This window comes from Xanthomonas sp. 10-10 (genome assembly GCF_040182365.1).
In the GTDB taxonomy this organism is placed as follows: domain Bacteria; phylum Pseudomonadota; class Gammaproteobacteria; order Xanthomonadales; family Xanthomonadaceae; genus Xanthomonas; species Xanthomonas arboricola_F.
This window is the reverse complement of sequence record NZ_CP144460.1, coordinates 3,855,502-4,086,187: the sequence shown is the minus strand read 5'-3', so window position 1 is coordinate 4,086,187 and position 230,686 is coordinate 3,855,502. Positions and strand designations below refer to the sequence as shown.

Here is a 230,686-nt window from a genome sequence, read left to right as displayed (position 1 = left end):
GGTGCTCGATGTGCCTGGCGATGAACCCGGACAAGCTGGGCAGCGGCGAACATTGTGCCTCCACCTCCAACCGCAACTTCGAAGGCCGCCAGGGCGCCGGTGGCCGCACCCATCTGGTCAGCCCGGCGATGGCCGCAGCGGCGGCGGTGAGTGGGCACTTCGTCGACGTGCGTGACCTCCAGGGAATCGAGAATCGGGAATAGGGAATCGCAAAGTCCTGCTTCCCGCTCTGCCCATTCCCTACTCCCCATTCCCCAATCCCGGCCTCTCTCAATGACCCCTTTCACCCAACACACCGGACTGGTGGCGCCGCTGGATCGCGCCAATGTCGATACCGACCAGATCATTCCCAAGCAATTCCTCAAGTCGATCAAGCGCACCGGTTTCGGGCCGAACCTGTTCGACGAATGGCGCTATCTGGACATCGGCGAGCCCGGCCGCGACAACAGCCAGCGCCCGCTCAATCCGGAGTTCGTGCTCAATTTTCCGCGCTATCAGGGCGCCAGCGTGCTGCTGGCACGCGAGAACTTCGGCTGCGGTTCCTCGCGCGAGCACGCGCCGTGGGCGCTGGACGAATACGGCTTCCGCACCGTGATCGCGCCGAGCTTTGCCGACATCTTCTTCAACAACAGCTTCAAGAACGGCCTGCTGCCGATCGTGCTGGCCGAAGCGGAAGTGGACGCATTGTTCGAGCAATGCCTGGCCAACGAGGGCTATCAACTCACCGTGGATCTGGCCGCACAGCGCGTGCGCCGCCCCGATGGCGCGGAGTACGCATTCGACATCGATGCATTCCGCAAGCACTGCCTGCTCAACGGGCTGGACGACATCGGCCTGACCTTGCAGGAGGCCGATGCGATCGGCCGCTTCGAGCAAGACCATCGCGCTCGCCAGCCGTGGCTGTTCGGCGCGCTGCAGTGAGTTGTGCAGTGACGTTTGCGCGGTGATCGCCGCGGCACATTGAACTAACTGGCGCTGTTGCGTCATTCCACGAGGATTGCATGAGCAAGCAGATTCTGATTCTTCCCGGCGACGGGATTGGCCCGGAGATCATGGCCGAAGCGGTCAAGGTGCTGGCGCGTATCGATGCGCAGCATGGTTTGGGTTTCAGCCTGGTGTACGACGAACTGGGTGGCGCGGCCTACGACAAGTACGGCAGCCCGCTGGCCGACGAAACGCTGGAGCGCGCGCGCGCTGCCGACGCGGTGCTGCTGGGCGCTGTCGGTGGGCCGCAATGGGACACCATCGACCCATCGCTGCGCCCGGAGCGGGGCCTGCTCAAGATCCGCTCGCAGCTTGGGTTGTTCGCCAACCTGCGTCCGGCACTGCTGTATCCGCAGCTGGCCGAGGCCTCCACGCTCAAGCCGGAGGTGGTGTCCGGGCTGGATCTGCTGATCCTGCGCGAGCTCACCGGCGGTATTTATTTCGGTCAGCCGCGGGGCACGCGCACGCTGGACAATGGCGAGCGTCAGGCCTACGACACGCTGCCATACAGTGAAAGCGAGATCCGCCGCATCGCCAAGGCCGGCTTCGAGATGGCACGCCTGCGCGGCAAGAAGCTGTGCTCGGTCGACAAGGCCAACGTACTGGCATCGAGCCAGCTGTGGCGCGCAGTCGTCGAAGAGGTGTCAAAGGACTATCCGGACATTGCGTTGTCGCATATGTACGTGGACAACGCGGCGATGCAGTTGGTACGCGCGCCCAAGCAGTTCGATGTGATCGTGACCGACAACATGTTTGGCGACATCCTGTCCGACCAGGCGTCGATGCTCACCGGCTCGATCGGCATGCTGCCGTCGGCCTCGCTGGATGCCAACAATAAGGGCATGTACGAGCCATGTCATGGCTCGGCGCCGGATATCGCAGGCAAGGGCATCGCCAATCCGCTGGCCACCATCCTGTCGGTGGCAATGATGCTGCGCTATACGTTTGCGCAATCTGCTGCAGCAGATGCGATCGAGCAAGCGGTCGGCAAGGTACTCGACCAAGGCCTGCGCACCGCCGACATCTGGTCGGAAGGCACGACCAAGGTCGGTACGGTGGCAATGGGTGATGCAGTGGTGGCCGCGCTGTAAAAGCGCTCGCTTCCCCGAGGCGTCGTGGCTTTACCGGTGGCTATCGTTCTTCAGACGATGGCCACTTTCGTTTGGCGTCTGCCTCATCCGTGATCACATCAGTCAACCAAAGCATCTGCATGAACCTACGGATGTCGTGCGCAGGACTTGTAGGCATGGGGGGTGGTCGGCAGCGCGGTGCCGCATCCGGTGTCGGGACACGCCGTGAATCCGTCCGTGGAGGCTCGGTGGCGGCATCCACGCCGCCACACGGTCCCGCCCCCGGACGCGACACCGCGCTCCCACTCTTCGCGGCTGCTGATCGGCAAGCAATGCCTTTTGGTAGGCATGATGCTTGCAGATTCCGCAGTCGGTAGTCGGTAGTCGATGCAGTTTTTCGTCTATTGCTTTGCCATGATTCCGCCAGCGAAGGTCGCGCTCCAAAGCATGATCAATCAATCAAGTAACTCTTCTCCTTCAGCCACCAACAATATTCGGAGGTGCTTGCGCGCGTACCGGCGTGGGACCTTACGCGGCATGGATGCCGCGTAAGAGCCTACAGGGACGTACTTGCGGCGTGTCCCACGCCGGTACGCGTGCAAGCGCCCTCAGTGATCGAGGCGTTTGCGCGAAACCGGCAGACGTCGTGCGTGGGATTGGTCGATGTGGCGCCGCGCTCCCACTCTTCGCGGCTGCTGATCGGCAAGCAATGCATTCTTAGAAAACGTTCAAATGACCAACCACCAAAAACCAAGACGGCCAGCAGATCACTCCGCCGGCCGTCAGATTTACATCGTTTAGCAGATGACAGCGCTACGCCACCGCAGCCGTCTTGCCGGCGACCACGCCGCGCTCGCGCTGACGCAACAGGCGGTTGGCCACATCCAGCCACGCCAGTGCGCTGGCTTCGATGATGTCCTTGCTGGTGCCGGTGCCTTCGTATTCCACGCCGTCGTGGCGTACGCTCAGGCTGGCTTCACCGCGCGCATCTGCGCCGATGCCCACGCTGTGCACCTGGTAGCTGTCCAGCTCGAGCTTCACGCCGGTGGCCGAGGCCAGCGCACCGAACAAGGCATCGACCGGGCCGTTGCCCTGCGCAGTCTCGGCGACGCGATTGCCTTCCGGGTCGGACAATTCCACCAGCGCATTGGCACGGCTGCCGACATCGCTGATGGTCATCGAGGCCAGGCGGTAACCTTCCTGCACGGTGGCGTCCTGCATCAATGCCTGCAGGTCCGCGTCGGTGACCACGCGCTGCTTTTCGCACAATGCCTTGAACTGCTCGAAGACCAGTTTGACCTCTTCTTCCTCCAGCAGATATCCAAGGGCACGCAGGCGCTGCTCGACCGCTGCACGGCCGCTGTGGCGGCCCAGCACCATTTGCGACGATTCCCAGCCCACATCTTCCGGACGCATGATTTCGTAGGTGCCGCGATGGCGCAGCATGCCGTGCTGGTGGATGCCCGATTCGTGCGCAAACGCATTGCCACCGACTACCGCCTTGTTGCGCTGTACCGGCATGCCGACCAGGCGCTGCAGCAACTGCGAGGTGGAGACGATGCGTGGAGTATTGATCGACGAATCGATGTTGTAGAACGCACCACGCACCTTCAGCGCCATGGTGATTTCTTCCAGTGCGCAGTTGCCCGCACGCTCTCCGATGCCGTTGATGGTGCATTCCACCTGACGTGCGCCGCCTTCGATCGCTGCCAGCGAATTGGCCACCGCCAGGCCCAGATCGTTATGGCAATGCGCGCTGAAGATCACCTTGTCGGCGCCTTCCACGCTGGCGATCAGCCGCGCGAACATGCCGCGGATCTCTTCCGGCGTGGTGAAGCCCACCGTGTCGGGCAGGTTGATCGTGGTGGCACCGGCCGCAATCGCCACACGGGTGACTTCGGCCAGGAAATCTTCTTCGGTGCGGGTCGCGTCTTCGGCAGAAAACTCCACGTCATCGATATAGCCGCGCGCCAGCGTCACGTGCTTGTGCACCGATTCCAGCACCTGTTCGCGGCTCATGCGCAACTTGTGCTCGCGGTGCAGCGGGCTGGTGGACAGGAACACATGCAGGCGCGGGTTGGCTGCAGCTTCCAGCGCCTTTGCCGAGGTTTCAATATCCGCCTGCAGGCAGCGCGACAGCACCGCAAGGGTGGGACGACGCAGCTCGCGGCCGATCATCGCCACAGCTTCGCGGTCCGAATGCGAACTGGCCGGAAAGCCGGTTTCGATGATGTCCACGCCGAGTTCGTCCAGCGCGCGCGCCATGACCAGCTTCTGCTGGGGCGTCATGCTGCAGCCGGGGGATTGCTCGCCGTCGCGCAGGGTGGTGTCGAAAATTCGGATACGCGGGGTCTGGTTGGATACGGTCGTGTTCACCAGGAAGACTCCTCTACGGCGATGGCGGTGACAGGCGTTGAAGCGACTGCGGATGGGCGGGAAAGAGCGGGTGTTTGGGGTGAAGGCTTGACGCTGCGTTCGTTGCGGAGTCGTTCGGTATTGCGACGCCGCGGTTTGCGTGGCGGACGCGGCCGCACCTCGGACAAGAGTGCGGCCAGAACCGTTGCGTCGATATTACCGCCAGAGACCACCGCACATTTGCGTTTGCCTGCAACACGGCGACCGGCGGCCAGTGCCAGCGCACCGGCGCCCTCGGCGATGACGTGCTCTTCCAGCGCCAGGCGTACCAGGGTTTCACGCAATTCGGCTTCGCGCACGATCACCACATCGTCGAGCAGGCTCGCGCATAAACGGCGGGTCAGAAAGCCGGGAATCTTGACCTTCACGCCGTCGGCCAGGGTGGGGACGGGAGCGATTTCACGCAGATCGCCGCGTACGGCGCGGGCCATCGAATCGACACCTTCCACCTGCGCGCCGACGATGCGCACGCCTTGCGATTTCAGCGCAAGCGCCACCCCGGAGGCCAGGCCGCCGCCGCCGATCGGCACGATCACCACGTCCGGCGCATGCGCAGCCAGTTCGATGCCGACCGTGCCTTGCCCGGCGATCACATCCGGATCGTCGAAGGCGGATAGGAAACGGTAGCCGTTCTGGTCGGCCAGCTCGCGTGCGAACGCAAACGCTTCGTCGTAACTGTTGCCATGCTGGCGGACGGTGGCGCCCCAGTGCGCAACACCGGCGATCTTGGTCTGCGGCGCGCCGTATGGCATCACCGTAATCGCCTGCACGCCCAGCCTGTATGCCGACCATGCCACGCCTTGCGCATGGTTGCCGGCCGATGCGCAGATCACCGGACGCTCGTCGCCGCGTTCCAGCCCCGCCAGCAACGCGTTCAATGCGCCGCGCACCTTGTAGGAGCCGGTGCGCTGCAGGTTTTCCAGTTTCAACCACACGCCGAAGCGCTCGGCATAATGCAGCGGCGTGGGCGACAGGTACTTGCGCAGGCGGGCCTGCGCGGCCAGCACGTCGGCCACGCTGACGGCCACGTCGCCTACGTCTGGTTCCTGCGAAGCGGGGCGGCCGGAATCAGGCATTGCGGCACGCGCGCGGCCGATCCGGAAGAAGACACCTCCGGACGGTGGTCTGGTGGTCGCGCGAGGTTTGCGTGGCCCAGGTCTGCGTGGTCATGCGGCGGCCTCGATCGATTCCAGTGCCGTGATCACCACCGACTCGCAGTCGTACACCTTTTCGAGCTGCAGCCGCAGTGTTTCCGGCGGCCGGCTGCTGTCCACGTCCAACTGCAGGTGCCAGCGCCCGGCATCGTCCGGCGCGGCGGCGCCCTGGATGGCACACGGGCGGAACCCGCGGCGCTCGGTCATGCCGATCACCCGCACCAATGCGCCTTCGGCCGGCTTCAGCACCAGGTCAAGCCGGTAACGCATGTGTCGTCTCCTTGGCCGCGTGTGCAGGATTGCTGTCCAGCATGGTGCTGTTGGCGTTGTTGGGCGGCACCAGCGGCCATACGTTGGCGCGTGCGTCGATGGCAACGTGCAGCAGGCCGGGGCCGGGTTGGGACAGCAATTCCGCCAGTGCCGCATCCACATCGCCGCGCGCGATGATGCGCTTGGCCGGGATGCCGAACACCTGCGCCAGCGCGGCAAAATCCGGGTTGTCGGACAGATCGATTTCGCTGTAGCGCTCGGCAAAGAACAGCTCCTGCCACTGCCGCACCATGCCCAGCGAGCTGTTGTCCAGCAGCACGATCTTCACCGGCAGCTTGCAGCGCGCGATGGTCACCAGCTCCTGCACGTTCATCATGAAGCTGCCGTCGCCGGAGACCAGCACCACGGTGCGGTCCGGGCAGGCGAACTGCGCGCCCATCGCCGCCGGCAGGCCGAAGCCCATGGTGCCGAGTGCGCCGCTGGTGAGGTGATTGCGTGGATCGTTGAAGCGGCAATGCTGGGCCACCCACATCTGATGCTGGCCCACATCGCAGGCGATGATGGTGTCGGCCGGAGCCACTTCGCTCAGTCGCTTCAGCAGCGCCGGTGCGTAGATATCGGTACCGGGCGCGTCGTAGCGCGCAGCGAATTTTTCGCGATTGGCAAAGCAGCGCGTACGCCATGCCTGGCAGTTGCCGCGTGCTGCGCTCAAGGCCTTGAGGCTAGTCGCCACATCGCCGGGCACGGCGATGTCGGCGGTACGCAGCTTGGAAATTTCATACGCATCGGCATCCAGATGGATGACGCGTGCGAACGGTGCAAATTCGCTCAACTTGCCGGTCGCGCGATCGTCGAAGCGCGCGCCGACCACCACCAGCAGATCGCATTCCTGGATCGCCATGTTGGCCGCACGGGTGCCGTGCATGCCCAGCATGCCCAGATAATCCGGATGCGCATGCGGCAATGCACCCAGGCCGCGCAAGGTCAGCGCGGTCGGGATGCCGGTGGCTTCGACAAAGCGCCGGAACGCCTCCACCGCACCGGCCAGTGCAATCCCGCCTCCGCCATACACCACCGGGCGCTCGGCGCTGGCGATGGCGGCCAACGCTTCGGCCAGCTTCGCGTCCGCCGGTGCCGGTGGCGGCAGCACCGCCGCCGGCACATGCGCTGGCAGATGCGAGGCATCGGCAATCTGCACGTCCTTGGGCAAGTCGATCAACACCGGGCCCGGGCGGCCTTCGCGCGCGATGCGAAACGCCTCGCGCACGATCTCCGGGAACTGGTCCACGCTGCGCACCAGAAAGCTGTGCTTGACGATCGGCATGGTCATGCCGAATACGTCCAGTTCCTGGAAGGCATCGGTGCCCAGCAGCGGCGTGGCGACCTGACCGGTCAGGCACACCATCGGCACCGAATCGAGCATTGCGTCCGCAATGCCGGTCACCAGATTGGACGCGCCCGGGCCGGAGGTGGCCACGCACACGCCGACCTTGCCGCTGGCACGGGCATAGCCGTTGGCGGCAAGGGCGGCGCCCTGTTCGTGACGGACCAGGATGTGCTTGAGCCTGGAATCCACCAGGGCGTCGTAGAACGGCATGATGGTGCCGCCCGGATAACCGAACAGCGTTTCCACGCCCTCGGCTTCCAGGGCCTGCGTCAGCCAGCGCGCGCCGTTGCGGGGCGTGCTGTGTGCGGAGGTGTTCATGCGTTGCGGACCTTCGGTGTTAAACGGTGGGGGATGCGGCGGCGTTATGCCGCTTGCTGATTTGCTGGTGCGGCAGCGGCTTGCTGTTCGCCGTTGAGCCACACCATCTTGGCGCGCAGTTTCTTGCCCACTTCTTCGATCGGGTGTTCCAGGTCGGCCTGCTTGAACTTGGTGTAGTTCGGCAGGCCGGCTTCGTATTCGGCCACCCAGTTCTTGGTGAAGGTGCCGTTCTGGATGTCGGTCAGCACGTCCTTCATGCGTGCCTTGGTGCTGGCGTCGATCACGCGCGGGCCGCTGACATAGTCGCCGTATTGCGCGGTTTCGGACACGAATTCCAGCATGCGGGTGATGCCGCCTTCGTAAAACAGGTCCACGATCAACTTCAGTTCGTGCAGCACTTCGTAGTACGCGATCTCCGGCTGATAGCCGGCTTCCACCAAAACTTCGAACCCGGCCTGCACCAGCGACGAGGCGCCACCGCACAGCACGGCCTGCTCGCCGAACAGATCGGTTTCGGTTTCTTCCTTGAAGGTGGTCTTGATGATGTTGGCGCGCGCGCCGCCCAGGCCGCCGGCATAGGTCAGCGCGAACTGCTCGGCCTTGCCGCTGGTGTCCTGGTAGACCGCATAGATGCACGGCACGCCGCGGCCGATCTCGTATTCGCGACGCACCAGTGCGCCCGGGCCCTTCGGCGCGACCAGCACCACGTCCAGATCGGCACGCGGGGTGATCATGTCGAAATGCACGTTCAGGCCATGCGCGAACAGCAGGCAGGCGCCTTGCTTCATGTTCGGGGCAATGACCTCTTCGTAGAGCTTCTTCTGCACCATGTCCGGGGTCAGGATCGCGACCAGATCGGCACTCTTCACCGCCTCGGCGGGCGCCACGACGGTGAAGCCGTCGGCCTGGGCCTTGGATTCGGTGGGGCCGCCGGGACGCAGGCCGACGGTGACGTCGAAGCCGGAATCGCGCAGGTTCAGCGCATGCGCGCGGCCCTGGCTGCCGTAGCCGATGATCGCGATTTTCGGTTGGGTGTCGTTGCTCATGAAGTAGTCCTTGCGGGGTTGGCAGTGGGAAAGGGATCAGCTGGCAGCGCAGAGGCTGGTTGGCCGAACAAAGCGGGGATGAGCGAGAACACCGTGCACGCGGAGGCTTGCGGCAGCGCAGTTGCTGGCACTGATGGAAGGGGCTGCGGCGATGTCGGTGGTGTCGTTCATGTCATTCGAAACTTTTGGGGGTCCCTGAAACGCGAAACCCCGCGCCGTTGCCGGTGCGGGGTCTGATCGAAGCCTTGTGTGTCTGTTACCTACACGAAGCCGCGTCCCGCACCGGTTGGCGAGGTAATAAGTACGAGCACGAGAAGCGACGCTGCCGTCGCGCCGAAGGGCGCGGTCAGGAGGGCGTTCGTGGTGGCGGTGCGTTGCGGCATGTATTGAGATAACCATCGCTGCCGGTAGGGTGTCAACCCTTGCGGGTGAAACAGCTGGATCGGTGCCGTTTACCGAGCGCGAAGCCTCATGACAGCAGCATGGTTTCCCATGAAACCGGATCGACGACTTGCCGACATCGCCGATGTGCGTCACCAACTGCGCGATTTTATCGCTGCAGTGCGGCTGGGATCGAGCGCTGCGACTAAGGCCGCTGGTATGGTTGGTCCTTCATTCGTTGTGTCGTGGGGAGCTCTGGATCATGCGTCGCGTACCCGTCTTACTTGTGTCTGCTCTGACGCTGCTGGCGCCGTCTCTCGTTGCCGCCGACCGGATTACCGGGCAGGGCTTCGCCACCCGCTCCGAAGTGATCGCCCCGCATGCGATGGCGGCGACGTCGCAACCGCTGGCCACCCAGATCGCGCTGGATGTGATGAAGAACGGCGGCTCGGCGGTGGATGCGGCGATTGCCGCCAATGCCGCGCTGGGCCTGATGGAGCCGACCGGCAATGGGGTGGGCGGGGATCTGTTCGCCATCGTCTGGGATCCCAAGACCAACAAACTCTATGGGTACAACGGCTCAGGCCGTTCGCCCAGGTCGCTGACCCTGGCCGAGTTCCAGCGCCGCGGGCTGAAGGACATTCCGCCGACCGGCCCGTTGCCGGTGTCGGTGCCGGGCGCGGTGGATGGCTGGTTCGCGCTGCACGAGCGCTTTGGCCGCAAGCCGATGGCGCAGAACCTGGCCCCGGCGATCCGCTACGCGCGCGAAGGCCATCCGGTGGCCGAAACCATCGCCTACTACTGGGACCGCTCGGTGCCGCGGCTGTCGCAGTACCCCGGCTTCAAGGAGCAGTTCACCATCGACGGCCATGCCCCGCGCAAGGGCGAGCTGTGGAAGAACCCGAACCTGGCCAACACCTTGCAGCAGATCGCCGACGGCGGCCGCGATGCGTTCTACAAGGGCGATATCGCCCGCACCATCGGCGCCTACTTCAAGGCCAATGGCGGCTACCTGAGCTATGCGGACATGGCCAGCCATCAGGGCGAATGGGTGGAGCCGGTCAGCACGAATTACCGCGGTTACGACGTGTGGGAGTTGCCGCCCAACAGCCAGGGCATTGCCGCGCTGCAGATGCTCAACATCCTGGAAGGCTACGACTTCTCCAAGATCCCGTTCGGCTCGGCCGAGCACGTGCACCTGTTCACCGAGGCCAAGAAGCTGGCCTTCGCCGACCGCGCGCATTTCTATGCCGACCCGGCCTTCCAGCGCGCGCCGCTGGCCAGGCTGGTCTCCAAGGACTACGCCGCCCAGCGTCGCGCGCTGATCTCCATGGACAAGGCGCTCAAGGAGGTGCAGCCGGGCACGCCCAAGCAGCTGGAAGAAGGCGACACCATCTACATGACCGTGGCCGATGCCGACGGCATGATGGTGTCGTTGATCCAGTCCAACTACCGCGGCATGGGCAGCGGTATGGCGCCGCCGGGGCTGGGCTTCATCCTGCAGGACCGTGGCGAGATGTTCGTGCTGAAGAAGGACCACCCCAACGGCTACGCGCCGGGCAAGCGGCCGTTCCAGACCATCATCCCGGCCTTCGTCACCAAGGACGGCAAGCCGTGGCTGAGCTTCGGGGTGATGGGCGGGGCGATGCAGCCGCAGGGACATGTGCAGATCGTGATGAACCTGGTGGATTTCCATATGAATCTGCAGGAGGCCGGCGACGCGCCACGCATCCAGCACGAGGGCTCCACCGAGCCGACCGGCCAGGCCACCGCCATGAGTGACGGCGGCGAGCTCAATCTGGAGACCGGGTTCTCCTACGACACCATTCGCGCACTGATGCGCAAAGGCCATCGGGTGATCTTTGCCGACGGCCCGTATGGCGGCTATCAGGCGATCGCCCGCGACCCGGGCAATGGCGTGTATTACGGCGCGTCGGAAAGCCGCAAGGACGGGCAGGCGGCCGGTTACTGAGCCAACCGCCACGGATGAGTGCGGCTCAACTCTGCCTGCCGCGCGCCGCTAACCACACCGATGGATTAGGAATCCCCATGAGCTCGATGCACTCGCCTGACCTGCCGTCGCACACGCGTGCGGCCCTGCTCCCCGACGCGCCGGTCGCCTTGTTGCGGCTCTCGGTCGAGGCGCATGTGGTGGCCTGCAATCGCGCCGGCCTGGACGTGCTGGGCAAGACCGCCAGCGAACTGGAAGGCTTGCCGGCCTCCGTGCTGTGGGGATTGAGCGTCACCGACCTGGTCGGCGACGAAGGGGTGTGGGCCGCACCGGGCGACGACCCGGCCCGGCGCGTGCGTTACATCCGCGACCGCGAGCACGGAGGCTGGATGCTGTCGTTGCCGCACGTCGAAACCGCAATCCTGTTGCGCGAAGCCACACGGCTGGCCGACGGTAGTCGCCCGGTGCCGATCTCGCCGCTGCTGCAGCCTCTGGTGGCACGGCTACAGGCCGAGCACGAAGACCGCACCGTGCTGGAGCGCACTGCGCAGGCGCTGGCCGGCTGCGAGCTGGAACTGCTGCTCCCGCCGGGCCTGGCGGACAACGAGATGGGCCGCCGGCTGCAGGCCGGCTTCGGCAATCTGGCCGAAGCGATCCGCCAGGCGGTCGCGCTGTCGGTGCAGATCGCCGCCGAAGTGCCGCCATTGGTGGCCGAAAACGACGAGATGGTGCGTCAATCGCAGGCGCAGACCGAAGCGCTGGACGGCGCCCGCACGGCGGTGGAGCGCCTTGCTGCGAGCCTGCAGGACGTCAATGCCGAACTGGCACAGGTGATCGCGCTGGCCGCCAGCGCCGATGACAGCGCGCGCCAGGGTGTGGCCGCGGCACACGCCCTGGGCCAGGCCATGCACGAGGTAGAGCGTCGCGCCGCACGTGCCGGCGAGGTCATCGAAGTCATCGACTCGGTGGCGTTTCAGACCAATATCCTGTCGATCAACGCCAGCATCGAAGCGGCGCATGCCGGCGACGCCGGGCGCGGCTTTGCGGTGGTCGCCACCGAGATCCGCCGTCTGGCCGAACGTGCGGCGGCGGCGGCGCGCGATGTGCGCGCGATCCTGGCCGAGACCAGTGCTGCGGTGGGCGAGGGCGCGGCCTCCGCGCGTGGCACCGAGGCAGTGCTCGATGGCATCACCCGCGTGCTTGGGCAGGCCAGTAGCGCGATGACCACGGTAGCCGGGCGCATCCAGGCGCAGGATGGCGAAATTCGCGGGATCGAGCGTGCGGTGGATGGTGTGGTGGCGCTGGGGCGCAGCAACCTGCAGCATGCCGCGCACGTGGCCGAACGCAGCGAGGCGCTGGAGCGCGGCACCGAAACCCTGCGCGACTGCGTGGGCCTGTTCCGCCTCCCGCCCGATCCATTGCAGGTGCCCAGGCACGCGCGCGTCAAGGAACTTGCCGTCGCCACGGCGGGCAAGATCGGCACCGCACTGGCGCAGGCCATCGCGCGCGGGCAGATCGACGAAGCGGCGTTGTTCGCGCGCACCTACACGCCGATTGCCGGGGTGGAGCCGCCCAAGTTCAGTACCGACTTCGACGCGGTCTGCGATCAGGTGCTGCCCCCGCTGCAGGAGCCGCTGCTGGAGGCGCATGCGTGGATCGTGTTCGCCATCTGCGCCAATCCCGACGGCTATGTGCCTACCCACAATCTGCGTTTCACCCAGCCGCTGACCGGCGATGCCAAGCGCGATCTGGTCGGCAACCGCACCAAGCGCAAGTTCACCGACCGCGTCGGCCGCAGCGTGGGCGCGCACACCGACCCTTATCGTTTGCAGGTCTATCGCCGCGATACCGGCCAGATCATGTTCGACCTGTCTGCACCGATCTTCGTCGGCCGCAAGCACTGGGGCGGCCTGCGGGTCGGGTATACGCTGGAGTGACGCCGGCTGGCGTCAGGGCCGCCGATGAAATTGCTGCACGGCCGCCAGGCGGTCGCGGCCGGCGCTCGGCGTGGCATGTGCCACCCGTACGCTCCGGTTCCTCCGCGCCGCCCACACCCAGCTGACGACTGCTCGCTAGGTGTTGTTCGCCGCTCTTACTGCGGTGTGGCCGGCGTCGGGTTGCCCGCCGATGCGGTTGTCGGGTTGCCCAGCTGCTTGGCCAGGAAGTGTTCGAGGGTGCGATAGAAGGCGATCTGGTTGGCGTCCTTGTAGAACCCGTGGCCTTCCTTGGGCACGGCCATCCATTCGGGCGCGTTGCCGCTACGGGTCAGCGCAGCCCGCAGGCTCTTGGCCTGGGCAAATGGCGCACGCTCGTCCTCTTCGCCGTGGACCAACAGCACGGGCGCCTTGATGCGTTGGGCCAGCGAAACCGGCGAGTGCGCGGCAAGCTCGGCGGCGTCGCGGCCGATCACGCGCTCCAGGTAATTGGTGCCGTACGCGCTCTGATTGATATCGCCCCTGGTGTACATCATCTGCAGGTCGTAGATACCGGCTACACCGACCGCGCAGCGGAACAGCTCCGGTGCCTTCACCTGCACCATCATCGCCGCGTACGCACCAAAACTGGCACCGTAGCTGCAGATGCGCGACCGATCGGCCAGGCCCTGGTCGATCGCCCAACGCACGCCATCCACCAGATCGTCCTGGATCCGTTCGCCCCACTGGCGATAACCCGCACGTTCGAAGTCATGGCCGCGTCCCTGCCCGCCGCGGTAGTTGACCTGCAGCACCAGATAGCCGCGGCTGGCGAGAAATTGCGCATCGGTGTCGAACGCCCAACCATCGCCGTCGGTATGCGGGCCGCCATGCGGCAGCAGGATCATCGGCAGTGGCGCACCCTGGGCGGCCGTTGCCGGAACGGTCAGCACGCCGTCCAGCGTCAGCCCGTCGCGGGCCTGGAACCGCACCATGCGCCGCTCGCTCATCCGTGCCGCGGGCAGGGCGCTGCGGGCCTTGATGACCAGCTTGAGCGTATTGGTCGGGCGATTGAAGATGTACCAGGCGCCGGCATCGCGGTCGCTATAGGCCTTCAGCAGCACGGCGTTGCCATCTTCGGTGAAGTTGATGAAATCCACGTACTGACCGGCCAGGGTCTGGCTGAGGCTGCGATGCAACTGCGCCTGTGCGCTGTCGGGCGCGACATAGCGCAGCGCCGGCTGGCCCGGTCCCAGTCGTGCCGCGAACGGCGCAAATGGTGCAGGTCCCCATTGCAGATCGTCCACGTCGTAGAACGGGTCGGATGCCAGCACGCTGCGCTGCTGGCCGTCCGGGTCGCTGGACACCAGTGCCGCCGGACCGCCGGAGACGCTGTGCCAGCCATAGACACGATTGGGCTGTTCGGCAAAGGCGATCGGACGCCAGTTGGCCTGGACCTGCGTCAGCGGTGTCCAGCCGTTGCCGCTGCGGCGGAACAGCAGCGAATTGTCGTTGTCGTCGGTGCCGTATGCGTACTGCGCCACATCGGCGTTGTCGAGCACAAACCTCAGGCGCGGCACGTCGATGTCGGCCATCAGCCGGTGGGCGGTGGTACTCGCATCCACGTCGTACAGCATCGAATGGCGCGAATCCAGCGACAGCCGCCGCATGTAGAAGTGCCCGTTGCGCCGGCTCGGCAGCCCTTCGATGTAGCCGAAGCCGCGCTCCAGCCCGGCATTGCGCGTGCTCTGCTGGTAGCCGTAGACGTAGCGCTGATTGCCGCCGTCCAGATCGGTGGCGATGATCTCGCCCATCGGCACCGGTTCTTCCAACGAGCCGAGCTTGCGACCCTTGCCGATCACCAGGCGCCGATCGCTGACCCAGGCGATGCGGACCGGCAATTCGTAGCGGGGCAGGCGCAGCATGGTGGTGGATTGCATGTCGGCGATGCGGTACACCACCAGCGCGTAGCTGCCGTCCCCAAGATCGGCGCTGACCGCCAGATGCTTGCCATCCGGCGACATCGCGGGCGAGGAAATCGGGCCGGACTCGACAAAGGCTTCTGCCGGGAGTGGCTCAGCCGCTGCACCAGGTCCGGCCGCTCCGATCAACACTGCTGCCATCCACGCACACCGTTGCATCCATTGCATTCGCGTTGTCCATCCCCTGTTTCACGCGACGATAACGAATCGCAGCCATCGGCTGCAAGAGGGCGTAAAAAATGCCGCCGGAATGCGGCGGCAAGGAGAGAGAGCAGGTTTCTGGTTGTTGTGCGGCCACGCTAGCCAGCCGATGTGCCGCGAAAATGTCTGGGCATGTCAGCTGCACGGCTGCGTTCATCGCGCAGCGTCCGTTTGGCGGGTCAGTGCGCCGTGCAGCCAACCGCGCATGCGCCCGCTCGCGGCGATGTGGTTTAATCACCGCCGAAGTGGGGGTACCGCAATGCGCTGCGGTTGAGATAGTCCCTTCGAACCTGATCCGGCTGATACCGGCGTAGGGAAGCTTCGTAAGATGCGATGGCCGGTGCCTGCACCGGTCGTCCTGTTGAGCGCCGCCGCTTCGTCCGCACTGCGACTTCTTCGCAGAGCCAGCGCCATTGGTGCTGGTCACCAGCACACAGGACGAACGCCATGAATGCCGCGCCTACCGTTTTGCAGCAACAAGCCCAGTCGTTATCCGAGGCTGTGACCCAGCCGATTCCCGGTTCCCGCAAGATCTTCGTACCCGGCTCACGCGCCGACCTGCAGGTGCCGATGCGCGAGATCGTGTTGACGCGCACGCCGACGTTGTTCGGCGGCGAAGACAATGCGCCGCTCAGCGTCTACGACACCTCCGGGCCCTACACCGACCCGAAGGCGGCAATCGATCTCGCTGCCGGCCTTGCGCCGTTGCGTGCCGACTGGATCGCCGAACGTGGCGATACGGTGGCGCTGGAGACCTTGAGTTCGCACTTCGGGCGCGGCCGCGAACACGATGCGCGCCTGGACGCCGTGCGTTTTCCTGCACGGCGCCTGCCGCGGGTGGCGCGCGCCGGCGCCAATGTCACCCAGATGCATTACGCACGTCGCGGCATCGTCACGCCGGAAATGGAGTTCGTGGCGATTCGCGAAAACCAGCGTCTGGAGGCGGTGAGCGACGCGATGCTGCGCAAGCAGCATCCAGGTGAATCGTTTGGTGCGTCGATCCAGCAGCGCATCACGCCGGACTTCGTGCGCGAGGAGATCGCGCGCGGTCGCGCGATCCTGCCCAACAACATCAATCATCCGGAAAGCGAACCGATGATCATCGGTCGCAATTTCCTGACCAAGATCAACGCCAACATCGGCAATAGCGCGGTGTCGTCGGGCATTGCCGAAGAAGTGGAAAAACTGGTTTGGTCGATCCGCTGGGGCGGCGACACGGTGATGGACCTGTCCACCGGCAAGCACATCCACGAAACGCGCGAGTGGATCATCCGCAACTCGCCGGTGCCGATCGGCACGGTGCCGATCTACCAGGCACTGGAGAAAGTCGACGGGCGCGCCGAAGAACTCACCTGGGAGATCTTTCGCGACACCTTGATCGAGCAGGCCGAGCAGGGCGTGGACTATTTCACCATCCACGCCGGCGTGCTGCTGCGTTACGTGCCACTGACTGCAAAGCGCGTCACCGGCATCGTCTCGCGCGGCGGTTCGATCCTGGCCAAGTGGTGCCTGGCGCACCACAAGGAAAATTTTCTCTATACCCACTTCGAAGACATCTGCCAGATCATGAAGGCCTACGATGTGGCGTTTTCGCTGGGCGATGGCTTGCGCCCAGGCTGCATTGCCGATGCCAACGATGCTGCGCAGTTCGGCGAGCTGGAAACGCTGGGCGAGTTGACCAAGCTTGCCTGGAAGCACGATGTGCAGACCATGGTCGAAGGGCCGGGGCATGTGCCGATGCAGCTGATCAAGGAGAACATGGACAAGCAGCTGCGCGAATGCGGCGAGGCGCCGTTCTATACCCTGGGGCCGCTCACCACCGATATCGCGCCCGGCTACGACCACATCACCAGCGCGATCGGTGCGGCGATGATCGGCTGGTTCGGCACCGCGATGCTCTGCTATGTCACCCCGAAGGAGCATCTTGGATTGCCCAACCGACAGGACGTACGCGACGGCATCATGGCCTACAAGATCGCCGCGCATGCGGCCGACCTGGCCAAGGGGCATCCGGGTGCGCAGGTGCGCGACAACGCCTTGAGCAAGGCGCGCTTCGAGTTCCGTTGGGACGACCAGTTCCATCTCGGGCTGGATCCGGAAAAGGCCAGGGAGTTCCATGACGAGACCTTGCCCAAGGACGCGCACAAGCTGGCGCATTTCTGTTCGATGTGCGGGCCGCACTTCTGTTCGATGAAGATCACCCAGGACGTGCGCGACTACGCGGCCGAACACGGCATGGGCGAAGCGCATGCCGTGGCGGCTGGCATGGAAGAAAAGGCGTCGCAGTTTCTGGCGCAGGGGGCGCAGATTTATCGCGCCTCATAGCGCCACAAGCCCGCTTAAGGTTGCCCGGAACACGTGGCCCGCTTATCGAAAATTCAGCTTCGGCTGTACAGATCGCATCGCTGCGCGCAAGTGCCGCGATGCGATCGTGCTGCAAGCGGTTACAGCGGATAAGGGTTTGCAGCGTTCTAGCTGAATCGCAGATAAAAAAATCGCGCCAGAAGGCGCGAAGGAAACATCGTAATTATTTGAATTCGTCGGCGAGAGAGAGAGAGCCTGACGTCGCCGCCTGTTATAGGAAGCAACGGGGCATAGAGTAAAATTTGCACCAAATGGATGCATGACACAGTTGGTCGTGGTCCTTTGCTGAATTTGGCGTTTCGCATTCAGTGCGAGGCGTTCTTGTAGTCCTTGCATGCCGACGCGTGTCTTTGCCGATGAGTGTTCCTTCTGCTACTGCAATGCCAACTGGCCGGCTGCGTGTCGGGCAGTGTGTGGTCGACGTTGCCTCGCGCGAAGTGCACGCACCGGGCGCAAGGCGCGCGTTGCGCTTGCCTCCCAAGTCGTTGGCGGTGCTGCTGACCCTGGCGCGACAGCCGGGGCAGGTGGTGACGCGCGAGCAGTTGCTCGCCGAGGTATGGCCGGACACCTTGCCCAGCAACGATGTGGTGACCCAGGCAGTGACGCAGCTGCGCAAGGCGTTTGCCAGCAGCGGCAGCCAGCGGTCCGAGTACATCGAGACGATCGCCAAGACCGGGTATCGCCTGATGGCGCCGGTGGGGTGGGAGGCGCGCACCGATGCCGCGGCGACGCTGTCGCAGACGCCGTCCTCGCTGGAGCCGCCTGGCGTGCAGCAGTCCGCGCAGGAAGCACCGCTGGCGACAGATGAGCTCAGCGCTGCGGCTGAGACCGATGACTTCCTGCCACACCAGGCGGCAACGCCATCGCCTGCTGCGGCAGTGACGCCGCACCGGCGTCGCTGGATGGCTCTGGCCTTCGCGGGCCTGGCGCTGGTGGTGGTGCTCGGCCTGGCGGCACGCACGCTGTGGCTGCGAGCACCGGCAACCGATGTCGCAACGTCCACCGCTGTTCCGGGCAGCCCCAAGCGGCCGTACCAGGTCATCACTGCGGGCGGCGGATTCGATCTCACGCCCAGCCTGTCGCCCGACGGCAGCATGGTGGCCTACGCCTCGCTGACCAGCGATCGACCAGGGACCTCGATCCTGGTCAAGACGACCGACAACGCATATCCGCGCGTGCTGGAAACGCCTGCACCAGGCGTCTCCGACCGACTGCCCGCCTGGTCGCCGGATGGACGCGAAATTGCGTTCTCCCGGCAAGCGCCGGATGGCAGCTGCAGGATCATGATCGCCGCTGCGGCAGGTCAGTCCGCAGCGCGTGAGGTGGTGCGTTGCGATGGCGCGGACATGCTCAGTTTCAGCTGGTCTCCCGACGGCCGTGCGTTGTTGTTCGGTAGCATGACCGGTGCGCAAGGCGCGCCGCGAATCCGGCGCCTGGACCTCGAAACCGGGCACTGGCAGGTATTGACCTACAGCGCGCAACCGACCGACTTCGACTACGCACCGCGCTATTCCCCAGACGGACAATGGATCGTGTTCCTGCGCAATCCGCAGTTGGGCGATCTCTGGCGGATATCCGCCCAAGGCGGCAGTGCGGAACGATTGACGCATGACAACGCCGATATCCGAGGCTGGAGCTGGCTGCCGGACAGCAGCGGCCTGATCTTCGGGCGCCGCGTGGATAGCGAAGCGCGGCTGTATCGCCTCGATCTGGTCGATCGCAGCCTGCACGATCTGGGTCTGGACGACGCCCAGGCGCCGGACGTGGCACGCGGGCATCTGGTGTTCGTGCAGCGCAAGCCGCAATTCGGCGTGTATCAGGTCATCCACGATCCCATGAACGGTGGTTACATCCGGCGTCGACTGTTTCCTTCCAGTGGGCGCGACGACCAGCCGATGATCGCGCCCGACGGGCGTCAGCTCATCTTCGCGTCCAATCGTTCCGGTGCGTACGGATTGTGGTGGGGCGATGTCGGCAAACCTGGCTCGATGCGGTTGATCGAAGGGATTCGCCCGGACGCGCGACAGGCTGCCGACTGGTCGGCCGACTCGCGGCAGGTGCTGGTCAGCGGCAGCGATGCCGATGGGCACGCTGCATTGTTCGAAGTGACGCCAGGCACCGGCAAGGCGGTGCGTCTGCCGGTGCCGCAGGTGCGGCCCTTGCAGGCCATCCATCTTCCCGATCCCAATCGCGTGCTGGTCGTTGCTGCGGCCGACGATGGACATAGCTTTGCCACGCTGTACGACCGCAGCGCCAGTCCTTGGCGTGCGCTGGCTACGCTGCAGGATGTTTCGCAAGTGCGCCTGGACCGCGTCAGCGGGAAAGTGCTGTTTACGCATCTGAGCGGGGCAGGGCTATGGCAGATTGCGCCGACCCTGGCCGCCGACACCGTACAACCGGTCGACGCGCAGCAACCATCGCGCTGGCGTTATCGCAGTTGGGCGCCGGGAGCCCAGGGTCAGGTGCATTACCTGTCGTCCACTGACAGTTGCGCGACACACGACAGCACCCTTGGCGGCGGCCGGGCGCAGTGCCTGGATGCGGCCAAGTTCACCACCATCAACGGTTTCAGCCTGGATCAGCGCAGCGACGCGATGTATCTGGCGCTGGCCGAAGAAGATGGCAGCGCAATCGCCTACATGCCGCTGCCGGAGCATTCATCGATGCCGGTCGGATTCATTTCCAACGTGTTGATGATGTTGAGAAAAGTGGCTTCGTAACTCCTTCGGAAAGGTTTCGTGGCAATTTCGGCAGACTTTCGTCGAAACCTCCTGACTCACGCCAGATTCGGCAAAACACTACGCCCTCTTTTGTACAGGGGGCTGCCAACATGCAACAGGTCATCACTGCCGATCGCGGGCTCGCACTGTGCCTGGACGGTGCCAGCGATTCGACATCGACCACCTGTCTGGCGGTCTCGCGTCTGGGCAGCATTCGCACCACCGCTGCGACATTCACCTTATGGGTGCAGTTGCGTGGCCGTGCCTGGGTGGAGTCCAAGGAGGGCCGCTTCCGGCTGCGTGCCGGCGACTGGATCGCCTTCGACAAGGATTCGCATCCCACCGTGCAGGCGGATCGCAGCGCGTTGTGTGTTGGCGTCAGCCTGGATGGCGGGAGCCTGCAGTCGTTGGCCGAGTTGACCGACGCCACGCTGTACCCGGGACGTAGCCAATTGTCGCGCAGCGACCTGCGTATTGCGCTGCGGCTGTGGCGCCGTGCGGCGTTGCAGAGCGGCAGCGCGTCGGCGCGCCCGCTGTTGCTGCATCTGGCCGCGATGCAGCGCGACTTCGTCGAGCAGGAGCAGCGCTGTCCAGGTCGCTCGCGCAGCCGCCGGCGTCAGGTATTCGGCCGCATGCAGCGTGCCCGGCTCTATCTGGAAGGCAACAGCGACCGTGTGGTGCGCATCAGCGAACTGGCACAGCTGACCAACTTCTCCAGCTGGTATGTGTCCAAGACATTCCAGAGTCTGTACGACGAAAGCCCGCAGGCGCTGTCGGCACGCTTGCGCCTGGAGCGGGCCTCGGATCTGCTGCGCGATACCTCCATGATGATCGGTGAGGTTGCGGCCGCCAGCGGATTCGACAACTGCTGCAGCTTCGCACGCGCATTTCGTGCGCGTTTCGGCGTCTCCGCATCGCGTTATCGCGACCAGACGACCAATCCGCCAGATTCGGCAAAGCCACGGAACGTGACGCGCAAAGCGATGGCGTTCACGCAAACGTAATTTGCATGGGGGCGCTTAACGCGCCACTAACGAACCCTGGAGAGATTGATGAACCTTCGCACCTCCGCAGTGCGGCTGGGCCTGTTGCCCGCCGGTATTGCGATCGCGTTGACGCCGGCTTTCGCCGCCAATGCACAAGAGCAGTCCGCCCCGTCGACCACGACGCTGGACCGCATCGAAATCACCGGCTCGCGCATCCGCTCGGTCGACGTCGAAACCGCACAGCCGGTGTTCACCGTCTCGCAGCAGGACATCCAGAAGTCCGGCCTGGTCAGCGTTGGCGACATCCTCCAGAACCTGTCGATCGCCGGTACGCAGACCTACAGCAAGGCTGCCGTGCTGACCTCCGATCCGGAACAGGGCGGCCAGTACGTCAACCTGTACAACCTCAATGAGAACCGTACCCTGGTGTTGGTGAACGGCAAGCGTTGGACCAGCAGCCTGAACGGCCTGACCGACATGTCCACCATCCCGAGCTCGCTGATCGAGCGCATCGAAGTCCTGAAGGACGGTGCCTCGGCGATCTACGGCTCCGACGCCGTGGCCGGTGTGGTCAACATCATCCTGCGCCAGAACTACGACGGCGCAGAAGCCTCGGCGTACTTCGGCCAGAACGGTCGTGGCGACGGTTCCAAGGAGCAGTACTCCTTTACCGCCGGCACCACCACCGACCGGGCCTCGCTGGTGTTTGGCGTCAACTACACCAACGAAGATCCGGTGTGGGCCAAGGATCGCACGCTGACCCGTTACTCGGCCGGCCCGAACCACATCGAAGATGGTCTGAGTGCAACCGGCCCGTGGGGCCGCTTCACCGCAAACGACCAGACCTACATCCTCAACCACACCGGTTCGTTCGACGGCCGTGGCGTGGGTGCGGATTCGCGCAACATCGCCAACTACCACAACGACATCACCACCGACGACTACTTCAATTCCGTCGACCAGATGATGTTGCAGCAGTCCAGCCGCAACAAGTCGATCTTCACCACCGGCAGCTACAACCTGACCGACAGCCTGACCTTCAAGTCGACCGCGATGTACTCCGAGCGCGACTCGAATCGTCAGATCGCCGGCTACCCGCTGCAGGCCTCGTCGCAGCCGCAGTTCCCGGTGGCCATCAGTGGCAGCAGCTACTACAACCCGATCGGCCAGGACATCGACAGCTGGTTCCGTCGTACGGTTGAACTGCCGCGCACCACCGAAAGCAACGTCAAGACCCTGCACTTCGATGCGGCGCTGGAAGGCGTGTTCGACGTTGGCAGCCACGGCTGGAACTGGGACGTGGGCTTCAACTACAACAAGTACGATGTGACCCAGGTTTCGCGCGGCAACATCAACCTGCTGGCGTTGCAGAAGGCACTGGGTCCGTCGTTCCTCAATGCACAGGGTCAGGTGCAGTGCGGTACCGCAGCGGCTCCGATCGCGTTGGGTACCAGCAATGCGCTGGGCCAGTGCACCCCGTTCAACATCCTGGGTGGCCCGTCGGCCTCCACGCCGAACGCGCTGCAGTACATCAACGCGCTGGGTCAATCCACGCAGCAGAGCCTGAGCAAGCAGTGGACCGCCAACATCACCGGTGGCCTGTTCGATCTGCCGGCCGGTGAGCTGGGCTTCGCCGCAGGCGTCGAGCACCGCGAAATCAGCGGCTACGACTACCCCGATCAGCTGTCCAGCGCCGGTTACACCACCGACCTGGCTGCACAGGCCACCGAAGGTCGCTACCAGACCAACGAAGCCTACCTGGAGCTGTTGATTCCGGTGCTGAAGGATCTGCCGGGCGCCAAGGAATTGTCGTTCGACGTGGCCGCGCGTTACAGCAACTACAGCCGCTTCGGCGACACCACCAACAGCAAGTTCAGCTTCACCTGGAAGCCGATCGACGACCTGCTGGTGCGCGGCACCTACGGCACCGGTTTCCGTGCGCCGACGCTGTCGGATACCTTCGGTGGCGGCTCGCAGACGTTCGATACCTTCACCGATCCGTGCGATGCGACCTTCGGTTCGCTGGGCAACGCAGGCGTGGCGGCACGTTGCGCCGGTGAAGGCCTGCCGGCGGGTTTCCGTCAGACCGACAGCGCCGGCAATCCGGTCACGCGTCGTGACGTGCAGGGCAACGCGCCGTTCAATTCGGGCGTGGGCAATGCAGAGCTGGAGCCGGAGTACAGCATCACCCGCACCGTGGGCATGGTGTACAGCCCGCATTGGGTGCAGGGCCTGGACTTCTCGCTGGACTGGTACCGCATTTCGATCTCCAACATCATCACCGCGCTGACGGCCAATGATGTGTTGAACAACTGCTACCTCAACAATCTGGCCAGCTACTGCGCCGACTACAGTCGCGACGCGGTCACCGGCCAGGTCACCACGCTGAGCCGCGGCAACGTCAACCTGGGTCGTCTGGAAACCGAAGGCTACAACTTCGGTGTGCGTTACCGCATGCCGGAAACCGCGTACGGCAAGTTCGCTGTCAACCTGGACACCAACTACCTGGCGACCTACAAGTCGCAGGCAGAAGCTGGCGCCGAGTGGGCAAACTCTGCCGGCTACTGGAACTTCCCGCGCGTGCGTGCCACCTTGGGCCTGGACTGGTCGCTGGGTTCGCTGTCGGCCAACTGGAACCTGCGCTACTACGGCGGTTTCCGTGATTACTGCTGGGATGCAGCGGCAGGCATCGAGTGCAACAACCCGAACTACCAGACCCCGAATCCGGGCTGGGGCGGCGGTACCGGCTCCAACAAGAAGGGCTCGATCTCCTATCAGGACGTCTCCGTCACCTGGCAGGCTCCGTGGGATGGCAGCGTGACCGTTGGTGCCCGCAACATCTGGAACAAGCAGCCGCCGGTGACCTACTCGATCACCAACAGCAGCACTGCGGCAATCGATCCGATGCTGGACTACGACCGCTTCCTGTTCGTGCAGTACAACCAGCGCTTCTGATCATCGAAGCGTCGTGAAAGAAGAAGCGGGCCGAAAGGCCCGCTTTTTTTATGCCTGTCGTCGACTGCGTTCAATGCGCGGTGTGTGCATGTCGCCAAAGTTGGCCGTGTAGCGCCGGAAAGCTGGCGCGCTCCACAACGACCTGCACGCACTGGAGCCGGAGCCTAGCTGCAGGCGCATGCCACAAAAACGACTCCTTACACGCGTGTGTGGTCTACGACTGCCCAGCTACGGGGTCTTGAGTCCGATCGCCGTAACCTTGGTCTGGCTCGGATCGCAGATGTCTCCAGGTCCGGATCGTCCGCTGCGGATAACCCGTTGCGCGTTGCAGGTCGCCAATAACGCCTATCACGCATCCCACGCGCGTCATGACGCGGCTACAAAGGGCCAAAGAAAAAGGCGCGAGTCCATCGCGCCTTTTTTGCTACCGCAATCGTTGCCCCTGACGGCCGCCGCTCAAGCCTCGGCAAGGCCGAGCAAGGTGTCGGCCTGCTCGCGCCAGGTCGGCAGGCGGGAGATCACGCCGACCTTGGACAGGTACTCTTCGTCCACGGTTTCGCCGCTGGCCAGTGCCGTGGCGACATGCACCGCGCCGGTCACCCAGAAGCTGCGCAGGCTGGAGCGCTGCGGATGGCGATGGAACGCCACCGCCTCGATGATCGGCATCGGCAGGCCCCACAGACCAAGCAGATACGCGCCGGCTTCGGTGTGGCCCAGCCGCTCGTCGCCGCCTTCGGCAGGCGGCTCGCGCTCGTCGCGTACGCCCGGCAACAGCAGCCCGATATCGGCCAGCAAGGCGGCGGTGGAGCCGAGTTCGGCGCTGGTGGGCGGCAACACTTTCGCCGCCAGCCGCGACGACAGCAGGGCGCGGCGCTGCATCGCGCTACGCTCGGCCGGGGTCAGGGTCTGCACCGAGAAGACTTCGCTGGCCAGTACCAGGTCGCGCAGCGTCGCCACGCCCAGGCGGGTTACCGCCGTGCGCAGGTCGGTGATGCTGCGTCCGCCGGAAAAGAACGCCGAATTGCACAGCTGCAGCACCTTGGCCGCGATCGCCGGGTCGCCGGCGATGAGCTTGGCGATGTCGGCCGCATCGGCGCCATCGTCTTCTTCCAGGGCGTGCATCAGGCTCAGATACAGATGCGGTGGCGAGGGCAGTTTTTCGATGCGTCCGATGGCCGCGCGCAGGCGTGGATTGCTGAGCAGGTCGCGCAGTTCTTCCAGGCTGGTGACGGCTTCGAGCAATACTTCCGGCGCCAGCGGCATCGGCAGGAAACGGTGCGCCACGCCGATGATGCGGGCCGGCGGCGTGCGCTGGCCGTCCTGGGCATCGATCAGCGCGATGCGAATGGTGTCCGGGCGCAGCGTGCGGATCTGCCCCAGCAACGTGGCGGCAGTCAGGTCCGGCAACACCGGGGCAACGATGACCGCGTCGAAGGGCGACAGCGCGGCAGCTTCGATCGCCGAATTTCCATCGGCCACCTGCTGCGCCTGCCACTGGTCGCCGAGATCGGCGACGTACTCGACAAGGTCGGACGGAAGACTGGCTTCGTCCCCAACAAACAGAATACGCAAGACACTTCCCCAGAAGTCACCGACGGCGGGCGCCGGCCAAACGCAGCTCGGCAATGTACCCAATCTACCGACGGCGGTCACCGGGATCACGGCAAAAGCGTGATCCCGGTCGCTCCGCACCTGCGAAGCAGTGTTACGGCCAACGGCTCAGGGCGCGTCGGAATTATAGCGTTCCACCGACTCGACCAGAATGCGCTTGGCCTCGGCCGCGCCGCCCCAGCCGTCGAGCTTGACCCACTTGCCCTTCTCCAGGTCCTTGTAATGCTCGAAGAAGTGACCGATGCGCTCCATCCAGTGGCTGGACACCTGGTTGATATCCTCGATGTGCGCGTAGCCGGAGAAGATCTTCTCGATCGGCACCGCCAGGATCTTTTCGTCGCTGCCTGCCTCGTCGCTCATGCGCAGCACGCCGACCGGACGGCAGCGCACCACCGAGCCCGGGACCAGCGGCAGCGGCAGGACCACCAGCACGTCGGCCGGGTCGCCATCGCCGCACAGGGTGTTGGGCACGTAGCCGTAGTTGCAGGGGTAACGCATCGGGGTCGACAGGATGCGGTCGACGAAGATCGCACCGCTGGCCTTGTCCACTTCGTACTTGACCGGCTCGGAATCCTTGGGGATTTCGATGACGACGTTGATTTCTTCCGGCAGATTCTTGCCAGAGGTGACCAGTTCAAGGCCCATGCGGGTAGCTCCGAGGCGTCAGCAGTGTGTGGAGCGCGATTCTACGCGTTCGGCTGTTGCGCTGCAGCGACACTGAATGGGCAATCTTCTGAGGGCCGGATGCGGCATAGCCTGCATTCATAACGGGCGGCCGGCTGATCGTGGTGGGCAGGGACGCGGCGCACGCTGCAGACTCATCCACTGCTCGGGAAAGGTCATGTCCAGACTCGCACGCTTGCTCGTCGTACTGCTGCTCTCCCTCACCACCCAGGCGGCCGCTGCCGCAACGCCACCGCCGACCTACGTGGACGCGGTCGACTGGCCGGCCAATGCCGAGGGCTGGGAGGCCTTCATCGATCTGGAGCAGCGGCTGGACCGCGATTTCGACAACATCTGCGGCGATACATTCTGCGGAGGCGAATTCAGCGATTACCAGCCGCTGCGCTTTCGCTGCTCGGTCCACCGCGTCACCGGCGTAGTGCGCAGCTGCATCTGGACCTTCGGTGCCAGCGAGGTGAGCGTGGATCCCCGCAGCGGTTACCTGCGCTCGGACAGCCGCGTCTGGCGCTGCACCGCACCGCTGAAAGCCGGTACCCGCCTGGACGAGATGTACCGCGTACTGGCAGTGACCAACCCTTTGTTCGAACCGCTGCCGGGCGGCGCGCCGCCGATCTACGACGGCTTGATCGGCTGTCTTTGAGTGATGCCGGGCCGGGGCAGTTGCCTGCCCCGTCGTCACCGTTGTGCGCCTTGGCAGCGTCGCGGGAGCGCCCGATCGCCGGTGATGCCGGTCGCTGAGAAGGCACTGGCGGTCGCCTCGCCCGACGCCTTAGGCAGTCCCGCCTCCAGTACCTGCGGCCGCACGGCCGCAGGTGCCAGATCCATGCGGCCATGCCTGGCTACAACAGCGGTACCAGCAGCAGCGCCACGATGTTGATGATCTTGATCAACGGATTGATCGCCGGCCCGGCGGTGTCCTTGTACGGGTCGCCTACGGTGTCGCCGGTGATTGCCGCCTTGTGCGCTTCGCTGCCCTTGCCGCCGAAGTGCCCGTCTTCGATGTACTTCTTGGCGTTGTCCCAGGCCCCGCCACCGGTGGTCATCGAAATGGCCAGGAACAGTCCGGTGACAATGGTGCCGATCAGCAAGCCGCCCAGGGCGCGTGGCCCCAGCAGCAGCCCGACCACGATCGGGACCACGACCGGCAACAAGGAGGGCACGATCATTTCGCGAATCGCCGAGCGGGTCAGCATGTCCACCGCGCGGTCGTATTGCGGCTTGGCGGTACCGGCCATGATGCCGGGGATCTCGTGGAACTGACGGCGGACCTCTTCGACCACCGCGCCGGCCGCGCGGCCCACCGCCTCCATCGCCATTGCGCCGAACAGGTAAGGGATCAGGCCGCCGATCAATAGACCGATGATCACCGTGTGGTCGGACAGATCGAAGGCGAAGACCTCGGTGGGATGGGCCGCCTGCAGGTTGTGGGTGTAGTCGGCGAACAGCACCAATGCCGCCAGTGCGGCCGAGCCGATCGCGTAGCCTTTGGTGACCGCCTTGGTGGTGTTGCCGACCGCATCCAGCGGGTCGGTGATCGCGCGGACTTCCGGTGGCAGTTCGGCCATCTCGGCGATGCCACCGGCGTTGTCGGTGATCGGGCCATAGGCGTCCAGCGCCACGATCATGCCGGCCATCGACAGCATTGCCGTGGCAGCGATCGCGATGCCGTACAGGCCGCCGAAATGGAACGCGCCCCAGATCGCTGCACAGACCGCAATCACCGGCAGCGCCGTGGACTTCATCGAGATGCCCAGGCCGGCAATGATGTTGGTGCCGTGTCCGGTCGTGCTGGCAGAGGCAACATGCTGCACCGGCGCGTATCGGGTGCCGGTGTAGTACTCGGTGATCCACACGATCAGGCCGGTGAGCACCAGGCCGATCAAGGCGCAGGCATAAAGCGAGGCGGCGCCATGGCTGTTGTCGCGCATCAGGCTCTGGGTAATCGGCCAATAGGCCAGCGCAGCCAGCACGCCGGAAACGATCACGCCCTTGTAGAGCGCCCCCATGATCGAGCCGCCTGCTTTGACCTTGACGAAAGCCGCGCCCACGATCGAGGCGATGATCGACACGCCGCCCAACACCAGCGGATACAGCACGGCATGCGGCCCGGTCTCGGCCAGGGTCAGGCTGCCGAGCAGCATCGTGGCGATCACGGTCACCGCATAGGTCTCGAACAGATCCGCTGCCATGCCGGCGCAGTCGCCCACGTTGTCGCCTACATTGTCGGCAATCACTGCAGGATTGCGCGGGTCGTCTTCGGGAATGCCGGCCTCTACCTTGCCGACCAGGTCTGCCCCTACATCCGCCCCCTTGGTGAAAATGCCGCCACCCAGGCGCGCGAAGATCGAGATCAGCGAGGAGCCGAACGCCAGGCCGACCAGTGCGTGCAGGTTCTGCTCCAGCGGCAGCCCCAAGGCCTGCAGCACTGCGTAGTAGCCGGCCACCCCCAGCAACCCCAGGCCCACCACCAGCATGCCGGTGATCGCGCCACCGCGGAACGCGACATCCATCGCGCGGCCGATGCCGTGCCGTGCGGCCTCCGCGGTGCGCACATTGGCGCGCACCGAGACGTTCATGCCGATATAGCCAGCCAGGCCCGACAGGACCGCGCCGAGCGCGAAGCCGATCGCCGTGTACCAGCTCAGGAATAGTCCGACCAAGACGAACAGCACGCCGCCAGCGATCGAAATCGTGAGGTACTGCCGATTGAGATATGCGCGCGCCCCTTCCTGGATCGCCGCTGCGATCTCCTGCATGCGTGCGTTGCCGCTCGGTTGCGCGACCACCCAGCGCGCCGAGACGATCCCGTACAAAATTGCCAATACCGCGCAGCCCAACGCAAGCCCTAACCCGTAGTGTTCCAGCATGACCCCTCCCAAGAGAATGGATGTCCATCCGGTCGGGATGAACCAAGGGCGGCGCACGCAACGAGTGGGGTGCGAATACGGTCTCGACGGCCCAAGGGCCGTAATGCGCGTCGCGATGTTCATGATGGCCGGATCGCGGCCGAGTATGCGCCGCGGCTTGCAGGGGTGCCACCACCGCGGCTTTGGCGCGTCGTTCAGTCGCGACATGACAGCCTGCGGCCAACGTGATCGAGCCGATCCAGGAGTAACTTATGTCGAACGATGCCGCGTCCAGGTACGCCGCTGTGCTGGCCATGCTGCTCACCGGCAGCGCGTGCGCTGCAGAGCCAACGCCAGAGTTGAAGGCCCGCCCGGCTGGTACCGCGCAAGCCGTTGGTGCGGTGCACACCTTGCGGCAGATTCCAGAAGCCTGTGCACGCCTGGAAGGTGTGTTCACCGGCAATGCTGCACAGCCCTATACGTTTTCGGTAGTGCGCAGCAGCCCCACCTGTCAGCCGCGCGCGCGCGTTGTGGACTACGCCAAGGCGGCGCCCAGTGTCGCGTCGGGCTGGATCTTCAACGACGTGATCCGCGTCCCAAGCGCAGCCTGCCCAAGTCAACAGGCGGTCGTGCGCGTGTGGCGCAAGCCGGTGGATGCCAAGCCGCAGCTCGACGGGCAAGGCCAGTCACGCATCTACCTGGAAGATGCCAAGCAACAGGCCGCTGCCGGCAAGATCCCGCAGGTGCCAATGTTCGCCGCGCAGCAGACGATGGAAGGCAAGGCCTGCCAGTGACACATGCGGCATCGATGCCGGGACGCTACGGCTGTATGAGGGGTACGGACCTTCGCATGGCATGACGCCCGCCAGCGGCATGCCATGCAGTTGACGTATCGATAGAGCGCGCTCGCCGGTGTTGCTACCGATGCCGGCGGCCTTGTTTGCGCATCCGCGTTAGACACAGCGATCCAAGAATCGCTCGAATTTTGAGCAAGAATCGCCCCAAATTCGTGGAAGGGGCGGTCGCGCCGGCGTGCACATGCGCATGGTGCCTGTGCTACGCATTTGGAGCGATCCCGGGCGCTGCCAAGCAGCTGTGCGTGGCCCGGTTTCCTGCGGCAGTAATCGGCTTTGCCATGCGCCATGCGTACACTCCCGATCCGGCACGCCAGTCACCTGCATCCGATGCATGCCGACGACGATTTGTCGCTGCGCTCAGTGCTGTACCCAGTCGCGTAGCAGCTGCGCTGATTTTTTTGAGAACGTCTATGAAGGTATTGCGTTATTCCCCGGGCCTGCTCGCCTTCTTCGCACTGTGGCACCCGGTGCCGGTGCGCGCAGCGGCGAGCATGGTGGTCGACGATGCCGGCGTCACGCCACGTGGGCAATGCCAGCTGGAAGCCTGGTGGCGTGCAACGCCGGGTGGTGCATCGGCCACGGCGGTACCTGCCTGCAATGTCCTGGGCACGGAATTTTCCGTAGGAATCACCGATGTCCGGCATGGATCTGCTGCGCTCGATATCGGAGCCAAGCACATGCTGCGTGATCCAGAGCAGCATGTCTGGGGGCTGGCAGTCGCGGTCGGGCTGCAGCGCGACTGGCAGGACCCGCAGCAACGCGCGAGTTATCTCACCGTTCCGCTGACGTGGTCGTTTGGCGCCGATGGGGCCACGCGGATGCACGTCAATCTTGGTCTGGTCGCACTGCATGCCGGGTCCGATGCCACCACTGCAGGGGCCGGTCTGGAGCAGGTACTCACACCCAAATGGACAGTATTGGCCGAAGCATCCGGAGACGATCGCAACGGGTGGGGTGCACAAATTGGCATGCGCCGGCCGATGGGCAGGGCGTCCAGCGTCGACCTGATGGTCGGGCGTGATCACGTAGCGGCACCACGCGGATGGATCACATTGGGGGTCAATCTGGCAATGTCGCCGTGATCTTTCTTGCCTCAGCGCAAGGCGGCAGCGCTTGGCTTCCATGTGTACGCGCTCTGCCGGCTCATTGAAGCCAGGTCCTGTCGTGTTTCGAACGCGGTGGTCTGCACTCCGAACCATGCCGCGCATTGCGACAGCGAAAGGCATGTGCGCACGTGTCAGTCAGCGACCTCCTGCACGGCAATCAGGAGATTCCCTATATAAAGTGGCTCCAACGGCAACCGCCTCCTGGCGGCGGCGGTTGCCTGCTTCATGGAGCACTGCCGTTGGAGATTCCGCAGACTGCCCAGGGTCGGCCGGCATGAGCGTCCTCACACAGATGCGCTAGCGAGGGCGCGCGGCAGAGTCGCTCAGCCTTCCCACACCGGCAATTTCTTCGCCACCGCCACATTCTTCAAGGTCACATACTTGGGCAGGCCGTCGTTGCCGTAGGCCAGCGGAGCTTCGCCCTTGATCAACGGGGCGAAGTAGCGGCGGGCGCGCTCGGTGATGCCAAGGCCGTCCTTGCGCAGGAAGCTGGGCGGCATCTTCTTTTCGTGATTGGCCACCTTGTGCAGCGGGGCCGGCACGATCTTCCAGCGATAGGGAGCGTCGCTGACGCGTTCGATCACCGGGATCACCGCGTTCATGCCCTTCAGGGCGTATTGCACGGCGGCCTTGCCGACGGCCTGGGCCTGTTCCCAGTCGGTCTTGGAGGCGAGGTGGCGTGCGGAGCGTTGCAGGTAATCGGGTAGCGTCCAGTGCACCTTGTAGCCGAGCTCCTGCTTGACCTGCGCAGCCAGGAAGGAGGCCACGCCGCCGAGTTGCGCGTGGCCGAACGAGTCGGTCGCCCCGCCGGCATCGGCGACGAAACGGCCATGTGCGTCATGGATGCCTTCGCTGGCGACCACCACGCACCAACCCACCTTCTCCACCACTTGCTTGACCTTGGCCAGGAACGCGGCCTGATCGAAGGCGCGCTCGGGCAGCAGGATGATCTGCGGTGCCTCGTCCGGACCCTGGCCGGCCAGGCCGGCGGCGGCGGCCAGCCAGCCGGCGTGACGGCCCATCGCTTCGTAGATGAAGACCTTGGTGGAGGTATCGGCCATCGCGGCGACATCCAGCGCAGCCTCGCGCACGGACACCGCGGTGTACTTGGCCGCCGAACCGAAGCCGGGGCAGGTGTCGGTCACCGCCAGATCGTTGTCGATGGTCTTGGGCACGCCGATACAGTGCAGCGGGTAGCCGTAGGCCTTGGCCAGCTGCGATACCTTCCATGCGGTGTCGGCCGAATCGTTGCCGCCGTTGTAGAGGAACCAGCGCACGTCGTGCGCGCGCAACACGTCGAGCAGGCGTTCGTACTTGGCGCTGTCCTGTTCCAGCGACTTGAGCTTGTAGCGGCACGAGCCGAACGCACCGCCGGGTGTCTGCGCCAGGGCGGCGATCGCCGCAGAGGATTCCTTGGAGGTGTCGATCAGCTCCTCGCGCAGCGCGCCCAGGATGCCGTTGCGGGCAGCCAGGACCTTGATCTTGCGCGCGCGCGCTTCGGTGATGACGCCGGCGGCGGTCGCGTTGATGACGGCGGTGACGCCGCCTGATTGGGCATACAACAAGTTGCCAGTGGACATAGGGGGACGGGCTCCTCACATGGAAACATGGCGCAGGGGACAGTGCCGGGACATTCCCCGGATGGGGTAAGCTGCACGACCATACGGTCAGCGCCGGCGAAGGCTTGAGTCTAACGCCGCCAACCGCAACGCGTTTTTATTCGAAAGTGGAGTCCACTGATGCGATTGGTTCTGTTGGGACCGCCCGGTTCGGGCAAGGGCACCCAGGCGACACGTCTCAAAGACACGTTTGAAATCCCGCACATTTCCACCGGCGACCTGCTGCGTGCCGAAGTGGCCGCCGGTTCGCCGCTCGGCCTGAAGGCCAAGGAAGTCATGGCGCGGGGCGACCTGGTGTCCGACGACATCCTGCTCGGCATGCTGGAGGCGCGGCTCGGTCAGGCCGATGTCGCCAAGGGGTTCATCCTCGATGGCTATCCGCGCAATGTGGCCCAGGCCAATGCGCTGGACAGCCTGCTCAGCAAGATCGGTCAGCCACTGGATGCAGTGGTGCAGCTGGACGTCGCCAGCGAATTGCTGGTCGAGCGCATCGCCGGGCGTGCCAAGGCCGAAGGCCGCGAGGACGACAACCCGGAATCGGTGCGCAAGCGTCTGCAGGTCTATACCGATTCCACCGCGCCGGTGATCGGCTTCTACGAGCAGCGCGGCAAGTTGGCGCGCGTCGATGGCGTTGGGTCGCTGGACGAGGTGCTGGAGCGTATCAGCAAGGCGCTCGGCCGCTGAGTCACCCGGGCCGGGCGCAATGCCCGGTCCTGTTCACCGCGCGCCCGTTGGCCGCGTCGTCTGCAGATCCAGATCCCAGCAAAGAAAAACCCCGGCCATACGAGATGACCGGGGCAGAATAACGCCAGTAGTGAGCTTGCTCAGAGCCCCGACAGCATGAGCTCCCTGGGGATTTGGTCTCTTGGGGAGTAGAACCAAAGGGTGCTGCGACTGGCGTTCAGCATAGTGAGGGATGTGACGCAGTTCGCATATCGGGAAATTCCCGACAGTACGGTAGGAGTTTCCCGACAGCTGCACCCGGTGCCGATCGGAATGTCCTGCAACTGCAGTGATCGGCGACAATATGCGGCATGAGCAAACTCCACATCCTCGGCATCGCCGGGACTTTCATGGGCGGTGTGGCCGCCCTGGCGCGCGAACTGGGCTGGCAGGTAGAAGGCAGCGACCAGGCCATCTATCCGCCGATGTCCACCCAGCTGGAAACGCTCGGCATCGCGCTGGCCCAGGGCTACGCGCCGTCCAATATCTCGGCAGACGCCACCGAGGTGGTCATCGGCAATGCCTTGTCGCGCGGCAACCCGGCAGTGGAAGCGGTACTCGATGCTGGCCGCCGTTATACCTCCGGTGCCCAATGGCTGGCCGAGCAGGTGCTGCCGGGCCGCGACACCCTGGCGGTTGCCGGCACCCATGGCAAGACCACCACCACCACCATCCTGAGCTATCTGCTCGAGGCGGCCGGCCGCGCGCCGGGATTTTTGATCGGCGGCGTGGCCGAGGACTTCGACGTGTCGGCGCGGCTGGGGCAGGGGCGCGAGTTCGTGGTGGAAGCCGACGAATACGACACCGCATTCTTCGACAAGCGCAGCAAGTTCGTGCACTACCGGCCGCTGGTGGCGATCCTCAATAACCTGGAGTACGACCACGCGGATATTTTTCCTGACGTGGGCGCCATCCAGCGCCAATTCCATCATCTGGTCCGTACCGTGCCGGCGCGTGGGCGCCTGATCGTCAATGGCGAAGACGCGCGGCTTGCCGAGGTCTTGGCCATGGGCTGCTGGACGCCGGTGGAGCGCTTCGGCTTCGATGCGGCGCTGGAGTGGAGCGCGCGCCTGATTGCAGCCGATGGCAGCGTGTTTGCGGTGTCCCATCGCGGCGTGGAGATCGGCCAGGTGCAGTGGCCGCTGGTCGGGCGGCACAACGTGCTCAACGGACTGGCCGCGCTGGCGGCGGTGCATGCGGTGGGGGTGGACCCGGCAACGGTGATGCCGGCGCTGGCGCACTTTCACAGCGTCAAACGCCGCCTGGAAGTGTTGGGGCAGGCGCGCGATATTACCGTCTACGACGACTTCGCCCATCACCCCACCGCCATTGCGACCACGTTGCAGGGGCTGCGTGCGAAGGTGGGTGCGGCGCGCGTGCTGGTGGCGATGGAGCCGCGCAGCAACTCGATGCGGTTGGGTGCGCATGCGCAGGCGCTGGCGCCGTCGCTGCACGATGCCGATGCGGTGGTGTTTCTGCATCGCCCCGAATTGCCATGGGATGCGGCGCCGATCATCGCGCAGGTGCGCGGGCAGGCGCACGTGGCGCATGACGTGGAGGCGCTACTGCAGACGCTGGGCGACATCGCGCAGCCGGGCGACCATGTGGTGTTCATGTCCAATGGCGGGTTCGACGGCGCGCCGCGTCGTTTCCTGGCGCAGCTGTCGTGATGGCATCGCCCCCCGCCATGGCCGACACCAGCGCCTTGCCGCTGTTTCCGTTGCACAGCGTGTTGTTGCCCGGCGCGGCGATGGGGCTGCGCGTGTTCGAGCGCCGCTATCTGGATCTGGTGCGCGAGTGCGGACGCAGCGGCACCAGCTTCGGTGTGTGCCTGATCCTGGATGGCAACGAGGTTGGCGTGCCGGCAACGCCGGCGGCGTTCGGCACCGAGGTGCGCATCGAGGATTTCGATGTGGGCGCCGATGGCGTGCTGGTGCTGCGCTTGCGCGGCACGCGTCGCTTTCATGTGCAGCGCTCGCGCATCCGCGACAACGGGCTGGTAGTGGGCGAGGTGAGCTGGTGCGAGCCCGACACCGACGACGAATTACGGCCCGAGCACAGTTTGTTGGCAACCGTGCTCGAGCGCATGCTCGAACAGGTGGGCGGCGAATTCGCATCGGTCGGTCCAGGGCTGCTGGATCAGTCCGCGTGGGTGGGCTGGCGGCTGGCCGAATTGCTGCCGCTGACCGAACAGCAACGCCTGTCGCTGTTGCAACAGGACGACCCGCATCGGCGCCTGGATCAGTTGCTGGCCTGGATGCCCTGAGCGAAGCCAACACCGTATCGCGAGCGATGGCCGGGCAGTTGCGCATGCGGTGCGAAGGCGTCGGACCTGGAAGGGCGATGTAGGTCGATTCCGGGTATCGTCCACGACCGACTGATGATCGCGCAGCGTGTTTCGCTGCGGCGAGGGAAGGCGTTCGGCCGCCCCGTCACCGTGCTTGCACCGCCGCAACGGCACACTCGCCACGCTTGAGTGCGCTATCGATGGCATCCATGCGCTGGGTGCGCGCCATGGCGAAACTCGTTTCAGTGAGGGAGTGAGCCTTTGATCATCGATGTCAAACCGCGTGTGGCGGATGTAGTCAGTCAGGTCTGGCGGACCCTGGCGGTGTTGTTTGTCTGGGACGTGTTGATCACGATCATCTATTACGTGCTGCCGTTCCGCGCGCCGGCATTGCCGTTGACCATCTTCGGTTCGGCACTGGCGTTGTTCCTGGGCTTCCGCGCCAATTCCACCTATCAGCGCTGGTGGGAAGGGCGGGTGCTGTGGGGGCAGATGATCAATGCATCGCGCAACCTGGTGCGTTTGAGCGTCAGCATCCTGTCTGCGCCGGAAGCTGCAGCGTTGGGGCGCACGATCGCGCTGCGTCAGGTCGCCTACGTCAACGCATTGCGTTGCCAGTTGCGGCGGCTGCCGGTGGCGATGGCACTGGAGCCGCGGCTGGAGGCCGACGAAGTAGCAGCGGTGATCACCCGCACGAACGTGGCCAATGGCTTGCTCGACACGACAGGCCGCGCAGTGGAACAGGCGCGTCGCGCTGGCTGGATCGATAGCATCCAGCAGGCCAGCGTCGAGCGCATCCTGGTGGATATCGCCAACGCGCAAGGCGGCATGGAGCGGCTGAAAAACACGCCGTTGCCGTATCAGTACCGCTTCTATCCGAACCTGTTTACGCGGCTGTTCTGCGTGCTGTTGCCGATCGGCCTGGTGGAAACGCTGCAGTACGCCACCCCGGTGGGATCGACGGTGGCCGGCTTGATGTTCCTGGCGGTGCTGAAGATCGGCGATGAGCTGGTCGACCCGTTCGCCAACACTATCCATGACCTGCCGCTGGACACCATGTGCCGCACGGTGGAGATCGATGCGCTTCAGGCCATCGGTGAGCAAGCGCCGGAGCCGATGCAGCCGGTGGATGGCGTGTTGTGGTGAGGCATCGCGTGTTGGGCCAATGCGGGCTTTGTAGTGCCGAACGGCACTGATTTGCAATCTCCCGTTCGCCTTGAGAGGCGATTGAACGGTGCGAAGAGTTGTAGAGCGACCAACCTGCGAGTTTTCTGCAGGGCAAGGGCCGGTCGAGATGGTCGGTGGGCATGGTGCAAGCAATGCTTCTACTTCGCTAGCTCACATGTAATTCTGCAACCCGCATCAGCAGGCCAATGCAACTCGCGAGACGGCCAGCGATTTACGCAGCTACCGACCAACGTCCTGGGGCGGTGTCCTTGCCGATTGCGGGACCGTGTGGCGGCATGGATTCCGCCACCGAGCCTCCATGGACGGACTCACGGCGTGTCCCGCGAGCGGTAAGGGCGCCGCGCCCTCGACTCACCAGGGCTTCTGACCTAAACATTCGGCCGCATCCAAACGACGCGAACGCGTTGCCGCCATCGCTACAGCGTTCAAGGGTTTTGCCAGCAGCTCTGATCTACAGTGCTGCGCCCGTGGTTGCTGGCCGATCGCCGCTGTAGCCCGATCGATCAACGGCGCTGTTGTGACGGAGCCGATGCCGCCGGGTCGGATGCGGTGGTTTCCGGCTGCGGTGCAGCATTGTCTTTGCCTTCTGGCCGCAACGCATTTTCCGAGCTACTGTCGATCAGTATCACGGGCACCTGCGAGCGTCGACGCTGTTCCAGGCGATGCGGCAAGGGGTCCAGTGCCTGGCGCAACGCGCTCAGTGCAGGGTCCACACCGCGTAGCGGGTACCACAGGCCGATCAGGCTGAAGTGGCGGCTGTAGCGCAGCGTCTGCGTGCTGCCTACCCACAATGGCTGCGCATTGGGTTGCAAGCGCGCGGCTGCAGGCCACAGGCGCAACACATGCACGTGCCCTGGCGCGGCATGACGCACCATCAGCAAGGCTTCAACCTGGGTGTCCAGCGTGGCCGGCAGGATCGGAACTTCGTCCGGGCGGCCACTCACATCCAGCAGATGCAGCGCCTGCTCCCAGCCCGCCTGCGGTTGTGCCCGCCAGCCGCGCGCTTCGAGCTGGCGTTGCAGCGGCGCGAGCGGGCCGGCAACCTGTACGTCCAGCGGCCAACGTTGGTCGTCGTCGAATTCATTGCGGCGTGCCGGCAGCAGCCGCCATTGCCCCTCCCACCAGTCGCTGGCGGGCAGATCCATCAGCAGCGGCGGTGGCGGCTCGAACTTGGCCAGCTTGGTGTCGAGATTGCGCGGCGCAAAGAAGATCGCGCAGCCCACGAACACGCCGTAGAAGGTCCACGACACCGGCTTGACCCAGAACGCGCGGGTGGCGCGGCGCCGATATGCAATGCCCAGCACCAGCAGCCAGAAGATGCCGAACAACATGCCGCCGACCACGTCGCTGAGCCAATGCGCGCCCAGGTACAGGCGTGCGAAGCCGATCAGGGAGACGATCGCGCCACTGACCAGATATGGCCACACCCGGCGCCGGCCGGGCAGTTCGCGCGCGATCAGCAGCGCGAAGAAGCCAAAACCGATCGTGGCCATGGTGACCGCCACCGACGGAAACCCGAAGCCGCTGCTGGCGGCCGGCGGGCGCACCACCTGGACAGTGGCGCCCAGCAGTTGCGTCAGCGCCAGGCCAAACGCCAGTGCGATCACCCAGTGCGTCACCGCCATCCAGCGGCGCCGCCAGGCCAGGTAGCCCATCGCTGCGGCGATCGCCGGCAACAACACCTGCCAATCGCCCAGCGAGGCCAGCGCGACCATCGGGTAATCGGCCAGCGGGTTGCGCAAGGCCAGCATCAGGTCGTGCACGGCCAGGTCCACGCGCAGCGGCTCGCCATGCGCCAGCACCACCATCAGCAACACGAACCAGCCCCAGCCCAGCAGCAACAGCATCAGCGCCATCATCGCCAACGGGACCGACTCGCGTCGGCGTGGGTCGAACACGCTGACCGACCAGTTGCCCAGCACCGGGTGCCGATGCGACCACTCCAGCAGCCGCGCCAGCAGGGCATCCAGATGGCCTGCCGACCAGCGGTACGAATACAGCACCATGGCCCAGGCCAGGCCGATCACCGCAGCCAGCAAGGCGACCACCACGAACAGGCGCCCGGCCACTGCGGCCACGGCGTCGTAGGCGGTGCCCAGTACCCAGCCCGGCACCAGAAACAGCAGCGCCCACGACACGCAGGCCAGCCCGCTGGCAACCAGGTAGCGCTTGAACGGCATGTGCGACATGCCGGCGATGGCCGGCACGAACGGCCGCACCGCGCCGACATAGCGTGCGATCAGGATGCTCTTGAAGGCATTGCGCCGGAACAGCAGCTCGCCGCGTTCCAGCAACTGGGGATAGCGGCGGAACGGCCAATACGTGTGCAACTGGTGACCCCAGCGATGGCCCACCCAGAAACTCAGCGCATCGCCGACGAACGCGCCCAGCGTGGCGCAAACCACCGCATACGGCCCGTTGATCTGGCCGAGCCCGATCAGCACGCCGATGGCGAACAGCAGCGGTAGCGCGGGCACGATGGCGCCGAGCACGATCACCGCATCACAGAATGCGATGGCAAAGATCACCACGCCAGCCAAGGTGGGGTGGTGTCCGATCCACTCCAGCGTGGCGTCGATCCATGAGTTCATTCCCGAATTATAGGTGGGCATGGCGACGACTGACTTGCGCCACGCTCACATCGGGCGGTTGGCTTCACCTGCGGTTGCAACCAGGCGGCTGCGCGCGCCGATGGCATCGGCGTGCACATCAATGGCGGTATGGCGATGCCGGCCGCCCGCCTACAATGGGGGATGAGTCACGAGCCCGCAGGCAATCTGCCGCTGAAGTCCGATACGTTCGGGCGCATTTTGTTGATCCGCGACGCCGGCCGGGTGTTCGTGCGGCGCGACCTGAGCGTGGCGCCCTGGGGCCTGCGGGGTGTGGCCTGGTGGCTGGCGCGGCGCGAAGCGCTGGCGCTGCGCCAGCTGGATGGCCTGCCGCACACGCCACGTTTGCTGCATTGGGATGGGCGCCATCTGGACCGCAGCTATCTGGCCGGCGATGCGATGTACCAGCGCCCGCCGCGCGGCGACCTGGCGTATTTCAGGCAGGCGCGCCGGCTGTTGCAGCAGCTGCATCGGTGCGGCGTGGCGCACAACGATCTGGCCAAGGAAGCCAACTGGCTGGTGCAGGACGATGGCAGCCCGGCAGTGATCGATTTCCAGCTGGCGGTGCGCGGCCACCCACGCGCGCGCTGGATGCGTCTGCTTGCACGCGAGGACCTGCGTCACCTGCTCAAGCACAAGCGCATGTATTGCCCGGCCGCGATCACCCCGGTGGAACGCCGCGTGCTCAAGCGCAGGTCATGGGTGCGCGAGCTGTGGTTCGCCACCGGCAAACCGGTCTACCGCTTCGTGACCCGCCGCGTGCTGCACTGGGAAGACAACGAAGGGCAGGGGCCGAAGCCCTGAGTGGCAGGGATTGGGGATTCGGGATTGGGGATTCGCAAGAGCGTATGGCTTGAGCGGTGGGTTGGTCGGTAGGAGCAATGAAAGAATAAGCTCTTACGAATCTCCAATCCCGACTCCCTAATCCCATGACGTTATCAGGCAAGACCCTCTTCATCACCGGTGCCTCGCGCGGGATCGGTCTTGCGATCGCGCTGCGGGCTGCACGCGACGGAGCCAATGTGGTCATTGCCGCGAAATCGGCGGTGGCCAATCCCAAGCTACCAGGCACCATCCACAGCGCGGCCGAGGCGGTGACGGCGGCAGGTGGTCAGGCGCTGGCGCTCAAGTGCGACATCCGCGACGAGGAGCAGGTGCGTGCGGCCGTGGCCGCCACGGTCGAGACCTTCGGCGGTGTCGATATCCTGGTCAACAACGCCAGCGCGATCTGGTTGCGTGGCACGCTGGACACGCCGATGAAGCGCTTCGACCTGATGCAGCAGGTCAATGCGCGCGGCAGTTTCCTGTGCGCGCAGGCTTGCCTGCCGCATCTGTTGAAGGCGCCCAATCCGCACATTCTCACCCTGGCGCCGCCGCCGTCCTTGAACCCGGCATGGTGGTGCGCGCATACCGGCTACACGCTGGCCAAGATGGGGATGAGCCTGGTGACACTGGGGCTGGCCGCCGAATTCGGCCCTCAGGGCGTGGCGATCAATGCGTTGTGGCCGCGCACGGTGATTGCCACCGATGCGATCAACATGCTGCCGGGTGTGGACGCCGCTGCCTGTCGTCGCCCGGAAATCGTGGCCGACGCCGCGCATGCGGTGCTGACGCGCGCCGCGGCCGACTTCCACGGGCAATTCCTGATCGATGATGAGGTGTTGACGCAGGCCGGCGTCACCGATTTCAGCGGCTATGCGGTCGATCCGTCGCGGAGCCTGTTGCCGGATCTGTTTCTCGACTGAGCGGCTCACACAACGCCTGTGCCCACCGATAGGCGGGCACGGCCGGTGCTCGGTGCAGCCTGTGCCGCTTCTACGGTGCGGTGCTGCGGTGCGCCGTCCGTACCCGTCTGGCGATTGCGCGCTGTGGTCTTTGTCGCTCCGAGCGCGATGCAGGCGTCGTGCGCAGATGCATCGATGCACACACGTAAGCCACTCTTCAACACAAAACCGATTTCCCCTGCGCGCATCGCCGCATGCAGTGCAGACGAGTGCCGGCGTCCACCACGATCCCGGGCACGCTGATTTCACACCACAGTTTGCTATCGTGCGCGGCTGAAACCGTTTCCAACAAGGACGTTTGCCTGTGTTCCCGATGCCGCGTGCGTTTGCGCCCGCCCTGTTCGTGCTTGCGCTTGGCGCCGGCTGCAGCAAACAGACCACGCCAACCGGCAACGCGGCGGCCAGCAAGGGCGCCGATGTGCCGCACGATGCGCAGCACGCACTCAACGCCAAACTCGGTGCGTATATCGATTGCTTCAACCGGGTCGATCTGCCGCTGCATGCCGGCGCCAAGCATTACATCGGTTCGATCGACGATGCGGACGCCGGCCCGAGTGGGCGCGAAACGCGCGTTGCCGGCCCGTACGACATCAGCGACTTCGACATGAAGCAGTGCGATGCGCCGGTCAGTGCGGCGGCTGCCGCGCAACCGTCGCTACCGGCACTGGACACGGCGGCCCGGCAATATCACGCGGCCCTGCAGGCGCTGCGGCCGATCAGCCACCAGGTGGCCGATTACTACGCGCGTCAGGATTACGAAGACGACCAGTTCGCCAAGGGCAAGCAACTGCACGCGCCGTTGATGGCGGCGCTGGAGCGTTATGCGCAGGCCAGCAGCGCATTCGGTGCCGAGCTGGAAGCGCAAAACGATGCAGCGCATCGCGAAATGCTCAAGACACTGGAGCGCGAGCAGGGACGCACGCGCGAGTATTACCGGCTGTCGATGATGCTCGATGCCAAACAACTGACCGACGTGCTGCAGGAAGATCGGTTCGACATCGCGCGTGCAAACACGCTGCTGGAGGGCTTCAACCGGCTCTCGGACGAGGCGCATGCCAAGGTGGCCGACCAGGAGCCGGACAAACTCAAATGGAACAGCTTCGAAACCGCTGCGGAAGACTTCCGCAAGCAGGCCAAGTCGCGCGTGAAGCGCGTGGTCGACAAGACCCCCTACAGCCGCATCGAAGAGGGATGGCTCGATAGTCCCTCGCTGGCCCCGGAAGGATCGCCGCGCAAGTTGCTCAATACCTACAACGCGCTGGTGTCCGAGAGCAATCGCCAGTAACTGCCAGCGTCATTGCACGATACAGCGCGTGCGGCCATCCGCACCGCGCTGACGGCGACGCGCGCGATCGGCCATCGCTCGGGTCAGCTCACTTCTTCACCACTGCACAGGAAACATCGCATGCCTCATCCACGTCGTTACGCACTGCTCAGCGCAGCTGTCGCACTTGCCGTGCTGCTTGCCGGCTGCCAGAAAGAGGCGCCGGTCGCCGCTGCGCCCGATGCCGACAAGGTCAATGCCTACATCGCCTGCTTCAACGGTGTCGAGCAGCCGCTGCACGAGAGTTACCAGACCTACACCGGCTGGATGAAGGATCCGCAGGCCGGGCCCACCGGCAAGGAAGACACGATCCGTGGGCCGGGCACGGTGCTGTCGCATCGGGTCGAGGCCTGCGGCGCACCGATGACGGCCGCATTGGCGCAGCAACCGGCCAACGCCGAACTCGACCCGGTGGCCAAGACGTATCAGCAACGGTTTGCCACGCTCAACGAGCGCATCGAAGAAACGGCGCGGTACTACGAGCGCGAGGATTATCTGCGCGACGAAGGCAAGGGCATGCGTGCATTGCATGCGCCGTTGATGCAGGCTTATGCAGCGTTCTTCGAGGCGGGCGAAGCGATGAATGCGGCGCTGGATCGCAACGAAGACATGCGTCGCCAGGCGCAGATCGATGCGATCGAAAAGGAAGAGGGTCGCAGTGCCTCCTGGTATCACCTGAAGATCATCGGCGAAGGCAAGCAGCTGGCGCAGGTGCTCGACAGCGACGCGCCGGATCTTGCCGCAGCGCAATCCCAGCTCGCACGCTACCAGGGCATTCTGGAAGAGGCGCAGAAGGCCAAGGTCGGCCAGGGCGATGCCATGTGGGGCCACATGGAACGTTCTGCCGACAAGCTGGCGCGCGAGTCGGGACGACTGGTCGAGCGTATCCGCACCAAGACACCATTGAACAAGAGCGAGCAGATGCTGCTGGAAAGTGGCTCGCTTCCACCGGGCGGCACGCGCCAGGCCGTGCTGGCCAGCTACAACGATCTGATCGACATGAGTAATCGCATGTCGCATTGATGCTGTGCATGCATTCCTGTCGCGTTGTGTCAGCGCATCGCGCGGGTGATTGCGCAGGCTTCAACGACGCTACGATCTGGAACTTCAGCGCCGTTGTATGTTTCCAGGCAGGGTTGGTCGAGGGCGCGGTGCCCTCGCCGCTCGCGGGACACGCCGCAAGTACGTCCCTACAGGCTCGGTGGCGGCATCCATGCCGCCACACGGTCCCGCAACCGGCGAGGACACCGCACCTGGAAGTTTCAAGGTTGCTTCATTGAAAGCCTGCTCATTGCTCGGCTTGTCTTGGATGACTAATGAGGCGTGCTCTTATAAAAACGCGCACGTCATGCTCTGCTTGCACCCGAACACCGATCGTCTCGACTGGTCCTTGTCCGCTCACCGTCGCGGGACCTTGAGCGGCATGGATGCCGCGTAAGAGCTCACAAGGACGTACTTGCGGCGTGTCCCGCGTGGTGGGCGGGCAAGGGCCCTGCAGCCAAGCGACAGATCGTCCGCTCTGCGACTGGTCTATCCGCATGATCCGACCACTCCTAAACAAAACACCGGGTTTTCTGATCGCTGCGGTCTTTGGAGTCAGGCGGAAGCTCAGATCGTCGGAGGCGCGATGCCCTCACCACTTGCGAGACATGCCGTGAATCCGTGCACGGAGGCCCCACGGCGGCATCCATGCCGCCAAGGGTCCGGCAATCGGTAACGACACCACACCTGCCAGCTTGGTGGTGTGCCGATGGGAATCGCAACGTCGACTGGGGCATCAATCGGTGGCCGCAGTCGTCGCATTAAGTCCGCAGTACCGCGTCAGCCGTTGGCGATCTCCGGCAGCGGCTCGGCGCATTGCCGGCAATAGCGCGCGTCGGTGGCGTGGCCTTCCAGCCCGCAGCGCGCGCAGTTGCGAACGTCGCGCCGGCCGGTGTGGCCGCCTTCGCGCAGCGTGGTGGCCAGTTCGGCGGTGTAAATGCCGGTGGGTACGGCGATGATGCTGTAGCCGATCAGGATCAGTGCCGAGGTGACGAAGCGGCCCAGGGTGGTCTGTGGCACCAGATCGCCGAAGCCCACCGTGGCCATGGTGACGATGGCCCAGTACATGCTGGTCGGGATGCTGGTGAAGCCGTGTTGCGGGCCTTCGATGACGTACATGGTGGCACCGGCGATCACGGTGATGGTGAGCACGGTGAACAGGAACACCAGCACCTTGCGGCGGCTGCGCCATAACGCGTCCACCAGTTGCCCGCTTTCCTGGATGTAGCGGGTGAGCTTGAGGATGCGGAACAGGCGCAGGATGCGCAGTACGCGCACCACCAGCAGGGTCTGCGCGCCGGGCACGAAAAACGATAGGTAACTGGGCAGGATCGACAGCAGATCGATCACGCCCCACACGCTGAGCGCGTAATGCAGCGGGCGCCGCACCACCGCCAGGCGCAACGCGTATTCGATGGTGAACAGCACCGTGAACGCCCATTCCAGCGGCACCAGCCAGTGCGCCGAATGCGAATGGATGCGCGGCACGCTGTCGATCATGATCACCACCACGCTGGTGAGGATCGCCACCACCAGCATCAGATCGAAATTGCGCGATGGACGGGTGTCGTGGCGGTAGATGATGTCGAACCATTGCCGGCGCCAGCCGTCGTCGGTGGCGGGAGTGAGCTGGGGATCGGAGAAAGGGCGCATGCGCGCATTGTGCCGCAGGCCGGCGAATGCGCGAGAATGCGGGTTCTCCCTCCGCTTCTGCGACCCACCATCATGAGCACCGCTGCCGATTCGCCCCTGTCCCTTGCGCACTACTACCTGCCGGTGTATCGCCCGCGCCAGGTGGTGCTGGAGCGCGGGCAGGGCAGTCGTGTATGGGACGATGCGGGGCGCGAGTATCTGGATCTGTCCTCCGGCATCGCGGTGAGCGGGCTGGGCCATAACGATGCGGATCTGGTCGCCGCGCTCACCGAGCAGGCGGGCAAGCTGTGGCATACCAGCAACATCTTCTACAGCGAGCCGCCACTGCGGCTGGCCGAGGAGCTGGTCGGCGCGTCGCGGTTTGCCGAGAACGTCTTTTTGTGCAACTCCGGCACCGAGGCCAACGAGGCGGCCATCAAGCTGGTGCGCAAGTGGGCCAGCACTCAGGGCCGCCCGGCCGACAAGCGCGTCATCGTGACGTTCCGTGGCAGCTTCCACGGCCGCACGCTGGCTTCGGTCACCGCCACCGCGCAGCCGAAGTACCAGGAAGGCTATGAGCCGCTGCCAGGCGGATTCCGCTATGTGGATTTCAACGATGTGGCGGCGCTGGAAGCGGCGATGGCCAGCGGCGACGTGGCCGCGGTGATGGTGGAGCCGATCCAGGGCGAGGGTGGGGTGATGCCGGCTGCGCCGGGCTTCCTGGCGCAGGTGCGCGCGCTGTGCGATCGGCACGATGCCTTGCTGGTGCTGGACGAGATTCAATGCGGCATGGGGCGCACGGGTACCTTGTTCGCGCATTGGCAGGAGCAGGTGACGCCGGACATCGTGACGCTGGCCAAGGCGCTGGGCGGCGGTTTCCCGATCGGTGCAATGCTGGCCGGCCCCAAGGTGGCGCAGACCATGCAGTTCGGCGCGCACGGCACCACCTTCGGCGGCAATCCGCTGGCTGCCGCCGTGGCGCGCGTGGCGTTGCGCAAGCTGGCGTCGCCGCAGATTGCCGAGAACGTGGAGCGGCAGTCGGCGGCATTGCGTGCCGGCCTGGAGACGCTCAATGCCGAGTTCGGCCTGTTCGCACAGGTGCGCGGGCGCGGGTTGATGCTTGGTGCGGTGCTGGCACCGGCGCATGCCGGGCAGGCCGGTGCGCTGCTGGATCTGGCGGCCAAGCATGGGTTGCTTGTGCTGCAGGCCGGCCCGGATGTGCTGCGCTTCGTACCGGCACTCAATCTAACCGACGCCGAGCTGGCCGACGGCCTGGCCCGCCTGCGTCTGGCGATTGCCGAGTACGCCGCGCAGCGGTGAGTGGTTGCTGGGTCTGTTGCGTGGTGGTGGCTGGTAGGGCGCTGATTGGTGAGGGTAGGGAAGGCGTGTGTGCGCTTGTTGTTTGTGGAGCGCGTAAGGCAGTAGCAGGGGACGCGCCCTGCGTCGCAACCCTTTCCCTCACCCCAACCCCCGCTCCGCGCCCCAGCCCGCGTTTGCGACGCGGGCGCTCCAGGGCACGCGCGCCAGTGGCGCGCAAACCGCGCCTTCTCGCCCCCAGGGGAGGGGCCTGAGCGGCAGTTCGACTGCCTGTCCTTCTCCCGCACGGCGGGAGAAGGCGGCGTGCAGCGCCGGATGAGGGGGCGCACGAAGCCGCCCCCAATCCCCAATCCCCAATCCCCAATCTCACCCCAACCCATACCGCTTCAACACCCGCCGCAAGGCGCGCGCATCGCGCACGGTATCGGCATGCAATCCGGCGGCACGGGCGCCGCGGACGTTGACGAACAGGTCATCGACGAACAAGGTGCGTGCCGGGTCCGCATCCAGCTGCGCAAGCGCGCGTTGATAGACCTCCTGCTGCGGTTTTCTGCCGCCCAGCGCACCGCTGCACAACACGCGGCCCTGCAATAGCGGAAACAGCGCTGGCACGATCCGCGCGATCGCCTCCGTCATCAGCGGGCCGTTGTTGGTAAGTACCGCCACCGCGGCGGTCGTCGACACCGCCAGCACCTGCGCCACCACTGCGGGGTCCGCTCGGCAGGCTGCCACGCGCGCCGCAATCCAGGTGGCGCAGTCGATCGGATGCCCCAGCCCGTCGCTCAACTGGGTCAGGTAGGCCTGCGTGTCGAGGGCGCCGGCATCGTAGGCGCGCTCCAGTCCCTGCTCGAACAGCACCTGCTGCACCCGCTGCGGCGGGCATGCCGCAGCACTCGCCAATGCGGCCAGCCGGCGTGGGCGCGAATAGCTGGCCAAGACGCCGTCGAAATCCAGCAGCAGCAAGGACGGAGGGGCAGACGGCATGGGCATGCTCGCGAGGCGGGCATCGCAGCGTTGTCGATCTGCCGCTGCATCGCAAGCGTACGGGATCTGCTATGCCCGCAAAGGCGCAAACGGGTAGGCGCGTGATGCGCGAGCTCATACGCCCGCGCACGGCATGTGCGAACGCCCGATCGCCAACGCCCGGCGCCTGCACGAGCACGCCACACGGGCAGTTGCGCTGCGTATTCAAATTTTCCAGTACGGAAACAACCTACCCGCACGCGCAGACCCTACCCTCCGCACCGCATCTGCGGCGCAACCGCGCTGGGTATGGTCGATCCATGCCGCAGTCGCGGTGTCAGCCGGTCTTGGGGAGCGGGTCCGGTCACTCAGCACGCACCATCTTCCAGGGGTCGATTGCATGCCTAAGCGCTTGAACACCGATCAATTGGCGGCCGCAATGGCCGCCATTCTCACCGCCGCCACGCGTCGCCACACGCTCGCTTCGATGACCTTGCTGATGTCTGGCGCATACAGCCTGCCGGTACTGGCGCAGGAGGCGCGCACCCTGGACGCGGTCAGCGTGGTCGGCACCGGCTCCACGCGCACCACCGCCTCCATTTCGATGGACGAGATCCAGGCCCAGGTGCCGGGCGTGGCACCGCAACAGCTGCTGGCCAGCCTGCCCGGCGTCAATGTGCAGACCACCGACCCGTTCGGGCTGTACGAGTTCGGCGATTCGATGACCATCCGCGGATTTTCCGCCAACCAGATCGGCGTGACCCTGGACGGCATCCCGATCGAAACCTTCGACACCCGCGAAGGCGGCCCGATCACCCGTTACGTGTCCAGCGAGAACCTGCTAGACGTCACCGTGTCGGCCGGCTCCGGCGATGTCACCCAGCCCTCCTATCACGCACTCGGCGGTGCGATCCGCTACACCAGTCTTCCGCCCAAGGGCGGCGATACCTGGAGCGGCAATCTCACCCAGACCATCGGCTCGGACGATCTGGTACGCAGCTTTGTCCGCCTGGATACGCCGAATTGGTGGGACGGCGGGCCGAGTGCATACATCTCCGCATCGCGCACGCAGGGCGCGGTATGGGACATGGAGCCGGCCACGCAGAAGAGCGATCACTTCGAAGCCAAGATCCGCCAGGCCTGGGACGTGGGCAGCCTGACCCTGGGCTGGATCTACAACAACCGCAAGGACTACGACGTGCAGTCGTACAACTCCGACGGTTCGGTGGCGTGGGATCTGCACGAACGTATCACCGGCAATCCGGAAGTGGATGCCGAGCATTACAGCGAATGGCAGAACGGCCGCCGCGACTCGTTGCTGAGCCTGCATGGCGATTTCCTGTTCAACGATGCGATCGGTGTCACCTTCACCGGCTACTACGAGAACAAGCATGGTTATGGCGTCGGCGGCACGCCGCCGAGCACGGCCACCGGCCTGTACAACGACGCCATCGCCGGCACGCCCGGGCGCACCGATATCGCCATCAACGACCCGCAGATCGTCGATGCCGATGGCAATGTCACCCGCGTCGGTGCGATGACGCGGCGCGAGGAAATCATGGGCGGCGATCGCTACGGCATGACCACTGCAGTGTCGTGGGAGACCGAGCACAACAAGCTCGAAGTCGGTGCGTGGTACGAGAATTACGACTTCGACCAGGTGCGGCCGCTGTACAACCTGGACCCAGCCACTGGCGCACTGCTAAAGGGCTCGCTGCCGATCGTTATCTACTACGACAATCACTTCTCCACCGAGGTGAAGCAGCTCTACATCAAGGACACGCTGCGCCTGCTCGATGACCGGCTCACCATGGAGTTCGGCGCCAAGGGGCTGGATGTCAAACGCGATTACAACGGCATCGCCAATCTCGATGATTTCAACGTCGGCGTGCGCCGCGATGTCACCATCAAGAACAGCGACTGGTTCCAGCCCCAGGTCGGCGCCAGCTTCCAGCTTGCCGAGGGCGTGCAGGTGTTCGCCAACTACGCGGAAAACTTCAGCTCGGCACCGCGGCTGGCGCTGACCTCCGGTGCCTTCAATCCGGATATCGCGCCGGAGGAATCCACCAACATCGATATCGGCATCCGCGCCGAATCCAGCCAGTGGAGCGGCTATATCGCCGCCTACAAGATCGACTACGAGAACCGCATCATCGCACTGACCGATCCGGACCCGCTGGTGGTTGCGCCCACCGTCTACGCCAACGTCGGCGACGTACAGACCTATGGGGCGGAGGTGTCCGGCATGTGGAAACCGGCGCCGGGCTGGCGGCTGGGTGCCTCGTTGACCTGGAACAAATCCGAATTCCAGGACAACTATTTCGGCCCGGTCAGCGGCAACCTTGTGCAGGTGGAAGGCAACGAAGTGCCGGACTCGCCCAAGGTGATGTTCAGCGTCAACGGCGGTTGGGAAGGCGAGCACTTCTTCGCCAACCTCGACACCAAATACACCGGCAAGCGCTATGGCGACACGCTCAATACCGACCAGGTGGATGCCACCTTCATCGTCAACGGCAGCGTCGGTTATCAAGGCGGCGATGCCGGCTTTCTTGCCGGTGGCCGGTTGCAATTGTCGGTCTACAACCTGTTCGACAAGGACGATGCGATCGGTGCGGTGTTCCCGAACGAAAGTTCCGGCTCGTACCAGTTGATCGCACCGCGCCAGTTGTTCGCCAGTCTGTCCTACAAGTTCTGAGGTGGTGATGCGGCCGGCGTCATTGCCGGCCGCGTCATGCGTTTTCGTCGGTCGCACTTGATCCATGACATGCAAGGACTACGCGTTGATGCAAGGCAATCACTCTGGGGCGATGACGCGGCGGCAATTGCTGGCGCGCATCGGCATGACCGCTGGCGGCGCGATGATGTATCAGGCGATGAGCAGCCTGGGCATGGCGGCCGAATCGCGCTTCACCGGGCCACTGCAGCTGGATGGCGACCCGAAGGGCGCGTCCGTGCTGATTCTGGGCGCGGGGCTGGCCGGGATGACCGCTGCCTTCGAATTACGCAAGGCTGGATATCGCGTGCAGGTGCTGGAATACAACGGCCGCCCCGGCGGCCGTAACTGGACGCTGCGCGGCGGCGATCGCTATACGGAACTGGGCGGCGCCACGCAGCACTGCCAGTTCGACGATGGGCTGTATCTCAACCCCGGGCCGTGGCGTATTCCGCACCACCACAAGGCGGTGTTGAGTTACTGCAAGCAGTTCGGCGTGGCGTTGGAAGCCTTCAACCAGGTCAACTACAACGCGTTGCTGCATAGCCAGAACGGCTTCGATGGCAAGCCGCAGCGATTCCGCGCGATCGATGCCGATTACAAGGGCCATGTCTCCGAGCTGCTGGCCAAGTGCACGCAGCAGCACGCACTGGATACGGCTGTGAGCCGCGAAGACCAGGAGGTGCTGCTCGAATCGCTGCGCACCTGGGGCGCGCTGGATCAAAAGTTCGGCTACGTCAAAGGCAAGGACAGCAGCGAGCGGCGCGGCTTTGCGCGCTACCCCGGTGGCGGCTTGTCGGGCAAGCCGGAATTCTCCGAACCCTTCAGCGTGCAGGATGTGCTGCGTTCGCGGCTATGGACCACGCTGGCGGCAGGCAATAACTACGAAATGCAGACCACCATGTTTCAGCCGGTGGGTGGCATGGACCAGATCGGCAAGGCGTTCGCGCGCCAGCTCGGCGATGCCATCACCTACAACGCCAAGGTCACCAGGATCGATCAGGACGGCAGCGGCGTGCGTGTGTCCTGGCAGGACGCCACGCGCGGCGGCGAGGAACGCGTGGCCAGTGCCGATTGGTGCATCTGCACGATTCCGTTGTCGGTGCTCAGCCGGATTCCCACCACCGCCAGCGACGCGATGACCACCGCGATCGGCAGCGTGCCGTATGCCGCGTCGGTCAAGGTGGGCCTGCAATTCAAACGGCGCTTCTGGGAAGAGGACGAGGCCATCTACGGCGGCATCAGCTACACCGATCTGCCGATTACCCTGATCAGCTATCCCAGCACCGGTTACCACAGCTCCGGCAAGGGCGTGCTGCTGGGGGCGTATGTGTGGGGGCTGGATGCCTACCAATTCACCTCCATGTCTCCGGAGCAGCGGGTGCGCAAGGCGGTCGAATACGGAACGCAACTGCACCCGCAATATCCGCGCGAATTCGACAACGGTATCGCGGTGGGTTGGCATCGCGTGCCGTTCACGCATGGCTGCTTCGGCATGTGGAGCGAACAGGCGCGTGCCGAGCACTATGAGCCGCTCTGCCAGATCGATGGCCGCCTGGCGCTGGCGGGCGAGCATGTGTCCTATATCCCGGCCTGGCAGGAGGGCGCGATCCTGTCGGCGCACGATGTCGTCGGCCGCCTGCATCGCAAGGTCATTGCCGGGGGAGGTCGCGCATGAATCTGTTGCCACGCGTGTTTGCTGCGGCCGTTGCGCTGGTCATCGGCGCGGCGCTGCTCCCTCCCGGCCTGCGCGATGCGCAGGCGCAAAGTTCCGACGCCACGGCGCTGTATCCGCAAAAGGGGTTCGCCACCGCATCCGGCGAGCATGTCTATCGTGCGGTCTGTCAGGGCTGCCACATGCCCGCCGGCAGCGGTGCGCAGGGCGCCGGCGAATACCCGGCGCTTGCGGGCAATCCCAAGCTGGCGGCTGCGCCCTACGTCACCATGATGGTGCTCGACGGTCACGCCGGCATGCCGGGATTTGGCGACATGCTCACAGATCGCCAGGTGGCCGAGGTGGTGAGCTATGTACGCACCCATTTCGGCAACGACCATGCCGAGCGCGTCACCGCCGACGACGTCAAGCTGCTGCGCCACTGAATTCTTTCTTCCAAGGAGTTGCCATGTTCCGTCCCATCGCCACCGCCCTCGTTGCCACCGTCGTGTTGTCTGCAGGCCTGAGCGCCGCAACTGCTGCCGAGGTGATTCGCCACAAGATTCCCAACAGCGATTTCCCCATTGCCGCGGCGGTCGAAATCCCTGCCGGCAAGGCCACCGTGTATGTCAGCGGCAAAGTGCCTGCGGTGGTGGACACCAGCGCGCCGAAGGACTCTGCAGCCGCGTACGGCGACACCAAGGCGCAGACGGTGAGCGTGCTGAAACAGATCCAGGACCAGCTGAAATCGCTGGGCCTGGGCATGGGCGATGTGGTGAAGATGCAGGTGTTTCTGGTCGGCGACCCGGCGATGGGCGGCAAGATGGATTTCAACGGGTTCATGGAAGGCTACCGCCAGTTCTTCGGCACCAAGGAACAGCCCAATCTGCCGGCGCGCTCGGCCTTCCAGATCGCTGCGCTGGGCAATCCGCTGTATCGCGTCGAGATCGAAGTGGTTGCCGTGCGTCCCTGAAGTCGCGTCGTTGCCTTGCTGGAGAGTGCCATGAACACCGCCGTATCGCGTCGCAGATTCCTGCGTGATTCCGCCCTGTTTGCCGGTGCCGCCGGGACCGGTGCATTGCCGCTGCTTGCCAGCGCCGCCGAACGCACTGCGGCCATTGAACCAACAACCGCAGGCGCGCTGGCGCCGGTGATGATCGGCTCCAACGAGTTCCCGGATGGCCCGTCTGCGGCCGCGGTCAGGGCCATTGCGCAGATCGCACCGCAAGGCGGGCGCTATCTGCGGCAGGTCCAGATGGAATTGATGACCACGCTGGCGGCCGAGCTCAAGCTGCCGGTCGATCACCTGATGGCCTATGCCGGCTCCACCGAGCCGCTGGACTACACGATGCTGGCCTTCACCTCGCCAGGCGCCGCGCTGGTGACGGCCGACCCGACCTACGAATCGGGGTGGCGCGCTGCCGCGCGCAATGGCGCCAAGCTGATCAAGGTGCCGTTGCGCAAGGATTTTTCGCACGACGTGCAGGCGATGTGCGCAGCCGACGCCAATGCCGGCGTGATCTATATCTGCAACCCCAACAATCCCACCGGCTCGGTCACTGCCCGCAAGGATCTGGACTACGCACTGGCGCACAAGCCCAAGGGCAGCGTGCTGGTGGTGGACGAGGCCTATATCCACTTCGCGCGCAGCACCAGCAGCGTGGTGGACATGGTTGCTGCCGGCGAGGACGTGGTGGTGCTGCGCACCTTCTCCAAGCTCTACGGCATGGCCGGGATCCGGCTTGGCTACGCGGCCGCGCGCCCGGAGTTGCTTGCCAAGCTGATGTTCTACAGCGTCAACAGCCTGCCGGTGACGGCGGCCGCTGCGGGTCTTGCCAGCTTGCGCGACCCGGATCTGGTGCCGCAGCGCCGTGCACGCACCGCAGCCACGCGGCAGGACGTCATCGATTTCCTCATCAAGCAGGGTTACGCGTGTACCGCATCGGAGAGCAACTGCTTCATGGTCGACGTGAAGCGACCTGCTGCCGGCTTCAAGGACGACATGGCCACCTTTGGCGTGTTCATCGGGCGCAGTTGGCCGGTGTGGCCAACCTGGTCGCGGATCACGGTAGGGACCGAGGCGGAGATGGCACGCTTCAAGCAGGCATTCGTGCAGGTGATGGCCGGCAAGCGTGGCCCGTTGCCTGTGCCGCAGGCCACCGCCGATGTGCACGATCCAATGCGGGACTTCTTCCGCTATGCGTAGCGTCGTGGGTGCCACTGCCGCGCGGTGATCGTGCCGGCGTGGCTATCGCCTGATGCGCTGGCGGTCAGTCGTCGGCGCATCTAAATCACCGCGTGCGGTTGATCGTGCGGCGGCGCAGCACTGCATTGGCGATGGCAAGGGGTACTCTGACGGCACCGACGCAGGCGCGAGCGTCGGTCGCTTTCACGCACCGCGCTTTACTTATTGCAGGAGGACTGCCTTGAAGCTGTTTTCGACGATTGCCGTGCTCGGCGTGATGGCGATGGCGCCCTCGGCCTGGGCGCGGACCTGCGCGGTGACCATCACCGGCAACGACCAGATGAAGTTCGACCAGAGCACCATCACCATTGCGCCCGACTGCACCCAGGTGGATGTGACGCTCAAGCATGCGGGCAAGATGGCGGCCACGGTGATGGGACATAACTGGGTGTTGACCAAATCCGCCGATTTCCAGGCGGTGGCCAACGCCGGTATGCGCTCGACCATTGCCGACAGCTATCTGCCCAAGGCCGATGCGCGGGTGATCGCGCATACCAAGGTGGTCGGTGGCGGGGAAAGCACCACGGTCAGCTTCGCAACCAGCAAGCTCGCCAAGGGCGGCGCCTACACGTTCTTCTGCTCGTTCCCCGGGCACTGGGCGATGATGAAGGGTACGTTGAATTTTGGCTGATGGTGGAGCACTGGGAGCCTGGTTCTAGTGCCCTCTGCGGCGCTGCCGCATCTGCATCGATCCGATGATGGCCAGCGCATCGCCACGCACCAGCGTGTTGTTCTTCGCATTGAGCGGCGTGCGCATCGGCCGCGCATGATGCGCACGCCGCTCAATGCGGCGGCGCATCCGCGGCGTGTTGCATGTCCTCGCCGCGCAAGACCCCGCGCTGCAGCGCCTGCGCCAGGGCACTTTCGCGGCTGCGCGCGTCGAGCTTGCGATACAGATTCTTGAGATGGAATTTGACCGTGTTTTCCGACAGGTGCAGGTGGCGGGCGATCTGTTTGTTGGAGTAACCGCGCGCCAGTTGCGCCAGCACCTCCAGCTCGCGCTCGCTGAACACATCGCTGGCGGGATCCTCATCGCCACTGAGGCGTTCAAGCAGCGCCTGGATGGTCAATGCGCGCGTGGTGCCGCCGACGGTATGCGGGTCGTGCTGACGCAGCGAACGCAGCATCGCCTTGGCGGGCAAGCCGAGTTCGACGATCGCCTGCCAGCTCTGCGTCAGCGCCACATGGTCCAGCGCGCTGTACAAATGCGGCAGGGCGGCGAGCAGCTCGCCGCGTTGCTGCAGGACCAGCGCGATGCGCGCGCGGGTGCGCGCGAGATGGCAGGCATTGTCGTTGCTCAGACAGGCCTGCTCGATCTGGCCGAGAATGGTCAGCGCCGCATTGCTGCGCCCGGCCAGACGATGCCACCGCGCCAATGCAAAGCCCATCGCCGCGCGATCGCGCCAACGATGCGCCGAGCGCAGGGTATGCGCCAACCCGGATTCCCCACCGGTGCGCGCGATCACCACGTCGATGGCGGCGTTGCCGGGATGCTCCAGCAGCAACATCAGTCGCCAGGCCGACGCCAGCTCCGACAGCCGCGTCAGCTTGCGCCCATGCGCGATCTGCTCGACATGCTCAAGCAACACCAGCGCGCTGCGGCCGCTGTGATCACGCACGCGTTCCAGGCCCAGCGCGGTGTCGTACGCGGCCGCCAGCACGTCCGCGCTGCCATCGTGTTGCTCGAGCAGTTCCAGCGCCGGATGCAGCAGGTCGGCGGCATCGTCGTGGCGACCGCGCTCGTAGTGCACCTGCGCGAGCAGGCAGCTGCCGGCAGCTTCCAGCACGCGGTCCAGTTGCGGCGTGCGTGTGCACCAGTGCAGCGCTTGCCGGTAACAGGTTTCGGCGTCGCCGAGCCGCCCGCGGTAGAAAAAGCTCTGGCCAAGCCAGAGCAACGCCTGGCTGGCGCCCAGATCGCTGCCGCCGCGGTGCATCGCATCGCGCGCAGCCAACGCATAGCGCTCGGCCACCGCAAACCCGCCCTGTGCCAGCGCGGTCGTTGCACAAATGCACAGCAAGGTGCCGCGGCCCAGATGATCGTCTTCGTCCAATGCGTTCGCTTGCGCGGCAATCTGGGTCAGGCCGTGCGGATTGCCGCAGATTTCGTCCAGGCGGTCGCGCAACAACGCCACCACCACGGTGTAGTCGCGCTGCAGCGGCTCGCGCACGGCGGCCGGGAAATCGCGAAAGCGTTCCAGCAACAGGCGTGCATGACTGAACTCACCCAGTTTCAGGTGCAGGTACGCCTGGGTGAGATTCAGTGCCGGCGTGTCGCGGATGCTGCGATGATCGAAATGGCGCAGCAACGCGCGTACCGCATGCATGCCGTGGGTCAGCAGTAACTGCCAGGTGCCGGCGCGCGCGATGTAGCTGGCGGCCAGGTCGCCGCAGTCGCCACGCGCGGCATGGCGCACCGCGTCGGCCAGATGCTGGTGCTCGCCGAACCAGCGCGCTGCGCGCTGATGCAGGTGCACGGCCTGGCCCGGGTGGTCGCGATCGAGCAATTGCTGCAGGAAGTCGGCAAACAACGGGTGATAGCGGAACCATTCGCGCTCGCCATCCAGCGGTACCAGCAGGCCGTGGAAGTGTTCCAGCCGCGCCAGCAGCCGGCCGCTGTCGTCGCGTTGGCGCACGGCGTCGGCCAGCGCGGCGTTGACGCGCTCCAGCAGGCTGGTGCGCAACAGCAGATCGCGCGTGTCGGCATCCAGATCGTTGACCACCTGTTCGGCCAGGTATGCGGCAATCTGCGCACTGCGCCCGGAAAAACGTGCGGTCACTTCCTGCTGACGTTGTGCATCGCCTTCCAGCCACAGTCGCGCCAGATGCAGCGCGACCGGCCAGCCTTCGGTGTAGCGCAGCAGTTCGTCCACCACCGGTGCGGGGATGTGCGGCCCCAGCAGCGCGCGCGCCTCGTCGTTGTCCAGCGCCAGTTGCGCGCTGCCAAGGCGGCCGAGTTGCGCCTGTAGATCCAGCCGCGCCAGCGGCAATGCCGGCACGCGGCGCGTGGCCAGCAACAGATGCAGGCGCCCGCCGCTGTGTTCGACCAGGCGCAACACCAGCTCATCGACCAGGCCATTGCCGGGCCGGTCGTAGTCGTCGAGGATCACGCTGATACGACGCGGCGCGCCGCGCAAGGCGCGGATCAACACGGTGGCCGCATCGCGTGGGTCCTGGTCGCGGTTGTGCATCACCCCGGCGCACAGCGCCGGATCGGCGCCGGCACCCTGCAGCGCCAATGCGAGATGGCCGAGAAAACGCGCCGGATCGGCGTCTTCTTCGTCCAGCGACAGCCACGCCACCGCATCGTCGTGCGCGCGTCGACGCGCATGCCATTGCGCAAGCAGGGTGGTCTTGCCAAACCCCGGCGGGGCCAGCAGCAGGGTGAGCGGGCGCAGCTGCGCCTGATCCAGCGCCGTGAGCAATGCCTCGCGCACTACCGCACCCGGGCGCGGCAGTGGCGGCTCCAGCTTGCTGGCAAGCAGCCAATCGGGAAGAGCATGGTCGCGCGACGGTGACGGGCGCGGGGTGAGCAACGCAACAGGCTTGAGCATGAGGCGAGGGCGGCCGTGGCAGGCGTCAGCGGCGCGTCGGCTCGACACGCTGCACAACGGAAGTGAAACAGCGGCGACGGCCGGCATGTCACCGCGATGGCGACAACGACGGATCGGCTGCTTCGAGGGTCCCCACCCATGCCCATCCGTGAGCACCTTTCAGAAAGGTATGACAGCCGCAAGACAAAAGCAAAGCGCGTGGCCCTCAGTGAGCGCCATCGCAGCGAGAAATGCTGCGCGTTGTGCGCGGGGTCAAGGAACGCGCGGGCCTGCCTGCGTATTCACCCAATGCAGGATGCACGTCCCGCAAGCGGGAATTCCCGCTGCCAGGCAACCTCGCTGATGTTCTGCCCTGCAACCACGCGCCGTCGGCAACGGCGGCGCGCCGGCAGATACCCGCTCGCCCGGGCACTGCCGCCTCGCCGGTGGATGCAAACCCAGGCCAGGCAGCAAGCGCGCCAGGCGCGCGACCGCGCGCTGCCAATGCGCGCCAGACGCTCTGCATTGCTGCAGGTTTCGACCCAAACCTCAGCGTGCCACGTCCGCAAACGCCTCGCGTGCGGCCGCGAGCGTGGCGTCGATCACCGCAGCGTCGTGCGCGCTGGACATGAAGCCGGCTTCGTACGCCGACGGTGCCAGGTACACGCCCCGCTGCAGCATCGCGTGGAAGAAGCGATTGAAACTGGTGGTGTCGCAGGCGGTGGCCTGCGCGTAGCTGTCCACGATTTCGTCGGTGAAGAACAGCCCGAACATGCCGCCGACCCGATTGGTGGTGACGGCGATGCCGGCGGCGCGCGCCGCATCTTCCAGTCCCTGGCACAACACGCCGGTGGCCTCGCTGAGGCGGGCGTGGAAGCCTGGTTCCTGCACCAGCTCCAGCATCGCCAGGCCGGCCGCCATCGCCACCGGATTGCCCGACAAGGTACCGGCCTGGTAGATCGGCCCGGAGGGCGCGATCTGCTCCATCAGCTCGCGCCGCCCGCCATACGCGCCCACCGGCATGCCGCCGCCGATGATCTTGCCGAAGGTGGTCAGGTCCGGCGTCACCCCGTACAGCACCTGCGCGCCACCCAGCGCGACGCGGAACCCGGTCATCACCTCGTCGAAGATCAGCAGCGCGCCATGCCGCGTGCACAGCGTGCGCAGATGCTGCAGGTAGCCGGCCAGCGGCGGTATGCAGTTGGCGTTGCCCACCACCGGCTCGATGATCACCGCCGCCACGTCGGCGCCGATCTCGTCGAACAGCGCGGTGGCGCCTTCGAAGTCGTTGAAGCTGAGCGTGGCGGTCAGCTCGCTCAGGCCCGCCGGCACACCCGGCGACGTAGGCACGCCCAGCGTCAGCATGCCGCTGCCGGCCTTGACCAGGAACGAGTCGCCGTGGCCGTGATAGCAGCCTTCGAACTTGACGATGCGATTGCGCCCGGTGGCGCCGCGCGCCAGGCGCACTGCCGACAGCGTGGCCTCGGTACCGGAGTTGACCATGCGCACCATCTCGCACGAGGGCACCAGCCGGGTGATGGTGTCGGCCATGGTGACCTCGGCGGCGCATGGCGCACCGAACGACAGTCCATCGCGGATGGCGCGTTCCACCGCCTCGCGCACGGCGGGGTGGTTGTGGCCGGCGATCATCGGGCCCCACGAGCCCACGTAGTCGATGTAGCGGTTGTCGTCGACGTCGTACAGATACGGGCCGTCGGCGCGCGCCACGAAGAACGGCTCGCCGCCGACCGACTTGAACGCCCGCACGGGGGAATTGACGCCCCCGGGCAACAGGGTCTGCGCCTGGGCGAACAGGGCGTGGGAGCGGGTGTGATTCATGCGCGCAGATCCTTGAGGAATATCGATGGGGGCAGCGATGCCCGGTAGCGGGCATCGCGTCCGCCATTGTCAGGCCTGCGGGCTCGCGCGCCTACCCGACAGTGGCCCGCCTACCCGTCGGAGCCGCCGGGTAGGGGAACTTGGCTGCCTATGATCGAACGCGACGGTATCGACAGTTTGGGTATGAGCTGATGGCGTGCGGTCATTGGCGCCCGGCTGCCGATGTTCAGAAAGTGTGATTCCGGTGGCCGTTGGCCCCGTTCAGTTAGCCGCGTTGCCGGCAGTGTCCATCTTGGGGAGAAAGCATGAACCGTAGTATCCAGAAGCGTGCCTTGGCGTTGGCGCTGGTCGTGGCCATGGGGAGCGTCCACGCGCAGTCCACCAGCGGCAGCATCGTCGGCAGCGTGGGACAGAGCAGCGGCACCAGCGTGCTGGTGGAAAACAACAGCGGTTTCAGTCGCGAAGTGCCGGTGGATGCGCGCGGCCGTTACACCGCCGGCAATCTGCCGCTGGGCACCTACAAGGTGACGGTCAAGCGCGACGGCGCGGTGGTGGAAACCCGCGAAAACGTCAGCATCACCGTCGGCGCCAACACCGATGTGTCGTTTGCTGCCGCCAGCGCCGCGGGGAGCGGCTTGCAGACCCTGGACAGCGTCACCGTCAGTGCCGCCAGCCTGGCCACCATCGACGTCAGCAGCGTGGACACCCGCACCGTGGTCACCTCCGAACAGTTGGCGCAGCTGCCGCTGGGGCGTACCGCCGAGGCGATCGCGTTGCTGGCGCCGGGCGTGGTGGTCAACAGCGGCGGCTTCGACAACGGACCGCTCGGCGGCTCGCTGCCCAGCTTCGGTGGCTCGGCCGCCAGCGAAAACGCTTACTACCTCAACGGCTTCAACACCACCACCATCAGCAACAACCTGGGCGGCCTGACCCTGCCGTACGGCGCCATCGACCAGCAGGAAATCTTCACCGGCGGCTACGGCGCGCAGTTCGGCCGCTCCAATGGCGGTGTCATCAACCAGATCGGCAAGCGCGGCACCAACGAGTGGAAGTTCGGCGCCGCCGTCATCTGGGAGCCCAACGGCCTGCGCGCCAACCAGCGCGATATCTACTGGCGCCCGGACAGCCAGGGCAGCACCGTCAACAACGCCGCCTACCGTTATGCGCGCGCGGCCAACGGTCTGTATCAGCCGGCCAGCGAGGCCGAAGCCAACCAGACCACCTACAGCGCCTATGTCGGCGGGCCGATCATCCAGGACAAGCTGTTCTTCTTCCTGGCCGCCGAGCAGGTCGATTCGGACGGCGTACGCGTGGGCACCAATCGCGACACCGACAACGGCCGCACCGGCGGCCTCACCGATTACGACTACAAGCAGAAGCGCTGGTACGCCAAGGTGGACTGGAACATCACCGACAATCACCTGATCGAGGTGACCGGCGCCAGCGACGAGGCCGAAACCAACGGGTCGATCTACCGCTACGACTATGTCAATCGCCAGCGCGGCAGTTATTTCACCGATGAATCCACCTGGAAAACTGGCCCGACCCTGTTCACCGGCAAGTACACCGGCTACCTCGGCGACAACCTCACCGTGACTGCGCTGTACGGCAAGATGACCACGCCCGACGAGCTGACCCCGTTCAACTACAACGCGGCTGGCGGGCCCGTCATCAATAGCGCCGCGCTGCAGAATCCGGCGTACACCGGCGGTACGCCGCGTATCGGCAACCAACTAGTGACTTCAGTCAGTTCGCCTGACCGCGAGTACAAGAAGGACAATCAGCGCCTCAATCTGGAATGGCGCATCGGCCATCACACGCTCAACTTCGGTATCGACAACCAGAAGTCCGAAGGTATCGATGTCGGCTCGGTGCTGTCAGGTCCGGGCTTTGCGTGGACCTACGGGCAGACCAACGATCCCAATGGGCTGGCGACCGGCGGGTTGGTCAGCCAGTCCGCCAACGAAGCCGGCGGCATCGGTGCACCGAGCCCGGGCCTGGTCGATCCGGTCAACGGCTCCAGCGGCTACTACGTGGTACGCAACATCAACACCAGCCTGTATTCGTATGAGGCCAAACAGCGCGCTTATTACATCGAAGACAAGTGGCAGGTCACCGACAACCTGCTGCTCAGCCTGGGCCTGCGCAAGGACGAATTCACCAACTACACCCCGTTCGGCGACCCCTACATCGAAGTGGACAATGCCTGGGCGCCGCGCCTGGGCTTCAGCTGGGACGTCAACGGCGATTCCAGCCTGAAGGTGTTCGGCAACGTCGGCCGTTACTACCTCGGTCTGCCGTTGTCGGCAGTGAGCCTGTTCACCCCGGCCACCACCACCGATACCTACTTCACCTATAGCGGCATCAACGCCGACGGCACGCCGATCCTGGCGCAGCAGCTGGGGTCGGCGGTGTCGGCCAACTCGCGCTTCGGTCGCATCGCCGATGTGCGTACCGCGGTGGTCAAGGACATCGAGGGCGAGAACCAGGACGAAGTCATCCTCGGCTTCACCAAACAGCTGGACACCGGCTGGGTGCTGGGCGTACGCGGCACGCATCGTCGGCTCAATGCCGGCATCGACGATCAGAACTACGACGTCTCCAACACCGCGTTGATCAACGCCGCGGCCGCGCAGGGTGTCACCATCGACTTCTCGCAGGTGGCCGGCGCATCGCTGATCAATCCGGGCCAGACCAACACCTGGGGCGTGATCGGCACCGACGGTCAGTTCCACGAAGTGTCGGTGAGTCGCGAAGCGGCGGGTTTCCCGAAGTTCAAGCGCAACTACTCGGCGGTGGAATTCAATCTGGAGCGCCCGTTCGACGGCAAGTGGTACGCCAAGGTCAATTACGTCTGGTCGCATAGCTACGGCACCACCGAAGGCCAGGTACGTTCGGACCTGTGGCGCACCGGCGGCGCGCTGGGCAGCTACCAGGGCCAGGCCTCGGTCTCGACCACGCAGAGCTGGGACCATGCAGCGTTGATGGAGCATTTCAACGGCGATCAATCCAACGACCACCGTCATCAGCTCAAGCTGTTCGGTTTCTATCAGTTTAACCCGCAATGGGGCGCTTCGGCCAACTTCAGCCTGATCTCCGGCGCACCGCATAACTGCCTGGGTAACTACTACGGCACCGAGTACAGCGGCCGCGATCCGGCCGGTTACGGCGGCAGTGCGATCACCGGCGGGCCGTACCACTACTGCTACAACCCGGAAACCGGCACCGGCAGTGCATCGCCTCCGGGCTCGCAGGGCCGCCTGGGCTGGATCGCCCAGCTCGACATGGGCGTGACCTACAAGCCGGCGTTCGCCGACGGCAAGCTGGCGCTGCGCCTGGATGTGTTCAACATCACCAACGAGCAGACTGCGACCAACATCTACCCGTTCTCGCAGTTGCCCGACAACACCACCAACCCGCTCTGGGATCAGGTCGTGGCCTACCAGGCGCCGCGCTCGGGCCGGGTGACGCTGAGCTACGACTTCTAATCGCGTCAGGCGACGGAGTCAAAACCAGCAGCGACGCGTGATGGCACGCGTCGCTGCTTTTTTTTGCGGTGATGGGACTTCAATCAGCTTCAACGGCCTTGATAAGACACGCGACCCGCGCGATCTTTTTACCGAGTCACGATCAACATTCTGGTGCGGCGAGGGCAGCGCGCCCTCGGTCCACCGAGCTTTGCCTGCATCTATCCGATGCGACGACTCGATCATTCGGTTGTCTTGAGTGGGGTGGATGATGCGGACAGATCACTTGCAGAGCGGTTGATCTGTGGTTTGGCTGCAGTGCCCTTGCCCGCCTGCCATCGCGGGACACGCCGCAAGTACGCCCCTGTAGGCTCTTACGCGGCATCCATGCCGCGTAAGATCCCGCGACGGTGGGCGGCAAGGACCAGTCGAGAGTGTCGGTATGCATAGTGAGAGCAAAGCATGACTTGCGTTGTTTGAAGAACGCCGCGGATCATCTTTGCCACGCAAGGCGATCAACCTAAGGCTTCAAAAAAAAGCAACCGACTCACTCTCTGGTGCGGTGTCCTTACCGCTTGCGGGACCGTGTGGCGGCATGGATGCCGCCACCGAGCCTCCACGGACGGATTCACGGCGTGTCCCGCAAGCGGTGAGGGCGCCGCGCCCTCGACTGACCAAGCTTTTGACCTGAGCTTCCGACTGCATAAAACATCGTTACGACTCGAAATCTTCATGGTCTTGCGTCTGGCGTCTTGGACAGCACGTGTCGAGGGCAGCGCTGTCGTCTGCCAGCCACGCTACCGCGCAAACCCGGCCCGATATGCCTGCACTGCTGCAACCGGATCCGGCGCGGCGTACACGCCACTGACCACTGCAACCAACTCGGCACCTGCTGCAACCAACGCGGGCACCTGCGCCGCCGTGATGCCGCCAATCGCTACCCGTGGCACTCCCAACTCTCCAGCTTGCTGTAGCAACGCAGGCGTGGCACGACGCGTCGTCACTTTGGTCGTGGTCGGGAAAAACGCACCGAAGGCCACGTAGCTGGCACCTGCGGCAGCTGCGGCGCGGGCGCGATCGATCTCGTCGTAGCACGACACCCCGATGATCGCCTGCTCGCCCAGTAGCGCGCGTGCCGCCGGCACATCGCCATCGTCCTCGCCCAGGTGCACGCCCTGCGCACCGACCTGCGCGGCCAGCTGCGCATCGTCATTGATGATCAACGGCACCCCGTGCACCGCGCAGGCCTCGCGCAGCGCGCTTGCCTGGCGCAGCCGCAGGGCCGTGTCTGCCTGCTTGTTGCGGTATTGCAGCCAGGCGATCGCAGGCAGCAACGGTGCGGTGCGCAGCAGCAGGCGCTGCGTGTTGGGCTCATCGGGAGTGATCAGGTAAACGCCGCGGACGTTGAGGCGGTTGGGCATGACAGCGCTTCCGAAAGAGGTGGGTGGGATGGGACAATGCAGGCCCACCGTTGCGTGACCGCGATTATCCAATGAGCGACACATCCACCACCACCTACCGCACCTGGATGTGCGTGGTCTGCGGATTTCTCTACCACGAGGCCGACGGCATCCCCGAAGAAGGCATCGCCCCCGGCACCGCCTGGCAAGACGTGCCCGAGACCTGGACTTGCCCGGACTGCGGCGTGACCAAGGACGACTTCGAGATGGTGGAGATTGACTGAAGAGATGCCGGTCAGAGAATTTTATTGATCTTATCTCTGGAGAATAATGGAATTATCTTCTTGGCTAAGAATTTCATGTGGGGAGGTTGAAATACGAATTTTAGAAGAGTAGCTTGCGTGGGCAGCCAATAATGTCTGCCAGAACCATGATTGCTTTTCGGTTAGTCCTGTTCATGCGCAATTCTCCGAAATCATTTCAATATTAAAAGGATTTTTTATGTTGAAGGTATCGATGCGTGCGGCGATGTTTGCCTTGGCCTTTGCAGTGCCATTCGGGGCGATTGGTTCCACCACTGGCCAGCAGTCCCTGATTCAGGGCATGGGTGAGCGGTTGCCGGCTGGCAAGGCAAATCTAAGCCTGTCGCCGCTGTTTAAAGTGTATGTTTTCGAGAAGGCGGGTCTTAAATTCGTTCAGATTAACGCTCTTAACAACGATGTGTTAGCAGTGTTATCCCTTGTGCCAGGTGCAGCATCTCAACTGCCTATAGGAACCAGTGCACAGGGTGGTATGGCGCAATCGAACGGAATGCTGACAGCTCAGGCAAACTGTCCTTGTAGTGCGCAGGTGGTTTACAGTGACGCTAACTATAATATAGTGGTTATATATGGTGCGAATGGAGAGTATATAACCTCCTATCAGGTGCCAAGGTCTCCTCAGGGTAAACCCCAGTAGCGCCTTGAATGGTTTCCTGACAGCAACAGTCAGTGCGCCCGGGCGCGCTGACTGTTCAATTCCACCAGATGCTCGTGCAGGTTTGCAGCATCCTGGGCGCCGGGATTGAGCAGCAGATAACGCGACAGATCATGCCGGGCACCGTTGCGGTGGCCCAGGTGCAGATACGCCATGCCGCGGTCGCGCAGCGCTTCGGGCTGGTCGGGCACCAGCTTCAGGATGCGGTCGGCGCTGCGTGCGGCGCGGTCCCAGTGTTCGGCATCGGCGTAGACGCCGTGCAGATTGCGCAGGATGCGGATCAGGATCGCCCGGTGCGGGGCGGGGTCGAGGATCTGCGCCAGGGCACGGTCGTCGGGAATTTCGCCGCCCAGGTGCGGACGCGCGCGTTCGCGCAACTCGTCCACGCCCAGCGGGCGGCCGCCATTGAACGGGTCCATCACCAGCACGCCGTCGTCCACCGGCAGCCGGACCAGGAAATGGCCGGGAAACGACACCCCGGCCAGCGGGATGCCCAGGCGCCGGGCGACTTCGATCTGCACCATCGCCAGCGAGATCGGGTTGCCCAGCCGGCGCTCGAACACCTGGTTGAGATAGCTGTTGCGCGGGTCGTAGTACTCGTCGTGATTGCCCGAATAGCCCAGCTCGTCGAACAGGTAGCGATTGACCGCCGCCATCTTCAATGGCCACAGATCGATCGCATCCACCTCGCGGCGCAGGTGCTCGACGTGGCTCTGCACGAGCGTGTCGTACAACTCGGCGTCCAGCTGCGGATATTCGTCGCGCGCGATCAGCAGCGCGGTGGACATCAACGGCACCGCATCGTCGTCCAGGCTGGCGAGCGCGGTCCAATGGGGAAGTGGGAGCATGTCGACCATGCCGACAGAGTGTCGGCAAGCGGCGCGGGGTTCAAGTCCGGTACTTCCTGACAGGAGACACCGCATCGCTGTGAATCACTTCAGCTTGGGAATATCCGGGCTGAAAACAAGCTCGGTCCCGTCCTGCAGGTTGAGCTTGGCCGCCTGGCCGGCATTGAGCTCCAGCACATAGCGGGCCGGCGCCCTGCTGGGGTAGGGCGGGCAGGCATCGCCGGCCGAACACGGCGGCACGTCGCGCTGCTGGGACACCAGCCGGCGCTGGTTGTCGAAATACAGGATGTCCAGCGCGATCTTGGTGTTTTTCATCCAGTACGCCATCGGTTCCTGGCGGTCATGGATGAACAGCATGCCGCGATCTTCGTCCATGGCATCGCGGAACATCAGCCCCTTGGTGCGGTCGGCAGCGTTCTGCGCCAGCTCCACCTGATAGCGCGTGCCGGCCAGTTCCACCCAGGAGCCGCTGCTGGCGCAGCCGCCGAGCAGGATCAGACATGCAAGAACGAGGAAGCGGACAGGGCGCATGCGGCATACCGGCGGGGCGAGGGATGGCGCACCTTCTGTCATGCACCGGCGCGCGTCAAGCCGGTGCATCGCTGCGCGCGCGTCTTGCGCAGGCGTCCAGGCCGAGTAGATGACTGATCTGCGGCCTGGCGGCTGTCCCTTGCCGCCGAGCGGCACGGGACATGCCCCAATCCACGTGTCTGCGGCATTCATGCCGCAGAATGCCCCGCGCCTCTAGCTGGCAGCGGTGAGTCGAGTCAGAGCACGCGCGGCGGTTCGCCGCCGACGATCACCACATCGGCCGGGCGGCGCGCGAACAAACCAACGCAGACCACGCCGGGGATCTGGTTCAAGCTGCGCTCCAGCGCCACCGGGTCGGTGATCTGCAGGTTGTGCACATCCAGCACCACGTTGCCGTTGTCGGTGACCACGCCATCGCGCCACACCGGCTGGCCGCCGGTCAGCGCCAGGATCTGGCGGGCGACCAGGCTGCGCGCCATCGGAATCACTTCCACCGGCAGCGGAAACTTGCCCAGCACCGGTACCTGCTTGCTCGGGTCCACGATGCAGATGAAGCGCTCGCTGGCTTCGGCAATGATCTTCTCGCGCGTCAACGCTGCACCGCCGCCCTTGATCAGGCAGCGGTTCGGGTCGCACTCGTCGGCGCCGTCCACGTACAGCGACAGGTTGCCGGTGTGGTTGAGATCCAGTACCTCGATGCCGTGCTGGCGCAGGCGTGCGGTGCTCTGTTCGGAACTGGACACCGCCCCCTTGATGCGATGGCCGATGCGACCCAGCGCATCGATGAAGTAGGCCACCGTCGACCCGGTGCCGACACCGACGATCATGCCGTCTTCCACGTAATCGATCGCCTTCTCGGCGGCCAGGCGTTTTGCTTCGGACATGGGTGAGAGCTCGGGATTAGTGATTGGGGATTAGGGATTGGCAAGAGCAGGTCACGCGGGGCGGCGATGGGCGAATCCCCAATGCCGAATCCCCAATCACGGCTACTCCATCGCCAGCAACAATTTCCACTGCGCGGCGGTCACCGGCAGGATCGAAAGCCGGTTGCCGCGGGCGATCAGCGGGAAGCCTTCGCCCAGCGCATCGGCGTGCTGCTTGATCTCATCGAGCGAAATCGTGCGTTTGAGTTTGCGCTCGAAGGCCACGTCCACCAGCATCCAGCGCGGATCTTCGCGGTTGGCCTTGGGGTCGTGGTAATCGGATTTGGGGTCGAACTGGGTGTCGTCCGGGTAGGCCGCGCTGGCCACCCTGGCCAGACCGACAATGCCGGGCACCTTGCAGTTGGAGTGATAGAAAAACACGCCATCGCCGACCTGCATGCCGTCGCGCATGAAGTTGCGTGCCTGATAGTTGCGCACGCCGTTCCACGGCTCGGTGCCGACACGCTCCAGATCATCGATGGAAAAGGTGTCCGGCTCGGACTTCATCAACCAGTAGCGCTTGCGGGCAGTCATACAGAGCGGTTGTCGTCTTTCAGGAAGGTGGCGTGTTCGGTGCAGATGGCATCCACCGTCACGTCCCAGGATTCGGTCGTCAAGGCAGGCACCTGCTGCGCGGCGAAGCCGACGCCGACCAGCCAGGGCGGCGGCGCCTGGCGATGCCGGAACGCGAAGCTGCGATCATACCAGCCGCCCCCCATGCCCAGCCGCCGACACGCGGCGTCGAAGCCGGTGAGCGGCGTGACTACCAGCGCCATCTCTTCAGCGGCAAGCGTATCGGCACGCTCCACGTCCGGCTCGGGAATGCCATAGCGATTGCTGGTCAGGCCCTGGCCCGGTCGCCATGGCGCAAAGCGCAACATGCTCCCGTCCAGCACCGGCAGGCAATAACGCACTCCGGCCGGCAGGCTCAGTTGCCAGCGATGCAACGCGATCTCGCCATCCATCGCCCAATATCCGGCCACCGCGCCGGTTTGCGGCGCAAACGGCAGCGCCAGCAAGCGCTCGGCCAATGCATCGGCAGCGGCCAGACGCTGCGCGGCCGGCAGGCTGCGCCGCTGCGCGCGCAATTGCTGGCGCAACGCCTCTCGGTCCTCGGTCATCGGTGTCTCGCAGCGGTGAGGGAGGCATATTGTCCGTGGCAAGCGTCCACCTGCCTAGCAGTGCGGCCGGAGTGGCGCGCCGGTGGTCCACCGCGTCTTTGCGAGCTGCACTTTTCGGATGTGTCGCGACGGGGATTACTCTCATGGGATGTCGCGTCATTGCATGGCTGACCCGACGCCATGCGCGGGCGCCATGCACATGCTCGCGCCATCGCACCTCTCCCCTCCCCGCAGGAGTGCGTGCGCGCGATGGGTTCGACCGCAGCGTGCGGCAAGGCTCTGGCGTCGTCACTGGAAGAGCAGGTGGTGCGGATACGCCAACTGGCGTCAGGAGGGATCGCATAGACGAACGGGGGGTGAGTTCAGGCGCGGCCACGACCAAACACACGATGCAGGGCGCATGCACCGCACTCGGCGCCGATTCGGTGGCGTTGGGCTCCGGTTCGTGCAGCTACGACGCCAGCACGGTGTCGGTGGGTGGTGGCCGCGGCACTTCAGCGACGCATCGCAGCGTTGCGCTGCCAAGCGGCGTGCGCGTACGCCAACGCGTCTCTGCACGGGCGCAAATGGCGCGCTAACGCAGATCGCAACGCAGCACGTCGTGCCCACGCCCCAGCTGCAAGCGCTGTATGCGTAAAAAGACGAGGACCGGACGTACAAAAAGAAACGACGCCCGAAGGCGCCGTTTCAGATTTGCATTCTCCGCCATGACGATGCGGGCGAAACGACCTTGAACCCGGGGTTCAAGTGGGGACGTTGTGAGGCCATCGGGCTTCCCGCTACAAGGCGGACTTGCACACCCGGCTTCGTCGCGCCCCCGTGGTCGTAATTAAGGGACAAGGCGAATGTTTTGCACGCTGTCGTTTACAGCAGAGAACGCAGGCGAATTATAGACCTCTGTTGCGCGATGGCTAGCCCATTCGTCGGCGTGCGCCCTGCAAAGTTCATCTTTGCGACGGCAGTGCGACGTACGCCTCAACGTGGCGTGTCGACAACGCTGTCCAGACGGCGATTCAAGGTGTCGAGCGTATTGGCCAGTTCGCGATCGTAGAGCGCCTGCTGATCGCGCAACTGCTGCAGCTCGTGCGCAAGATTGAGTGCGGCCAGCACGGCGACGCGATCCACTGCGGCCATCCGGTTGCTGCCGCGGATCTCACGCATGCGCAGATCCAGCAGCCGCGCTGCGGCGGTGAGGCTCTCGCGCTCGTCGGCAGTGACGCCAACCGTGTATTCACGATCCAGAATACGCACGCTGACCGGCTCGGTGGTGCTCACGTGTGCTGCTCCAGTGACTTCAACCGCACGATCATCGCTTCCACCCGCGAGCGCGCCTGCTCGTTCTTGGTCAGCAGCTGCGAACGTTCGCCGATCAGCTGCTCCTGTTGGTGGCGCAGGCTGCGGTTTTCGTCGGTCAGCCGTTGAGTCCGCTCGACCAGCGCTTCCACGCGGGCGGCAAGTGCGCGGATCTGGGCGAGGGCGGCGGCGTTGTCCATGCGCTCACGATAGGGGCGCGCGCGCGCGGCGGTCAAGCGCCGAATGAGGGCCTGCTTGCGCGCCGTCAGGCCAAGCCCGCCAGGGCCTCGGTCCGGGTCGCGTCGGCCCGGAACAGCGTGCGTGGAACGCTGCATGGAACGTCGCGGTAGCGGCCGACGCGGGGTGCCTTGGTACACTGGCAGGTCTGATCGCCCGCCCGCGCGGGTGCCTTCTGTCCCTAGCCTGGATGACTCGATGGATCTGCCTGACGTAACCGCTGTGCAAACTGAAAGTCGTCAGCTCGCGCTGGCGTCCTCTGCGGCGGAGTTGCATGGCGGATTATGCGGATGGCTGTCCGGCGGCGGCGCCGACAGCGGCGATTGGCTGGCGCGCATCCTGGCCGACGCCACGCAGGTCTCGCCCAAGCGGGGCGGCGCGCTGGATCGGCTGCGCCAGGCCACCGTGGCGCAGCTGGAAGATCGCGATTTCGCCTTCGAGCTGCTGCTGGTCGAAGACGGCGCCCCGCTGCCGGCGCGCACCGATGCCTTGTTCGACTGGTGCCGCGCGTTTCTGGGCGGCTTCGGGCTGGCCGCGCAACAGCGCCCGGCGCTGAGCGAAGAGGGCGAGGAGGCGTTGCAGGATCTGGCGCGTCTGGCGCAGGCGTCCAGCGACGACTTCGATGCCGGCGAAGAAGACGACACCGCGCTGGCCGAGATCGAGGAATTCGTGCGCGTGGCGGTGCTGTTGCTGCATGGCGACTGCGTGATGGGGCCGCGGTTCCGTCAACGCCTGAACTGATCGGCTGCACCGCCATGAAAAAGCTCACCGGGATCGGCGCGGCCGAATACGCGCGCCGGCGCAAGCAGCTCATGCAGATGGCCGGCGAGCAGGCCATCCTGATCCTGCCTGCCGCGCCGGAACGCATCCGCAGCCACGACACCCATTACCCGTACCGGCAGGATTCGGACTTCTGGTACCTGAGCGGGTTTCCCGAGCCGGAAGCGGTGCTGGTGCTGGTGCCCGGCCGCAAGCATGGTGAGGCGATCCTGTTCTGCCGCGAGCGCGACGCCGAGCGCGAAGCCTGGGATGGCCCGCGCGAGGGCCAGGAAGGGGCGGTGGAACGCTATGGCATGGACGATGCGTACCCCATCGACGATGTGGACGAAATCCTGCCGGGCCTGCTGGAAGGCCGCAGCCGGGTCTATTACCACTTCGGACGCGATGTCGATTTCGATCTCAAGCTGATCGGCTGGCTCAAGCGGGTGCGCGAGCAGGTGCGTCATGGCGCGCAGCCGCCGCACGAATTCCTTGAGCTGGGACATCTGCTGCACGAGCAGCGGCTGTTCAAATCGCGCGACGAGATCGCATTGATGCAGCAGGCCGCCGATATCAGCGTGCGCGCGCATCGTGCGGCAATGCGGCTGGCGCGTCCGGGCCTGTACGAATACGAGCTGCAGGCCGAGGTCGAGCGCGTGTTCCGCGCTGCCGATGCGTGGCCGGCGTACGGCAGCATCGTCGGCACCGGCAGCAACGCCTGCGTGCTGCACTACCGCGCCAACAACGCGCGCAGCCGCGACGGCGACCTGGTGCTGATCGATGCCGGTGCCGAATACCGCGGCTATGCGGCCGACATCACCCGTACCTTTCCGGTCAATGGCCGCTTCACCCCCGCGCAGCGCGCGTTGCACGATCTGGTCGGCGCTGCGCAGGCGGCCGCGCTCGCACAGGCACGCCCAGGCTTGGCATACGAGGCCGGCCATCTGGCTGCGGTGGAAACCCTGACCGAGGGGCTGCTGCGCCTGGGCCTGCTCAAGGGCAAGCTGGAGCGCAACATCGCCGAGGAGCAGTACAAGCGCTTCTATCGGCACAAGACCGGGCATTGGCTGGGCCTGGACGTCCACGACGTCGGCGATTACCGGTTGGCCGGCGATTCGCGGCTGCTGGAGCACGGGATGGTGTTCACCATCGAGCCGGGGCTCTATGTCTCGGCCGATGATACGAGCGTGGATGCCAGGTGGCGCGGCATCGGCATCCGCACCGAGGACGATGTGCTGATCACCGCCGATGGCCATCGCGTGCTCACCGATGCGCTTGCGCGCAGCGCCGATGAGATCGAAGCGGAGATGGCCGGCGTTCTCGTGTAATTGCTGACGGATCGATTGTCGGAAGTGCCAGTCTCCTTGCCGTCCGCACCGTCACCGAGGTGCAGGACGCTTGGGATGGCGATGCATGACCGCAAGCGGCAGGCTGGCCGGCGCAACCGCACCAGGACCTCAAGGTGCGCAATGCACAGTAGAGCCGCCAACAACTGGTGTGCAGCCGCCAGGCGGGCGCGGCCAGTGCGTACCCCTCGTATACATCGGTTCCGAGTGCGCCGCCCGCACCCACCTGACCGCTGCTCGCTACGTGGTGCCAGCCGCCCTTGGTGATACGCGCCAAGCGTGTGTCCAAGGCAGCGCGTGCGCGGCCTTGCCAGGCGCGCCGCCAGCACGACGCGCCGGCGGGCTCATTGGCCCAGCTGCGGCGTCTGCGTGCGCTGTGGCTGTTGCAACGCCTCGCCATGTGCGGCGATCTGCCGCGCACGCTCGAATGACTGTTCTTCGGGCGTGGCCAGTGCCTGCTCGGTTTTCATGTGCGCGCGCAGATGTGCCGGGTTGGCGGGGTCGCCCTGCACGACAAACACGTTTTCTCCGCCATGCACGCCGGTCTTGTTCGCTTCGCTCATCAGTACGTGATCCACGCGCGACAGCCCGCCTTCCTTGGCCAATGGCAGCAAGGCAGCGGTCAGTCGCGCGCTGGTCTGGTCCGGAGCGCGCCCGTGCGCGGCGTCGATCGCATGCACGCCGCGTTCGATCTGCTGATACATCGGGTGGTCCGGGTGCGAGGTCTGGCGTGGATCGTTCATGGCGATGCTCCGTGCTGTGCAATGCAAATCTTAAGGTGCGGCAAAGACCGGGCGGGTCAGGTTTTCCGGTGCGTCATCGGTGCACACCACCTCGTCTTCGATGCGGATGCCGCCGTAGGGCTTGAACTGCGCGACGCGCTGCCAGTCGACACTGGCGGCGTGGCCGTTCTTTTTGACCTCGTCCAGCAGCATGTCGATGAAGTACACGCCGGGCTCGATGGTCACCACCATGCCGGGTTCCAGGACGCGGGTCAGGCGCAGGTACGGGTGGCCCGCCGGGCGTTCGATGCGGCCGCCGCGGTCGCTGGCGGCGAAACCGGCCACATCGTGCACCTGCAAGCCGATCAGGTGGCCCAGGCCATGCGGGAAGAACGCAGCGCTGACGCCGGTGGCCAGCGCGGCTTCGGCCGACACGGTGAGGATGCCGAACTCCTTGAGGATGCCCATCAGCGCCAGATGTGCGTCCACATGCAATTGCTTGTAATCCACCCCGGCACGCACGCTCTGGCCCATGCGCACCTGGGCGGCATCGATGGCGTCGATCAGCGCCTGAAATTCGCTGCCGGTGTCGGCGGCGTAGGTGCGGGTGATGTCGCTTGCATAACCGTCTGCCGACGCGCCGGCGTCGATCAGGAAGCTGCGCAGCGGTTGCGGGGCGTGCTGGCCCAGCTCGGTGTAGTGCAGCACCGCACCGTGTTCGTTGAGCGCGATGATGTTGCCGTACGGCAGCGCGTTGGCATCCTGGCCCACGGCCGCGCAGTAGGCCATGTGGATGCCGAATTCGCTCTGGCCAGCGCGAAACGCCGCTTCGGCCGCACGGTGTCCACGCACCGCCAGTTGCTGCGCGATACGCATCAGTGCCAGTTCGTACTGTGTCTTGAAGGCGCGCTGGTAGTCCAGGTAATCGATCACCGGCTGCGGATTGTTGGGCACATAGGCGCCGAGCGCACTCTGCGCCTCGCCAAGAATCGCGCAGCGCTCGGGCTGTTTGGGCAGCAGCGTCAATGCTGCGTCCGGGGTACGGATGATGTGGATGTCGCAGTGCTCCACCCACCAGCCGCCGGGGGCGTCGGGCACCACGTGCCAGTAGTCGAACGGCTGGTAGAAGATCACCGTCGGGCGCTGGCCCGGGGTGTAGATCAGCCAGCTGTTGGGCACCCGCGTCAGCGGCACCCAGGCCTTGAATTGCGGGTTGACCGCGTATGGGTAATCGCGGTCGTCGAATACCTGGTAATGCAGGCTGCCGCTGGGCACGACCAGGTGATCGAAGCCGCCGCGCTGCAGCGCCTGATCGGCGCGCGCGGTCAGCGTGCGCAGGTGGTCGGAATACAGGTGGCTCAAGGACGGCTGGGTCATGCGGGGACTCGATCGGCAATGCAAGGGCAATGCGCAATTTTGCCGCAATCCTGGCAGCGACGCTGTGCCTTGGAGCGGCCGATGACACGTGGCGAGCATTCGTCAGCTGGGCGGGGACGGCGCGGAAGAACCGGGGTGGATGCTTGATACATGCCGCACCGGGCACCGGCCGCGTCGCCAGGGGGGCAGGCGCAGTGGGGTTGTTGGCCGCGCTTAGCCGACCATGTGTTCTTCGGCGATCCAGGCGCGCAGGCGCTGGCGATGCTGCTCGGACATGCTGAGGAAACGAAAGCCGGCCCAGGCCTGCCCCGGCGCATGCGCCGCCTCGGACCACAGCAGATGCACGCCGACATCGATTTCGGTGGCGCGGCCGATGCGTTCGGGCAGGCTGAAACGCAGCTGATACAGCGCGTCGTCGTGCAACGGAACCGAGGCCAGCAGCAGCATGCCGGTTTCCGAGACGTTGCCGACCCGGCCGATCTGCGCTTCGCTGAGCATGTCGATCACCGGCACCAGGTCGCTGGGCTGGCGGCGCGGCGCACGGCGGGTGTCCTGGATCATGCGGATGCCTCATCGGAGGAGTGGCCGGCCAGGCTGCGCAGCGTGCGCACGGTGGCGTGCCAGGCGCGATCGATCAACCGCGACTTTTCTTCCACCAGCAAGCGCGCCTGGCCGCTGGCCATCAGCCGCGCCAGGCCATCGAGCGATTGCTCGCCGAGTTTTTGCCCGCGCTGATTGACGAACAACGCGTTGCCGGTCATCGGGCTGTACCAGGACAGGCGTTGCCGGCGCAGATCGCCTTGTTGATTGATCACGAATTCGAACCAGGTGCCGAAGGGCAGGCTGCGCAGTTGCACGTAGCAGGCTTCCTCGTCAGGCGTCCGCGGCGTGGTGGCGGGCTTGCGCGTGGCGGTGTCGCCCTGGTCGCCCAGGCGTGCACGCGCCTTGAGTTTGGCGGTGAGTTCGGTGCGCGAGGTAAGCTCGTCGTCGCCACCGGGCGTGGACAGGCGCCGCGCGATCGCGGCCGCTTCATCGTGGTGATAGCCGACCTGCAGCAATGCCGTTTCGACATCGGTGCCCAGCGCGATGTCGGTCGGCAGTCCCTTGCTGCGGCAGGTGACCTCGGCGATGCGTGCGGTCAGCGCCTGGCGCTCGTCCCATTCGGGCGATTGTTCGCCCTGCCGCAGCAAGGTGAGCGTGAGCACGTCCGACCACGCCTGGCGCAGCAGCGATTGCACGAAGCGCGGCGGCGCGCTGTCCTGGCAGAGTTGCTCGATGCGCGCCTGCGCCTGCTGCTTGGCCGATTCCAGCCGTTCCTTGCCGCGTGCGGCATCCACATGCCGGCGCTCGGCCACCTCGGCCTTGCGCGCCAGGTTGCGCAGATGCGTCTGGATATCGTCGTTGGCGGCGGCGAACACCGCCTCGTCGCCCTGGTAGTCGTGGACGATCCGGTCGACCGCGTTGCCCAGCTTGTGCAGCAGCTGTGGGTCGACATCGTCCTCGCCCAGCCAGACCGCGCCGGACTCGGCCACGGTGTTGAGCAACTCGCGCACCGGGTGCTGGTCGCGCACGAAAAAATGCGTGTCGGCCAAGGCGGCGCGCACCACCGGCACCTGCAGCTTGGCGAGCAGGGCCTGCGCAGGCGTGTGCTCGCGTACTTCGCGCTGCATCTGCGCGTAGAGCAGGCCGAGCAGATCGAAGGTGTCGTTGTCCTGCGGCGATAGCGCGGCCTGTGCACCGTGCTCGGCGCGCAACAGCTCCAATACCTGACGCTGCACCGCATCGATACCGGCGGCCTGCGGCGTTGCAGCGGCCTGTGCGCTCAGTGCGCCCTGCAGGCTGGCCAACGCCTGGCCGAGCGCTGCCTTTGGCACGCTGACCGGCGCCGGGCCAGCGGGGTGCGCATGCGCTTGCGCCGCCGCAGCCTGCGCAAGGCTGCCCGGCGCGCCGCCCTGCTGGACACGAGCGCCGCCCGCCGCCTGCGACTGGCGGGCCGAGGACATCAAGCCGCCCAGCGCGTGGGCCACATCGTCCAGTGCGGGTGAGGCCGCTTGCGCGGTTGCCGATGCGATCGGCGCAACCGCGGAAGTGCCGTGCGCATCGAGCAGCGCGCTCTGCCATGCGGTTGGCGCGGAGTGGCCGGCCCAGGCGGTGGCCGGGCGCGGACTGCGTTGCGCGCCTTGTGTGCCGGAGGGGGCGGCTTGCCTGGGTGCAGCTGCGCTGCCCGGCAGGGTGCGACGTGTCTGCACCTGCGTGGGTTTGATCAGATACGGGTGGTAGATCAGCCCGGGCAGGATGCCTTCCTGGGCCAGCGTGCCGTTGGCGCGCTCGTACATATCGCCGAGGCGATCCATCACCTGGTGCTCGAACACCTTGTACAGCGCCAGCTGGCCATCCAGATTGAGGCCCAGGGTCTGGCCGCACTCGCGCACGATCCGGCACAGCGCGTAGGGACCAAGCGGCAACGCATCCAGCTCGAACTCCGGCACCGCGCCGATCACCGCCAGCCGCTGCGCCAGCAACTGCAGCGCATCGGCCCGGCGCGAGGTTTCGCGCCGGGCGATGTCGCTGAGCACGATATCGCGGTCGATATCGGTGTCTTCCACCAGGGTCAGCATCTGCGGCTGAGCGGTCGTTTCGGCGGGCGGTGCCAGGCTGGGACGATCGCGCAGCGTTGCCAGATCCTGCGCCAGGTGCTGCAGGAACAGGTGCGGGAACTGGTCGATATGATCGCGCAGCCCGCGCATCTGCGCATAGGTGTCGGCCTGGATCTGGCTGTTGCGCGCATGTTCGGCCTGATGCAGCAGCGCGCGTTCCAGCTCGACGATGGTCAACCGCAGCGGGCCACCAAGCGCCTGCACGCAGTGTGCATGCAGCATGTCGAGCAGGCGCCGGCCACGCGCGGACACGGGCGCCTCGGCGATCGGGCCGCTGCGTGTGGGCTGCAGGGAAGAAACGGGCGTGGACATCCGGGAGGGCGGGCTCGATGCGAAGCGTGAGCTATGTAGCATGTTTTCCCACCGGCCAGCGACCCTGTGGGCGCTGGCGATCGACGCGTGGATGTCGTGCACGTGTGCGTCGACAGCTGAGTGCGCCGACGCCAGACCTCGCCAGTGGTCGCGTCAGCGTGTGGTCGACAGCGCCCGCAGGGCGGTGTGCGGTCAGCTCAGGAACAGCTCGACCACATCGTTGGTAAAGCGGCGGCCCAGCTCGGTGGGTACCACGCGCCCGTGCTGCTCGATCAGCCAGCCCTGCGCCACGGCACGCGCCACCGGCGCAGCGATGGCTGCGGCAGCCAGGCCGGTCGATGTCTCGAAATCGCTCAGGCGAAAGCCTTCGTGCAGCCGCAGCAGATTGAGCATGTACTCGAACGGCAAGCGCTGCTGCGGCACGATGTCATCGCCGCCGATGGATGCGGCAGTGCCGGCACTGGCCAGATAGCTTTGCGGATGCTTGTGCTTCCAGCGACGCAGCACGTGTTGCTGCGCACCGGAACTGATCTTGCCGTGCGCACCGGCACCGATGCCCAGGTAATCGCCGAAGCGCCAGTAGTTGAGGTTGTGCGCGCATTGCCGCCCGGGCCTGGCGTACGCGCTGACCTCGTACTGCGCGTAGCCGGCGTCGGCGAGCATCGCTTGGCAATGTTCCTGGATATCCCAGGCCGCGTCGTCGTCGGGAATGCCGGTGGGCGGCCGCGCGAAGAACACCGTGTTCGGCTCCAGCGTGAGCTGGTAATGCGACATGTGGGTGGGCTGCAGCGCGAAGGCGCGTTCAAGATCGTGCTCGGCCTGCAGCAGCGTCTGCTCGGGTAGCGCATACATCAGGTCGATATTGAAATTGTCGTAGCCGGCGTCCTGCGCCAGCTTGATCGCACGCTCGGCGTCGGCGCTGTCGTGGATGCGGCCCAGCCGCTGCAACGCCACATCGTCGAAGGTCTGTACCCCGAAGCTCAGGCGGTTCACGCCGGCCGCACGGTAGTGCTCGAAGCGGCCATGTTCAGCGGTGCCTGGATTGGTTTCCAGGGTGATTTCCAGGTTCGGCGCAAACCGCAGCCGCGCGGCGGCGGCCTGCAGAAAGCGGTCGATCGCCTCGGCCGGAAACAGGCTGGGCGTACCGCCGCCGAAGAACACCGAATGCACCACACGCCCCCACACCAGCGGCAGGTCCGCATCCAGGTCGCGGATCAATGCATCCACATACTCTTCGAACGGCAGCACGCCCTTGGCCGCATGCGAGTTGAAATCGCAGTACGGGCATTTGCGCACGCACCAGGGCAGGTGCACGTACAGCGATAGCGGGGGCGGGATCAGGTCGGGCACTGCGTGAGATCGTCCGTTACAGCGCCAGCGCGTGCAGTTTGTGCTGCAGCGTGGCCAGCGCCACTGCGCGGTGGCTCAGGCGGTTCTTCAGGTCGCTGTCCATTTCCGCGGCCGTCAGGCCGTAGGCCGGGTCCAGAAATACCGGGTTGTAGCCAAAGCCGCCATCGCCGCGCGGTTGCGTGGTGATCACGCCTTCCCAGCTGCCTTCGGCGATCAGCGGTTGCGGATCTTCCGGGTGACGCAGCAACACGATCACTGCATAAAAGCGCGCGCTGCGGCGCTCGGCCGGCACCTCGCGCATGGCGTCGAGCAACTTGGCGTTGTTGGCCTGTGCATCGGTCGGGCTGCCCGCATAGCGCGCGCTGTACAGGCCGGGCGCACCGCCAAGCGCATCGACGATCAGGCCGGAGTCGTCGGCCAGTGCCGGCAGGCCGGTGACCGCGCTGGCATGGCGTGCCTTGATCAACGCGTTCTCGACGAAGGTCAGGCCGGTTTCCGGCACGTCCTCCACGCCGAGCTCGCCTTGCGCCACGATGCGCAGCGGCAGGTCGGCGAGCATGGCGCGCAGTTCTTCCAGCTTGCCGGCGTTGCCGCTGGCCAGGACCAGGTGTTTCATTGCTTGGGCTCCAGCAGGTCCCACTTGGTGCCGTACAGATCGCGGAATACCGCGACCGTGCCGTACGGTTCCTCGCGCGGGGTTTCCAGGAATTCCACGCCGAACGCCTGCATCGCCGCGTGGTCGCGCCAGAAGTCGTCGGTGTAGAGAAAATGATCGACACGCCCGCCGGTCTGGTCGCCGATGCGCGCCTGCTGTGCGGCATCGCTTGGCTGCGCGAGCAGCAACGCGGCCTCCTGCGCGCTGCCCGGGCCGATCACCAACCAGCGCTTGCCGTCGCCCAGTGCGCGATCTTCCAGCACCTGGAAGCCCAGCGCGCCGGTGTACCAGGCAATGGCCGCGTCGTAATCGGCGACCAGCAGCGTGGTCAGGGCGATGCGTCGGCTCATCCGGCCAGCGCAGCGCGTTGCAGTGCGAACAGTTCGCCCATGCCGCGTTCGGCCAGGGCGAGCAGCGCATTGAGTTCGTCGCGGCGGAACGCGTGGCCTTCGGCGGTACCCTGCAGCTCGATGAAGCCGCCGCCATCGTTCATCACCACATTCATGTCGGTATCGCAGTCGCTGTCTTCCGGGTAATCCAGATCCAGCACCGGCTCGCCGCGATAGATGCCCACCGACACCGCGGCCACCGCGCCGATCAGCGGGTGCTTCTTGATGTCGCCGCGCTTGAGCAGCAGGTTCACTGCATCGGCCAGCGCCACGTAGGCGCCGGTGATCGCCGCGGTGCGGGTGCCGCCGTCGGCCTGCAGCACGTCGCAGTCCAGGGTGATGGTGCGCTCGCCCAGCGCGTTGCGATCGACGCAGGCGCGCAATGCGCGGCCGATCAGGCGCTGGATTTCCAGCGTTCGCCCGCCCTGCTTGCCGCGTGCGGCTTCGCGGTCGGAGCGGGTGTGGGTGGAGCGCGGCAACATGCCGTATTCGGCGGTGACCCAGCCTTCGCCCTTGCCGCGCAGGAAGTTCGGTACGCGGTTTTCCACGCTGGCGGTGCACAGCACGCGGGTGTCGCCGAAGCTCACCAGCACCGAGCCTTCGGCATGGCGGGTGAAGGAGCGTTCGATGCGCACCGGGCGCAGCTGATCGGCCGTGCGGCCGCTGGGACGGGAAAAGGTCATGCGATGAGTCCGGAAGTCGGGAGGTGGGTCTTGGCGCCAATGCACGGCGGGCAGCAGCCGGCCTGTGTGGGCGGCTAGGGTACCATTCGCGCTTTGACGGTACGGGATTGACGATGATCCGAAGCATGACCGCGTTTGCTGGCGGCGAACGCATCACGCCCTGGGGCACGCTTGGTTGCGAGCTGCGCTCGGTCAACCACCGCTTTCTGGAAGTGGGCGTGCGCCTGCCCGAAGAACTGCGTGCACTGGAGCCGTTGCTGCGCGAGCGCGTGGCAGCCAAGAACAGCCGCGGCAAGCTGGACCTGACGCTGCGCCTGCGCGCGCTGGACAACGCGCAGACGCTGGCAGTCAACGAATCGCTGCTGCACGAGCTGGGTGCACTGGCCACGCGGCTGGACGGGCTGTTTCCCAAGTTGCAGGTGGGCTTTACCGATCTGCTGCAGCTGCCCGGCGTCCTGCAGGTGCAGGACGTGGATGCGCCGGCGCTGCAGGCGCAGGCGCTGGCCTTGCTCGATGAGGTGGTCGACAGTTTTGTGGTTGCGCGCGAGCGCGAAGGCGGCAAGTTGGCCGAGGCGATCAGCGAACGTGTGGACGCGATCGAACGCATCGCCGCCGAGGTGCGCATCTTGATCCCGGTGATTCGCGAGGGGCAGCGCGTCAAGCTGGCTGCGCGCCTGGCCGATCTGCCGCATCCGGTGGACCCGGGTCGCGCCGAGCAGGAACTGGTGCTGTGGTTGCAGAAGCTCGATGTGGACGAGGAGCTGGACCGCCTGTCCAGCCATATTTCCGAAATCCGCCGGGTGCTCAAGCAGCGCGAGCCGGTCGGCCGTCGCCTGGACTTTCTGCTGCAGGAATTCAACCGCGAAGCCAATACGCTGGGCTCCAAGTCGGTGGACAGCCGCACCTCCAATGCCGCGGTGGATCTGAAGGTGCTGATCGACCAGATCCGCGAGCAGGTGCAGAACATCGAATAGCCGGGATTTGGGGATTCGGGATTCGGGATGGGGCAACTGCACGCCCCTGTTATCTGCGGGCTGGGTCCAATCCCGGTAGCATGTCGACCCCGGTGGTACCGGTCCGCAGCCCGTTCGCGAATCCCGACTCCCCAATCACGAATCCCTGACCTATGCGCGGCACCCTCTATATCGTTGCGGCCCCCTCGGGCGCCGGCAAGAGCAGCATCGTCAACGCCACCCTGGCGCGCGACCCGAAGATCGCCTTGTCGATCTCGTTCACTTCGCGCGCGCCGCGGCCGGGCGAGCGGCATGCCGAGCACTACCATTTCGTGTCGGCCGACGAGTTCCAGGGCATGATCGAAGCAGGCGACTTCTTCGAATACGCGCTGGTGCATGGCGACTGGAAGGGCACTGCGCGGCAGTCGGTGGAGCCGCAGCTGGCGGCCGGTCACGACGTACTGCTGGAGATCGATTGGCAGGGCGCGCGCCAGGTACGCCAGAAGGTGCCCGATGCGGTGAGCGTGTTCATCCTGCCACCGTCGCGACAGGCGCTGGACGAGCGCATGCGCAAGCGCGGCCAGGACAGCGAGGACGTGATGGCGCAGCGCCTGGCCGCCGCGCGCGAAGAGATGCTGCACTTCGAGGAATTCGATTACGTCATCATCAACGAGACCTTCGACACCGCGGTCTCGGAGATGTGCGCCATCTTCACCGCCAGCCGGCTACGTCGGCAGGCGCAGCAGCAGCGGCATGCCGGCCTGATCCAGGCGTTGCTGGACTGAGTTGCGGGTGCGCCAGGGCGGGAGCGGCCAGTGGCGATGCCACCGTAGCGACGACGCTGCAGCTGGACATCGGCATTCGGCCGGCACGTCGCCGTGGTTCACAGGCAGGCGGCCGGGCCAGGCGTGCGGGGCCGTTCTGCGCACCAGGGCAGCGATGTGGCTTGATCGGTCCGGTCCAAGTGACTGATTCCAAAGCGAACTGAATGACCGCCGGTTGCCCGCCCAGGCGCGCAGGCGTACACTCCGCCCCCTTTCCCTCATTCGATGCGCGGCCGTTGCTGGTCGCCGGGAGCCCGCATGGCCCGCATTACCGTAGAAGATTGCCTGGAAGTCGTGAACAACCGTTTCGAGCTGGTCATGATGGCCTCCAAGCGCGCCCGTCAGCTCGCCAACGGCGTGCAGCCGTTGATCGAAAACGCAGACGCCAGCGACAAGCCCACCGTGATGGCGCTGCGCGAGATCGCCGCCCGCCGGATCGACAACGCGCTGATCGATGAAGTCGAGAAGGCCGAACGCGAGCGTGCCGAGCGCGAAGCGCTGGAATGGGCCGCCGCCGAAGTGGTGGCCGACGAAGACATGTCCAAGAACGACGACTGATCGTCACCGGCCACCGCGGTGGCCGACGCTGTCCGGACAGCCCGCCTTGTGCGGGCTGTCTGCGTTTTGGGGAAGGCGCGATCCGGGATCACTGCCTTTGGGTGACGCGTCTCCCGCTGTCGCGCGCCGTGCCTGCACCCGGTTTCCGCGCCCGCGCATCGCATGCTCCGCGCGACGGCTGCTCCCGATGGTGTCAGCGCTTTCATCGACGTCGGTACGCCGCGCACGATCGCTACGGGCGCTCAGCGCGCTGCTCCCCGGTCGTGACGTCATCTGGCGGCGCGGTTGCGGCCGCATTCCCTCGGTCCGGCGGGCGGGTCGCCATGCCTTCGCCAACCGCTGCACGCGCTCGCTGATCGCGCGTGGCGCGCTTTTGTAGTTGACTGCCCACACCTGCGTGCTTTCCCGGCGCGGCTGCCGTTCCAATGCTTTTGACCAGTACTGCAGTGGCTCTCGCGACACCATTCGCCGCTGGACAGCAGGCGCTCGCGCGCAGCAGGCGTCAGCAGTCGTGGTCGGCCAGTACCTTCGCCATCTCGCGCCGCAACTGCCGGTCCAGCGCCTGCATGGCCTGGTACCCGCGCCGCTTTGCGGCATGCAAGCGTGCAATGTCGTCCGGCGTCGCTGCGGTGCTCGCGCCCAGGCCGCTCATCGCCGACATCGCTGCCGGCAGATCGGCAAAACCGCCGCTGGCCACGGCGGCCAGCATCGCGCTGCCCAACAGCACCGGTTCGACGGTGGCCGCGACCTGTACCGGTACGCCGCAGGCATCGGCCATCAGCTGGCGGACCAGGCGGCTGTGGCTGGCGCCGCCACTCATGATCACGCTGTCGAACGTCACTGCCTGCGCGCGCAGCGCATCGATGATGTCGGCCAGCCCGTAGCCCAGGCCGCAGACGCCCGCCACGTACAGTGCTTCCAGGCCTTGCAGGTCGTGGTCGATGGTCAGCCCGGCGATCATCGCACGGGCGTTGGGGTCGGCATCGGGCGAGCGGTTGCCCAGATAATCCGGCAGCACGTGCAGCCCGCGCGCCAGCACGGCGGCCTGGGATGCAGTGCCAACGCGCGCCAGCACGCGCTCTTCCAGCCATTGCAGCACATCGCGGCCTGCGGCGGTCGCCTGTGCGTTGGCGTCGGCATAGCCAGGATGCGAGCGCACCAGGGTGTCGATTGCGACGCCGGCGGCGGATTGGCCGCCCTCGTTGAGCCACAGCCCCGGGATCAGTGCGGAGCCGTAAGGCCCCCACACGCCGGGCGTGAAGCACGGCGCCTGCGTGCTGGCCAGCACGCAGGCCGAGGTGCCGAAGATATAGGCCAACCGCGCGGTGAGCGGCATCGGCTGACCATCTGCGGACGGGCTGGCGAGCGTGCCTATGGCACCGGCGTGGGCATCGATCAGCGCCGCGCCCACCGCAGTGCCCGCACGCAGGCCCAATTCGTCGGCAGCGCGTGCTGTCAGCCCCTGGCCCAGTGCCGTGCCCGGCGGCACCACGCTGCTGCCGATCCGCGCGGCCGCATCCTCCAGCAGCTCGGCCAGGCCGATGCGTTCGAAGTAACGTCGGCTCCAGCCTCCTTCGTGCTGCACATAGGTCCACTTGCAGGTCACCGTGCACAGCGAACGCGCGGTGCTGCCGGTGGCGCGCCAGCTCAGCCAGTCGGCCAGGTCGAAGAAGTGCGCCGCGCGCGCGTAGCTGTCCGGCAGGTGCTGCTTGAGCCACAGCAGCTTGGGAGTCTGCATCTCCGGCGAAATCTGCCCGCCCACGTAGCGCAGCACCGGCTCGTCGGTGGCGTTGATGGACGCGGCCTGGGCGATGGCGCGGTGGTCCATCCACACGATCACGTCGCGCTCGGCCTGGCCGCTGGGACTGATGCATACCGGCCCGCCGTCGGCGGCTGCCGCCACCAGCGAGCAGGTGGCGTCGAAGCCGATGCCGGCCACCCGCGCGGCGTCCACGCCGGCCTGCGCCAGCGCGCCGCGGATCGCCTGCACGCAGGCCTGCCAGATGTCTGCCGAGGATTGCTCGACCATCTCGCCGGGCAGGTACCAGGTCTGGATGGCGTGGCGCGCGGTGCCGAGCAATTGGCCGCGCGCGTCGAACAGCCCGGCGCGGGCGCTGCCGGTGCCCACGTCCACGCCGATGTAGATCGCCTCGTTGGTCGGTTGCATGATTTACCAGCAGGTATAGCCGCCGTCGGCCAGCACGATACTGCCGGTCATCAGGCTGGCGGCAGGGGAGGCCAGGAACAGCGCTACCGAAGCGATTTCTTCCACTTCGCCCAGCCGCCCCATCGGCGTGCCGCCGATCCAGGCGTCGTACATCGCCGGGTCTTCCTTGACGAAGGCATTGAGTGGCGTGGCGATGTAGGTCGGCGCGACTGCGTTGACCCGCACACCGCGCGCGCCCCATTCGGCGGCCAGCGATTTGGTCAGGTGGTGCACCGCCGCCTTGGAGGCGTTGTAGTAGGCCTGCGCCTGCGGTTTGTTGACGATGAAGCCGGACATTGAACCGACATTGACGATCACGCCATCGCCGCTGTCCAGCATGTGCCTGCCGAACGCGCGGCAGCACCAGAACGTGCCGTTGAGGTTGACGTCGATGACGTTGAGCCAGTGCTCGTCGGTGACCGTTTCGGCCGGGGTCTGGCTACGGGCGATGCCGGCGTTGTTGACCAGGATGTCGACCTTGCCGAACTGCGCGTTCAATGCATCGGCCACGCTGGTGACGCGCGCCGAATCGGTGACGTCCATCTGCACGACCTGCGCATCCAGGCCCTTGCTGCGCAGCGTGGCCAGGCCTTGCTCGGCAACGTCGCCATCGTGATCGGCAATGACCACCTTGGCACCGGCTTCGGCCAGCGCTTGGCAAATCGCCAGGCCGATCGCGCGGCCGCCGCCGGTGACGACCGCCACGCGGCCGTCGAGTTTGAACTTGTCCAGATACATCGGCATATCTCCTGCTGGTCTTGATCGTGGGGGAGTGGCGAAAACGGGGAGGAACAACGCGGGAAGTGGCGCGCTCAGCGCATGGCCTGTTGCTGCGCGTCGAAGCGATGCAGGTGCTCCGGGTCCGGGATCAGGGTCACCGTCTCGCCGATGTGCACGCGCAGATCGCCGGTGCAGCGCGCATCGACCGTACCCACGTCCGGAATGTCCACATAGACGAAGGTGTCGCTGCCCAGATGCTCGGCCTGGATCACGCGGCCCTGCCAGGCGTCGCCGCCGCCGGCGGCCACGCTGCCGCGCTGCACGCGGATATGTTCCGGGCGAACGCCAAGTGTCACTGCGTGGTGGCGCGCGGCCACCTCGCCCTGCAGCAGATTCATGCGCGGCGAGCCGATGAAACCGGCCACGAACACGTTGGCAGGGCGCTCGTACAACTCAAGCGGCGTGCCCACCTGTTCGATACGTCCGGCCTGCAGCACCACGATCTCGTCGGCCATGGTCATCGCTTCGACCTGGTCGTGGGTGACATACACCGCGGTGGTCTTGAGCTGCTTCTGCAGGCGGGTGACTTCCAGGCGCATCTGCACGCGCAGGGCGGCGTCCAGATTGGACAGCGGCTCGTCGAACAGGAATCCCTTGGGCTCGCGCACGATGGCGCGGCCGATCGCAACGCGCTGGCGCTGGCCGCCGGACAACTGCCCAGGCTTGCGGTCGAGGTAATCGGTGAGGTTGAGCACCGTGGCGGCCTGCGCCACGCGCCGCTCGATCTCGGCGCTGGGCACGCGCGCCATCTTCAGGCCGAAGGCGATGTTCTTGCGCACGCTCATGTGCGGATACAGCGCATACGACTGGAACACCATCGACAAGCCACGCCGGGCCGGCGCCAGGTCGGTGACGTCCTGGCCGTCGATGAGGATGCGCCCGCCGCTGACGTCTTCCAGTCCGGCGATCAAGCGCAATAACGTGGTCTTGCCGCAGCCGGACGGACCGACGAAGACCACGAACTTGCCATCGTCGATCTCCAGGTCCGCACCGTGGATGACCTGTGTGTCGTCGAAGGATTTGCTGACACCTTGCAGCGTGATGCGTCCCATGAACCACCTATCAAAGTTGAGTGAGCTACTTCACCGCGCCGAAGGTGAGCCCGCGCACGAGCTGCTTCTGGCAGAACCAGCCCAGTACCAGGATCGGCGCGATGGCCATCGTCGAGGCGGCCGACAACTTGGCCCAGAACAGGCCCTCCGGGCTGGAATACGAGGCGATGAACGCGGTCAACGGCGAGGCCTGCGACGAGGACAGGTTCAACGACCAGAACGCCTCGTTCCAGGCCAGGATCACGTTGAGCAGCAGCGAAGACGCGATGCCGGGTACGGCCATCGGCGCCAGGATGTAGAGGATCTCCTTGCCGATGGTGGCGCCATCCATGCGCGCCGCTTCCAGGATGTCCCTGGGGATGTCCTTGAAGTAGTTGAACAGCATCCAGACCATGATCGGCAGGTTGCTCAGGCACAGCACGATGATCAGGCCCAGCTGCGTATCCAGCAGCCCGGAATCGCGGTAGAGCAGATAGATCGGCACCAGTACGCCCACCGGCGGCAGCATCTTGGTGGACAACATCCACAACAGGATGCCGCGCGTGCGCCTGGTGGGCGAGAATGCCATCGACCACGCGGCAGGGATGGCGATGGCCAGCGCGATCAGGGTCGAGCCCAGCGACACCGCCACCGAGTTCCAGGCATGCGCGAAGTAGTCGCTGCGTCCCTGCACGGCGACATAGTTTTCCAGTGTCCAGTGGAAGAACACGAAGCTGGGCGGGCTGGAAAACGCATCGACCTCGGTCTTGAAGCTGGTCAGCAGCATCCACAGGATGGGGAAGAAGATCACGCCGCCGACCACCCACGCGGCGACCGTGGTGAGCAGTATCTGCAGCGCGGGAGTGCGACGTGCCATCTCAGGTCTCCAGGTTCTTGCCGACGATGCGCACCAGGAAGATGGCCGCGATATTGGCCAGCACCACGGCGATCAATCCGCCTGCCGACGCGGCGCCCACGTCGTACTGCAGCAGTGCCTGCGAATAGATCAGGTAGGCCAGATTGGTGGTCTGCAGGCCGGGCCCGCCGCCGGTGGTGACGTAGATCTCCACGAACACGGTGAGCAGAAAGATGGTTTCGATCAGCACCACGATGGTCAGCGGGCGCGCCAGATGGGGCAGGGTCAGATGGAAGAAGCGGTCCAATGCGCCGGCACCATCCATCAGTGCGGCTTCCTGCTGTTCTTCGTCCAATGACTGCAACGCGGTCAGCAGGATCAGCACCGCAAACGGCAACCATTGCCAGGCCACGATGACGATGATGGAGAACATCGGGTACTGGGTGAACCAGTCGATCGGGGTCAGTCCGACACTTTGCCAAAGCCACGCCAGCAGACCGGAAACCGGATGCATCAACAGGTTTTTCCAGATCAGCGCGCTCACCGTCGGCATCACGAAGAACGGCGCGATCAGCATCAGGCGCACGATGCGGCGGCCCACGAATACCTGGTCCAGCAGCAGCGCGATCAGCACGCCGAACACCGCAGTGATCGCCAGCACCGACCCGACCAGCAACAGGGTATTGCCCAGCGAGGACGCAAACGCCGGGTTGCCCAGGAAGTAGCGGTAGTTGCCCAGGCCGACGAAGGTCTTTTCCGGCGTGAGCAGGTTGTAGTTCAACGTGGAAAACCACACCGTCATCGCCAGCGGCACGATCATCCAGGCCAGCAGCAGCACGATCGACGGCGCGATCAGGAACCGTGCGAGTTTTTGTGTTTGATGCGTGGCCATCGGCAAGGTCCAGGGTGAAGGCAGGCAGCGCGCCTGCGATGCATGGCAGCGGCCGATGCGTCGATGCAAGGGTTGGCGTCGAACGCACGGCCGGGTCGGGGGTCAGAAGTTCAGGCTGACCTGCAGGCCGAAGATGGTGGCGTTGTCGCCATCCAGTCCGCCCGGATGACGGATGTACTGCACGCTGGGCATCACTTCGATCCCGCGGCTGACAGCAATGTTGTAGTTGAGCTCGATGGGATATTCGTAGCGCTGTACGCCGATGGGCGCCGCGCCCGCGGGCAGGCGCTGGTTGTAGCGGGTTTGCGCCGCACGCAATGAATCGCTGAGCGCATTGCGGCCGATGGCCACGCCGACGCGGTCGTTGGGGCGCGCAGCGGACAGTCCTTTCCAGAATCCGCCGATGGCCAGCACCTGACCCACCGTGCTGACCTCGTCGTCGGCGTCGATGATGCTTGCGAACAGCCGCAAGCCGCCGCCGGCGCCATTGCTGGTGACCTGTTGTTCAACGTTGGCGTAGAACGCGCGATCGGTGTCTTGCAATGCGGCCGGATCGGTGCCGAGGCTGGTCGGCACGCCCGAGCGGGTGTAGACGCGCGGTTGATCGTTGCTGTTGCGGGTTGCGCCGATGCGGTAGTCGCCATCGATCCCGTTGCCGTAGTCGGGCTTGTACTCCACTTCGGCCACCAGCAGGGTGCCGTGGTCGTCGCCGGAGGTGCCGAGCCTGAGGCCTTGGTCGGTGGATCGGTTCTGCGGGTTGGCATCGTAGCCGCCCACCCGGAAAAACCAGCGTTTGTCCGGGCTGAACGTGACCACGCCGCCCCAGGCACTGAGCGGATCGCCATACCAGTTGTTGCTGATGTAGTTGGAGGAGCCGCCGCTGCAGAAGGTCAGGTGCTGGTAGTTGCAGTTCAGCGCGAAGAAATCGGCGCTGGGATACAGGCGGCCGCCCTTCAGCGTCAGCCTGTCCTCGAACAGGCGCTGGGTCAGCGAGAACTGGGTCAAGCGTGTGACATCGCCGCGTCCAAAGATCTGCTGCGACTGCAGGAGCGTGGGGATGCCTGCGGTGTTATTGATCAACTCGCCATTGCGATTGGTGATCTCCAGTTTGAAATCGGCGCCGGACCAGCCCCACAGCCGTTCCAGGTCGAAGTAGCCGCCCAGGAAGAATTGATCGGCATAGGCAGTGCGCTCGCGCAGCCCGCCGGAGGTGTTGTGTGCGGTCTGGCTGAAGTGCGCCAGCTTGAACTGGATGCCGTCATCGGCCAGCCGGCTGCGCAAGCCGCCCCAGTCGCCGCCGATATGCTTGTCCGGATCGAATGCCTGGGCGCTGGCCTGTGTGCAGGCCATACCGGCGAGCAGCATCGTCAGCGCAGGTGTGGTGTGCCTGATCTTCATCGATTGCCTCGTGGGAAGGTGCGGCGCCGTGACGCCGGAGCATGTCTGTGGCCAGGGGCGGGCCGGGCAGGGAGTCCGGCCCATCGCAGCTGCTCAGCGCTTGGGGTAGCCGGCTCGCTGCATTTCGCGCTCGGTGGCGGCCTGCGCGTTCTTCAACGCGTCATCCACGCTGATCGAGCCGGTGAGCGCTGCGGAAAACTGCTGGCCCACGGTGGTGCCGATCGACTGGAACTCGGGGATGGCCGCGTACTGCACGCCGACATAAGGCACCGGCTTGACCGTGGGGTGATGCGTGTCGGCGCCCTGGATGGCAGCCAGGGTCTGCTTGGCGAACGGGGCGGCCTTGAGGTACTCGGTCGTGGCGTACAGCGACTGGCGCGTTCCCGGCGGAACATTGCCCCAGCCTTCCTTGCCGGCCACCAGCTCGGTGTAATGCTTGCTGGTGGCCCAGGCGATGAATGCCTGCGCCTTGTCGGCCTTTTTCGAGCTGGCGGGGATGGCCAGGTTCCAGGCCCACAGCCAGCCGGTGGTCTTGCCCTTGCCCGCATCCGGCGCCGCGGCAAAACCGACCTTGTCCGAGACCTTGGACTCGCTGGGATTGCTGATGAACGATGCGGCCACCGTGGCATCGACCCACATCGCGCACTTGCCTGCGGTGAACAGTGCAAGGTTCTCGTTGAAGCCGTTGGAGGCGGCACCTGGCGGACCGGCCTGTTTCATGACATCCACATAGGTCTGCAGTGCGGCCTTCCATTCCGGCTGGTCGAACTGCGGTTTCCATTGTTCGTCGAACCAGCGCGCGCCGAAGGCATTGCCCATCGCGCCGATCAAGGCCATGTTCTCGCCCCAGCCGGCCTTGCCGCGCAGGCAGATGCCGTAGATGCCGGCCTGCTTGTCGGTCATCTTGCGGGCGGCGTCGGCCACGAAGCTCCACGACGGCTGCGCCGGCATGCTCAGGCCGGCCTTTTGCAGCAGGTCGGTGCGGTACATCAGCATCGAGCCTTCTGCGTAGAACGGCGCGGCATACAGCTGCCCCTCGTGACTGACCGCGTCGCGGATCTGCGGGATCAGATCGTCCACCTGATAGTCCGCATCGAAGGTCAGCGGCTTGAGCCAGCCGCGCTCGGCCCAGATCGGTACCTCGTAGGTGCCGATGGTCAGCACATCGAACTGGCCACCCTTGGTGGCGATATCGGTGGTGACGCGCTGGCGCAGCACATTCTCTTCCAGCGTGACCCACTCGAGCTTGATCTGCGGATGGCTGGCGGTGAACTCCGAGGTGAGCTTCTGCATGCGGATCATGTCGCCGTTGTTGACCGTGGCGATCACCAGGGTGTCTGGCTTGGACGCGGCGCCGCTGTCGTGCGCGCCGCCGCCGCATGCTGCCAGTGTGGCGCTCAGTGCCGCGCAGATCAGGGTATTGATCGAAGTGTTCATACCGATGCCTCAGCTTGAGGTTGGTTGAGCAAATGCCCGTGTGATGCGCATATGCCCACGGCCTTGCCGCGCTGTAAAGCACTTTCGATCTTGCAGCGCAGCATCGCGGCGCACGCCAACGCGCCCGCGCATGCCGGGAAATTTCAGCAATGAACTGCCGTCCAGCCCGCCGCGATTGCGCCGCTCAGCTGCCGAGCAAGGCCTTGGCGGTGTGCTCGTCGGTGATCAGGCCGTTGAGGATGCGGCCCTTCAGCGCGGCCTTGATCGGGCCTACCTTGGCGTTGCCCACGGCCACGCCGATCGACAGGCTGATCGCCGGCACCGGATGCGGCACGCTGGTCAAGCGCAGGTTGGTGCCTGCATCGATGATGTCGCCGGCTGCGGTGAGCGCCCAGCCGATCACCTCGCCCACTGCGCCCAGCCGGATCAGGTCCAGCAGTTCGGTGCGGCTGATGAAGCCATCCACATGCAGGGGCGCGGTCTGATCGAGCTGGCCGACACCGACCAGGCGCAGATCGGCCTTTGCCGCGATCGCGCGGACCCTGCGTACCGCCTCGATGCCCAGCAGCGTTTCGCGTTCTTCCTGCGAGGAAAGAAACACCGGCAGCGGCATCGGGTAGTGCTGCGCGCCGGTCAGGTCGGCCAGGCGGGCCACTGCATCGAACGGGCTGGCCGAGCCGTCCGGGGAAATGTTGCCGACCAGCGAAACCAGCTGATGATTGCGCGTCTGCATCGCCGGAATGCGCTCCACTGCCGCGCGCATGGCACGCCCGGTGCCGATGCCGATGATGCTGGGGGTGTCGCTGCGCAGGGTGGATTCCAGCAGCGCCGCGGCACGTTCGGCGACACCGGTGACCAGGTGCGGGTCGGCCGGGTCGGTGGGCGCGACCTCGCAGTAGCGCATGCCGAAACGGTCCTGCAGCTGCGCGGCCAGATCCATGCAGGCGGCGATCGGATGCTCCAGCCGGAAGGTGATCAACCGCTGGCTCAGGCACAACGACACCAGACGCTGCGCTGTTGCGCGCGAGACCTTGAGCTTGCGTGCGATCTCGTCCTGGGTGTTGCCGGCGATGTAGTACAGCCAGCCCGCCCTGGCTGCGGCATCGAGTCGGCTGGTGTCGTTGTCGGGGGTGGCCATCGTCACATCTGTCTGCGTGGAAGTCTCAGCCTAACGTAGTGCCCAGGCGCTGGGTGCCGATGGCACCCAGTGCTGTGGCGACGGCGGGCATGTCCGCGAACACCTGCGATGCGCCTGCGGCCGCGAGCGACGCGGCGGCGGCCGCCGTTGCGCGGTGATGGCCGCCGCCGGTGAATCCCCAGACCTGCATCCCGGCCGCGCATGCGGCCAGCACGCCGCTGGGGCTGTCTTCGATCACCAGGCAGGACACGGCCGACACGTGCATGCGTGCGGCGGCGAGCAGGAACAGATCCGGCGCAGGCTTGCCGCGGGCGACCAGCTCGGCGGTGTAGATGTGCGCGCCGAAACGACCGGCCAGGCCAGTGACCTGCAGGCACAGACGCACCCGTTCCAGATGGCTGGACGAGGCAACGCACCGCGGTGTCTGCAGTGCGTCAAGCAGCATGGCCACGCCCGCCATCGGCTGCAGTTCGCTGGCAAAGCGCGCCAGCAACGCGGCGGTGAGGTCGCGCTCGAAGGTATCCGGCAGCGTCCGCCCCAGCGTCTGCACATGCGCGCGCACGCTGCCCAGGCTGCGCCCGAGGAAGTGCTGCTGAACCCCGTCGATGTCGATGTCCACGCCGTGGTACTGCAGTGCCTGGGCCAGGACCGCGCAGGCCAACGGCTCGCTGTCGACCAGCACGCCGTCGCAGTCGAAGATCAGCAGGTCGGGGGGAGCGAGCATGGGTGGGGTCCCTGGAGTGGCGCAGCCCGAGTGTAGCAGCCGGGTAAATGTCGCTTGGCTGGGCAAAGTTGCAGGTTGAGCGTCCAGGGCCGCTGCGGCTGGCGCGGGGCGCCGGTGCAGCGGCCCATCGCAGGCGGCCGGCCTGTCCGCAGTGCATGCCGCGTTGCCGCAAACCGGCCACTGGCATAGTCTTCGCGCATGAACCCAGGCCCCACTGCCCAGGCGACCGTGGCGACGTCCCCGTCTTCCGACCCGGCCATCCCCGACTACGTCCTGCACCTCGAGCGCGCTGCCAGTTACCTTCCCAAGGAGCAGCTGCCGATCCTGCGCCGTGCCTGGGAAGTCGGTGCCACCGCGCATGCCGGCCAGACCCGCAAGTCGGGCGAGCCCTATATCACCCATCCGGTGGCCGTGGCCGGCGTGCTCGCCGAGCTGGGCCTGGACATGGAATCGCTGATCGCCGCGATCCTGCACGACACCATCGAAGACACGCCGCTGACGCGCGAAGAGCTGGCGTCCGAATTCGGCGAAGCGGTGGCCGAGCTGGTCGATGGCGTCACCAAGCTGGACAAGCTCAAGTTCCGCGACCGCCAGGAAGCGGCGGCCGAAAGCTTCCGCAAGATGCTGCTGGCGATGTCGCGCGACCTGCGCGTGATCATGATCAAGCTGGCCGACCGCCTGCACAACATGCGCACGCTCGGCGCGCAGAGTACCGAGGCGCGCGGCCGCATCGCGCGCGAAACCCTGGAGATCTACGCACCCATCGCCCAGCGCCTGGGCATGAGCCTGATCAAGTCCGAGCTGCAGAACCTGGGCTTCCGCGCGCTGTATCCGTGGCGTCACGCCATCATCGAAAAACATATCCGTAGCCAGCCGGTGGTGCGGCGCGAATCGATGGCGCAGGTGGAAGTGCAGCTGTCGCAACGACTGGCCAAGGAGGGGCTGGAGCATCGCCTGGTCAGCCGCATCAAGACTCCCTGGAGCATCTATTCCAAGATGCACGAAGAGAACAAGTCCTTCGACCAGGTGATGGACGTGTTCGGCTTCCGGCTGGTGGTGCGCACGGTGGCCGATTGCTATCACGCCCTCGGCGCGGTGCATGCCACCTTCAAGCCGCTGGACGGGCGCTTCCGCGATTTCATTGCCATTCCCAAGGCCAACGGCTACCAGTCGTTGCACACGGTGTTGTTCGGCCCTTACGGCTCGCCGATCGAAGTGCAGATCCGCACCGAGGAGATGGACCTGATCGCCGAACGCGGCGTGGCCGCGCATTGGACCTACAAGGTGGGCTCTGCCTCGCCCAACAGTGCGCAGAGCCGCGCGCACGACTGGATCGTGGAGCTGATCGACTCGCAACGAGCCGCCGGCTCGTCGCTGGAATTCCTGGACAACGTCAAGGTGGATCTGTTCCCGGACGAGGTCTACCTGTTCACGCCCAAGGGCAAGATCCTGGCGTTGCCGCGCAACTCCACCGCGCTGGATTTCGCCTACGCGGTGCACACCGATGTGGGCAACCGCGCGGTGGCCTCGCGGGTGGACAAGAAACTTGTGCCCTTGCGCACCAAGCTGGTCAGCGGGCAGGCGGTGGAAATCATCACCGCACGCTCGGCCACGCCCAAGCCGCAGTGGCTGGAGTTCGTGGTCAGCAGCAAGGCGCGCACCGCGATCCGCCACCAGCTCAAGCAGCTCGAACACGAAGATGCCGTGCAACTTGGTCATCGCATGCTCGACCGCGCGCTGGAGGCGATGGACAGCTCGCTGGAGCGCCTGCCCAAGGGTCGGCTGGATGCCTTCCTCAACGAACACCGTTATCCGCGGCTGGAAGCGCTGCTGGCCGATGTGGCGCTGGGCAACTGGATGCCCACCCAGGCCGCACAGGCCTTGATGGCGTATGCGGAATTGCGCGGCGGCGGGCATTCCAAGCACTCGCACGAAAAGATCCTGATCGACGGCAGCGAGCGTGGCGTGATCAGCTTCGCCAACTGTTGTCAGCCGATTCCCGGCGACGAAATCATGGGCTACCACACCGCCGGCAAGGGCATCGTGGTGCACCGTCTGGATTGCCCCAACCTGGCCGAGCTGCGCAAATCGCCCGAGCGCTGGGTGCCGATCGATTGGGACTCCAACGTCACCGGCGACTACGACACCGCGCTGGTGGTGGAAGTGGAAAACCGCACCGGCGTGCTGGCGCAGTTGGCCGCGGCGATCGCGCAGAGCAAATCCAATATCGAACGTGTGGATTACCTGGACCGCGACTTCAATGCGGCAGTGCTGCGCTTCAACATCCAGGTGCGCGACCGCCGCCACCTGGCCGAAGTGATGCGCCGGCTGCGGCGCCTGCATGTGGTGCAGAGCGTGGGGCGTCAATAGGTCGCAGCGGGACTTTGCCATGCGCCCCAGCAGGCCGGTTGATCGGCTTGTGCGACGGCGCGTGCCACGAAAATGCAGTGCATTGATCGATTTGGTGTAGTGCTTTGCAGTGCGAACGAAGCGGCCAGTGTTGCGCACTGCGTCGATCGTGAGTTGCGCTGCAAGCGCCACGTGAGCGCGGCTTGCTCACGACGTCAGGAACTGCGCGCCCCTTGCGGGTGATCGCAACCAATATGTCAGCGCTCGACGTGGCATGCACCGCGCTCACATCGGGGCGCAGTCTCGGTTGGACGTCCAAGGCATGCACCGCACCCGCTTTCAGGACACCCCGGCGCGCACGCGAGTCGGCCAAGGTCGACGCAGAATCTCGCTGAGCGGCGCATCATTGCGTGACGGTGACGGTGGGCGCTCCTGCTTGAACAACGCGCTAGCGGACCTCAGGCGATCAAACGGCGCAGTGCAGGGTTGTCGTTGTCCTGCTTCCATACCAGATGCAATTCCACCGGCGTGGCCGGCGCCTCATCGCGCAGCGGCAGGTACACGATGCCGGCGTAACGCAGGCCGCTGGCGCCTTCGGGTACCAGCGCCATGCCCATGCCGCCGCGTACCAGCGCCAGCACCGAATGAATCTGGCTGACGTACTGCACCGAGCGCGGCGCGATGCCGCGCACACCGAACAACTGCGCCAGCAGATCGTAGAAATAACGCGCCTCGTCCGGTGCGTAATTGACCAGCGGCTGGCCGTGGAAATCCTGCAGACGCAGGCTGTCGCGGTGCGCCAGCGGCGAGTCTTCCGGCAACGCGGCGATCAGCGGTTCGCGTGCCACGCAGCGGCTGTGCAGGCCCTGGCGCTGGATCGGCGGGCGCAGCAGGCCGATATCCAGCCGGCCTGCATCCAGCGCGTCCAGTTGCGCCAGGCTGACCATTTCCTTCAGCTGCAGGTCCACATCCGGTGCCTGCCTGCGCCAGCGCGCGATGGCCTCGGGCAGGAAGCGGTAACTGGCACCGGCGGTGAACCCCACCGACACGCTGCCGGCATCGCCGGTGCCGATGCGGCGCGCGCGCAGGCCGGCGTTCTCGGCCATGCGCAGGATCGCGCGCGCTTCGGCCAGCAAGCTGCGCCCGGCCTGGGTCAGCCGCACATGCCGGCTGTTGCGCTCCAGCAGCGCGGTGCCGACGCTGTGCTCCAGCAGCTGGATCTGCCGGCTGAGCGGCGGCTGGGTCATGTTCAGGCGCTCGGCGGCGCGACGGAAGTGCAGTTCGTCGGCGACGGCGACAAAGCAACGCAGTTGCTGCAGATCGAACATGGGGGCGGGCCTCGCATGGCAAAACACATGAATTGGATGCTGCACCCGCAACATCCCGCCGCCGCCAGCGCGAATGAATAGGCGGTGCCAAGTCAGGAGCCCGGCTGACGGGCGCAACCGGCCATAATTACGCAGCGTCGAAAAAGCGTTGCAAAGCAGCCATTTGCGGCGCACTACGTCGATTGATGATGCGATTGATTCAACTTGTGAATCAAACAATACGTCTTTTGGTTTGGACCGGCAACGATCTGCGTTTCTAGGATCAACCGCATCCCCCCGCCCAGGAGCGTTTGTCCGATGAGCAGCAGATACACCCCGTCCGAAATGGCCCAGGCGCTTGGCGCCGGGTTGCTGTCGTTTCCGGTGACCCATTTCGATGCCGACCTGGCCTTTGACGAATCCGCCTACCGCAGCAATCTGGACTGGCTGTCCTCGCACCCGGCCGCCGGGCTGTTTGCCGCCGGCGGCACCGGCGAGCTGTTTTCGCTGACCTTGGACGAAGTGAACCGCGCCGTTCGCGCGGCGGTGACCCAGACCGCCGGCCGCATGCCGGTCATCGCACCGGCCGGCTATGGCACCGCGATCGCCATGGAGATGGCGCAGGCCGCCGAGCGCAACGACGCCGACGGCATCCTGCTGTTTCCGCCGTACCTCACCGAGTGCGATGCCGATGGTGTGGCCGATCATGTCGAGCGCGTCTGCAAGGCGACCAGGCTGGGCGTGATCGTCTACGGCCGCGCCAACGCCAAGCTCGACGATGTGACCCTGGCGCGTGTCGCCGAGCGTTGCCCCAACCTGGTGGGCTACAAGGACGGCATCGGCGATGTGGATCGCATGACCCGCATCTACGCACGCCTGGGCGACCGATTGCTCTACGTGGGCGGACTGCCCACCGCCGAAACCTTCGCGCTGCCGTATCTGGAAATGGGCGTGACCACGTATTCGTCGGCCATCTTCAATTTCCTGCCCGAGTGGGCGTTGGCGTTCTATGCGGCGGTGCGCGCGCGCGACCACGCCAGCATCTACCGCGAGCTCAACGACTTCGTGTTGCCGTACACCGTGCTGCGCAATCGCCGCGCCGGTTATGCGGTGTCGATCGTCAAGGCCGGCATGCGCGCGGTCGGCCGCCCGGCCGGTCCGGTCCGCACGCCGCTGGCCGACCTCAGCGAGGACGAATTCGCCCAGCTCAAACACCTGATCGGAGGACGTCGCTGATGCACACCATCCAGGGCCAATCGCTGATCGGGCAGCGCGACGTGCGCGGCGCCGGGGCGGAATTTCATGCGGTGGATGCGGCCAGCGGCGCGGCATTGCAGCCGGCATTCGGCTCGGTGAGCGCACAGGATCTGGAACAGGCCTGCGCGTTGGCGCAGGCGGCGTTCGATCGTTACCGCGAAACGACGCTGGACGCGCGCGCAGTCTTCCTGGAAACCATCGCCGAGCAGATCCTGGCACTGGGCGATGCCTTGATCGAACGCGCCATGCACGAAAGCGGCCTGCCGCGCCCGCGCCTGGAAGGCGAGCGGGGACGCACGGTGGGGCAGCTGCGCCTGTTCGCCAACGTGGTGCGCGAAGGAAGCTGGCTGCAGGCGCGCATCGACCCGGCGCTGCCGCAACGCACGCCCTTGCCGCGCGCGGATCTGCGTCAGCGGCATATCGCGCTGGGGCCGGTGGCGGTGTTCGGTGCCAGTAATTTCCCGCTGGCATTCTCGGTGGCCGGTGGCGATACCGCCTCGGCACTGGCGGCCGGCTGCCCGGTGGTGGTCAAGGCGCACGGCGCGCATCCGGGCACTTCGGAATTGGTGGGCCGTGCGATCCAGGCCGCGGTGGCGCAATGCGGCCTGCCCGAGGGCGTGTTCTCGCTGCTGTTCGATGCCGGCATCGAGATCGGCGCGCAACTGGTGGCCGACGCACGCATCAAGGCGGTGGGTTTCACCGGCTCGCGTGCCGGCGGCATGGCGCTGGTCAAGATTGCCGCCGCACGCCGCGAACCGATTCCGGTGTATGCGGAGATGAGCGCGATCAATCCGGTGTATCTGTTGCCGCAAGCGCTGCAGGCACGCGCGTCCGACCTGGGCAAGGCGTTCGTCGGCTCGCTCACCCTGGGCAGCGGGCAGTTCTGCACCAATCCCGGCTTGCTGCTGGCGATCGATTCGCCGGCGCTGGATGCGTTTGTCGCCTCCGCAACGCAAACGCTGCAGGCGGTGTCGCCGGCAGCGATGCTCACCGCAGGCATTGGCCAGGCCTACGCGCAAGGCGTGCAGCGTCTGGCCGCGCATCCGCAGGTCAGCACGCTGGCACGCGGCGGCGCGGCGGAAGCCGGGCGCTGCCCGGCGGCGTTGTTCGGCACCGACGCCGATGCATTCCTGGCCGATGAAGCGCTGCAGGCCGAAGTCTTCGGCGCCTCGTCGCTGCTGGTGCGTTGCAGGGACATCGAACAGCTGCGCGCGCTGAGCGAGCACCTGGAAGGCCAGCTCACCGCCACCTTGCACATGGAGGCCGGCGATACCGAACTGGCCGCCGCATTGCTGCCGGTGCTGGAGCGCAAGGCCGGGCGCATCCTGGTCAACGACTGGCCCACCGGCGTGGAAGTCTGCCACGCGATGGTGCACGGCGGCCCGTTCCCGGCCACCTCCGACAGCCGCAGCACCTCGGTCGGCACGCTGGCGATCGATCGCTTCCTGCGCCCGGTCTGCTATCAGGATCTGCCGCCGGCGCTGTTGCCTGCCACCGTCGCGCACGACAACCCGCTCGGGCTGTGGCGACGCGTGGATGGCGTGCTGGGACACGACTGACAGCTGCCGCGGCAACGATGCCTGAGGCGTGCCGGAGGAGGGTCCGGTACGCCATCTGCAGGCGCAACGTGGAGTACCGAAGCGCAGTGCGCTTCCATCGTCATAGGTGAGGAACGATGATGGCTATCGATTCAAAAACAGTCGCTTCAACGACGGTTCCGCGCAGGCGCTACCTGATCTTGCTGATGCTGTTCGTGGTGACCACGATCAACTATGCCGATCGCGCCACCTTGTCCATCGCCGGCTCCGCGGTCCAGGATGCGCTGGGCATCGACGCGCTGCAGATGGGCTTCATCTTTTCTGCGTTCGGGTGGGCCTATGTGGCCGGGCAGATTCCCGGTGGCTGGTTGCTCGATCGCTTCGGCTCGCGGCGCGTGTACGGCCTGTCGCTGCTGATCTGGTCGTTGTTCACCGCCCTGCAGGGCTTTATCGACTGGGTGCCGGTGACCTGGGCGGTCACCACGCTGTTCGTGCTGCGCTTTCTGGTCGGCATTGCCGAAGCGCCGTCGTTTCCGGGCAATAGCCGCATCGTGGCGGCCTGGTTTCCCACCGCCGAGCGTGGCCTGGCTGCGTCGATCTTCAATTCCGCGCAGTATTTCGCCACGGTGGCGTTTGCGCCGCTGATGGGCTGGCTGGTGCATGCCTGGGGCTGGGAGCATGTGTTTCTGGTGATGGGCGGCGTGGGCGTGCTGCTGGCGCTGCTGTGGCGCAAGACCATCTATGCCCCGCGCGAACACCCCCGCCTGAGCGCGCAGGAACTGGACTACATCCAGCGCAACGGCGCGCTGGTGGACATGGAGCAGGGCAACAAGCCGGGCAGTCAGCCCAAGGGCACGCAGTGGCATTACGCCAAGCAGCTGTTGTGCAACCGCATGTTGCTGGGTGTGTACATCGGCCAGTACTGCATTACCACGTTGACGTATTTCTTCCTGACCTGGTTTCCCGTGTACCTGGTCAAGGAGCGCGGCATGTCGATCCTGGAGGCCGGCTTTGTGGCGTCGTTGCCGGCGGTGTGCGGCTTCATCGGCGGCGTGCTGGGTGGCTATGTGTCCGACCGCATGGTGCGGCGTGGCTACTCGCTCACCGTCTCGCGCAAGACGCCGATCGTTGTCGGCATGTTGATGTCGGTGACGATGATCGGCTGCAACTATGTGCAGGCCGAATGGATGGTGGTCGGGCTGATGGCGCTGGCCTTCTTCGGCAAGGGCATCGGCGCACTCGGCTGGGCGGTGGTGGCCGATACCTCGCCCAAGGAAATCGCCGGCCTGTCCGGTGGCCTGTTCAATACCTTCGGCAACATCGCCGGCATCACCACGCCGATCGTCATCGGCTACATCGTGTCCACCACCGGCACCTTCGAATGGGCGCTGGTGTTCGTCGGGCTCAATGCCTTGCTGGCGGTGGTGTCCTATCTGGTGGTGGTGGGCGAAATCAAGCGCGTGGAACTCAAGGCGCCGCCCGGCGGCCCGTCCATGCCCGTGCCCGCACCGCTGTGACCGTCCTGGGAGACTTTCGATGACTATCCACACCGCACCTGCAAGCATCGGCGCCACGCCGCGCATCACCGACATCCGCGTGGTGCCTGTCGCCGGGCAGGACAGCATGCTGCTCAACCTCAGTGGCGCGCACGCGCCCTACTTCACCCGCAATGTGCTGGTGCTGCGCGATTCGTCCGGACGCACCGGCGTGGGCGAAGTGCCTGGCGGCGCGGCGATCGCCGGCTTGCTGCAGGAAGCCGCGCCGCTCATTCGCGACCGCTCCATCGCCGAGTATCAGCGCATCCTCAATCAGGTGCGCACCGCCTTTGCCGACCGCGACAGCGCCGGCCGTGGCCTGCAGACCTTCGATCTGCGCATCACCATCCATGCGGTGACGGCCATCGAATCGGCGTTGCTGGATCTGCTCGGGCAATTCCTCGACCAGCCTGTCGCTGCCTTGCTCGGTGAAGGCCAGCAACGCAGCGCCGTGGATGTGCTGGGCTATCTGTTTTTCATCGGCGACCGGCGCAAGACTGCGCTCGACTACCGCGACGGCAGCGGTGCCCGCGATGACTGGGAGGCTGTGCGCGACCAGGAAGCCTTGACGCCGGCATCGGTGGTGCGGCTGGCCGAAGCGGCCTACGAAAAATACGGCTTCCGCGATTTCAAGCTCAAGGGCGGCGTGCTGCGCGGCGAGGAGGAGATCGAGGCGATCCATGCGTTGCACGCGCGGTTTCCGCAGGCGCGCATCACCCTCGACCCCAATGGTGCGTGGTCGCTGGATCAGGCCATCGCCCTGTGCCGCGACATGCATGGAGTGATGGCCTATGCCGAAGACCCGTGTGGTGCGCAGGATGGCTATTCCGGGCGCGAGATCATGGCCGAATTCCGTCGCGCCACCGGCCTGCCGACCGCCACCAACATGATCGCCACCGACTGGCGGCAGATGGGCCATGCCATCCAGTTGCAGTCGGTGGATATCCCGCTGGCCGACCCGCATTTCTGGACGTTGCAGGGCTCGGTGCGGGTGGCGCAACTGTGTCGCGACTGCGGCCTGACCTGGGGCTCGCATTCCAACAACCATTTCGATATTTCGCTGGCGATGTTCACCCATGTCGCGGCTGCAGCGCCGGGGCAGGTGACCGCCATCGACACGCACTGGATCTGGCAGGACGGCCAACGCCTGACTCACGACCCACTGCAGATCGTCGGCGGCCAGATCCAGGTGCCGGCAAGGCCGGGCCTGGGTGTGGAGCTGGACATGGACGCGCTGGAGGCCGCGCATCGCACCTACCAAAGCCTGAGCCTGGGCGCGCGCGATGACGCCGCCGCGATGCAGGCGCTGATCCCCAACTGGACCTTCGACAACAAGCGGCCCTGCCTGGTGCGCTGAAGCGCCCCGATGCCTGCTGCCGGAGCGCCGGCAGCAGCGCATGACCGCCAGTTCACCGCAGGTGGAGAACCGAGCAATGAAAAGCATGATGGCAATCAGCGGCGCTGCGCTGCTGGCGGTCGGCGCGGCCGGGCGTGCGCGTGCGCAACCACCCGATGAGGGGTTCTGGAATGGCGCAACGGCCGAGGTCACCGCGCTCAACTTCTATTACAACCGCGATTTCCGCAGCGGCGAAGGGCAGGGCAAGCGTGCCGAGTGGGCGCAGGGGTTCGTGGTCGATGCCCGTAGCGGCTATACCCGCGGGGCGGTCGGCGCGGGCCTGGATCTGCTGGGTATCGGCGATTTCAAGCTCGATGGCGTGCGCGCCGAAGGCGGCACCGGCCTGTTGCCCAACAACGACGACGGTACTGCGCAACATGCGCTGATGCGGGTGGCACCCACGCTCAAGCTGCGCGCCTCGCAAACCGAAGTGAAGTGGGGCAGCTTCATTCCCAACGAGCCGCTGGTGCGCGCCAGCATCACCCGCATCATGCCGGAGACATTTCAGGGCGTGACCCTGGAATCCAAGGACGTGCCCAAGCTCGATCTGCTGCTCGCGCGCTTCACCAGCGCCTGGTACCGCGACGGCGATTCGCGCGTGCCCATCACCTTGACCAACAAGAACCGTCGTTTTTTAGGCACGCCGGATTCGGATGCGTTGAACCTGCTCTCGGCAACCTACAGCGTCGTGCCCGGCACGCAACTGCGCTATCAGGGCGCGGTGATGGAAGACATCTACCGGCAGCAGCTCTACAACCTGATCCAGACGCATGCCTTCGGCAAGGACCAGCTGCGTGTGGATCTGCGTTATTTCCGCACCGATGACATCGGCCAGTCGCGTGCCGGGCCGATCGACAACCGCATGTTCAGCAGCATGCTGTCCTGGCGCACGGGTGGGCACGAATTCGGCGCCGGCTATCAACGCCTGTCCGGCCCCAGCGCCATGCCCTGGCCGGGCGGCACCGACGGCAATGTCTTCAACTGGACCTTCATCAACGACTTTCTCGAACGCGGCGAGCGCAGCTGGCAGCTGCGTTACAGCATCGATGGCAAGAGCATCGGCATTCCCGGCCTCAGCGTGATGGCGCGCTACATCAGCGGCGACCATGCGCAGCCGGCCACCTATGCCGGCGAAGGCCGCGAGTGGGCCCGCGATATCTTGACCACCTATCAATTCCAGAGCGAGCGCTTCAAGCACTTGAGCGTCATCTGGTTCAACGGCACCTTTCGCTCCAATTACCAGCGCAATGTCGATGAAAACCGCTTGATCCTGCAGTACCGCCGTCAGTTCGACAGCCCCGACCGGTAATGCACTCCACCCCACGCCTGCAAGGTAGCCCCACGATGTCCGCAACCCAGCAATCCACCCGTTGGCTGAGCATCCGCGCCCATGCGCGCGACAACGTCGCCATCGTCGTCAACGATGACGGCGCGCCGGCCGGCGCCACTTTTCCGGATGGGCTCACCGCCATCGAACACATTCCGCAGGGTCACAAGATGGCGCTGCGCGACCTGGCCGCCGGCGCGCCGGTGATCCGCCTGGGCGCGGTGATCGGCACCGCCAATGCCGATATCGCACGCGGCGCCTGGGTGAGCGAGCAACTGCTGGCGATGCCCGAAGCGCCCGATCTGAGCGCGCTGGATCTGTCGCTGCAGCCGGCACCCGCACCCGAGCCCCTGCAGGGCTACACCTTCCAGGGCTATCGCAACCGCGACGGCAGTGTCGGCACGCGCAACATCCTGGGCATCATGACCAGCGTGCAGTGCGTGGTGGGCGTGCTCGGCCATGCGGTGGAGCGCATCCGCACCGAGTTGCTGCCCAACTATCCCAATGTCGACGATGTGGTTGCGATCAATCACGTCTACGGTTGCGGCGTGGCAATCACCGCGCCGGAGGCCATCATCCCCATCCGCACGCTGCGCAACATCGCGCGCAGCCCCAACTTCGGCGGGCAGGCGCTGATCGTGGGCCTGGGCTGCGAAAAACTCGCGCCCGAGCGCCTGCTGCCCGACGATGCCAGCGCCGACGACAGCGGCGTGTATCGCCTGCAGGAAGCCAGCCTGGGCTTTGCCGACATGGTGGGCTCGATCATGGCTATGGCCGAAGCGCGCCTGCGCCATCTGGACCTGCGTCGCCGCGAAACCGTGCCGGCCAGCGAGCTGGTGGTGGGTATGCAATGCGGCGGCAGCGATGCGTTTTCCGGTGTCACCGCCAACCCGGGCCTGGGCGTGGCCGCCGACCTGCTGGTACGCGCCGGTGCCACGGTGATGTTTTCGGAAAACACCGAAGTGCGCGATGGCATCCACCTGCTGGTGCCGCGCGCGGCCAATGCCGATGTCGCCAAGGCGCTGGTGCGCGAAATGGCCTGGTACGACGCCTACCTGGCGCGCGGCCAGGCCGACCGCAGCGCCAACACCACCCCGGGCAACAAGAAGGGCGGGCTGGCCAACATCGTGGAGAAGGCGATGGGTTCGATCGCCAAGTCCGGCTCCTCGGCGATCAACGGTGTGGTGCCGCCCGGCGAGCGGGTCAAGGGGCGCGGGCTGCAGTATTGCGCCACCCCGGCCAGCGATTTCGTCTGCGGCACCTTGCAGGTTGCGGCGGGCATGAACCTGCACGTGTTCACCACCGGGCGCGGAACGCCCTACGGCCTGGGCATGGTGCCGGTGATCAAGGTGGCCACCCGCAGCGAATTGGCGCAACGCTGGTCCGACCTGATGGACATCGATGCCGGCGGCGTGGCGACCGGCGCCAAGACGCTGGAGCAATTGGGTTGGGAGTTGTTTCAGCGCTATCTGGACGTGGCCAGCGGCCAGCGCACCTGGACCGAGCAGCACCGCCTGCACAACGATCTGGCGTTGTTCAATCCGGCGCCGATTACCTAGTCCTGGCGCTCACTCACGGGAGAATGCGCACCTCCCTTCTCCCATCGGGACATCGTCCCCCTTCATGGGGGAGAAGGTGCCCCGAAGGGGCGGATGAGGGGACGGGCGAAGTCTCACGCGCTACGTCACACAGCGTCCAGCAGCGCACACCTATAGCCTCGCTGAAGCCATCGCGCGCAAGCGAAAGCCAGCCGCAACCAATACCACGGCAAGACACCCAGTCCACCGAGCAACGCGCCGTCAGGCCGCCACCGAGGCCCGCGCGCCGTCACCGCCGCATTCGCCCGCCATGGCAGGCGCCGATACAATGCGCGCTCGTTTTCAGTGTTGACGGAGTCGCCATGTCCCAGATCATCCATACCGACCAGGCGCCTGCCGCCATCGGCCCTTACTCGCAGGCAGTGCGCGCCGGCAACACGGTGTATTTCTCCGGCCAGATCCCGCTGGATCCGGCCACCGGCGAGATCGTGCCGGGCGACATCGGTGCGCAGGCGCGCCGTGCGTTCGACAACCTCAAGGCGGTGGCCGAAGCGGCCGGTGGCTCGCTCGACAAGATCGTGCGGCTGGGCCTGTACCTGACCGATCTGGGCCAGTTTGCCGCCGTCAACGCGGTGATGCAGGAGTATTTCCAGGCCCCGTTCCCGGCCCGTTCCACCATCGAAGTCTCCGGCCTGCCGAAGGGCGCCGGTTTCGAAGTCGATGCGGTGATGGTGCTCGAGTGATCCGGCGCGACTGATCCGACCCGCCGTGCCCCGCGCGCGCGTCGCCACGCCGAGCCTGGCCGTCGCCGGCCAGGCTTCGCTGTCCAGCCTGCCCGGCGTTGGCCCGAAAGTGGCCGACAAGTTCGCCGCGCGCGGCATCCTGAGCGTGCAGGACCTGTGGCTGCATCTGCCGCTGCGGTATGAAGACCGCACCCGGCTGACCACGATCGCGCAGCTGCAAAGCGGCGTGCCGGCGCAGATCGAAGGGCGGGTGGAGGCGGTGGAGCGCGGCTTTCGCTTTCGCCCGGTGCTGCGCGTGGCCATCTCGGACGAGTCGCACGGCAGCGTGGTGCTGCGCTTTTTCCACTTTCGCGCCGCGCAGGTGGCGCAGTTTGCGGTCGGTACGCGCGTGCGGGTGTTCGGCACGCCCAAGCCCGGCCAGAACGGTTGGGAAATTGTCCATCCCAGTTACCGCGTGCTCGCGGTAGGCGAAGACGCACAACTGGGCGACAGCCTGGATCCGGTCTATCCGGTGCTCGAAGGCGTCGGCCCGGCCACGCTGCGCAAGCTCATCGGCCAGGCACTCGAGCGGTTGCCGCCGGAGGCCGCACTGGAGTTGCTGCCGCCGCACTGGCTGCAGGACGAACAACTGCCCTCGCTGCGCAGCGCCTTGCTGACCATGCACCGCCCGCCGGTGAACAGCGATCCGCAGCAACTGCTCGCTGGCCGGCATCCGGCGCAACAGCGGCTGGCGCTCGAAGAACTGCTTGCGCACCAGCTCAGCCTGCGCCGCCAGCGCATCGCCCTGCAGCGCTTCCGTGCCCCGCAATTGCGCGGCGGCCGCCTGGTACAGCAACTGCGCAACGCATTGCCGTTCCAGCTTACCGGGGCGCAGCACCGCGTGTTCGAACAGATCGCGCACGACCTGGCGCAGCCCTCACCGATGCTGCGGTTGGTGCAGGGCGATGTCGGCAGCGGCAAGACCGTGGTCGCTGCCCTGGCGGCGATGCTGGCTGTGGAGCAGGGCAAGCAGGTCGCCCTGGCCGCGCCCACCGAACTGCTGGCCGAGCAACACCTCACCAACCTGCGCGGCTGGCTGGAACCGCTGGGCGTGCGCATCGTCTGGCTGGCCGGCAAGGTCACCGGCAAGGCACGCGCGGCGGCGATGGCCGAGGTCGCCTCCGGCCAGGCCCAGGTGGTAGTCGGCACGCATGCCTTGATGCAGGAGGCGGTGGTGTTCCACGACCTGGCGCTGGCCATCATCGACGAGCAGCACCGCTTCGGCGTGCATCAGCGCCTGGCGCTGCGCGACAAGGGCGCAGCCGCCGGCAGCGTGCCGCATCAGTTGGTGATGACCGCCACGCCGATCCCGCGCACCCTGGCGATGTCGACCTATGCGGATCTGGACGTCTCGGCCATCGACGAGCTGCCGCCCGGCCGTACGCCGGTGCAGACCATCGTCCTGAGCGCCGAACGGCGCCCCGATCTTGTCGAGCGCATCCGCGCCGCCTGCGCCGAAGGGCGCCAGGCGTATTGGGTGTGCACGCTCATCGAAGAAAGCGAAGACCCGGGCAAGGCTGCACCGGCCGGCCCGCCACGCATCGAAGCGCAAGCCGCGGAAGTCACCTTCGAGGCCTTGTCGGCGCAGCTGCCCGGCGTACGCGTCGCGCTCGTGCACGGCCGCATGAAACCGGCTGAAAAACAGAAGGCCATGCTGGATTTCAAGCAAGGCCGCAGCGATCTGCTGGTTGCCACCACCGTGATCGAAGTCGGCGTGGACGTGCCCAACGCCTCGTTGATGATCATCGAAAACGCCGAGCGGCTGGGTCTGGCCCAGTTGCACCAGCTGCGTGGCCGGGTCGGTCGCGGTGCGGCGGCGTCCAGTTGCGTGCTGCTCTACCAGGGGCCGCTGTCGATGATGGCGCGTCAACGCCTGGAAACCATGCGTCAGACCAACGATGGTTTCGTGATCGCGGAAAAGGATCTGGAGCTGCGCGGTCCCGGCGAACTGCTGGGCACGCGCCAGACCGGCCTGGCCAGTTTCCGCATCGCCGATCTGGCCCGCGACGCCGGCCTGCTGCCGCGCGTGCAGGTGCTGGCCGAGCGCCTGCTGGCCGACGCGCCGGAGATCGCCGATCGCGTGGTCGCGCGCTGGATCGGCAGCGCGGTGCGGTATGCGGCCGCTTGAGAGGCGGGGATTCGGGAATCGGGAATCGGGAATCGTAAAAGCAAAGGCTGCGGCTTCCTTTTTATCCGAAGGCGTTCGCTTGGCCGGCCGATCCTTGCGAAGATGCCGCAACGAATCCCGAATGCCCAATCCCGAATCCCATGACAAAAAGAATACCGCTGCTGATCGATACCGACCCGGGCGTGGATGACGCGCTGGCGTTGCTGATGGCGTTCAACGACGCCCGCCATGAAGTGGTCGGGCTGACCATCGCCGCCGGCAACGTAGGGTTGGAGCACACCGTGCGCAACGCCCTGAAGGTCTGCGAGATCGCCGGCCGCGCGGATGTGCCGGTGTATGCCGGTTGCCCGCAGCCGCTATTGCACCCCTCGGTCGATGCAGCGCACGTGCACGGCATCGATGGCTTCGGTGATGTCGGCCTGCCGGCGGCCAGGCGCAGCGCCGAGGCCGAGCATGCGGCGCTCGCCATCCTGCGTCTGTCGCACGACTACGCCGGCGAGCTGTTGCTGGTGGCCCTGGGCCCACTGACCAACCTGGCCCTGGCGCTCACCCTGGACCCGACCCTGCCGCAGCGCGTCGGCCGGCTGGTGGTGATGGGCGGGGCGCTGACCGGGCATGGCAACATCACGCCTGCCGCCGAATTCAACATCGGCTTCGACCCGGAGGCGGCGCATATCGTGTTCCGCGGCTTCCCGCACTTCGACGTGGCCGACTGGGAAGCCACCATCGCGCACGGCCTGCTGCATCGCGATGTCGAGCAATGGTTGGCGGCCGATAGCGCCCGCGCCCGCTTCTATGAAGAAATCTCGCGCAAGACCCGCCTGTGGTCCGAAGACAGCCGTGGCGAGTACTGGTACGCCGCCGACGCGCTGGCGATGGCGTTCGCGCTGCACCCGGAAGGCGCCCAGCGCCTGGAGCAGCGCCCGGTCCATATCGAACTGTCCGGTACGCACACCCGCGGCATGACCCTGGTGGACTGGAACCGGCAGGGTGGCGCGCCCGACAACGCCAACCTGCTGCTGGAGTACGACCGCCAGCGGTTCTACGGCCTGGTCGGGGCGGCGTTGGCGGCCGGCTAGGGCGACCTTGCGCCGGGCGAGCGGAGGCCGCTATAATGCTCGGCTTATCCAGGCAGCCCGGCGCCAAGTCCATGAAAGATAACGTGCATCCCAACTACAAAGACGTCGTCTTTCACGACGTGACGTCCGACTTCAAGATTCTGACCCGTTCCACCATGGGCTCGAAAGAGACCGTGAAGTGGGAAGACGGCCAGGAATATCCGCTGATCAAGGTGGAAATTTCCTCGGCGTCGCACCCGTTCTATACCGGCAAGCACAAGGTGATCGACACCGGCGGCCGTATCGACAAGTTCCAGAAGCGCTACGCGCGCTGAACTTGCAGGACGGGCTGTACCGACAACGGTCGCGCATTGCGCGGCCGTTGTTGTTTGGAGCGCCGGCGCTTCGCTTGCGTGGTCCCGACAGGTGCGTCTACGACTTCTGTCCAAGCGACGGCCAAAATGCTGCTGTGCGATAATGACGTGATCCGAGGCGATGCCTTGGACTTCCATCACGTGCCTGCCCATGTGGGATCAGGCGCCTTCCACTGAAGGAGCGTACACAGTGTCCGATCTTGATCAGGTCACGCTCAACGCCGGCGACAAGTCGGTCGTTCTGCCGGTTCTCAAGCCCACCTTGGGCAATGACTGCGTCGATATTTCCAAGCTGACCAAAGAAACCGGTCTGTTCACCTACGACTCGGGCTTTACCGCCACCGCCAGCTGCAAGTCGGCCATCACCTATATCGATGGCGACAACGGCGTGTTGTTGTACCGCGGCTATCCGATCGAACAGCTCGCCGAGAAGTCCAGCTTCCTGGAAGTGTCGTATCTGCTGATGAACGGCGAACTGCCGACGGCGGACGAATTCAAGAAGTTCGACCACGAAGTGACGCATCACACGATGATGCATGAGTCGCTGAAGAACTTCCTCGGCGGTTTCCGCCACGATGCGCACCCGATGGCCATGCTGGCCGGTTCGGTCGCCTCGCTGTCGGCGTTCTACCACGACACCCTGGACCTCAACGATCCGGAACAGCGCCGTCAGGCCGCCATCCGTCTGATCGCCAAGGTGCCGACCCTGGCCGCCGCCGCATACCGCTATTCGATCGGCTGGCCGATCCGCTACCCGCGCAACAACCTGAACTACGTCGACCGCTTCCTGCACATGATGTTCGAAGTGCCGAGCGAGCCGCTGGAGATCAATCCGGTTGTCGCCAAGGCACTGGATCTGCTGTTCATCCTGCATGCCGATCACGAGCAGAACGCCTCGACCTCGACCGTGCGTCTGGTCGGTTCGACCGGTGCCAACCCGTATGCGTCGGTCGCTGCCGGCATCACCGCGCTGTGGGGCCCGGCACATGGCGGCGCTAACGAAGCGGTGCTGAAGATGCTCGAAGAGATCGGCACTGCCGATAACGTCGAGTCGGCCGTGGCCAAGGCCAAGGACAAGAACTCCTCGTTCCGCCTGATGGGCTTCGGTCACCGCGTCTACAAGAACTTCGACCCGCGCGCCAAGATCATCCGCGAGATGACCCACAAGGTGCTGGGCGAGCTGGGCGTCAACGACCCGCTGCTGGAAGTGGCGTTGAAGCTGGAAGAAGCCGCGCTGAAGGACGACTACTTCGTGCAGCGCAAGCTGTACCCGAACGTGGACTTCTACTCGGGCCTGATCTACAAGGCGCTGAATATTCCGGTGGAAATGTTCACCGTGATGTTCGCCATCGCGCGCACCGCCGGTTGGGTGTCGCATTGGCTGGAGCAGCAGGTCGACCCGGAAATGAAGATCGGCCGTCCGCGCCAGATCTACACCGGTTACGACAAGCGCGACTACACCGACAGCGCCAAGCGTTAATCGGCTGAAGATCGTCTGCGTAAACGAACGCCCCGCATTGCGGGGCGTTTTTGTTGTTGCCTGCTGGAGCGCAAGCGCTTAACCAAGCGGCTGACAAACGTAGCGAGCAGTTGCGGAAGAGTGCTGGCGGCGTGCGCAGCGATGTAGCGTTTGCGCGCGTTTACTCCCGTTGCTGGTAGGCGTCAGTCTCCTGTTCTGCGAGCAACTGCCGCAATTGTGCGGCCGAGGCGCGGGGCATCGGTTTTTCGTCCAGCTGCGACAGCGGCGCCTGGCGTAGCGCGTCGTAGGGCAGCACCGTCAGGTCGAAGGTCAGCTCCTCGGCACTGAACAGCCACACCGGGAAGTCGCCGCTGCGCTCGCGGTCCAGCCGCAGACGGCGGGTGCGCGCTTCGGCCGGGATGCGGTGTTCTTCCAGAAACCGCTGTAATGCGTCCGGATCGTCGCTATGCAGCTGCAATTGCACCGGTGCGTTTGCATCGGCAGTACCGTCCAGTACCGGGCCAATCAATCGCGGCTGGAACTGGCTCAGGAATTCCAGTGCGCGCAAGGCCGCTTCGCGGCGTTGTCGCAGCCGCGCTGCGTGGTCGGGCCCGGCGAACAGGCGCTGGTATTGGCGTAGCGCATCTTCGATCTCGCGATTGCGCGGCAGCGATGCGTCGTCGTGGATGCCGAGCCGGCTGGCGGCCTTGAGCTTGGCCTGATGGAAATCGCGGATGCCGCCTTCGGCCATCAGCCGGGCGGCTTCGTGCGCCAGGCGGTGGCGACGTTCTCGGGTTCGCGTATCGGCGTGTTCGCGCGCGTGATGCATGGCCGGGCTCCCCTAATGAACCTGGTCCGACTCTACATCAGCGGCATGAAGAGGTGGCGAATGCGCCATGCCATCCCGGACGTGGCAATCACGCAACGGTGCTTGCGTCTGCGTCTACGCGAGCCACCAGCCGATGCGCATCGATCGGGGAACCGGGCCGGCGATGCCGTTCCGATTCCCCATTTCCGAATAACGAACCCCGAATCCCGGCCCTCAAAAGATATCGAACGCCTTCTCGTCCTGCTGTTCCTGCAGGCCGTAGTCGTAATCCTGCAGGCGATCCAGGTCTTCGTTCTTGACCCACTCGACCGCGCCATTGATGGTGGCCTGGGTCATGCCCTCGGGCGGGTCGTTGGCAGCGATCGGCTTGTCCTTCAGTGCCACGCGCATGTAGTCGATCCAGATCGGCAGTGCGGCCTTGCCGCCGTACTCGCGATAGCCGAGCGAGCGGAAGTCGTCGCGGCCCACCCACACGGTGGTGGCGTACGGGCCGCCAAAGCCGGAGAACCAGGCATCGCGGTGGTCGTTGGTCGAGCCGGTCTTGCCGCCCACGTCTTCGCGTCCCAGCACCTTGGCCGCCGTGCCGGTGCCGCGCTGAACCACGTCGCGCATCATCGACACCAGCTGGTAAGCGGTGCGCGCATCGATGGCGCGTGGCGCGATCTTGGTTTCGGCGATCGCCGCCGGTGCGGCTTGTGCTGGCGTCGGCGCCGCGTCGGTGGCCGGAGCCGCCGGCGGCGTGGCCGGCGCCTGGGCGCCGAAGTTGAACCCGTCCACCACCTGGCTCACCGGCGCGGCCGTGCCGCCCTGCAACGCACAGGTGCGGCAGGCCACCGCAGGCACTTCCTTGAACACCACAGTGCCGTCGCGGTCTTTCACCTCATCCACGATCCAGGTGTCCACGCGCGAGCCGCCATTGGCGAACACCGCGTAACCGCGCGCCACCGACAGCGGCGTCAGCGACGCGGTGCCCAGCGACATCGACAGGTTGGGCGGCAACTCGGCTTCCTGGAAACCGAACTGGCTGATGTATTTGCGTGCAAAATCGACGCCGATCGCATCCAGTAGGCGCACCGACACCAGGTTGCGCGATTGCACCAGCGCCTCGCGCAGCCGCATCGGGCCGCGGAAGCCGCCGCCATCGTTCTGCGGCGACCAGGTCTTGCCACGACGATCGCGGAACACCACCGGCGCATCCAGCACGATCGAGGCCGGGTTGAAGCCCTTCTCGAACGCCGACGCATACACGAACGGTTTGAAGCTGGAACCGGGCTGGCGGCGTGCCTGGGTAGCGCGATTGAACTTGTTGCCGGCAAAGCTGAAGCCGCCGACCAGGGCGCGCAGTGCGCCGCTGTCGGCATCCAGCGATACCAGCGCGGCCTGGCCGCGCGGCAACTGGTCGATGATCCATTCGCCGTCTTTCTCGCCAGCGCGGATGCGGGTCAGGTCGCCGCGCGTCAGCAGCTTGGCCGGGGTCTTGTTGGTCCAGCGGCTGGCGCTGGGCGGCAGGGTCAGCTCGGTCTTGTCGCTCAGTACGACGGTCACGCCGCCGTCGGCATTGGTGCGTGCCACGATCACCGCGCGCAGACCGCCCTGGGTGAACGCGCCGGCCAGATGCTTGGCCAGGGCCGGTGCATCCGCATCGGCGGCGACATCGAAATGCTGCTCCACGCCGTGCCAGCCATGGCGGTGGTCGTACAGGCGCAGGCCTTCGGCAACCGCCGCATCGGCGCCGGTCTGCAGGGTGGAATCGATGGTGGTGGTGACGTGGTAGCCCTTGTTGAGCACATCGCCGCCGTACTTGGCGATCATCTCCTGACGCACCAGCTCGGCCACGTATGGCGCGTACACCTCGACCGGCGGCTCGTGCGGCTTGGCATGCATCGGCACCGCCTTGGCGGCATCGGCTTCGGCCTGGGTCACGAAGCCCAGGTCGGCCATGCGCTGCAGCACGTAATAGTCGCGGCGTTCGCGCGCGCGCTCGGGGTTGCTGATCGGGTTGCCGCTGGACGGGAACTTGGGGATACCGGCCAGCGACGCCATCTCGTCCAGGCTCAATTCGCTCATCTTCTTGCCGTAGTAGTACTCGGCGGCGGCACCGACGCCGTAGGCGCGGTTGCCGAAGAAGCTCTTGTTGAGATACAGCTCGAAGATCTCGTCCTTGCTCAGCTCACTCTCGATCTTGCGCGCCAGCAGGATCTCGGCAAGCTTGCGGGTGTAGCTGTATTCGGAACTGAGGAAGAACTGCCGCGCCACCTGCTGGGTGATGGTCGAGCCGCCCGGCACGCGCTTGGCGTCGGTACTGGCCAGCAGCCACACCGCGCGGGCGATGCCCTTGTAGTCCACGCCCCCGTGCTCGTAGAAACGCGCGTCCTCGGTCGCCAGGAAGGCCTGCTTCAGGCGCAGCGGCACGTCCTTCATCTGGATCGGGTAGCGTCGGGTCTCGCCGTAGACGGCCATCAGGCGACCGTCGCTGGAATAGACGTACATCGGCTCCTGCAGCTCGACCTGCTTGAGCGACTGTACGTCCGGCAACTTCGAGGAAATGGCGTAATACAGGCCGCCGGCAGCAATGGCGCCGAGCAGTGCGAGCACAACGAGCGTGGCCAGGATCCAGCCCAGCCAACGGCGAATACGGGGCATGTAAGAGAGATTCCGATTGCAGATTTCTTGGTCACAGAGTATAGATGACGCCGGGTTTGGCTGGGGCCGAACTCTGGGGATCGCAGAAGACAGCACTGGGGTCACGTTCGCGGGGTCATTGCCTTGCGCGTGAAGGGCTTGTCAACTGTTAAAATTTGATTATTAATACGAGGGCGCAGACATGCGTCCAAGTGCCCGTCGGCAGGGGAGTTACCGTGGGGCTTTTACCCAAGAGTCAGTCGCCACTGATTGGTGTCGATATCAGTTCTACTGCCGTGAAGCTCTTGCAGCTGTCGCGCAGCGGGAACCGTTTTCGCGTGGAGCATTACGCGGTGGAGCCATTGCCGCCGAATGCGGTCGTGGAAAAGAACATCGTTGAAGTCGAGGCGGTGGGCGAAGCCATTCGCCGCGCCATCAACCGTTCCGGCAGCAAGGCCAAGAACGCGGCTGCGGCCGTGGCCGGGTCTGCGGTGATCACCAAGCTGATCCCGATGCCGGCCGACCTGGACGACAGCGACCTGGAAGCCCAGGTCGAACTGGAAGCCACCAATTACATTCCTTACCCGATCGAGGAAGTGAATCTCGATTTCGAGGTGCTCGGCCCGATGCCCAACAGCCCGGACATGGTCCAGGTGTTGCTGGCTGCCTCGCGCTCGGAGAATGTCGAGCTGCGCCAATCGGCGCTGGAACTGGGTGGTCTGACTGCCAAGGTGATGGACGTGGAGGCCTTCGCGGTCGAGAACGCGTTTGCCCTGGTCGCCAGCGAACTGCCGGTGGCCGCCGATGCGGTGGTGGCGCTGGTCGATATCGGCGCCACCATGACCACGCTGAGCGTGCTGCGCTCCGGTCGTAGCCTGTACAGCCGCGAACAAGTGTTCGGCGGCAAGCAGCTCACCGACGAAGTCATGCGCCGCTACGGCCTGACCTACGAGGAAGCCGGCCTGGCCAAGCGTCAGGGCGGTTTGCCGGAAAGCTACGAGGTCGAAGTGCTGGAGCCGTTCAAGGAGGCAACGGTGCAGCAGATCAGCCGTTTGCTGCAGTTCTTCTATGCGGGCAGCGAATTCAATCGCGTCGACTGCATCGTGCTGGCCGGCGGTTGCGCTGCGCTGTCGCGGCTGCCGGAGATGGTGGAAGAGCAGCTGGGCGTGACCACCGTGGTGGCCAACCCGCTTGCGCAGATGACGCTGGGTCCGAAGGTCCAGGCCCACGCGCTGGCGCTGGATGCGCCCGCCCTGATGATCGCCACCGGCCTGGCCCTGAGGAGCTTTGACTGATGGCAAGAATCAATCTACTGCCCTGGCGCGCCGAGCGCCGGAAAGCGCGCGAGCGTGAGTTCTATTCGATGCTCGGCTTCGCCGCGCTCGTTGGCGTGCTGCTGTCGGCGCTGATCTGGTTCTACTACGACGCGCAGATCAGCGGCCAGACCGAGCGCAATGCGTTCCTGACCACCGAGATCGACAAGGTCAAGGCGCAGAACGAGGAGATCAAGGAACTCGACAAGAAGAAGGACCGCCTGCTTGCGCGCAAGAAGGTGATCGAGGAACTGCAGGCCAACCGCTCGCAGATGGTGCATCTGTTCGATTCGCTGGTGCGCACCATTCCCGATGGCGTGGCGTTGACCAACATCAAGCAGGACGGCGACATCCTGACCCTGGAAGGCCGCTCGCAGTCCAACGCGCGCGTCAGTGCCTACATGCGCAACCTGGAAGGCTCGGGTTGGATGACCAATCCGGATCTGTCCATCATCGAAGCCAAGAGCCAGGACAAGGCGGCCGGACCGCCGGCAGCCTCGTCGATGGATACCAAGGCATTGCCTTACGTGTTCACGCTGAAGGTTAAGCTGGCCAACCCGAACGAGGCTGACAAGAACGGCGCCGCGCCCGCGGTGGTGGATCCGGCTGCACCGGCTGCCACGCCGGCGGGTACGACGCCCGCTGCCCCGGCAGCGGCACCTGCGCCTGCAACGCCGCCGAGCGCACCTGCGGCTGCACCGCAGGCAGCGCCGGCGCCTGCCAATCGGCCGCAGGAGGGGGCGGCGTCATGAGTAAGAAATCATTCAAGCTCAGCGATCTGGACTTCAACAACATCGGCGGTTGGCCGCAGCAGGCGCGCATTGTGTTCTGCGTGGTGGTCGGCCTGTTCATCATGGTGCTGGCCTGGTTCCTGTCGATCAGCGGAAAGCGCGATGATCTGGAAGGGCTGGAAAGCACCGAAACCCAGCTGCGCACCGAGTTCGAGACCCAGCAGGGGCGTGCGGTGAACCTGGAGCCGCTCAAGCAGCAGCTCGCGCAGATGGAGCAGGTGCTGCAGCAGATGCTGCGTCAGCTGCCCAGCAAGACCGAAATGCCGGACCTGATCATCGACATCTCGCAGACCGCGCTGTCCAGCGGCCTGTCGAACGAGTTGTTCCAGCCGGGCCCGGAATCGCCGAAGGAGTTCTACGCCGAGAAGCCGATCGCCCTGCGCATGGTGGGCAGTTACCACCAGTTCGGTGCCTTCGTCAGCGGCGTGGCCTCGCTGCCGCGCGTGGTGATCCTGACCATGCACGACATCAACCTCAAGCCCAAGGACGCCAAGGCCGGTATCACGCCGCGCGGTGCGCTGGAGCTGTCCGGCACGGTCAAGACCTATCGTTATCTGGACGATGAGGAAATGGCCGAGCAGGAAAAGGCGGCGGCCGACGCTGCGAAGAAGGGCGGCCAATGACCATGAAATTGCTCAAGATCCTGTCCTGCGTGGCGCTAATTGCAGTATTGCCGGCGTGCACGCGTGGCGTGACCAGTACCCCCGGCGATGCGCCGAATCTGGAAGCCTGGGTGGCCGAGGTGCGTGCGCGTCCTGCGCCGCCGCTGGAGCCGCTGCCGGTGATGCAGCAGTTCGAGACGTTCGAATACTCGGCGCAAGTGATGCGCGACCCGTTCAGCGATGCCTGGGTCAGCGCGGAAGGCAGCAACGGTACCCGTCCGGACCCGAACCGGCGCAAGGAACCGTTGGAAGCCTTCCCGCTCGACGCCCTCGACATGGTGGGGACCATTGGAGGCGGCTCGGGCCTGATCGCGCTGGTGATGGCGCCGGATAAGGTGACGTACCGGGTGCGGCCGGGTGTGTATCTGGGACAGAGCGATGGCCGGGTGACCGGGGTCTACGAAGACCGCATCGAGCTGATTGAACTTGTGCCGGACGGTGCGGGTGGATGGCTTGAACGGCCGGCCGCGCTCGCATTGGATGATCAATAAAGTGATAGGGGATAGCACGATGACGTTTTCCAATGCCCAGCGGCTGCGTCCGGTTCGACGCCACGCGATGCTCCAGGCCTGCGCGTTGGGGTTCGCGCTGGCGCTGGCCAGTGGCAGCTCGTTCGCAGCCGCCGCGCTGAACCAGCCTGCGCAGGATCCGGCCAAGGCCGTTCCGGCGAGCCTGGCGGTGTCCAAGATCGATTTCAAGCGCGGCGAAGATGGCGCAGGCCGTCTGATCCTGAAGTTCGACGGCCAGGGCGCCAGCCCGGACCTGCGGACCCAGGGCGACAGCGTGCTGGTGGACATCAGCAACGCCAAGTTGCCGCCGGAACTGCAGCGCCCGCTCAATGTCACCGACTTTGCGACGCCGGTGCAGCGGGTGGAGGTCAAGCCGTCCGGCTCTGGCTCGCAGCTGGTGCTGTCGACCAAAGGCGCGTTCGATTCGCTGGCCTATCAGACCGGCAACGAGTACGTGGTCGAAATCACCCCACGCAAGGGCCAGCCGGCCGTTGGTGGCGTGAGTGCCGCATCGGTGACCCAGGCCGCTGCCCAGATCGCCGCACGCGGCTATAGCGGACGTCCGGTGACGTTCAACTTCCAGGACGTGCCGGTACGCACCGTACTGCAGCTGATCGCAGAAGAGTCCAACCTCAACATCGTCGCGTCCGACACCGTGCAGGGCAACGTCACGCTGCGCCTGATGAACGTGCCGTGGGACCAGGCGCTGGACATCGTGTTGCGCGCCAAGGGTCTGGACAAGCGCCGCGACGGTGGCGTGGTGTGGGTCGCCCCGCAGCCGGAGCTGGCCAAGTTCGAGCAGGACAAGGAAGACGCCCGCATCGCGATCGAAAACCGCGAAGACCTGATCACCGATTACGTACAGATCAATTACCACAACGCCTCGGCCATTTTTAAGGCGCTCACCGAAGCTAAGGGAATTGGCGGCGGCGGTGGTGGCGGCCAGGGGGGCGGTGGTGCAGGTCAGCAGGACAACGGATTTTTATCGCCGCGCGGTCGCCTGGTTGCTGATGAACGCACCAATACGTTGATGATCAGCGATATCCCGAAGAAAGTCGCGCAGATGCGCGAGCTGATTTCGCATATCGATCGCCCGGTGGATCAGGTGTTGATCGAAGGACGGATTGTCATTGCAACAGATTCGTTTGCGCGTGATCTGGGTGCCAAGTTCGGACTGGGTGGAACTCATACCTACGGCGACAATGTTGCAACGATTGGCAGTAACGCACCAGGCGGCGGTGTTGCTGCTGGAAGGGGGCTCAATGTGAATCTGCCAACTGGTGCCTTCACAAGTGGAGCAACGGCTCCAAGTCTTGCCTATACGCTTTTGGGTTCGAATTTCAACCTGGATCTCGAATTGTCTGCCTTGCAGCAGGAAGGACGCGGCGAAGTCATTTCCAATCCCCGGATCGTGACTTCCAACCAGCGCGAAGGTGTGATTAAGCAGGGCCGTGAAATCGGCTACGTGACGGTGACAGGTGGCACCAACGGAGCTGCGGCAACACCCAATGTCCAGTTTAAAGAAGTCCTTCTGGAACTGAAGGTGACGCCTACGATCACCAACGACAACCGCGTCTTCCTCAACATGAACGTCAAGAAAGACGAGGTCGACCAGCTGATCGAACTGCCGAATTACGGTACTGTTCCTTCAATCAATCGTCGCGAGATCAACACCGCTGTCCTGGTGGACGATGGCCAAACTGTTGTAATCGGTGGCGTCTACGAGTTCACCGACCGCTCCAGTGTCAATAAGGTTCCATTCCTTGGCGATGTGCCATTTCTTGGCAACCTCTTCAAGAGCCGCGGTCGTAACAAGAGTAAGGCAGAGTTGTTGATCTTCATTACACCGAAGGTGCTACGAGTGGCGTCAGCGGTGCGCTGATATCTCGCGCAGTTGATGCAGTACATCAAAGAGGCCAGGCATGTCATGTACGTGCCTGGCCTCTCTAGTTTGGCGGCAAAGCCAGATATGACCTTGGTCACTCACTGAACATCTTCCTGACCTGCAGTGAACCAATTGCGCTCGAATCGGTCACACTGGGTCTATGAATGCACCGCCGCTACTGCCCCCCGAAGCCGCTGCCGCGCCCGCCGAGGACCGGCTGCATCGTCAATTCACCTCCCTGCGCGAGTCGCTGGCGCAGCGCATCGTCGGTCAGTCGGCGCTGGTCGAGCGGCTGCTGATCGCCTTGCTGGCCGATGGGCATCTGCTGGTCGAAGGCGCGCCCGGGCTGGCCAAGACCACCGCGATCCGCGCGCTGGCCTCGCGACTGGAAGCCGACTTCGCGCGGGTGCAGTTCACCCCGGATCTGCTGCCGGCCGATCTGACCGGCACCGAAATCTGGCGTCCGCAGGACAGCCGATTCGAGTTCATGCCAGGACCGATCTTCCACCCCATCCTGCTGGCCGACGAAATCAACCGCGCGCCGGCCAAGGTGCAGTCCGCATTGCTGGAGGCCATGGGCGAGCGGCAAGTGACGGTGGGTCGTCATACCTATGCGCTGCCGCAGCTGTTCCTGGTGATGGCGACGCAGAACCCGATCGAGCAGGAAGGCACGTTCCCGTTGCCAGAGGCGCAGCTGGATCGTTTCCTGATGCACGTGCGTATCGGCTACCCGCAGGCCGATGCAGAGGCGGAAATCCTGCGCCTGGCACGCGAGGCGGCACGCGACACACTTGAAAAGCACGAAACCGTCCCGGACAAGATTCCGCTGGAAGATGTCTTCGCCGCACGACGCGTGGTCCTGGACGTGCATCTGGCTCCGCAGCTCGAGCGCTATCTGATCGAAATCGTACTGGCCTCGCGCGACCCGCAACGCTACGACCCGGCATTGGCACGGCGCATTGCCTGGGGTGCGAGCCCGCGCGGCTCGATTGCGCTGGAACGCTGTGCGCGTGCGCGTGCGTGGTTGGCCGGGCGCGACTATGTGACCCCGGACGACATTCGCGCCATCGCGCCGGACGTGCTGCGCCACCGCGTCTTGCCCAGCTACGAAGCCACCGCGGAAGGCTGGGATGGCGAGCGCCTGGTTGCCGCGTTGCTGGACAAGATTCCGCTGCCCTGATCGGGCAGCGGGTTGCCGAGGTCTGCCGCCCTCTCGCCCGACTCCGATGTCTTCGATGCCGTCTTCCTCCATCGCGAATCCTGCCTCGTCCGTTGCCGGCGATGGTCTGCGCCCGAGCCTTGCCGAGTTGATCGCATTGCGCGGCACTGCGCTGCATCGCGGGCAGCCCGGACGTGGCCGGCATGGGCTGGTGGGGCCGGTGCCGGCCGCCACCCGCGGGCGCGGGATGGAGTACGCCGAGTCGCGCGAATACGTGGCCGGCGACGACGCGCGCCATATCGACTGGCGCGTCACCGCACGTACCGGGCGCGCCCACACCAAGCTGTTTCAGGCCGAGCGCGAACGCTTGAGCCTGATCGTTGCCGATACCTCGCCTGCGCTCTTCTTCGGAACGCGGGTGCGTTACAAGTCGGTGCAGGCGGCGCGCGCCGGTGCGGTGGCGGCATGGCTGGCGCAGCGACAGGGCGACCGGATTGCCGCTTTGCGCGGTACCGCCAGCGAGGCGCCGATTGCGCCGCGGTCGGGCCAGCGCGGCGTGCTGCCGGTGCTGGACGCATTGGCGCGCTGGTATGCGCAACCTCCGCCTGGCGATGCCGGGCTGGATGTTGCGCTGGACCATGCCGCACGCCTGCTGCGTCCCGGCGCGCGGCTGACGGTGTTGGCCGATCCGCGCAGTGCCAGCAAGATTTCGGCGACGCGCTGGTCCGGTCTGGCGCTGCACCACGAGGTAGTGGTGATCGTGCTGGTCGATCCCCTGGAACTGTCGCCGCCAGCGCGCGCGCTGAGCTTCGATGTGCGCGGCGAGCGCATTGCGGTGGACCTCGCAGCTCAGGCTGCGCGCGCGCGTTGGCAGGCCGAGTTCGTCGCGCCGCTGGAACAGCTGTCCACGCTGCTGCAATCGCGCGGCGTGCGCTTGCATCGTCTGTCCACCGATGACGCCAGCGATGCGTGGCTGGGCGGCAGCACGCTCATGCGGGGCGCTTGACGATGGCACCGCAATCGCTCCCGCTGCGCGATGTCCATCTGCCGCCGTCGCCGTCGTGGTGGCCGCTGGCGCCGGGATGGTGGCTGGTGATCGCTGCGGTCGTGCTGGTGCTGGCTGGTGCGTGGTTCTGGTGGTGGCGCCGTCGTCGGCAGCAGCGCCGCTGGTTGGCTGCCTTCGATGCCGAGCTGCAGCGTGCGACAGCGCCCGCGCAGCGCCTGGCGAGCTTGTCGATGCTGTTGCGCCGCGCCGCGCGCACGGTGGATGCGCAGGCCGATCGGTTGCAGGGCGAGGCGTGGTTGCAGTTTCTGGACGGGCGCAAGAGCAAGACGCAGGCGTTTTCGCAGGGGCCGGGACGGGCATTGCTCGAAGGTGGGTTTCAACGCGCACCGGCGGTGGCCGATCTGGATGCCGTGCAGGCGTTGGCGCGGCAACGCTTCCTGCGGTTGATGCGGGGCCAGCGATGAACTGGCTGGAGTGGTCGCAATGGCAGGACGCGCTGGCGCATTGCGCGTGGCCATGGGCGTGGTGGTTGATGCCGCTGCCGCTGCTGATGTGGTTCTGGCCGCAGCACCGTGCCGACACGGCGGCGCTACGCGTGCCGTATGCCGATCAATTGCATGCGGTTGCCCAGGCACGGCGCGTGCCCGCCTTGCGCATGCCGCGCTGGCTGGCGTGGCTGGGCTGGTTTCTGCTGTGCGCCGCGCTGGCACGTCCGCAGCAACTGGGCGAGGTGATCCAGCCGCCGCGCGAGGCGCGGCAGATGATGCTGGCAGTGGATCTGTCCGGCAGCATGAGCGAGCCGGACATGGTGCTCGGCGGCAAGGTGGTCGACCGCCTTACCGCTGCCAAGGCGGTGTTGTCGGACTTTCTGGATCGGCGCGACGGCGATCGCGTCGGCCTGCTGGTGTTCGGTCAGCGCGCCTATGCGCTGACACCGCTCACCGCCGACCTGACCTCGGTACGTGACCAGCTGGCCGACAGCGTTGTCGGCTTGGCCGGGCGCGAGACCGCCATTGGCGATGCGATCGCGTTGTCGGTCAAACGGCTGCGCGAGCAGAAGCAGGGCCAGCGCGTGGTGGTGTTGCTCACCGATGGCGTCAATACCGCCGGCGTACTCAACCCGTTGAAGGCGGCCGAATTGGCCAAGGCGGAGGGCGTGCGTGTGCACACTATCGCCTTCGGTGGCAGCGGCGGTTACTCCTTGTTCGGCGTGCCGATCCCGGCAGGCGGCAACGACGATATCGATGAAGCGGGCTTGCGCAAGATTGCCGAGCAGACCGGTGGCCGGTTCTTCCGCGCCCGCGATACAGAAGAGCTGGCCGGCATCTATGCCGAGCTGGACCGGCTGGAGCCGGTGAAGGCGGTTGGCCCGTCGGTGCAGCCGCGTGTGGAGCGTTACTACTGGCCATTGGGCGCTGCCATGCTGGTTGCGTTGCTCGCCTACGTGCTGCCGCGGAGATGGCGATGAACGCGCTGCCCGAAGGACTGGCCGCGCTGCATCTGCTGCGCCCGGATTGGCTGTGGGCGCTGTTGCTGCTCGCGCCGGCTGCGTTGCTGTGGCACCTGCGTCGACGCAGCGCCAATGTGTGGCGCCACAGCGTGGACGCGCATCTGTTGCCGGGCCTGCTGGTGGCCGGTGGCCGGCGGGGATGGTTGGGCTTCGTGGCGGCTGCGCTGGCCTACACGCTGGCGGTGGTGGCGATGAGCGGGCCGAGCTGGCGGCAGACCGAGCGCCCGGTGTTTCAATCGAGCATGCCGTTGGTGGTGGTGCTGGATCTGTCGTCCAGCAGCAACGCGACCGATCTGCCGCCATCGCGCCTGCTGCAGGCGCGCGCCAAACTGGCCACGCTGCTGCGCAAGCGCGCCGGTGGCGAAGTTGCCTTGCTGGCGTATGCCGGCGAAAGCTTCACGGTTGCGCCGTTGACCGAAGACGCGGCCAACGTGGCCCTGTTTCTGGATGCGTTGTCGCCGTCGGTGATGCCGGTGGACGGCAAACGTGCCGACAGGGCCATCGATGCGGCGGCCCGGCTGTTGCAGCAGGCCGGCTTCAAGCAGGGCGATATCCTGCTGGTCAGCGATAGCGCAGACGGCTCGGCGGAAAGCTCCGCACGCACCGCACGTGGGCGTGGATTCCACGTCTCCGCGCTCGGGGTAGGCAGCCCGCGTGGCGCCGCCTACCGCACCGGTAGCGGCGAGATCGCGCAGGCAAAACTGGACGAGGCAAGTCTGCGCGACCTGGCCGGGCAGGGCGGTGGGCGCTACGCGCGCATTGCGCCGGACGACGCCGACCTGCAAGCGCTGGGTGTGCTCGATCCCGCGCAGCAGCCGCTGGCCGACGAAGCCGCCGAAGCCAGTGGCGGCAAGACCTGGCTCGACGAAGGCTACTGGTTGGTGCTGCCGGTGATGCTGTTGGCGTTGCTGGCGTTCAGACGCCGCGCAGTCGTGGCGATGGTGGCACTGATGTGCGTGTTGCCGCTGGCGCAGCCTGCACAGGCGGCCGACGGCACCTTGTGGCAGCGCGCCGATCAGGTGCAGCAGCAGCGTCTGGATGCCGGCGTGCAGGCGTACCGCAAAGGCGATTTTGCCGCTGCGCAAAAAGCATTCGAAGGGGTACCGACCGACGAGGGACTGTACAACCTGGGCAATGCGCTGGCGCGACAAGGCCAGTACGACGAGGCGATTGCCGCTTACGATCGTGCGCTCAAGCAACATCCCAAGCAGGCCGATGCGATCGCCAATCGCGCGGCGGTCGATGCAGCGCGCAAGCGGCAGCAGCGCAACGACAAGGATGGCAAAGGTCAGTCCAAGAACCAGAATCAGTCGGGCAAGGACAAGCCCGGTCAGGATGCGTCCGGGCAAGACCCGCAGAACGCAAAAAACCCCGGCAAGGATGGGCAGGACCAGCAAGGCGAGCAAGGCAAGCAAGACGGCAAGGACCAACCGTCCGACGCGCAGACGGCGCAGGACGGCAAGTCGCAGCAGCAACCGTCCAAGGACGGCAAGGACGGCAAGGACGGCAAGGACGAGCAGGGCAAGCAAGACACGCCACCGCAATCGGCCGATGCCAAGGCGCAGCAACAGGCCGACGACGCGCAGCGTCGCAAGATGCAGCAGGCGATGGCGCAGGCCGGCGACAAGGGCGCCGATGCGAAGGGCAAGCCGGAGGACGCCCTGGCAAGCGAGACGCCGGAGCAGCGCGAGCAACGCCAGGCGGTGGATGCGTGGTTACGGCGCGTGCCGGACGATCCGGGCAGCCTGCTGCGCACCAAATTCAGGCTGGAATACGAACGCAGACAACGGGACGGACGATGATCGGCACACACCACTTGCGCCGCGGCGCGATCGGCATGCTGGCGTGCATGATGCTGTTCGTTTGCGCGCCGGCCGGTGCGGTCACGCGCGCCTGGCTGGACCGCGACAGCGCCAATGCCGGCGATGTGGTCATGTTGAATATCGAAACCGATCAGCGCGGCGTCGATCCGGATTACACGCCGTTGCGCAACGAGTTTGCACTGGGCGCCAAGAGCGCCAGTCAGCAGATGCAGGTGACCAATGGGTCGGTCACGGTACGCGCCTTGTTCGGCGTGGTGTTGACGCCGCGCAAGAGCGGCGAGTTGATCGTGCCTGCGATCCGGGTCGGCAACGAGCGTACCGAGCCCCTGCGACTGCAGGTGGTGGCCTCGGCGAACGATCCGGCGAGCAATGGCAGTCGCAGTGGCGGCACCGGCAACGCCGGTGCCAGTCGCCCAAGCGAGGCGCAGGGCAATGAAGAGGTCTTCGTCCAGACGCAGGTGGACGACCCGCAGCCTTACGTGCAGCAAAGCGTGGGCGTGGTGGTGCGGTTGTACTTCGCCACGCAGCTGGCCTCGGGCGAGCTGGACCTGGAAGCGCCCGATGGCGCATCGCTGCAACGCATCGGCGATGACGTCAGTTCGGTCAAGCTGGTCAACGGACGCCAGTACAACGTGGTGGAGCGACGCTATTTGCTGGTGCCTGAGCGCAGTGGGCGCCTGCTGTTGCCGTCCGCACGCTTCAATGGGCGCTCGGTCGGCGGTTTCTTCGACGATTATTTCGGTCGCGGCAACGGCGAGCTGAGTGCGCGCAGCGCCAGCATTGCGTTGCAGGTACGCGCGCAACCGGCCAATGCGCCGCAGCCGTGGCTGCCGTTGCGCAGCCTGCAGTTGCGCTATACGGCCACGCCGCAGCGCGCAACCGCAGGGGAGGCGACGCAGTTCGTGGTGGAGGCCAGCGCGCGTGGCGCCACCCAGGCGCAGTTCCCCGAGTTGCCCACACCGAGCGTGCCCGATGCGCAGGTGTTTGCCGAGCCGCCGCAATACGAAGAACGTTTTGTGGACGGCTCGCCGCAGTTGCGGCTGACCCGTCGCTATTCGATCGTGCCCAACCGCGCCGGCCCGTTGGTGGTGCCCGGCCTGCAGGTAGCGTGGTGGGACGTCGGTGCAGGTGCGGCCAAGACCGCCTCGGTGCCGGATCTGACCTTGGATGTGGCCGCGGGCAGTGGCGCCTTCGCCACGCCCGGGCCTGCACCCGCTGCAAGCCCGTCGAGCACTGCCGCAGCGCCTGCCCCGACCGCTGGCACGCTGAGCCTGCAGCCGCCGCCCACGCAACGGCCATGGGGCTGGATCGCTGCGGCCGTGGGCTTTGCATTGTTATGGGGCGTGACGCTGGGGTGGGCGTTGTTGCGTCGACGCACTGGCGCGAGCGGTGCTCCCAGTTCCAACGGTGGCGATACGCCCGTGCCGGGGCGGCGTGTGACCCATGGCGTGGCCGAGTTGCGTCGCGCGCTGGACAGCGGCGGCATGGACGATGTGGCTACCGTGCTGTGCGGCATGGCGGGCGTGGCCGATATCGACAGCGTGCTTGCAGCGCTGGCAGATCCCGCTCAACGCGCCGCGGTGGCGCGCATGCAGCGCGCTCGCTGGGGCGGCGATGGCGATGTGGCGGGCGCGCGGTCTGCACTGCGCGAGGCCTTTGCCAAGGGACCACGCTGGCGGCACGCGAGCGCTGCGGAACCTGAGGTGCTGGCGCCGTTGTATCCGCCAGCGCCCTGATCGCCTGCGCGGTATCGGCAGCGGCCGAGGGGCGAGAAGCAGGGCTTCGTTGTGCATCGCTGTAGCTCTTGGATCGGCTAAGAAGGGCTATGCGGTCGCCAGGGGGCCGGTGTGGCTGGCGCTGGGAACTCGCTTCCCGCTCATGCACGCCGGTTCTGAGCGCACCGCCACATCGATCCGGCAACTGCTCGCTACGTTTTGCTAGCCGCGCTTGGTTCCGGATATCCGCTGTGTTGTCGAGGGCAGGACGTCGCGGCTGCCATTTGGCTGCAGGGCCCTCGCCCGCCCACCATCGCGGGACACGCTGCAAGTACGTCCTTGTAAGCTCTTACGCGGCATCCATGCCGCGTAAGGTCCCGCGATGGTGGGCGGGCAAGGACCAGTCGAGTTGGTCGGTGCGCATGGAAGAGCAGTGCTGGATGCGGCTTGTTCGATCATCAAGCATCGGCTCGACATCTGATGCACGCAGCACGACAGACAGCTTTCCAGACGAGTGCCGACCGACTGTCTGGCACGGTGTCCTCGCTCGCTCCAGCGCCTGCATCACCTGATGCCGAGCCGGCCACCTGCCCTCGGGCGGGCGCACGGCGGCAGGCTGGGTAGGTGGCCGCATCGATGGCGTTTGTTAAGCTCCGGGGCTTGTGTCCAGATAAGGCCAGACCAGATGACTGCATCCCCCGCCGCACGCCGCCCGGGCCTGCCCCTGCATTGGAAGATGGGCATTGGCTTCGCCGTCGGTCTGCTGCTGGGTCTGGCGGTCTACTACCTGGCCGGCAGCGATGCCGATTGGGTGCGTATGGTGACCAAGTACGTCACCACCCCGTTCTCGCAGATCTTCCTCAATCTGATCTTCATGCTGATCGTGCCGCTGCTGTTTTCGGCACTGGTGATGGGCATCTCCGAAATGGGCGACATCCGCGCGCTCGGGCGGGTGGGGTGGCGCACCCTGGGCTACACCGTCGTGCTGTCCGGCGTTGCGGTGCTGCTCGGCCTGGTGCTGGTCAATGTACTCAAACCCGGTGCGGGCGTGGACCCGCAGCTGGCCAATCAGCTGATCCAGGAAAACGCCGACCGCACCCGCGAGATCATCTCCAGCTCCGGCACCCAGCCGCAGGGCATGGACATGCTGTTGTCGATCGTGCCCAGCAACGTGATCGCTGCGGCTTCCAGCAACGGTGCGATCCTGTCGCTGATGTTTTTTGCGGTGATGTTCGGCGTGGGCATGGTGCTGACCGCCGACGAAAAGGTCGCCACGCTCAGGCGCGGCATCGAAGGCATCTTCGAAATCTCGATGACCCTGATCGGCCTGGTGATCCGCCTGGCGCCGTATGCGGTGGCCTGCTTCATGTTCAACCTGGCCGCGCTGTTCGGCTTCGATCTGTTGATCCGTCTGGGCGCTTACGTGGGCGTGGTGGTGCTGGCGCTGGGCCTGCACATGGTGGTCAGCTACGGGCTGGCGGTGAAGTTCGCCGGGCGCTCGCCGATCGGCTTCTTCCGGCAGACCCAGGAAGCCACGATGATGGCGTTCTCCACCGCCTCCAGTAACGCGACTTTGCCCACCGCCCTGCGCGTGGCCGACGAGATGGGCCTGCCGCCTCGGGTGTCGCGCTTCGTGCTCACCGTGGGCGCCACCGCCAACCAGAACGGCACTGCCTTGTTCGAAGGGGTGACGGTGATCTTCCTGGCGCAGTTCTTCAACGTGGACTTGAGCCTCGGCCAGCAGTTCATGGTGATGCTGGTCTGCATCCTGGGCGGCATCGGCACTGCGGGCGTGCCGTCCGGCTCGCTGCCGGTGGTAGCGCTGATCTGCGCGATGGTCGGGGTCAACCCGGTCGGCATCGGCATGATCCTGGGCGTCAATCACTTCCTGGATATGTGCCGGACGGCGCTGAACGTGACGGGTGATCTGGCACTGACGACCCTGGTCGCCAAAGGCGAGGAATAGGGAATCGAGAATGGGGAATGGGTAGAGCGGGCTGGTGCGATCGGTACGTGCAATGGGGGGCGTGCCGCATTGCGGCAGGAGTTGTGGTGCAAGGGGCGTTAGCGACTAACCTGCAACGCTGCATCCGATTCCCCATTCCCCATTCCCCGACTCGCGATCCCCGTAACGCGGTGTGTGGGAGAATAGGCGTCTCCGCTTCCAGCGGTGTTCCCCTCCGCTTCCATAGACGCCCATGACCCAGCCCACCCGCCGCCAGCTGGCCAACGCCATCCGTTTTCTCGCCGCAGATGCGGTCGAAGCCGCCAAGTCCGGCCATCCCGGCATGCCCATGGGCATGGCCGATATCGCCGAAGTGCTGTGGAACGATTATTTCCGGCACAACCCGAACAACCCGCAATGGTTCAACCGCGACCGCTTCGTGCTGTCCAACGGGCATGGGTCGATGTTGCAGTACGCGTTGCTGCACCTGTCCGGCTACGACCTGCCGATCGAGCAGCTCAAGCAGTTCCGTCAGCTGCACAGCAAGACCGCCGGCCACCCCGAGCGTAGCGAAACCCCGGGCGTCGAGACCACCACCGGCCCTCTGGGGCAGGGCTTTGCCAACGCCGTGGGCTTTGCGCTGGCCGAGAAGCTGCTGGCGCAGCGCTACAACCGGCCTGAGCTGGAAATCGTCGATCACCGCACCTGGGTGTTCATGGGCGACGGCTGCCTGATGGAAGGCATTTCGCACGAAGCTGCTTCGCTGGCCGGTACCTGGGGCCTGGGCAAGCTGGTGGCGTTCTGGGACAACAACCAGATCTCCATCGACGGCAACACCGCCGGCTGGTTCAGCGACAACACCCCGGCGCGTTTCGAGGCCTATGGCTGGCACGTGATCCGCGATGTCGACGGGCATGACGCCGACAAGATCAAGGCGGCGATTGAAGCGGCGCTGGAAAACAGCGACAAGCCGACCCTGATCTGCTGCCGCACCAAGATCGGCTTCGGTGCGCCGACCAAGGCCGGCAAGGAATCCTCGCATGGCGCGCCGCTGGGCAAGGAAGAACTCGAGGGCGCCCGCAAGGCGCTGGAATGGTCGTACGGCCCGTTCGAAATCCCCGAAGAGATCTACGCCGGCTGGCGCGCAGGCGGCACCGGCACACTGCGTCAGGCCGAGTGGGAGCAGCTGTTCGACAAATACGGCAAGCAGTACGCGGCCGAAGCCGCCGAGCTGACCCGTCGCTCGCACGCCGAGCTGCCGGCAGACTTCATCGCCCAGGCCGATGCCTACATCGCCAAGGCGCAGGAAGACGGCCAGACCATCGCCTCGCGCAAGGCCTCGCAGCTTGCGATCGAAGCGTTCGCCCCCTTGTTGCCGGAACTGATCGGCGGTTCGGCCGATCTGGCGCATTCCAACCTGACCCTGTGGAAGGCCAGCAAGTCGGTGGCCACCGACGACCCGGATGCCAACTATGTCTACTACGGGGTGCGCGAGTTCGGCATGACCGCCATTGCCAACGGCCTGGCGCTGCATGGCGGCTTCATTCCGTTCGATGCCACCTTCCTGGTGTTCAGCGACTACGCCCGCAACGGCGTGCGCATGAGTGCGCTGAATCCGGCGCACGCCATCCACGTGTATACGCACGACTCGATCGGCCTGGGCGAGGACGGCCCGACCCATCAGCCGGTGGAACACCTGGCCTCGCTGCGCTACATCCCCAACAACGATGTGTGGCGCCCGGGCGATGCGGTGGAATCGGCGGTGAGCTGGAAGGCAGCCATCACCCGCAAGGACGGCCCTAGCTGCCTGATCTTCAGTCGCCAGAATCTGCAGCACCAGCCGCGCAGTGCCGAGCAGCTCAAGCTGATCGAACGCGGTGGCTACGTGCTGGCCGATGCCGAAGGCGGTACGCCCGACGTGATACTGATCGGTACTGGTTCGGAAGTGGGCCTGGCGGTGGAAGCCAAGAAGACGCTGGATGCGGCCGGCTTGAAGACGCGCGTGGTGTCGATGCCGTCGACCGATGTGTTCGATCGTCAGGACGCTGCGTACCGTGAGTCGGTGCTGCCGAACGCCGTGCGCAAGCGCGTGGCGGTGGAAGCAGGCGTGACCGGCTTTTGGCGCAAGTACGTGGGCCTGGATGGCGATGTGGTCGGCATCGACACCTTCGGTGCTTCGGCGCCGGCCGATCAGTTGTATGCGTACTTCAAGATCACGGCCGAGCACGTGGTTGCGGCAGCCAAGGCGCTGTAACGCCTTGCGTGGTGCTTGAAAGAAAAAGCCGGCGAAAGCCGGCTTTTTTGTTGGATCTCGTGCGCGATGCGCGGTCCGTCATCGTTCAACGGACCCCTTGCGTGTTTCAGTGCGCATCGTTGGCCAGCGCCGCTGCACGGATCCTGGTCAGCACCTTCAGCTGTGCGTTCATCATCGGCGGATTGGGATCGTGTCCTGTGCGTGGTAGCAGGAGGAATTCCTTGCTTGGTGCAGAAAGACCATCGAAATAGGCTTTGCTGATGTGCGCCGGAGTGACCAGATCCTGTTCGCCCTGAATCAGATAGACCGGCATGGCGAACTGCGGCCCGAGTGCGCGCAGGTCGATCTGCGGGCCCATGCGGAGCCGCGTTGGTCCCACTGCATGATGGTGAAATCGCGCGTCCAGCTGCCGAACAGGCGATGCGCAAACGGCGTGTTGGGGTTGCCCGGCCCGCCATGGACGATCAGCACCACGGGATTGCGGCAGTCCTGGCCCTCGATCGTGATCCATTGCTGGATGCCTCCAATCTGGACAAGACCTGCCTCGTGTACGGCGTTGCCGGGTACCCGGCAGGCGTCATGCAACGGTGTTTTTCCAGACTCCGCAGCACTCACTGCCGGCGCGCACAACAGCAGTAGGGCAATAGCTATCCAGCATTTTTTCATGTGATTCCCGTCGTATCGCGCGTCATTGCATCAGCCACCTGTTCAGCAGCTCCCGTTCCGAGTGTCGCGTCTATGCGAGTTCGCCCGCAATGGCTGCGGTTGGACCGCATACTCCTCCCCCCCCCGTGGTAGCGCTCGCTTGTATCAAGCACTGCTAAACAAATGCCGATCCGGCTATTTAAAATGTGAATCATTCCCATTAAAATGGTGCGCTGCCACGGTTGCGTGGCGCGTCCTCCCCCTTTGTTCGCCGTCCGGCACTGCCGTGATGGATGTCCTCGACTGTCTGTGCCGGAGCTGTGATGAATCGTCCTACCGTAATGCGTCTTCTTCCCATTGGGCTGCGCCCGCGCGCGCTGTCGCATGCGGTGTTTGCCGCGCTGTGCACGTTGTCGGCAGGCCAGGCCATGGCTGAAACCCCGGCCGGCGAAGCCGAAGTCACCACCCTGGACCGGCTGAACGTGCAGGGCGAGCAGGTCAAGGGCTATACGGTGGAAAAGACCACGGCCGGTACGCGCATGAACCTGTCGCTGCGCGAGATTCCGCAGTCGGTCACGGTGGTCACGCGCGAGCGCATGGACGACCAGAACCTGCAGAGCATCACCGACGTGCTCAACAACGTCTCCGGCATTTCTGTCGCGCAGAGCGACAGCGAGCGGCTGGAGTTCTATGCGCGTGGTTTCTACATCGACAATTACCAGTTCGACGGCATTCCGGCGTACATGGAGCAGGCCTGGAGCTATGGCGACTCGGCGCTGGATGTGGCGCTGTACGACCGCGTGGAAGTGGTGCGCGGTGCCACCGGTCTGTTGACCGGCTCGGGCAACCCGTCGGCCTCGATCAATCTGGTGCGCAAGCATGCGGTGAGCCGCGATTTCACCGGCACCGTGTCGGTGGGCGGTGGCGACTTCAACAAGACCCGCAGCGTGGCCGATGTCACCGTGCCGCTAAGCCCTGAAGGCACCGTGCGCGCGCGCGTGGTCGGTGTGTATCAGGACGGCGAATCGGACATGGACCGCTACAACCTGCGCAAGAAGATCGGCTCGGCCATCATCGATGCCGACCTCACCGACAGCACCTTGCTGAGCGTGGGTTACGAGTACCAGAAGAAGGAATCGGACGACGTCACCTGGGGCGGCTTCCCGCTGTTCTACAGCGATGGCACCCGCACCAACTACGACCGTTCGTTCAATCCGGCGGCCGACTGGACGTTCTGGGATACGCGTCTGCAGCGCACCTTCGCCAGCCTGCAGCAGAGCTTCGACAGCGGGTGGCTGCTCAAGGCCAATGTGAGCCACGAGAAGACCGAGGCGGCCAATCACCTGTTCTACCCGTTCTACACGATCTTCGGTTTCGACCGTGCCACCGGCGGCGGCGTGGTGCCGTATTCGGGCAACTACCAGACCGAGCGCAAGGCCGATGGCGCCGATGTCTACGCGGAAGGCCCGTTCCAGTTGTTCGGCCGCGAGCATCACCTGGTGGCCGGCGCCAGCTACAACCGCCGCGAATACGTCAACAACGGCACCTTCGATTTCCCGGCGCCGCTGGACAGCTATTTCGGTTGGACCGGTGCCTATCCGGAACCCAGCTGGAGCCCGCGCACCGTGCAGAGCGACGGCACCATCAAGCAGAAGGCCGCCTACGTGGCCGCGCGCTTCTCGCTGGCCGAGCCGCTGACGCTGCTGGTGGGCGCGCGCTATACCGATTGGCAGATCGATGGCCGCAACTTCGATGCGGCGCAGGGGCTTGCACCGTTCTCCGATAGCCAGACCGAAGTCACCCCGTACGCCGGTCTGGTCTACGACATCGACGACGTGTGGTCCACCTACGTCAGCTATACCGAAATCTTCAATCCGCAGACCTTGCGCGATGCCAATGGCGGCTACCTCGACCCGCTGAGCGGCAAGGGCTACGAGGCCGGCGTCAAGGCAGCCTGGTTCGACGACCAGCTCAATGCCTCGCTGGCGCTGTTCCGCATCGAGCAGGACAACCTGGGCGTGGCCACCGGCGGCTTTGTGCCGGGCAGCAGCGAGTCTGCATTCGAGGCCGCCAACGGCGTGGTCAGCGAAGGCTTCGATTTCGAGCTGTCCGGCCGTCTGGCCGCTGGCTGGAATGCGACTTTCGGTGCCTCGCACTACACCGCCCGCGATGACAGCGGCACGTCGATCAATACGCATCTGCCGCGCACCACCATCAAGCTGTTCAACAGCTACACCCCGCAGGGCGCGTGGAGCGATCTGACCGTGGGTGGTGGCGTCAACTGGCAGAACCGCTCGTACTACGTGGACCCGGTGTACGGCACCTTCCAGCAGAGTGCCTACGCCCTGGTCAGCGCCTTCGCCCGTTACCGCCTGTCGCCGCAGTTCTCGGTGCAGCTCAATGTCGACAACCTGCTCGACAAGCGCTACTACTCGCAATTCAATGGCGGCTACGGCGCGTGGGGCGCATCGCGCAACGGCATGCTGACCTTCAACTACGCGTTCTGATCGAGGGCGACGTCAGCTGGCTTGACGTTCGATCCTGCCGAAGTGACACAGGCACCTGCAAGGGTGCCTGTGTTTTTTGTGTTTCCGTCGATCTGTCATGCCATGGCGCGGCTGCTTGCGGCGGCGTCCAGGCAACGCCGCACGGCGTGCGACACCGCTGGTCGTGGCCGCTGCCAGGAAGTCCGTGAGCGCGTTGCAATACTGACGCGCGTTCGATCCTTCGACCAGAACGCGGCACGCCGGCTCAAGGCAGCAACGGCTGCAACTGCGGCGCCATCACCTCTGCCACCCAGTCCATGAAGGCGCGTACGCGCTGCGGCAGATGGCGGCGTTGCGCATAGAGCAACGTGACCGGCATCGGCTCGGGTGCCAGCTCGGCCAGCACTTCGATCAGGGCGCCGCTGTCCAGATGCGGGCGCAACGGGCTGGCAGGCGCCTGGATGATGCCCAGCCCGGCCAACGCGGCAGCCAGATACGCATCGCCATTGTTCACCGTCACCGGGCCGCGCATCGGCAACACCTGATAGCTCTGGCCGTCGCGATATTCGAAGCCGGGCGAGCGTTGCCCGAGCGTCGGTACGTAATGCACCAGATCGTGCTGCGCCAGATCGTCCAGGCACGTCGGTAGGCCGCGGCGGGCAAGATAATCGGCGCTGGCGCAGCTGACGATGCCAAACGCGCCCAGCGGGCGTGCGACCAGGCTGGTGTCTTCCAGCGTGCCCACGCGCAGCACGCAGTCGAATCCCTCGCGCACCACATCCACGCGACGGTCGGTGCCGCTGATTTCCACTTCCAGCTGCGGGTGCCGTGCCAGAAACGCGGGCAAGGCGGGGATCACGAAATTGCGCGCGATGCCAGCGGACATGTCCACGCGCAGGCGACCGCGCAGCTGTCCATGCTCGCGCTGAAACATGGTGTGCAATTCGTCCATGTCGTCGAGCAGGTCGCGGCTGCGCTGATAGAACGCCGCGCCGTCGCCGGTGAGTTGCACGCGCCGTGTGGTGCGATGCAGGAGCTGGGTGCCAAGCGAAGCCTCGAGCCGTTGCACGGCGGTGGAGACGCTGGCCTTGGGCAAGCCGAGCGTCTCGGCCGCGCGGGTGAAACTGCCCAGCTCGGCAACGCGCAGGAAGGCACGCAACGATTCGGTGGTGTCCATCGATTGGTCGATTATCTTGAACGGTGCAATCAGCGTGAGCCGATTTATGCGGTGCGGCAAGCGCAATAGGCTGGGCCACACCCACTTATGGAGCGTGCCGATGTCGACCACCACCACACCCATCACCTTGATCACCGGCGGTAGTCGTGGCCTGGGCCGCAATGCCGCGCTTGCGCTCGCTGCCGAAGGCAACGATATCGTGCTGACCTACCGCAGCCAGGCCGGCGAAGCCGCCGCCGTGGTGGCCGAGATCCAGGCGCTGGGCCGTCGCGCGCATGCGTTGCCGCTGGATGTCGCGCTGGCCGATACCTTCCCCGCATTCGTAGCGCAGCTGAAGGACGTGCTGGCCGAGTGGGGGCGCTCGCAGTTCGATGCGCTGGTCAACAACGCCGGTACCGGATTGCATGCGGCCATTGCCGACACCACGCCCGCGCAGTTCGATGCGCTGGTCGATATCCATCTCAAGGGGCCGTATTTTCTGACCCAGGCGCTGCTGCCGCTGATCGCCGATGGCGGACGCATCCTCAACGTGTCCAGCGGCCTTGCACGTTTTGCGCTGCCGGGTTCGTCGGCCTACGCGATGATGAAGGGCGGGGTGGAAGTGTTTACCCGTTATCTTGCAAAAGAGTTGGGTGCACGCGGCATTCGCGCGAACACGCTGGCGCCGGGCGCCATCGAAACCGACTTCAATGGCGGCAGCGTCCGCGACAACGCGCAGGTCAATGCGATGGTGTCCTCGGTTACCGCATTGGGCCGCCCCGGACTGCCGGACGATATCGGGCCGGTCGTGGCGGCCTTGCTGGCGCCGGGCACCGGATGGATCAATGCGCAGCGTATCGAGGTGTCGGGCGGGATGCTGATCTGATCTGATCTCACCTGTCAGGCAGCGCGGCGATGTCGTTCGACGGCATCGCCGCGTGCAAGTTGCTGCAATGCCACCAGTACCTCACACCGCGCGGCCTCTGTATGGCGCGTGCTGCAGGGTTGCCTTGGAGCAACGAACAAGCCGACTGTGCACCGCCAGGGGGCGCGGCCGGTGCTCGGTGCGGCATGTACCACGCCTACACCCCGGTTTCTCCGTGCCGTCCACACCACCTCACGACTGCCCGCCATGCTTTGTCAGCCGCTCTTACTGAAGGAGCTGATCGCCGTGCAGGACGGGGTAGGGATTCAATGCCTCACCCTTCCACCACTGCTTTTCCGGACCCAGGCGATGGATCTCGAAGTGCAGATGCGGTGCGGCCGGATCGGCATTGCCGGTGCTGCCGACATAGCCGATCACCTGGCCACGCTTGATGGATTGTTTTTCGGCCAGGCCATCGGCGTAGCGCTGCAGATGCGCGTAGTAATAGCAGTACGTGCCGCCGGGCTCGAACTGGTACACGGTCAGGCCGCCGCGGTCGCTGTCGAACAGTTTTTCCACCGTGCCATCTGCCACGGCAAGCACCGGCGTGCCGGCCGGGGCCAGGATGTCGATGGCGTCATGCACGCGGCCTTCGCTGCGTGCATCGGTAAAGGTGTCCTGCAGTTGGCCGCGGTCGATGCCCTGGACCGGGATCAGCAGGGCGTTGCCCGTTGATTGCGCATCGGTTGCCGGCGCGGCTGCTGCTGCTGCAACTGGGCTCGGCCCTGCGACTGCAGCATCGGCTGGCATCGATGGCGCAGGTTGCGCAGCAGGTGCGGAGGCGACGATCTGGTTCGCGGGTTGCGCAGCCACGCTCGACGCGCTTGCCGGCTGCGTGACCGTCGCCTCCGGCGCGCCGCGTTCCAGCCACCAATACCCGCCTGCACCGATCGCCACGCCTGCAACCAGAATCATCAGCAGTTTCATGCTTACTCCTGCATCACCACCGGGACCGACGGGCCGACCACGCTGGCCAGATTGACCACGTCCCAATTGGTCAGACGCACGCACCCATGCGATTCGGTCTTGCCGACATGGCCGGGCTCCGGCGTACCGTGCAAGCCGTAATGCGGCTTGGACAGGTCGATCCACACACGGCCAACCGGGTTGTTCGGGCCAGACGGCAACGTCGCCTTTTGATCGCCCTTTTTCGCGTCCCAGAACAGTTTGGGGTTGTACTTGAACACCGGGTCGCGCGAGATGCCCAGGATCTTCCAGCGGCCGATCGGCAACGGATCGTGCTTGCTGCCCGACGACACCGGGAACTGCGCATAGACCTTGCCGTCGGCATCGAACAGGCGCAGCGTCGAGTCGGATTTGTCCACCACCAGCTTGGCAGGCTTGGGCAGCGGGGCAACGCCGTCGATGTTGGGAACCTGGATCGCGTTGCCGGCCTTGCTCAGATCCACGCCGGGGTTGAGCTGGCGCAGCAACGCAGGGTCGGCGTGGAAGCGCTCGCCCAGGGATTCATCCACCGAGGTGTAGCCGAGCGAAGGCAGCTTGGCCTGTTCGGCCGGGCCCTTGGGAATCGCCTGGAACGGGCCGGCAACGTCGGCATCGGTGAGCGTGTACTGCACCAGCGCCGGTGTGCTGTCGGCCTGCAAGGCCTGCCAGGTGGCATCGTCCAGTTCGCCGGTCACCTTGATGTCGTGTGCGGCCTGGAACCCGGAGACCGCGCGCTTCTGATTCGAGCCACGTTCGCCATCGATCTGGCCTGGGGAAAAATGCGCGCGGTCCAGCAGCACCTGCGCATGCAGGTCCGAGCGTGGGCCGGTGGCGACGGCCTTTGCGGCAGGAGTCGCCGTTGGCGCAGGGGCGGCAGCAGGCGCAGCTTGCGGTGCTTGTGCCAGCGCAGACAACGAAGCGCTCAACGACAGGGCGAGCAAACAGACGCGAGCGTAAGAGCGAGGGGGCATGTGCAGGTCCGCAAAGAGGCAAGCGCGCACAGTGCCGCAGCGGCCTGCGTTTGCTGCGTGAAATGGCTGCACCCGGACTGACTGAGGCGCGATGGCGCCGCGGTCCTTGCTCGATGAGGGCGATGCGGTTCCGGGTTGCGCGGCCGTCCTCACGACGCCACCGCGTTGCACGCGGGGGCATGAAGGGTGGCTTGCGAGACCTCGCAGCATTGATCGGAGGCCGACCGCCTGCGTCATGCGCAGACAATCGACCGATGACCTGTGCGCCCACGTGCAAGAGCACCCGCCTGGTCGCCTACCGCACTGGCCCGATGGTCAGTAGGTATAGCCCACTGTCAGCAGGTACACCCGCCCGGTCTGCACGTAAGCGCCATCGGCGCCGGGGTCGTAAGCCATGTAGCGATCGGACTTGCCCTGGGTTTCGTAGAACGTGGCGGCGTTGAGCAGGTTCTTGGCCGATACGCCCACGTCGACGTGGTGCGGCAGGTGATAGGTGGCGTTGAAGTCCAGCGACTTGACCGGTTGCAGATAGTAATTGAGCCGGTCGGTGGTCAGCCCCAGCAATTGCAGACCGGTGTAGTTGTAGCTCAGGTCGGCGCGCAGGTGCGCATCGTCGTAGAACAGATCCAGGTTGTAGATACGCTCCGGCGCACGCGGCAACCAGGTTTTTTCCGGCTGGTCGGCCCGTTTGCTGTCCGCTTCGCTGCGCTGCAAGGTGAGGTTGGCGGTGACGCCAAGCTTGCTCCAGATGCCCGGCAGGTCCTGCAGGCGCTTGCTGCCGGCCAGCTCCAGCCCGTACAGCGTGGCAGTGCCGCCGTTCTGCGGCATGGTCACCGGCACGCCGTTTTCGAAGGTGGTGCCGGTCGGTACCAATCCGCCGAGTGTGTTGTCGTTGCTGGTGGCCGATTGCGAGGTGTAGATGAAGCCGGTGATCCGCTTGTAGTAGGTCGACGCGCTGAGCACGCCGCCGTTGTGGTCGTAGAACTCGGCCGACAGGTCTGCGTTGTCGGCCTTGCTCGGCTGCAGATCGGGGTTGGGTCTGGAAATGCCGACCACGCGCTGGGTGTCGTCGATGGTGTACACCGTCTCGCCGGAAATCAGGCCGAAGGCCGGGCGGCTGAAACTGCGGCGCAGCGCGGCGCGGTAGACAGTGAGATCGTCGGGTCGATAGTTGATGCTGATACCGGGCAGGACTTGCCCATAGGTGCTGCCGGTGCCGACGAAGCCGCCGCTGGTGCCGTCGCCGCTGGATTGCCAGGAATCGGCCGAGTAGCGGGTCAACTCGTAGCGCACGCCGGGCAGGATGCTGACCTGACCGATATGCAGCGCGGCCATCGCGTAGCCCGAGTAGATCGCTTCGGTGCTGGAGGTGGTGTTGGCGTTGTAGTCATTGGCGGTGTAGACGCCTGCGCCGTTGGGGTCGTCGACGTACTTGTAGGGCAGGGCCTGCGCGCGCATCCAGTTGCGGTCCAGCAGTTTGAACGGACCTGCGTAGTGCCCATCGAAGGCGTTGTAGGTCAGGCGGCCGGGGATGGCGCTCAGCGGGGGGCCGCCAGCGGTGGGGAAGGCGTAATTGGGGCCACCAAAATAGGGCCCGTTGGTCACGAAGTTGCCGTCCTTGTGGAAGAACGGGTGGTCGTACGCACCGCGGTCGGAGTGATCGGCAGACAGGCCGACCTTGACGCTGTCCAGCACGTCGCCATCGACCTGGTAGGTGATGTCGGTATGCGCGTTGAGGCGGTTGTCGTGACTGCCGGCATCATGGCCTTGCACTTTCCACAGCAGCGACGAATCCAGGTTGTAGAAGAACTCCTTCAACGCCGCCGGGCTGGGACCGATGCTGGGGTAGGTCGGGTCGCTGAGGTCGAAGGCGAAGCTGCCCGGGGTATAGCCATACAGACTGGCCGAAACATAATCCGGCCGCCTGCGCGTGCCGCGCCCGACCGAGGTCCCGTAGTCCAAGCGCAGACGGTCCAGCGTGGTCTGGCCGCCAAGCTGCAAAGTCGCCAGCTTCTCGTCGATGTCGTGGGTATTGAAGTAGCCGCCACGCACCGCCGTGGGTTGGTTGCGGTAGGTTTCCAGGCGTGCGCTGGATTGATCCTGCTGCCCGGTGACGCCGTAGCTGCCGTAGATGGCGCGTGCATAGAGCGCACTGTTGTCGCCTTGCCAATCGAGCGAGAGGTTGCCGCCATAGCGTTCGATCTGGCTGGTGTACAGGCTGTATTTGTAGCGTGTGCTGATCAGCGGGCCGGCAGCGCGTAGATCGGTTGCGTTGGCCAGTGCGGGGTCGGCAGGCACGTATTTGCTGTTGGGCGCCGGTGCCTGCGCCATGTTGTTGTTCTTGCCGTAATAGGCCGATGCGTAAAGGCCAAAGGCATGGTCGCTGCCGAATTTCCAGGCGATCTCCTGCTGGAACGTGGCGCCGGTGTCCTTGCCGCCCAGATGCGAGGCCAGCGCGTTGAGCTGGCCTTGCGCGGTGCTCTTGGCATAAAACTCCTGGTCGAAATCGAACGCGTTGGGCGTGCGCATATCGATCGCACCGCCGATGGCGTCGCCGGGCATGTCGGGTGTGGGCGACTTTGACACCTGCACCGACTGGATGCCGAACGGCGCCAGCATGTTCAAGGAGATCGCGCGCGTCGACGAATCGGTTTCCGGCATGCCGAAGCCGTTGAGCGTGTACGCGTTGTAGCTGGCGTCCATGCCGCGGATGCTGACGTAGGCGTTCTCGCCGGTGGTGGCCTGGCCCAGATGCATGTCGCTGTACGACGACAAGCCCGGCATGTGCGCCACCACATCGGCGATGCCGCCGGAGGGGATGGCGTCGATCTGTTGCTTGCTCATCACGCTGTTGACGCTGCTGGACAGGCGTTGCTCGTTGATCGAGCCGGGCGTGGCGGCATGCTTGGCCTGCACGTTGACCGAATCCAGGGTGGTGGTGGCAAGTTCCGGCGTCTCTGCCAGGACGGGCGCAGACAGCGCCAGTGCGATGGCGCAGCTCAGACGATGGAGGGTACGGGGAGTGTGCATGCGGAGGACTCGCTAGGTGAAAGGGAGCGCTTGGCCATGACGCGGGCGCCAAGCGTGCAGCGCCGATGCCTTCCATTGCGGCGGGTCTGTGTGCGGTTTTATGCGGTGTACGCCAATGCAAGTGGCGCCGATCAGTGACTCAGATCGACGCCCTTGCAGTGCGTTGAGGGCCGTTGCGGATTGCAGCGCGCAACCGCATCGCCCTCCAGGCGCACCACGTAGCCGGTGCTTGCTGACTCGTGTGCGGGAAAGTCGGTGCTGAGCAACTGCGCACCGCTGGCCAGCATGCTGTCGCGGCGGGTGGTGTCGTGCTGTAGCGCTTCCTTCAGGTCTGCGTCGGTTCGCGTGCGCACCAGGTAGCCGGCTTTCACCAGCCGCGTGATCGTGTCGGCGGGGCCGTCGTTGAGTTCGGTGAAGGCGGCATCGTCCTGCCCAGGCACCGCATTGGTGAAACAGACCCGGCCACGCAGCGACGGATGTCCCGGCAGATAGCTCGCACCGGCCGTGCGTTGGTCGAGCAAGAACACGACCTTGCCGCGCGTGTCGGCCAGCGACGGCCAGCCATGCGCAAGCACCGCGGCGTTGAGCGTACTCGCGTTGCCACGCACCTGGTCGGGGCTGACGTATTCGCCAGGTCGAAAGACCGAGCGCAGTTCGGCATCCAATGCATCCATGGTGCCTGCATCGAACGGCTCGGGCTGTACGCTGGGAAAGCCCAGCTCGACAGGCGCCTGCTTGGTTTCCAGCAGGATGAAGATCGGCACGTGCCCGGGGTGTTGCCTGGACCAGCTGCGCACCTGCTGCAGGCAGGCGATCAGCGGTTGGCAATTGCTGCGCTGGTCCACGTCCTGCACGTGCATGACCTTGAAGCCGGATGTGTCCATCACACCGGCGGGTGCGCTGGCCGGTGCTGGCGGCAGCCCGGCCTTGGCAATCTGCGCGGCGATCGCCGGATGTGCATAGCGGCCACCCTGGGCATCGGCGAACACGTCCAGTTCCAGTTGCCTGACGCCATCGTCCAGTTGTTGCGCCAGCGGCGGATGGCGGTAATCCAGTGCCGCGAACAACGCGGGATTGAGCTGTTTCAGCAGCGTGGCTTCGCTGGGTGCAAATCCGGCGTGGTAGCTGTTGTGGCTGCCGACGTATTGCAGGTCGGTGAGGCGCGGTGCAGCAGCTAGCGCAAGATTGCTGGTGATCAAGGCGGCAAATAGCGCGGCTTTCGGCAGTTTGCTTCGCTTTGTGCGTGGCTGCTTCGCTTGGCAGTCACTGGATGAATGAAGTGCGGAAAAAACCGGAGCAAAAGCCATGCGGCGACGCCAGGAAACGAGGTGGTCGTCATCATCCGGGTGCAACTTGACGCACATCTTTCCGCAGTATTGCCGTCATGCGTCAGTCGCTTCGATACGCGCAAGCGAATCTGGTTGATCGCCATATGGATAAGTTCATTGTGGTGTTGTTTGGCGCAGCGCATAGGCCAGCAATCGCGCCTGGAGACGCTCGCCAATCCTGCGCGGTGTGTCCAGTCCCATGCGCTGCAGACAGGCCGCTGCGTCGGTCGTGTCGGTAGCGCGCGATGTCGTTGCACGCGCCAGCGTCGCCAGCATTGCGCCCCTGCTGGCGGTGGCACGCTTGAGCCAGGTCAGTGCACGTAGCAAACGTTGTTCGACCGCAGTGAAATCGCTGCCAAGCGGATAATCGGGCAGGCTGCCATCGCGCCGGAATGGCGCCAATGCCCGTTCAAGCGCGTCGGGCGTGTTGCGTTGTGCGCGGGCGGGCAACAAGGGCGCCGTGCGCAGCTTGCGTGACTGGGCAGCCTGCGCAAGCAGCGCGTCCTGGAAGCGTGTATCGCAGATGCCGGCCATTTCCAGCACGCACTCCTGGTCGGTCTTGTGGCGCAGATCGGCGATGCCGTATTCGGTGATGTAGATGTCGCGCAGATGGCGGGGAATCGTGGTGTGGCCGTAGTTCCAGCGCACATTGCTGGCTGCCTCTGCGCCGGCATCGCGGGTGGCGCGCAGCATCAAGGTACTGCGTGCCTGCGGCAGGGCATGCGCCATCGCGACAAAGTTGTATTGCCCGCCGACGCCGGAGACCACGCGTCCGTCTTCCAGGCCATCGGACACCGCTGCACCGAGCGCGGTCGCCATCATGCAGGAGTTGAAGAAACGCGCGTCGCGGCGCTGCAGGCGCTCCAGGGTTTCATTGCCGCCGTACAGCTGGTTGATCTCGCTGATGCGGCGCATGCCGATGGCATTGCGGGTGTCGGCATCCAGATCGCGCAGCCATTGATAGAAGTCCGGCGAGCCGAGATAGAACGCGCCATGCAGGAACTCGCCTTCGCTTGCCAGGCGCGCACGATCGTCGGCATCGGCGCTGCCATCGGCAATGCGCTGCATCAGCGGCAGATCGTCGTGCACCTTGCGACGGATCACGCCGCTGTCCACCAGTTGCTTGAAGCCTTCGTTGAGCATTTCGCTGCAGCCGTACAGGCCGATCGCAAACGGCTCGAGGCCGCCGCTGGCAAGCACGCTGGGGTGCTGGTCCAGGGTTGGGTCCAGCGCCTGCAGCGCGCGGCGATAGGTCGCGTTGTCGGTGTGCCGCAGCACCAGGGCATGACTCAGCGCGTCGGCCAGCGTGCCGATGCCGATCTGCAAGGTGCCGCCATCGCGTACCAGCGTGCTTGCATACAGGCCGATGGCGTAATCGACGGTCGTCACCGGTTGCCGCGGCAGGCCGAACAGACGCGGCGATGGGCCGGGCAGGTCAATGATCAGATCGAAGAAGGTCGCATCCACCGCGGCAGTGCCGCCCATCCACGGCAGCTGCGGGTCCACTTCGGCCACCAGCAGCGGTCGGGGCAGGTCCAGCGCCTGCACGGCGTCCAGCGTGTCCTGGGTGATGTCGTTGTTGCACGACAGCGACAGCCGCGTGCCACCGGGTTCGCGCGCGACCTTCTGCACAATCAGATTCGGCGCGCGCTGCGCCACTGCGGCCGCGGCATGCGTGTAGTTCAAGCTGGTGTAGTCGGCCTGCGCCTGGGTGGAGTGCAACAGGCCGCCGGACTGCATGTAGAACTCTTCCACCTGCACGTGCGCCGGCAAGGCGTCGCGCAGCATGGCATCGACATACGCAAGGCGCGGAAAGTCCTCGCCGAAGTGACGCGCGATGAACGCAGCCGCAAAGCGCGCCCCAAACCCCTTGCCCGGTTTGGGCGGACTGAGCGACAGCGCGGTGTACAGCGCAAGCGATCGTGCGGGCGTGCTCTCGATCTGCGCATACAACGCATTCAACAGCCGGTGCGGCTTGCCGATGCCCAGCGGTGCACCCACCCGCAACGGGCCGGCGATGCATTGCAGGATGTGCGCGACCGCAGTGTCCAGATCAGTGACGTATGTAGGCATGCGCGAGAGCGTAGCCCAAAGCGCTGTGGTGGCGACACCGACAGCGGTCGGGCCACTCCCTACAGTGCGCAACGAATCGCTTCTGCAGATATTACAACTGGGTAACAACTGGCTCATGGTGGCGTAATCGAGCGCTCCCAGGATGCGCAGCATGATCACCTCACCCACCCCCGCCGGTTTTTGCCCCCGCCATGGCTTTGCCAGTGCCAGCCTGGTCGAGGCCACGCACGCGCAGCGCCATGAGGTGGAACAGTTCATCGCTGCGGTCTATCTGCGTCGCTATGGCGCGCAGCTGCGCAGCTTCCTGCCGCACCTGCTGGCCTATCGCGATACCAAGGGTGTGCTGCTGGCGGCGGTAGGGGTACGGCTCGGCAGCGCCGGTCGCCTGTTCGTGGAGCAGTATCTGGATAGCCCGGCCGAATCGACGCTGGCCGGGCGGATGGCGGTGCCGGTCGCGCGCTCGGGCCTGGCCGAGGTCGGCAACTTCGCCGCGATCAGCTCCGGCAGTGCGCGCGCGCTGATCCCGCAAATGACCCATGCGCTGCATCACGCCGGCGTGCGTTGGGTGCTGTTTACCGCAACCCGGACCTTGCGCAATACCTTCGACCGGCTGCAGCTGCAGCCGGTCGCCCTGGCGCCAGCGCTGCAGTCGCGTGTAAAGGACGACGGCACCGAGTGGGGCAGCTACTACGCCACCCATCCACAGGTCCTGTGCGGCGATGTCGCCGCCGGTCACGCGTTCCTGCTTGCGCGGCAGGCGCTGCACCCGCAAGCCGTACGCTGGGACGTCGATACGCTGCTGTGCCGGGCAGGAGCAGGCGCATGAGCGCGCGGTTCGCAGCGCTGCTGGGCGCCCTGCACGGCCATGCGCCGCGCGTGCTGACCACCGCCGGCAGCCTCGATGCGCAGCAACTGGCCGATGCCGTGGTGGGGCTGGCCGCGCGTCTGCAGACGGCGGGGCTGACCTGTGTCGCCAGCCGGCTGGACAACGGCCCGGGCTGGTTGATCCTGGATCTGGCGCTGCGCCTGATCGATGCAGTGCACGTGCCGTTGCCGACGTTCTTCTCCGAGGCGCAGGTGCTGCATGCACTGATGTCCAGCGGCGCGCAATGCGTCGTGACCGACGCGGCCGCCACTGCGCCACCAGGCACCCATGGCGAAATGTCTGCGTTGCAGTTCGATGCACTGCGCGCCTGGCGGGTGGAAGCGCTTGCGCAGAGCATCGTGCTGCCGGTCGACACCGCCTGCATCACCTATACCTCAGGCACCACCGGGCGTCCCAAGGGCGTGTGTCTGTCGGCCGACGGCCTGTTGACGGTTGCCGGCGCGTTGGTGGATGCATCGGCTGCGATCGCGCCGCGTCGGCACCTGTGCCTGATGCCGTTGTCCACCTTGCTGGAAAACGTCGCCGGGCTCTACGCAACCTTGCTGTCCGGGGCGCAGGTCGCGCTGCCGTCGCTGGCGGAAATCGGCTACAGCGGCGCCAGCGGGCTGGATGTGCCGACGCTGCTGCGTTGCCTGCAGCGTTATCAACCTGAGAGCGTGATCCTGGTGCCGCAGTTGTTGTTGGCATTGGTCAGTGCTGCAGAGCAGGGCGTGGCGCTGCCTGCATCGTTGCGCTATATCGCCGTCGGCGGCGGCCATATCGGCCCGAGTCTGCTGGCGCGCGCCGCAGCCTTGGGCCTGCCGGTGTTCGAAGGCTACGGCCTGACCGAATGCGGCTCGGTGGTCTGTCTCAACCGCCCCGGTGCGCTGCGTCCCGGCAGCGTCGGCCAGCCGCTGGCGCACACCCAGGTGCAGATCGTCGATGGCGAAATTCAAGTTGCCGGCGCGCGCGCGCTGGGCTATCTGGGCGAACAGCCGATGCCGTCGGGGCCGGTGCGCACGGGCGATCTCGGACGGGTGGACAGCGATGGGTTCGTCCATATCACCGGGCGGCGCAAACATGTCTTCATCACCGCGTTCGGTCGCAACGTCTCGCCCGAGTGGGTGGAAAGCGAGTTGCTGCAGCATCCGTTGCTCGCCCAGGCCGTGGTCTGGGGCGAAGCGCAGGCCGACAACGTTGCGGTGCTGTGGCCGCGTAGGCCCGGCAGCGACGATGCGGCCATCGCCCAGGCACTGGCCGAGGTCAACGCCGGCTTGCCCGACTACGCACGCATAGCGCGTTTCGTACGGGCCGATACGCCCTTCAGCGCACACGAGGGCCTGCTCACGGCCAACGGCCGTCCCCGGCGCGACGCAATCCTGGCCCGCTACCAATCCGACGTCGATCGCAGCTATCGATTGCCGGCCACCGTCTCTCTCGGAGTTTCAGCATGACCTTCTACACATCCCTGCTGGCGCATACCCAGGCCGAACGCGAACGCATGACGCAGGTGCCGATCATCCAGTCGGCACTCGTCGGGCAGATCGCGCACGATGATTACGTGGCGTTTCTCGCCCAGGCCTACCACCACGTGCGGCATACCGTGCCGCTGCTGATGGCCTGCGGCGCGCGGTTGCCGGCGCGGCTGGAATGGCTGCGCGAAGCCATCGGCGAATACATCGAAGAAGAGATGGGCCACCAGGAGTGGATCCTGGACGACCTGGTCGCGTGCGGCCAGCCGCGTGAGGCAGCCGTGCTTGCCGGGCCGTCGCTGGCAACCGAACTGATGGTCAGCTACGCCTACGACACCATCCAGCGCGGCAATCCGGTCGGATTCTTCGGCATGGTGCTGGTGCTGGAAGGCACCAGCGTGGCATTGGCCACGCGCGCGGCCAATCAGATTGCGCAGTCGCTGGAGTTGCCGCGCAACGCCTTCAGCTATCTGCTCTCGCATGGCGATCTGGATATCGAGCATGCCGGTTTTTTCGAAGGCCTGATGAACCGCCTCGACGACCCGCTCGACCAGCAGGCGGTCGTGTATGCGGCCAAGCGCTTCTACGTGTTGTACGGCGACCTGTTTCGCACCTTGCGCGCCGATGGCGTGCCTCTGGCGGAGGCGGCGTGATGGATCTTCGCGGCAGGTGCGTGATCCTCACCGGCGCCAGTGGCGGCATCGGCAGCGCCTTGTGCGCGCAGTTGGTGGAGGCGGGCGCGACCGTGGTGGCGGTAGGACGCACGCCAGCGACCTTGCAGCGGCTTGCCGACACGCAGCCGGCCGGGCGCGTGCTTCCGCTGGCAGCCGACCTCGCCAGCGCAGCGGGCCGTGCGTCGCTGCTGACGCGGATACACGCGCTGCAACCTGCACCGTCGGTGCTGGTCCTTGCACATGCGCGGGGCCACTTCGGGTTGTTGCAGGAGCAGGATCCGGCCAGCTTGGAGGCGCTGGTGCATGTGAACCTGACCGTGCCCATGCTGCTGGTGCAGGCCCTGCTGCCCATCTTCCTGAGGCAGCCGGAGGCGGCGATGGTGGCGGTCGGCTCCACGTTCGGCAGCATCGGGTTTGCCGGTTTCGCCGGCTATAGCGCGAGCAAATTCGGCTTGCGCGGGCTGTTCGAGGCCTTGGCCCGCGAACACGCAGACACGCAGGTGCGCTTTCAGTATCTGGCGCCGCGCGCCACAGCGACCAGCTTCAATCCCGCCGCGGTCGATGCGCTCAACGCGGCCTTGGGTACGGCGGTGGACCGGGCCGAGGACGTCGCGGCAGCGCTGGTGCAGTCGATCGCGCGTGGGGACGCGCGTCGGCAGTTGGGCTGGCCGGAAAAACTGTTTGTCCGGCTCAACGGCCTGCTGCCCGAAGTGGTGGACCGTGCGTTGCGCAAACAACTTCCCCTCATCCGCCGCCATGCGCGGCCCGGTAGCGTGGTTGCCACACAGGAGCTTTCGCATGAATCGCAATGACTGTCAGTTGCGTATTCTGGCTGCACTGGCGATGTTGGGTATCGCCGGCGCCGGTTGGGCGGCCGGTCCGGCGCCGCAGGTGGCGCAGCTGCAGGATCGTTGGGCGGTGATCGCCTACCAAACTCCAAAATCAGAGCGGGTTGCGGCGCTGGAAACGCTCGTGCAGCAGGCCGAACAGGTACGGCACGCCTTGCCGGACGATGCCGATGCCCTGATCTGGGACGGCATCGTGCGCTCCAGTCTGGCCGGCGAAAAGGGCGGTCTGGGCGCATTGGCGCAGGTCAAACTCGCGCGGACGGATTTCGAGCAGGCGATCAAGCGTGCACCGCGTGCGCTCGATGGCGCGGCCTACACCAGTCTGGGAGCGCTGTATTACCAGGTGCCTGGCTGGCCGATCGGATTCGGCGACGATGCCAAGGCGCGCACCTTGCTGTATCAGGGTCTGGCAATCGATCCTGACGGACTCGACAGCAATTATTTCGTCGGGGATTTTCTGCGCGATCAGAAGGACTGGGCCGGTGCCGCAAAGGCCTTCGAGAAAGCCGCTGCCGCAGCGCCCAGACCGGGCCGGCAGATTGCCGATGCCGGCCGCCTCAAGGAGCTGGCCGCCAAGTTGGCCGATGTGCGCGCGCAGCTTGCCAAGCACTGAGCCGCCTCACAGACTGGCTCACATGCGCATCTTGTTGGTCGAAGACGATCTTTCGCTGGGCGAAGGCATCCGCACCGCCTTGCGGCGTGCTGCCTATGCGGTGGACTGGGTACATGACGGGGTCAGTGCGCTGATGGCCCTGCAGGAAGACACCCTGGATCTGGTGATCCTGGACCTGGGGTTGCCGCGCATGGATGGGATCGAGGTCATTCGCACCGCCCGCGCCCGCGCACTGGACACGCCGATCCTGGTGCTCAGCGCCCGCGAGCGCGCCGCCGATCGCGCGCTGGGCCTGGATGTGGGCGCTGACGATTATCTGGGCAAGCCCTTCGACATCAACGAGCTGCTGGCGCGCACGCGAGCGCTGCTGCGACGTGCGGCCGGGCGTGCGCAACCGACCTTGCAGGCTGGCGCGCTGCGGCTGGATCCGGCCGGCATGTCGGTGCGTTGGCATGGCCGCGATCTGGATCTGACCCGGCGCGAATTTGCCCTGCTGTGGCTGTTGATGGAGCAGCATGGCAGGCCGATCGGGCGCGAACGCATCCAGCAACATCTCTACGGATGGGACGAGGACGTCGCCAGCAATGCAGTGGATGTGCACGTGCATCAGCTGCGTCGCAAGTTGTCACCGGCGCTGATCCGTACCGTGCGCGGCATCGGTTACGCGCTCGACGAGCAGGCCGCCCAGGCCGCCGTACCGCCGCAATGAATTCGATCCGCCGGGTGCTGTTGCTGGCCTTGCTCGGCGTGTTGTCGTTGCTGATGTTGGCCGCAGCCGGGTTCAGTTATCGCGCCGGGCTGCAGGAAGCTGGCGAAATGTTCGATGCGCGCCTGGTGCAATCGGCGCGCGTGCTGGTGTCGTTGGTGGACGAACCCTTGGGCGATCTGGCGCAGGGCGAGCCGATCGTGATCCGTGGATGGCACGGGCAGGCGCAGGGCGTGGGCGAAGCGCTGGCGTTCAAGGACGGCCATGCCTACGAAACCAAGCTGGCGTTTCAGGTGCGCAATGCCGGCGGCGCGTTGCTGTTGCGCTCGGACAGTGCGCCAGCGCAACCGTTGGCGCCGTTGCGTGCCGGCTATGCAGACGTGCGATTGCCCGATGGGCAGTGGCGTACGTTTACCTTGCACTCGCCGGGTGGGCGCTGGTTTCAATCGGCCGAGCGCGCCGATATCCGCGAAGAGCTTGCCGAAGATATTGCATTGGGCACCTTGTTGCCGTTGCTGATGGCGTTGCCGTTGATGGCGCTGTTGATCTGGGGCGTGGTGAATTGGGCCACGCGCTCGCTGGTGCGGGTCTCCGACGAGATTGGCGAACGCGACCCCAAGCGTCTGCAGCCGTTGCAGCCGCAGCGCATGCCGCGCGAAGTGCATGGCCTGGTACGCGCGGTCAACGGTTTGATGGACCGGGTGCAGGAAGGGCTGGAACGCGAACGCCGCTTCATCGCCGATGCCGCGCACGAACTGCGCACGCCGATCGCGGCGCTGAAAGTGCATGCGGCCAATCTTCGCCTGGCCGCCAACGCGCAGGAACGCGACGAATCGCAACAGCAACTCGATGCCAACGTGCTCCGCATCGAACGCATGGTGGCGCAATTGCTTGCCATGAGCCGGGTCGAAGCAGTCACTGCCTTGCCACGGCGCAGCGTGAGCCTGGACACCTTGGTGCGCAGCGAATCCGAAGATGTGCTGGTGGTTGCGCTGCAGCGACAGCAAGAGGTGGAACTGGCACTGCAGCCGGTGCTGGTGCTCGCAGACGAGTCTGCGTTGTCGCTGCTGTTGCGCAACCTGCTGGAAAACGCCGTGCGCTACACACCGCCGGGCGGCCGCATCCGCATCAGCACATATGCCGGACCGGTGCCGACGTTGGTCGTGGAAGATTCCGGGCCGGGTATCCCGGAAGCTGCGCGCGGACGTGTCTTCGGCCGCTTCCATCGCGAGCTGGGCACCGGTGTAGAGGGTAGCGGCCTGGGTCTTTCGATCGTGCAGGACATTGCCCAGGCGCACGCAGCGCAGGTCCACCTGGACGATGCGCCAACACTCGGCGGCTTGCGCGTCAGTGTGCGATTTGTGGGCAGTGCCGCCGACTGAGGTCTGCAGTCATTGCGCCATGCATTTGACCTGGTAACCACGGCCGCTGGCCTTGCGTGTGGCCAAGCGTGCCGAAATACGGCCGGGGCAGCGATGTCGTGGGCAATGTGCGGCGCAGCCCGGCGCAGACGCATGCACCTGCCGACGTGCGTGGCATGAGACTGCAGCATCGGCAAGGCCCGCGCTGGTCGATCCCGCGAGCGGCGAGGCTCGCGCTTGACAAGGCGTTCGTTCACAGCTGTAATCATAAAAAATTACAGGCGTAATCGTATGCCGATCAGCGATGCGGAAGCGGTGGTGATGCAGGTGCTCTGGGACCGGGCGCCGCGCACGGCGGACGAGGTGGTTGCCGCGTTGGCGCAGACCCATTGGGCCGAGCCGACCGTCAAGACCTTGCTCAATCGCTTGCTCAACAAGGGCGCCATCGCAGCGCAGAAGGAAGGGCGCAAATACCTCTACACGCCGCTGTTGCAGCGCGATCACTGGGTGCAGCAACAAAGCGAAGGGCTGCTGCAACGCCTGTTCGGCGGGCGGGTTGCGCCGCTGGTGGCACACTTCAGCGAACGCGGAAAACTCAGCGCCTCCGACGTTGCCGAATTGAAGCGTCTGCTCAAGGAGTTGGACGATGAGCCCTGACGCGCTGATGTGGCTGCGCGCCACGGCCTACACCACGGTCGCATTGCTGGCGTGCCTGCTGCTGCGCCGTCCGCTGCGCATTTGGCTGGGTGCCACCGCAGCCTATGCAATCTGGGCCAGCGTGCCGCTCGCGCTGCTGGCAGCCGTGCTACCTGGCCCGCCAGTGGGGGCGGTGGTCGTGCAGGTGCCGGCCCTGACCGCCATCCCGCTCGCACCGGGCACTGGCAATGGCGCGGCAGGCGTGCAGCAGTGGTTGATCGCGGTGTGGCTGGCGGGCGCGGTGTTGAGCGCGGGCATGGTGTGGCGTGGTCAGCGGCGCTTCTTGCGCAGTCTTGGCCCGCTGCATGCGCTGGACAACACGCTATGGGTTGCCACGCATGATGTCGGGCTGCCTGCTTCGCTGGGAGTCATGCGCCCGCGGATCGTGCTGCCGACCGATTTCACCACGCGCTACAGCGCCGACGAGCGTGCCTTGATCCTGGCCCACGAGCGATTGCATCTGCGCCGTGGCGATCTGCAGGCGAATCTGCTGGCCACCGTGCTGCTGTGCATCGGCTGGTTCAATCCGCTCGTGCATCTGGCATGGCGTGCATTCCGGCTGGATCAGGAGCTGGCCTGCGACGCCGCCGTGCTTGCGCGCCATCCGGGCAAACGGCGCAGCTATGCCGGCGCGATGCTCAAATGCCAGCTGGGCAGCAGATGGTCGCCGTTGGCGTGCCGCTGGGCCGCGACGCATCCGTTGACGCAACGCATTTCCGCGCTGCGCGCCCCGGCGCGGGAGATGCGCCGTGCACAATGGGACCTGCGCATGGTGATGGCGGTTGCAGGCGTTGCCAGTCTTGCCGGTTGGGTCATCCAGCCTGCGCGTCTGGGCGCGACACCGACGCCCGGCAATGCGGTGGATTTCAGCACGATGCAGCCGCCCCGTTATCCAGCCGAAGCGCTCACTGCACACCTTGCCGGTTTTGTCGAGTTGCAGATCGACGTCAGCCCGGGCGGCACGCCCGACCGCGTCGTGATCGTGCATAGCCGGCCGGCCGGAGTGTTCGATCGGTCCGTGCTCGATGCCGCGCGTCACTGGCGCTTCAAACCGGCAACTGCAGACGGCAGGCCGGTGGCTTCCCAGATACGTGTGCCGGTCCGGTTCGAGCTGGACCCGCCGGAACAGGCGGGCGCATCCACCGATGCTGGCGGCAGCCAGCGCCTTGCGTCGCAATCCCGGCGCATCGATGACTGCGTTGCATCCGCAGGATGCGCAAAACAAGGGGCACTGCCATGAAGGACGGTCTGGCATGGTGCGGCGTCGTCGCGATGAGCCTGTGCGGCTGCGCAACGCAGCGCATGGCAGAGCAGGAGCGCAGTCAGCGCGAGGATTCGGTGGATCAACGCATGCTGCCGCCGCAATCCGGTGGCGGTGGTGGTGCCGTCGCCTCGTATACGCTGGCGCAAACCCAGCGGTTCCGCATGCCGCGCGCCCTGCGCAGCGAGGCGCCGGTGCTGCCGGCCGATTCGCCGCGTCAGACCTTGCCGCCAACCACGGTGTGTGCGCATGTGATTCTTGCAGCCGACGGCGCAGTGCAACGCGTGGACCCCATGTCCGATCGCGACGAATGTGCGGCCGGGCTGTTGCCGGAAAACACCGACCTGCTGCACGCCGTGCGCACGACCGTGCAGCACTGGCAGTTTGTTCCCGCCGCACTATGCACCTATGCGCCGGATGTCGCACAGCCGGCGGCGCTGGATGATTGCAGCGGTGCGACGCATGCAGAGCCGGTGCCGGTGACGTTGTCGTTCGCGTTTACCTTCGAAGTGCGGCAGGGCAAGGTGAGCGTGCGTACCGGCAAGGTTGCGCAGTGAGCGGACGTGATTGCGGCGCTTGATGTGCGTGCGCAGCAACGGCTGTCGCGCAGCGGCAACATCCAGGCCTTCGTCATGCAGGCACTGGCGTGATCAACGACGTAGCGCGGCATCGTCTGCAACGGGCAAGACAACTCTCGGATCACCGTGATGGATATCGGCCGGACGCGGGCGCCGATTACATCGGCAGGCCGCTCTTCGCCCGTCCCGTCGCCCACCAGCGTCTCACTGCACTACATGCACGCTGTCGGCGATGCGCTGTACCTCATCCGGGTTGTGGCTGACATACAGCATCGGCAGACGGATCTCATCGCGCACGCGCTGCAGGTAAGGGATCAACTCTTCGCGGCGTGCCTGGTCCAGTGCGGACAACGGTTCGTCGAACAACAGGATGGCCGGTTGCGACAGCAGTGCGCGGCCGATGGCCACGCGTTGCGCCTCGCCACCTGACAGATTGCGTGGGCGGCGTTGCAGCAGCGGGGCGATACCGAGCAGGGCCACCACGTCGTCGAATCCGAATGCCGCACCGCGCGCGTGCCGGCCGTAATGCAGGTTGCGCCGCACATCCAGATGCGGGAACAGCCGCGCATCCTGAAACACATAACCGATCCTGCGTCGATGCGTCGGCACGTCCACGCCCTGCGCGTGATCGAACAGGCAGCGTCCATCGATACGGATATGCCCGGCGTGCGGCCGTAGCAGGCCGGCAATGGCATTGAGCACACTGGTCTTGCCGGCACCGGAAGGGCCTACCAACGCCACTACCCGCGCATCGTCCTGGATACGGATATGCCGCTGAAAATGGCCGCGTTGCAGGTGAAGATCCAGATCCAGCATCAATCGTCCTCGCGCCGATACTGTCTGCGCACCAACCACTCCGACAACAGCAGCGCTCCCAGCGAGATCGCCAGCGCCACGCCGGCCAGGCGCCACACGCCCGATTCCATGCCCGGCACCTGCATCAATCCATAGATGGCCGACGACAGCGTCTGCGTCTGGCCGGGGATATTCGACACGAACGTGATCGTCGCGCCGAATTCGCCCAGCGCCTTGGCAAACGCCAGCACCACGCCGGCCACCAGGCCAGGCCAGGCCAGCGGCAGGGTGATGCTGAAAAACACCCGCCACGGTCCTGCGCCGAGCGTGGCGGCGGCCGCTTCCAGGCGGCGATCGGTGGCTTCGATCGACAAGCGGATTGCGCGCACCATCAACGGGAACCCCATCACCGCGCATGCCAGCGCCGCACCGGTCCAGCGGAACGCGAACTGGATGCCGAGGTATTCCAGCAACCAGCTGCCGACCGGCCCTTGCGTGCCCAGCACCACCAGCAGCGCGTAGCCGGTCACCACCGGCGGCATCACCAGCGGCAAGTGCAGAAGGGCGTCCAGCAGCGCCTTGCCCGGGAAGCGCCGCCGCGCCAGCAGCCAGCCGCAGGCGATGCCCGGCGGCAGGCTGGCGATGGCGGCAACCAGCGCGACCTTCAGGCTCAGGCCGATCGCGGTGACTTCTTCAGCGGTGAACATCGACAGGCGGTGTACCTCAATCCTGCAACGAAAAGCCGCGACGCACGAAGATCGCCTTGGCCGGCTTGCTGCTCAGCCACTGCACGAACTTGGTGGCCTCGGGCGTGCTGCTGTTCTTCAGGGCCGCCACCGGATACACGATGGCGTCGTGGCTGTCGGCGGGGAACGTGGCGACCACGCGCACCTTGGGCTCGGCGCGTGCATCCGAGCCGTAGACGATGCCCAGCGGCGCCTCACCACGCGAGACCAGCATCAGTGCGGCGCGCACGCTCTCCGATTCGGCCAGACGATTGCTCAGGCCATCCCACTGACCCAGCTTGCGCAGCGAGGCGGCGGCGTACTTGCCGGCCGGCACGCTGCTGGTCTGGCCCACCGCCAGGCGTCCAGTCTCGCCGAGCGCCTTGGCGATGGCGCCGGGTGTGCGTGGATCCACCCGCACCTTGCTGGTGGCCGGTGCGATCAGCACCAGCGTATTGCCGAGCAGGTTGCGGCGCTGTCCCGGCACGACCAGGCCGCGCTGCTGCAGGTAATCCATCCATTCCAGATCGGCCGAGAAGAACACGTCCGCCGGTGCGCCTTGTTCGATCTGGCGCGCCAGGGCGGAACTTGCGGCATACGACACCCGCACCGGCGTGCCGGAGGCTTTTTCGTAAGCGGCGGCAGCCTCGTCCATCGACTCTTTCAGGCTGGCCGCGGCGAACACGGTGACAGGCGCGGTCTGCGCAGCGGCCAGGACGGGCAAAGCGAGCATCAACGCACACGCGGTGCGTTGCCAGAAACCGATGGTACGCATGGGAAATTCCAACCGGGGCAAGACCCCGATCATAGCGGCTGCGCCCAAGCCGCGTGGCGAACGCCAACCGGCGCTACCGAGCCACGCCCGCGCAGCTGCCCGCCTGAAGGTTGGCCTGCAACGCCGGCCGGATCAGCTTGGGCGCGGCAAGCGTGGCGTCGCGTGCCTGCCGTTGCGCGACGAATGCTTCGACATCCACGCCATCGCGCACGTGGATATTGCTGCGCCGTTGTTCGCCAATGCTGGTCTGGTGCGCCACTGCCCGGCCACCGGGGCCGTAGTCATGACAGACGAATACACGGGTGTCGTCTGCAAGCGCATACAGGCGCTGGATCGAGGCATACAGTTGCCGCGCATTGCCGCCAGGAAAGTCGCATCGCGCCGTGCCTGCGTCGGGCATGAACAACGAATCGCCAGGAAACAGCGCATCGCCGATTAGGTACGCAATGCTGTCGCTGGTATGCCCGGGCACCGCGATGACGCGCCCCTCCACACTGCCAAGCCCGAAGCGTTCGTCATCGGCAAACAGATGGTCGAACTGCGAGCCATCTGGGCGAAAGTGCTGCGGCAACCCATAGCGCGGGGCCAGCGTCTGCTGCACTTGAACAATCCCTTCGCCGATTCCGACCTGCGCCTGTGGCCATTGCTGCTTCAGCCACTGCGCGGCCGACAAGTGATCGGCATGCGCATGGGTTTCCAGCAGCCAGTGCAGCTGCCAGCCGCGTTGCCGGATGGCATCGGCGATGGCCTGCGCTGCGTGGGTCCCGATGGCGCCGGTATCGGCTGCATAGTCCAGTGCCGGGTCGATCACCGCCGCCGCGCCGGACGCCGCATCGGCGACCACGTAGGTGAAGGTGCTGCTGTCGGCGTGGAAGAACGCCAGAACCTCGGGCTGCATGGTTGCCTCCGCGTCAGGGGGTGGCCAGCGCCGCGTTGAGCACGGCGGCCAGTCGGTCGCCCGCCAGCCGCAACTGCGTCTCGGCAATCGGACGATAGGTGGCGATGTAGCTGGCCGGCAATACGTGCGCGTCGGGATACACGCCGGGGGTGATGGCGATCTTGCACGACGCCTGCGCCCATGCCGCCGCCGGCGGCGGCAGCGCGGAAGAGACCGCCGTGGCGGCCGGCAACGCCAGCAGGCGTTGCAGATAGGCGTCGTCGCTGAGGTGGCGGTCGTTGAGCATGCCGCTATCCCATAACGCATGCAGGTTGCTGCCCTTGCCATCGACCTGCAGCTGGAAATCGTTGCCGCCCTTGTCGTGCGCATAACCGGCGTGCATCGGCTGATGGATATCGCCGACAAAATGCACCACGAACTTCAACGCCTGGCGTCGTACCTCCAGCGGCTGGCGACGGTCGGCGAGCACGGCAGTCTGGCGATCGAGTGCGGCGATCACGCAGTTGCCGTCCGGGCAATCGCGCGGTGGCGCATAGTCGCAGTCGTGTTCGCCCAGGTTGACGTAATGCCATGGCCCCGAGCGCTTGCCCAGATCCGGATCGTGCTCGCGCAACTCGTCGGCCCAGGTCGCGACACCGTGCAAGGTGGGGTCCGGCTCGCCGGCAAGCAGCTGCGCCACCTGCGCGCGTGCCTGCGGGTTCAATTCGGTTTCGGCAATGCGCGCCACCAGACGGTGGCCCTGCGGGCCCCAGGCGAAGGCGGTGACCGGCTGGAAGGCCGCAGTCAGCGCCACGGCAAGCACAACGAGAGAGGGGGAGAAGGTCTTCATCCCCCGATTGTACGCAACCGTCCGGGACGGTTTGATGGCTGTCGCTGCCACGTCGCCGCGCAGCACTGCGACAGCGGCAGCGCGATCAGTAATAGACCAGGTACGAAATGCCATAGGTCAACGGATCGACCCGCGCCTTGCCAAGCCGCGCGCCGTTGAAATCGACATTGCTGCGCGAATCGGTCCAGCGCGCATCCACGCGCAGCCCGCTGCGGTCGTTGAAGATGAAGTCCACACCGACGTGCGCGGTGGCGCCGACCGAGTCGCCGAAGCGCAGCTCGCTGTTGCCGAAGGCTTGCTCGGTGTCTTCGCCGAGGAAGGTGGTGTAGTTGATGCCCACGCCCACGAACGGCGACACCGTGCCGTAGCCATTGATGTGGTACTGCAACAGCACGCTGGGCGGCACCGACCAATAGCTGCCCACCTTGCCGACGCCTTCCAGCTCGAGATCGTGCTTGCCTGCAACGGCGGCATGCACCTCGATACCGAGGTTGTTGCGGATGAAGTATTCGTAGGTGAACGACAGTGCCGGCGCACCCTTGATCTCGGCGCGTGCGCCGCCGAAGTTGCCGCTGTCGGACTTGGGCGAGACATAGCCCGCGCCGTAGCCGGTTGTCCAATGGCCGGCCGACTGTGCAAGGACGGGAGTGGCCGAAGCGGCCAATGCGATGGCGAGGGCGGTGCGGATGAACATGCTCATGGAATCCCCGGTAGGTCGGACAGGCGTTCGACGTGTCCGACCTGTCCGCAACTCCGGCGGTGGATGCACGTCCCTGGAGGTCAAGTGTGCCAGAGATGCATCGCGCTTGCCGCTGTACCTCAGAACCGATACACGTATGCCGCGCCGTAGACCAGCGGGTCGATATTGACCGTGCCGATGCGGGTACCGTCGAGGCGGGCTTCGCTGTCGATGTCGATCCAGCGCGCGTTGACGCGCAACGCACCGCGTTCGCCGAGCTTGAAGTCCAGCCCGGCATGCAGGGCCAGGCCCCACGAATCATCCAGTTCCAGCTCGCTGCCAGCCAGTGCGCCGCGGGTATCGGTGCTGAAGAACCGCGTGTAATTGATGCCGGCGCCGACGAACGGCGATACCTTGCCCTGGCTGTTGAAGTGGTATTGCAGCGAGATCACCGGCGGCAGATGCTTGGTGCTGCCGACGCGGCCCAGCCCGCGCAAGGCGATGTCGTGCTCGAACGGCAGCGCTGCCAGTACTTCGATGCCCAGGTTGTCGGCGATGAAGTATTCGGCCGTAAAGGTCGGTTTGATGTCCTTGCCCACGTCCGCTTCGAGCGTGCCGCCGACCAGGCGGCCATTGTCGGATTTGGGAGCGACCTGGTGCGCGCCGACGGCAACGGTCCAGTCACCTTTGGATTGAGCCAGTGCGGGGACGCTGGCAAGGCTGGCGGCCAGGCCGGCGAGCAGAAGGGGAGAGCGCATGCGCATAGAGGGTCTCGTTGTGTGCAGGGGATGGACGAAGTCTTGAGGGTTTGCGCGGCCGCCGCCTTGATCCTGATCAAACCGGGGCCGCAACCATCCGGGTCATCGCGATGCTGGGGGGGATGGGTCGGCGGCAGCATCGCTGCGCAATGGCAGCAGCGCGGCGCGCCATGGCGCTTGTCGCAGGCAGGCCGCAGGTCGGATGCGCAGTGCGTTACGGGCCGCGCCACCGTCGGCGGGGGAGGCGTGCCGACGGTGATACGCGGTAGGGCGCAGACAGCGGGCGGCGTACTCCGGGGCGCCGGCACTACTTGGCCCTGGCGACCTGCGGGGCATCCACTTCCGGCATTGCCGAGCTGTGGTGGTTGATGATCAGCCACTTGCCGTCGCGCTTTTCGTAGACGAAGGTGTAGCGCGCCTGCACATCGCTCTTCTTGCCGTCCTTGTCGGTCAGCGTAAAGGTGTACACGCCCGCATCCACCGCGCTGTCGTCATCGAGCACGCGCACGGTGCGGTAATTGACCACGCCCTGGGGCTTTTTGGTCAGGAACATCTCGAAGTACTTTTCGATCTGCTGGCGCGAGGCGCGTACTTCGTTGGACACGGTCGGCAGCAGCACGCCATCGGGCGCATACAGATCGGCCACCTTGTGCGGGTTGCCCGTGGCCAGCGCGGCGTTCCAGGTGTCGAACAGTGCGGCGACTTCGCGTGCTTCACCGTCCACAGGCAGCGACGCCTTTTCGGTGTAATGCATCACGCCGGCGGCCAGCGCCGGGGTGGCAGCCAGAGCCAGAACCAAGGAGGACAGAGTGCGACGCATGGGAATCTCCGTGTAGTTGATTGGGTGCCTCAGCAGGCAGGGCCAGTATCGAAATCCACGGAGAGCCGAAATGCTGCTGTTCGGCATATGCATGAATACGCTTTTCGGCGTAGTTGGTTGCATTGTAAGTAGTTGTAAAATAAAGCGTATCGGCAATGCCGTCGCGTGCGTTGCTGCTCTGCCTTCAGGTGTCGAGCTGCACCTTGGGTGGGCCAGGGACCGTCAGTGCGCACGCCCGGCGAGCGCGTGGCGCTCTGCAGCCAGGCACAAGGCGCACATCGGCATTCGCCAACGCGGGCGACAAACCCAACAGATCGCTTGCGCATGCACGGTGAGCGGTGCCTGATCCTCGATCCCTTTCCGCATGCCACTGCACGGCCGTCCAGGGAGGACGCTGTTAGAATGTCAGCCCCTTTCCATCCGCCGCGCTGTCGCGGCCGCAGGAGCTAGTGAACATGGCAATCAAGGTTGGCATCAACGGATTCGGTCGCATCGGCCGCAACGTGCTGCGCTCTGCGGTGCAGAACTTCGCCAATGACATCGAGATCGTGGCCATCAATGACCTGCTCGAGCCCGATTACCTCGCCTACATGCTGCAATACGACTCGGTGCATGGCCGCTTCAAGGCCGATGTGTCGGTCGACGGCAACACGCTGATCGTCAACGGCAACAAGATCCGCCTGACCCAGGAACGCGACCCGGCCAACCTCAAGTGGGATGCGGTCGGCGCCGATGTGGTGATCGAGTCCACCGGCCTGTTCCTGACCAAGGAAACCGCGCAGAAGCACATCGACGCGGGTGCCAAGAAGGTGATCCTGTCGGCACCGTCCAAGGACGACACGCCGATGTTCGTGTTCGGCGTCAACGACAAGACCTACAAGGGCGAAGCGATCGTCTCCAACGCCTCGTGCACCACCAACTGCCTGGCGCCGTTGGCCAAGGTGATCAACGACAAGTGGGGCATCAAGCGCGGCCTGATGACCACCGTGCACGCGGCCACTGCAACGCAGAAGACCGTCGATGGCCCGTCCAACAAGGATTGGCGCGGTGGGCGCGGCATCCTGGAGAACATCATCCCGTCCTCCACCGGCGCAGCCAAGGCCGTGGGCGTGGTGATTCCGGAACTCAACAAGAAGCTGACCGGCATGAGCTTCCGCGTGCCGACCTCGGACGTGTCGGTGGTCGACCTCACCGTCGAACTGGAAAAGCCGGCCACCTACGCCGAGATCTGCGCCGAAGTAAAGGCACAGAGCGAAGGCGCCTTGAAGGGCGTGCTGGGTTACACCGAAGACAAGGTCGTGGCCACCGACTTCCGCGGCGAGACCTGCACCTCGGTGTTCGACGCCGACGCCGGCATCGCGCTGGATTCCACCTTCGTCAAGCTGGTGTCCTGGTACGACAACGAGTGGGGCTATTCCAACAAGTGCCTGGAAATGGTGCGGGTTGTCGCCAAGTAAGCGCTGTCTTCATTGAATAAAAAAGCGCCCTTGGGCGCTTTTTTATTTCGAAGTCCTGATTCTCGGTAAGTGCTCATTCTGCAGTGATGCGCATGCTTTCGCCCTTGCCTGTGACGGTGACCCGGCTGCCAACTGCCAAGCCTGAGACTTCGGCACTCGGCTTGGTCACGGTTACCTGCGACTTGTTGTCGAAACGGATCTTGAGCATGTAGTGCGAGGCTGCGCCGTTGCTGACGACTCTGTCGCCAACCTGCTTGCCGGCATAAGTGCCTGCCGCCGCCCCGGCCTCCACACCAAGTGGGCTGTTGGATTTCAGGCCGAGAAAGCTGCCCGCCATGCCGCCGAAGTTCGAAGCTGCATTCTTCAGGCGCTTGGTGCGCTCTGGAACGTTGTCGCCCTTGTTTTCGATGGGTTCCAGCGCTGCAATGGTTCCGTGCCTTGCCGATTCGGCCATGACCGGTACGGCAAGCATGCATTGCGCCAGTGCAAGCGCCAGCCATGCAGTACGACTCATCCAATTCCGTGGTTTCATTTGGAGCGTTCCTTGGTTGATAGAGTGATGTCGATCAGGGATGGCGCTACTTCTTCGTTTTTGGGCGCCCCCAGCTGCGCACATGGTCGTCGCACCTGCTGCCAGCGAAATCGTATCGGGTGATGATGCCGTCCGAGTCGGCGACGAAGGTGATTTCGCAATGATGTTCGGCGGGAACGAAGACTTCCTCGCTATGCTGGTTTTCCTGGAAAATCGGTGTGGGAGCCACGCCATTGCCTCCGCCGACCATGCCGATAATCCCTCCCTGCGTGGTCCAGTAATTGGTGCGGTAGTGCGCCTCGATGCCGAAGTTGTAGGTGTAGGCAGTCTCCTGCGTCTCGGTGTTTTCGGACGTATAGAGTCCCTTTCCTACCGGCCATTGCATCATCAGTTCGCCGGCGTCGTGGCCAATCCAGCTTCGGGCGATACGCTCGGCACTGCCGAACACGTCGGCAGACGCCTGCGGTGCGGTCGTCAGCAGGACGAGTGCGCAAAGTGCGGGGAGTACGTAAGGGCGGAAGAGGGCGTGCATTGTGATACGTCCTTGTAGGGCGGTGATGCCGTTGGTCCTTGCAAATCGGGTGCTCACCCGTGCGCTGGCGCGTTTGTAGCACTAGAGGCCAAGCTCGGCAAGTGGCTAATCACTGTGTCTGCAAGAGGGCTCAGCGTGGACATCGGGCCGGGCGCGTGCGCTAATAACCCGCTGGCCAGCGGTTGTTCCTGCGCTGGGACTACAGAGGACGTACAGGGGCAGCCAATGAATTCAAGGAGAGACAACGTGCAGATCAACCGTATGTGGATGGGAGCCGTGGTGCTGACCATGGTGCTGGCAGGGCTGGCGCCGCAGGCAATGGCGAAAAAGCAGACCGGTACGCCGGCCTGGATGAATGCCGATGGCGAGGTGATCAAGTCGTCCGATGTCGAGGCGGGCTATGGCGAAACGGTCAAGGGCATCAACGATTACGAAGGCGAAATCACCGGCAAGCCGGCGCCTGACAGCAAGTTCACCCAGCTGAAGATCGGCATGCCGATGAAGCAGGTCACCGATCTGATTGGTCAACCGAATGACCAGGGTTCCTACGTGACCGGCAAGGCGTTTATCCCATTCTTCTTCGGTGGCGACCGCTACCGTTATGAGATGGCCTACAAGGGCCAGGGGCGCCTGGTGTTCGCCGGCAAGTCGATGGACACCGGCGGCAACCTGATCTGGATCATCCATAACAAGAACGACAGCGGCTACCGCGAATAAGGTTCAAGCGCCCGGTTCTTCCGGGCGTTTTTTTGGCGGGCATGTCCGTGCATGTCGCCAACGTGTGCGGATGCCGCTGACGGCATCGTGTCGCTGCGCTTCAGGCAGCGATTGGCTGCCCAGACGCGTCCTGAGCCTGTATGGTTCGCGCATTCGGCCGGATGCCGACTCAGGGGTTGTGCGTTGGAAACGATAATCGTGCTGGTGGCGCTGTTGCTGCTTGCGGTGCCGGTGGGCGTGGTGATCGCGCTGGTATGGATCGCCGGGCTGCGGCGGCGCGTGGATGCGCTGGAACAGCGGCTTGCGCAATGGCAGGCGGGCATTGCGCCTGCGGCCGATAGGCCGGTCTCTGCGCCGGCCGACGCATGGGGGCAGCCGGGCGACCGCTCCGCATCCGACCTGCCCACATCCAGCGCGGCGGCGACCGATGCGTCCGATGTGCCCAATGCGCCCGATCGCACCGCGGCGTCTGCGCCCGGGACATCGCTGCCGCCCACACTGCCTGCATACACGCCTGCAGCGTCGGTTGCCGGGCAGACACAACAGGTGCCGCCTGCGTCCAGCCAGCAAGCCCCGTTGCCGTCGGAGCCGCAAGCAGCACCACCGCAACCACAGCACCTGCCTGCGCCCGCATCGCAACCGGACCCGATCACGCGCGCCATCGGCGCGGTCAAACGCTGGTTCACCGAAGGCAATGTGCCGGTCAAGGTGGGCATGTTGGTGTTGCTGGCCGGCGTGGCGTCGTTGTTGAAGTACGCCAGCGATCAGGGCTGGATGCGCATGCCGGTGGAGCTGCGCTTGGCCGGCATCAGCGTGCTGGCACTGGCTGGTCTGGTGCTTGGCTGGAAGCAGCGGTTGCAGCGGCCCGGGTTTGCGTTGGCGTTGCAAGGTGGCGCCATCGGCGGCTTGCTGCTGACCGTGTTCGCGGCCTTCAAATTGTATGGCTTGCTGGGTGCCGGGCTGGCGCTGGGCATCAGCGTGGTGCTGATTGCCGGCATGTGCGTGCTGGCGGTGGTGCAGGACTCGCGCACCCTGGCGGTACTGGGTGTGTTGGCGGGCTTCCTCGCGCCGATCTGGCTGTCCACCGGCAGCGGCAATCATGTCGGGCTGTTTTCGTATTACGCCGTGCTCAACGCCGGCATCGTGGCGATTGCGTGGACGCGGCCGTGGCGGGTACTCAACCTGCTTGGGTTCGCCTTTACCTTCGGCATCGGCACGCTGTGGGGCGCGCTGCAGTACACCCCTGCAAAATTCGCCAGCACCGAGCCGTTCCTGTTGCTGTTCTTCGCCATGTATGTCGCCATTCCGGTCCTGCATGCGCGGCGCGGCGACGGCAGTGCGGGCAAGCTCATCGATGGCAGCCTGTTGTTCGGCACGCCCTTGGTCGCCTTTGCGTTGCAGGCGCGTTTGCTGGAAGGCGATCGCCTGCCCTTGGCGTTGTGCGCTCTCGCCGTGGCTGCGCTGTATGCCGGCCTGGCGAGCTGGTTGCTGCGGCGTGCCTCCACGCGCTTGCTGGGCCAGGCGCACGCGATGCTGGCCGTGGGGTTTGCGACGTTGGCGGTGCCGTTGGCGTTGTCGGCGCGTGCCACCGCCAGCGTGTTCGCGCTGGAAGGCGTCGGGTTGTTGTGGCTGGGCCTGCGTCAGCAGCGACGCATCCCGCAGGTCAGTGGCGTGGCATTGCAGCTGCTGGCGGCGGTGGGCGTGGCCTTCGGCGTGGATGCGTGGCGCTACGACAGCGTGGCGGTGGCCAATGCCACCTGCATGAGCAGCCTGCTGATCGCCATCGCCGGCTGGGCCAGTGCCTGGTTCCTGCGCGATGCGGGTCATCGGCGGAGCGCGCTGGTGGCGTATCTGTGGGGGCTGGGCTGGTGGACGCTGTGCGGGGTGCACGACATCCTGCGCTTTGCCGGCGATCTGCGCAGCGAGCCGGATCTGCTGCTGGGCTTTGTCGCGCTCAGTGTGTGGCTGGCGGCCGAGGTGCATCGCCGTCGCCCCGCAGCTGCATTGGTCTGGACGGTGATGGCCGGACTGGCGCTGGCCGCGCCGCTGGCGCTGTGGCAGAACCACGCGCATACGCAGCCGTTCGCGCACTGGGGGGCGACTGTCTGGCTGGCGTTTGCGCTGGCCGGCGCGCGGGCATTGTGGTGCCTGCGCGCGCAGGCCGGCGCTGGCGCCGTGGTCGCGCAGTTCATCTGGTGGCTGTTGTGGCCGTTGGTGGTGTCGTTGGGGATGGCCTGGTTGGCCGATGCCTTTGCGCTTGCCAATGGCTGGCGCTGCGCCTTGCTGGGGCTGCCGTGGCTTGCCGTGGCGACGGTGGGATTGCTGCGCTGGTCGTGGCTGACCTGGCCGCAAGGGGCGCGCTTCGATCCTGCACGCAGCGGCCTGCTGAGCTGCGTGTTCGCGGTGCTGGGGATCGGTTGGCTGCTGGCATTGCTGGATCCGGTCAGCGCCGCGCCACTGCCGTGGGTGCCCTTGCTCAATCCGGCCGAACTGGCGCAGCTGGCGGTGCTTGCGCTGATTGCGCGCTGGGCGTGGTCGACACACGCGCCAACGATCCTGCAAGCGCGTCGCGTCACTGCGCTCGGCGTACTGGGTTGGGTGCTGATTACCGGCAGCACCTTGCACAGCGTGCATCACTGGGGCGGTGTGCCGTGGAATGCCGCGCTGGTCGGCGCGACGGTGTCGCAGACCAGCCTGACCATCGTGTGGAGCGTACTGGGCGTGCTGGGCTGGGTTATCGGCTCGCGTCGCGGGCAGCGCGGGCTGTGGCTGGGTGGTGCCTTGCTGATGGGCCTGGTGCTGGCCAAGCTGGTGCTGGTCGATCGCCAGCATCTGGGCAATCTGCTCGGCATCGGCTCGTTCATGGCCTACGGCCTGTTGTGTACGGTGGTCGGCTATCTGGCGCCGGCGCCGCCGCGTCCGGTGATTGAAGAACGCGTTGCCGACGACGACGGCGCGGCAAAGGATCAGGCATGAGCAAGAAGCATTGGGGATGGGTGCTGCTGGTACCGCTGCTGGCGCAGGCGGCCGATGTGCGGCAGGACTATCGGCAGCAATGGCCGCTGCAGGTGGCCGGTTCCGACGCCGGCCTGTACCAGCTGACCTTGAGCGAGGCGGTGTATCGCAGTGCGGTCGATGCGGGCCTGGGCGATGTCACGGTGGTCGATGCGCGTGGCGAAGAAATGCCCACCGCACCGCTGCCGGCCGCTGCTGTGCCGGCCGCATCGCGTCGGCAGCGGTTGCCGTTGTTCGCATTGCCTCAAGGAGTCACGCCGGCCAACGGCGATCTGCAGTTGATTGCCGAGCGCGATGCCAGTGGTGCGGTGCGCCGGCTGGAAGGCCGCTTGGCGACCGGTGCGCCAGCAGCTTCCGGCGCCGGCGGCAGCTGGTTGCTCGACGCCAGCGCCCTGCGCGAGCGCCCGCGTGCGTTGTGGCTGGATTGGGAGGGCAATACGCCGGTGCAGGCGCAGTTGCGTGTGGAAGGGAGCGACGACCTGCGCGATTGGCGTGTGCTTGCCTCCGATGCGACGGTGATGGCCCTGGACAACCAGGCGCAGCGGCTGCAGCAACGCCGGATCGCGCTGGACGACGGCGCGCGCTACCTGCGCATCGTGCCGATGTCGGGCGCCTTGCCGCGGTTGCACGCGGTCGATGCGGAAGTGGATGGCGTGGTCGCTCCTGCCCAACTGTCCTGGCTGGACCTGCAGGGCACTGCACACGAAACCGGCGTGACCTATGTGGTGCCCGGCCGTTTTCCGATCACGCAGCTGGATGTCGGCGGCGGCCTGGCCGAGGCGGTGGAATGGATCGTGGAAAGCCGCGATGCCGACGATGCGCCGTGGCTGCGTCGCGCCGGGCCATGGTTGGCGTATCGGCTGGGCAATGGCGCCTCGCCACCGCAGGGGTTGTCTGCGCCGGTGCGCGATCGTCAATGGCGTTTGGTGGCTGCTCAGGGCCGCAGTACTGCGGTACCGACCCTGCGCGCGGGATATCAGCCGGAGCGGCTGATGTTTCTTGCCCAGGGGCAGCCGCCGTATGCGCTGGTCGCTGGCAGCGCGCGCGTGCACCGTGGCGAGGCGCCACTGGGCTCGATGCTGCAGGCACTGCGGCAGCATCGGGGGATGCAGTGGCAGCCCGTGCAGGCCAGCATGGCCGTGCAGGCACAGCCGCTTGCCGGCGATGCGGCGCTACAACCGGCCGCCACCCCGCGCGACTGGAAACAGTGGCTGCTCTGGGGCCTGCTGATCGGGGGCGCCCTGCTGGTTGGCGGTTTTGCGGTCAGCCTGCTGCGCAACTCCGGTACGGAGCGGCCGCGCTAACGCTGCGATGTCGTGCGCTTGCCAACCGAGTGCAGGCGATGCGGGTTTGCCGCTTTGCTGCGAAGGCCGGACAATGGGCATCCCCCGTCGCCGAGGCAGCCGCATTGCCCGTCGTGTTCGACCGACCAGAGTTCGCGCCCTCCGCCGTTGCGGCGGCGCCCGCCCAGCGCACCGCCCGGTTGCGGTACGGCGGGCCGATTCCGGGCCCTGATGGCCCGATCCCCGCCGCCAAGACAGTCGTATTGCCTGTGGTCTCCGAGCCACTGCCGTCCCTGTCTGCTGCACGTGCAATGGCGGCCTCGTGGTGGACGGCGGCGCCCCGTCAAGCTGGCGCAGTAGCGCCATTGCTCCGCGCACAGAGCGTGTACGCACGCGCGGCGCCGTATACCAATCCCCAATCCCGATTCCCTAATCCCCAGACTTAGCGAGCCAAGCCCATGTCCATCGTCCGTATGACCGACCTCGATCTCTCCGGCAAGCGCGTGCTGATCCGCCAGGATCTCAACGTGCCGATCGACGACGGCCAGATCACCTCCGAGCAGCGCATCACCGCCTCGGTGCCCACCATCCAGCTGGCGCTGGAAAAGGGTGCGGCGGTGATGGTCACCTCGCACCTGGGCCGCCCCAAGGAAGGCAGCTGGAGCGAAGAAGATTCGCTGGCGCCGGTGGCCGCACGCCTGACCGCGCTGCTGGGCGTGGACGTGCCGCTGGTGCGCGACTGGGTCGACGGCGTGGAGGTGGCGCCGGGCCAGGTGGTGCTGCTGGAAAACTGCCGCATGAACGTCGGTGAGGGCAAGGACGACGAGACCCTGGCGCGCAAGTACGCCGCGCTGTGCGATGTGTTCGTCATGGACGCCTTCGGCACCGCGCATCGCGCGCAGGCCTCCACGCATGGGGTGATCCGCTTCGCGCCGGTGGCCGCTGGCGGCCCGCTGCTGATGGCCGAACTCGATGCGCTGGCCAAGGCACTAGACAACCCGGCCAAGCCGCTGCTGGCGATCGTGGCCGGCAGCAAGGTGTCCACCAAGCTGGAGCTGCTGTCCAACCTGGTCAACAAGGTCGACCAGCTGATCGTCGGCGGCGGCATCGCCAACACCTTCATCGCCGCGGCCGGGCATGACGTGGGCAAATCCTTGAACGAGCCGGATCTGATTCCCACCGCCAACCAGATCGTGGCCGACGCCAAGACGCGCGGCGCCGAGATCCCGCTGCCCACCGACGTGGTCGTTGCCAAGCAGTTCCTGCCCGATGCGCAAGCCACGGTGAAGTCGCTCGATGCCGTCGAGGCGGACGATCTGATCCTGGACATCGGCCCGCAGACCGCGCAGCGCTACGCCGAGCTGATCGCCAAGGCCGGCACGGTGGTGTGGAACGGGCCGGTCGGCGTGTTCGAATTCGAGCCCTTCAGCCACGGCACCGAAACCCTGGCGCGTGCGATCGCCAGCTCCAAGGCGTTCTCGATCGCCGGTGGTGGCGACACCCTGGCCGCGGTGGACAAGTACGACATCGCCAAGGACGTCACCTACATCTCCACCGGCGGCGGCGCGTTCCTGGAATTCCTGGAAGGCAAGACCCTGCCTGCGGTGGCGGCGCTCGAGGCGCGCGGCAAGTGAGTGCAGCCACGCTGTTCTTCGATCTGGACGGCACCCTGGTCGATTCGGAACCGGGCATCGTCGCCAGCATCGTGCATGCCTTCGAGACGGTGGGCCAGCCGCGTCCTTCGCCGCAGACCCTGCGCGCCTGGATCGGCCCACCACTGCGCGACAGCTTCACCGAGTGCTTCCCCGACGACCCGGCGCTGGTGCAACGCGCGCTCGGCGTCTACCGCGAGCGTTACGACGCGGTGGGCTGGACCGAGCTCAGCGTGTTCGACGGCATCGGCGAGGTGGTCGCCGACCTGCAGCGCGCCGGTCATCGTCTGGCGGTGGTGACCTCGAAGAACGAGCGCTACGCGCGCCGCATCGTCGAGCATCTGCCGTTCGGTGCCTGCTTCGAGAACGTGATCGGTGCCAGCGAAGATGGCGAACGCCGCTTCAAGCCGGACCTGATCGCCGAAGCATTGCGTCGTCTGGAGATCGACAAGACCGGCTGCGTGATGATCGGCGACCGGCGCATGGATATCGATGGCGCCAATCACCACGGCATCCATAGCATCGGTGTGCTGTGGGGCTTCGGCGACGAAGCCGAGCTGCGCGCTGCAGGCGCCGGCGCGATTGCGCATACGCCTGCGCAACTGACACAGCTGATCCACGCGTGAGCGCAGCGCACCGACCGTGGCGCTCGCTTGGTCGCCGCCGGTGCGCTGCGCAAGGTGGTTCAACAGATTGCTCTTCACTGCCACCGGGTTAGGGTGACGACCGCATCGCGTTGCCCGCTGCAACGCGTGCGTCAACGCACGTACTGTCCCGCACTGTCCGTAAGACATGCCGGAATACGAGGGTGGCTATGCCGCAATGCCATCCTCGGTACGTGACGTGTGTGTTAAGTTTCGCGGCTTTTACAGGGAGGCCATCATGAAAGAACGTCAACGCCGCACCAAGATCCTCGCCACCCTCGGACCGGCAACGGACGCGCCCGGTGTGCTGGACGCTTTGTTCAAGGCGGGCGTCAACGTGGTGCGCCTCAACTTCAGCCACGGCGATCCGTCCGGCCAGGCCAAGCGCGCCGCCGAAGTGCGCGCCGCCGCTGCGCGCGCCGGTGCCGAAGTGGGCATCCTGGCCGACCTGCCGGGCCCGAAGATCCGTATCGAACGCTTTGCCGAGGGCAAGATCAAGCTGACCATGGGCGAGCGCTTCGACCTGGTGGCCGATGCCAATGCGCCGGCCGGCGACCAGCACCAGGTGGGCGTGAGCTACCTGGGTCTGCCGCAGGACGTGGTGGCCGGCGACGTGCTGCTGCTCGACGATGGCCTGGTGCAGCTGCAGGTCACCGACGTGCAGGGCGCGCGCATCGTCACCACCGTGCTCAATGACGGCATGCTGTCCGACCGCAAGGGCTTGAACAAGCAGGGCGGCGGTCTGTCGCTGGGTGCGCTGACCGAGCGCGACAAGGAGCTGATCGGCATCGTCGCCAAGATCGGCGTGGACTTCATCGCGGTATCGTTCTGCCGCAATGCGCAGGACATGCACGACGCGCGTCAGATTGCCCAGCAGCACGGCTGCGATGCGCAGCTGGTGTCCAAGATCGAGCGCACCGAAGCGATCGAGAACCTGGTCGAAATCGTCGAAGCCTCCGACGTGGTGATGGTGGCGCGCGGCGATCTGGGCGTGGAAATCGGCGATGCCGAATTGCCGGGCCTGCAGAAGAAGATCATTCGCGAGTCGCTGGCGCAGAACAAGGTGGTGATCACCGCCACGCAGATGCTGCAGTCGATGGTCGAAAGCCCGATCCCGACCCGCGCCGAAGTGCTGGACGTAGCCAATGCGGTCATCGACGGTACCGATGCGGTGATGTTGTCTGCCGAGACTGCCGCCGGTGCCTATCCGGTCCGCGCGGTGGAAGCGATGGCACGCATCTGTCTCGGCGCCGAGCACCAGTTCGAATTCGATACCGACTTCGAAGCGGCGCAACGCAATCTGCAGCGCGCCGACCAGGCGATCGCGATGGCGACCATGTTCCTGTCCGAGCACATCGGTCTGGGCGGCGTGGTGGCGTTGACCGAATCCGGCGGCACGCCGCGCTTCCTGTCGCGCTTCCGCTCCAACATGCCGATCTACGCCTTCACCCGTCACGATGGCGCGCGTCGTCAGATGGCGATGATGCGCGGCGTGTTCCCGATCAGCTTCGACAGTCGCGGCCTGACCCCGCGCGAAGCCGCCCGCGCGGCGATCCGCCTGCTGGTGGAAAACGAGCGCATGGGCCCGGGCGACCGCGTGGTGTTCACCAGCGGCGAGCACATGGAAATGCACGGCGCCACCAACACGCTGCGTCTGCTGGAAGTGGGCGAAGACGGCCGCGCGACCGGCCTGGGCGAGCTGTAATCCCCGTCGACGGTAGCCGGCGCATGAGCTGAGCCGGAAGACGTCACACGCAACGGCGGCCCCAGGGCCGCCGTTGTGCTGTGTGGAGATGCCGCGCGCAGGCAAGCGCCCGGCCCTGGTCTGATTGGTGCTAACGGCGGTCTCCCGCGAATGCCCGGTCCGCGCAACATCGCCGCCGCGCTGCCTGGCGGCAGGTAGGACGCGCCATGTGTGTCGCAAGGCGAAACCTGCCCACGACGGCGATTCCTTTTTTAGGCCCGTCGACGGAACGAAGGGATGGCGAACGACGCGCGGTGTGACCGGATCGGTGACGACGAAGGAGGCGCTCGGCGTCACGTTGGTAGCGCATGCCGCAGGCAGCTCCATGCAACAGACCAACACCCGCAAACGCCAGCCAACGCATGCGTGGCGCATGTTCAACCTCATTGGCGCAATGCATCAGCACCGCAAGCAACAAGCTGCACGTCATGCTCAGCTTTGACGACTCCCGAATCCCGAATCCCGAATCCCGCGATGCGCGTCGCGCCACACATCCTGTCACGCAGGCAAGGTGTAATCGGTTGCAGGCATTCCGTGAAGGAATGTGTACGACTTTCGTCGCTATACTTTCGTTCTCCCCCGCAGCTGCCACAGGAACTACATGAGCATCGAACAGCTTGCCGAAACCGCCCAGGCCATGGTCGCCCCGGGCAAGGGCATCATCGCCATCGACGAATCGACCAGCACGATCGCCAAGCGTTTTGCCAGCGTCGGCATCGAGAATATCGAAGAAAACCGTCGCGCCTACCGCGAACTGCTGCTGACCACTCCCAAGCTGAGCGATTACATCTCCGGCGCCATCCTGTTCGACGAGACCATTCGTCAGAAGACCAAGGACGGCGTGCCGTTCGCCAAGTACATGGCCGAGCACGGCATCATCCCGGGCATCAAGGTCGACAAGGGCGCGCAGCCGCTGGCCGGCATGCCGGGCGAACTGGTCACCGAAGGTCTGGACGGCCTGCGCGCGCGTCTGGAGGAGTACTACACGTTGGGCGCGCGTTTCGCCAAGTGGCGTGCGGTCATCAACATCGGCGAAGACATCCCGTCCGGCACCTGCATCGAGGCCAACTCGCATGCGCTGGCGCGTTATGCGGCGCTGTGCCAGGAGCAGGGCCTGGTGCCGATGGTCGAGCCGGAAGTGATCATGGACGGCAACCACGACATCGAGACCTGCTACGAAGTGACCGAAGCCACGCTGCGTTCGCTGTTCGGCGCGCTGTACGAGCAGAACGTCGTGCTCGAAGGCACCATCCTGAAGGCTTCGATGGTCATCTCCGGCAAGGGCTGCGAAGAGCAGGCCAGCGTGGAGGAAGTGGCCGAGTCCACCGTGATGTGCCTGAAGTCGACCGTGCCGGCGATCCTGCCGGGCATCGTGTTCCTGTCCGGCGGCCAGACCGACGAGCAATCCACCGCGCACCTCAACGAAATGCACCAGCTCGGCAACCTGCCGTGGCCGCTGAGCTTCTCCTACGGCCGCGCGATGCAGCAGGCTGCGCTGAAGCTGTGGGCCAAGGACATGACCGGCAACTTCGCCAAGGCGCAGCAGATCATCTATGAGCGCGCCAAGGAAAATGGCCTGGCGGCGCTGGGCAAGTGGAAGGGCTGATCGGTTGATCGCGGCCGCAGGGCCGCGTCGTCCGTAAACCAGAACGCCGGCAGCGATGCCGGCGTTTTTTATTGCATGTCCACGCGCGGATCGACCGAGCTGTGGGTCGGCCCGGAGCAGCGCATTTAGATAACTGCGCAGACGTGGGCGGGGGCCGCCGCTCCCGGGTTGGCATGCACGATGCGGATACGGTGTCCGCTGCGCCCGTCTGCCCGTCTGCCCGCCTGCGACGCCCAGCTACATCGCTGACGATGGTTTGTTTGCGCTCCCGGTGCGACAGGGCAATGCCATGCCATGCATCGAGTTAGCTGCACAGCGTTCGCTGCACATCGATTGTCTCTGGGTCGAGGGACGATGCAACGCGAGTTGCCAAAACGCAACGAGCGCCTTGCGGCGCTCGTCAGTGCAACCTGCAGGACACAGCGCTCAGGCAGCGGCGGTGTCCTGCGTTGCCAGTGCCTGCTGATATGCCTTGTAGGTTGCCTCGTTATAGGCCACCAGCACGATGTGCTTGGGCACCTTGTGCGAGCGCTGCCAGTCGCGCGTTTCAGTGACCGCAATCCGTGCAGCCTGGTATAGCGGATAGCCGTAGATGCCGCAGCTGATGGCCGGGAACGCAATCGAATGCAGCATCATCTGCTCGGCAAGCTTGAGCGACTGCCAGTAGCAGTTGGCCAGCTGCTCCGGCTCGTTGTGCTTGCCGTCGCGCCATACCGGCCCGACCGTATGAAATACGTGGCGCGCCTTCAGGTCGAACCCGTCGGTGATGCGGATTTCGCCGGTGGGGCAGCGCACGCCCGGGCGCACCTGCGGCAACGCCTCGCAGGCTTGCAGCAGGCGCGGGCCGGCAGCACGGTGGATGGCGCCATCGACGCCACCACCGCCCAGCAGTGATTCGTTTGCGGCGTTGACGATGACGTCAACGTCCAGTTCGGTGATGTCGCCTTGCCAGACTTCGATTCTCATGGCGCGATAGTTATGGGATTTGAATGATGAACGCGTGATGGGGTCAGGCGTCGCGGAGCCCCACGCTAGGGGCCATTCATCTCACCCGCTGCGACAGCCGCGAACGGCGCTGGAGGCGCAGCAAGGATCGACCGACAGCGCGGCTTTCCGGCGAAACAGGCGCGCCAGCGATTGGAATAATTTATCGCTGGCGCAAGGGTGTTGCCGGCGCCCATGACGGTCACGTCGGCATCGCATCGCAACCCGGCGCGTGCGCCTCAGAGCCAGCGGCGCACGCGCGTGCGGTACTCGCTGTAGGCACGGCCGAATTCGGCGTGCAAGCGGCCTTCTTCGAACGGGATCAGATAGAACTGCAGCCCCAGCCACGGTAGCGGCAACAACAGCACGCCCCACAGATATCCCATCTGCACGGTCAGGCCCAGATAGCTGAGGATCAGGGCCAGATACATCGGGTTACGGGTGAAGCGGTATGGCCCGGTGAGCACCAGCCGCGAGGGCTGGCCGCTCGGCAGGATGGTGGTGCGACGGCGCGCAAACAGCACAAAGCAGTTCACCGCCAGTGCAAGTCCCAGGCAGGCAACGATGCCGCCGAGCAGTTCGATCCAGGCCAACAGCTCCGGCGGCGGCAACGGCAGGTCGAACCGCCGCTGCAGCCAGGCACCCAGGGCCAGCGTCACAGCGAAGTGCACGGGCGAGGTGATCATCACCAGCCACGGCGCGCGTGCGTTGCGCGTGCCGCCGTGTCCGTACGATTGCTTGCTCACCACACTCTCCCTGCAGAACGGCGGACATCCTAACGTTTCCTTGACACGTAGGGGAATGCATCACCGCAACGCAATGTGTGGCCGGGAGCGAGGTATGGCAGCGGGACTGGAGGCAGGAACATCGAGTCCGGTGCGGCGCGTTGCGAGCGCGTTCCGGGGTTGGCGTGCGCTGGTCTGAAGCAATACCGTGCCCAGCACGGCCGGACATCCACGTTTGCCGGTCACCGCCACACCCACCTCGTCATTGCTCCATCGCCGTGCAAGGGCGGGTACGCGCGGCATTGCCGTCGCACTTGGAGCCATCGTGCCGGTATCGATTGGCTGGCGCGGCGCGTTTCGATTGCAGACCCGCCATCAGGGCCTGGGGGCAGCGCCCGATGTGCGGCAAGGATGCGGTGCGGTGCCTGGCGCTGATGACGCTGCGCAGGCACTGCTGCAGCTGGCTGACGTGTTGTGCCCGGTTCGTCTGCTGACGTTACCTCTCAACCCGGGTTCGTCACGGCGGCGCAAGGCCGATTGCGTCCGGCAGCTGGGAAGCCCGGCATGTGGTCCGCACTGCGCGGAACTGCGGTGTGCGTAACCGCAGCCGGGCGATGCGAAGTGGCCGCGGCGACAAGGCGCGCAGGACCATGCTCGGGCCTGCCGAACGAATGCGCTTGCCGGGTGGCTGGTCGCGGATAAAAAAGGCCGCGCCAGATGCGCGGCCTTCCAATGCCACCAACCAGCCGATCAGGGCAGGCCAGCCAGCCAGTCGTCGTCCGAGCCTTCGTTGATGTCGGCAAACAGCGGGGTGGAGAAGTAGCGCTCGCCGGTGTCGGGCAGCATCGCCAGGATCACCGCGCCTGGAGCGGCGGATTCGGCCACGCGTAACGCAGTGGCGACAGTGGCGCCGCCGGAGATGCCGGTGAAGATGCCTTCTTCGGCGGCCAGCCGGCGTGCGATGGTGATCGCGTCGGTGTCTTCCACGCTCAGCACGTCGTGCGCAACCTCGCGATTGAGCACGTCGGGCACGAAGTCGGGGGTCCAGCCCTGGATCTTGTGCGGTTTCCAGTCCTGGCCTTGCAGTAACGCCGCACCGGCCGGTTCGCTGGCGGTGATGCGCACTTCCGGGCGCGCCACGCGCAGCACTTCGCCCACGCCGGTGAGCGTGCCGCCGGTGCCCCAGCCGGTGACGAAATGGTCCAGCCGGTGGCCGGCGAAGTCGCGCAGGATTTCGGCGGCGGTGGTGTTGCGGTGGTAGGCCGGGTTGGCCGGGTTGGCGAACTGGCTGGCCAGGAACCAGCCATGTTGCTCGGCCAGTTCCTTGGCCTTGCGCACCATGCCGCTGCCGCGCTCGGCGGCCGGGGTCAGGATGACCTTGGCACCGTAGGCGCGCATCAGCTTGCGGCGCTCGATGGAGAAGGTTTCCACCATGGTGGCGACGAACTTGTAGCCGCGTGCGGCGGCGACCATGGCCAGCGCCACGCCGGTGTTGCCGGAGGTGGCTTCGACAATGGTGTCGCCGGGCTTGAGCAGGCCGCGCTGCTCGGCGTCCAGGATGATCGCCAATGCCAGGCGGTCCTTGACCGAGCCGCCGGGGTTGAACGATTCCACCTTGACGTACAGGGACACGTTGCCCGGGGCGAGGCGGTGGAGTTTGACCACCGGGGTGCGGCCGATGGTGTCGAGGATGTTGTCGTACAGGGCCATGGGGTCTCCGTCGGATCAGGCTGCGTGGGCCAGTGTGGGCGTGTCGGGCGTTGCGATGGGTGAGTGTGGCAGCGTCGCGCTCACCGGCGTGGCGCCAAACCAGTGCAGCGCTGGCGCCAGCGCGGTCACTTCGCCCAGGATCAACAAGGCGGGCGCCTGCACCTGCAACTGCCGCGCGGTGCTGGCCAGGGTGGCGAGCGTGCCGGTGATCACCCGTTGCTGCGGGCGCGAGCCGTTTTCCACCAGTGCGAATGGCGTGGTCGGCGCGCGGCCGGCCTGCAGCAGGCGCTGCTGGATGCCGTCCAGGCCCGCCACGCCCATGTAGAACGCCAGGGTCTGGCGCTCCTGGCCCAGCGCCTGCCAGTCCAGCGTGTCCAGCGAATCCTTGCAGTGCGCGGTGATCAGGCGCAGCGACTGCGCGTGATCGCGATGGGTGAGCGGGATGCCGGCATACGCGGCGCAGGCGAGGGCGGCGGTGATGCCGGGGACAACCCGAAAGCCGATGCCATGCGCGCGCAGGAATTCCAGCTCTTCGCCGCCGCGGCCGAACACGAACGGGTCGCCACCTTTGAGCCGCACCACCCGACGTCCGGCGCGGGCATGTTCCAGCATCAGCGCATGGATCTGTTCCTGGCGGGTGCTATGGCCTTGCGCAGCCTTGCCGACTTCCACGCACAACGCATCGCGACGGGCCAGTTGCAGGATCTGGGGGCTGACCAGGCGGTCGTACAGCACCACCTCGGCCTGCCGCAGTGCGCGCATGGCGTGGCGCGTGAGCAGGCCGGGGTCGCCTGGGCCGGCACCGACCAGGGTCACGCTGCCGGGAGAGAGCGGGGCGATACCGGTCTGCGGCGCGGGGGAGGGTGCCGAGGCAGTTGCGGATGCGGTAGGTGCCGCATTGTGGGTCAACAGGCGGTGGCGGCTTGCTGCGGCGCGCAGGGCATCGTTGGGGTGCGGCTGCTCGCTGGCGGCGATGGTGAGCCAGACCGGGGAATCCGGCAGCGCCAGCCAGGCCGGCTCGAAGTGGCCGGGCAGCCACCGGATCCGCCCAGCCTGCGCCCACTGCTGCAACTGCGGGGTCAGTTGCGGGGCGCCGACCAGCGGCAGCGCACCGGCCTGCAGCAGGTTGGCGGTGGCGCGTTCGGCATCGGCACCGCCACCGACCACCAGGACGGCACGGCCACGCAGGTCGGCAAGAAGCGGGAACACAGAGGTCACGGACCGGGAGCATCGAAGGGAGGGCCAGACCGTAACGCCGGCTTATAGCTGTCGGAAATGACTTCATGCGCCCTAAAAATAGCGTTCGGTTATAAGCTGGCCCGCCGAACTCCTCTACAGTCGATGTCCTTGTAGCGCCTCGCGCTTTTTTGGATATAAGCCCATGACGCTGACCCAACTTCGCTACCTGGTGGCCATCGCCGATGCCGAGCTGAACATCACGCTGGCGGCCGCGCGCGTGCACGCCACCCAGCCCGGCCTGTCCAAGCAGCTCAAGCAGCTGGAAGACGAGCTGGGCTTCCTGTTGTTCGTGCGCAAGGGCCGCAGCCTGGACGCGGTGACGCCGGCCGGGGTGGAGGTCATCGAACGCGCACGTGCGGTGCTGTCGGAAGCCAACAACATCCGCACCTACGCGGCCAACCAGCGCCGCGAAAGCCAGGGCCAGTTGACCCTGACCACCACCCATACCCAGGCGCGCTTCGTGCTGCCGCCGGCGGTGGCGCAGATCAAGCACGCCTACCCGCAGGTGAGCGTGCATCTGCAGCAGGCGGCCGAAAGCGCGGCGCTGGACCTGCTCAGCCAGGGCGATGCCGATATCGCGGTGGTCAGCACCGCCGGCGGCGAGCCCAGTGCGGGCATCGCGGTGCCGCTGTATCGCTGGCGGCGACTGGTGATCGTGCCGCGCGGGCATGCGCTGGATACGCGGGTGGCGCCGGACATGCAGGCGCTGTCCGGGCACCCGCTGATCAGCTACGAATCGTCCACCCGGCCGGGCTCGTCGCTGCAGCGGGCGTTCGCGCAGGTCGGGCTGGAGCCGAGCATTGCGTTAACCGCGCTGGATGCGGACCTGATCAAGACCTATGTGCGCGCCGGGCTCGGCGTGGGGCTGGTGGCCGAAATGGCGGTCAACGCCAATGACGAAGACCTGCGCGCCTGGCCGGCGCCGGCGCCGATTGCCGAATGCATCGCCTGGGCGGTGCTGCCGCGCGACCGCGTGCTGCGCGATTACGCGCTGGATCTGGTGCATGTGCTGGCGCCGCAGATCGACAAGCGCGACCTGCGACGCGTGCTGGATGGCAACCAGGCGCCGAACTGGCCGCTGCCGCCGACCTGGGAATCGCTGACCCAGACCATCACCAGTTGAGCGCCACGCGATGACCGAGCCAGCACGCCCGCCGCTCAGCAGACTCTGGTCGCCCGAACCCGATGGCGGCATGTCGTTGCAACTGTCGGCCAACATCGACGGGCGCGAGCACGCCGTGCTGACGGTGCTGGCGGACCCGCAGGACGAATCGCTGTGGGTGGCGCTGCAAGCCGGCGCAATGCCGGTGCAGATTCCGTTGGCGGTGTTGCGTCAGGCACTGGAAGTGGCCGCAGAAGACGTGCATTCGGCGGCGTGGTTTGCGCAGCAGGGGGATGAGGCCGGGATTGGCGAGTAGGGATTCGCGATTCGTCTAGCGGTCTCTGCCACGTCGTGGTGGTGCGCTGGGCGCGTTGCGTGTTGTTGTGTCCGCTAACGTGCATGTTGCACTGCAACGTAGGGTCGCCTGAAAATCCTCTTTTCCATCAATGCCATACGTGCGCCGATCGGTGCGTGGCTCTGCGTGCTGTCAGTGATTCTCCCTACGCGTGTCGGGGCCGGCTTCGCGGCGTTGTCGTCACCCATCAAGTTGGGTGCGGCGCTGTCGTAAATCCTTATAGCAACTATGACGCGACATCTCGGACGTCTAGGGGTGGACGGCGCAGGACCGGCGATGCAGGTATCGCATCACCGGTTTGATCAAGGGGTGTCGTAGAGGGTTGCTAGCGCTGTCGCATCACTGTTGCGCGAGGCTGCGCACAGTGCGACTGGCGCACCCGGGTCCCTGGGGAGAGGCCTGGCGTGTTTGGCGGCGGATCCGGGTCGGGAGCCCGGGTCCGCCTTTTTTTTGCCGAAACGAGCGCAGTGCGCGGCAGTTGCCAAACCTGGTTGGCCGCTACTGGCACGGGTCGGAATGCCCGGCTCAACGCCGGCGATATGGTGTGCGGCAGGCTGCCGCCTGATTGCCTGATCGCGCGGTCGCCCATCGTCGTGCAGCCGCGCGCGAACGCGTCAGGCCAGCGGAATGCGTACCGAAAAACAGGTGCCGCCTTCCGACCGCGGCCGCACCGTCACCTCGCACCCCAGCGTCTCGGCGGTGCGGTGCACGATCCATAGCCCGATGCCCAGACCATCGCTGCGCGGGTCCGCCTGGCGAAACGCCTGGAAGACCTGCTCGGGCTGTTCCAGATTCAAGCCGATGCCACTGTCGATGATCTCCACCACCGCATAACCGGGCCGGCGGCGGGTGCCGACCAGCACGCGTCCACGCTCGGTGTATTTGATGGCGTTGCCGACCAAGTTGCCGATCAGGGTGGTCAGCAAGGTGGGGTGGCTGACCACGCGCAGCGAGGTCGGCACGTGGCGCAGCGCCAGGCACTTGTCGATGGCCGGCTGGCGCCAGACGCCCAGCACCGAGTGCAGCACGTCTTCCAGCTGCAGCGGCTGCATGTCCGGCATGGCTGCCTTGCTGGCGGCTGCCAGCGTGGCCAACTCGTCCAGGTGGCGCCCGACCTGGCTAATGGCATCGCGCGCCGTCACCAGGGTCGGAATGGAATCGACGTTGGCATGCCGGCGCATCTTGTCGATGGCATAGGCGGCCGTGCGCAGCGGGGTCTTCAGATCGTGCCCGGCAATGGCCATCAGGCGGCTGCGGTAGCGGTCGGATTCTTCCGCGATCAGCAGCGCGCGGCGCAATTCCAGCTGCGCCATGGTCTGGCGTGCGAGCGCGCGCAGGGCTTCGACCTGTTCGTCGGTGAGCTTGCGCGGCTGCCGGTCGAGCACGCAGACGGTGCCCAGCGGCAGGCCGTCCGGCGTCTTCAACAGCGCGCCGGCATAGAAGTACAGCGGCGCCTCGCCGGTGACCAGCGGGTTGCGCGAAAAGCGGCTGTCTTCGCGCGTGTCGGGCACCACCAGTACGTCGCTGTCGAGCAGCGCATGCGCGCACATCGACTTGAACAGCGGCGTCTGGCGCTCGCCCATCCCGAGCTCGCTCTTGAACCACTGGCGGTCCGCATCCACCAGGCTGATCAGGGCGATCGGGGTCTGGCAGATGATCGACGCCAGCCGGGTAATGTCCTCGAAGGCGGCCTCGCGCGGCGTATCGAGGATGCCGTAGCTGCGCAGCGCCTGGAGGCGCAGCGCCTCGCTGGGCGGCTTGGGCGCGCAGGGAAGTGGCTCGGCCGCTGGATCGGACAGGACGGTGCTCATGCGCGCGCAGGATGAATGGGACGACGTGCAAGCATAGGGCATGGCGGCGCCCCGCACGTATGCCCGTTCGGATGCATCGATGGAACTGTGACTGCCGGCCTGGACAATGGATTGAGGGGATGGCTTGCGCGTCATCGCCAGGGACGTGGTCGCGAGCCGGCGGGACAGCGATGGTCGACCAAGCTCCAGGCGATGCCCGTTCGCGCAGATGCCTGCACCGGTGTGGGGTGCGACATCCGGTCGCGCACCGGCCGCGCCCATCGCTCGCGCCGACACGGCGGCTTACACTGCGCCGATGTCCTCGGCCCATCGCCATCGCCTGCTGCACCTGCTCGCCTGCCTGGCAGTGGCACTGATGCTGGTGGCGCCGTTGATCAGCCGCTGGAGCCAGGCACGCGCGCCCGAGCCGATGTGCATGAGCGGCCCGGCGCCTGCCGCTGCTGCAGTGCATGCGGGCCACGCGCCGGCGCAAGCGCACGGCGCGGTGCCGCCGGATCACGCCATGGCCGGCGCCATGCACCATGCCGGCGACCATGACACCGCGCTGCATGGCGAAGCCTGCGACTACTGCATGCTGGCCGCACGCCTGCTGCCCTGGCTGGCGCTGCTGGTGCTGTGTCTGCTGCCGCGACGCCCCGTGCAGATGCCGTTGCCGGCGACGGTGCGGGCATGGTCGGCCTTGCACTGGCCCGCGCTCGGAGCGCGTGGGCCACCGTTGTCCGCCTGAGCCTTGCCCCGTTGCGGGCGTCCGCTCTGCTGCGGCCTGTCTGCGCTTGATGCGTTGGCGCGCCTGCGCAGACGCGATGGACGACGCATTCTTTGAATGAAGCCGGTGCTCGCCCTGTGGGGGCGGCGTGCGGCTGCATTGCCGTGGTGACGCGGCAAAGGGTTGGTCATGCGTTTGCGGTTGTCGAAAACGATGTGGTACGCGCCGTCGTTGGCGCTGGTGTGCGGTCAGGCCTGCCAGGTACAGGCGCAGGATGCCGCGCTGACACTGGGTAAGGTGCAGGTGAGCGAGCACGCACAGCGCACGCCGAGTACGGCGCGCGTGCTGAGTTCGGTCGATGTGATCGGTGGTGCGCTGCTGCACGATCAGCACGTGGATTACAGCTGGGAACTGTTGATGCGCGCGCCCGGCGTGCAGGTGACCCAATTCCGTATGGGGACCGATGCAGGGCGGTTTTCGTTCCGCGGCTTCAACGGCGAGGGACGGATCAACGCGGTCAAACTGCTGATCGACGGCATCCCCAGCAACGATAACGCTGGTGGCATGCCGTATCTGGATGCGGTGTTTGCGCAGGACATCAGCGCCATCGAAATCGTGCGCGGCACCAACGATGCGCGGTACGGCCTGAACGCCATCGCCGGCAGCGTGGATGTGCTGACCCGCACCGGTGGCAACGATGGCCGCCTCAGCGTCACCGCCGGTAGCTTCGGTGCGCGCGAGGTGCAACTGGGCAAGGGCTGGGAGCGGGGCCCGTGGAGTCAGAACTATGTGCTGGCCTGGCGCGATTCCGATGGGTATCGCGATCACGCGGATGCGCGCAAACGCAGCGTGGCCGGCAAGTGGTTCTATACCGACCCGGATGGCGCCTTCCGTGCCGGGCTGACCACGCGCTACTACGACAACCACGCGCTGGAGGCGGGGTATTTGGATGCGGCCAGTGCGCGTGCGGCGCCGCGCAGTTCGCCTGCGTATGCGCAGGACGATCGCAGTGAACGCCGTGTGCGTCAGACCGCCTTGCACGCCGATGGCACGCTGGGTGCCGATGCGCAGTGGAGCGCCAAGGCCTACCAGAACGGCTACCGCAATCAACGCTGGGTACGGTTTTCCGCAGCCGGCCTGCAGCAGGAACGCGACACCGCTGAAACCCATCGCGGCGTACTGCTGCATGGCAACTGGCAGCCCGGCTGGGGCATGTGGAACGCGGCGCTGGAAGCCGGCGCCGATGCGCAGTGGCAAGACAACCGGTCGCAGCGCTACCGCACCATGGCACGCGTGCGCGGCGCACAACTGCGCGACTGGAACTACGATCTGCACACTCGCGGTGCCTATGTGCAGGCCGTGCTGCGCCCGGTCGACCGTTTGCAACTGGTGCCGGGGTATCGCATCGATCGTGTCGATGGAACTTTGCATGACGTGCTGGCCGGCGTGTGGGCGCCGACCTACGACTACGGCACCATCAAGCAGCCCAAGTTCAGCGCCAGCTATCGTGTTGGCGAACAGGGTAGCGTGTACGCCAACTGGGGACGCACCTTCCAGATCGGTAGCGGCGATGGTGCGTATCGTCGCCAGCCGGGCAATCTCGGGCCATCGATCAACGATGGCTGGGAAACCGGCTTCAAATTCGCGCCGTCGGCACTGCTGGATGGGCGGGTGGCGTATTGGGAACAACGCGCGTCCGGCGAGGTGGCCACCATTCTCGGCGTCAACGGCGTGGCCGGCATCGGTGATGTGGCCAATGTCGGCCGGACGCTGCGGCGCGGGTGGGATGCGCAACTGAATCTGCAACCGGCCGAACACTGGCGTGCGTGGATGTCGTATTCGCGTCAGAAGGCCAGCATCGCCACGCCCGACCCCAGCGCGCCGGCCACGCGCGGCAAGGAGATCGAAAACGTGCCGCACTGGCTGGCTACCGCCGGGCTGGAGTGGCAGGTGAGTGCAGCGGTGCAGCTCAGCGCCTGGGGCAACGCGCAGGGCGATTATTACCTGGAGCGCAGCAATACCCTGGGCCGCACCGGTGGCTATGCCTTGCTCAATCTTGGCGCGCGTTGGAACGTGGATGCGCGTAATGCACTCAGCGTGCAGCTACGCAATGTCACCGATCGCGCCTATGTGTATGCGTGGTACGACAGCGGCAGTTCCGGCTATTCGCCGGGCGATGGCCGCGCGCTGTCGGTGTCCTGGGATTGGAGCTTCTGATGCGCACACGCACGGGGACTGCCAGCGTCGACCTGGCGCCGGGCGATGGTCGCTGGCGGTTCTATCGCGCGGTGTGGCGCTGGCATTTCTATGCCGGGCTGCTGGTGCTGCCTTTCATCATCTGGCTGGCGCTGACGGGCGCGGCATTCTTGTATCAGGATGCCATCGATCGCACGGTGCACCACGGTTTGAAAGTGGTGCCGGTGGGCGCGGCGCGCGCGTCTGCACAGCACCTGGTGGAGGTCGCGCAGCGCGACGGTGGCGGCACGTTGTTCCGCTACACCACGCCCAAACGTGCCGATGCCAGTGCAGAGATTGGCCTGGTAGATGCGCAGGGCACGCGCAGGGTGGTGTATGTGGACCCGTATCGCATGCGTGCGTTGGGCAGCTTGCCCGAGCACGGCACCCTGGCCTGGACGATTCGGCGGCTGCACAGTCTGGAGTTGATCGGCCCGTTCGCACGGGGCCTGATCGAAATGGCGGCGGGGTGGGCGATCGTGCTGGTGCTCACCGGTGTGTACCTGTGGTGGCCGCGCGGGCGGCGTGGTGGGGTGGTCAACGTCCGTGGCACGCCGAAACAGCGGCTGTTCTGGCGCGACCTGCATGCGGTGACCGGTGCCGGCGTGGGGGCGGTCCTGGTGTTTCTGGCGCTGACCGGCATGCCGTGGTCGTGGCTATGGGGAGCGCAGGTCAATCGCTGGGCCAACGGGCACGACTTCGGCTATCCGGCCGGCCTGCGCGTGCAGCAGCCGATGTCGGAGCAACGCTTATCCGAAACAACCGATCCGGCGTGGTCGTTGCGGCAGGCACGTCTGCCGGAGTCCGCGTTGCCTGCGGCTGGTGCGCTGGACGAGCGATGGCAGGACGGGCAAGCGGACGGGCTGCGCGCAGCTGCGGTGCACGCGGCCGATCCTCACCCCAACCCCAGCTCCGCGCCCCGGTCCGTGCCAGCAGCGCGGGCGCGCCAAGGCGCGCAAGCAGTGCCTTCGAGCCCCGAGGGGAGAGCGGCTGGCTTCCATCCGGCTCATCCAGAACATCCAGAACATCCAGAACATTCAGAACATTCAGAACATTCAGAACATTCAGAACATCCAGAACATTCAGAACATCCAGAACATCCAGAACATTCAGAACATTCAGAACATTCAGAACATTCAGAACAACCGGAGCAACCGGAGCAACCGGAGCAACCGGAGCATTCAAGCCAGTCAGACCAATCCGTCCATGCGGCGCACGGTGGCGCCGGCAGTGTCGCTGCGCCAGGGAGGGGCGCGATGGGACTGGATGCGGCGATGGCGCGGTTCGATACGCTCGGTATTGCGCCGGGGTATAGCGTGTCGCCGCCGCGTGGCGCGCGTGGTGTGTATACGGCTTCGGTTTACCCGGCCGATCTGCAGCAGCAGCGGGTGATCCATCTGGATCAGTACAGCGGTGCGGTGCTGCTGGACATGCACTACCGCGATTACGGGCCGGTGGGGCGCGCGCTGGAATGGGGCATCAATGTGCATCTGGGCCAGCAATACGGCACTGCCAATCAGTTGATCCTGTTGTTTGCCTGCGCGGCGATCGTGCTGTTGTGCGTCAGTGCCGCGGTGATGTGGTGGAAGCGGCGGCCGGTGGGTGGGCTGGGCGTGCCGCCCTTGCCCGCCGACCCACGCACCCTGCGCGGGTTGCTGGTGCTGCTGGTGCTGTGCGGGTTGCTGTTTCCGATGGTGGGGCTGTCGCTGCTGCTGATGTGGCTGTTCGATCGTTACTGGATACAGCGCTCGCAAGCAGACGCTGCGGCGTGATGTGGTGGCTGCGTGTGCAGCCACCACTCAAATGTCCTCGTGAATCCCGCACTCGCGCTTGAGGCCGAAAAAGCGTGTGTCTTCTTCGCGCATGCCCGGTTCCCAGCGGCGGGTGGTGTGGAAGTCGCCGATCGAGACGTAGCCTTGCTCCCACAGCGGGTGATACGGCAGGTCGTGCGCCTGCAGGTATTGCCACACATCGCGGTCGGTCCAGTCGGCGATCGGGCTGATCTTGTAGCGGTCGCCGCGCTTCTGCACGATCGGCGTCTGCGCGCGTCCGCCGGACTGGCTGCGGCGCAGGCCGGTGAACCAGGTGCCGACATTGAGCTCGTCCAGTGCGCGGCGCATCGGTTCGACCTTGCGCAGGTTGTTGTACTGGTCGATGCCGACCATGCCCTGTTCCCACAACCGGCCATGGCGCGCTTCCATCCAGGCGCGGCTGACCAGCGGGCGATACACCTTGAGGTTGAGCTTGAGCCGGTCGGCCAGCGCATCGGCAAAGCGGTAGGTCTCCGGAAACAGGTAGCCGGTATCGACCAGGATCACCGGAATGTCCGGGCGCTGCTGGGTGAGCAGATGCAGCGTGACCGCCGATTGCGCGCCGAAGCTGGACGACAGCGCGGCGTCCTGCGGACCATGTTGAAGCGCCCACGCCACGCGCTCGTCGGCGCGCAGGCTTTCCAGTTGCGCGTTGAGCCCGTCCAGGTCGTCCAGCGCGGAAGAGGTGATCGATGCAGCGGGCAGCGCGGTCATGCGAGCAATTCCAGGTCGAGGTGACGGTGCGTGGGGTAGGGCGGCAGTGCGATCAGTCCACTGCGGTGCAGGAAATCGCCGAAGCCTTCGTCGCCGGCCTGATCGCGTTCTGCGGCGTAGCGGGCCAGTAACGGGTCCAGCGCGGCCAGGATCTCCGGCTCGGCGATGTTTTCGCGATACAGGGTATTCAGACGCTGGCCGCGACGGTCGCCGCCCAGCATCAGGTTGTAGCGACCGGGTGCCTTGCCCACCAGTGCGATCTCGGCCAGATACGGGCGCGAACACCCATTGGGGCAACCGGACAGGCGCAGCACGATGGGGGTGTCGGCCAGCCCGTGCTGCTGCAACAGCGGCTGCAGCGCAGCGCTGAAATCAGGCAGGTAGCGCTCGGCCTCGGCCATCGCCAGGCCGCAAGTCGGCAGTGCCACGCAGGCCATCGCACCGCGTGCCAGCGCGGTGGCGGCATGGTTGCCCGCATCCAGCGCGTACTGCGCAACCAGCGCATCGATCTGCGCGCGCTGCGGCGCAGGTACACCGGCGATGACCAGATTCTGGTTGGGCGTCATCCGGAACTCGCCCACGTTCAACTGCGCAATCGCGCGCAGCCCGCTCAGGTGCGCGCTGGTCTCGGTGTCGGCAATGCGCCCGGCCGGCAGCGACAGGGTCAGATGCCACAGGCCGTCGTCGCCTGCGACCCAGCCATAGCGGTCGCCGTTGTGCTCGAACGCGAATCTTTGCGCAGGCTGCAGCGAAAAACCGGCGCGACGTTCGATCTCGGCCACGATGGTGTCCAGGCCGTGATCGTCGATGGTGTACTTGAAGCGCGCGCGCTTGCGCACCGCGCGGTTACCTAGATCGCGCTGGGTGGTGACCACCGCGGTCGCGAGCTCCAGCAATTGATCGCGGGTCACGAAACCAATGACGTTGGCCACGCGTGGCCAGGTTTCCGCGTCGCCATGGCTGGCGCCCATGCCGCCACCGATGCTGACGTTGTAACCGAGCAGCTCGCCGTCGCGCAGGATGGCAATGAAGCCCAGGTCGTTGGCGAACACGTCCACGTCGTTGAGCGGCGGGGCGGCGAAGCCGATCTTGAACTTGCGCGGCAGATACCGATCGCCGTAGATCGGCTCGTCTTCGCTGCCGGAACCGGAGACGCGTTCCTCGTCCAGCCAGATTTCGTAGTACGCACGGGTATTGGGCAACAGGTGCTCGGACACGCGCGCGGCATCGGCGTACAGCGTGGCATGGGCCTGCGACAACAAGGGGTTGGCCGCAACCTGCACGTTGCGATTGACGTCGCCGCAGGCCGCCAGCGTATCGACCAAGGTGGCGTTGATCGCCTGCATGGTCGCCTTGAGTTCGCGCTTGATCACGCCATGGAACTGGAACGCCTGGCGGGTGGTGATGCGTAGCGAATGGTTGGCGTAACGGGTGGCGATGCCATCCAGCGCCAGCCACTGGCTGGGCGAGATCACCCCACCCGGGGTACGGGTGCGGATCATGAACTGATACGCCGGCTCGAGTTTCTGCCGACGCCGCTCATCGCGGATATCGCGATCGTCCTGCTGGTAGCTGCCGTGGTACTTGATCAGCGTCTGATCGTCCTCGCGCAGCGCCCCGGTCACCGCATCGGCCAGGCTCTGCTGCAGTGATCCGCGCAGACGGCGACTTTCGGATTTGATGTCTTCGACGGAGTGGCTCATGGGAATCGGGAATGGGGAATAGGGAGTCGTAAAAAACTGCTTGGTCTGCCAGGAAAGGTCAGTTGCGGGCTGTACCGATTCCCGATTTCCCACTCCCGATTCCCGGCATTAATAGACATCGCGCGCATAGCGTCCCTCCACCTGCAGCTGTGTGAGATACGCGGCGGCGTCTTCGGCGCTGCGGGCGCCGTGGGTGGCCACAATGTCCAGCAAGGCAGCGTGCACGTCCTTGCCCATGCCGATGGCGCCGCAGACATAGACGTGCGCGCCGCCCTGTAGCCACGCGTAGACCTCGGCACCGCGTTCGCGCAGGCGGTGTTGCACGTAGACCTTGTCGGCGTGGTCGCGCGAGAACGCCAGCTCCAGCGCGTGCAGCTCGCCGCGTTGCAGGGCGTGCTGCCACTCGGCCTGGTACAGGAAATCGGTATTGAAATGCTGGGCGCCGAAGAACAGCCAGTTACGCCCCTTGGCACCGGTTTCGGCGCGTTCCTGCACAAAGCCGCGGAACGGCGCCACGCCGGTGCCCGGGCCGATCATCAGGATGTCGCGGTCGGCGTCGGCCGGCACGCGAAAGCGTGTGTTGGGTTCGATGTAGGCCGGGGCGGTATCGCCTTCGGCGAGTGCGGCGAGAAAGCCGCTGGCCGAGCCCAGATGCGCGTGGCCGTGCGCCTGGTAGGTGAGTTCGTCCACGACCAGATGCACTTCTTCGCCCACGCGCTTGCGGCTGGAGGCGATCGAGTACAGCCGCGGGGTGAGTGGACGCAGGGTGTCCAGCAGGCTGGCGTGGTCCCAATCCGCCGGCCAGCGTCGCAGCACGTCGATCACTTGATGATCGGAGAGCAACGACGCCAGGCCGGCAGTCTGGGTAGGGGTGAGCAGCGCCTGCAGTTCGTCTGCGCGCGCGCGCTCGGCATGGGCGGTCAGAAACGGCCGCGACAGCTTGGTCAGTTCGCGCCGGGTCGCCAGCCACTCGTTCAAGGCCAGAGTCTGGTCGCCGACAGTGACGGCGGCATGACCATCCAGTCGCAAGGTCTGCAGCACCGCATCCACCAATGCCGGCGGATTGCGATGGACGATGCCCAGCGCATCGCCGGGCTCGTAACTCAGGCCGCTGCCTTCCAGCGAAAATTCCAGGTGCCGCACGCGCTTGCCGGGCTGCGCATAGACGCGAAAGCCCGGGCCCTTGAAGTCGCGCCCGCTGATGATCTGGTTGGCCAGCAGCTCGGCGGCAAACGGGTGCTGGTGCGACCACGCCGGCGCAACCGGGTTGCTGCGCAATGGCGTGACCGTGGCCGAGTGCGGAGCGCTCTTGAGCAGCTCGCGCGCTTGCTTGAGCGCTTGCGCGCGCCACGGGTCGGCGATGCTGTCGATGTCCAGGTCCGCTTCGCCGCGCGGCTGCACACGGCTGGCACCGAGCTCGGCCAGACGGTCGTCGATGCGCCGCGCGATGCCGCAGAACTGCGCATAGCTGGAATCGCCCAGGCCCAGGACCGCGTACCTGAGCTCGGGCAGCTTGGGCGCGCGGCGGCCGGCCAGGAATTCGACCAGGCCGATCGCATCGTCCGGCGGGTCGCCTTCGCCCTGGGTGCTGATCACCACGTACAACAGGCGTTCGCTGGCGAGCTCGCGGGTGGGGTAGGCGTCGGCGCGCAGCAAGCGCACGCTCAGCCCGGCGGCCTCGGCATCGGCGGCCAGTTGTTCGGCCTGGCGGCGCGCGTTGCCGGTCTGGCTGCCGTACACCACGGTCAGCCGCTGGCTGTCCTGCGCGGCCGCCTGCGGTTGCCCGCCCGGCAGGACCGCCAGCGACCGTGGCGGTTGGCCCTGCGCCAGCCCGGCGGTATAGCCGGACAGCCACCACAGCGAGGCGGTATCCAGGCCGTCGACCAACCGTTCCAGCAGCGCCTTGCGCTCGTCGGGCAAGGGGCTGGGCGGTAGCGCGGAACTGGCGGCGGTCATTCGGATCCAGGAGCGGCGATTGGATGAACGATGTTAGGGAAGCGTTCGCCCGTCCAGAAAGGATCACCGGTTATCGCGTTATGCCGGCCGCTTATTTCAGGCAGACATCTGCCCGCCACACACTGCGCTGCCTTGGCCTACCATCGGCTGGTCTTGCCTGCCGCCGCCCCGACACCCTGATGACCCTGCCACCGCTGTCACACCTGGACCGGCTCGAAGCCGAAAGCATCCACATCCTGCGCGAGGTCGCCGCCGAGTTCCGGGCCCCGGTGATGCTGTATTCGGTCGGCAAGGACAGCTCGGTGCTGCTGCATCTGCTGCTCAAGGCCTTTGCGCCGTCGCAGCCGCCGATCCCGCTGCTGCACGTGGACACGCGCTGGAAGTTCGGCGAGATGATCGCCTTTCGCGATCGCCGTGCGGCCGAGACCGGCGTGGACCTGCGCGTGCACATCAACCCCGACGGCGTCGCGCAGGACATCGGCCCGATCAGCCATGGCGCGGCGGTGCATACCGACATCATGAAGACCCAGGGCCTGAAGCAGGCGCTGGAGCAGGGCGGATTCGATGCGGCGATCGGCGGGGCGCGCCGCGACGAGGAGAAATCGCGTGCCAAGGAGCGCGTGTTCTCGTTCCGCAATGCGCGTCATCGCTGGGATCCCAAGAATCAGCGCCCGGAGCTGTGGAATCTCTACAACGCGCGCACCAGGCCCGGCGAGAGCGTGCGCGTGTTTCCGCTCTCCAACTGGACCGAGCTGGATATCTGGCTATACATCTATCGCGAAAAGATCCCGGTGGTGCCGCTGTATTTCGCCGCAACGCGGCCGGTGGTGGAGCGCGATGGCGCCTGGATCATGGTCGACGACGAGCGCCTGCCGCTGCAGCCCGGCGAAATCCCGCAGCTGCGCTCGGTGCGCTTCCGCACGCTGGGCTGCTATCCGCTCACCGGCGCGATCGAATCGACTGCAGACACGCTGGAAGCGGTGATCGCCGAAATGCTGGTCAGCACCAGCTCCGAACGCCAGGGCCGCATGATCGATCATGCGCCGGGTGCGTCGATGGAACAGAAAAAGCTTGAGGGGTATTTTTGATGGGCCGTGAATCGGGAGTCGGGAATGGGGAATCGGAACAGCAGTTCGCTGCGTCTGAATCGTTCGATGATGCCGCTTTTGCCATTCCCGATTCCCGATTACCGATTACCGGCGCCATCGGCGCCTACCTGCATCAACACGAATCCAAGCCGCTGCTGCGTTTCATCACCTGCGGCAGCGTGGACGATGGCAAGAGCACCTTGATCGGGCGCTTGCTGTACGACAGCAAGCGTTTGTTCGACGATCAACTGGCAGCGCTGGAAAGCGATAGCCGCCGGCATGGCACGCAGGGCGAGGGCATCGATTACGCGTTGCTGATGGACGGATTGGCTGCCGAGCGCGAGCAGGGCATCACCATCGATGTGGCGTATCGCTACTTCGATACCGACCGACGCAAGTTCATCGTCGCCGACTGCCCCGGCCACGAGCAATACACACGCAACATGGCCACCGGCGCGTCCACCGCCGATGTGGCGGTGGTGCTGGTGGATGCGCGCAAGGGCTTGCTGGCGCAGACGCGCCGGCACAGCTATATCGTGTCGTTGCTGGGCATCGGCCACGTGGTGCTGGCGGTCAACAAGATGGATCTGGTGGACTACGACGCCGACGTCTTTAAAGCCATCGCCGATGGCTACTGCGCGCTGGCCACGCAGTTGGGCATTGCCGATGTGCAGTGCATTCCGTTGTCGGCACTGGCTGGCGACAACCTGTCCAGCGCTTCCACCCGCATGCCGTGGTACAGCGGGCCGCATCTGCTGCAGCATCTGGACAGCGTGCAGCTGGAGCCGCCTGAGACCGGCAGCGGGCTGCGCTTGCCGGTGCAATGGGTCAATCGCCCCAACGCGCAGTTCCGCGGCTATGCCGGCACGATTGCCGCCGGCCAGGTGCGGGTGGGCGATGCCGTGGTGGTGGTGCCCTCCGGGCGGCGTACCCAGGTGGCATCGGTGCTGGATGCCAATGGCGAGGTGGACAGTGCGCGCGCCGGTCAGGCGGTCACGCTGACCTTGCGCGATGAGATCGATATCAGCCGCGGCGACATCATCGCCGCCATCGACGACCCGCCGGAAGTGGCCGACCAGTTCGCCGCGCATCTGCTGTGGATGGACGATGCCGCCTTGCTGCCGGGCCGCCCGTACTGGCTCAAGATCGGCAGCCGTACGGTCACCGTGAGCATCAGCGAGATCAAGCACAAGGTCGATGTGAATACGCAGGAGCGGCTGGCCGCCAAGCGGCTGGAACTCAACGAGGTGGGCTACTGCAATCTCGCGTTGGATGAGCCCATCGCCTTTGCGCCTTACGCACGCAACCGCGTGCTCGGCGGTTTCATCCTGATCGACCGGCAGAGCAATGCCACCGTGGCGGCGGGGACGCTGGAGTTTGCGTTGCGCCGCGCCGGCAACGTGCATTGGCAGCACCTGGATGTGGACCGCAGCGCCCGTGCGCGCATCAAGGGCCAGGCGCCGCGCGTGCTGTGGTTCACCGGCCTGTCGGGCGCGGGCAAATCCACCGTCGCCAATCTGGTCGACAAGCGCCTGCATGCGCTGGGCTATCACACCTTCATCCTGGACGGCGACAACGTGCGCCACGGACTCAACCGCGATCTGGGCTTCACCGACGAAGATCGCGTGGAAAACATCCGCCGCGTGGCCGAGGTGGCGCGGCTGATGGCCGACGCCGGCCTGATCGTGCTGGTCAGTTTCATCTCGCCGTTCCGCGCCGAGCGGCAACTGGCGCGCGAGCGGTTCGATGCGGGCGAGTTTGTCGAGGTGTTTGTGGATGTGCCGCTGGAGGTGGCAGAAGCGCGCGATGTGAAGGGGCTGTACCGCAAGGCGCGGGCCGGGCAGATTCCCAACTTCACCGGTATCGACTCGCCGTACGAGGCGCCCGAGACACCGGAGATCCATCTTCACGCCGATGGTGAGAATGTAGAGGCGCTGGCGCGCCACGTGCTCGAGTTTCTGGGGCTGGAGCGCTGAGCGCAGCCTTCAGGACGTTGCATCCAGTGTCCCGCGCGTTGTGCGCGGCATCAGACCCAACCGTGGCACGACTGCGCGGGTCTGCGCCTCAGGGCTTGCCGGGGTACCGGATTGCAGCATCGAGGGCCGCGCCGACCAGCGCATCGTGACCCGGACGGCAAGGGTCTTTGGTCATGGTGCAAAGCGCGCCCTTTCTGTCAACGCATGGCGGCGAGGTCGGTAAACTTTCGCGGTACCCCGCCAGGATGTTCTGATGCTTGTTCTGCCCAGCGCGCGCAGTTGCGCCGCGCTCTTGTTGGCCGTGTGGCTGTCCGGTTGTGCCCGTCAGGCCAGTGCGCCGGCCGCTGCCAAGCCCATCCCGGTGGTCGTGCAGCCGGTGGCGGTGCAGCCCTGGAACTCCACCGTGCAATCGATCGCCACCGTGCGTGCGCGCGAATCGGTCGCGCTCACTGCGGCGGTCAGCGATGTGGTCGAGCAGGTGTATTTCGACAGCGGCGACGAGGTCAAGGCCGGGCAGTTGCTGCTGCGGCTGCGCGGCAATTCGCAGCAGGCCGCGCTGACCGCCGCGCAGGCCACCTTCGAGGAAACCGACCAGCTGTATCGCCGCCAGTTGGGCCTGGTTGGCCAGCAACTGGTTGCCAAGTCCACCGTCGACACCCAGCGTGCGCTGCGCGATGCGGCGCAGGCGCGCGTGCAGCAGATGCGCGCGGAAATCACCGACCGCGAGGTGCGTGCGCCGTTTTCCGGCGTGCTGGGCATCCGCCAGATCAGTCCGGGGTCGTTGATCACCTCCAGCACCGTGATCGCCACGCTGGACGATGTGGCGCGCATGTACGTGGATTTTCAGGTGCCGGAATCGCAGTTCGGCCTGGTGCAGCTCGGCAATGCCGTCAATGGCACCGCGGCGGCGTATCCGGGTGCGCGTTTCGATGGCGTGGTCGCCGCGATCGACTCGCGCATCGACGAGACCACCCGCTCGGTGACGGTGCGTGCGGACTTCCCCAACGACGACCGTCGCCTGCGCCCGGGCATGCTGCTGGATGTGCGGCTGTTGCAGCCGGCGCGGCAGGCGCTGGTGATCCCGGAGATTGCGGTGGTGCAGGTGGGGCGCGAGTCGTACGTGTTCCGGGTCAAATCCGACAGCAGCGTGGAGCGCGCCGATGTGCGCCTGGGCGAGCGGCGCGACGGCAAGGTGGAGGTGCTGGAGGGTGTCAAGGCCGGTGAGCGCATCGTGGTGGACGGCACCGGCAAACTGCGTCCGGGCCTGAAGGTGGTGGACCAGGCCGCGCCCGCGTCGACGCGCCCGCAGGCAGCGGCACAATGAAGCTCTCCGACCTGTCCATTACCCGCCCGGTGATGGCGGTGGTGATGAGCCTGTTGCTGATCGTGCTGGGGGTGATGTCGTTCACCCGCCTTACCCTGCGCGAACTGCCGGCGATCGACCCGCCCATCGTCTCGGTGGACGTGGAGTACACCGGCGCGTCGGCCGCGGTGGTGGAAAGCCGCATCACCCAGGTGCTGGAAGATGCGCTGGCCGGCATCGAAGGTATCGAGACCATCGAGGCGCGCAGCCGTAACGGTTCGTCGGACATCAGCATCGAGTTCGTGCAGTCGCGCGATGTGGAAGCGGCCGCCAACGACGTGCGCGATGCGGTCAGCCGCGTCTCCGACCGCATGCCGGACCAGGCGCGCCCGCCGGAGATTTCCAAGGTCGAAGCCGACGCCGACCCCATCCTGTGGCTCAACATGAGCTCCAGCACGATGGACACGCTGCAGCTGTCCGACTACGCCGAGCGCTACGTGGTGGATCGCTTCTCCAGCCTGGACGGCGTGGCGCAGGTGCGTATCGGCGGGCGCCAGCGCTATGCGATGCGCATCTGGCTGGACCGCGATCAACTGGCCGCGCGCGAGCTCACCGTGGCCGATGTGGAAGCGGCGCTGCAGAACGAGAACGTGGAGTTGCCGGCCGGCAGCATCGAATCGGCGCAGCGCGACTTCACCCTGCGTGTGGAGCGCAGCTACCTCAAGCCGGAAGACTTCGCCAAGTTGCCGTTGAGCAAGGGCGAGGGCGGCTATGTGGTGCGGTTGGGCGATGTGGCCAAGGTGGAGCTCACCTCGGCCGAGCGGCGCGCGTATTTCCAGAGCAACGGCGTGCCCAACGTGGGCCTGGGCATCGTGCGCAACTCCACCGCCAATGCGCTGGACGTTGCACGCGAGGCGCGCGCGCAGGCCGAGGAAGTGCAGAAGTCGCTACCGCAGGGCACCAACATCTTCGTCGCCTTCGACACCACCACCTTCATCGATGCGGCGGTGGAGCGCGTGTACCACACGCTGATCGAAGCGGTGGTGCTGGTGCTGGTGGTGATCTGGGTGTTTCTGGGCAGCGCACGCGCTGCGCTGATTCCTGCAGTGACGGTGCCGGTGTGTCTGATCGCCGCATTCATCGCGCTGTACGCATTCGATTTTTCGATCAATCTGCTGACCTTGCTGGCGCTGGTGCTGTGTATCGGCCTGGTGGTGGACGATGCCATCGTGGTGGTGGAAAACATCCAGCGCCGCATCGATCTGGGCGAGCCGCCGCTGGTGGCTGCCAAGCGCGGTACCGGCCAGGTGGCCTTCGCGGTGATCGCGACCACGGCCGTCTTGGTGGCGGTGTTTTTGCCGGTGGGGTTTCTGGAAGGCAATACCGGGCGTTTGTTCCGCGAGTTGGCGGTGGCACTGGCCGCGGCGGTGGCGATATCGGCATTCGTGGCGCTGACGCTGACGCCGATGATGTCGTCCAAGCTGCTGCGCTCGCACAGCCAGGCCAAACCCAATCGCTTCCATCGGTGGTTTGACGGGCGCATGCAGGCGGTGTCCGGCGCGTACGGGCGCTCGCTGGAGCGTCACGTGCACCGCACCTGGATCTTCGCGCTGCTCATGCTGCTGGCCTTGGGCGCCAGCGCCTGGTTGATGGGCCGCATTCCCTCCGAACTGGCGCCGGCGGAAGATCGCGGCAATTTCCAGATCATGATCGACGGGCCCGAAGGCGCCGGCTTCGATTACACCGTCGGGCAGATGCATCAGGTCGAAGACATCCTGCGCCCGTACGTGGGGCAGGACAAACCGATCGTGCGTGCCAATCCGCGCGTGCCCGGTGGCTTTGGCAGCAGCGAGGAAATGCACACCGGCCGGGTCAGTGTGTTTTTGCAGGATTGGGAAAAGCGCTCCCGACCGACCACCGAAGTGGCCGACGAACTGCAGCAGAAACTCAACGTGCTCAGCGGCGTGCGTGCGCGCACGCAGGTGAGCGGCGGGCTGGTGCGTAGCCGCGGCCAACCGTTCCAGCTGGTGCTCGGTGGCCCGGACTATGCCGAGATCGCGCAGTGGCGCGACCGCATCCTGCAGCGCATGGAAGCCAATCCCGGCCTGGTCGGCCCGGATTCGGATTACAAGGAAACCCGGCCGCAGATGCGCGTCAACATCGACCGCCTGCGCGCGGCCGATCTGGGGGTGCCGGTGACCGCCATCGGTGGCGCGCTGGAAGCGATGATGGGCTCGCGCCGCGTCACCACGTTCGTGGACAACGGCGAGGAATACGACGTGATGCTGCAGGCCGGGCGCGAAGGCCGCATGGCGCCGGAAGACCTCACTGCCATCCGCGTGCGCTCCACGCGTGGCGAGTTGATTCCGCTGTCCAATCTGGTGAGCTTGAGCGAAGTGGCCGAAGCCGGCACCTTGAACCGCTTCAATCGCCTGCGCGCGATCACCATCACCGCCGGCCTGGCGCCGGGCTACCCGTTGGGCGATGCCATCGCCTGGGCGCAGCAGACCGCGCAGGAAGAATTGCCCGAATACGCGCAGCTGGACTGGAAGGGCGAATCGCGCGAATACCAGCAATCCGGCAGCGCGGTGCTGCTGACCTTCGGCATGGCCTTGCTGGTGGTGTACCTGGTGCTGGCCGCGCAGTTCGAAAGCTTCGCCCATCCGCTGGTGATCATGCTCACCGTGCCGCTGGCGGTGCTGGGTGCGCTGGTCGGTCTCTGGGTCACCGGCGGCACGCTCAACCTGTTCAGTCAGATCGGCATCGTGATGCTGGTGGGACTGGCGGCCAAGAACGGCATCCTGATCGTGGAGTTCGCCAATCAGTTGCGCGACGAAGGCCGCAGCGTGCACCAGTCCATCGTCGAATCGGCATCGGTGCGTTTGCGCCCGATCCTGATGACCTCGATCGCCACGGTGGTCGGTGCGATTCCGCTGGTGGTGGCCGGCGGGCCCGGCTCGGCCAGTCGCGCCACCATCGGTGTGGTGGTGATCTTCGGCGTGTCGCTGTCCACGCTGTTGTCGCTGTACGTGGTGCCGGCGTTCTACAGCCTGATCGCGCCTTTCACCAAGTCGCCCGAAGCGGTGGCGCGCGAGCTGGAAACCCTGGAGGCGCAGACGCCTTCGGTAGGTGGTCACGCCTGAGTGAGACCGGCAGCGGTGCGCTGCTGCCGGTTGTCGACGACGCGGGGATGGCGTTGATCGCTGCGTTTGCATTTGGCTGCACCGCAAACAAAACCCAAACCTCCGGGCGCAGGCTGTGCCCATCGAGCGCGTCAGTTCCAGGCCAGCGTCATCGATGCGATGACGCGGCGCAGCCCGGTATCGCCTTGCCGGGAGCGTCTTGGCCACTGCCTGCAACGCTGCCGCGTGATCGAGTCAGATGGCGCAATCCAGCCCAGGAGTGCATGCGATGCAGACGCTGCCTTTCGTCGATGCCGATCCGTCCACGCTGCGCGTGCAGTGTCCGCATTGCGCGGCATCGCGCGCTGGCGATGTCGCTGCACGCTCGGCAGGCGCTACGACGCCGGGCACAGCGCAACCGCCTGATGCCGCTGCGGCAGCGCCTGCGCAAACAGGCATGCACCGGCAGCGCTCGATCGAACCAGCACGCGGCGCAGCGCCGCTGCGGTGTCCGATCCTGCGTGCAGCCCTGCTCGGGAGCATTGCGCTGGTGCTGCTGGTGGTGGACATGGTCGTGCTGTGGCCGCTGCCGTAGCGCGCGCTGGCGGGCGGCTGCGCGCCCATCGCTTCGGCCGCGCAATGACTAAGGTCACATGACAGGCATGCCCGGCTATGGTCGACTTCGGCGGTTACCTGACCGGAATTGCCCATGCGTCGTCTTGCCTGCCTGCTTGCTCCTTCTCTCCTTGCGCTGTGCTGCGGTAGCGCACTTGCGCAGACGTCCGGCGAGCCGGTACCCAATGGACGCCTGCCGGGTTGGGCGGTGCCCGAGCGCTACAGCCTGGCGATCAAGGTCGACCCGGAGCAGGCGCAGTTCAGTGGCCGCACCACCATCCGCGTCCAGCTCAAGCAGGCGTCCGACCATCTGTGGCTGCACGGCAAGGAGCTCAAGGTCAGCAAGGCCACGGTCAAGCCGGCCAAGGGCAAGGCGCTCAGCGCACGCTATGTCGACGCCGATGCGCAGACCGGTGTGGTGCGGCTGGATTTCGGCCGCACGCTGCAGCCGCAGACGCTCACCGTGGACATCACCTACAGCGCGCCGCTCAATCAGCAGCTGCAGGGCCTGTATCAGGTGAAGTACCAGGGCAAGGCGTATGCGATGACGCAGATGGAGCCGATCAGTGCGCGCTACGCGTTCCCGGGTTTCGACGAGCCGGCGTTCAAGACCCCGTTCGACCTCAGCCTGACCGTGCCCGCCGACGACCAGGCGCTGGCCAACACCATCGCCACCTCGACCAAGCCGGCCGGCAAGGGCTGGAAGACGGTGAGCTTCGCCCCGACCGTGCCGCTGCCGACCTATCTGGTCGCCTACGCCGCCGGCCCGTGGGACGTGGTGGACGTGCCGGCCATGCCGGCCACCCCGCAGCGCCCCACCCCGACCCCGCTGCGCGGGATCGCCGCCCAGGGCCAGGGCCCGCGCATCACCCCGGCGCTGGACCAGACCCCGGCGATCATCGCCGCACTGGAGGACTACTACGCCTTCGGTTATCCGTTCGACAAGCTCGATCTGGTCGCTGCCCCGGATTTCAGCGCCGGTGCGATGGAAAACCCCGGTTTTGTGACCTTCCGCGACTGGCTGCTGTTGCTGGACAAGGATTCGCCGGCCGAGAACGTGCAGCGCTCCTTCAACGTCAATGCGCATGAGCTGGCGCACCAGTGGACCGGCGACACCGTCACCATGGAGTGGTGGGACGACCTGTGGCTCAACGAGGCCTTCGCCACCTGGATGCAGCAGAAGATCACCATGCAGCTGCACCCGGAATACCGCGCCAACCTGGATCGCATCGGCGGCGCCCAGCATGCGATGGACAACGACAGCCTGGTCAGCGCGCGCAAGATCCGTCAGCCCATCACCGGCAATGGCGATATCGAAACCGCCTTCGACGGCATCACCTACCAGAAGGGTGCGGCGGTGCTGGCGATGTTCGAAGCCTTCGTCGGCGAAGACGTGTTCCGCGAAGGCATGCGCGCCTATATCGCCAAGCACAAGTTCGGCAGCGCCACCGCCGACGATCTGGTCGATGCGATCGCCGATGCCGCCGGCAAGGGCGAAGACTTCAAGGCGGCATTCCGCAGCTTCCTGAATCAGCCGGGCGTGCCCTACCTGCAGACCCAGGTGGCACGCGAAGGCGGCAAGACCGTGGTCAAGCTGCAGCAGCAGCGGTATTTGCCGCTGGGTTCGACCGGCTCCACTGCACAACAGTGGGGCGTGCCGGTGTGCGTGAAGTACGGCAAGGGCAAGAACCAGGTCGGTACCGCCTGTCAGCTGCTGGAAGACGGCAGCGGCAGCATCGTGCTGGACGGTGCCGGCAAGAACACCTGGGTGTTTCCGAATGCGCGTGGCGCCGGCTATTACCGTTTCAGCCTGCCCAAGAAGCAGCTGGCCGCACTCGGCAAGCAGGTCGCCCAGCTCGACGACAACGAGCAGCTGGCCTATGCCGATGCCATCGATGCGGCCTACCGCCATGGCGATGCCGACGGCGACGCGGTGTTGATGGCGATCGAGCAGCTGGCACCGTCTGCATCGTCCGACGTCTCCACCGCGCTGGTGGATCGCTTCGTGTGGATCTGGCGCTATCAGGCCACTACCGAGGCCCAGCGCGGCGGGTTGCGCAAGGCCGCCGAACAGGCCTATCTGCCGCGTCTGCGCCAGCTGGGTTACACGCGGCGTAACGGTGAGTCCATCGACGACACCACGCTGCGTTCGTCGCTGGCCGGCCTGTTCGCGCTGCGCCTGCAGAACGCGGAAGTGCGCAAGGCGCTGCTCGCCCAGGGCGATGCGGTGCTGGCCGGTGGCAACGGGGCGCTGGATTTCTCTGCGGCCAACCCGGATCTGCTCGGCACCGTGCTGGCGGTCACCGCGCAGGAACGCGGCGCCCCCGCGGTGCAGACCCTGATCGAGGCCTTGCGCACCCACGCCGACCCTGCGCAGCGCAACGCCATGATCGCCGCACTGGGTGCGGTGCAGGACCCTGCGCTGCTCACCCAGGTGCGCGATTTTGCGTTGACCGACGCGATCAAGGTCGGCGAGATGAAGAGCATGCTGATGCGTGGGAACAGCTACGAGAATTCGCACGCGTCGATGTGGCCGTGGTTCACCGCCAACTTCGACCGCATCGTGCAGCGTAGCGGGTCGTTCGACGGCGGCGGTCTGCCGGCGCTCGGCGCATCCGGCGGCTGCAGCGCAGAAGACGCCGACCGCCTGGATGCCTTCTTCCAGCCGCGCCTGGCCAAGCTCAGCGGTGCCGACCGCGGCCTGGCGCAGACGGGCGAAACCATCCGCCTGTGCGCCGCGCTCAAGCAGGCACAGGCCGCCAAGCGCTAAGCGGCCAGCAACGCGAGCGCGCCGCCGCGCGGTTGCGAGCGGTGTACGGAATCGGCCTGTGCCACGTGTACAGGTCGGTTTCGGGCGCACCGCCCGCATTCATCGACGATCTCTCGCGACGTGAAGCCGGTCGCGGCCAAGCTTCCGCACAACGCTGGCGTCGCTGCACAGAGCATGCGGCGCGCCGCCCCGATGCTGCATCACGGCGCACACGAGTTGCATATGGACAGCCGGCACATTGGCGCGCGTTGATGGCGCGGCGTGCGCGCACGTCGCATCGTGCGGCGCTTTCGGCCAGAATCGATCCACTCCCCACTAATGCTGGGGTTCACGATCCAGCACTCGGGGAGATTGCGTGGAAGCACTCATCAATGGCATCAACGGCATCGTCTGGAGCAAGGCACTGATCTTCATGTGCCTGGGAGCAGGCGTCTACTTCACCGTCCGCACCCGTTTCATGCAGGTACGCGGGTTCGTGGAAATGATCCGCCTCACCGTGGGCGGGCAGAAGTCCGATGCCGGGGTGTCCTCGTTCCAGGCGCTGGCGATGTCGATGGCCGGGCGTATCGGCATCGGCAACATCGCCGGCGTCGCCACCGCCATCGCTTTCGGTGGGCCGGGCGCAATCTTCTGGATGTGGGTGATGGGGTTTCTCGGTGCGTCCACGTCGTACGTGGAATCGACGCTGGCGCAGATATACAAGATCAAGGATGCCGACGGCCGCTATCGCGGCGGCCCGGCGTACTACATAGAAAAGGCGATGGGGCTGAAGTGGTACGCGCTCACCTTCGCGGTGGCCACCATCATCGCCACCGGCTTCCTGATGCCGGGCGTGCAGGCCAACGCAATCGCCGACAGCGTCATCAACGCCTGCCGGGGCACCAGCCTGTGCGGTGCGATGGACGGGCAGTGGATGGGCCTGCCGATGCGCGATGCGGCCAAGCTGGGTATCGGCATCCTGGTGGCGAGCATGCTGGCGGTGATCATCTTCGGCGGCGTCAAGCGCATCGCCAACTTCGCCGAAATCGTGGTGCCGTTCATGGCGATGGGCTACATTCTGATGGCGCTGGTCATCATGGTGCTCAACGCCGAGCGCGTGCCGGGCATGTTCGCCACCATCTTCAGCAGCGCCTTCGGCAGCCACGCCGCGTTCGGTGCCTTGCTGGGGCTGGCGGTGGAATGGGGCGTCAAACGCGGCATCTACGCCAACGAAGCCGGGCAGGGCACCGGGCCGCATGCCGCGGCAGCGGCAGAGGTGTCGCATCCGGCCAAGCAGGGCTACGTGCAGGCGTTTGCGATCTACTTCGACACCATGATGGTGTGCACCGCCACCGCATTCCTGATCCTCACCACCGGCAAGTACAACGTGTACGCGCCCGACGGCGCCAAGCCCGGCCTGTACGCCGGCCTGAGCGGGGTGGAAGAAGGCCCCGGTTATGCGCAGGCGGCGGTGGAATCGGTGCTGCCGGGCTGGGGCGCGGGCTTCGTTGCGGTGGCGTTGTTCTTCTTCGCCTTCACCACCATCATGGCCTATTACTACATGGCCGAAACCAACCTGAGCTACATCAATGGCAACCGGCGCCGGCCGCTCACCGTGCTGCTGCTGCGCCTGGGCATCCTGGGCATGGTGATCTTCGGCGCGTTCCACAATGCGCAGCTGGCCTGGGCGCTGGGCGATATCGGCGTCGGCGTCATGGCCTGGCTCAACATCATCGCCATCCTGATCCTGCACAAGCCCGCCATGCTGGCCTTGAAGGACTACGAACGGCAAAAGCGCCAGGGGCTGGATCCGGTCTTCGATCCGGTCCGGCTTGGCATCAAGAACGCGGATTTCTGGACACAACGATGAAACAACATGATGGACGTGGCGCCCGGCCGCCACGCGACACCACCGGCAGCGGCGCTGCGCCGCTCAACCCGTGGGGCCGTGCGGCGCCACGCGCACCCGCGCCGGCTGCGCCGGCGGCACGCACCGCCGCTGCCGCACCGGCCGCTGCCAACGCCAACACCGCGCGCGAGCTGCGCCTGTACGGCATCAATGCGATCCAGGCGGTGTTCAAGGCGCGCCCGCAGGCGCTGCGCAAGATCTACCTGAGCGAAGCGCGCATCCCGCAGTTCAAGGCCTTGCTGGCCTGGTGCGTGGCGCAGCGTCTGGGTTACCGCGTGGTGGAAGACGCCGACCTCACCAAGCTGGCGTCCAGCACGCATCACGAAGGCATCGTGGCAGAAGTGTTGCGGGTGCCGCCGCAGCCGCTGCAGGAGTGGCTGGCGGCATTGCCGCAAGGCCCGGTGCTGGCGCTGTGGCTGGATGGCGTGGGCAACCCGCATAACTTCGGCGCGATCTTGCGCTCGTCGGCCCACTTTGGTGTGGCGGGCCTGCTGCTGCCGGCTGGCTCCACGCTGGGCTTGTCCGGTGCTGCGGCACGCGTGGCCGAAGGCGGTGCCGAAGCCGTGCCGCTGGTGCAACTGCCGGAGACGGCACTGGCGATGACGCAATTGCGTCAGGCCGGGTTTGCGGTGGCCGCCACGCTGGTCGAGGGTGGGCAGGATGTGTTTGCCGCCGCGTTGCCGCAGCGTCTGGTGTACGTGATGGGTGCCGAAAGCGAAGGCATGGACCGCCAGTTCGCCCGCGATTGCGATCTGCAGCTCTCCATCCACGGCAGCGGCAAGGTCGAAAGCCTCAACGTGGCCTCGGCCACCGCCGTGTTCCAGGCCGCCTGGCGCGCCCGCGTCAACCCCGGAGAACTGTGATGCGCCTGTCTGCCTGTTTGCTTGCCGCCAGCTGCATGCTGAGTGGCAGCGCGTCTGCTGCCGCGGCCACCGTTGCTGCAGCGCCGCCGGAAGTGCGTACCGATCATGGCGTGGTCCGCGGGCAATGGCAGGACGACGGCAGCGCGGTATTCCGTGCCATCCCCTTCGCCGCGCCGCCGCTGGGTGCGTTGCGCTGGCGCCCACCGCAGCCGGCGACCGCATGGACGCAGGTACGCGACGCCACGCAGGCGGCCACGCCGTGCGTGCAGCCCGCGCTGGGCTGGAACGACGCGATGGCCAGGCGCGGCAGCGAAGACTGCCTCTACGTCGAAGTGCAGACACCCACGCTGCAGCCGGCAGCCCCGTTGCCGGTATTTGTGTGGATTCATGGCGGCGCCAATGTGGCTGGCGGTGCCGACGGGCATCTGCCCACCAATCTTGTCGCGCAGAACATGCTGGTGGTGACGCTGCAATACCGGCTGGGCGCGCTGGGCTTCCTGTCGCTGCCGGAGCTGCGCGATGGCGACAACGAAGCGGCCGGCAACTACGCATTGCTCGACCAGATCGCCGCATTGCGCTGGGTGCGCGACAACATCGCGCAGTTCGGCGGCGACCCTGCACGGGTCACCATCGCCGGGCAGTCGGCCGGTGGCCAGGATGTGGGCTTGCTGATGCTCAGCCCGCTTGCGCGTGGCCTGTTTTCTGCAGCGATCGAACAAAGCGGTACCGCTGGTTTCGGGCTGCCGGCGCGCAGCCTGGAAGACAATCGCGCCTTGGGCGCTGCCATCGCCAAACGCGCCGGCATCGACGATGCGGCCACCCGTCTGAGCCAGTTGCGCGCGTTGCCGGTGGAGCAGTTGCTCAAGGCCGGGCAGGGTGTGGACGTGCCGGCCCTGGACGACGACGGCTATGTCTGGTTGCAAGCCGTCGTCGATGGGCGCGTGCTGCCGCGCGCACCGGCCCAATTGCTGGCCAGTGGCGCACAGGCCAAGGTGCCGCTGTTGATCGGTTACGTGGTGCAGGAGCTCACCTACGGTGGCGAGAAGGGCGCACAGGCGCGTCTGCGTCGCGACTATCCCGATCGCGCCGAGGCCGTGTTGCAGGCGCAACGCACGCATGCGGCGCAACGGGCCGAGCGCCAGGGCGATGCAGCGATGCAGCTGTCCACCGACCTCACCTTCCGCTGCCCGGCGGTGACTGTCGCGCAGCACCAGGCCGCACTGGGCGTGCCGGTGTGGCATTACGTGTTCGACACCGCCGCGCCGGGTGGGCAAGTGACCCACAGCGCCGAGCTGCCGTTCCTGTTCAAGAACCTGCCTATCGGGCAGCCACCGGTGAGCCTGCAACGGTATTGGGCGGCCTTCGTGCAGCGTGGCAATCCCAATGCCAAGGGCTTGCCCGCGTGGCCGGCATTCGCGCCGAAACATGCCGCGCTACAGTTCGATGCGCGCGGCGTGCAGCAGATCAAGGATGCGCGCCCGGCAGTGTGCGCAGGCGTGGACTTGCCGTAAGCCGGCGCCCATTGCCACGGCTGGCAAGCGGCGTGGTGCGTCCTTGCCGGCTGTGTGAAGCCGGCAAGGACAACCAGAAGACGTGGATGCGCGTGCCGTGGTGAGGCTTTCCATTGGGCATGCCAACAAACCACTGCCTCGCTGGCTGCATGCTGACGGGGTGACTGCAGTGCCGACGTTTCAGCATCTACCGCATAACCGCATGCCGGCCCATGTCGTGGCCGCCAGGCGAATGCGCGCGCTGCAGCGGTGCGCGCGTTCGCAACGACTCAGCGACTCAGCGACTCAGCGGGCGCAGCCCGGCCCGCCGAAGTAGATGCCGCCGCTCTGCATCTCCGGCGACAGGCTGGTGCGGGAAACGCCGGCGCCCAGTGCATACGGATAGCCGTAACCGGCGATCGCCAAGGTGTAGCACGACGGCTGCTCCACATTCAGCGATGACAACCGCTGTGCAGGCCGGGTGACCATGGTCGCATCGCGATAAAAGTGATTGGCCTGGAACGCGGCCTGCCGGTAGCCGGCCGATGCGAACCGCCCGCTGCCCATCGGTGCGCTGGGGCGACCATCCCAGGTGGAAATTTCGCCACCGGCCGAGATGAAGATGCTGGCGCTGCCATCGGCGATGTCGCCCGTATAGAGCTCGGCCTTGTAATAGCCGATCCATTCGCCATTCAAGCCGAACCACCAATAGCCGTCGGTATTGCGCTGGAATTCCACATGCAGCATGGCCTGCTTGCCGCCCGCGGTGCTGAAGCCGTCGGCTGGCGCGGCGCCGAGCACATTCGCCGTGCTGGTCTGCACGAAGTCGGCACAATCCAGGTTATGGCAACCGGTGCTGATGTAGCCATCCTGCGTGGAATAGATGAACAGGATCGGCGTGGTGCCCCAGCCTGCGCCAGGTTGGGTTTGCCAACCGGCTTCCAGGGTCTGGATCTGCCCTTGCGGGGTGTATCCCCCCAGCCAGATCTGGCTGATCGACTGCGCATCGTTGGCGCGCACGGACGGTACCCAGGTATTGAGGTCGGCACCGGCGCCGGTCACCGGCGAGCCGGCAGTGTCCAGGTAGATGGTGGAGTAGTAGTGCACCACCGACGCGGCATCCTGTGCGGCCGGTGCCAGTGCGGGGCGGTCAGGTGCGCTCGCACGCGGTGTGGTGCCGCGCAAGAACGCCTGCAGCGTTGCGTGTTGGCTCATCTCGGCCAGGCCGATGCGCTGCAACGGCACGCTGCCCGCGTCGCAGCGCTGCGCTGCGTCGAGTGAAGCGCCAGTGCTGACCCCGGCCGCAATAGTCGGTGGCAGGACAGGCACGCTGCCATCGCGCAACGCAGGCTGCTGCGCAAGCGGGATGCAGTCGAACACCTTGCCGCGCTGATGCACGCTGCGCAGCACGGTCAGGCCGTTGTAGCGATTGAACAGATACCGCTGCATCTGCGCGAAGTCCGCCGGGCCGCCGACCTTGGCGGTCACCGCGCGCGTGGCGTAGCTGAGCTGTGCCTGCGCGTCCAGGAATTGCTTGAACTCCTGCGTGACCGACGGAAATGCGCGCGATACCGCAGCCGCAGTACTGCGCGGCATGCCTGCACGCGGCTCGGGCGCAACACGTGCGGAGGCGGGCGTGTGCAGCAGCGGCGGCATCAGCGCATCGATACGTTGATCATCTGCAGCCGAGGTGGAGGGCGATAGCAGCGTGCCTGCGAAACTGGCGGGTGCTGCGGTGCAAATGGCAAGCGCAGCAACGACGCGGCCGATCGACATCGGTCGCTTTGAACGTAACGTCATGGGAGTGTTTCCTGGCGCCGGAATGAAACGGCCCCGCATGCGGCGAACCATGCAGGCCGCGCCATCACGTCGCAGGTCGAGCCGGAGGACAGCCGGCTCGACCTGCGGTGAAGGTGCGCGCATCCTAAAACGTATGCTTTGCAAAAATATCCGTATGCGTTGATTGCGTGACGCCAGGCACACGGCAAGCGCAATGCGCTAAGCGGATGTCCGCTGCACACGCGCGCCAGGCGATGTGCGGCGCGGTGCCGCTGCGCAACAGTGCGCACGATCACGCCCATGCAGCTGTAGTGTTGCTGAGATGCCGGGCTGCTATCGACCTGCCATTCGACAGGTCAAGCGCGATAGCGGGAGTGATCCTTGCACATCGCCGTCGTATCCCCATCCCCCTCTGCAGATGGCAAAGGGGGTGTCGCGGGCCCAGATCGCCGCGCTTATTTCTTCTGCAGCCGTACCGCCGCGCCGCCGTTTGCAGCCAGTTCCAGTTGCAGGCTGCTCTCACGGGTGAGCTTGCGGGTCTCGATGTGGACCTCGGTGGGCGCCTGGCCGTCGGCGTAGATCGTTGCGGTCCAGCTGCCCTTGCCCAGGAACGATAGCGGCAAGGTCAAGGTGCGTGGCTGCTCGTTGGTCATCGCGCCCACATACCAGTCCTTGCCGCTGCGCCGCGCCAGCGCGATGTGCTCGCCGATGGCGCCTTGCAGTGCACGGGTTTCGTCCCAGCTTGCCGGGACATCGCGCAGGAACTGCGCTGCCGGCACGTTTTCGTATTGTTCGGGGCTGTCGGCCACCACTGCGAACGGGCTCTCGTACACCACGTACATTGCCAGCTGCTGCGCGCGCGTGGTCATCACCTGCGGTGCGATGTGCTGCATCTTGAACTCGGCCGGGCGCACATTGCGGAAGCCGCCCGGTGTGTAGTCCATCGGCCCCAGCAACATGCGCGTGAACGGCAACGTGAGGTTATGCGTGGCGGTGATGCGCGTGGTCCACTTGTTGTATTCGGCGCCGAGCACGCCTTCCTGGGTCAGATAATTGGGATAGGTGCGGGTCAGGCCGGTGGGGTGATACGCACCGTGCAGATCGACCAACAGCTTGTGTTCGGCGGCCTTGCCCAGCAGGCGATGGTAGAAGTCCACCATCTGCTGGTCGTCGCGGTCCATGAAGTCGACCTTGATGCCCTTGATGCCGAGCTGCTGGTACCAGGCGAGTGCTTCGTCCATATGTGCGTCGAGCGCGCGCCAGTGCGCCCACAACCACAGCCCGACCTGACGCTGACGGGCGTAGCTGACCAGGCCCGGCAGATCGACTTGCTCCACCGGCCTGCGGATATCGGCATCGACGTTGTACTGGCCATCGCCGGTGCTGCCGACATACCAGCCGTCGTCGATCAACATGTACTGCAGTTTCAATTGCTGGGCGTGATCGATATAGCGCTGAATCGTGGCGGTATTCATGCCCGGATTGGCCACACCACTGGCCAGCGAGCCGGACCACCAATCCCACGCCGATTTGCCCGCGCGCACCCAGCTCACATCGAAGGCCGGCGGCGGGTTGAGTGCGGAAATCAGGTTGGATTCGATCAGGCTGGCCGGGTTATCGCCGAGCATGATCACCCGCCATGGGGTGGCGAAATCGCGGCCTTTGGCGTCGAAGCTGACCGCCAGCTTGGGGTTGTCCAGACGCGGCGACAACTTCGCCGATACGCCCAATCCGCCATCGGCGCGCCCGGTGAGATACAGGCCCGCGTAGTCGCGCAGATTCGCCTCGCCGATCGCCAGCGTGGTGCCGCGAGCGTCGGTCTGACACACCAGCGGCAACTCCAGCAGATTGTGCGGGCGCAATCTGGACGCGGCGATGGCGTCGTACTCGCCCTCGTGGCTGGTTCCGAAGCGACCCAGGTTCAAGGTCCAGCATGGGTAATCGCTCGGAAACGCAAAGCTGGTGAGCTCATTGCGAATCCGTACTTCACCGGCGTCGGGCAGCACATAACGCAGTGCAACGCCGTCGTCGTAGGCGCGCAACTCCACCGTGAGACGGCGTTGTTGCGGATCGGACAGCTGCACGCGCAATTGGCGGTAGTGGTCGCGCGCCTGACGCGTCTTGCCCACCGTCAAGGCAAACTGACTGTCATGCGTGTCGGTCGTGCTGCCCTGCAGCGTCATCGCCTTGCCGAGCGTATTGGCGCGGCCCAGATCCAGTCCAAGCGGGGCGTCGTCGAGCACGACTTTGTTGCGATACAGCACGCGATAGGTCGGCACGCCGCCGTCGCGCAGCGTGAATTCCACCTGCGTACGTGCATCGGGCGACTGCACCTGCAAACGTTGCGCAGCTGCAGGAAGCGCGATCGCACACAGCAATGCGCACGCCGCCGGTAATGCGGAATGGATCAGGTTTCGCATGAGTCCCTCCTCCTGGGAGCGCCAACCCTAACGCAGAACGGTTGTTGTCGGTATCCACCTGGGGTAACGTTACCTCGCACCATGGCCGCTGAAACAGGGGCGGCAGCCACGGGCGGCATCATTCGAAAGCAAGCGACACCACGACTGCGAGTCGTCTTGTCGGTTGCGTGCGAGTGATGTGCACCGTTGCTTGGCAGTAGAGCTTGGGAGAGGCCTCTAATGCTGATGGTTCGCAAGGCGTTCCGCCGTGGAGCGCTGTGGGTGGTGTGTGGTTGCATGGCCTGGGCTGCAGTGGAGGCTGCGCCCGCCGATGTGCAGTCGCCCGGTCCATACGATGTCCGCGTGCTGGCGGGCGGGATGGGGCTGGCAAAGAAGCTGGCCGCCGATGCGCCAGGGTTGGCTGCCGACGCGGACTGGAGCATCTCAGGCTGGGTGCGTCCCTCGCGTGCGAATGCCGGCCCGGCATTGATCGCCGGGATGGGCGATCCGAAATCGGCCGGGCGTTACTTCGCAATCGACAACGGCAGGCTCGCTTTCGTGCAGGGCGCAGATACGGTGTTGCGCAGCAAGCAGGCGCTGCCTGCAGGAACCTGGACGCAGGTGGCTGCGGTGGCGCGAGGTGGGCGGTTGACGGTGTACGCCAATGGCCGTCAGGTCGCCAGCGGTGCGATACGCCAGAGTGCGGTCGCGCCCGTGCTGATGTTCGGTCCGCGCGAGCAGCCCGCCGCCTATACGCAGCACTTCGGTGGCGAGATTGCCGGCTTTCTTGCGCATTCCGCTGCACTGGATGCGCCGGCCATTGCGCAGCTTGCGGCCAAGGCGCCGGATCAGGCCATGCAGCGTTTCGAAGACGCCTCGCCGGCCTGGCAGGTGCAGGTCAGGCAGATGGCTGGCCAGGTCGCACCGCAGGCGCCCGCAACGCTGCCGCGCAGTGCGGCGGCCTTCTCTGCGCCGGTGGCCAAGCCGGTACAACCGACGCCCGCGTTGCAGCCGCTGGATGCTGCGGCATGGCGGGTCGGTGCGTGGCAACTGGCTGCGGCACCGGAGCTGGGGCAGGCCACGGGCGCCAGCCTGTCGCGCGGTGATGACCACGGCGGCGCGGCCTGGCACGTGGCCACGGTGCCAGGCACGGTGCTCACCACGCTGGTCGATCGGGGCGTGTATCCGGACCCGGACATCGGTCTCAACAACATGGCCATTCCCGAGTCGCTGAGCCGGCAGGACTGGTGGTACCGCAGCCATTTCGATCTGCCTGCTGCAGCGCAGGGCAAGCGGCTGGAACTGCTGTTCAACGGCATCAACTATGCGGGCGAGGTCTGGGTCAACGGCACCCAGGTCGGGCGTACGCGCGGTGCGTTCGCACGCGGCCGCTTCGATGTCAGCAAGCAGCTCAAGGCTGGCCGCAACATCATCGCAGTGCGCGTCTCGCCGCCGCCGCATCCCGGCATCGCGCACGAGCAATCGATGACCGCAGGCGTGGGCGAGAATGGCGGTGTGCAGGCGCTGGATGGGCCGACCTTCATCGCCAGCGAAGGCTGGGACTGGATTCCGGCGGTACGCGACCGCAATGCCGGGCTGTGGCAGGACGTGCAGTTGCACGCCACCGGGCCGCTGGCGCTTGGCGACACCCGGGTGGTGACGACGCGGCTGGCTCCGGATCACCGGCGTGCCGAGCTCGAAATCAGCGTGCCATTGCGCAACGACAGTGCCGCGGCGGTGCAGGGCACCCTGCAACTGGCCATCGGCGAGGTGCGCATCCAGCGGCAGGTCAATGTGCCGGCCGGTGGTACCACGCTCACGCTCGGCGCAGCCGACACGCCGGAACTGGCGATTGCCAATCCGCGCCTGTGGTGGCCCAACGGCTATGGCGAGCCTGCGCTGTATACCTTGCAGGCCAGCGTCGAAGTGGCCGGTACGCCATCGGACACGCAGCAGCTGCGCTTCGGCATCCGCGAGGTCAGTTACGAGCTGTCGCTGTTCGACCAGGACGGTGCGCTGCGCCGCGTGCTGGTGGATTTCAACAAGGCACGTCAGCGTGGCGAACGCATTGTCGATGCCCGCCACAGTGCGATCCGCCCCGTGCCCGGCGGCGATGCGCAATCGTTCTATCCCGGCGCGCAGGCATCGCCGGCAGTCACGCCGCTGAGCGATGACGCACTGGCACCTTACCTGGCCATCCGCATCAATGGCGTGCGCATTGCCGTCAAGGGCGGCAACTGGGGCATGGACGACTGGCGCAAGCGCGTCTCGCGCGAGCGGCTGGAGCCGTACTTCCGCCTGCAGCGCGATGCGCATTTCAACGTGGTACGCAACTGGGTGGGGCAGAACACCGAAGCCAGCTTCTTCGAGCTGGCCGACGAATACGGCATGCTGGTCTTCAACGACTTCTGGCAGTCCACCCAGAACTACAACATGGAGCCGGCCGATGCGGCGCTGTTCCTGGACAACGCCTCCGAGGTGATCAGGCGCTTCCGCAACCACCCCTCCATCGTGCTGTGGTTCGGCCGCAACGAAGGGGTGCCCGCGCCCATCCTCAACGAAGGCCTGGATGCGCTGGTTGCCGAACTGGACGGCACGCGCTGGTACACCGGCAGTTCCAACCAGGTCAATCTGCAGGGCAGCGGCCCGTACAACTACCGCGAGCCGGTGGCCTACTTCAATGCGTTGGCGCAGGGCTTTTCGGTGGAGGTGGGCACGCCGTCGTTCTCCACGCTGGAGTCATTCAAGGCTTCGGTACCTGCAGCGCAGGACCAATGGCCCATCAGCGATGCCTGGGCGTATCATGACTGGCACCAGTCCGGTAACGGCGACACCGCCAGCTTCATGCGTTCGCTCACCGACAAGCTGGGTGCGCCCACCAGCCTGGAAGATTTCGAGCGCAAGGCGCAGTTGCTCAACTACGACACCCATCGCGCCATCTTCGAAGGCTTCAACGCGCAGCTGTGGACCAAGAACAGCGGGCGCCTGCTGTGGATGAGCCATCCGGCCTGGCCCAGCAACATGTGGCAGGTCTACAGCCACGACTACGACACCCACGCGGCCTACTACGGCGTGCGCAACGCGGCAGAGATGCTGCATGTGCAGATGAACCTGCCCGGCCATGAAGTGGTGGTAGTCAACAACGCCAGCGACCCGGTGCGCGGCCTGCGTGTGCGTGCAGAGATCTACGGCACCGACGGTACGTTGCTGCAGCAACGCGAACAGGCGGTGGACGCCGCGCCCGTTGCGGTCTCGGCACCGGTGCTGCAACTGGCGCCGCTGCTCAAGGACACCAACGGGCTGGGCTTTGTACGCCTGCAATTGCTCGATCGCGATGCGGTGGTGCGCTCGCGCAATTTCTACTGGGTGGCACGCGATGCGGCGGCCATGCGCGGCCTGGATGCGCTGGCGGCAGTGCCGGTGCAGCTCGGCACGCAGCTGCAGGACGGTGCGGAACCGGTGCTACGCGCGACCGTGCGCAACGCCTCGCAACAGGTGGCGCTCAACACCAAATTGACCCTGGTGGACGCGCAAGGCCAACGCATCCTGCCGGCGTACTACAGCGACAACTATCTGAGCCTGGTGCCGGGCGAGCAGCGCGAGGTGGAAATCCGTGGACCGTCTGCGGACACCCTGCGCAACGCCACGCTGCAAGTGCGCGGCTGGAATGTCGAACCATCAACTGGCGCTGCCAACGGGCTTCCGTAGCGGCACCAGCAAGTTGCCACGTCGTGCGCTTGCACGGCGTCTGCACTGACGCACCGATCGGCGCGTCAGCCATTACTGCATTGCCCCCCGGCATTGCCATTCGAAACGGTCGTGGATTGTCGTCATCCCTGGGAGGGGACCATGAACAAGCTGCATCGCAGTACCCGTCACACCCCGCTGGCCGCCGCGCTGGCGGCTGCACTCACACTGGTCGCGGCAACTGCCGCAGCGCAGGAAGCCGGCAGCACCGCCGGCGTCACCGATCTGGACAAGGTCATGGTCAAGGGCGTGCGCGGCGCGCAGGCCGAGGCCATCGAGAACAAGCGCACTGCCGCGCAGATCATCGACTCGATCTCCGCCGAAGACATCGGCAAGCTGCCCGACGTCACCATCACCGATTCGCTGCAGCGCGTGCCCGGCGTGCAGATCCGGCGCTCTGCGGGCGAGGGCTCGCAGCTCAATATCCGCGGCATGCCGCAGGTGCAGACCACGATGAACGGCGAGTTGTATCTGAGCGCTGGTGGCGGCGATCAGTTCGGCCAACCCAATATCGGACGTGCGCAACCGGACTTCGTCGACATTCCGCCAACGCTGTTCAGCGGCGTGGACGTGATCAAGTCGCCCACCGCCGCCGACCTGGATGGCGGCATCAGCGGCACGGTGTCGCTCAAGACGCGTCGCCCGTTCGATCTGCCCGAAGGCTGGACCTTCAGCGGCCAGGCCGAAGGCTCCTACGGCGACCGAGTGCAGGAACTCAACGAGTTGTACTCGGGCCTTGCCAGCTTCCGCACCGAGCGCTGGGGCGCGTTGCTGGCTGTGTCGTACTCCGATGCCACGCTGGAGAACAAGCACCCAAGCGTGTATTCCAACGGTGCGCAGAAATCCACCGAGCAGAACGTGGGCTTCGATTTCAACGGCGATGGCCGCATCGGCAGCAATACCGATCCGTCCAACCTGCCGCGCGACTATTTCTACAACTGGGTCGCCACCGAACTGGACAACCGCAGCACCGACCGCCAGCGCACCGGCGTCAACGGCTCGTTCCAGTTCAACATCAATGATTCGTGGACGGTATTGGCCGATGCGGCCTATACCAAGCTCGAAGACCACGACACCTCGGTGGCCGCACAGCTGCACACCGGTTGGGCGACCAATCAGTTGCAGCCAGGATCGGTGGTCGATTCCAACGGTGTGCTCGAATACGGCCAGTTCCGCTACAACCGCTTCCAGGCGCATTCGATGGCCGGTGTGGCCGATTCGGATTCGCTCAATACCAACCTGGAACTGCGCTTCGATGACGGCGGTCCGTTCCGTGCGTCGTTCCGTTGGGTGCATGGCGATGCGCAGCGTACCTACGACGAAGCGCGCGCCGATGCGGTGGTGACGCGCGGCGACCAGATCACGCGCGCCGGCGGCGTCACGCAATGGGCCAATGCCAACGGACTGCCGACGGTCGATGCTTCGGTGGATTTCCGCGGCACCTATCCGGCGGTCAACCTGGGCACCGATGTATCCAACCCGGACAACTGGCAGCTGATGTCCACGTGGGCACAGGGCAACAAGATCGAAGCGACGATGGACGCGTTCCGCGCCGACGGCACCTTCGAGTTCGATGAGGGCGTGGTGCGCGGCTTCCAGTTCGGCATTCGCTACGGCGAGCGTGAGGTCAAGCTGGATACCTATCGCTACCTGTCGCCGGTGTCGACCACATGCGCAGATCCCAATCGCTCGCTGTACTACTTCAAGGACCCGTTGATCGTCGACACCTGCAGCGGCGTCTCCGAAGCGCGTCTGCTGCCGTTCAACTCCATCCCCGGCTATTGGGCGTACTTCAACGACTTCGATCCGCTCAAGGTCACCGGCCTGGGCAGCCAGGGCTTGCCGGCGATCAACCCGCAGGTCATGAAGGACCCGGTGGGCTATCTCAACAGCCTGTACCCGGGCAACGTGGCCTACCAGCAGGCGGCAGACTCGTACAAGGTCACCGAAAAGAGCACCGCAGCGTACTTCCTTGCGAACCTGGAAGGTGGTATTGGCAGTGCGGTGCCGTGGACGGCCAACATCGGCGCGCGCATCGTGCAGACCAAGCTGGCGATCGATCAGTACCTGAGCAGCGGCAACGTGTTCATCGGCAACGTGGAATGGAACGGCGTCAGCCCGGCGATCGGCACCAATCGCCTGAACCGCCAGTACACCGATGTACTGCCTACCGCCAACCTGTCGCTGGATATCACCGATGCGCAGAAGCTGCGCTTTGCCTACAACAAGGCGGTGGCACGCCAGGATCTGCCCGATCTCGGCCGCGGCCTGGTGAGCTTTTACGCCGTCAATGGCACGCCGCCGCGCAACCCCGCGCTGCCGTCGGATGCAGTGCTGTTTCTCAATGGACGCTCTGGTAACCCGGATCTGGACCCGTACCGCGCCACCAACTACAACGCCTCGTGGGAGTGGTATTTCTCCGATGCTTCGTTGATCAGCGTGGGCGCGTTCCTGATCGATGTGAAGTCGTTCCCCACCACGGTGACCAACATCGAGCCGCAACCCGATGCCGACGGCGTGGTGCGGCTGGGTGGGCCGGTGGAACGCATCGTCAATGGCGGTGGCGGCAAGATCAAGGGCTTTGAAATCGGCTATCAGCAGGCCTTCGATTTCCTGCCGGGCTGGCTGAGCGGTTTCGGTACCAACATCAACTACACCTTCTCCGATGCCGATACCGACAACACCGACATCGAAGGCAACACGCTTCCGATCGGCGACAACTCCAAGCATCAGGCCAATGCGGTGCTGTGGTATCAAAAGGACAAGTTGCAGGCGCGTGTGGCCTACAACTGGCGCAGCAAGCGTTTCAGTCAGGTCAACAGCGGTGCCTGGGGCGATGAGCTGGCGATCTGGAACGACGATGTCGGCTACCTGGATGCCTCCTTCAGCTACGACGTCAACGATCATCTGACGCTGTACGCCCAGGCCACCAACCTCACCGGTGAAAGCGAGCGGCGTTACGCGCAGTGGACCAATCACTACTACGACCAGAACATCTTCGAGCGTCGTTATTACGCGGGCCTGCGTCTGCGCTTTTGATGTGATGTTTAGATGTGCGACACGGCGCACCTCTGCCTCGTGTCGCACATGATCTTCTGTTGTCCCTCTCCAAGCGGTCATTTCGCTTTCTTCCCGTCACCGGCGTGCCGGTGCTGTAAGACGCCCGACGGCAACGTTGGGCACCCTCCCATTCGGCTGCATCGTCGGGAAGCGATGCGGCCGTTTTTTTTGTGCGTAATGGCACATCCATTTGTGCAGTAATGCCTGCAGTTGAAATGTCGCTATGGACAGTCGTTGGATCTGTGCCCAAACGCAATGTTTGACGATTGCTTATGCCGGTTATGCGGCGTAGTTTCCGCATGGCGAACTTACCACCCCGTTCGCAGGCACAGCATTCCATGCTGATCGCTCAAACGCTCCCTGGAGATACTCCGCATATCACGGTGGCAATCGTCGCGACGATAACGTCGGCGCGGCCGCATTCGCCTCCAATGAATCTGAGGTCTTAGGTGATGTCTCGGGACACAAACAGGCCATTGGCCTGCGTGTCGGTGCGGACATTGTCGATGTTATGCCATGCGAATGCTCTTCGGCGGGACGCCGACGGAGCGCGTTCGATTGGCTCCGGACATCTCTGATGGGTGCCCTGAAGAGGAACAAGGCAGGCCACGAGGCAGCGCTTCTTGGATTTTGAATAAACACCATTCGATTAAAAACAAGGTGAATCCAATGAAATTCAGTAAGGGTATCGGTCATAACCTCCGGCGCTCGATGGCGTTATCGCTATTGGCATTGAATCCGTTATTCGCCGCCGGCGTCTGCGCCCAGGTGCACGTCGACAACCCCTTCGTGGGGGCAAGCGGTTATGTGAATCCCGATTACGCCAAGAAAGTCGATGCATCGATTGCGAAGGTCAAGGGGGTGCCGTTGAAGGCCAAGATGGGCGTGGTGAAGACCTTTCCCACTGCGGTCTGGCTGGATCGCATCGCCGCGATTTCCGGTGGGGCACAGAATGCTGGGCGGCTTGGGTTGAGGGGGCATCTGGATGCCGCGTTGGCGCAGAAAAAAGCCAATACGCCGATTACCGCCAGTTTCGTCATCTACGATCTGCCTGGCCGCGATTGTCACGCGTTGGCGTCCAATGGCGAATTGCCACTGACCCCGGCGGCGCTGGAGCGCTATAAGAAAGAATATATCGACGTCATTGCAGCGATCTTTGCGGATCCGAAATACAAGGATATCCGCATCGTCAATGTGATCGAGCCCGATAGCCTGCCAAACCTCGTCACCAACTTGAATGACATGCGATGCGCGCTGGCCAATTCCACGGGAATTTACGAGGAGGGCATCAAGTACGCGCTCAATAAGCTGCATGCCATTCCCAATACCTACAACTACCTGGATATCGGTCACTCCGGTTGGTTGGGCTGGGATAGCAATCGCGGCCCGTCGATTTCGCTGTATACGCGCGTTGTCCAGGAAACAAACGCGGGTCTGGCAAGCGTTGACGGCTTCGTCACCAACACCGCCAATACCACGCCGTTGAACGAACCCAATCTGCCCAATCCCGAGTTGAGCGTGAGCGGGCAGCCGATCAAGTCGTCGAAATACTACGAATGGAATCCCTATTTCGACGAGACCGATTTTACCCAGGCCCTCTACAGCGGGTTCGTCAGCGCGGGCTGGCCCAGCACGATCGGCTTTATCATCGATACCGGCCGTAACGGATGGGGCGGGCCAAATCGTCCGGCCGGCGCGTCCGGCAGCGACATCAATACCTACGTCAATAGCGGCCGCATCGACCGTCGCCTGCATCGTGGCAACTGGTGCAATCAGAGCGGGGCAGGGATTGGTGCGCTCCCCACCGCAGCACCGGGTCCGCATCTGGATGCGTATGCGTGGGTCAAGCCGCCGGGCGAGTCCGATGGCTCCAGCACCCTCATTTCCAATAACGAGGGCAAGGGCTTCGATCGGATGTGCGATCCGACCTACACCACGGCCGATGGCGTGTTGACCGGCGCACTGGCCGGCGCGCCGATCTCCGGAGCCTGGTTCCATAACCAGTTCGTCGAGCTGGTGAATAACGCGTACCCGGCGATCGCAACCGCCAGCACCGCGGTCGCCGCCCCCGCAACGATCGCGGCGCCGAGCGCAACACGCGGTCTCACTGCCACGGTCGGCGATCGCCAGGTCAGGCTGAGCTGGTCGCCGGTAGCGGGAGCAACCAGCTACACGGTGCAGCGTCGTGCAGGTGCCGCAGCTGCGTTTACGACGGTTGGTTCCAACGTCGCAACGGCGTCGTATGTCGATCGGTCCGTCAGCAATGGTGCGGACTACGACTATGTGGTCACGGCAAACAGCGGTGCCGGGACCAGCGCGTCATCGGCCGTGGTGCGTGCCAAGCCGGTCAAGTGATGCCGTCGTATGGACACCGGTGACGCCGGTGTCCATCCGTCGTGGTCGGCGCATGTGGCCGCCACGACGGCATTGCGGCGATGACCGGTTGGTGTGTTGAGCCCATGGCGGCCAGCTGGCCGCCATGGGCGTTTGTCCGGAGCGCGAAGTTGTGTGCGTCAAAGCGCGCATTGCGGCAATGCGATTGCTACAGGGTGACGAATCTGTGCGCACACGCAATGTTCCCGGTTGATCGCTGGGCGTAGCTTGGCGTGGCGGGCGCGACCATGTCCGCTCGCATCACGCATAACCGCTTGTGCGAACGCCCATCAGGGCAACTCACCGCTCCCCAAACAGGATGTCGCTCATGAAGATGCTGTTCTCGCTGAAGAATCTGCTGGCCTCCAAGAAAAGTCTGAAGTCCTACTCCTGGTACATCTGGTACTGAGCACGCTGGCAAGCGCGGCAAAAACCGCCTTGCGTGTCGTGTGATGTTGGTTATGCCCGCCCGCGCGAGGCAGGCACCGCCGGACGCGGGCTTCAACAAGCGCAGAGCGATCCTCATGTCCCTATCCACCAGCGCTGATTTGGGCCGGGCGACGGTCTTTGCGCCGCGTTTGCAGGCGCTGCTGCGCGAGCACATGGGCAAGGACCTGTTTCGGCTGGATGGGGAGACCGTTGGCGTTGCCGGCTCCTCGGTGACGGATCGATTGCTCGCTGCACGTCCGGCAACCGAAGCCGAGCGGCCGACCTTCAAACCGCTACAGGGGCGATCGATTGCGCGCGCGCAGGCGTCCAAGCTGATGCAGGCAATCGGACGCGATGTGCGCGAGGCATTGAAGCGCTCCATCGCGGCGGACGTTGATCTATCCGGCCCTTGGCCGCATGTGGGGCACGTGTATTTGCGGGATCTGCTGCTGGGTGGCGACCCCCTGCGTTTACGCATGTTGATGGATCGCACCCTGGAGCTGACGCCCAAGCTGACTTGGGCACTTATCGCCGTCGGTGCATTGAGGCCGCTCGCGCTGCAAGCCAACGCGTCGGCACTTGCGACAGTGACCGCCGTCGCGGACGGTTACGATGCGCGGCGCTTTGCCATGGGGTTGTATCGACGAACTGCGGCGCCGGTGTGTTTCACCATCTCCACCCTGGTCGCAAACGCACTGTGGCTTGGATCGCCTTTCGATCCGGACATTTCCAGCCGCACTATCGTCTACGAGTCGCTGCGTCTGTTGCCGCCGTCCTGGAACATCTTGCGCAATGCATCGCCGGAGTATGCGCTGCTCGATGCCCGTATCGGCGCGCAGGACGATGTGTTGGTGTTGCCGCTGCTGAGCCATCGCGACCCCGCATTGTGGGAGGCGCCGGATGAATTTCGCCCACAGCGTTGGAACCAGCTGGATCCGGATCATCAGCCTGGCTATTTCCCGTTCGGTCACGCGTCAGAGCGCTGTTGGGGCAGGCACATGGTGATGCCCCTTGCGGAGCAGTTGCTGGACATCCTGCGCAGTCAGGGGTTGGTCGTCAGTCCGCGGCAGCGCCAGGCACAGGTTCCGCTGGCAGGTTTGCTCGGGGTATCTCGGGTCGACGTCGTGCGTGGCTAGGGCATGCGGCTCTTTGAGCGCGGATGCAGCGGCAACTGGGGTGCATCGGCGCAGCGAGACGACGCGAAGGACGTTGCTGCCAGATCGCAGACACACACGCTCCCAACTCCAGCCTCGAGCTATCTGCTGCACGCTCATGCCTCAACGCGTCAGTCCTCGGGCGGCCCGGCGGTCGAGCCGCGCTTGACCAGGGTGTACTTCATCACCTGATGCACGCCCTGCGCGGCATCCCCCTTGCGGCGTTGGCGAATCGCATCTGCCAGCAACGACACTGCCGCGCGTCCCATCGCCGTCACCGGTTGATGCACGGTGGTGAGTTCGGGCCAGATGGTGGTGGCGACCGGCGTGTCGTCGAAGCCGGCCACCGAGACATCTTCGGGCACGCGCAGGCCCAGTCCGTGTGCAACCGCAACCGCGGCCGCCGCCATGTCGTCGTTGCTGCAGAAAATGGCGGTCGGTGGTCTGGGTTGGGCCAGCAGGCTGCGCGCAGCGAGCAGCCCGGAGTGATAGGTGAACAGTCCCTCGGCGATCAGGTTCTCTGCAATCTCCACTCCCGCAGCCTGCAGGCTGTCGAGATAGCCGCTGGCGCGCAGCGCGCTCGGTGTGTGCTTGGGGTCGCCCTTGATCAGCGCGATGCGTCGGTGTCCGAGTTCGATCAGGTGCGCGACGATGGCGCGTGCGGCCTGGTAGTCATCGATGCGTACCGAGCTGATTTGCGCCATCGGTGCGCCGCTCGCCACCGCCACCACCGGGATGCCGCGCGCATCCAGTTCATTGATGGTCTGACGCGAATCGCACAACGGCGGCGGCAGGATCACGCCATCCACGCCGGCCGCCAGTAAGCGCTCGGTGGCTGCGCGCTGGCTGCGGATGGCGCCGCACTTTTCCACCAGCACCTGGCTGCCGTTGAGGCTGCTCTGTTCCAGCAGCCCAAGCATGAATTGATTGAGGTAGGCGGCGCTGGGGTTGCTGTACAACACGCCGATGCGCAGCAGGCCGCTGGTGCGCAGCGAGCGGCCGGCGAGATTGGGCCGGTAGCCCAAGGCTTGCACCGATGCTTCCACGCGCACCCGCATGTCCTGTCCGACATGCGGGTGCCGATTGATGACGCGCGAGGCGGTCATCGGCGAGACGCCGGCATGCTTGGCGACGTCCAGCAACGTGGCCGCGGTATTCGCACTGCGTTGCCGCTTGACCGCCATCGTATGTGCTCGTCCTGGAGTAAAAACGCGTTCGCAGCGCTGCGTTGCCAGATTACTCGTTCGGCGGTTGCACGGTCTTGGCACGGCTGCCGAAATCACCATCGGCTTCGGCCGCCAGATACGCAAATACCGTGTAGGCGGCAACATTCTGCGCGAGCGCCTTGGGGTCGATCTTGTCCAGCGTGTCATCGGCGGTGTGGTGCAGATCGAAGTAGTCGGTGCCGTCCTGCGCCAGCCACGCCCACGCGCCACCCTTGGCGGAAATCGGCCCAACATCGGGGCCGGGCCCGCCCTTGCTCGGCGCGTATTCGATGCCCAGCGGTGCCAGCACCTCGGCAATCTGCCTGGTTGCCGCGCGCGAGTCGTCCGGCGCTGCGGACCCGGTGTTGAACGCATAGATGCGCCCGGCACCGAAGTCGCTTTCTGCGCCAATCTGATGCAAGGCCATGTCCTTGGCATCCTTGCCATGTGCGGCCGCATAGGCCTTGCCGCCGTAGAGCCCTTGCTCTTCATTGGCGAAAGCCACCACACGGATCGTACGCTTGGGCGCCTGCTTGAGCTGGCCGATCAGATGCCCGGCGGCCATCGTGATGGCCACGCCCGCGCCATCGTCGATCGCACCGGTGCCCAGATCCCACGAATCCAGATGCCCGCCGATCACCACCACTTCCTTGGGCTTGCTGCGCCCGGTGATCTCGCCGATCACGTTGTACGAGGTCGCGGTGCCGTCCCAACCGCAATCCAGCGCCAACCGGATGCGCGTGGCGCCCAACGCGGCAAGACGTGCCAGCTGGTTGGCATCGGGCACCGACAACGCGGCGGCGGGTACCGGCGTCAGGCCTTCGTCGAACCGAGTGATGCCGGTATGCGGTACGCGATGCGAATCGGTGCCGGCCGAGCGCATCACAAAGCCGATCGCGCCCTTGCGGATCGCCTCGGACGGGCCCTTGCTGCGCACCGCGCCGCCGTTGCCGTAATCCTTGCCGTCGCGCGCCTTGACCATCTGGTAATCGACGAAGGCGATCTTGCCGGTGAGCGAGCCGGCAGGCGCGGCCTGCAGGGCGGCCAGGTTCTCGAAGCGCACCACCTCGCCTTCGACGCTGCCGCCCGGGCTGCCGCCCAAGGCGGTCACGGTCAACGGTTGCGCGTGCGCGCCAAGTACCGCGGCGTGTTCGCTACGACGTTCCCACTTGGGAAAGGTCACCGGCTCGGTCCACACCTTGTCGAAGCCCAGCGACTGGAATTTGGCTTTGGCCCAGGCCACTGCGCGCGGATCGGCGTCGCCACCGGCAATGCGCGGGCCCACTTCGGTGGTGAGCGATTCCACCACGGCAAAGCCGGTGGTGTCGGCCAGGGCCTGCTCGCGCAGCTGCGCGGCGGTGCGCAGCGCGCTATCGGCAAGGGTGGTCTGTGCAGCGAGCGCGGAGGAGGTGGCGAGCAGGGCGGAGATGGCAACGGCGAGGCGACGCATGCAGGGCGGCTCCAACGACAAGGGGGTCCCCGAGCTTATCAGCGCGAGGTCCCCCGTCTGCGTGCGAAAAGTCATCCCCATGCGCGAAGCGCGCAGTGGATGTGTCCGCTTACAGCGCGCCTGGCGGCTTGAGCGTGTCGTTCTTCAGCGAGTCGCGAATCTCGCGCAGCAACAGCACTTCTTCGCTGGGGCCCTTGGGCGCATCCGGCTTGCGATTGCTCAGACGGTTGATCAGCTTGACCACCAGGAAGATTGCGAAGGCGATGATCACGAACTGCACGACGGTATTGATGAAATCGCCGTAGCCGATCACCACGGCCGGAATTTCCTTGCCGGCGGCGTCGACCTCTGCAGGCTTGAGCACCCAGGCCAGTTTGGAAAAATCAACGTTGCCGATGGCCCAGCCGATCGGCGGCATGATGATCTTTTCCACCAGCGCGGTGACGATCTTGCCGAACGCCGCGCCGATGACCACACCGACCGCCAGGTCGATGACGTTGCCACGCATTGCGAATTGCTTGAATTCGCTGACCATTCCCATAGTGCACTCCAGCTGCGGACGCGGACCGACTGCCGCTGCGCCGATCGTAGCCCGGCCGATGTCAGCCGGCGATGATGCCGTGGCGCTCGGCCACGTTCTCCAGGCGCGCACTGAACCGATCGCCCGGCAGCAACGGGCCGACGCCGGCCGGTGTGCCCATGAAAATCAGGTCGCCCGCGCGCAATGCATACAGTTTGGAAAGCTCATGCAGGATTTCCGGCACGTTCCAGATCATCTGATCCAGCAGCGATTGCTGGCGCACCTGTCCGTTGATTTCCAGCGAGAGGTTCAGCGCATCCAGTGCACCCACTTCGCCGGCGTGCACCAGCTCGCTGATCGGTGCGGAGTGATCGAAGCCCTTGGCGATGTCCCACGGCAGGCCCTTGGCCTTGGCCGCAGCCTGCAGGTCGCGACGGGTCAGGTCCAGGCCCACGCCGTAGCCGTAGATCAGCCCTTCGGCTTGCTCCAGCGGCAACTCGCCGGCCGGCGCATCGCTGCCCAACGCCACTACCAGTTCCACTTCGTGATGCAGCTCGTTGGTGCCAGGCGGGTAGGGGATCTGGTCGCCGTGGCCGACCACGATCGCATCGGCAGGCTTCATGAAAAAGGTCGGCTGGCCACGCTCGGCCTTGGAGGCAGGCGCAGTGGCGCCCATCTCGCGCGCGTGATCGGCAAAGTTGCGGCCGACACAGTAGATGCGGTGCACCGGAAAGTTGCCGCCACCCACCACCGGAATGCGCGGAACATCGGCAGCGGGAATCACATCGTGGGTCATGCACGCATCCTCGGAACGGGACGGGTGAGTCTAGCCGCTTGGCCGTGTACGACGGAACCTTCGCTAGTGAAGTGTGCGGCAGCTCATTCGCTCGCACGGCAGGCAGGTCGACCGATCAGCCATCAAAACGCGAGTCGGCATGCCTGCAGACATGCCGATTCAAGGAGTCGACGATGTGGAACCCGGCGCGGGGCGCGTCGGGTGCGCGAGACGCTCAGTGCGACATCGGCAGCGCGGGCTTGCGCACCACGCGGTATTCGGCCTCGACCACACGCGCCTGCTGCGGCGTGCGGCGGTTCGACTTGCTCAACACTTTCCAGGCGACGCCGCCCAGAATCATCGCCGCGCCGACGAACACGCTGAAGAAGATCAGCACCGCAAGAATCGCCAGACCGGCGAGACCTGCGGCAACGCGCACCAACGGGTGACGCGGCTTGCGTGGCGCAAACAGGTGGTGAAGGTTGCCGAATTGGAAGATGCGTGCAGGCATGGCGGTGGGCTGCCGGGCAGGAAACAAGCGCGCAGTATCGTTGCGGTTTCATGTCATTGAGTGAAAACTTCGTTAATTCGAGCGCCGTTTTGTTAAATGCATCACGCTGTGTGTGCTGACCGGGGGCTGCCGCAGCCTCTGGATGAGCGGTGATTCCAGGTGATCTCGCACGCGGCGCCGGCAGCGACGCGGCGTCGCGCTACGCAGAGACGATGCCGGCACATGCCACAATCGGCGACCGTTCTTCGCAAGCGTTGCTCATGTCATCGTCCTCACCGACCGCGCTCGCCACCCTGGCGCAGATTCCCGATGCCGGATTTCTGGAAGTGGAAGCGACCTGGGACGACGGCCCGGAGTCGCTGGTGCTGTATCGCGATGGTGCGCAGGTACGCGCATGGTTGAACGTCTGCCCGCATGCCGGACGCAGGCTGGATTGGGCGCCCGGCCAGTTCCTCAAGACCAAGGACGGCCATCTGGTCTGCGCTGCGCACGGTGCCGCCTTCGAACTCGTTGCGGGCGAATGCATCGGTGGCCCGTGTCGCGGTCAATCGCTGGTGGCAGTGCCGGTACGCATCGACGGCGAGCACGTGGTGCTCGGCTAGAGGCCGATCACGTTTGCGCGCTGCAACCCGATGGCGAATGCAGTCCGGCGCTTGATGCGTGGAGATCGACGATGGAACGTCGCAGGCAGGTTGCTCCGTGCGCGTGAGCTGATGCGGTGACGGCGCATGCCGATCGAGCGCCAACCCGCAACTCACCAGCCTTCAGCGCGCCGCCCACCAGAACATCAGGTTGATCATCGACACCATCACCACGATGTAGATCAGCGACAGCGGTGCGCCCACGCGCCACAGCTCGCGCGGCTGATAGTTGGCCGGGCCGGCCACCATCGAGATCACCGGGTTGGAGGCGGTCATCAGATTGTTGGACGCCGACAGCGCCACGATCAGCGCGAACGCGGTCGGGTTGCCGTTGGCCGCCAGTGCCAGGTTGACTGCAATCGGCACCATCACGATGGTGGCGCCCACATGGCTGATCACCAGCGAAAACGCGGTGGTCAACAATGCCAGGCTGATTTCCAGCGCCCACACCGGAATGCCTTCGGGCAGGCGGTCGATGGTGTGGCCTGCCACCCAGGCCGCGGTGCCGCTGCTGTCCATCGCCCAGCCCAGCGGAATCAGCCCGGCCATCATGAAGATGGTCTTCCAGTTGATCGAGGCATAGGCCTCGTCCATGCGCAGCACGCCGCTGACCAGCATGCAGGCCACGCCGGTCATCAAGGTCAGCGCCACCGGCAGGCGCGAGGTCAATGCGATCAGGATGGTGAAGGCGAAGATCGCCATCGCGATCTTGAACTTGTGCGGGCGCTGCTCGCCCTTGGGGAAGTCGGTCACCGGCACGAAGTCGCGGCTTTCCGCTGCCTGCGCCAGGTCCTGCCAGATGCTATGGAACACCAGCATGTCGCCGGCGCGCAGCGGCACGTTGCGTACGTCTTCGCGGATCACCTGCTTGTCGCGGTTGATCGCCAGCAGGCTGATGCCGGCCTGCTTGCGCAGGCGCAGTTCGCCGGCGCTCTTGCCGATCAGCCGTGAGTTGGGCGGAATCACCGCTTCGGAAATGCCCGCAAGGCTGGGGTTGAACAGGTCGCCCAGGTTGCGCAGCCGCGAGGACATGCGCAGGAAGTGGTTCTGCGCAAAGTCTGTCACCTCCTGGCGCTTGCCCATCGCACCCAGCACGCTGCCGACCCAGATGCGCATGTCCGCCGGCGGTGCAAGGCGGGTGTCGTTGCCCGTCTTCAGGGCCAGCAATAGCGGCGCGTCGTGAATGGCTTCGGCTTCGCCCAGGGTCATGCCGACCAGCGGGCTCTCGGCGGTCACGGTGAGCTCGAACACATCGCCGTCGATGCCGTAGGTCTTGGCGAAATAGCTTTCGGTACGCGATGGCGTGACGCCTTCGTTGATCAGGCTTTCCTCTTCGATCAGCTTGCGGTCGCCGTAGAAGCGGAAGTACAGCAGTGCGGCGATCAGCAAGGCCACGCCGATCGGCAGCGGCGCGAACATCGTCAACGGCTCGATGCTGGCCATGCCCGAGGGCAGGTTGTTGTTGGCCGACACCAGCAGGTCGTTGAGCAGGATCAGCGGCGAATTGCCCACCATGGTGAGCGCGCCGCCCATCACGATGGCCGCGGCGATCGGCAACAACATGCGCTGCAGGGTGAGCCCGGTGCGCGCGGCCAGCCGCGAGGCGACCGGCAGGTACAAGGCCATCACCGACGGGTTTTGCATGAACGAGGAGTTCAAGCCGGAGATGGCCAGCGTCATCATCATCAGGCGTTGCTCGCTGCCGTGCGAACGCCGCAGCAGCCAGGTGGCCAGGCGGTTCAACGCACCTGTGCGCTCCAGCCCCGCACCCAGGATGGTGGTGGCGATGATGCTCATCACCGCGTTACCGGAAAAACCACCAAACAGTTCTTCCGGCGCCACCAGGCCGGTGACACCCAGCACCACCAGCACGATCAAGGCCACCACATCGGCGCGGATGCGCTCGAACAGGAACATCGCCATCGTGAAACCGACCAGCCCGAGGACGAGCTTCATATCGTTGGTCAGCGTCAGCGCGGTATCCATTGGGGGCCGGGAATGGGGAGTCGGGAATAGGGAATTGGCAGAGCGGGAAAGCGCTGACGTTGTGAGTTATCTGGGGGGCGCCGCCGTTTGCTCCTGCGATTCCCGATTCCCGACTCCCCATTCCCGGTCGTACAGCAGATCCCACACGCCGTGGCCGAGTTTCTGGCCGCGGGTTTCGAAGTGGGTCTGCGGGCGCCAGGCGGGGCGTTCGACGTGACCGCGCGCACCGGCGCGATTGACCAGGCCCGGTGTGGCGTCGAGCACGTCCCACATCTGTTCGGCGTAATCGGCCCAGTCGGTGGCCGCGTGCAGGCGGCCGCCATTGCGCAGCTTGCGCACCACCAGCGCCGCAAACGCCGGCTGGATCAGCCGGCGCTTGTTGTGGCGCTTCTTGTGCCACGGATCGGGGAAGTAGATACGCACTTCGTCCAGCGCACCATCGGCGATCTCGTGTTCGAGTACTTCCACCGCATCGTGGTGATACAGGCGCACATGCGTGCTGCCATCATCGTCCAGCGCATTGAGCAGGCGACCGACGCCGGGTGCATGTACCTCGATGCCGATGTAGTCGCGGCTGGGGTCCTGCTGCGCGGCAAAGCGCAGCGCGGCGCCATTGCCGAAGCCGATTTCCAGCACCTTGGGCGCGTTGCGCCCGAATGCGGCATCCAGATCGCGCGGCGCGCCGGTGTAATCCAGCCCGAACCGCGGCCACAGCTCGTCGAAGGCGCGCTGTTGCGCGGGGGTGAAACGGCCCTGGCGCAACACGAAGCTGCGCACCTGGCGCCGCCCCTCTTCGATGGTGAAGGGTTTGGGCGGCATCTTGGCGCCGTCGCTGGTGAAAGGATCGGTCATGAGTCAAGTCGCATCAGAAAACAAAGCCCCTCTCCCTTTGGGGGAGGGGTTGGGGTGAGGGTACGGGGTGAAGAGGCACTCGCAGCAACGCGCGATCTAGCAACGGCAACATCCTGCACGCCACACGGCCCATCATTGCGCATCGACCGCACTGTCAACGCAGCATATCCACTCATCCAATCACGCCATCCACCGGACTCGACGCCGACGCATACCGCTTGCGTGGAATCCGCCCGGCCAGAAACGCCTCACGCCCCGCCTCGATCGCCTTGCGCATCGCGCTGGCCATCAGGATCGGATCGCGCGCGCCGGCAATGGCGGTATTCATCAACACGCCGTCGCAGCCCAGCTCCATCGCAATCGCAGCGTCCGATGCCGTGCCCACGCCGGCATCGACAATGATCGGCACCTTGGCGTTCTCGATGATTTCCAGCAGGTTGTACTTGTTCTGGATACCCAGGCCCGAGCCGATCGGCGCGGCCAGCGGCATCACCGCCACGCAGCCGATCTCTTCCAGGCGCTTGGCCAGGATCGGATCGTCGGAGGTATAGACCATGACGTCGAAGCCATCGGCCACCAGTTGTTCGGCGGCCTTGAGCGTCTGCACCACGTCCGGGTACAGCGTGCGCTCATCGCCGAGCACTTCCAGCTTGGTCAGGTTGTGGCCGTCCAGCAGTTCGCGCGCCAGCCGGCAGGTGCGCACCGCGTCCTCGGCGGTGTAGCAGCCGGCGGTGTTGGGTAGCAGCGTGTAGCGATCCGGCGGCAGCACATCGAGCAGGCTGGGCGCGTTCGGGTCCTGGCCGATGTTCACGCGGCGGATCGCCACGGTCACGATTTCGGCGGCAGCGGCCTCGGTGGCCAGGCGGGTTTCGTCCAGATCCTTGAACTTGCCGGTGCCTGTGAGCAGGCGCGAACGGTAGCGTTTGCCGGCGATCAGCAACGCATCGGAGGGGATGGGAGTCGTCATGGGGCAATTATCACTCATCATGCGCAAGCACGCCGGCTAGCACGTGCGCGAGTTGTCAGGCTCAAGCGACATCGACGGTGCAGGAACACACAAGCTCGACGTAACTGCCGGCGCTCCCCGCGGTTGCGGCCCAGACGTTCGTAAGCCCCTGCATCGGCACGAACAGAACAAGGTCCGCCGCGCTGATATCGGGCGCCAGTGTCCCGAAGGCGCTCTCACGGATCGACGGGTACACCCTGTCGAGAAACTGCACGACCCCCGCCTGGGCATTCGGCGCAGCGAGCTGCGTCGAGAACCAGCTGCGTTCGTGGCGGACGGTGAGCGTGAACAGTGGCATTGCGAAAGTGTCCAATCCGGCGGTCAACCGCCGCCGAGCGCGTGCACGATCTCCACCACATCGCCCTCGCACAACGCATGCTCGGCATGCCGCCCGCGTGACACGATTTCGCCGTTGACCTCCACTGCCACACGTCGCTGTGCCAGCCCTTCCTGTTCGAGCAGGGCCGCCAGCGGCAGGTTGTCGGGAAGCGTGCGCGGGCTGCCGTTGAGTTGAATGTTCATGTCATCATTGTTGCATCGCGCGCCGCCCGGGCGCGCGTTTTTGCGTTATGCGGCGGTGCAGCGTGAGCGCGGGCGGCGAGGGTGAAACCATTGCCATTCGCCGGCGTACGTATGCAGCCCGGTCCGGTCCCATCCACTTCAAGCAGGCACTCCCATGGCTTCAACATTTCGCCCGATCCGCTCCCTGATGGCAGTTGCCATCGCCATCGCGGCCGCACCGGCCATGGCCGAGTCGGCCTTCGACCAGACCGTCTTCTTCGGCGACAGCCTCACCGACAGCGGCTACTACAACCCGCTGCTGCCGGCTGCCTCGCGCGCAGTCACCGGCAAGTTCACCACCAATCCGGGTTGGGTGTGGGCCGAATATGTCGGCGACCACTTCGGCACCAACGCCGCGCCCAACGGCAATGGCCAGACCGGCGACAACTACGCCGC

183 protein-coding genes, 6 other RNA genes and 1 riboswitch (2 of these 190 running past the window's edge) are annotated in these 230,686 nt (G+C 65.6%); of the genes, 106 read left to right on the top strand and 83 right to left on the bottom strand.

Translation table 11 applies throughout. The features are described 5' to 3' along the window. The 3 genes from leuC to leuB form a co-directional block, all read left to right on the top strand. A protein-coding gene (gene leuC / locus VZ068_RS17105; protein WP_349655962.1) for a 3-isopropylmalate dehydratase large subunit crosses the window boundary here: on the top strand, nucleotides 1–203 show its 3' portion. 1,237 nt of this gene lie to the left of the window's left edge; 203 of the gene's 1,440 nt are visible here — the last part of the coding sequence; the start codon falls outside the window, past its left edge; it ends in the stop codon at nucleotides 201–203. Between the two features lie 70 nt (nucleotides 204–273). Continuing rightward, entirely contained in the window at nucleotides 274–921 is a 648-nt protein-coding gene (gene leuD, locus VZ068_RS17100) for a 3-isopropylmalate dehydratase small subunit (protein ID WP_349655961.1), read from the top strand. A gap of 80 nt (nucleotides 922–1,001) precedes the next feature. Further along, nucleotides 1,002–2,075 (top strand): 3-isopropylmalate dehydrogenase, encoded by a 1,074-nt coding sequence (gene leuB, locus VZ068_RS17095; protein ID WP_349655960.1) that lies wholly within the window; start codon nucleotides 1,002–1,004, stop codon nucleotides 2,073–2,075. A gap of 792 nt (nucleotides 2,076–2,867) precedes the next feature. Here the strand turns inward: leuB and VZ068_RS17090 are convergent. From VZ068_RS17090 to ilvC, 5 genes are all read right to left on the bottom strand, one after another. After that, a complete protein-coding gene (locus tag VZ068_RS17090) occupies nucleotides 2,868–4,430 on the bottom strand; it encodes a 2-isopropylmalate synthase (RefSeq protein WP_259156373.1) in 1,563 nt (520 codons plus the stop codon). Next, nucleotides 4,427–5,545, bottom strand: coding sequence for a threonine dehydratase (locus VZ068_RS17085; RefSeq protein WP_349655959.1), 1,119 nt, complete (start codon nucleotides 5,543–5,545; stop codon nucleotides 4,427–4,429). The genes VZ068_RS17090 and VZ068_RS17085 overlap by 4 nt, the downstream gene beginning before the upstream one ends. 90 nt (nucleotides 5,546–5,635) lie before the next feature. Beyond that, entirely contained in the window at nucleotides 5,636–5,893 is a 258-nt protein-coding gene (locus VZ068_RS17080; protein ID WP_259156369.1) for an ACT domain-containing protein, read from the bottom strand. After that, nucleotides 5,877–7,598, bottom strand: a complete 1,722-nt coding sequence (gene ilvG, locus VZ068_RS17075; protein WP_349655958.1) for an acetolactate synthase 2 catalytic subunit — start codon at nucleotides 7,596–7,598, stop codon at nucleotides 5,877–5,879. Before ilvG ends, VZ068_RS17080 begins: the two co-directional genes overlap by 17 nt. Before the next feature lie 44 nt (nucleotides 7,599–7,642). Further along, nucleotides 7,643–8,644, bottom strand: coding sequence for a ketol-acid reductoisomerase (ilvC, locus tag VZ068_RS17070; RefSeq protein WP_046964004.1), 1,002 nt, complete (start codon nucleotides 8,642–8,644; stop codon nucleotides 7,643–7,645). Between the two features lie 643 nt (nucleotides 8,645–9,287). Here ilvC and ggt point away from each other — a divergent pair. From ggt to VZ068_RS17055, 3 genes are all read left to right on the top strand, one after another. After that, nucleotides 9,288–10,997: a gamma-glutamyltransferase gene (gene ggt / locus VZ068_RS17065; RefSeq protein ID WP_349655957.1), complete on the top strand. Its 1,710-nt coding sequence runs from the start codon at nucleotides 9,288–9,290 to the stop codon at nucleotides 10,995–10,997. Between the two features lie 77 nt (nucleotides 10,998–11,074). Next, entirely contained in the window at nucleotides 11,075–12,913 is a 1,839-nt protein-coding gene (locus VZ068_RS17060) for a methyl-accepting chemotaxis protein (protein WP_349655956.1), read from the top strand. 75 nt (nucleotides 12,914–12,988) lie between these two features. Further along, nucleotides 12,989–13,064: non-coding RNA, sX9 sRNA (locus VZ068_RS17055), on the top strand. Nucleotides 13,065–13,068: 4 nt separating this feature from the next. On the opposite strand, the gene VZ068_RS17050 is transcribed toward VZ068_RS17055, so the two are convergent. Continuing rightward, nucleotides 13,069–15,039, bottom strand: coding sequence for a prolyl oligopeptidase family serine peptidase (locus VZ068_RS17050; RefSeq protein WP_349655955.1), 1,971 nt, complete (start codon nucleotides 15,037–15,039; stop codon nucleotides 13,069–13,071). Beyond that, nucleotides 14,966–15,229, bottom strand: coding sequence for a hypothetical protein (locus VZ068_RS17045; RefSeq protein ID WP_259156359.1), 264 nt, complete (start codon nucleotides 15,227–15,229; stop codon nucleotides 14,966–14,968). The genes VZ068_RS17050 and VZ068_RS17045 overlap by 74 nt, the downstream gene beginning before the upstream one ends. Before the next feature lie 80 nt (nucleotides 15,230–15,309). Continuing rightward, a riboswitch (TPP riboswitch) is annotated at nucleotides 15,310–15,407 on the top strand. 112 nt (nucleotides 15,408–15,519) lie between these two features. Between VZ068_RS17045 and thiC the strand changes: the two genes are divergently transcribed. The 4 genes from thiC to VZ068_RS17025 all read left to right on the top strand — a co-directional run bounded on the left by thiC (nucleotide 15,520) and on the right by VZ068_RS17025 (nucleotide 24,097). Further along, nucleotides 15,520–17,397, top strand: a complete 1,878-nt coding sequence (gene thiC / locus VZ068_RS17040) for a phosphomethylpyrimidine synthase ThiC (RefSeq protein ID WP_349655954.1) — start codon at nucleotides 15,520–15,522, stop codon at nucleotides 17,395–17,397. Between the two features lie 419 nt (nucleotides 17,398–17,816). Further along, the gene (locus VZ068_RS17035) at nucleotides 17,817–20,156 is read left to right on the top strand and encodes a winged helix-turn-helix domain-containing protein (protein WP_349657743.1); all 2,340 of its coding nucleotides are present in this window, start codon (nucleotides 17,817–17,819) and stop codon (nucleotides 20,154–20,156) included. A gap of 110 nt (nucleotides 20,157–20,266) precedes the next feature. Then, nucleotides 20,267–21,160 (top strand): helix-turn-helix transcriptional regulator, encoded by an 894-nt coding sequence (locus tag VZ068_RS17030; RefSeq protein ID WP_349655953.1) that lies wholly within the window; start codon nucleotides 20,267–20,269, stop codon nucleotides 21,158–21,160. A 48-nt stretch (nucleotides 21,161–21,208) separates the two neighbouring features. Next, the gene (locus VZ068_RS17025; RefSeq protein ID WP_259162819.1) at nucleotides 21,209–24,097 is read left to right on the top strand and encodes a TonB-dependent receptor; all 2,889 of its coding nucleotides are present in this window, start codon (nucleotides 21,209–21,211) and stop codon (nucleotides 24,095–24,097) included. 456 nt (nucleotides 24,098–24,553) lie between these two features. Here the strand turns inward: VZ068_RS17025 and VZ068_RS17020 are convergent, their stop codons facing one another. Together VZ068_RS17020 and ppa are read right to left on the bottom strand one after the other, a co-directional pair. Further along, complete coding sequence (locus VZ068_RS17020) at nucleotides 24,554–25,669, bottom strand: HDOD domain-containing protein (RefSeq protein ID WP_104612398.1); 1,116 nt, start codon at nucleotides 25,667–25,669, stop codon at nucleotides 24,554–24,556. 147 nt (nucleotides 25,670–25,816) lie between these two features. Next, on the bottom strand, nucleotides 25,817–26,353 hold the full coding sequence (gene ppa, locus VZ068_RS17015; RefSeq protein ID WP_005990841.1) for an inorganic diphosphatase: 537 nt from the start codon (nucleotides 26,351–26,353) through the stop codon (nucleotides 25,817–25,819). Nucleotides 26,354–26,549: 196 nt separating this feature from the next. Between ppa and VZ068_RS17010 the strand changes: the two genes are divergently transcribed. Next, entirely contained in the window at nucleotides 26,550–27,032 is a 483-nt protein-coding gene (locus VZ068_RS17010; protein WP_259162810.1) for a hypothetical protein, read from the top strand. 199 nt (nucleotides 27,033–27,231) lie between these two features. On the opposite strand, the gene VZ068_RS17005 is transcribed toward VZ068_RS17010, so the two are convergent. Next, on the bottom strand, nucleotides 27,232–29,259 hold the full coding sequence (locus VZ068_RS17005) for a sodium-translocating pyrophosphatase (protein WP_349655952.1): 2,028 nt from the start codon (nucleotides 29,257–29,259) through the stop codon (nucleotides 27,232–27,234). 251 nt (nucleotides 29,260–29,510) lie between these two features. On the opposite strand from VZ068_RS17005, the gene VZ068_RS17000 reads away from it, so the two are divergent. Both VZ068_RS17000 and VZ068_RS16995 read left to right on the top strand, forming a co-directional pair. Then, complete coding sequence (locus tag VZ068_RS17000) at nucleotides 29,511–30,032, top strand: hypothetical protein (RefSeq protein WP_259162803.1); 522 nt, start codon at nucleotides 29,511–29,513, stop codon at nucleotides 30,030–30,032. Nucleotides 30,033–30,337: 305 nt separating this feature from the next. After that, nucleotides 30,338–31,177 carry a hypothetical protein gene (locus tag VZ068_RS16995; protein ID WP_349655951.1) on the top strand — a complete coding sequence of 280 codons (840 nt, stop codon included), beginning with the start codon at nucleotides 30,338–30,340 and terminating at the stop codon, nucleotides 31,175–31,177. A gap of 347 nt (nucleotides 31,178–31,524) precedes the next feature. Here the strand turns inward: VZ068_RS16995 and VZ068_RS16990 are convergent, their stop codons facing one another. Continuing rightward, a complete protein-coding gene (locus tag VZ068_RS16990) occupies nucleotides 31,525–32,781 on the bottom strand; it encodes a 6-phosphofructokinase (protein ID WP_349655950.1) in 1,257 nt (418 codons plus the stop codon). A gap of 159 nt (nucleotides 32,782–32,940) precedes the next feature. On the opposite strand from VZ068_RS16990, the gene VZ068_RS16985 reads away from it, so the two are divergent. From VZ068_RS16985 to VZ068_RS16970, 4 genes are all read left to right on the top strand, one after another. Then, nucleotides 32,941–33,504, top strand: a complete 564-nt coding sequence (locus VZ068_RS16985; RefSeq protein ID WP_259156337.1) for an adenylate kinase — start codon at nucleotides 32,941–32,943, stop codon at nucleotides 33,502–33,504. Between the two features lie 341 nt (nucleotides 33,505–33,845). After that, a complete protein-coding gene (gene mpl, locus VZ068_RS16980; protein ID WP_349657742.1) occupies nucleotides 33,846–35,213 on the top strand; it encodes a UDP-N-acetylmuramate:L-alanyl-gamma-D-glutamyl-meso-diaminopimelate ligase in 1,368 nt (455 codons plus the stop codon). Continuing rightward, nucleotides 35,213–35,809: an LON peptidase substrate-binding domain-containing protein gene (locus tag VZ068_RS16975; RefSeq protein ID WP_349655949.1), complete on the top strand. Its 597-nt coding sequence runs from the start codon at nucleotides 35,213–35,215 to the stop codon at nucleotides 35,807–35,809. Before mpl ends, VZ068_RS16975 begins: the two co-directional genes overlap by 1 nt. Before the next feature lie 282 nt (nucleotides 35,810–36,091). Further along, nucleotides 36,092–36,976 (top strand): bestrophin family ion channel, encoded by an 885-nt coding sequence (locus tag VZ068_RS16970; RefSeq protein WP_259156335.1) that lies wholly within the window; start codon nucleotides 36,092–36,094, stop codon nucleotides 36,974–36,976. A 545-nt stretch (nucleotides 36,977–37,521) separates the two neighbouring features. Here VZ068_RS16970 and VZ068_RS16965 read toward each other — a convergent pair. After that, complete coding sequence (locus VZ068_RS16965) at nucleotides 37,522–39,609, bottom strand: VTT domain-containing protein (protein WP_349655948.1); 2,088 nt, start codon at nucleotides 39,607–39,609, stop codon at nucleotides 37,522–37,524. 162 nt (nucleotides 39,610–39,771) lie between these two features. On the opposite strand from VZ068_RS16965, the gene VZ068_RS16960 reads away from it, so the two are divergent. The 4 genes from VZ068_RS16960 (at nucleotide 39,772) to VZ068_RS16945 (ending at nucleotide 43,758) form a co-directional block, all read left to right on the top strand. Then, nucleotides 39,772–40,431: a serine/threonine-protein kinase gene (locus tag VZ068_RS16960; RefSeq protein ID WP_259156330.1), complete on the top strand. Its 660-nt coding sequence runs from the start codon at nucleotides 39,772–39,774 to the stop codon at nucleotides 40,429–40,431. Nucleotides 40,432–40,556: 125 nt separating this feature from the next. After that, nucleotides 40,557–41,372: an NAD(P)-dependent oxidoreductase gene (locus VZ068_RS16955; protein WP_349655947.1), complete on the top strand. Its 816-nt coding sequence runs from the start codon at nucleotides 40,557–40,559 to the stop codon at nucleotides 41,370–41,372. Nucleotides 41,373–41,724: 352 nt separating this feature from the next. Beyond that, on the top strand, nucleotides 41,725–42,696 hold the full coding sequence (locus VZ068_RS16950; RefSeq protein ID WP_349657741.1) for a YiiG family protein: 972 nt from the start codon (nucleotides 41,725–41,727) through the stop codon (nucleotides 42,694–42,696). A 120-nt stretch (nucleotides 42,697–42,816) separates the two neighbouring features. Further along, nucleotides 42,817–43,758: a YiiG family protein gene (locus tag VZ068_RS16945; RefSeq protein ID WP_349655946.1), complete on the top strand. Its 942-nt coding sequence runs from the start codon at nucleotides 42,817–42,819 to the stop codon at nucleotides 43,756–43,758. A gap of 798 nt (nucleotides 43,759–44,556) precedes the next feature. Here the strand turns inward: VZ068_RS16945 and VZ068_RS16940 are convergent. Further along, on the bottom strand, nucleotides 44,557–45,429 hold the full coding sequence (locus VZ068_RS16940; RefSeq protein ID WP_349655945.1) for an ion transporter: 873 nt from the start codon (nucleotides 45,427–45,429) through the stop codon (nucleotides 44,557–44,559). Between the two features lie 72 nt (nucleotides 45,430–45,501). On the opposite strand from VZ068_RS16940, the gene VZ068_RS16935 reads away from it, so the two are divergent. Continuing rightward, nucleotides 45,502–46,728, top strand: a complete 1,227-nt coding sequence (locus VZ068_RS16935) for an acetylornithine transaminase (RefSeq protein WP_349655944.1) — start codon at nucleotides 45,502–45,504, stop codon at nucleotides 46,726–46,728. A 363-nt stretch (nucleotides 46,729–47,091) separates the two neighbouring features. Here the strand turns inward: VZ068_RS16935 and VZ068_RS16930 are convergent, their stop codons facing one another. After that, nucleotides 47,092–47,709: an HAD-IA family hydrolase gene (locus tag VZ068_RS16930; RefSeq protein WP_349655943.1), complete on the bottom strand. Its 618-nt coding sequence runs from the start codon at nucleotides 47,707–47,709 to the stop codon at nucleotides 47,092–47,094. Between the two features lie 391 nt (nucleotides 47,710–48,100). Between VZ068_RS16930 and VZ068_RS16925 the strand changes: the two genes are divergently transcribed. The 6 genes from VZ068_RS16925 (at nucleotide 48,101) to azu (ending at nucleotide 54,931) form a co-directional block, all read left to right on the top strand. Beyond that, the gene (locus VZ068_RS16925) at nucleotides 48,101–50,383 is read left to right on the top strand and encodes a TonB-dependent receptor (protein ID WP_349657740.1); all 2,283 of its coding nucleotides are present in this window, start codon (nucleotides 48,101–48,103) and stop codon (nucleotides 50,381–50,383) included. Between the two features lie 88 nt (nucleotides 50,384–50,471). Beyond that, nucleotides 50,472–52,079 (top strand): flavin monoamine oxidase family protein, encoded by a 1,608-nt coding sequence (locus VZ068_RS16920; protein WP_349657739.1) that lies wholly within the window; start codon nucleotides 50,472–50,474, stop codon nucleotides 52,077–52,079. After that, a complete protein-coding gene (locus tag VZ068_RS16915; protein WP_259156320.1) occupies nucleotides 52,076–52,501 on the top strand; it encodes a cytochrome c in 426 nt (141 codons plus the stop codon). Before VZ068_RS16920 ends, VZ068_RS16915 begins: the two co-directional genes overlap by 4 nt. 23 nt (nucleotides 52,502–52,524) lie before the next feature. Continuing rightward, on the top strand, nucleotides 52,525–53,028 hold the full coding sequence (locus VZ068_RS16910) for a RidA family protein (RefSeq protein ID WP_259162776.1): 504 nt from the start codon (nucleotides 52,525–52,527) through the stop codon (nucleotides 53,026–53,028). Nucleotides 53,029–53,058: 30 nt separating this feature from the next. Further along, nucleotides 53,059–54,261, top strand: coding sequence for a pyridoxal phosphate-dependent aminotransferase (locus VZ068_RS16905; RefSeq protein ID WP_349655942.1), 1,203 nt, complete (start codon nucleotides 53,059–53,061; stop codon nucleotides 54,259–54,261). A gap of 220 nt (nucleotides 54,262–54,481) precedes the next feature. Continuing rightward, nucleotides 54,482–54,931 (top strand): azurin, encoded by a 450-nt coding sequence (gene azu / locus VZ068_RS16900; protein WP_349655941.1) that lies wholly within the window; start codon nucleotides 54,482–54,484, stop codon nucleotides 54,929–54,931. Nucleotides 54,932–55,082: 151 nt separating this feature from the next. Here azu and VZ068_RS16895 read toward each other — a convergent pair whose 3' ends face one another. Together VZ068_RS16895 and hemL are read right to left on the bottom strand one after the other, a co-directional pair. Further along, nucleotides 55,083–57,851, bottom strand: a complete 2,769-nt coding sequence (locus VZ068_RS16895) for a LuxR C-terminal-related transcriptional regulator (RefSeq protein ID WP_349655940.1) — start codon at nucleotides 57,849–57,851, stop codon at nucleotides 55,083–55,085. Nucleotides 57,852–58,379: 528 nt separating this feature from the next. Further along, entirely contained in the window at nucleotides 58,380–59,669 is a 1,290-nt protein-coding gene (gene hemL / locus VZ068_RS16890) for a glutamate-1-semialdehyde 2,1-aminomutase (protein ID WP_349655939.1), read from the bottom strand. 305 nt (nucleotides 59,670–59,974) lie between these two features. Here hemL and VZ068_RS16885 point away from each other — a divergent pair, with 305 nt between their 5' ends. Then, the gene (locus tag VZ068_RS16885) at nucleotides 59,975–63,157 is read left to right on the top strand and encodes a TonB-dependent receptor plug domain-containing protein (RefSeq protein ID WP_259156310.1); all 3,183 of its coding nucleotides are present in this window, start codon (nucleotides 59,975–59,977) and stop codon (nucleotides 63,155–63,157) included. Between the two features lie 776 nt (nucleotides 63,158–63,933). On the opposite strand, the gene thiE is transcribed toward VZ068_RS16885, so the two are convergent. Further along, on the bottom strand, nucleotides 63,934–64,557 hold the full coding sequence (thiE, locus tag VZ068_RS16880) for a thiamine phosphate synthase (RefSeq protein WP_349655938.1): 624 nt from the start codon (nucleotides 64,555–64,557) through the stop codon (nucleotides 63,934–63,936). A 23-nt stretch (nucleotides 64,558–64,580) separates the two neighbouring features. Here thiE and VZ068_RS16875 point away from each other — a divergent pair, with 23 nt between their 5' ends. Together VZ068_RS16875 and VZ068_RS16870 are read left to right on the top strand one after the other, a co-directional pair. Continuing rightward, nucleotides 64,581–64,820 carry a rubredoxin gene (locus VZ068_RS16875; protein ID WP_259156307.1) on the top strand — a complete coding sequence of 80 codons (240 nt, stop codon included), beginning with the start codon at nucleotides 64,581–64,583 and terminating at the stop codon, nucleotides 64,818–64,820. Between the two features lie 217 nt (nucleotides 64,821–65,037). Next, nucleotides 65,038–65,493, top strand: coding sequence for a hypothetical protein (locus VZ068_RS16870; protein ID WP_259156305.1), 456 nt, complete (start codon nucleotides 65,038–65,040; stop codon nucleotides 65,491–65,493). A 29-nt stretch (nucleotides 65,494–65,522) separates the two neighbouring features. On the opposite strand, the gene VZ068_RS16865 is transcribed toward VZ068_RS16870, so the two are convergent. The 8 genes from VZ068_RS16865 to VZ068_RS16830 all read right to left on the bottom strand — a co-directional run bounded on the left by VZ068_RS16865 (nucleotide 65,523) and on the right by VZ068_RS16830 (nucleotide 70,427). Further along, on the bottom strand, nucleotides 65,523–66,368 hold the full coding sequence (locus VZ068_RS16865) for a SirB1 family protein (RefSeq protein ID WP_259156303.1): 846 nt from the start codon (nucleotides 66,366–66,368) through the stop codon (nucleotides 65,523–65,525). 75 nt (nucleotides 66,369–66,443) lie between these two features. Continuing rightward, nucleotides 66,444–66,890: a DUF192 domain-containing protein gene (locus VZ068_RS16860; RefSeq protein WP_259156302.1), complete on the bottom strand. Its 447-nt coding sequence runs from the start codon at nucleotides 66,888–66,890 to the stop codon at nucleotides 66,444–66,446. A gap of 236 nt (nucleotides 66,891–67,126) precedes the next feature. Next, a complete protein-coding gene (gene rpiA, locus VZ068_RS16855; RefSeq protein WP_064510477.1) occupies nucleotides 67,127–67,774 on the bottom strand; it encodes a ribose-5-phosphate isomerase RpiA in 648 nt (215 codons plus the stop codon). Between the two features lie 102 nt (nucleotides 67,775–67,876). After that, nucleotides 67,877–68,347: an EVE domain-containing protein gene (locus VZ068_RS16850; RefSeq protein WP_259156297.1), complete on the bottom strand. Its 471-nt coding sequence runs from the start codon at nucleotides 68,345–68,347 to the stop codon at nucleotides 67,877–67,879. Then, nucleotides 68,344–68,934 (bottom strand): 5-formyltetrahydrofolate cyclo-ligase, encoded by a 591-nt coding sequence (locus VZ068_RS16845; protein WP_349655937.1) that lies wholly within the window; start codon nucleotides 68,932–68,934, stop codon nucleotides 68,344–68,346. The genes VZ068_RS16850 and VZ068_RS16845 overlap by 4 nt, the downstream gene beginning before the upstream one ends. A gap of 695 nt (nucleotides 68,935–69,629) precedes the next feature. Beyond that, a non-coding RNA gene (ssrS, locus tag VZ068_RS16840) (6S RNA) lies at nucleotides 69,630–69,813 on the bottom strand. Nucleotides 69,814–69,909: 96 nt separating this feature from the next. Further along, the gene (locus tag VZ068_RS16835; protein ID WP_259156292.1) at nucleotides 69,910–70,209 is read right to left on the bottom strand and encodes a cell division protein ZapA; all 300 of its coding nucleotides are present in this window, start codon (nucleotides 70,207–70,209) and stop codon (nucleotides 69,910–69,912) included. After that, nucleotides 70,206–70,427, bottom strand: a complete 222-nt coding sequence (locus VZ068_RS16830; protein ID WP_039410450.1) for a TIGR02449 family protein — start codon at nucleotides 70,425–70,427, stop codon at nucleotides 70,206–70,208. The genes VZ068_RS16835 and VZ068_RS16830 overlap by 4 nt, the downstream gene beginning before the upstream one ends. A 235-nt stretch (nucleotides 70,428–70,662) precedes the next feature. Here VZ068_RS16830 and VZ068_RS16825 point away from each other — a divergent pair, with 235 nt between their 5' ends. From VZ068_RS16825 to VZ068_RS16815, 3 genes are all read left to right on the top strand, one after another. Next, nucleotides 70,663–71,205, top strand: a complete 543-nt coding sequence (locus tag VZ068_RS16825) for a YecA family protein (protein ID WP_349655936.1) — start codon at nucleotides 70,663–70,665, stop codon at nucleotides 71,203–71,205. Between the two features lie 14 nt (nucleotides 71,206–71,219). Continuing rightward, nucleotides 71,220–72,551 (top strand): aminopeptidase P N-terminal domain-containing protein, encoded by a 1,332-nt coding sequence (locus VZ068_RS16820; protein WP_349655935.1) that lies wholly within the window; start codon nucleotides 71,220–71,222, stop codon nucleotides 72,549–72,551. Nucleotides 72,552–72,748: 197 nt separating this feature from the next. After that, nucleotides 72,749–72,825: non-coding RNA, sX9 sRNA (locus VZ068_RS16815), on the top strand. 88 nt (nucleotides 72,826–72,913) lie between these two features. On the opposite strand, the gene VZ068_RS16810 is transcribed toward VZ068_RS16815, so the two are convergent. The 9 genes from VZ068_RS16810 to rph all read right to left on the bottom strand — a co-directional run bounded on the left by VZ068_RS16810 (nucleotide 72,914) and on the right by rph (nucleotide 80,714). Next, entirely contained in the window at nucleotides 72,914–73,312 is a 399-nt protein-coding gene (locus VZ068_RS16810) for an XVIPCD domain-containing protein (protein ID WP_349655934.1), read from the bottom strand. Between the two features lie 30 nt (nucleotides 73,313–73,342). Then, the gene (pepQ, locus tag VZ068_RS16805; protein ID WP_349655933.1) at nucleotides 73,343–74,668 is read right to left on the bottom strand and encodes a Xaa-Pro dipeptidase; all 1,326 of its coding nucleotides are present in this window, start codon (nucleotides 74,666–74,668) and stop codon (nucleotides 73,343–73,345) included. A gap of 76 nt (nucleotides 74,669–74,744) precedes the next feature. Continuing rightward, a non-coding RNA gene (locus tag VZ068_RS16800) (sX9 sRNA) lies at nucleotides 74,745–74,820 on the bottom strand. A 61-nt stretch (nucleotides 74,821–74,881) separates the two neighbouring features. Beyond that, nucleotides 74,882–75,229: a PilZ domain-containing protein gene (locus tag VZ068_RS16795; protein ID WP_349655932.1), complete on the bottom strand. Its 348-nt coding sequence runs from the start codon at nucleotides 75,227–75,229 to the stop codon at nucleotides 74,882–74,884. Further along, entirely contained in the window at nucleotides 75,226–77,637 is a 2,412-nt protein-coding gene (locus VZ068_RS16790) for a DUF1631 domain-containing protein (RefSeq protein WP_349655931.1), read from the bottom strand. Before VZ068_RS16790 ends, VZ068_RS16795 begins: the two co-directional genes overlap by 4 nt. A gap of 192 nt (nucleotides 77,638–77,829) precedes the next feature. Further along, nucleotides 77,830–78,987 (bottom strand): radical SAM family heme chaperone HemW, encoded by a 1,158-nt coding sequence (gene hemW / locus VZ068_RS16785; RefSeq protein ID WP_349655930.1) that lies wholly within the window; start codon nucleotides 78,985–78,987, stop codon nucleotides 77,830–77,832. A 16-nt stretch (nucleotides 78,988–79,003) separates the two neighbouring features. Next, nucleotides 79,004–79,603, bottom strand: coding sequence for an RdgB/HAM1 family non-canonical purine NTP pyrophosphatase (gene rdgB / locus VZ068_RS16780; protein WP_259156274.1), 600 nt, complete (start codon nucleotides 79,601–79,603; stop codon nucleotides 79,004–79,006). Beyond that, complete coding sequence (locus VZ068_RS16775; RefSeq protein WP_349655929.1) at nucleotides 79,600–79,992, bottom strand: VOC family protein; 393 nt, start codon at nucleotides 79,990–79,992, stop codon at nucleotides 79,600–79,602. Before VZ068_RS16775 ends, rdgB begins: the two co-directional genes overlap by 4 nt. Beyond that, nucleotides 79,989–80,714 carry a ribonuclease PH gene (gene rph, locus VZ068_RS16770; RefSeq protein ID WP_259156270.1) on the bottom strand — a complete coding sequence of 242 codons (726 nt, stop codon included), beginning with the start codon at nucleotides 80,712–80,714 and terminating at the stop codon, nucleotides 79,989–79,991. Before rph ends, VZ068_RS16775 begins: the two co-directional genes overlap by 4 nt. Before the next feature lie 113 nt (nucleotides 80,715–80,827). Here rph and VZ068_RS16765 point away from each other — a divergent pair, with 113 nt between their 5' ends. The 3 genes from VZ068_RS16765 (at nucleotide 80,828) to rpoZ (ending at nucleotide 83,049) form a co-directional block, all read left to right on the top strand. Continuing rightward, nucleotides 80,828–81,688 (top strand): YicC/YloC family endoribonuclease, encoded by an 861-nt coding sequence (locus tag VZ068_RS16765; RefSeq protein WP_259156268.1) that lies wholly within the window; start codon nucleotides 80,828–80,830, stop codon nucleotides 81,686–81,688. A gap of 152 nt (nucleotides 81,689–81,840) precedes the next feature. Beyond that, the gene (gene gmk, locus VZ068_RS16760; RefSeq protein ID WP_005996765.1) at nucleotides 81,841–82,452 is read left to right on the top strand and encodes a guanylate kinase; all 612 of its coding nucleotides are present in this window, start codon (nucleotides 81,841–81,843) and stop codon (nucleotides 82,450–82,452) included. 297 nt (nucleotides 82,453–82,749) lie between these two features. Beyond that, nucleotides 82,750–83,049, top strand: coding sequence for a DNA-directed RNA polymerase subunit omega (gene rpoZ, locus VZ068_RS16755; protein ID WP_002812428.1), 300 nt, complete (start codon nucleotides 82,750–82,752; stop codon nucleotides 83,047–83,049). Nucleotides 83,050–83,551: 502 nt separating this feature from the next. Here the strand turns inward: rpoZ and VZ068_RS16750 are convergent. The 9 genes from VZ068_RS16750 to VZ068_RS16710 form a co-directional block, all read right to left on the bottom strand. Next, entirely contained in the window at nucleotides 83,552–85,216 is a 1,665-nt protein-coding gene (locus VZ068_RS16750; protein ID WP_349655928.1) for an FGGY-family carbohydrate kinase, read from the bottom strand. A gap of 3 nt (nucleotides 85,217–85,219) precedes the next feature. Next, nucleotides 85,220–85,993 (bottom strand): SDR family oxidoreductase, encoded by a 774-nt coding sequence (locus tag VZ068_RS16745; RefSeq protein WP_115007404.1) that lies wholly within the window; start codon nucleotides 85,991–85,993, stop codon nucleotides 85,220–85,222. A 74-nt stretch (nucleotides 85,994–86,067) separates the two neighbouring features. Beyond that, nucleotides 86,068–87,087: an ABC transporter ATP-binding protein gene (locus VZ068_RS16740; protein ID WP_349655927.1), complete on the bottom strand. Its 1,020-nt coding sequence runs from the start codon at nucleotides 87,085–87,087 to the stop codon at nucleotides 86,068–86,070. A 25-nt stretch (nucleotides 87,088–87,112) separates the two neighbouring features. Then, complete coding sequence (locus VZ068_RS16735) at nucleotides 87,113–87,943, bottom strand: carbohydrate ABC transporter permease (protein WP_349655926.1); 831 nt, start codon at nucleotides 87,941–87,943, stop codon at nucleotides 87,113–87,115. 1 nt (nucleotide 87,944) lies between these two features. Beyond that, on the bottom strand, nucleotides 87,945–88,814 hold the full coding sequence (locus VZ068_RS16730; RefSeq protein WP_259156165.1) for a sugar ABC transporter permease: 870 nt from the start codon (nucleotides 88,812–88,814) through the stop codon (nucleotides 87,945–87,947). A 102-nt stretch (nucleotides 88,815–88,916) separates the two neighbouring features. Then, nucleotides 88,917–90,212 (bottom strand): carbohydrate porin, encoded by a 1,296-nt coding sequence (locus VZ068_RS16725; protein WP_349655925.1) that lies wholly within the window; start codon nucleotides 90,210–90,212, stop codon nucleotides 88,917–88,919. A 93-nt stretch (nucleotides 90,213–90,305) separates the two neighbouring features. Beyond that, nucleotides 90,306–91,649, bottom strand: coding sequence for a sugar ABC transporter substrate-binding protein (locus VZ068_RS16720; RefSeq protein WP_349655924.1), 1,344 nt, complete (start codon nucleotides 91,647–91,649; stop codon nucleotides 90,306–90,308). Between the two features lie 184 nt (nucleotides 91,650–91,833). Beyond that, a complete protein-coding gene (locus VZ068_RS16715) occupies nucleotides 91,834–92,787 on the bottom strand; it encodes a sugar-binding transcriptional regulator (RefSeq protein ID WP_349655923.1) in 954 nt (317 codons plus the stop codon). Between the two features lie 25 nt (nucleotides 92,788–92,812). Further along, complete coding sequence (locus VZ068_RS16710) at nucleotides 92,813–93,511, bottom strand: HAD family hydrolase (protein ID WP_349655922.1); 699 nt, start codon at nucleotides 93,509–93,511, stop codon at nucleotides 92,813–92,815. A gap of 198 nt (nucleotides 93,512–93,709) precedes the next feature. On the opposite strand from VZ068_RS16710, the gene VZ068_RS16705 reads away from it, so the two are divergent. After that, nucleotides 93,710–95,881 carry a bifunctional (p)ppGpp synthetase/guanosine-3',5'-bis(diphosphate) 3'-pyrophosphohydrolase gene (locus VZ068_RS16705; RefSeq protein ID WP_046962862.1) on the top strand — a complete coding sequence of 724 codons (2,172 nt, stop codon included), beginning with the start codon at nucleotides 93,710–93,712 and terminating at the stop codon, nucleotides 95,879–95,881. A 437-nt stretch (nucleotides 95,882–96,318) separates the two neighbouring features. On the opposite strand, the gene VZ068_RS16700 is transcribed toward VZ068_RS16705, so the two are convergent. Beyond that, nucleotides 96,319–97,188 (bottom strand): LysR family transcriptional regulator, encoded by an 870-nt coding sequence (locus tag VZ068_RS16700; RefSeq protein WP_349655921.1) that lies wholly within the window; start codon nucleotides 97,186–97,188, stop codon nucleotides 96,319–96,321. A gap of 297 nt (nucleotides 97,189–97,485) precedes the next feature. Here VZ068_RS16700 and kdgD point away from each other — a divergent pair, with 297 nt between their 5' ends. The 11 genes from kdgD (at nucleotide 97,486) to VZ068_RS16645 (ending at nucleotide 111,580) form a co-directional block, all read left to right on the top strand. Beyond that, on the top strand, nucleotides 97,486–98,403 hold the full coding sequence (kdgD, locus tag VZ068_RS16695; RefSeq protein ID WP_259162695.1) for a 5-dehydro-4-deoxyglucarate dehydratase: 918 nt from the start codon (nucleotides 97,486–97,488) through the stop codon (nucleotides 98,401–98,403). Then, nucleotides 98,403–99,983: an aldehyde dehydrogenase (NADP(+)) gene (locus tag VZ068_RS16690; protein ID WP_349655920.1), complete on the top strand. Its 1,581-nt coding sequence runs from the start codon at nucleotides 98,403–98,405 to the stop codon at nucleotides 99,981–99,983. Before kdgD ends, VZ068_RS16690 begins: the two co-directional genes overlap by 1 nt. Nucleotides 99,984–100,099: 116 nt before the next feature. Beyond that, nucleotides 100,100–101,479: an MFS transporter gene (locus VZ068_RS16685; RefSeq protein WP_349655919.1), complete on the top strand. Its 1,380-nt coding sequence runs from the start codon at nucleotides 100,100–100,102 to the stop codon at nucleotides 101,477–101,479. A 19-nt stretch (nucleotides 101,480–101,498) separates the two neighbouring features. After that, nucleotides 101,499–102,854 carry a glucarate dehydratase gene (gene gudD / locus VZ068_RS16680; protein WP_349655918.1) on the top strand — a complete coding sequence of 452 codons (1,356 nt, stop codon included), beginning with the start codon at nucleotides 101,499–101,501 and terminating at the stop codon, nucleotides 102,852–102,854. Between the two features lie 76 nt (nucleotides 102,855–102,930). Further along, a complete protein-coding gene (locus VZ068_RS16675) occupies nucleotides 102,931–104,202 on the top strand; it encodes an OprD family porin (protein ID WP_349655917.1) in 1,272 nt (423 codons plus the stop codon). 35 nt (nucleotides 104,203–104,237) lie between these two features. Then, nucleotides 104,238–105,779: a galactarate dehydratase gene (gene garD, locus VZ068_RS16670; RefSeq protein ID WP_259156150.1), complete on the top strand. Its 1,542-nt coding sequence runs from the start codon at nucleotides 104,238–104,240 to the stop codon at nucleotides 105,777–105,779. A gap of 341 nt (nucleotides 105,780–106,120) precedes the next feature. After that, the gene (locus VZ068_RS16665; RefSeq protein WP_007967636.1) at nucleotides 106,121–106,501 is read left to right on the top strand and encodes a RidA family protein; all 381 of its coding nucleotides are present in this window, start codon (nucleotides 106,121–106,123) and stop codon (nucleotides 106,499–106,501) included. Between the two features lie 25 nt (nucleotides 106,502–106,526). Beyond that, nucleotides 106,527–108,668, top strand: coding sequence for an ATP-dependent DNA helicase RecG (recG, locus tag VZ068_RS16660; protein WP_349655916.1), 2,142 nt, complete (start codon nucleotides 106,527–106,529; stop codon nucleotides 108,666–108,668). A gap of 140 nt (nucleotides 108,669–108,808) precedes the next feature. Next, nucleotides 108,809–109,747 (top strand): nucleoside hydrolase, encoded by a 939-nt coding sequence (locus VZ068_RS16655; RefSeq protein WP_259162683.1) that lies wholly within the window; start codon nucleotides 108,809–108,811, stop codon nucleotides 109,745–109,747. Nucleotides 109,748–109,818: 71 nt separating this feature from the next. Further along, nucleotides 109,819–110,061 carry a type B 50S ribosomal protein L31 gene (locus VZ068_RS16650; RefSeq protein ID WP_010364531.1) on the top strand — a complete coding sequence of 81 codons (243 nt, stop codon included), beginning with the start codon at nucleotides 109,819–109,821 and terminating at the stop codon, nucleotides 110,059–110,061. 229 nt (nucleotides 110,062–110,290) lie between these two features. After that, nucleotides 110,291–111,580, top strand: coding sequence for a citrate synthase (locus VZ068_RS16645; protein WP_039409911.1), 1,290 nt, complete (start codon nucleotides 110,291–110,293; stop codon nucleotides 111,578–111,580). A 160-nt stretch (nucleotides 111,581–111,740) separates the two neighbouring features. On the opposite strand, the gene VZ068_RS16640 is transcribed toward VZ068_RS16645, so the two are convergent. After that, a complete protein-coding gene (locus VZ068_RS16640; protein ID WP_259162682.1) occupies nucleotides 111,741–112,388 on the bottom strand; it encodes a hypothetical protein in 648 nt (215 codons plus the stop codon). A gap of 213 nt (nucleotides 112,389–112,601) precedes the next feature. Beyond that, nucleotides 112,602–115,127, bottom strand: a complete 2,526-nt coding sequence (locus VZ068_RS16635; protein WP_259156127.1) for a penicillin-binding protein 1A — start codon at nucleotides 115,125–115,127, stop codon at nucleotides 112,602–112,604. A 119-nt stretch (nucleotides 115,128–115,246) separates the two neighbouring features. Here VZ068_RS16635 and VZ068_RS16630 point away from each other — a divergent pair, with 119 nt between their 5' ends. The 14 genes from VZ068_RS16630 to tkt all read left to right on the top strand — a co-directional run bounded on the left by VZ068_RS16630 (nucleotide 115,247) and on the right by tkt (nucleotide 131,582). Next, nucleotides 115,247–116,305, top strand: a complete 1,059-nt coding sequence (locus tag VZ068_RS16630; RefSeq protein ID WP_039423791.1) for a pilus assembly protein PilM — start codon at nucleotides 115,247–115,249, stop codon at nucleotides 116,303–116,305. Continuing rightward, nucleotides 116,305–117,075, top strand: coding sequence for a PilN domain-containing protein (locus VZ068_RS16625; protein WP_349655915.1), 771 nt, complete (start codon nucleotides 116,305–116,307; stop codon nucleotides 117,073–117,075). Before VZ068_RS16630 ends, VZ068_RS16625 begins: the two co-directional genes overlap by 1 nt. Further along, the gene (locus tag VZ068_RS16620) at nucleotides 117,072–117,737 is read left to right on the top strand and encodes a type 4a pilus biogenesis protein PilO (RefSeq protein WP_349655914.1); all 666 of its coding nucleotides are present in this window, start codon (nucleotides 117,072–117,074) and stop codon (nucleotides 117,735–117,737) included. Before VZ068_RS16625 ends, VZ068_RS16620 begins: the two co-directional genes overlap by 4 nt. Beyond that, entirely contained in the window at nucleotides 117,734–118,267 is a 534-nt protein-coding gene (locus VZ068_RS16615; protein WP_316688200.1) for a pilus assembly protein PilP, read from the top strand. The genes VZ068_RS16620 and VZ068_RS16615 overlap by 4 nt, the downstream gene beginning before the upstream one ends. Before the next feature lie 19 nt (nucleotides 118,268–118,286). Next, nucleotides 118,287–120,167: a type IV pilus secretin PilQ family protein gene (locus VZ068_RS16610; RefSeq protein ID WP_349655913.1), complete on the top strand. Its 1,881-nt coding sequence runs from the start codon at nucleotides 118,287–118,289 to the stop codon at nucleotides 120,165–120,167. Nucleotides 120,168–120,330: 163 nt separating this feature from the next. Next, nucleotides 120,331–121,350, top strand: coding sequence for a MoxR family ATPase (locus tag VZ068_RS16605; RefSeq protein ID WP_005995826.1), 1,020 nt, complete (start codon nucleotides 120,331–120,333; stop codon nucleotides 121,348–121,350). A 22-nt stretch (nucleotides 121,351–121,372) separates the two neighbouring features. Further along, nucleotides 121,373–122,335, top strand: a complete 963-nt coding sequence (locus VZ068_RS16600; protein ID WP_349657738.1) for a DUF58 domain-containing protein — start codon at nucleotides 121,373–121,375, stop codon at nucleotides 122,333–122,335. A 2-nt stretch (nucleotides 122,336–122,337) separates the two neighbouring features. After that, complete coding sequence (locus VZ068_RS16595; protein ID WP_349655912.1) at nucleotides 122,338–122,799, top strand: DUF4381 domain-containing protein; 462 nt, start codon at nucleotides 122,338–122,340, stop codon at nucleotides 122,797–122,799. Further along, nucleotides 122,796–123,803: a VWA domain-containing protein gene (locus tag VZ068_RS16590; RefSeq protein ID WP_349655911.1), complete on the top strand. Its 1,008-nt coding sequence runs from the start codon at nucleotides 122,796–122,798 to the stop codon at nucleotides 123,801–123,803. Before VZ068_RS16595 ends, VZ068_RS16590 begins: the two co-directional genes overlap by 4 nt. Next, on the top strand, nucleotides 123,800–125,647 hold the full coding sequence (locus VZ068_RS16585; protein WP_349655910.1) for a VWA domain-containing protein: 1,848 nt from the start codon (nucleotides 123,800–123,802) through the stop codon (nucleotides 125,645–125,647). Before VZ068_RS16590 ends, VZ068_RS16585 begins: the two co-directional genes overlap by 4 nt. Next, the gene (locus VZ068_RS16580; RefSeq protein ID WP_349655909.1) at nucleotides 125,644–127,404 is read left to right on the top strand and encodes a BatD family protein; all 1,761 of its coding nucleotides are present in this window, start codon (nucleotides 125,644–125,646) and stop codon (nucleotides 127,402–127,404) included. The genes VZ068_RS16585 and VZ068_RS16580 overlap by 4 nt, the downstream gene beginning before the upstream one ends. A 142-nt stretch (nucleotides 127,405–127,546) precedes the next feature. Beyond that, nucleotides 127,547–127,611: non-coding RNA, sX9 sRNA (locus VZ068_RS16575), on the top strand. 457 nt (nucleotides 127,612–128,068) lie between these two features. Further along, entirely contained in the window at nucleotides 128,069–129,349 is a 1,281-nt protein-coding gene (locus VZ068_RS16570; protein ID WP_259162643.1) for a dicarboxylate/amino acid:cation symporter, read from the top strand. A gap of 232 nt (nucleotides 129,350–129,581) precedes the next feature. Next, the gene (gene tkt, locus VZ068_RS16565) at nucleotides 129,582–131,582 is read left to right on the top strand and encodes a transketolase (RefSeq protein ID WP_349655908.1); all 2,001 of its coding nucleotides are present in this window, start codon (nucleotides 129,582–129,584) and stop codon (nucleotides 131,580–131,582) included. Between the two features lie 106 nt (nucleotides 131,583–131,688). Here tkt and VZ068_RS16560 read toward each other — a convergent pair whose 3' ends face one another. Further along, nucleotides 131,689–131,940: an alpha/beta hydrolase gene (locus tag VZ068_RS16560; protein WP_349657792.1), complete on the bottom strand. Its 252-nt coding sequence runs from the start codon at nucleotides 131,938–131,940 to the stop codon at nucleotides 131,689–131,691. Nucleotides 131,941–132,550: 610 nt separating this feature from the next. Between VZ068_RS16560 and fhuE the strand changes: the two genes are divergently transcribed. Continuing rightward, a complete protein-coding gene (gene fhuE / locus VZ068_RS16555; RefSeq protein ID WP_349655907.1) occupies nucleotides 132,551–134,734 on the top strand; it encodes a ferric-rhodotorulic acid/ferric-coprogen receptor FhuE in 2,184 nt (727 codons plus the stop codon). 244 nt (nucleotides 134,735–134,978) lie between these two features. Here fhuE and VZ068_RS16550 read toward each other — a convergent pair whose 3' ends face one another. After that, on the bottom strand, nucleotides 134,979–135,956 hold the full coding sequence (locus VZ068_RS16550) for a LysR family transcriptional regulator (RefSeq protein ID WP_349657737.1): 978 nt from the start codon (nucleotides 135,954–135,956) through the stop codon (nucleotides 134,979–134,981). A gap of 34 nt (nucleotides 135,957–135,990) precedes the next feature. On the opposite strand from VZ068_RS16550, the gene VZ068_RS16545 reads away from it, so the two are divergent. Both VZ068_RS16545 and VZ068_RS16540 read left to right on the top strand, forming a co-directional pair. Then, nucleotides 135,991–136,755 carry an SDR family oxidoreductase gene (locus VZ068_RS16545; protein ID WP_259156105.1) on the top strand — a complete coding sequence of 255 codons (765 nt, stop codon included), beginning with the start codon at nucleotides 135,991–135,993 and terminating at the stop codon, nucleotides 136,753–136,755. A 185-nt stretch (nucleotides 136,756–136,940) separates the two neighbouring features. Continuing rightward, nucleotides 136,941–137,015: non-coding RNA, sX9 sRNA (locus VZ068_RS16540), on the top strand. Nucleotides 137,016–137,019: 4 nt separating this feature from the next. Here the strand turns inward: VZ068_RS16540 and VZ068_RS16535 are convergent. The 5 genes from VZ068_RS16535 to VZ068_RS16515 form a co-directional block, all read right to left on the bottom strand. Next, a complete protein-coding gene (locus VZ068_RS16535) occupies nucleotides 137,020–137,721 on the bottom strand; it encodes a M23 family metallopeptidase (RefSeq protein ID WP_349655906.1) in 702 nt (233 codons plus the stop codon). A 2-nt stretch (nucleotides 137,722–137,723) separates the two neighbouring features. Beyond that, nucleotides 137,724–138,653: a L,D-transpeptidase family protein gene (locus VZ068_RS16530; RefSeq protein WP_349657736.1), complete on the bottom strand. Its 930-nt coding sequence runs from the start codon at nucleotides 138,651–138,653 to the stop codon at nucleotides 137,724–137,726. Nucleotides 138,654–139,025: 372 nt separating this feature from the next. Then, entirely contained in the window at nucleotides 139,026–141,740 is a 2,715-nt protein-coding gene (locus tag VZ068_RS16525) for a TonB-dependent receptor (RefSeq protein WP_349655905.1), read from the bottom strand. A gap of 131 nt (nucleotides 141,741–141,871) precedes the next feature. Further along, on the bottom strand, nucleotides 141,872–143,047 hold the full coding sequence (locus VZ068_RS16520) for a phosphatidylinositol-specific phospholipase C1-like protein (RefSeq protein ID WP_349655904.1): 1,176 nt from the start codon (nucleotides 143,045–143,047) through the stop codon (nucleotides 141,872–141,874). A gap of 135 nt (nucleotides 143,048–143,182) precedes the next feature. After that, complete coding sequence (locus VZ068_RS16515) at nucleotides 143,183–145,141, bottom strand: acetyl-CoA hydrolase/transferase C-terminal domain-containing protein (RefSeq protein WP_349655903.1); 1,959 nt, start codon at nucleotides 145,139–145,141, stop codon at nucleotides 143,183–143,185. A 151-nt stretch (nucleotides 145,142–145,292) separates the two neighbouring features. On the opposite strand from VZ068_RS16515, the gene VZ068_RS16510 reads away from it, so the two are divergent. The 10 genes from VZ068_RS16510 (at nucleotide 145,293) to VZ068_RS16465 (ending at nucleotide 154,194) form a co-directional block, all read left to right on the top strand. Then, complete coding sequence (locus VZ068_RS16510) at nucleotides 145,293–145,967, top strand: thermostable hemolysin (RefSeq protein ID WP_349655902.1); 675 nt, start codon at nucleotides 145,293–145,295, stop codon at nucleotides 145,965–145,967. Beyond that, a complete protein-coding gene (locus VZ068_RS16505) occupies nucleotides 145,964–147,460 on the top strand; it encodes an AMP-binding protein (RefSeq protein WP_349655901.1) in 1,497 nt (498 codons plus the stop codon). Before VZ068_RS16510 ends, VZ068_RS16505 begins: the two co-directional genes overlap by 4 nt. Beyond that, nucleotides 147,457–148,131, top strand: a complete 675-nt coding sequence (locus VZ068_RS16500; RefSeq protein WP_349655900.1) for an iron-containing redox enzyme family protein — start codon at nucleotides 147,457–147,459, stop codon at nucleotides 148,129–148,131. Before VZ068_RS16505 ends, VZ068_RS16500 begins: the two co-directional genes overlap by 4 nt. Further along, nucleotides 148,131–148,964: an SDR family oxidoreductase gene (locus tag VZ068_RS16495; protein ID WP_349657735.1), complete on the top strand. Its 834-nt coding sequence runs from the start codon at nucleotides 148,131–148,133 to the stop codon at nucleotides 148,962–148,964. The genes VZ068_RS16500 and VZ068_RS16495 overlap by 1 nt, the downstream gene beginning before the upstream one ends. Further along, the gene (locus VZ068_RS16490; RefSeq protein WP_349655899.1) at nucleotides 148,951–149,613 is read left to right on the top strand and encodes a hypothetical protein; all 663 of its coding nucleotides are present in this window, start codon (nucleotides 148,951–148,953) and stop codon (nucleotides 149,611–149,613) included. Before VZ068_RS16495 ends, VZ068_RS16490 begins: the two co-directional genes overlap by 14 nt. A gap of 22 nt (nucleotides 149,614–149,635) precedes the next feature. Further along, nucleotides 149,636–150,322: a response regulator transcription factor gene (locus VZ068_RS16485; RefSeq protein WP_349655898.1), complete on the top strand. Its 687-nt coding sequence runs from the start codon at nucleotides 149,636–149,638 to the stop codon at nucleotides 150,320–150,322. Nucleotides 150,323–150,339: 17 nt separating this feature from the next. Then, nucleotides 150,340–151,701: an ATP-binding protein gene (locus tag VZ068_RS16480; protein ID WP_349657734.1), complete on the top strand. Its 1,362-nt coding sequence runs from the start codon at nucleotides 150,340–150,342 to the stop codon at nucleotides 151,699–151,701. A 270-nt stretch (nucleotides 151,702–151,971) separates the two neighbouring features. Beyond that, complete coding sequence (locus VZ068_RS16475; protein WP_259156093.1) at nucleotides 151,972–152,337, top strand: BlaI/MecI/CopY family transcriptional regulator; 366 nt, start codon at nucleotides 151,972–151,974, stop codon at nucleotides 152,335–152,337. Further along, nucleotides 152,327–153,616, top strand: a complete 1,290-nt coding sequence (locus tag VZ068_RS16470) for a TonB family protein (RefSeq protein WP_349655897.1) — start codon at nucleotides 152,327–152,329, stop codon at nucleotides 153,614–153,616. Before VZ068_RS16475 ends, VZ068_RS16470 begins: the two co-directional genes overlap by 11 nt. Continuing rightward, complete coding sequence (locus tag VZ068_RS16465; RefSeq protein WP_349655896.1) at nucleotides 153,613–154,194, top strand: hypothetical protein; 582 nt, start codon at nucleotides 153,613–153,615, stop codon at nucleotides 154,192–154,194. The genes VZ068_RS16470 and VZ068_RS16465 overlap by 4 nt, the downstream gene beginning before the upstream one ends. Before the next feature lie 225 nt (nucleotides 154,195–154,419). Here the strand turns inward: VZ068_RS16465 and modC are convergent, their stop codons facing one another. The 8 genes from modC to VZ068_RS16425 all read right to left on the bottom strand — a co-directional run bounded on the left by modC (nucleotide 154,420) and on the right by VZ068_RS16425 (nucleotide 160,494). After that, nucleotides 154,420–155,031, bottom strand: a complete 612-nt coding sequence (gene modC / locus VZ068_RS16460) for a molybdenum ABC transporter ATP-binding protein (protein ID WP_259162593.1) — start codon at nucleotides 155,029–155,031, stop codon at nucleotides 154,420–154,422. Then, nucleotides 155,031–155,717 (bottom strand): molybdate ABC transporter permease subunit, encoded by a 687-nt coding sequence (modB, locus tag VZ068_RS16455; protein ID WP_259162587.1) that lies wholly within the window; start codon nucleotides 155,715–155,717, stop codon nucleotides 155,031–155,033. The genes modC and modB overlap by 1 nt, the downstream gene beginning before the upstream one ends. A gap of 16 nt (nucleotides 155,718–155,733) precedes the next feature. Continuing rightward, complete coding sequence (modA, locus tag VZ068_RS16450) at nucleotides 155,734–156,510, bottom strand: molybdate ABC transporter substrate-binding protein (RefSeq protein WP_349655895.1); 777 nt, start codon at nucleotides 156,508–156,510, stop codon at nucleotides 155,734–155,736. Between the two features lie 73 nt (nucleotides 156,511–156,583). Beyond that, nucleotides 156,584–157,408, bottom strand: a complete 825-nt coding sequence (locus VZ068_RS16445; RefSeq protein WP_259162577.1) for an MBL fold metallo-hydrolase — start codon at nucleotides 157,406–157,408, stop codon at nucleotides 156,584–156,586. A gap of 13 nt (nucleotides 157,409–157,421) precedes the next feature. Beyond that, complete coding sequence (locus VZ068_RS16440; protein ID WP_259156083.1) at nucleotides 157,422–158,237, bottom strand: S1/P1 nuclease; 816 nt, start codon at nucleotides 158,235–158,237, stop codon at nucleotides 157,422–157,424. Nucleotides 158,238–158,322: 85 nt separating this feature from the next. Continuing rightward, nucleotides 158,323–158,937, bottom strand: a complete 615-nt coding sequence (locus tag VZ068_RS16435) for an OmpW family outer membrane protein (RefSeq protein WP_115554470.1) — start codon at nucleotides 158,935–158,937, stop codon at nucleotides 158,323–158,325. Nucleotides 158,938–159,056: 119 nt separating this feature from the next. After that, nucleotides 159,057–159,680 (bottom strand): OmpW family outer membrane protein, encoded by a 624-nt coding sequence (locus VZ068_RS16430; RefSeq protein ID WP_259156082.1) that lies wholly within the window; start codon nucleotides 159,678–159,680, stop codon nucleotides 159,057–159,059. A gap of 301 nt (nucleotides 159,681–159,981) precedes the next feature. Next, nucleotides 159,982–160,494 carry an SgcJ/EcaC family oxidoreductase gene (locus tag VZ068_RS16425; RefSeq protein WP_349655894.1) on the bottom strand — a complete coding sequence of 171 codons (513 nt, stop codon included), beginning with the start codon at nucleotides 160,492–160,494 and terminating at the stop codon, nucleotides 159,982–159,984. A gap of 455 nt (nucleotides 160,495–160,949) precedes the next feature. On the opposite strand from VZ068_RS16425, the gene gap reads away from it, so the two are divergent. Beyond that, nucleotides 160,950–161,951 carry a type I glyceraldehyde-3-phosphate dehydrogenase gene (gap, locus tag VZ068_RS16420; RefSeq protein ID WP_104534756.1) on the top strand — a complete coding sequence of 334 codons (1,002 nt, stop codon included), beginning with the start codon at nucleotides 160,950–160,952 and terminating at the stop codon, nucleotides 161,949–161,951. A 73-nt stretch (nucleotides 161,952–162,024) separates the two neighbouring features. Here the strand turns inward: gap and VZ068_RS16415 are convergent, their stop codons facing one another. Both VZ068_RS16415 and VZ068_RS16410 read right to left on the bottom strand, forming a co-directional pair. After that, nucleotides 162,025–162,423, bottom strand: coding sequence for a hypothetical protein (locus VZ068_RS16415; RefSeq protein ID WP_349655893.1), 399 nt, complete (start codon nucleotides 162,421–162,423; stop codon nucleotides 162,025–162,027). Nucleotides 162,424–162,529: 106 nt separating this feature from the next. Further along, nucleotides 162,530–163,015 carry a hypothetical protein gene (locus VZ068_RS16410; RefSeq protein WP_349655892.1) on the bottom strand — a complete coding sequence of 162 codons (486 nt, stop codon included), beginning with the start codon at nucleotides 163,013–163,015 and terminating at the stop codon, nucleotides 162,530–162,532. A 288-nt stretch (nucleotides 163,016–163,303) separates the two neighbouring features. Here VZ068_RS16410 and VZ068_RS16405 point away from each other — a divergent pair, with 288 nt between their 5' ends. From VZ068_RS16405 to VZ068_RS16370, 8 genes are all read left to right on the top strand, one after another. Beyond that, entirely contained in the window at nucleotides 163,304–163,732 is a 429-nt protein-coding gene (locus VZ068_RS16405) for a hypothetical protein (protein ID WP_349657733.1), read from the top strand. Between the two features lie 183 nt (nucleotides 163,733–163,915). Beyond that, nucleotides 163,916–166,708 (top strand): DUF2339 domain-containing protein, encoded by a 2,793-nt coding sequence (locus VZ068_RS16400; RefSeq protein WP_349655891.1) that lies wholly within the window; start codon nucleotides 163,916–163,918, stop codon nucleotides 166,706–166,708. Beyond that, nucleotides 166,705–168,051: a DUF3999 domain-containing protein gene (locus tag VZ068_RS16395; protein ID WP_349655890.1), complete on the top strand. Its 1,347-nt coding sequence runs from the start codon at nucleotides 166,705–166,707 to the stop codon at nucleotides 168,049–168,051. Before VZ068_RS16400 ends, VZ068_RS16395 begins: the two co-directional genes overlap by 4 nt. Before the next feature lie 437 nt (nucleotides 168,052–168,488). Continuing rightward, nucleotides 168,489–169,664: a phosphoglycerate kinase gene (locus tag VZ068_RS16390; protein ID WP_349655889.1), complete on the top strand. Its 1,176-nt coding sequence runs from the start codon at nucleotides 168,489–168,491 to the stop codon at nucleotides 169,662–169,664. Beyond that, nucleotides 169,661–170,308 (top strand): HAD family hydrolase, encoded by a 648-nt coding sequence (locus tag VZ068_RS16385; protein WP_349655888.1) that lies wholly within the window; start codon nucleotides 169,661–169,663, stop codon nucleotides 170,306–170,308. The genes VZ068_RS16390 and VZ068_RS16385 overlap by 4 nt, the downstream gene beginning before the upstream one ends. 256 nt (nucleotides 170,309–170,564) lie before the next feature. After that, nucleotides 170,565–172,031, top strand: a complete 1,467-nt coding sequence (pyk, locus tag VZ068_RS16380; RefSeq protein WP_349655887.1) for a pyruvate kinase — start codon at nucleotides 170,565–170,567, stop codon at nucleotides 172,029–172,031. Between the two features lie 295 nt (nucleotides 172,032–172,326). Continuing rightward, nucleotides 172,327–172,512 (top strand): hypothetical protein, encoded by a 186-nt coding sequence (locus VZ068_RS16375; protein WP_259162554.1) that lies wholly within the window; start codon nucleotides 172,327–172,329, stop codon nucleotides 172,510–172,512. Nucleotides 172,513–172,671: 159 nt separating this feature from the next. Further along, nucleotides 172,672–173,676, top strand: coding sequence for a class I fructose-bisphosphate aldolase (locus VZ068_RS16370; protein WP_104612028.1), 1,005 nt, complete (start codon nucleotides 172,672–172,674; stop codon nucleotides 173,674–173,676). Nucleotides 173,677–174,102: 426 nt separating this feature from the next. Here VZ068_RS16370 and VZ068_RS16365 read toward each other — a convergent pair whose 3' ends face one another. The 4 genes from VZ068_RS16365 to cobA form a co-directional block, all read right to left on the bottom strand. Further along, nucleotides 174,103–174,642 carry an O-acetyl-ADP-ribose deacetylase gene (locus VZ068_RS16365; protein WP_259156071.1) on the bottom strand — a complete coding sequence of 180 codons (540 nt, stop codon included), beginning with the start codon at nucleotides 174,640–174,642 and terminating at the stop codon, nucleotides 174,103–174,105. Between the two features lie 257 nt (nucleotides 174,643–174,899). Then, nucleotides 174,900–175,406, bottom strand: a complete 507-nt coding sequence (locus VZ068_RS16360; protein WP_259156069.1) for an isoprenylcysteine carboxylmethyltransferase family protein — start codon at nucleotides 175,404–175,406, stop codon at nucleotides 174,900–174,902. Between the two features lie 729 nt (nucleotides 175,407–176,135). After that, on the bottom strand, nucleotides 176,136–177,095 hold the full coding sequence (gene cysK, locus VZ068_RS16355; RefSeq protein WP_349655886.1) for a cysteine synthase A: 960 nt from the start codon (nucleotides 177,093–177,095) through the stop codon (nucleotides 176,136–176,138). A gap of 15 nt (nucleotides 177,096–177,110) precedes the next feature. Then, the gene (gene cobA, locus VZ068_RS16350; protein ID WP_259156066.1) at nucleotides 177,111–178,313 is read right to left on the bottom strand and encodes a uroporphyrinogen-III C-methyltransferase; all 1,203 of its coding nucleotides are present in this window, start codon (nucleotides 178,311–178,313) and stop codon (nucleotides 177,111–177,113) included. 163 nt (nucleotides 178,314–178,476) lie between these two features. Here cobA and VZ068_RS16345 point away from each other — a divergent pair, with 163 nt between their 5' ends. Continuing rightward, nucleotides 178,477–179,457 carry a LysR family transcriptional regulator gene (locus VZ068_RS16345; RefSeq protein ID WP_259162529.1) on the top strand — a complete coding sequence of 327 codons (981 nt, stop codon included), beginning with the start codon at nucleotides 178,477–178,479 and terminating at the stop codon, nucleotides 179,455–179,457. Nucleotides 179,458–179,467: 10 nt separating this feature from the next. Further along, entirely contained in the window at nucleotides 179,468–179,752 is a 285-nt protein-coding gene (locus tag VZ068_RS16340; RefSeq protein WP_259156063.1) for a hypothetical protein, read from the top strand. A gap of 653 nt (nucleotides 179,753–180,405) precedes the next feature. On the opposite strand, the gene VZ068_RS16335 is transcribed toward VZ068_RS16340, so the two are convergent. Further along, the gene (locus VZ068_RS16335; protein WP_259156062.1) at nucleotides 180,406–181,602 is read right to left on the bottom strand and encodes a GAF domain-containing sensor histidine kinase; all 1,197 of its coding nucleotides are present in this window, start codon (nucleotides 181,600–181,602) and stop codon (nucleotides 180,406–180,408) included. A gap of 295 nt (nucleotides 181,603–181,897) precedes the next feature. Here VZ068_RS16335 and VZ068_RS16330 point away from each other — a divergent pair, with 295 nt between their 5' ends. The 3 genes from VZ068_RS16330 to VZ068_RS16320 all read left to right on the top strand — a co-directional run bounded on the left by VZ068_RS16330 (nucleotide 181,898) and on the right by VZ068_RS16320 (nucleotide 186,315). Further along, complete coding sequence (locus VZ068_RS16330; protein WP_259162527.1) at nucleotides 181,898–182,329, top strand: DUF2946 family protein; 432 nt, start codon at nucleotides 181,898–181,900, stop codon at nucleotides 182,327–182,329. Nucleotides 182,330–182,521: 192 nt separating this feature from the next. After that, nucleotides 182,522–184,525, top strand: a complete 2,004-nt coding sequence (locus VZ068_RS16325) for a TonB-dependent receptor (RefSeq protein ID WP_349655885.1) — start codon at nucleotides 182,522–182,524, stop codon at nucleotides 184,523–184,525. Continuing rightward, nucleotides 184,525–186,315, top strand: a complete 1,791-nt coding sequence (locus VZ068_RS16320) for a PepSY domain-containing protein (protein WP_349655884.1) — start codon at nucleotides 184,525–184,527, stop codon at nucleotides 186,313–186,315. Before VZ068_RS16325 ends, VZ068_RS16320 begins: the two co-directional genes overlap by 1 nt. A 27-nt stretch (nucleotides 186,316–186,342) precedes the next feature. On the opposite strand, the gene VZ068_RS16315 is transcribed toward VZ068_RS16320, so the two are convergent. From VZ068_RS16315 to VZ068_RS16305, 3 genes are all read right to left on the bottom strand, one after another. Further along, a complete protein-coding gene (locus tag VZ068_RS16315; RefSeq protein ID WP_259156058.1) occupies nucleotides 186,343–187,068 on the bottom strand; it encodes a phosphoadenylyl-sulfate reductase in 726 nt (241 codons plus the stop codon). Beyond that, nucleotides 187,065–188,771 carry an assimilatory sulfite reductase (NADPH) hemoprotein subunit gene (cysI, locus tag VZ068_RS16310; RefSeq protein WP_349655883.1) on the bottom strand — a complete coding sequence of 569 codons (1,707 nt, stop codon included), beginning with the start codon at nucleotides 188,769–188,771 and terminating at the stop codon, nucleotides 187,065–187,067. Before cysI ends, VZ068_RS16315 begins: the two co-directional genes overlap by 4 nt. 108 nt (nucleotides 188,772–188,879) lie before the next feature. Continuing rightward, the gene (locus tag VZ068_RS16305) at nucleotides 188,880–190,727 is read right to left on the bottom strand and encodes an assimilatory sulfite reductase (NADPH) flavoprotein subunit (RefSeq protein WP_349655882.1); all 1,848 of its coding nucleotides are present in this window, start codon (nucleotides 190,725–190,727) and stop codon (nucleotides 188,880–188,882) included. Nucleotides 190,728–190,906: 179 nt separating this feature from the next. Here VZ068_RS16305 and cysD point away from each other — a divergent pair, with 179 nt between their 5' ends. From cysD to VZ068_RS16260, 9 genes are all read left to right on the top strand, one after another. After that, complete coding sequence (gene cysD, locus VZ068_RS16300) at nucleotides 190,907–191,815, top strand: sulfate adenylyltransferase subunit CysD (RefSeq protein ID WP_349655881.1); 909 nt, start codon at nucleotides 190,907–190,909, stop codon at nucleotides 191,813–191,815. Continuing rightward, the gene (cysN, locus tag VZ068_RS16295) at nucleotides 191,815–193,791 is read left to right on the top strand and encodes a sulfate adenylyltransferase subunit CysN (protein WP_349655880.1); all 1,977 of its coding nucleotides are present in this window, start codon (nucleotides 191,815–191,817) and stop codon (nucleotides 193,789–193,791) included. The genes cysD and cysN overlap by 1 nt, the downstream gene beginning before the upstream one ends. Nucleotides 193,792–194,044: 253 nt before the next feature. Continuing rightward, complete coding sequence (locus VZ068_RS16290; protein ID WP_349655879.1) at nucleotides 194,045–195,115, top strand: efflux RND transporter periplasmic adaptor subunit; 1,071 nt, start codon at nucleotides 194,045–194,047, stop codon at nucleotides 195,113–195,115. Next, on the top strand, nucleotides 195,112–198,237 hold the full coding sequence (locus tag VZ068_RS16285; protein WP_349655878.1) for an efflux RND transporter permease subunit: 3,126 nt from the start codon (nucleotides 195,112–195,114) through the stop codon (nucleotides 198,235–198,237). Before VZ068_RS16290 ends, VZ068_RS16285 begins: the two co-directional genes overlap by 4 nt. Before the next feature lie 268 nt (nucleotides 198,238–198,505). Continuing rightward, complete coding sequence (locus tag VZ068_RS16280) at nucleotides 198,506–198,811, top strand: hypothetical protein (protein WP_349655877.1); 306 nt, start codon at nucleotides 198,506–198,508, stop codon at nucleotides 198,809–198,811. Between the two features lie 114 nt (nucleotides 198,812–198,925). After that, a complete protein-coding gene (locus VZ068_RS16275) occupies nucleotides 198,926–201,601 on the top strand; it encodes a M1 family metallopeptidase (protein ID WP_349655876.1) in 2,676 nt (891 codons plus the stop codon). A 355-nt stretch (nucleotides 201,602–201,956) separates the two neighbouring features. Beyond that, nucleotides 201,957–203,450 (top strand): alanine/glycine:cation symporter family protein, encoded by a 1,494-nt coding sequence (locus tag VZ068_RS16270; protein ID WP_259156048.1) that lies wholly within the window; start codon nucleotides 201,957–201,959, stop codon nucleotides 203,448–203,450. After that, nucleotides 203,447–204,352 (top strand): TrmH family RNA methyltransferase, encoded by a 906-nt coding sequence (locus VZ068_RS16265; protein ID WP_259162459.1) that lies wholly within the window; start codon nucleotides 203,447–203,449, stop codon nucleotides 204,350–204,352. The genes VZ068_RS16270 and VZ068_RS16265 overlap by 4 nt, the downstream gene beginning before the upstream one ends. Further along, the gene (locus tag VZ068_RS16260) at nucleotides 204,349–205,863 is read left to right on the top strand and encodes a carboxylesterase family protein (RefSeq protein ID WP_259156046.1); all 1,515 of its coding nucleotides are present in this window, start codon (nucleotides 204,349–204,351) and stop codon (nucleotides 205,861–205,863) included. Before VZ068_RS16265 ends, VZ068_RS16260 begins: the two co-directional genes overlap by 4 nt. Before the next feature lie 285 nt (nucleotides 205,864–206,148). Here VZ068_RS16260 and VZ068_RS16255 read toward each other — a convergent pair whose 3' ends face one another. Together VZ068_RS16255 and VZ068_RS16250 are read right to left on the bottom strand one after the other, a co-directional pair. Then, entirely contained in the window at nucleotides 206,149–207,642 is a 1,494-nt protein-coding gene (locus tag VZ068_RS16255) for a neprosin family prolyl endopeptidase (protein ID WP_259156044.1), read from the bottom strand. Between the two features lie 434 nt (nucleotides 207,643–208,076). Further along, nucleotides 208,077–210,041 (bottom strand): glycoside hydrolase family 97 protein, encoded by a 1,965-nt coding sequence (locus VZ068_RS16250; protein WP_349655875.1) that lies wholly within the window; start codon nucleotides 210,039–210,041, stop codon nucleotides 208,077–208,079. Between the two features lie 219 nt (nucleotides 210,042–210,260). Between VZ068_RS16250 and VZ068_RS16245 the strand changes: the two genes are divergently transcribed. The 5 genes from VZ068_RS16245 (at nucleotide 210,261) to VZ068_RS16225 (ending at nucleotide 220,765) form a co-directional block, all read left to right on the top strand. Then, a complete protein-coding gene (locus VZ068_RS16245) occupies nucleotides 210,261–213,728 on the top strand; it encodes a LamG-like jellyroll fold domain-containing protein (RefSeq protein ID WP_349655874.1) in 3,468 nt (1,155 codons plus the stop codon). Nucleotides 213,729–213,869: 141 nt separating this feature from the next. Continuing rightward, a complete protein-coding gene (locus tag VZ068_RS16240; protein ID WP_349655873.1) occupies nucleotides 213,870–216,806 on the top strand; it encodes a TonB-dependent receptor in 2,937 nt (978 codons plus the stop codon). A gap of 732 nt (nucleotides 216,807–217,538) precedes the next feature. Then, nucleotides 217,539–219,182 (top strand): glycoside hydrolase family 6 protein, encoded by a 1,644-nt coding sequence (locus VZ068_RS16235; protein WP_349657732.1) that lies wholly within the window; start codon nucleotides 217,539–217,541, stop codon nucleotides 219,180–219,182. 337 nt (nucleotides 219,183–219,519) lie between these two features. After that, nucleotides 219,520–219,609, top strand: coding sequence for a tryptorubin family RiPP precursor (locus VZ068_RS16230; RefSeq protein ID WP_016851134.1), 90 nt, complete (start codon nucleotides 219,520–219,522; stop codon nucleotides 219,607–219,609). A 115-nt stretch (nucleotides 219,610–219,724) separates the two neighbouring features. Next, a complete protein-coding gene (locus VZ068_RS16225; RefSeq protein WP_349655872.1) occupies nucleotides 219,725–220,765 on the top strand; it encodes a cytochrome P450 in 1,041 nt (346 codons plus the stop codon). Between the two features lie 149 nt (nucleotides 220,766–220,914). On the opposite strand, the gene VZ068_RS16220 is transcribed toward VZ068_RS16225, so the two are convergent. From VZ068_RS16220 to VZ068_RS16200, 5 genes are all read right to left on the bottom strand, one after another. Then, the gene (locus VZ068_RS16220) at nucleotides 220,915–221,967 is read right to left on the bottom strand and encodes a LacI family DNA-binding transcriptional regulator (RefSeq protein WP_259162425.1); all 1,053 of its coding nucleotides are present in this window, start codon (nucleotides 221,965–221,967) and stop codon (nucleotides 220,915–220,917) included. A gap of 52 nt (nucleotides 221,968–222,019) precedes the next feature. Next, the gene (locus VZ068_RS16215; protein WP_259162418.1) at nucleotides 222,020–223,438 is read right to left on the bottom strand and encodes a M28 family peptidase; all 1,419 of its coding nucleotides are present in this window, start codon (nucleotides 223,436–223,438) and stop codon (nucleotides 222,020–222,022) included. A gap of 109 nt (nucleotides 223,439–223,547) precedes the next feature. Continuing rightward, complete coding sequence (gene mscL, locus VZ068_RS16210; RefSeq protein ID WP_259156027.1) at nucleotides 223,548–223,979, bottom strand: large-conductance mechanosensitive channel protein MscL; 432 nt, start codon at nucleotides 223,977–223,979, stop codon at nucleotides 223,548–223,550. 61 nt (nucleotides 223,980–224,040) lie between these two features. Beyond that, a complete protein-coding gene (locus VZ068_RS16205) occupies nucleotides 224,041–224,754 on the bottom strand; it encodes a fumarylacetoacetate hydrolase family protein (protein WP_349655871.1) in 714 nt (237 codons plus the stop codon). 214 nt (nucleotides 224,755–224,968) lie between these two features. Continuing rightward, a complete protein-coding gene (locus tag VZ068_RS16200; protein ID WP_259156025.1) occupies nucleotides 224,969–225,244 on the bottom strand; it encodes a hypothetical protein in 276 nt (91 codons plus the stop codon). 260 nt (nucleotides 225,245–225,504) lie between these two features. On the opposite strand from VZ068_RS16200, the gene VZ068_RS16195 reads away from it, so the two are divergent. Beyond that, nucleotides 225,505–225,846 (top strand): Rieske (2Fe-2S) protein, encoded by a 342-nt coding sequence (locus VZ068_RS16195; protein ID WP_349655870.1) that lies wholly within the window; start codon nucleotides 225,505–225,507, stop codon nucleotides 225,844–225,846. Nucleotides 225,847–226,008: 162 nt separating this feature from the next. Here the strand turns inward: VZ068_RS16195 and VZ068_RS16190 are convergent, their stop codons facing one another. The 5 genes from VZ068_RS16190 to thiS form a co-directional block, all read right to left on the bottom strand. After that, the gene (locus VZ068_RS16190) at nucleotides 226,009–227,871 is read right to left on the bottom strand and encodes an SLC13 family permease (protein WP_259156023.1); all 1,863 of its coding nucleotides are present in this window, start codon (nucleotides 227,869–227,871) and stop codon (nucleotides 226,009–226,011) included. Nucleotides 227,872–227,937: 66 nt separating this feature from the next. After that, on the bottom strand, nucleotides 227,938–228,723 hold the full coding sequence (trmB, locus tag VZ068_RS16185) for a tRNA (guanosine(46)-N7)-methyltransferase TrmB (protein WP_349655869.1): 786 nt from the start codon (nucleotides 228,721–228,723) through the stop codon (nucleotides 227,938–227,940). 172 nt (nucleotides 228,724–228,895) lie between these two features. Beyond that, nucleotides 228,896–229,690 (bottom strand): thiazole synthase, encoded by a 795-nt coding sequence (locus VZ068_RS16180; RefSeq protein ID WP_259156020.1) that lies wholly within the window; start codon nucleotides 229,688–229,690, stop codon nucleotides 228,896–228,898. A 61-nt stretch (nucleotides 229,691–229,751) separates the two neighbouring features. After that, nucleotides 229,752–230,027, bottom strand: a complete 276-nt coding sequence (locus VZ068_RS16175) for a hypothetical protein (RefSeq protein ID WP_349655868.1) — start codon at nucleotides 230,025–230,027, stop codon at nucleotides 229,752–229,754. A 23-nt stretch (nucleotides 230,028–230,050) separates the two neighbouring features. Further along, complete coding sequence (gene thiS / locus VZ068_RS16170; protein WP_104612060.1) at nucleotides 230,051–230,251, bottom strand: sulfur carrier protein ThiS; 201 nt, start codon at nucleotides 230,249–230,251, stop codon at nucleotides 230,051–230,053. Nucleotides 230,252–230,438: 187 nt separating this feature from the next. On the opposite strand from thiS, the gene VZ068_RS16165 reads away from it, so the two are divergent. After that, nucleotides 230,439–230,686, top strand: the start of a protein-coding gene (locus VZ068_RS16165; RefSeq protein ID WP_349657731.1) for an autotransporter domain-containing protein. The gene runs 1,537 nt beyond the window's last position; the window shows 248 of its 1,785 coding nt (coding positions 1–248); it begins with the start codon at nucleotides 230,439–230,441; the stop codon falls past the right edge of the window.

Coding starts and splice junctions, on each gene's coding strand:
- VZ068_RS16515 (WP_349655903.1), bottom strand. CDS start 145,141: ATGCCTACATACGTCACTGATCTGGACACTGCGGTCGCGCACATCCTG.
- VZ068_RS16740 (WP_349655927.1), bottom strand. CDS start 87,087: ATGGGACGCATCACGCTGCAAGGTGTCAGCAAATCCTTCGACGACACA.
- VZ068_RS16365 (WP_259156071.1), bottom strand. CDS start 174,642: ATGAGAATCGAAGTCTGGCAAGGCGACATCACCGAACTGGACGTTGAC.
- rph (WP_259156270.1), bottom strand. CDS start 80,714: ATGACCTTTTCCCGTCCCAGCGGCCGCACGGCCGATCAGCTGCGCCCG.
- VZ068_RS16545 (WP_259156105.1), top strand. CDS start 135,991: ATGTCGACCACCACCACACCCATCACCTTGATCACCGGCGGTAGTCGT.
- VZ068_RS16725 (WP_349655925.1), bottom strand. CDS start 90,212: ATGAAGATCAGGCACACCACACCTGCGCTGACGATGCTGCTCGCCGGT.
- VZ068_RS16960 (WP_259156330.1), top strand. CDS start 39,772: ATGAGTCACGAGCCCGCAGGCAATCTGCCGCTGAAGTCCGATACGTTC.
- VZ068_RS16655 (WP_259162683.1), top strand. CDS start 108,809: ATGACAAAAAGAATACCGCTGCTGATCGATACCGACCCGGGCGTGGAT.
- VZ068_RS16965 (WP_349655948.1), bottom strand. CDS start 39,609: ATGAACTCATGGATCGACGCCACGCTGGAGTGGATCGGACACCACCCC.
- VZ068_RS16990 (WP_349655950.1), bottom strand. CDS start 32,781: ATGTCCACTGGCAACTTGTTGTATGCCCAATCAGGCGGCGTCACCGCC.
- VZ068_RS16255 (WP_259156044.1), bottom strand. CDS start 207,642: ATGACGTTACGTTCAAAGCGACCGATGTCGATCGGCCGCGTCGTTGCT.
- trmB (WP_349655869.1), bottom strand. CDS start 228,723: ATGACCGATCCTTTCACCAGCGACGGCGCCAAGATGCCGCCCAAACCC.
- VZ068_RS16445 (WP_259162577.1), bottom strand. CDS start 157,408: ATGCAGCCCGAGGTTCTGGCGTTCTTCCACGCCGACAGCAGCACCTTC.
- gap (WP_104534756.1), top strand. CDS start 160,950: ATGGCAATCAAGGTTGGCATCAACGGATTCGGTCGCATCGGCCGCAAC.
- modA (WP_349655895.1), bottom strand. CDS start 156,510: ATGCGTACCATCGGTTTCTGGCAACGCACCGCGTGTGCGTTGATGCTC.
- VZ068_RS16290 (WP_349655879.1), top strand. CDS start 194,045: ATGCTTGTTCTGCCCAGCGCGCGCAGTTGCGCCGCGCTCTTGTTGGCC.
- VZ068_RS16465 (WP_349655896.1), top strand. CDS start 153,613: ATGAAGGACGGTCTGGCATGGTGCGGCGTCGTCGCGATGAGCCTGTGC.
- cysD (WP_349655881.1), top strand. CDS start 190,907: ATGACCCTGCCACCGCTGTCACACCTGGACCGGCTCGAAGCCGAAAGC.
- ilvG (WP_349655958.1), bottom strand. CDS start 7,598: ATGAACACCTCCGCACACAGCACGCCCCGCAACGGCGCGCGCTGGCTG.
- VZ068_RS16910 (WP_259162776.1), top strand. CDS start 52,525: ATGTTCCGTCCCATCGCCACCGCCCTCGTTGCCACCGTCGTGTTGTCT.
- VZ068_RS16580 (WP_349655909.1), top strand. CDS start 125,644: ATGATCGGCACACACCACTTGCGCCGCGGCGCGATCGGCATGCTGGCG.
- VZ068_RS16825 (WP_349655936.1), top strand. CDS start 70,663: ATGGATCTGCCTGACGTAACCGCTGTGCAAACTGAAAGTCGTCAGCTC.
- VZ068_RS16335 (WP_259156062.1), bottom strand. CDS start 181,602: ATGAGCACCGTCCTGTCCGATCCAGCGGCCGAGCCACTTCCCTGCGCG.
- VZ068_RS16405 (WP_349657733.1), top strand. CDS start 163,304: ATGGTGCTGGCAGGGCTGGCGCCGCAGGCAATGGCGAAAAAGCAGACC.
- VZ068_RS16625 (WP_349655915.1), top strand. CDS start 116,305: ATGGCAAGAATCAATCTACTGCCCTGGCGCGCCGAGCGCCGGAAAGCG.
- VZ068_RS17010 (WP_259162810.1), top strand. CDS start 26,550: ATGTCCAGACTCGCACGCTTGCTCGTCGTACTGCTGCTCTCCCTCACC.
- thiE (WP_349655938.1), bottom strand. CDS start 64,557: ATGCCCAACCGCCTCAACGTCCGCGGCGTTTACCTGATCACTCCCGAT.
- VZ068_RS17005 (WP_349655952.1), bottom strand. CDS start 29,259: ATGCTGGAACACTACGGGTTAGGGCTTGCGTTGGGCTGCGCGGTATTG.
- VZ068_RS16605 (WP_005995826.1), top strand. CDS start 120,331: ATGAATGCACCGCCGCTACTGCCCCCCGAAGCCGCTGCCGCGCCCGCC.
- VZ068_RS17050 (WP_349655955.1), bottom strand. CDS start 15,039: ATGCAATGGATGCAACGGTGTGCGTGGATGGCAGCAGTGTTGATCGGA.
- VZ068_RS16570 (WP_259162643.1), top strand. CDS start 128,069: ATGACTGCATCCCCCGCCGCACGCCGCCCGGGCCTGCCCCTGCATTGG.
- VZ068_RS16280 (WP_349655877.1), top strand. CDS start 198,506: ATGCAGACGCTGCCTTTCGTCGATGCCGATCCGTCCACGCTGCGCGTG.
- gudD (WP_349655918.1), top strand. CDS start 101,499: ATGACTATCCACACCGCACCTGCAAGCATCGGCGCCACGCCGCGCATC.
- VZ068_RS16345 (WP_259162529.1), top strand. CDS start 178,477: ATGACGCTGACCCAACTTCGCTACCTGGTGGCCATCGCCGATGCCGAG.
- VZ068_RS16930 (WP_349655943.1), bottom strand. CDS start 47,709: ATGCCGTCTGCCCCTCCGTCCTTGCTGCTGCTGGATTTCGACGGCGTC.
- VZ068_RS16220 (WP_259162425.1), bottom strand. CDS start 221,967: ATGGCGGTCAAGCGGCAACGCAGTGCGAATACCGCGGCCACGTTGCTG.
- VZ068_RS16560 (WP_349657792.1), bottom strand. CDS start 131,940: ATGGGCCCGCAGATCGACCTGCGCGCACTCGGGCCGCAGTTCGCCATG.
- VZ068_RS16865 (WP_259156303.1), bottom strand. CDS start 66,368: ATGGTCGACATGCTCCCACTTCCCCATTGGACCGCGCTCGCCAGCCTG.
- VZ068_RS17025 (WP_259162819.1), top strand. CDS start 21,209: ATGAACCTTCGCACCTCCGCAGTGCGGCTGGGCCTGTTGCCCGCCGGT.
- thiC (WP_349655954.1), top strand. CDS start 15,520: ATGAATGCCGCGCCTACCGTTTTGCAGCAACAAGCCCAGTCGTTATCC.
- cysN (WP_349655880.1), top strand. CDS start 191,815: ATGGGCCGTGAATCGGGAGTCGGGAATGGGGAATCGGAACAGCAGTTC.
- VZ068_RS16730 (WP_259156165.1), bottom strand. CDS start 88,814: ATGGCCACGCATCAAACACAAAAACTCGCACGGTTCCTGATCGCGCCG.
- VZ068_RS16250 (WP_349655875.1), bottom strand. CDS start 210,041: ATGCGAAACCTGATCCATTCCGCATTACCGGCGGCGTGCGCATTGCTG.
- VZ068_RS16190 (WP_259156023.1), bottom strand. CDS start 227,871: ATGGATACCGCGCTGACGCTGACCAACGATATGAAGCTCGTCCTCGGG.
- VZ068_RS16775 (WP_349655929.1), bottom strand. CDS start 79,992: ATGAGCCGACGCATCGCCCTGACCACGCTGCTGGTCGCCGATTACGAC.
- VZ068_RS16595 (WP_349655912.1), top strand. CDS start 122,338: ATGGCACCGCAATCGCTCCCGCTGCGCGATGTCCATCTGCCGCCGTCG.
- VZ068_RS16175 (WP_349655868.1), bottom strand. CDS start 230,027: ATGCCACTGTTCACGCTCACCGTCCGCCACGAACGCAGCTGGTTCTCG.
- VZ068_RS16215 (WP_259162418.1), bottom strand. CDS start 223,438: ATGCGTCGCCTCGCCGTTGCCATCTCCGCCCTGCTCGCCACCTCCTCC.
- VZ068_RS16590 (WP_349655911.1), top strand. CDS start 122,796: ATGAACTGGCTGGAGTGGTCGCAATGGCAGGACGCGCTGGCGCATTGC.
- VZ068_RS17045 (WP_259156359.1), bottom strand. CDS start 15,229: ATGAACGCAGCCGTGCAGCTGACATGCCCAGACATTTTCGCGGCACAT.
- VZ068_RS16685 (WP_349655919.1), top strand. CDS start 100,100: ATGATGGCTATCGATTCAAAAACAGTCGCTTCAACGACGGTTCCGCGC.
- VZ068_RS16510 (WP_349655902.1), top strand. CDS start 145,293: ATGATCACCTCACCCACCCCCGCCGGTTTTTGCCCCCGCCATGGCTTT.
- VZ068_RS16585 (WP_349655910.1), top strand. CDS start 123,800: ATGAACGCGCTGCCCGAAGGACTGGCCGCGCTGCATCTGCTGCGCCCG.
- ppa (WP_005990841.1), bottom strand. CDS start 26,353: ATGGGCCTTGAACTGGTCACCTCTGGCAAGAATCTGCCGGAAGAAATC.
- VZ068_RS16920 (WP_349657739.1), top strand. CDS start 50,472: ATGCAAGGCAATCACTCTGGGGCGATGACGCGGCGGCAATTGCTGGCG.
- rpiA (WP_064510477.1), bottom strand. CDS start 67,774: ATGTCCGAAGCAAAACGCCTGGCCGCCGAGAAGGCGATCGATTACGTG.
- VZ068_RS16750 (WP_349655928.1), bottom strand. CDS start 85,216: ATGCAACCGACCAACGAGGCGATCTACATCGGCGTGGACGTGGGCACC.
- VZ068_RS16985 (WP_259156337.1), top strand. CDS start 32,941: ATGCGATTGGTTCTGTTGGGACCGCCCGGTTCGGGCAAGGGCACCCAG.
- VZ068_RS16640 (WP_259162682.1), bottom strand. CDS start 112,388: ATGCATCACGCGCGCGAACACGCCGATACGCGAACCCGAGAACGTCGC.
- VZ068_RS16415 (WP_349655893.1), bottom strand. CDS start 162,423: ATGCTTGCCGTACCGGTCATGGCCGAATCGGCAAGGCACGGAACCATT.
- VZ068_RS16975 (WP_349655949.1), top strand. CDS start 35,213: ATGGCATCGCCCCCCGCCATGGCCGACACCAGCGCCTTGCCGCTGTTT.
- VZ068_RS16495 (WP_349657735.1), top strand. CDS start 148,131: ATGGATCTTCGCGGCAGGTGCGTGATCCTCACCGGCGCCAGTGGCGGC.
- VZ068_RS17030 (WP_349655953.1), top strand. CDS start 20,267: ATGCAACAGGTCATCACTGCCGATCGCGGGCTCGCACTGTGCCTGGAC.
- leuB (WP_349655960.1), top strand. CDS start 1,002: ATGAGCAAGCAGATTCTGATTCTTCCCGGCGACGGGATTGGCCCGGAG.
- VZ068_RS16715 (WP_349655923.1), bottom strand. CDS start 92,787: ATGGCCACCCCCGACAACGACACCAGCCGACTCGATGCCGCAGCCAGG.
- ilvC (WP_046964004.1), bottom strand. CDS start 8,644: ATGAGCAACGACACCCAACCGAAAATCGCGATCATCGGCTACGGCAGC.
- VZ068_RS16820 (WP_349655935.1), top strand. CDS start 71,220: ATGAAAAAGCTCACCGGGATCGGCGCGGCCGAATACGCGCGCCGGCGC.
- VZ068_RS16230 (WP_016851134.1), top strand. CDS start 219,520: ATGTCGCTCATGAAGATGCTGTTCTCGCTGAAGAATCTGCTGGCCTCC.
- VZ068_RS16180 (WP_259156020.1), bottom strand. CDS start 229,690: ATGACGACTCCCATCCCCTCCGATGCGTTGCTGATCGCCGGCAAACGC.
- pyk (WP_349655887.1), top strand. CDS start 170,565: ATGAAAGAACGTCAACGCCGCACCAAGATCCTCGCCACCCTCGGACCG.
- VZ068_RS16950 (WP_349657741.1), top strand. CDS start 41,725: ATGCCGCGTGCGTTTGCGCCCGCCCTGTTCGTGCTTGCGCTTGGCGCC.
- pepQ (WP_349655933.1), bottom strand. CDS start 74,668: ATGACCCAGCCGTCCTTGAGCCACCTGTATTCCGACCACCTGCGCACG.
- VZ068_RS17035 (WP_349657743.1), top strand. CDS start 17,817: ATGCCAACTGGCCGGCTGCGTGTCGGGCAGTGTGTGGTCGACGTTGCC.
- VZ068_RS16430 (WP_259156082.1), bottom strand. CDS start 159,680: ATGCGCATGCGCTCTCCCCTTCTGCTCGCCGGCCTGGCCGCCAGCCTT.
- VZ068_RS16340 (WP_259156063.1), top strand. CDS start 179,468: ATGACCGAGCCAGCACGCCCGCCGCTCAGCAGACTCTGGTCGCCCGAA.
- VZ068_RS16845 (WP_349655937.1), bottom strand. CDS start 68,934: ATGACCGAGGACCGAGAGGCGTTGCGCCAGCAATTGCGCGCGCAGCGG.
- VZ068_RS16275 (WP_349655876.1), top strand. CDS start 198,926: ATGCGTCGTCTTGCCTGCCTGCTTGCTCCTTCTCTCCTTGCGCTGTGC.
- VZ068_RS16485 (WP_349655898.1), top strand. CDS start 149,636: ATGCGCATCTTGTTGGTCGAAGACGATCTTTCGCTGGGCGAAGGCATC.
- VZ068_RS16525 (WP_349655905.1), bottom strand. CDS start 141,740: ATGCACACTCCCCGTACCCTCCATCGTCTGAGCTGCGCCATCGCACTG.
- cysI (WP_349655883.1), bottom strand. CDS start 188,771: ATGAGCCACTCCGTCGAAGACATCAAATCCGAAAGTCGCCGTCTGCGC.
- VZ068_RS17085 (WP_349655959.1), bottom strand. CDS start 5,545: ATGCCTGATTCCGGCCGCCCCGCTTCGCAGGAACCAGACGTAGGCGAC.
- VZ068_RS16735 (WP_349655926.1), bottom strand. CDS start 87,943: ATGGCACGTCGCACTCCCGCGCTGCAGATACTGCTCACCACGGTCGCC.
- VZ068_RS16470 (WP_349655897.1), top strand. CDS start 152,327: ATGAGCCCTGACGCGCTGATGTGGCTGCGCGCCACGGCCTACACCACG.
- VZ068_RS16790 (WP_349655931.1), bottom strand. CDS start 77,637: ATGTCCACGCCCGTTTCTTCCCTGCAGCCCACACGCAGCGGCCCGATC.
- VZ068_RS16505 (WP_349655901.1), top strand. CDS start 145,964: ATGAGCGCGCGGTTCGCAGCGCTGCTGGGCGCCCTGCACGGCCATGCG.
- VZ068_RS16390 (WP_349655889.1), top strand. CDS start 168,489: ATGTCCATCGTCCGTATGACCGACCTCGATCTCTCCGGCAAGCGCGTG.
- VZ068_RS16225 (WP_349655872.1), top strand. CDS start 219,725: ATGTCCCTATCCACCAGCGCTGATTTGGGCCGGGCGACGGTCTTTGCG.
- VZ068_RS17000 (WP_259162803.1), top strand. CDS start 29,511: ATGTCGAACGATGCCGCGTCCAGGTACGCCGCTGTGCTGGCCATGCTG.
- rdgB (WP_259156274.1), bottom strand. CDS start 79,603: ATGAAACACCTGGTCCTGGCCAGCGGCAACGCCGGCAAGCTGGAAGAA.
- VZ068_RS16830 (WP_039410450.1), bottom strand. CDS start 70,427: ATGGACAACGCCGCCGCCCTCGCCCAGATCCGCGCACTTGCCGCCCGC.
- VZ068_RS16265 (WP_259162459.1), top strand. CDS start 203,447: ATGAAACAACATGATGGACGTGGCGCCCGGCCGCCACGCGACACCACC.
- ggt (WP_349655957.1), top strand. CDS start 9,288: ATGCGTCGCGTACCCGTCTTACTTGTGTCTGCTCTGACGCTGCTGGCG.
- gmk (WP_005996765.1), top strand. CDS start 81,841: ATGCGCGGCACCCTCTATATCGTTGCGGCCCCCTCGGGCGCCGGCAAG.
- fhuE (WP_349655907.1), top strand. CDS start 132,551: ATGAATCGTCCTACCGTAATGCGTCTTCTTCCCATTGGGCTGCGCCCG.
- VZ068_RS16935 (WP_349655944.1), top strand. CDS start 45,502: ATGAGCACCGCTGCCGATTCGCCCCTGTCCCTTGCGCACTACTACCTG.
- VZ068_RS16410 (WP_349655892.1), bottom strand. CDS start 163,015: ATGCACGCCCTCTTCCGCCCTTACGTACTCCCCGCACTTTGCGCACTC.
- VZ068_RS16535 (WP_349655906.1), bottom strand. CDS start 137,721: ATGAAACTGCTGATGATTCTGGTTGCAGGCGTGGCGATCGGTGCAGGC.
- VZ068_RS16325 (WP_349655885.1), top strand. CDS start 182,522: ATGTGGTACGCGCCGTCGTTGGCGCTGGTGTGCGGTCAGGCCTGCCAG.
- VZ068_RS16690 (WP_349655920.1), top strand. CDS start 98,403: ATGCACACCATCCAGGGCCAATCGCTGATCGGGCAGCGCGACGTGCGC.
- VZ068_RS16425 (WP_349655894.1), bottom strand. CDS start 160,494: ATGCGTCGCACTCTGTCCTCCTTGGTTCTGGCTCTGGCTGCCACCCCG.
- VZ068_RS16475 (WP_259156093.1), top strand. CDS start 151,972: ATGCCGATCAGCGATGCGGAAGCGGTGGTGATGCAGGTGCTCTGGGAC.
- VZ068_RS16490 (WP_349655899.1), top strand. CDS start 148,951: ATGAATCGCAATGACTGTCAGTTGCGTATTCTGGCTGCACTGGCGATG.
- VZ068_RS16615 (WP_316688200.1), top strand. CDS start 117,734: ATGACCATGAAATTGCTCAAGATCCTGTCCTGCGTGGCGCTAATTGCA.
- VZ068_RS16915 (WP_259156320.1), top strand. CDS start 52,076: ATGAATCTGTTGCCACGCGTGTTTGCTGCGGCCGTTGCGCTGGTCATC.
- VZ068_RS16850 (WP_259156297.1), bottom strand. CDS start 68,347: ATGACTGCCCGCAAGCGCTACTGGTTGATGAAGTCCGAGCCGGACACC.
- VZ068_RS16440 (WP_259156083.1), bottom strand. CDS start 158,237: ATGAAGACCTTCTCCCCCTCTCTCGTTGTGCTTGCCGTGGCGCTGACT.
- VZ068_RS16700 (WP_349655921.1), bottom strand. CDS start 97,188: ATGTTCGATCTGCAGCAACTGCGTTGCTTTGTCGCCGTCGCCGACGAA.
- VZ068_RS16315 (WP_259156058.1), bottom strand. CDS start 187,068: ATGACCGCGCTGCCCGCTGCATCGATCACCTCTTCCGCGCTGGACGAC.
- VZ068_RS16905 (WP_349655942.1), top strand. CDS start 53,059: ATGAACACCGCCGTATCGCGTCGCAGATTCCTGCGTGATTCCGCCCTG.
- VZ068_RS16860 (WP_259156302.1), bottom strand. CDS start 66,890: ATGCGCCCTGTCCGCTTCCTCGTTCTTGCATGTCTGATCCTGCTCGGC.
- modC (WP_259162593.1), bottom strand. CDS start 155,031: ATGCTGGATCTGGATCTTCACCTGCAACGCGGCCATTTTCAGCGGCAT.
- VZ068_RS16305 (WP_349655882.1), bottom strand. CDS start 190,727: ATGACCGCCGCCAGTTCCGCGCTACCGCCCAGCCCCTTGCCCGACGAG.
- VZ068_RS16885 (WP_259156310.1), top strand. CDS start 59,975: ATGAACCGTAGTATCCAGAAGCGTGCCTTGGCGTTGGCGCTGGTCGTG.
- VZ068_RS16500 (WP_349655900.1), top strand. CDS start 147,457: ATGACCTTCTACACATCCCTGCTGGCGCATACCCAGGCCGAACGCGAA.
- VZ068_RS16675 (WP_349655917.1), top strand. CDS start 102,931: ATGAAAAGCATGATGGCAATCAGCGGCGCTGCGCTGCTGGCGGTCGGC.
- VZ068_RS16665 (WP_007967636.1), top strand. CDS start 106,121: ATGTCCCAGATCATCCATACCGACCAGGCGCCTGCCGCCATCGGCCCT.
- VZ068_RS16435 (WP_115554470.1), bottom strand. CDS start 158,937: ATGAGCATGTTCATCCGCACCGCCCTCGCCATCGCATTGGCCGCTTCG.
- VZ068_RS16705 (WP_046962862.1), top strand. CDS start 93,710: ATGAACCCAGGCCCCACTGCCCAGGCGACCGTGGCGACGTCCCCGTCT.
- VZ068_RS16610 (WP_349655913.1), top strand. CDS start 118,287: ATGACGTTTTCCAATGCCCAGCGGCTGCGTCCGGTTCGACGCCACGCG.
- hemL (WP_349655939.1), bottom strand. CDS start 59,669: ATGAATCACACCCGCTCCCACGCCCTGTTCGCCCAGGCGCAGACCCTG.
- VZ068_RS16330 (WP_259162527.1), top strand. CDS start 181,898: ATGTCCTCGGCCCATCGCCATCGCCTGCTGCACCTGCTCGCCTGCCTG.
- garD (WP_259156150.1), top strand. CDS start 104,238: ATGTCCGCAACCCAGCAATCCACCCGTTGGCTGAGCATCCGCGCCCAT.
- VZ068_RS16370 (WP_104612028.1), top strand. CDS start 172,672: ATGAGCATCGAACAGCTTGCCGAAACCGCCCAGGCCATGGTCGCCCCG.
- VZ068_RS16395 (WP_349655890.1), top strand. CDS start 166,705: ATGAGCAAGAAGCATTGGGGATGGGTGCTGCTGGTACCGCTGCTGGCG.
- VZ068_RS16745 (WP_115007404.1), bottom strand. CDS start 85,993: ATGTATCTGGACAAGTTCAAACTCGACGGCCGCGTGGCGGTCGTCACC.
- VZ068_RS16245 (WP_349655874.1), top strand. CDS start 210,261: ATGCTGATGGTTCGCAAGGCGTTCCGCCGTGGAGCGCTGTGGGTGGTG.
- kdgD (WP_259162695.1), top strand. CDS start 97,486: ATGAGCAGCAGATACACCCCGTCCGAAATGGCCCAGGCGCTTGGCGCC.
- tkt (WP_349655908.1), top strand. CDS start 129,582: ATGACCCAGCCCACCCGCCGCCAGCTGGCCAACGCCATCCGTTTTCTC.
- VZ068_RS16285 (WP_349655878.1), top strand. CDS start 195,112: ATGAAGCTCTCCGACCTGTCCATTACCCGCCCGGTGATGGCGGTGGTG.
- thiS (WP_104612060.1), bottom strand. CDS start 230,251: ATGAACATTCAACTCAACGGCAGCCCGCGCACGCTTCCCGACAACCTG.
- VZ068_RS16955 (WP_349655947.1), top strand. CDS start 40,557: ATGACGTTATCAGGCAAGACCCTCTTCATCACCGGTGCCTCGCGCGGG.
- VZ068_RS16940 (WP_349655945.1), bottom strand. CDS start 45,429: ATGCGCCCTTTCTCCGATCCCCAGCTCACTCCCGCCACCGACGACGGC.
- rpoZ (WP_002812428.1), top strand. CDS start 82,750: ATGGCCCGCATTACCGTAGAAGATTGCCTGGAAGTCGTGAACAACCGT.
- VZ068_RS16200 (WP_259156025.1), bottom strand. CDS start 225,244: ATGCCTGCACGCATCTTCCAATTCGGCAACCTTCACCACCTGTTTGCG.
- VZ068_RS16870 (WP_259156305.1), top strand. CDS start 65,038: ATGTTGAAGGTATCGATGCGTGCGGCGATGTTTGCCTTGGCCTTTGCA.
- VZ068_RS16520 (WP_349655904.1), bottom strand. CDS start 143,047: ATGGCTTTTGCTCCGGTTTTTTCCGCACTTCATTCATCCAGTGACTGC.
- mscL (WP_259156027.1), bottom strand. CDS start 223,979: ATGGGAATGGTCAGCGAATTCAAGCAATTCGCAATGCGTGGCAACGTC.
- VZ068_RS16895 (WP_349655940.1), bottom strand. CDS start 57,851: ATGCTCAAGCCTGTTGCGTTGCTCACCCCGCGCCCGTCACCGTCGCGC.
- VZ068_RS16795 (WP_349655932.1), bottom strand. CDS start 75,229: ATGATCCAGGACACCCGCCGTGCGCCGCGCCGCCAGCCCAGCGACCTG.
- leuD (WP_349655961.1), top strand. CDS start 274: ATGACCCCTTTCACCCAACACACCGGACTGGTGGCGCCGCTGGATCGC.
- VZ068_RS16235 (WP_349657732.1), top strand. CDS start 217,539: ATGGCGTTATCGCTATTGGCATTGAATCCGTTATTCGCCGCCGGCGTC.
- VZ068_RS16710 (WP_349655922.1), bottom strand. CDS start 93,511: ATGCTCGCTCCCCCCGACCTGCTGATCTTCGACTGCGACGGCGTGCTG.
- VZ068_RS16720 (WP_349655924.1), bottom strand. CDS start 91,649: ATGAACACTTCGATCAATACCCTGATCTGCGCGGCACTGAGCGCCACA.
- VZ068_RS16810 (WP_349655934.1), bottom strand. CDS start 73,312: ATGAACGATCCACGCCAGACCTCGCACCCGGACCACCCGATGTATCAG.
- VZ068_RS16620 (WP_349655914.1), top strand. CDS start 117,072: ATGAGTAAGAAATCATTCAAGCTCAGCGATCTGGACTTCAACAACATC.
- VZ068_RS16765 (WP_259156268.1), top strand. CDS start 80,828: ATGATCCGAAGCATGACCGCGTTTGCTGGCGGCGAACGCATCACGCCC.
- cysK (WP_349655886.1), bottom strand. CDS start 177,095: ATGGCCCTGTACGACAACATCCTCGACACCATCGGCCGCACCCCGGTG.
- VZ068_RS17060 (WP_349655956.1), top strand. CDS start 11,075: ATGAGCTCGATGCACTCGCCTGACCTGCCGTCGCACACGCGTGCGGCC.
- VZ068_RS16650 (WP_010364531.1), top strand. CDS start 109,819: ATGAAAGATAACGTGCATCCCAACTACAAAGACGTCGTCTTTCACGAC.
- VZ068_RS16240 (WP_349655873.1), top strand. CDS start 213,870: ATGAACAAGCTGCATCGCAGTACCCGTCACACCCCGCTGGCCGCCGCG.
- modB (WP_259162587.1), bottom strand. CDS start 155,717: ATGTTCACCGCTGAAGAAGTCACCGCGATCGGCCTGAGCCTGAAGGTC.
- VZ068_RS17080 (WP_259156369.1), bottom strand. CDS start 5,893: ATGCGTTACCGGCTTGACCTGGTGCTGAAGCCGGCCGAAGGCGCATTG.
- VZ068_RS16195 (WP_349655870.1), top strand. CDS start 225,505: ATGTCATCGTCCTCACCGACCGCGCTCGCCACCCTGGCGCAGATTCCC.
- VZ068_RS16320 (WP_349655884.1), top strand. CDS start 184,525: ATGCGCACACGCACGGGGACTGCCAGCGTCGACCTGGCGCCGGGCGAT.
- VZ068_RS16945 (WP_349655946.1), top strand. CDS start 42,817: ATGCCTCATCCACGTCGTTACGCACTGCTCAGCGCAGCTGTCGCACTT.
- VZ068_RS16205 (WP_349655871.1), bottom strand. CDS start 224,754: ATGACCCACGATGTGATTCCCGCTGCCGATGTTCCGCGCATTCCGGTG.